Source organism: Streptomyces ochraceiscleroticus (assembly GCF_000720485.1).
Taxonomy (GTDB): domain Bacteria; phylum Actinomycetota; class Actinomycetes; order Streptomycetales; family Streptomycetaceae; genus Streptomyces; species Streptomyces ochraceiscleroticus.
Genome location: NZ_JOAX01000025.1, coordinates 1 through 214,040, shown reverse-complemented (window position 1 = coordinate 214,040; position 214,040 = coordinate 1). Strand labels below are relative to the sequence as shown.

At 71.8% G+C, this 214,040-nt stretch carries 184 protein-coding genes, 8 tRNA genes and 5 pseudogenes; 50 read left to right on the top strand and 147 right to left on the bottom strand.

The features are described from left to right. Positions 1–379 precede the first annotated feature (379 nt). From IG84_RS0128295 to pyrR, 14 genes are all read right to left on the bottom strand, one after another. Positions 380–2,524: a primosomal protein N' gene (locus IG84_RS0128295; RefSeq protein WP_031062903.1), complete on the bottom strand. Its 2,145-nt coding sequence runs from the start codon at positions 2,522–2,524 to the stop codon at positions 380–382. 124 nt (positions 2,525–2,648) lie between these two features. Further along, the gene (gene metK, locus IG84_RS0128290; RefSeq protein ID WP_031062899.1) at positions 2,649–3,857 is read right to left on the bottom strand and encodes a methionine adenosyltransferase; all 1,209 of its coding nucleotides are present in this window, start codon (positions 3,855–3,857) and stop codon (positions 2,649–2,651) included. Between the two features lie 240 nt (positions 3,858–4,097). Continuing rightward, a complete protein-coding gene (gene coaBC / locus IG84_RS0128285; RefSeq protein WP_031062896.1) occupies positions 4,098–5,306 on the bottom strand; it encodes a bifunctional phosphopantothenoylcysteine decarboxylase/phosphopantothenate--cysteine ligase CoaBC in 1,209 nt (402 codons plus the stop codon). 135 nt (positions 5,307–5,441) lie between these two features. Beyond that, a complete protein-coding gene (rpoZ, locus tag IG84_RS0128280; RefSeq protein ID WP_006382157.1) occupies positions 5,442–5,714 on the bottom strand; it encodes a DNA-directed RNA polymerase subunit omega in 273 nt (90 codons plus the stop codon). A 69-nt stretch (positions 5,715–5,783) separates the two neighbouring features. After that, positions 5,784–6,389, bottom strand: a complete 606-nt coding sequence (gmk, locus tag IG84_RS0128275) for a guanylate kinase (protein WP_078649466.1) — start codon at positions 6,387–6,389, stop codon at positions 5,784–5,786. 39 nt (positions 6,390–6,428) lie between these two features. Further along, a complete protein-coding gene (locus IG84_RS0128270) occupies positions 6,429–6,752 on the bottom strand; it encodes an integration host factor (protein ID WP_030251572.1) in 324 nt (107 codons plus the stop codon). 225 nt (positions 6,753–6,977) lie between these two features. Then, complete coding sequence (pyrF, locus tag IG84_RS0128265; protein ID WP_031062888.1) at positions 6,978–7,814, bottom strand: orotidine-5'-phosphate decarboxylase; 837 nt, start codon at positions 7,812–7,814, stop codon at positions 6,978–6,980. After that, the gene (locus tag IG84_RS0128260; protein WP_031062885.1) at positions 7,811–8,920 is read right to left on the bottom strand and encodes a quinone-dependent dihydroorotate dehydrogenase; all 1,110 of its coding nucleotides are present in this window, start codon (positions 8,918–8,920) and stop codon (positions 7,811–7,813) included. The genes pyrF and IG84_RS0128260 overlap by 4 nt, the downstream gene beginning before the upstream one ends. A gap of 62 nt (positions 8,921–8,982) precedes the next feature. After that, positions 8,983–12,291, bottom strand: coding sequence for a carbamoyl-phosphate synthase large subunit (gene carB, locus IG84_RS0128255; RefSeq protein ID WP_031062882.1), 3,309 nt, complete (start codon positions 12,289–12,291; stop codon positions 8,983–8,985). Next, positions 12,284–13,426, bottom strand: a complete 1,143-nt coding sequence (gene carA / locus IG84_RS0128250; RefSeq protein WP_031062879.1) for a glutamine-hydrolyzing carbamoyl-phosphate synthase small subunit — start codon at positions 13,424–13,426, stop codon at positions 12,284–12,286. Before carA ends, carB begins: the two co-directional genes overlap by 8 nt. Further along, positions 13,423–14,022, bottom strand: a complete 600-nt coding sequence (locus tag IG84_RS0128245) for a PH-like domain-containing protein (protein WP_031062875.1) — start codon at positions 14,020–14,022, stop codon at positions 13,423–13,425. Before IG84_RS0128245 ends, carA begins: the two co-directional genes overlap by 4 nt. After that, positions 14,019–15,305: a dihydroorotase gene (locus IG84_RS0128240; RefSeq protein WP_031062869.1), complete on the bottom strand. Its 1,287-nt coding sequence runs from the start codon at positions 15,303–15,305 to the stop codon at positions 14,019–14,021. The genes IG84_RS0128245 and IG84_RS0128240 overlap by 4 nt, the downstream gene beginning before the upstream one ends. A gap of 2 nt (positions 15,306–15,307) precedes the next feature. Continuing rightward, positions 15,308–16,294, bottom strand: a complete 987-nt coding sequence (locus IG84_RS0128235; RefSeq protein ID WP_031062865.1) for an aspartate carbamoyltransferase catalytic subunit — start codon at positions 16,292–16,294, stop codon at positions 15,308–15,310. 94 nt (positions 16,295–16,388) lie between these two features. Further along, entirely contained in the window at positions 16,389–16,964 is a 576-nt protein-coding gene (pyrR, locus tag IG84_RS0128230) for a bifunctional pyr operon transcriptional regulator/uracil phosphoribosyltransferase PyrR (RefSeq protein WP_031062861.1), read from the bottom strand. A gap of 221 nt (positions 16,965–17,185) precedes the next feature. On the opposite strand from pyrR, the gene bldD reads away from it, so the two are divergent. Continuing rightward, positions 17,186–17,686 (top strand): transcriptional regulator BldD, encoded by a 501-nt coding sequence (gene bldD / locus IG84_RS0128225; RefSeq protein ID WP_030251597.1) that lies wholly within the window; start codon positions 17,186–17,188, stop codon positions 17,684–17,686. A gap of 414 nt (positions 17,687–18,100) precedes the next feature. Here bldD and nusB read toward each other — a convergent pair whose 3' ends face one another. The 13 genes from nusB to IG84_RS0128160 form a co-directional block, all read right to left on the bottom strand. Continuing rightward, complete coding sequence (nusB, locus tag IG84_RS0128220) at positions 18,101–18,529, bottom strand: transcription antitermination factor NusB (protein ID WP_031062859.1); 429 nt, start codon at positions 18,527–18,529, stop codon at positions 18,101–18,103. Between the two features lie 2 nt (positions 18,530–18,531). Beyond that, on the bottom strand, positions 18,532–19,098 hold the full coding sequence (efp, locus tag IG84_RS0128215) for an elongation factor P (RefSeq protein WP_031062857.1): 567 nt from the start codon (positions 19,096–19,098) through the stop codon (positions 18,532–18,534). 68 nt (positions 19,099–19,166) lie between these two features. Then, positions 19,167–20,294 (bottom strand): aminopeptidase P family protein, encoded by a 1,128-nt coding sequence (locus tag IG84_RS0128210; RefSeq protein WP_030251606.1) that lies wholly within the window; start codon positions 20,292–20,294, stop codon positions 19,167–19,169. Positions 20,295–20,448: 154 nt separating this feature from the next. Continuing rightward, the gene (locus IG84_RS0128205) at positions 20,449–21,369 is read right to left on the bottom strand and encodes an AAA family ATPase (protein ID WP_031062855.1); all 921 of its coding nucleotides are present in this window, start codon (positions 21,367–21,369) and stop codon (positions 20,449–20,451) included. Between the two features lie 277 nt (positions 21,370–21,646). Continuing rightward, positions 21,647–22,738 (bottom strand): 3-dehydroquinate synthase, encoded by a 1,092-nt coding sequence (gene aroB / locus IG84_RS0128200; protein ID WP_031062854.1) that lies wholly within the window; start codon positions 22,736–22,738, stop codon positions 21,647–21,649. Beyond that, positions 22,735–23,250, bottom strand: coding sequence for a shikimate kinase (locus IG84_RS0128195; protein WP_031062852.1), 516 nt, complete (start codon positions 23,248–23,250; stop codon positions 22,735–22,737). Before IG84_RS0128195 ends, aroB begins: the two co-directional genes overlap by 4 nt. After that, the gene (gene aroC / locus IG84_RS0128190; RefSeq protein WP_031062850.1) at positions 23,247–24,431 is read right to left on the bottom strand and encodes a chorismate synthase; all 1,185 of its coding nucleotides are present in this window, start codon (positions 24,429–24,431) and stop codon (positions 23,247–23,249) included. Before aroC ends, IG84_RS0128195 begins: the two co-directional genes overlap by 4 nt. Positions 24,432–24,564: 133 nt before the next feature. Then, positions 24,565–25,398, bottom strand: coding sequence for a shikimate dehydrogenase (locus IG84_RS0128185; protein ID WP_031062848.1), 834 nt, complete (start codon positions 25,396–25,398; stop codon positions 24,565–24,567). 34 nt (positions 25,399–25,432) lie between these two features. Further along, entirely contained in the window at positions 25,433–27,052 is a 1,620-nt protein-coding gene (mltG, locus tag IG84_RS0128180; protein ID WP_031062847.1) for an endolytic transglycosylase MltG, read from the bottom strand. A gap of 126 nt (positions 27,053–27,178) precedes the next feature. Next, on the bottom strand, positions 27,179–27,643 hold the full coding sequence (ruvX, locus tag IG84_RS0128175) for a Holliday junction resolvase RuvX (RefSeq protein WP_031062845.1): 465 nt from the start codon (positions 27,641–27,643) through the stop codon (positions 27,179–27,181). A gap of 3 nt (positions 27,644–27,646) precedes the next feature. After that, positions 27,647–30,316, bottom strand: coding sequence for an alanine--tRNA ligase (alaS, locus tag IG84_RS0128170; RefSeq protein WP_031062842.1), 2,670 nt, complete (start codon positions 30,314–30,316; stop codon positions 27,647–27,649). Continuing rightward, positions 30,316–30,654 carry a DUF6167 family protein gene (locus IG84_RS0128165; RefSeq protein ID WP_031062840.1) on the bottom strand — a complete coding sequence of 113 codons (339 nt, stop codon included), beginning with the start codon at positions 30,652–30,654 and terminating at the stop codon, positions 30,316–30,318. Before IG84_RS0128165 ends, alaS begins: the two co-directional genes overlap by 1 nt. 7 nt (positions 30,655–30,661) lie before the next feature. Then, a complete protein-coding gene (locus tag IG84_RS0128160) occupies positions 30,662–31,096 on the bottom strand; it encodes a DUF948 domain-containing protein (RefSeq protein WP_245654280.1) in 435 nt (144 codons plus the stop codon). A gap of 209 nt (positions 31,097–31,305) precedes the next feature. Here IG84_RS0128160 and IG84_RS0128155 point away from each other — a divergent pair, with 209 nt between their 5' ends. After that, positions 31,306–33,489, top strand: a complete 2,184-nt coding sequence (locus IG84_RS0128155) for an ATP-binding protein (RefSeq protein WP_031062837.1) — start codon at positions 31,306–31,308, stop codon at positions 33,487–33,489. 54 nt (positions 33,490–33,543) lie between these two features. Here IG84_RS0128155 and rpsD read toward each other — a convergent pair whose 3' ends face one another. Further along, on the bottom strand, positions 33,544–34,155 hold the full coding sequence (gene rpsD / locus IG84_RS0128150) for a 30S ribosomal protein S4 (protein ID WP_031062836.1): 612 nt from the start codon (positions 34,153–34,155) through the stop codon (positions 33,544–33,546). Positions 34,156–34,343: 188 nt separating this feature from the next. On the opposite strand from rpsD, the gene IG84_RS0128145 reads away from it, so the two are divergent. Further along, positions 34,344–35,096, top strand: coding sequence for a DUF2470 domain-containing protein (locus tag IG84_RS0128145; RefSeq protein WP_031062835.1), 753 nt, complete (start codon positions 34,344–34,346; stop codon positions 35,094–35,096). A 154-nt stretch (positions 35,097–35,250) separates the two neighbouring features. Here IG84_RS0128145 and IG84_RS0128140 read toward each other — a convergent pair whose 3' ends face one another. From IG84_RS0128140 to IG84_RS0128120, 5 genes are all read right to left on the bottom strand, one after another. Beyond that, positions 35,251–37,473, bottom strand: coding sequence for an NADP-dependent isocitrate dehydrogenase (locus IG84_RS0128140; protein ID WP_031062834.1), 2,223 nt, complete (start codon positions 37,471–37,473; stop codon positions 35,251–35,253). Positions 37,474–37,586: 113 nt separating this feature from the next. After that, positions 37,587–38,954: a replication-associated recombination protein A gene (locus IG84_RS0128135; protein ID WP_031062833.1), complete on the bottom strand. Its 1,368-nt coding sequence runs from the start codon at positions 38,952–38,954 to the stop codon at positions 37,587–37,589. Between the two features lie 90 nt (positions 38,955–39,044). Next, positions 39,045–39,692, bottom strand: coding sequence for a vitamin K epoxide reductase family protein (locus tag IG84_RS0128130; RefSeq protein WP_031062832.1), 648 nt, complete (start codon positions 39,690–39,692; stop codon positions 39,045–39,047). A 185-nt stretch (positions 39,693–39,877) separates the two neighbouring features. Continuing rightward, entirely contained in the window at positions 39,878–41,140 is a 1,263-nt protein-coding gene (gene hisS / locus IG84_RS0128125) for a histidine--tRNA ligase (RefSeq protein WP_031062831.1), read from the bottom strand. 11 nt (positions 41,141–41,151) lie between these two features. Next, positions 41,152–41,868, bottom strand: coding sequence for an MBL fold metallo-hydrolase (locus tag IG84_RS0128120; protein WP_031062830.1), 717 nt, complete (start codon positions 41,866–41,868; stop codon positions 41,152–41,154). A gap of 183 nt (positions 41,869–42,051) precedes the next feature. On the opposite strand from IG84_RS0128120, the gene IG84_RS0128115 reads away from it, so the two are divergent. Next, entirely contained in the window at positions 42,052–42,864 is an 813-nt protein-coding gene (locus tag IG84_RS0128115; protein WP_031062828.1) for a peptidylprolyl isomerase, read from the top strand. 231 nt (positions 42,865–43,095) lie between these two features. After that, complete coding sequence (locus IG84_RS0128110) at positions 43,096–44,325, top strand: DUF349 domain-containing protein (RefSeq protein ID WP_030251657.1); 1,230 nt, start codon at positions 43,096–43,098, stop codon at positions 44,323–44,325. 65 nt (positions 44,326–44,390) lie between these two features. Here IG84_RS0128110 and IG84_RS0128105 read toward each other — a convergent pair whose 3' ends face one another. The 15 genes from IG84_RS0128105 to pgsA form a co-directional block, all read right to left on the bottom strand. Then, complete coding sequence (locus tag IG84_RS0128105) at positions 44,391–46,928, bottom strand: RelA/SpoT family protein (RefSeq protein WP_031062826.1); 2,538 nt, start codon at positions 46,926–46,928, stop codon at positions 44,391–44,393. Positions 46,929–47,185: 257 nt separating this feature from the next. Next, a complete protein-coding gene (locus tag IG84_RS0128100) occupies positions 47,186–47,734 on the bottom strand; it encodes an adenine phosphoribosyltransferase (RefSeq protein ID WP_031062824.1) in 549 nt (182 codons plus the stop codon). Then, complete coding sequence (gene secF, locus IG84_RS0128095; protein ID WP_031062822.1) at positions 47,731–48,867, bottom strand: protein translocase subunit SecF; 1,137 nt, start codon at positions 48,865–48,867, stop codon at positions 47,731–47,733. The genes IG84_RS0128100 and secF overlap by 4 nt, the downstream gene beginning before the upstream one ends. Position 48,868: 1 nt before the next feature. Next, on the bottom strand, positions 48,869–50,617 hold the full coding sequence (gene secD / locus IG84_RS0128090; protein ID WP_031062820.1) for a protein translocase subunit SecD: 1,749 nt from the start codon (positions 50,615–50,617) through the stop codon (positions 48,869–48,871). A 149-nt stretch (positions 50,618–50,766) separates the two neighbouring features. Then, positions 50,767–51,315, bottom strand: coding sequence for a preprotein translocase subunit YajC (gene yajC, locus IG84_RS0128085; RefSeq protein ID WP_031062817.1), 549 nt, complete (start codon positions 51,313–51,315; stop codon positions 50,767–50,769). Between the two features lie 163 nt (positions 51,316–51,478). Next, a complete protein-coding gene (gene ruvB, locus IG84_RS0128080) occupies positions 51,479–52,579 on the bottom strand; it encodes a Holliday junction branch migration DNA helicase RuvB (RefSeq protein WP_031062816.1) in 1,101 nt (366 codons plus the stop codon). Between the two features lie 67 nt (positions 52,580–52,646). Continuing rightward, the gene (gene ruvA / locus IG84_RS0128075) at positions 52,647–53,267 is read right to left on the bottom strand and encodes a Holliday junction branch migration protein RuvA (protein WP_031062814.1); all 621 of its coding nucleotides are present in this window, start codon (positions 53,265–53,267) and stop codon (positions 52,647–52,649) included. Next, complete coding sequence (gene ruvC / locus IG84_RS0128070; protein WP_037800939.1) at positions 53,264–53,890, bottom strand: crossover junction endodeoxyribonuclease RuvC; 627 nt, start codon at positions 53,888–53,890, stop codon at positions 53,264–53,266. The genes ruvA and ruvC overlap by 4 nt, the downstream gene beginning before the upstream one ends. Before the next feature lie 203 nt (positions 53,891–54,093). Beyond that, on the bottom strand, positions 54,094–54,846 hold the full coding sequence (locus IG84_RS0128065) for a YebC/PmpR family DNA-binding transcriptional regulator (protein ID WP_031062810.1): 753 nt from the start codon (positions 54,844–54,846) through the stop codon (positions 54,094–54,096). Between the two features lie 63 nt (positions 54,847–54,909). Next, complete coding sequence (gene pdxT, locus IG84_RS0128060; RefSeq protein ID WP_031062808.1) at positions 54,910–55,506, bottom strand: pyridoxal 5'-phosphate synthase glutaminase subunit PdxT; 597 nt, start codon at positions 55,504–55,506, stop codon at positions 54,910–54,912. 9 nt (positions 55,507–55,515) lie between these two features. After that, the gene (gene pdxS / locus IG84_RS0128055) at positions 55,516–56,427 is read right to left on the bottom strand and encodes a pyridoxal 5'-phosphate synthase lyase subunit PdxS (RefSeq protein WP_031062806.1); all 912 of its coding nucleotides are present in this window, start codon (positions 56,425–56,427) and stop codon (positions 55,516–55,518) included. Between the two features lie 194 nt (positions 56,428–56,621). Continuing rightward, positions 56,622–57,164 (bottom strand): LemA family protein, encoded by a 543-nt coding sequence (locus IG84_RS0128050; RefSeq protein ID WP_031062804.1) that lies wholly within the window; start codon positions 57,162–57,164, stop codon positions 56,622–56,624. A 147-nt stretch (positions 57,165–57,311) separates the two neighbouring features. After that, on the bottom strand, positions 57,312–58,472 hold the full coding sequence (locus IG84_RS0128045) for a glycosyltransferase family 4 protein (protein ID WP_031062802.1): 1,161 nt from the start codon (positions 58,470–58,472) through the stop codon (positions 57,312–57,314). Next, positions 58,469–59,434 carry a phosphatidylinositol mannoside acyltransferase gene (locus IG84_RS0128040; RefSeq protein WP_245659628.1) on the bottom strand — a complete coding sequence of 322 codons (966 nt, stop codon included), beginning with the start codon at positions 59,432–59,434 and terminating at the stop codon, positions 58,469–58,471. The genes IG84_RS0128045 and IG84_RS0128040 overlap by 4 nt, the downstream gene beginning before the upstream one ends. Further along, positions 59,431–60,081: a phosphatidylinositol phosphate synthase gene (gene pgsA, locus IG84_RS0128035; RefSeq protein WP_031062798.1), complete on the bottom strand. Its 651-nt coding sequence runs from the start codon at positions 60,079–60,081 to the stop codon at positions 59,431–59,433. The genes IG84_RS0128040 and pgsA overlap by 4 nt, the downstream gene beginning before the upstream one ends. A gap of 365 nt (positions 60,082–60,446) precedes the next feature. Here pgsA and IG84_RS0128030 point away from each other — a divergent pair, with 365 nt between their 5' ends. Together IG84_RS0128030 and IG84_RS0128025 are read left to right on the top strand one after the other, a co-directional pair. Continuing rightward, a complete protein-coding gene (locus IG84_RS0128030) occupies positions 60,447–62,654 on the top strand; it encodes an elongation factor G-like protein EF-G2 (RefSeq protein ID WP_037800938.1) in 2,208 nt (735 codons plus the stop codon). Between the two features lie 206 nt (positions 62,655–62,860). Further along, positions 62,861–64,522, top strand: a complete 1,662-nt coding sequence (locus IG84_RS0128025; RefSeq protein ID WP_031062794.1) for a hypothetical protein — start codon at positions 62,861–62,863, stop codon at positions 64,520–64,522. Positions 64,523–64,593: 71 nt separating this feature from the next. On the opposite strand, the gene IG84_RS0128020 is transcribed toward IG84_RS0128025, so the two are convergent. Together IG84_RS0128020 and thrS are read right to left on the bottom strand one after the other, a co-directional pair. Next, on the bottom strand, positions 64,594–65,154 hold the full coding sequence (locus tag IG84_RS0128020) for an HIT family protein (RefSeq protein WP_031062792.1): 561 nt from the start codon (positions 65,152–65,154) through the stop codon (positions 64,594–64,596). A gap of 71 nt (positions 65,155–65,225) precedes the next feature. Continuing rightward, complete coding sequence (thrS, locus tag IG84_RS0128015; RefSeq protein ID WP_031062790.1) at positions 65,226–67,208, bottom strand: threonine--tRNA ligase; 1,983 nt, start codon at positions 67,206–67,208, stop codon at positions 65,226–65,228. 125 nt (positions 67,209–67,333) lie between these two features. On the opposite strand from thrS, the gene IG84_RS0128010 reads away from it, so the two are divergent. After that, the gene (locus IG84_RS0128010; RefSeq protein ID WP_031062788.1) at positions 67,334–67,888 is read left to right on the top strand and encodes a DinB family protein; all 555 of its coding nucleotides are present in this window, start codon (positions 67,334–67,336) and stop codon (positions 67,886–67,888) included. A gap of 24 nt (positions 67,889–67,912) precedes the next feature. Here the strand turns inward: IG84_RS0128010 and IG84_RS0128005 are convergent, their stop codons facing one another. Both IG84_RS0128005 and IG84_RS0128000 read right to left on the bottom strand, forming a co-directional pair. Beyond that, complete coding sequence (locus tag IG84_RS0128005) at positions 67,913–69,088, bottom strand: hypothetical protein (protein WP_031062785.1); 1,176 nt, start codon at positions 69,086–69,088, stop codon at positions 67,913–67,915. Continuing rightward, positions 69,088–69,654: a DUF4365 domain-containing protein gene (locus tag IG84_RS0128000; protein WP_031062783.1), complete on the bottom strand. Its 567-nt coding sequence runs from the start codon at positions 69,652–69,654 to the stop codon at positions 69,088–69,090. The genes IG84_RS0128005 and IG84_RS0128000 overlap by 1 nt, the downstream gene beginning before the upstream one ends. Before the next feature lie 236 nt (positions 69,655–69,890). Between IG84_RS0128000 and IG84_RS39065 the strand changes: the two are divergent. Continuing rightward, positions 69,891–70,598 (top strand): annotated as a pseudogene (locus tag IG84_RS39065) (exonuclease domain-containing protein); the annotation flags it as partial. Between the two features lie 23 nt (positions 70,599–70,621). Here the strand turns inward: IG84_RS39065 and IG84_RS0127995 are convergent. The 4 genes from IG84_RS0127995 to IG84_RS0127980 form a co-directional block, all read right to left on the bottom strand. Then, positions 70,622–70,693 (bottom strand) — tRNA-Val (locus tag IG84_RS0127995). 71 nt (positions 70,694–70,764) lie between these two features. Next, positions 70,765–71,217 carry an SRPBCC family protein gene (locus IG84_RS0127990; protein WP_031062781.1) on the bottom strand — a complete coding sequence of 151 codons (453 nt, stop codon included), beginning with the start codon at positions 71,215–71,217 and terminating at the stop codon, positions 70,765–70,767. A gap of 16 nt (positions 71,218–71,233) precedes the next feature. Then, positions 71,234–71,305: transfer RNA gene (locus IG84_RS0127985), tRNA-Val, on the bottom strand. A gap of 86 nt (positions 71,306–71,391) precedes the next feature. Then, positions 71,392–71,835, bottom strand: a complete 444-nt coding sequence (locus tag IG84_RS0127980; protein ID WP_031062778.1) for a TIGR02611 family protein — start codon at positions 71,833–71,835, stop codon at positions 71,392–71,394. Between the two features lie 186 nt (positions 71,836–72,021). Here IG84_RS0127980 and IG84_RS0127975 point away from each other — a divergent pair, with 186 nt between their 5' ends. Further along, positions 72,022–72,435 carry an SsgA family sporulation/cell division regulator gene (locus IG84_RS0127975; RefSeq protein WP_003959770.1) on the top strand — a complete coding sequence of 138 codons (414 nt, stop codon included), beginning with the start codon at positions 72,022–72,024 and terminating at the stop codon, positions 72,433–72,435. A gap of 357 nt (positions 72,436–72,792) precedes the next feature. Beyond that, a complete protein-coding gene (locus tag IG84_RS0127970; protein WP_031062775.1) occupies positions 72,793–73,359 on the top strand; it encodes a CGNR zinc finger domain-containing protein in 567 nt (188 codons plus the stop codon). 30 nt (positions 73,360–73,389) lie between these two features. On the opposite strand, the gene IG84_RS41685 is transcribed toward IG84_RS0127970, so the two are convergent. Then, positions 73,390–73,548, bottom strand: a complete 159-nt coding sequence (locus tag IG84_RS41685) for a hypothetical protein (protein ID WP_169749904.1) — start codon at positions 73,546–73,548, stop codon at positions 73,390–73,392. A gap of 69 nt (positions 73,549–73,617) precedes the next feature. Continuing rightward, positions 73,618–74,103: a hypothetical protein gene (locus IG84_RS0127960; protein ID WP_031062773.1), complete on the bottom strand. Its 486-nt coding sequence runs from the start codon at positions 74,101–74,103 to the stop codon at positions 73,618–73,620. 183 nt (positions 74,104–74,286) lie between these two features. Here IG84_RS0127960 and IG84_RS0127955 point away from each other — a divergent pair, with 183 nt between their 5' ends. Continuing rightward, entirely contained in the window at positions 74,287–74,805 is a 519-nt protein-coding gene (locus IG84_RS0127955; RefSeq protein ID WP_031062770.1) for a DsbA family protein, read from the top strand. A 40-nt stretch (positions 74,806–74,845) separates the two neighbouring features. On the opposite strand, the gene IG84_RS0127950 is transcribed toward IG84_RS0127955, so the two are convergent. The 3 genes from IG84_RS0127950 to IG84_RS0127940 form a co-directional block, all read right to left on the bottom strand. Continuing rightward, on the bottom strand, positions 74,846–75,676 hold the full coding sequence (locus IG84_RS0127950; protein ID WP_031062768.1) for a GNAT family N-acetyltransferase: 831 nt from the start codon (positions 75,674–75,676) through the stop codon (positions 74,846–74,848). Positions 75,677–75,755: 79 nt separating this feature from the next. After that, positions 75,756–76,580, bottom strand: a complete 825-nt coding sequence (locus IG84_RS0127945; RefSeq protein WP_031062766.1) for an aminotransferase class IV — start codon at positions 76,578–76,580, stop codon at positions 75,756–75,758. Next, positions 76,577–77,641, bottom strand: a complete 1,065-nt coding sequence (locus tag IG84_RS0127940; protein ID WP_031062764.1) for a chorismate-binding protein — start codon at positions 77,639–77,641, stop codon at positions 76,577–76,579. The genes IG84_RS0127945 and IG84_RS0127940 overlap by 4 nt, the downstream gene beginning before the upstream one ends. Before the next feature lie 189 nt (positions 77,642–77,830). Between IG84_RS0127940 and IG84_RS0127935 the strand changes: the two genes are divergently transcribed. From IG84_RS0127935 to IG84_RS0127915, 5 genes are all read left to right on the top strand, one after another. Beyond that, a tRNA-Gly gene (locus IG84_RS0127935) sits at positions 77,831–77,903 on the top strand. A gap of 35 nt (positions 77,904–77,938) precedes the next feature. Next, a tRNA-Cys gene (locus tag IG84_RS0127930) sits at positions 77,939–78,012 on the top strand. Between the two features lies 1 nt (position 78,013). Further along, positions 78,014–78,085 (top strand) — tRNA-Val (locus IG84_RS0127925). A 54-nt stretch (positions 78,086–78,139) separates the two neighbouring features. Next, a tRNA-Val gene (locus IG84_RS0127920) sits at positions 78,140–78,211 on the top strand. Positions 78,212–78,254: 43 nt separating this feature from the next. Then, a tRNA-Val gene (locus tag IG84_RS0127915) sits at positions 78,255–78,326 on the top strand. Between the two features lie 53 nt (positions 78,327–78,379). On the opposite strand, the gene IG84_RS0127910 is transcribed toward IG84_RS0127915, so the two are convergent. The 3 genes from IG84_RS0127910 to IG84_RS0127900 form a co-directional block, all read right to left on the bottom strand. Continuing rightward, the gene (locus IG84_RS0127910) at positions 78,380–78,667 is read right to left on the bottom strand and encodes a TFIIB-type zinc ribbon-containing protein (RefSeq protein ID WP_078649463.1); all 288 of its coding nucleotides are present in this window, start codon (positions 78,665–78,667) and stop codon (positions 78,380–78,382) included. 160 nt (positions 78,668–78,827) lie between these two features. After that, positions 78,828–79,754: a phosphotransferase family protein gene (locus tag IG84_RS0127905; RefSeq protein ID WP_031062760.1), complete on the bottom strand. Its 927-nt coding sequence runs from the start codon at positions 79,752–79,754 to the stop codon at positions 78,828–78,830. A gap of 310 nt (positions 79,755–80,064) precedes the next feature. After that, positions 80,065–80,292 carry a hypothetical protein gene (locus tag IG84_RS0127900; protein WP_031062758.1) on the bottom strand — a complete coding sequence of 76 codons (228 nt, stop codon included), beginning with the start codon at positions 80,290–80,292 and terminating at the stop codon, positions 80,065–80,067. Positions 80,293–80,917: 625 nt separating this feature from the next. Here IG84_RS0127900 and IG84_RS41680 point away from each other — a divergent pair. Further along, positions 80,918–82,570: a serine/threonine protein kinase gene (locus tag IG84_RS41680; protein ID WP_051862522.1), complete on the top strand. Its 1,653-nt coding sequence runs from the start codon at positions 80,918–80,920 to the stop codon at positions 82,568–82,570. A gap of 58 nt (positions 82,571–82,628) precedes the next feature. Here IG84_RS41680 and IG84_RS0127890 read toward each other — a convergent pair whose 3' ends face one another. The 9 genes from IG84_RS0127890 to IG84_RS0127850 all read right to left on the bottom strand — a co-directional run bounded on the left by IG84_RS0127890 (position 82,629) and on the right by IG84_RS0127850 (position 95,522). Then, positions 82,629–83,453: a TrmH family RNA methyltransferase gene (locus tag IG84_RS0127890; protein ID WP_031062754.1), complete on the bottom strand. Its 825-nt coding sequence runs from the start codon at positions 83,451–83,453 to the stop codon at positions 82,629–82,631. Between the two features lie 277 nt (positions 83,454–83,730). After that, the gene (gene cobA, locus IG84_RS0127885) at positions 83,731–84,984 is read right to left on the bottom strand and encodes a uroporphyrinogen-III C-methyltransferase (RefSeq protein ID WP_031062752.1); all 1,254 of its coding nucleotides are present in this window, start codon (positions 84,982–84,984) and stop codon (positions 83,731–83,733) included. Between the two features lie 160 nt (positions 84,985–85,144). Continuing rightward, entirely contained in the window at positions 85,145–89,290 is a 4,146-nt protein-coding gene (gene cobT, locus IG84_RS0127880; protein WP_031062750.1) for a nicotinate-nucleotide--dimethylbenzimidazole phosphoribosyltransferase, read from the bottom strand. A gap of 239 nt (positions 89,291–89,529) precedes the next feature. Next, complete coding sequence (cbiE, locus tag IG84_RS0127875) at positions 89,530–90,750, bottom strand: precorrin-6y C5,15-methyltransferase (decarboxylating) subunit CbiE (RefSeq protein ID WP_031062748.1); 1,221 nt, start codon at positions 90,748–90,750, stop codon at positions 89,530–89,532. A gap of 173 nt (positions 90,751–90,923) precedes the next feature. Further along, positions 90,924–91,559 carry a GNAT family N-acetyltransferase gene (locus IG84_RS0127870; protein WP_031062747.1) on the bottom strand — a complete coding sequence of 212 codons (636 nt, stop codon included), beginning with the start codon at positions 91,557–91,559 and terminating at the stop codon, positions 90,924–90,926. A gap of 201 nt (positions 91,560–91,760) precedes the next feature. After that, positions 91,761–92,612: a MetQ/NlpA family ABC transporter substrate-binding protein gene (locus IG84_RS0127865; protein WP_031062745.1), complete on the bottom strand. Its 852-nt coding sequence runs from the start codon at positions 92,610–92,612 to the stop codon at positions 91,761–91,763. 67 nt (positions 92,613–92,679) lie between these two features. Continuing rightward, on the bottom strand, positions 92,680–93,408 hold the full coding sequence (locus IG84_RS0127860; RefSeq protein ID WP_031062744.1) for a methionine ABC transporter permease: 729 nt from the start codon (positions 93,406–93,408) through the stop codon (positions 92,680–92,682). Then, complete coding sequence (locus tag IG84_RS0127855; protein WP_281179388.1) at positions 93,405–94,475, bottom strand: methionine ABC transporter ATP-binding protein; 1,071 nt, start codon at positions 94,473–94,475, stop codon at positions 93,405–93,407. Before IG84_RS0127855 ends, IG84_RS0127860 begins: the two co-directional genes overlap by 4 nt. A gap of 405 nt (positions 94,476–94,880) precedes the next feature. After that, on the bottom strand, positions 94,881–95,522 hold the full coding sequence (locus tag IG84_RS0127850) for an HAD-IA family hydrolase (protein ID WP_031062738.1): 642 nt from the start codon (positions 95,520–95,522) through the stop codon (positions 94,881–94,883). A 138-nt stretch (positions 95,523–95,660) separates the two neighbouring features. Between IG84_RS0127850 and IG84_RS0127840 the strand changes: the two genes are divergently transcribed. Both IG84_RS0127840 and IG84_RS0127835 read left to right on the top strand, forming a co-directional pair. Beyond that, on the top strand, positions 95,661–96,029 hold the full coding sequence (locus tag IG84_RS0127840; protein WP_030251770.1) for a hypothetical protein: 369 nt from the start codon (positions 95,661–95,663) through the stop codon (positions 96,027–96,029). Then, positions 96,022–96,456, top strand: coding sequence for a hypothetical protein (locus tag IG84_RS0127835; protein ID WP_031062736.1), 435 nt, complete (start codon positions 96,022–96,024; stop codon positions 96,454–96,456). Before IG84_RS0127840 ends, IG84_RS0127835 begins: the two co-directional genes overlap by 8 nt. Before the next feature lie 78 nt (positions 96,457–96,534). On the opposite strand, the gene IG84_RS0127830 is transcribed toward IG84_RS0127835, so the two are convergent. The 3 genes from IG84_RS0127830 to IG84_RS0127820 form a co-directional block, all read right to left on the bottom strand. Further along, the gene (locus IG84_RS0127830; RefSeq protein ID WP_031062735.1) at positions 96,535–97,038 is read right to left on the bottom strand and encodes a GNAT family N-acetyltransferase; all 504 of its coding nucleotides are present in this window, start codon (positions 97,036–97,038) and stop codon (positions 96,535–96,537) included. Between the two features lie 122 nt (positions 97,039–97,160). Next, on the bottom strand, positions 97,161–97,688 hold the full coding sequence (locus tag IG84_RS0127825; RefSeq protein WP_031062734.1) for a sigma-70 RNA polymerase sigma factor region 4 domain-containing protein: 528 nt from the start codon (positions 97,686–97,688) through the stop codon (positions 97,161–97,163). A 138-nt stretch (positions 97,689–97,826) separates the two neighbouring features. After that, positions 97,827–98,975 (bottom strand): glycerophosphodiester phosphodiesterase, encoded by a 1,149-nt coding sequence (locus tag IG84_RS0127820; protein WP_031062733.1) that lies wholly within the window; start codon positions 98,973–98,975, stop codon positions 97,827–97,829. Positions 98,976–99,412: 437 nt separating this feature from the next. On the opposite strand from IG84_RS0127820, the pseudogene IG84_RS40115 reads away from it, so the two are divergent. Then, positions 99,413–99,925: pseudogene (locus IG84_RS40115) on the top strand (lysophospholipid acyltransferase family protein); the annotation flags it as partial. Positions 99,926–100,041: 116 nt separating this feature from the next. On the opposite strand, the gene IG84_RS0127810 reads toward IG84_RS40115, so the two are convergent. The 6 genes from IG84_RS0127810 to IG84_RS0127785 all read right to left on the bottom strand — a co-directional run bounded on the left by IG84_RS0127810 (position 100,042) and on the right by IG84_RS0127785 (position 106,004). Next, entirely contained in the window at positions 100,042–100,449 is a 408-nt protein-coding gene (locus IG84_RS0127810; RefSeq protein ID WP_031062731.1) for a nuclear transport factor 2 family protein, read from the bottom strand. Positions 100,450–100,571: 122 nt separating this feature from the next. Beyond that, a complete protein-coding gene (locus IG84_RS0127805; RefSeq protein WP_031062729.1) occupies positions 100,572–102,116 on the bottom strand; it encodes an MFS transporter in 1,545 nt (514 codons plus the stop codon). After that, entirely contained in the window at positions 102,113–102,664 is a 552-nt protein-coding gene (locus IG84_RS0127800) for a TetR/AcrR family transcriptional regulator (RefSeq protein WP_031062727.1), read from the bottom strand. Before IG84_RS0127800 ends, IG84_RS0127805 begins: the two co-directional genes overlap by 4 nt. A gap of 136 nt (positions 102,665–102,800) precedes the next feature. After that, positions 102,801–104,234, bottom strand: a complete 1,434-nt coding sequence (gene argH, locus IG84_RS0127795; RefSeq protein ID WP_031062724.1) for an argininosuccinate lyase — start codon at positions 104,232–104,234, stop codon at positions 102,801–102,803. A gap of 107 nt (positions 104,235–104,341) precedes the next feature. Then, positions 104,342–105,538 (bottom strand): argininosuccinate synthase, encoded by a 1,197-nt coding sequence (locus IG84_RS0127790; protein WP_031062722.1) that lies wholly within the window; start codon positions 105,536–105,538, stop codon positions 104,342–104,344. A gap of 97 nt (positions 105,539–105,635) precedes the next feature. Beyond that, positions 105,636–106,004 (bottom strand): DUF488 domain-containing protein, encoded by a 369-nt coding sequence (locus IG84_RS0127785; protein WP_031062720.1) that lies wholly within the window; start codon positions 106,002–106,004, stop codon positions 105,636–105,638. A gap of 155 nt (positions 106,005–106,159) precedes the next feature. Between IG84_RS0127785 and IG84_RS0127780 the strand changes: the two genes are divergently transcribed. Next, positions 106,160–106,233, top strand: a tRNA-Pro gene (locus IG84_RS0127780). A gap of 56 nt (positions 106,234–106,289) precedes the next feature. Here IG84_RS0127780 and IG84_RS40110 read toward each other — a convergent pair. The 4 genes from IG84_RS40110 to IG84_RS0127755 form a co-directional block, all read right to left on the bottom strand. After that, positions 106,290–109,289, bottom strand: coding sequence for a SpoIIE family protein phosphatase (locus tag IG84_RS40110; protein ID WP_107053976.1), 3,000 nt, complete (start codon positions 109,287–109,289; stop codon positions 106,290–106,292). Between the two features lie 254 nt (positions 109,290–109,543). Beyond that, positions 109,544–110,881, bottom strand: a complete 1,338-nt coding sequence (locus IG84_RS0127765) for an ammonium transporter (protein WP_078649461.1) — start codon at positions 110,879–110,881, stop codon at positions 109,544–109,546. A gap of 159 nt (positions 110,882–111,040) precedes the next feature. Continuing rightward, a complete protein-coding gene (locus IG84_RS0127760) occupies positions 111,041–112,705 on the bottom strand; it encodes a class I adenylate-forming enzyme family protein (protein ID WP_031062715.1) in 1,665 nt (554 codons plus the stop codon). Next, on the bottom strand, positions 112,702–113,655 hold the full coding sequence (locus IG84_RS0127755; RefSeq protein WP_031062712.1) for a cyclase family protein: 954 nt from the start codon (positions 113,653–113,655) through the stop codon (positions 112,702–112,704). Before IG84_RS0127755 ends, IG84_RS0127760 begins: the two co-directional genes overlap by 4 nt. A gap of 321 nt (positions 113,656–113,976) precedes the next feature. Here IG84_RS0127755 and IG84_RS0127750 point away from each other — a divergent pair, with 321 nt between their 5' ends. After that, positions 113,977–114,849 (top strand): TetR-type transcription factor C-terminal domain-containing protein, encoded by an 873-nt coding sequence (locus IG84_RS0127750; protein WP_051862520.1) that lies wholly within the window; start codon positions 113,977–113,979, stop codon positions 114,847–114,849. On the opposite strand, the gene IG84_RS0127745 is transcribed toward IG84_RS0127750, so the two are convergent. From IG84_RS0127745 to xsc, 3 genes are all read right to left on the bottom strand, one after another. Then, complete coding sequence (locus tag IG84_RS0127745) at positions 114,815–115,531, bottom strand: haloacid dehalogenase type II (protein WP_031062708.1); 717 nt, start codon at positions 115,529–115,531, stop codon at positions 114,815–114,817. The two genes, IG84_RS0127750 and IG84_RS0127745, sit on opposite strands and share 35 nt — an antisense overlap. A gap of 76 nt (positions 115,532–115,607) precedes the next feature. After that, positions 115,608–116,696: a phosphotransacetylase gene (locus IG84_RS0127740; protein WP_063761861.1), complete on the bottom strand. Its 1,089-nt coding sequence runs from the start codon at positions 116,694–116,696 to the stop codon at positions 115,608–115,610. A gap of 461 nt (positions 116,697–117,157) precedes the next feature. Continuing rightward, complete coding sequence (gene xsc, locus IG84_RS0127735) at positions 117,158–118,966, bottom strand: sulfoacetaldehyde acetyltransferase (protein WP_031062703.1); 1,809 nt, start codon at positions 118,964–118,966, stop codon at positions 117,158–117,160. A 232-nt stretch (positions 118,967–119,198) separates the two neighbouring features. On the opposite strand from xsc, the gene IG84_RS0127730 reads away from it, so the two are divergent. The 3 genes from IG84_RS0127730 to IG84_RS0127720 all read left to right on the top strand — a co-directional run bounded on the left by IG84_RS0127730 (position 119,199) and on the right by IG84_RS0127720 (position 122,850). Continuing rightward, positions 119,199–120,038, top strand: a complete 840-nt coding sequence (locus tag IG84_RS0127730; RefSeq protein ID WP_031062702.1) for an IclR family transcriptional regulator — start codon at positions 119,199–119,201, stop codon at positions 120,036–120,038. Positions 120,039–120,151: 113 nt separating this feature from the next. Next, complete coding sequence (locus IG84_RS0127725; RefSeq protein ID WP_031062699.1) at positions 120,152–121,135, top strand: AAA family ATPase; 984 nt, start codon at positions 120,152–120,154, stop codon at positions 121,133–121,135. Continuing rightward, positions 121,132–122,850 (top strand): cobaltochelatase CobT-related protein, encoded by a 1,719-nt coding sequence (locus IG84_RS0127720; RefSeq protein ID WP_031062698.1) that lies wholly within the window; start codon positions 121,132–121,134, stop codon positions 122,848–122,850. Before IG84_RS0127725 ends, IG84_RS0127720 begins: the two co-directional genes overlap by 4 nt. Here IG84_RS0127720 and pdxR read toward each other — a convergent pair. Continuing rightward, positions 122,836–124,374 (bottom strand): MocR-like pyridoxine biosynthesis transcription factor PdxR, encoded by a 1,539-nt coding sequence (gene pdxR / locus IG84_RS0127715; protein ID WP_245659627.1) that lies wholly within the window; start codon positions 124,372–124,374, stop codon positions 122,836–122,838. The two genes, IG84_RS0127720 and pdxR, sit on opposite strands and share 15 nt — an antisense overlap. 304 nt (positions 124,375–124,678) lie before the next feature. Between pdxR and ald the strand changes: the two genes are divergently transcribed. The 3 genes from ald to IG84_RS0127700 all read left to right on the top strand — a co-directional run bounded on the left by ald (position 124,679) and on the right by IG84_RS0127700 (position 129,220). Next, positions 124,679–125,794 carry an alanine dehydrogenase gene (ald, locus tag IG84_RS0127710; RefSeq protein WP_031062694.1) on the top strand — a complete coding sequence of 372 codons (1,116 nt, stop codon included), beginning with the start codon at positions 124,679–124,681 and terminating at the stop codon, positions 125,792–125,794. 83 nt (positions 125,795–125,877) lie between these two features. After that, a complete protein-coding gene (locus IG84_RS0127705) occupies positions 125,878–127,248 on the top strand; it encodes an aspartate aminotransferase family protein (protein WP_031062692.1) in 1,371 nt (456 codons plus the stop codon). A gap of 463 nt (positions 127,249–127,711) precedes the next feature. After that, on the top strand, positions 127,712–129,220 hold the full coding sequence (locus IG84_RS0127700) for an amino acid permease (RefSeq protein WP_211266535.1): 1,509 nt from the start codon (positions 127,712–127,714) through the stop codon (positions 129,218–129,220). A gap of 50 nt (positions 129,221–129,270) precedes the next feature. Here the strand turns inward: IG84_RS0127700 and secD (IG84_RS0127695) are convergent, their stop codons facing one another. From secD (IG84_RS0127695) to IG84_RS0127685, 3 genes are all read right to left on the bottom strand, one after another. Continuing rightward, complete coding sequence (secD, locus tag IG84_RS0127695) at positions 129,271–131,631, bottom strand: protein translocase subunit SecD (protein WP_051862518.1); 2,361 nt, start codon at positions 131,629–131,631, stop codon at positions 129,271–129,273. A 152-nt stretch (positions 131,632–131,783) separates the two neighbouring features. Continuing rightward, on the bottom strand, positions 131,784–132,197 hold the full coding sequence (locus tag IG84_RS0127690; RefSeq protein ID WP_031062685.1) for a hypothetical protein: 414 nt from the start codon (positions 132,195–132,197) through the stop codon (positions 131,784–131,786). 132 nt (positions 132,198–132,329) lie between these two features. Beyond that, a complete protein-coding gene (locus IG84_RS0127685) occupies positions 132,330–132,752 on the bottom strand; it encodes a globin domain-containing protein (RefSeq protein WP_031062683.1) in 423 nt (140 codons plus the stop codon). A gap of 153 nt (positions 132,753–132,905) precedes the next feature. Between IG84_RS0127685 and IG84_RS0127680 the strand changes: the two genes are divergently transcribed. Next, entirely contained in the window at positions 132,906–133,496 is a 591-nt protein-coding gene (locus tag IG84_RS0127680) for a pyridoxamine 5'-phosphate oxidase family protein (RefSeq protein WP_031062681.1), read from the top strand. A 49-nt stretch (positions 133,497–133,545) separates the two neighbouring features. Here IG84_RS0127680 and IG84_RS0127675 read toward each other — a convergent pair whose 3' ends face one another. From IG84_RS0127675 to IG84_RS0127645, 7 genes are all read right to left on the bottom strand, one after another. After that, positions 133,546–134,085 (bottom strand): arginine repressor, encoded by a 540-nt coding sequence (locus IG84_RS0127675; RefSeq protein ID WP_030251868.1) that lies wholly within the window; start codon positions 134,083–134,085, stop codon positions 133,546–133,548. Positions 134,086–134,093: 8 nt separating this feature from the next. Continuing rightward, positions 134,094–135,314, bottom strand: a complete 1,221-nt coding sequence (locus tag IG84_RS0127670; protein ID WP_031062679.1) for an acetylornithine transaminase — start codon at positions 135,312–135,314, stop codon at positions 134,094–134,096. After that, positions 135,311–136,231: an acetylglutamate kinase gene (gene argB / locus IG84_RS0127665; protein ID WP_031062677.1), complete on the bottom strand. Its 921-nt coding sequence runs from the start codon at positions 136,229–136,231 to the stop codon at positions 135,311–135,313. Before argB ends, IG84_RS0127670 begins: the two co-directional genes overlap by 4 nt. After that, the gene (gene argJ / locus IG84_RS0127660; RefSeq protein ID WP_031062675.1) at positions 136,228–137,379 is read right to left on the bottom strand and encodes a bifunctional glutamate N-acetyltransferase/amino-acid acetyltransferase ArgJ; all 1,152 of its coding nucleotides are present in this window, start codon (positions 137,377–137,379) and stop codon (positions 136,228–136,230) included. Before argJ ends, argB begins: the two co-directional genes overlap by 4 nt. Continuing rightward, positions 137,376–138,404 (bottom strand): N-acetyl-gamma-glutamyl-phosphate reductase, encoded by a 1,029-nt coding sequence (gene argC / locus IG84_RS0127655; protein ID WP_031062673.1) that lies wholly within the window; start codon positions 138,402–138,404, stop codon positions 137,376–137,378. Before argC ends, argJ begins: the two co-directional genes overlap by 4 nt. A 128-nt stretch (positions 138,405–138,532) precedes the next feature. Further along, entirely contained in the window at positions 138,533–139,081 is a 549-nt protein-coding gene (locus IG84_RS0127650) for a GNAT family N-acetyltransferase (RefSeq protein ID WP_031062670.1), read from the bottom strand. 86 nt (positions 139,082–139,167) lie between these two features. Continuing rightward, a complete protein-coding gene (locus tag IG84_RS0127645) occupies positions 139,168–140,391 on the bottom strand; it encodes a beta-ketoacyl-[acyl-carrier-protein] synthase family protein (protein ID WP_031062668.1) in 1,224 nt (407 codons plus the stop codon). Between the two features lie 228 nt (positions 140,392–140,619). Between IG84_RS0127645 and IG84_RS0127640 the strand changes: the two genes are divergently transcribed. Continuing rightward, positions 140,620–141,579, top strand: a complete 960-nt coding sequence (locus IG84_RS0127640) for a D-2-hydroxyacid dehydrogenase family protein (RefSeq protein WP_031062665.1) — start codon at positions 140,620–140,622, stop codon at positions 141,577–141,579. A 58-nt stretch (positions 141,580–141,637) separates the two neighbouring features. Then, positions 141,638–144,223, top strand: coding sequence for a valine--tRNA ligase (gene valS, locus IG84_RS0127635; RefSeq protein ID WP_031062663.1), 2,586 nt, complete (start codon positions 141,638–141,640; stop codon positions 144,221–144,223). A 2-nt stretch (positions 144,224–144,225) separates the two neighbouring features. On the opposite strand, the gene IG84_RS0127630 is transcribed toward valS, so the two are convergent. The 4 genes and pseudogenes from IG84_RS0127630 to IG84_RS0127615 all read right to left on the bottom strand — a co-directional run bounded on the left by IG84_RS0127630 (position 144,226) and on the right by IG84_RS0127615 (position 147,117). Further along, complete coding sequence (locus IG84_RS0127630) at positions 144,226–144,795, bottom strand: histidine phosphatase family protein (protein WP_031062661.1); 570 nt, start codon at positions 144,793–144,795, stop codon at positions 144,226–144,228. Positions 144,796–144,945: 150 nt separating this feature from the next. Then, a pseudogene (locus IG84_RS0127625) lies at positions 144,946–145,356 on the bottom strand (GNAT family N-acetyltransferase); the annotation flags it as partial. Between the two features lie 119 nt (positions 145,357–145,475). Beyond that, positions 145,476–145,673 carry a DUF1918 domain-containing protein gene (locus IG84_RS0127620; protein WP_031062657.1) on the bottom strand — a complete coding sequence of 66 codons (198 nt, stop codon included), beginning with the start codon at positions 145,671–145,673 and terminating at the stop codon, positions 145,476–145,478. 214 nt (positions 145,674–145,887) lie between these two features. Continuing rightward, positions 145,888–147,117: a glycoside hydrolase family 10-like protein gene (locus IG84_RS0127615; RefSeq protein ID WP_078649474.1), complete on the bottom strand. Its 1,230-nt coding sequence runs from the start codon at positions 147,115–147,117 to the stop codon at positions 145,888–145,890. A gap of 253 nt (positions 147,118–147,370) precedes the next feature. Here IG84_RS0127615 and IG84_RS0127610 point away from each other — a divergent pair, with 253 nt between their 5' ends. Together IG84_RS0127610 and IG84_RS0127605 are read left to right on the top strand one after the other, a co-directional pair. Beyond that, positions 147,371–148,228, top strand: a complete 858-nt coding sequence (locus IG84_RS0127610) for a 3-hydroxybutyryl-CoA dehydrogenase (protein ID WP_031062654.1) — start codon at positions 147,371–147,373, stop codon at positions 148,226–148,228. Between the two features lie 383 nt (positions 148,229–148,611). Beyond that, positions 148,612–148,869 (top strand): hypothetical protein, encoded by a 258-nt coding sequence (locus IG84_RS0127605; protein ID WP_031062652.1) that lies wholly within the window; start codon positions 148,612–148,614, stop codon positions 148,867–148,869. A gap of 79 nt (positions 148,870–148,948) precedes the next feature. Here the strand turns inward: IG84_RS0127605 and IG84_RS0127600 are convergent, their stop codons facing one another. From IG84_RS0127600 to infC, 10 genes and pseudogenes are all read right to left on the bottom strand, one after another. Further along, on the bottom strand, positions 148,949–149,479 hold the full coding sequence (locus IG84_RS0127600; protein ID WP_031062649.1) for an NUDIX hydrolase: 531 nt from the start codon (positions 149,477–149,479) through the stop codon (positions 148,949–148,951). Positions 149,480–149,529: 50 nt separating this feature from the next. After that, positions 149,530–150,867: an NsdA family TPR-like regulatory protein gene (locus IG84_RS0127595; protein WP_031062647.1), complete on the bottom strand. Its 1,338-nt coding sequence runs from the start codon at positions 150,865–150,867 to the stop codon at positions 149,530–149,532. Positions 150,868–150,981: 114 nt separating this feature from the next. Beyond that, on the bottom strand, positions 150,982–152,166 hold the full coding sequence (locus tag IG84_RS0127590) for a PP2C family protein-serine/threonine phosphatase (RefSeq protein WP_031062646.1): 1,185 nt from the start codon (positions 152,164–152,166) through the stop codon (positions 150,982–150,984). A 221-nt stretch (positions 152,167–152,387) separates the two neighbouring features. After that, complete coding sequence (pheT, locus tag IG84_RS0127585; RefSeq protein ID WP_031062645.1) at positions 152,388–154,895, bottom strand: phenylalanine--tRNA ligase subunit beta; 2,508 nt, start codon at positions 154,893–154,895, stop codon at positions 152,388–152,390. Continuing rightward, positions 154,895–156,022 carry a phenylalanine--tRNA ligase subunit alpha gene (gene pheS / locus IG84_RS0127580; RefSeq protein ID WP_031062644.1) on the bottom strand — a complete coding sequence of 376 codons (1,128 nt, stop codon included), beginning with the start codon at positions 156,020–156,022 and terminating at the stop codon, positions 154,895–154,897. Before pheS ends, pheT begins: the two co-directional genes overlap by 1 nt. 140 nt (positions 156,023–156,162) lie before the next feature. After that, on the bottom strand, positions 156,163–157,314 hold the full coding sequence (locus tag IG84_RS0127575; RefSeq protein WP_031062643.1) for a sensor histidine kinase: 1,152 nt from the start codon (positions 157,312–157,314) through the stop codon (positions 156,163–156,165). Between the two features lie 36 nt (positions 157,315–157,350). Next, positions 157,351–158,205 carry a TrmH family RNA methyltransferase gene (locus IG84_RS0127570; protein ID WP_031062642.1) on the bottom strand — a complete coding sequence of 285 codons (855 nt, stop codon included), beginning with the start codon at positions 158,203–158,205 and terminating at the stop codon, positions 157,351–157,353. 115 nt (positions 158,206–158,320) lie between these two features. Then, a complete protein-coding gene (gene rplT, locus IG84_RS0127565; RefSeq protein ID WP_030251930.1) occupies positions 158,321–158,704 on the bottom strand; it encodes a 50S ribosomal protein L20 in 384 nt (127 codons plus the stop codon). Positions 158,705–158,805: 101 nt separating this feature from the next. Then, positions 158,806–159,000 carry a 50S ribosomal protein L35 gene (rpmI, locus tag IG84_RS0127560; RefSeq protein ID WP_030616321.1) on the bottom strand — a complete coding sequence of 65 codons (195 nt, stop codon included), beginning with the start codon at positions 158,998–159,000 and terminating at the stop codon, positions 158,806–158,808. A 124-nt stretch (positions 159,001–159,124) separates the two neighbouring features. Then, positions 159,125–159,774, bottom strand: a pseudogene (infC, locus tag IG84_RS0127555) (translation initiation factor IF-3). 411 nt (positions 159,775–160,185) lie between these two features. Here infC and IG84_RS0127550 point away from each other — a divergent pair. Next, on the top strand, positions 160,186–160,575 hold the full coding sequence (locus IG84_RS0127550; RefSeq protein ID WP_030251939.1) for a DUF1844 domain-containing protein: 390 nt from the start codon (positions 160,186–160,188) through the stop codon (positions 160,573–160,575). A 71-nt stretch (positions 160,576–160,646) separates the two neighbouring features. Here the strand turns inward: IG84_RS0127550 and IG84_RS0127545 are convergent, their stop codons facing one another. The 4 genes from IG84_RS0127545 to IG84_RS42405 all read right to left on the bottom strand — a co-directional run bounded on the left by IG84_RS0127545 (position 160,647) and on the right by IG84_RS42405 (position 164,730). Then, the gene (locus tag IG84_RS0127545) at positions 160,647–161,393 is read right to left on the bottom strand and encodes an MIP family channel protein (RefSeq protein ID WP_031062641.1); all 747 of its coding nucleotides are present in this window, start codon (positions 161,391–161,393) and stop codon (positions 160,647–160,649) included. A 102-nt stretch (positions 161,394–161,495) separates the two neighbouring features. Next, positions 161,496–162,230: an SseB family protein gene (locus IG84_RS0127540; protein ID WP_031062639.1), complete on the bottom strand. Its 735-nt coding sequence runs from the start codon at positions 162,228–162,230 to the stop codon at positions 161,496–161,498. A gap of 113 nt (positions 162,231–162,343) precedes the next feature. Continuing rightward, the gene (mycP, locus tag IG84_RS0127535) at positions 162,344–163,507 is read right to left on the bottom strand and encodes a type VII secretion-associated serine protease mycosin (RefSeq protein ID WP_031062637.1); all 1,164 of its coding nucleotides are present in this window, start codon (positions 163,505–163,507) and stop codon (positions 162,344–162,346) included. Further along, positions 163,504–164,730, bottom strand: coding sequence for a hypothetical protein (locus tag IG84_RS42405; RefSeq protein WP_245659625.1), 1,227 nt, complete (start codon positions 164,728–164,730; stop codon positions 163,504–163,506). Before IG84_RS42405 ends, mycP begins: the two co-directional genes overlap by 4 nt. A gap of 228 nt (positions 164,731–164,958) precedes the next feature. Here IG84_RS42405 and IG84_RS0127525 point away from each other — a divergent pair, with 228 nt between their 5' ends. Then, positions 164,959–166,173, top strand: a complete 1,215-nt coding sequence (locus IG84_RS0127525) for an amino acid deaminase/aldolase (protein WP_031062631.1) — start codon at positions 164,959–164,961, stop codon at positions 166,171–166,173. A gap of 39 nt (positions 166,174–166,212) precedes the next feature. Here the strand turns inward: IG84_RS0127525 and IG84_RS0127520 are convergent, their stop codons facing one another. The 5 genes from IG84_RS0127520 to IG84_RS0127500 form a co-directional block, all read right to left on the bottom strand. Continuing rightward, positions 166,213–167,226, bottom strand: coding sequence for a DUF2510 domain-containing protein (locus IG84_RS0127520; protein WP_031062630.1), 1,014 nt, complete (start codon positions 167,224–167,226; stop codon positions 166,213–166,215). Positions 167,227–167,254: 28 nt separating this feature from the next. After that, positions 167,255–168,562, bottom strand: coding sequence for an HAD family hydrolase (locus tag IG84_RS0127515; RefSeq protein WP_031062627.1), 1,308 nt, complete (start codon positions 168,560–168,562; stop codon positions 167,255–167,257). A gap of 102 nt (positions 168,563–168,664) precedes the next feature. After that, positions 168,665–169,450: a 3-oxoacyl-ACP reductase gene (locus IG84_RS0127510; RefSeq protein ID WP_031062626.1), complete on the bottom strand. Its 786-nt coding sequence runs from the start codon at positions 169,448–169,450 to the stop codon at positions 168,665–168,667. A gap of 1 nt (position 169,451) precedes the next feature. Further along, on the bottom strand, positions 169,452–170,819 hold the full coding sequence (locus tag IG84_RS0127505; RefSeq protein WP_211266533.1) for an aldehyde dehydrogenase family protein: 1,368 nt from the start codon (positions 170,817–170,819) through the stop codon (positions 169,452–169,454). Between the two features lie 11 nt (positions 170,820–170,830). Next, positions 170,831–172,198 carry a glutamine synthetase family protein gene (locus tag IG84_RS0127500; RefSeq protein WP_031062622.1) on the bottom strand — a complete coding sequence of 456 codons (1,368 nt, stop codon included), beginning with the start codon at positions 172,196–172,198 and terminating at the stop codon, positions 170,831–170,833. Positions 172,199–172,271: 73 nt separating this feature from the next. Between IG84_RS0127500 and IG84_RS0127495 the strand changes: the two genes are divergently transcribed. The 3 genes from IG84_RS0127495 to IG84_RS0127485 all read left to right on the top strand — a co-directional run bounded on the left by IG84_RS0127495 (position 172,272) and on the right by IG84_RS0127485 (position 175,372). Next, positions 172,272–173,009: a FadR/GntR family transcriptional regulator gene (locus tag IG84_RS0127495; protein WP_031062620.1), complete on the top strand. Its 738-nt coding sequence runs from the start codon at positions 172,272–172,274 to the stop codon at positions 173,007–173,009. A 150-nt stretch (positions 173,010–173,159) separates the two neighbouring features. Continuing rightward, complete coding sequence (gene eat / locus IG84_RS0127490; RefSeq protein WP_031062619.1) at positions 173,160–174,629, top strand: ethanolamine permease; 1,470 nt, start codon at positions 173,160–173,162, stop codon at positions 174,627–174,629. A 32-nt stretch (positions 174,630–174,661) separates the two neighbouring features. Then, complete coding sequence (locus tag IG84_RS0127485; RefSeq protein ID WP_031062617.1) at positions 174,662–175,372, top strand: gamma-glutamyl-gamma-aminobutyrate hydrolase family protein; 711 nt, start codon at positions 174,662–174,664, stop codon at positions 175,370–175,372. A gap of 25 nt (positions 175,373–175,397) precedes the next feature. Here IG84_RS0127485 and IG84_RS0127480 read toward each other — a convergent pair whose 3' ends face one another. Beyond that, complete coding sequence (locus tag IG84_RS0127480) at positions 175,398–175,952, bottom strand: helix-turn-helix domain-containing protein (protein WP_031062615.1); 555 nt, start codon at positions 175,950–175,952, stop codon at positions 175,398–175,400. Between the two features lie 121 nt (positions 175,953–176,073). Between IG84_RS0127480 and IG84_RS0127475 the strand changes: the two genes are divergently transcribed. The 5 genes from IG84_RS0127475 to IG84_RS0127455 all read left to right on the top strand — a co-directional run bounded on the left by IG84_RS0127475 (position 176,074) and on the right by IG84_RS0127455 (position 182,227). Then, complete coding sequence (locus IG84_RS0127475) at positions 176,074–177,207, top strand: aryl-sulfate sulfotransferase (protein WP_031062614.1); 1,134 nt, start codon at positions 176,074–176,076, stop codon at positions 177,205–177,207. 3 nt (positions 177,208–177,210) lie between these two features. Continuing rightward, a complete protein-coding gene (locus tag IG84_RS0127470; RefSeq protein ID WP_245659624.1) occupies positions 177,211–178,539 on the top strand; it encodes a uracil-xanthine permease family protein in 1,329 nt (442 codons plus the stop codon). 190 nt (positions 178,540–178,729) lie between these two features. Continuing rightward, complete coding sequence (locus IG84_RS0127465; RefSeq protein ID WP_031062609.1) at positions 178,730–180,856, top strand: ATP-binding protein; 2,127 nt, start codon at positions 178,730–178,732, stop codon at positions 180,854–180,856. A 266-nt stretch (positions 180,857–181,122) separates the two neighbouring features. Then, a complete protein-coding gene (locus IG84_RS40105; protein WP_425424068.1) occupies positions 181,123–181,359 on the top strand; it encodes a hypothetical protein in 237 nt (78 codons plus the stop codon). A 223-nt stretch (positions 181,360–181,582) separates the two neighbouring features. Continuing rightward, positions 181,583–182,227 (top strand): LysE family translocator, encoded by a 645-nt coding sequence (locus IG84_RS0127455; RefSeq protein WP_031062606.1) that lies wholly within the window; start codon positions 181,583–181,585, stop codon positions 182,225–182,227. 87 nt (positions 182,228–182,314) lie between these two features. Here IG84_RS0127455 and IG84_RS0127450 read toward each other — a convergent pair whose 3' ends face one another. Continuing rightward, positions 182,315–183,274, bottom strand: a complete 960-nt coding sequence (locus tag IG84_RS0127450; protein WP_078649457.1) for a LysR family transcriptional regulator — start codon at positions 183,272–183,274, stop codon at positions 182,315–182,317. Positions 183,275–183,344: 70 nt separating this feature from the next. On the opposite strand from IG84_RS0127450, the gene IG84_RS0127445 reads away from it, so the two are divergent. Next, a complete protein-coding gene (locus IG84_RS0127445; RefSeq protein WP_031062601.1) occupies positions 183,345–184,487 on the top strand; it encodes a TDT family transporter in 1,143 nt (380 codons plus the stop codon). 96 nt (positions 184,488–184,583) lie between these two features. Here IG84_RS0127445 and IG84_RS0127440 read toward each other — a convergent pair whose 3' ends face one another. From IG84_RS0127440 to IG84_RS0127430, 3 genes are all read right to left on the bottom strand, one after another. Further along, positions 184,584–185,321, bottom strand: coding sequence for a helical backbone metal receptor (locus IG84_RS0127440; protein ID WP_031062599.1), 738 nt, complete (start codon positions 185,319–185,321; stop codon positions 184,584–184,586). A 142-nt stretch (positions 185,322–185,463) separates the two neighbouring features. Continuing rightward, positions 185,464–188,067: an ABC transporter permease/substrate binding protein gene (locus IG84_RS0127435; RefSeq protein ID WP_031062597.1), complete on the bottom strand. Its 2,604-nt coding sequence runs from the start codon at positions 188,065–188,067 to the stop codon at positions 185,464–185,466. Then, positions 188,060–189,277, bottom strand: a complete 1,218-nt coding sequence (locus IG84_RS0127430; protein ID WP_037800935.1) for a quaternary amine ABC transporter ATP-binding protein — start codon at positions 189,275–189,277, stop codon at positions 188,060–188,062. The genes IG84_RS0127435 and IG84_RS0127430 overlap by 8 nt, the downstream gene beginning before the upstream one ends. 401 nt (positions 189,278–189,678) lie before the next feature. Between IG84_RS0127430 and IG84_RS0127425 the strand changes: the two genes are divergently transcribed. Continuing rightward, positions 189,679–190,590, top strand: a complete 912-nt coding sequence (locus tag IG84_RS0127425) for a 5'-3' exonuclease (RefSeq protein ID WP_031062593.1) — start codon at positions 189,679–189,681, stop codon at positions 190,588–190,590. Positions 190,591–190,646: 56 nt separating this feature from the next. Beyond that, entirely contained in the window at positions 190,647–191,510 is an 864-nt protein-coding gene (locus IG84_RS0127420; protein WP_031062592.1) for a siderophore-interacting protein, read from the top strand. A 72-nt stretch (positions 191,511–191,582) separates the two neighbouring features. Here IG84_RS0127420 and IG84_RS39055 read toward each other — a convergent pair whose 3' ends face one another. Then, complete coding sequence (locus tag IG84_RS39055; RefSeq protein WP_051862514.1) at positions 191,583–191,783, bottom strand: hypothetical protein; 201 nt, start codon at positions 191,781–191,783, stop codon at positions 191,583–191,585. Between the two features lie 143 nt (positions 191,784–191,926). Here IG84_RS39055 and IG84_RS0127410 point away from each other — a divergent pair. Further along, positions 191,927–192,223 (top strand): annotated as a pseudogene (locus IG84_RS0127410) (abscisic acid-deficient protein Aba4 family protein); the annotation flags it as partial. 203 nt (positions 192,224–192,426) lie between these two features. Here the strand turns inward: IG84_RS0127410 and IG84_RS0127405 are convergent. From IG84_RS0127405 to IG84_RS0127355, 11 genes are all read right to left on the bottom strand, one after another. After that, on the bottom strand, positions 192,427–195,252 hold the full coding sequence (locus IG84_RS0127405) for a DEAD/DEAH box helicase (RefSeq protein WP_031062585.1): 2,826 nt from the start codon (positions 195,250–195,252) through the stop codon (positions 192,427–192,429). Positions 195,253–195,344: 92 nt separating this feature from the next. Continuing rightward, positions 195,345–196,316, bottom strand: a complete 972-nt coding sequence (tatC, locus tag IG84_RS0127400) for a twin-arginine translocase subunit TatC (protein WP_031062582.1) — start codon at positions 196,314–196,316, stop codon at positions 195,345–195,347. 62 nt (positions 196,317–196,378) lie between these two features. Next, complete coding sequence (gene tatA / locus IG84_RS0127395; RefSeq protein WP_031062580.1) at positions 196,379–196,672, bottom strand: Sec-independent protein translocase subunit TatA; 294 nt, start codon at positions 196,670–196,672, stop codon at positions 196,379–196,381. Between the two features lie 196 nt (positions 196,673–196,868). Beyond that, complete coding sequence (locus IG84_RS0127390) at positions 196,869–197,087, bottom strand: hypothetical protein (protein WP_030252005.1); 219 nt, start codon at positions 197,085–197,087, stop codon at positions 196,869–196,871. Positions 197,088–197,255: 168 nt separating this feature from the next. Continuing rightward, positions 197,256–197,498: a hypothetical protein gene (locus tag IG84_RS0127385; protein WP_030252008.1), complete on the bottom strand. Its 243-nt coding sequence runs from the start codon at positions 197,496–197,498 to the stop codon at positions 197,256–197,258. A 56-nt stretch (positions 197,499–197,554) separates the two neighbouring features. After that, positions 197,555–198,505, bottom strand: a complete 951-nt coding sequence (locus tag IG84_RS0127380; protein WP_031062578.1) for a helix-turn-helix transcriptional regulator — start codon at positions 198,503–198,505, stop codon at positions 197,555–197,557. Positions 198,506–198,521: 16 nt separating this feature from the next. Further along, complete coding sequence (locus IG84_RS0127375; RefSeq protein ID WP_031062576.1) at positions 198,522–199,520, bottom strand: helix-turn-helix transcriptional regulator; 999 nt, start codon at positions 199,518–199,520, stop codon at positions 198,522–198,524. 228 nt (positions 199,521–199,748) lie between these two features. Continuing rightward, complete coding sequence (locus tag IG84_RS0127370) at positions 199,749–200,123, bottom strand: FKBP-type peptidyl-prolyl cis-trans isomerase (protein WP_031062574.1); 375 nt, start codon at positions 200,121–200,123, stop codon at positions 199,749–199,751. A 99-nt stretch (positions 200,124–200,222) separates the two neighbouring features. Continuing rightward, complete coding sequence (locus IG84_RS0127365) at positions 200,223–201,203, bottom strand: FKBP-type peptidyl-prolyl cis-trans isomerase (protein ID WP_031062572.1); 981 nt, start codon at positions 201,201–201,203, stop codon at positions 200,223–200,225. A gap of 151 nt (positions 201,204–201,354) precedes the next feature. Next, entirely contained in the window at positions 201,355–202,716 is a 1,362-nt protein-coding gene (gene pafA / locus IG84_RS0127360) for a Pup--protein ligase (protein ID WP_030252024.1), read from the bottom strand. Positions 202,717–202,725: 9 nt separating this feature from the next. Next, the gene (locus IG84_RS0127355) at positions 202,726–203,985 is read right to left on the bottom strand and encodes an MFS transporter (RefSeq protein ID WP_031062569.1); all 1,260 of its coding nucleotides are present in this window, start codon (positions 203,983–203,985) and stop codon (positions 202,726–202,728) included. Positions 203,986–204,293: 308 nt separating this feature from the next. On the opposite strand from IG84_RS0127355, the gene IG84_RS0127350 reads away from it, so the two are divergent. Continuing rightward, complete coding sequence (locus tag IG84_RS0127350) at positions 204,294–205,277, top strand: LacI family DNA-binding transcriptional regulator (RefSeq protein ID WP_037800941.1); 984 nt, start codon at positions 204,294–204,296, stop codon at positions 205,275–205,277. Positions 205,278–205,374: 97 nt separating this feature from the next. Here IG84_RS0127350 and prcA read toward each other — a convergent pair whose 3' ends face one another. The 5 genes from prcA to arc form a co-directional block, all read right to left on the bottom strand. After that, the gene (gene prcA / locus IG84_RS0127345) at positions 205,375–206,178 is read right to left on the bottom strand and encodes a proteasome subunit alpha (protein ID WP_031062566.1); all 804 of its coding nucleotides are present in this window, start codon (positions 206,176–206,178) and stop codon (positions 205,375–205,377) included. Positions 206,179–206,265: 87 nt separating this feature from the next. Further along, a complete protein-coding gene (prcB, locus tag IG84_RS0127340; RefSeq protein WP_031062563.1) occupies positions 206,266–207,111 on the bottom strand; it encodes a proteasome subunit beta in 846 nt (281 codons plus the stop codon). A gap of 290 nt (positions 207,112–207,401) precedes the next feature. Beyond that, complete coding sequence (locus tag IG84_RS0127335; RefSeq protein ID WP_030616454.1) at positions 207,402–207,620, bottom strand: ubiquitin-like protein Pup; 219 nt, start codon at positions 207,618–207,620, stop codon at positions 207,402–207,404. Positions 207,621–207,835: 215 nt separating this feature from the next. Next, a complete protein-coding gene (gene dop / locus IG84_RS0127330) occupies positions 207,836–209,347 on the bottom strand; it encodes a depupylase/deamidase Dop (RefSeq protein ID WP_342668467.1) in 1,512 nt (503 codons plus the stop codon). A 273-nt stretch (positions 209,348–209,620) separates the two neighbouring features. After that, on the bottom strand, positions 209,621–211,387 hold the full coding sequence (arc, locus tag IG84_RS0127325) for a proteasome ATPase (protein WP_031062560.1): 1,767 nt from the start codon (positions 211,385–211,387) through the stop codon (positions 209,621–209,623). Between the two features lie 252 nt (positions 211,388–211,639). On the opposite strand from arc, the gene IG84_RS0127320 reads away from it, so the two are divergent. Continuing rightward, entirely contained in the window at positions 211,640–211,933 is a 294-nt protein-coding gene (locus tag IG84_RS0127320) for a ferredoxin (protein WP_030252045.1), read from the top strand. A 157-nt stretch (positions 211,934–212,090) separates the two neighbouring features. Here IG84_RS0127320 and IG84_RS0127315 read toward each other — a convergent pair whose 3' ends face one another. Together IG84_RS0127315 and IG84_RS0127310 are read right to left on the bottom strand one after the other, a co-directional pair. Then, positions 212,091–212,699 carry a hypothetical protein gene (locus tag IG84_RS0127315; protein WP_037800934.1) on the bottom strand — a complete coding sequence of 203 codons (609 nt, stop codon included), beginning with the start codon at positions 212,697–212,699 and terminating at the stop codon, positions 212,091–212,093. Positions 212,700–212,946: 247 nt separating this feature from the next. Further along, the gene (locus tag IG84_RS0127310) at positions 212,947–213,942 is read right to left on the bottom strand and encodes a tRNA (adenine-N1)-methyltransferase (RefSeq protein WP_169749903.1); all 996 of its coding nucleotides are present in this window, start codon (positions 213,940–213,942) and stop codon (positions 212,947–212,949) included. Positions 213,943–214,040 lie beyond the last annotated feature (98 nt).

Below are 214,040 nucleotides of genomic sequence, written 5' to 3'. Positions count from 1 at the left end.
CGCCCGGTCTCCGTGTCCCCGGCCCCCTCCGTGCCCGCCGCCCGCACCATGCCGCCCCAGTCCCCGGTCCCCCAACAGGACCCGCGCGCCGGCGCCTTCCCCAGCCCCCGCAACGGCTGACGAGCCCGTAGCCCCGCCGACAAGCTACGGACACCAGCCCCCCCCCACACCACGACGCACCGCTTCCTCCCCCACTATCGGGAGGGGGCTGGCCGCAGCGGGTGGGTGTTCGGACGTAAAGCGAAGCAGTCCGAACACCCACCCGCGGAGGCCCGTCACCGCACCCGATACAACCCAGCCCGTCCGGCGCTTGAGGACAACCGTCACTGGGCGCAGCCCGACGAAACCGCACCGCTGGGGCACCAGCGCTCCGGACCGGCTACCCCAGATCCAGCGGATCGACCCGCACTCGAACCGCCTCCCCCTCCCGCTTCACCATCCGAGCCGCCCAAGCGGCTTTCAGCGCGGCGGCCATAGCCGCCCCCTCCCCCGGCGGCACCCGCACAAGCACCCGCTCCCAAACCTCCCCCACAGGCGCCTCCCCAGCCCGCCGCGGACGCCCCGAGGCGGGAGCCGACACCGGCACAGGCCCCAACACCTCGGCCGACGGCGGCAAAGCCGCCCCCCGCACTAGGTCCGCCACATCCTCCGGCCGCCCGGCAACCGAAGCCATCCGAGAAACCGGCGGAAACCCGAGCTCCGCCCGCTCCGCAAGCTCCCGCACGGCATGCCCCACCGGATCCCACCGCACCAACGCCTGCACGGGCCGCAGCGTCGGCTCCCCCGTCACCACGACGACGCCACCGTCCTCGGCGCCGCGCACCAGCGCCCCCGCACCCAGCCAGCGCCGCAGCGCCTCCTCCCCGGCCCGCAGATCGGGCCGGTTCAGCAACGCCCAGCCATCCAGCAGCAGCGCCGCCGCGTAGCCACCCACCGCGACCGGCTCGGCGCCAGGCGTGGAGACGACGATCGCCGGCCGGTCGGGCACGGTGTCCAGCACATGGTCCCGGCCGGACGTCCGCACCGGTACTCCCGGAAACGCCCGCCCCAGCTCCTCCGCCGTCCGCCGCGCCCCCACGACCTGGGCCCGCAGCCGCGCGTGCCCGCACTCCGTGCAGTGCCAGTCCGGCGCAGCCGTACCGCACCAGCCGCAGCACAGCGCGCTGTCCTGGTCCGGCGCCTCCAGCGGCCCCGCGCAGTGTCGGCAGCGCGCGGGCTCGCGGCACCGTGCGCAGGCCAGCCGCGGCACGTATCCGCGCCGGGGCACCTGGACCAGTACCGGACCGCGGGCCAGCCCGGCGCGCGCGGTCTGCCAGGCGAGCGACGGCAGCCGCGCCGCGCGCGCCGCCTCGTCGCGCGCCGCCTCCGCGTCCCCGATCGTGCGGACCAGCGGCGCCGCCGCCCGCACCTGGTCGCGCCCGGCCTCCAGGGAACGCGCCCAGCCGTTCTCCACGAGCTGCGCGGCCTCGACCGTGCGCCCCAGATCGCCGATCAGGCAGGCCGCCTTCTCGTGCACGGCCCGCAGCAGCAGCACGTCCCGCGCGTGCGGGTACGGCGCGTGGTCGTCGCTATGGGCGGTGTGCCCGTCGTCCCAGATGGCGACGAGGCCCAGATCGGCCACCGGTGCGTACATCGCCGCCCGCGTCCCCACGACGGCCCGCACCGCGCCCCGGCGTATCGCCAGCCAGCGGCGGTACCGCTCCTCGGGACCGGAGTCCGCCGTCAGGAGCGTGTGCGTCCCGCGGCCCACCAGCTCGGTCAGCGCGGTGTCCACGCGGGCCGCGGACCGGCCGTCGGGCACCACGATCAGGGCGCCGCGCCCGGACGCCAGCGTCGCCGCCGCGGCGGCCGCCAGCTCCCACGGCCAGTGCGGCCCCGGCAGCGCGGTCCACACGGCGCGGGGCGAGCCACCGCCCGCCAGCGCCTCGATGAACCCGGGCCCGTCCGGATACCGCTCCCAGCTCGCGAGCGCGGGCACCGCGGGCGGGGGCGGCGGCGCCGGGAAGCGCTCCGCCTCGGCCTTGGCGTGCCGCGGCGGGATGGCGAGCTGCAGTACATCGGCGAGCGAGCCGGCATACCGGTCGGCCACCGCGCGGCACAGGGCCAGCAGCGGCGGGCTGAGGACCGGCTCCGGCGAGACGACCTGGGCGAGGGCCGCCAGCGGGCCCCGGTAGTCGGACTCGGCGATGCGCTCGACGATGAAGCCGTCGAGCAGGCCGCCGCCCTCGCGCCGGCCCTCGCGCACCCGGCTCGTCCCCGCGCCGAACCGGACCCGGACCCGGACGCCGGGCTGCGCCTCCTCGTCCATCGCGGCGGGCACCGCATAATCCCAGAGCTTGTCCAGATGCACCGGGCCCTTGTCCACCAGGACCCGGGCCACCGGCCGGTCCTTGGCCAGCTCGGCGCCGCGCCAGGTCCGCGGCCTGGCCTTCGGCGCCTTCTTCTTGGCCTCCCGCACGGTCTCCCGGATCAGGGCGAGCTGCTCCCCCTGATCCCCGGCCCCCGACCCGTTCTCGCTGCTCACACCCTCAGTCTTAGCAGACCGCACTGACACTGCCCGCGGCCCGCGGGGCACGGAGCGGGCCACAAACGCCTCCGGGCCCGTACCGCAGCAGCGGTACGGGCCCGGAGGCAGGAAGGGCGGGTGGTTACAGGCCCGCGGCCTTGCGGAGGGCGTCGACGCGGTCCGTGCGCTCCCAGGTGAAGGCGTCCAGCTCGCGGCCGAAGTGGCCGTACGCGGCGGTCTCGGCGTAGATCGGGCGGAGCAGGTTCAGGTCGCGGATGATCGCGGCCGGGCGGAGGTCGAAGACCTCGCCGATGGCCTGCTCGATCTTCTCGACGTCGACGGTGGCGGTGCCGAAGGTCTCCACGAAGAGACCGACCGGCTCGGCCTTGCCGATCGCGTAGGCGACCTGGACCTCGCAGCGCTGGGCCAGGCCCGCCGCCACGACGTTCTTCGCGACGTAGCGCATGGCGTACGCGGCGGAGCGGTCGACCTTGGACGGGTCCTTGCCGGAGAAGGCGCCGCCGCCGTGGCGGGACATGCCGCCGTACGTGTCGATGATGATCTTGCGGCCGGTGAGGCCCGCATCACCCATCGGGCCGCCGATCTCGAAGCGGCCGGTCGGGTTCACCAGGAGGCGGTAGCCCTCGGTGTCGAGCTTGATGCCGTCCTCGATCAGCTCGTTCAGCACGTGCTCGACGACGAACTCGCGGATGTCGGGAGCGAGCAGCGAGTCCAGGTCGATGTCCGAGGCGTGCTGCGAGGAGACGACCACGGTGTCCAGGCGGACCGCCTTGTGACCGTCGTACTCGATGGTGACCTGGGTCTTGCCGTCGGGGCGGAGGTACGGGATGGTGCCGTTCTTCCGGACCTCGGACAGGCGCTTGGAGAGCCGGTGCGCGAGGTTGATCGGGAGCGGCATCAGCTCCGGGGTCTCGTCGCAGGCGTACCCGAACATCAGGCCCTGGTCGCCGGCGCCCTGCTTGTCCAGCTCGTCCTCGTCGCCCTCGACCCGCTTCTCGTAGGCGGTGTCGACACCCTGGGCGATGTCCGGGGACTGCGCGCCGATCGATACGGAGACACCACAGGAAGCGCCGTCGAAGCCCTTCTTGGAGGAGTCGTAACCGATCTCCAGGATCTTGTTCCGCACGAGGGTGGGGATGTCGGCGTAAGCCTTCGTGGTCACCTCGCCGGCCACGTGGACCAGGCCGGTGGTGATCAGCGTCTCGACGGCGACCCGGGAGGCCGGGTCCTCCTTCAGGAGGGCGTCGAGGATGGTGTCGCTGATCTGGTCAGCGATCTTGTCGGGGTGGCCCTCGGTGACGGACTCCGAGGTGAAGAGGCGGCGGGACACATCGCTCCCTGGGGTTGCAGCGGCTGCTGTCTGATCATTGACGGACCGGCCGAGAGCTGCGCTCGGCGCGATCCACGGCCAGTTTATCGGTCAGGCGTCCCGTTCGGGCACGCAGTCTCGTTCTGTGGATGCGCCGTGACCAGGGACACCCTGCCATCTAGCCCCGGGACACCGCTCAACGGTAGGTCGCAACAAGGGTTTTTGTGGTGGCCAACGGGCCGGAATGGTCTCATCGAGTGATCAGGAAAATCGCTCGGCGACCAGGTCCCAGACCGTGTCGGCCAGGGCCTCCTTGGGCCCGTGGGGCACGGGCGTCTCGGTACCGTCGGCGGCCAGCACGACCGCCTCGTTCTCGGCCGAGCCGAAAGTCTTGTGCTCCCCGACCTCATTGACGACCAGCAGGTCACAGCCCTTGCGGGCGAGTTTTTGCCGGCCGTTCGCCAGAACGTCATCCGTCTCGGCGGCGAACCCGACGACGATTTGCCCGGGACGCGCCCGTTCGGCGGAGATTTCCGCGAGGATGTCGGGGTTGCGTACCAGCTCGATCGGCGGCTGCTCCACGTCGTCCCGCTTCTTGATCTTGCCGGGGGCGTAGTGGGCCGGGCGGAAGTCGGCCACGGCGGCCGCCATGACCACGGCGTCGGCGTCGGCCGCCGCCTTCAGTACCGCCTCGCGGAGCTGGACGGCCGTGCCGATGTGGACCACGTCCACGCCCGCCGGGTCGGGCAGCCCGGTTTCCCCCGTGACCAGCGTCACCCGGGCGCCGCGCGCCACGGCCGTACGGGCCAGCGCGTACCCCTGCTTCCCGGAGGAGCGGTTGCCGAGGTACCGGACGGGGTCCAGCGGCTCGCGGGTGCCGCCGGCACTGACCACGACGTGCCGCCCCACGAGGTCCGCGGTGACCGCCTCGGGGCCGCGCGCCAGCACCCGGCGGCAGACCTCGAAGATCTCGGCCGGGTCGGGGAAGCGGCCCTTGCCGGTGTCGACGCCGGTCAGGCGGCCCACGGCGGGCTCGATGACGATCGCGCCGCGGTGGCGCAGGGTCGTGACGTTCTCCTGAGTGGCCGGGTGCTCCCACATCTCGGTGTGCATCGCCGGGGCGAAGATCACCGGACAGCGGGCGGTCAGCAGCGTGTTCGTCAGCAGGTCGTCGGCGAGGCCGTGCGCGGCCTTGGCCAGCATGTCGGCGGTACAGGGAGCCACCACGACCAGGTCGGCGCCCTGGCCGATGCGGACGTGCGGGACCTCGTGCACGGACTCCCAGACCTCGGTCGAGGCCGGGTTCCCGGAGAGCGCGGCCCAGGTCGTTTCGCCCACGAAATGCAGCGCGGAGGCCGTCGGCACCACGCGGACGTCGTGCCCGGACTCGCTCAGCCGCCGCAGCAGCTCGCACGCCTTGTACGCGGCGATACCGCCGCTGACTCCCAGGACGACCTTGGGCTTGTCCATCGTCTTCGCTGCTCCCCGAGCCAGGGCGCCCCTGCGCCGAACACCTACGTGCACCTGTGCGTGTACGTACCCATGACACACCAAGGGCCCGGCAATCGCGTTGCCGGGCCCTTGGTGAAGAAAACGCTCGCGGCCTTACTGGGCCGGGCCCTCCACGGCCTCGGAGGTCAGCAGACCCGCGTTGATCTCGCGCAGCGCGATCGAGAGGGGCTTCTCGTGGACGTGGGTGTCCACCAGGGGGCCGACGTACTCGAGCAGGCCCTCGCCGAGCTGCGAGTAGTACGCGTTGATCTGGCGCGCACGCTTCGCGGCGTAGATCACGAGGCTGTACTTCGAGTCGGTGGCCTCGAGAAGCTCATCAATCGGCGGGTTGATGATGCCCTCGGGCGTTGAGATGGAAGAGGACACTCTCTGCCTTCCGAAGGGGTTGATCAGGGAATTTCCGGAAAAACCGCGAAATCCAAAAGATTGCGAAGGTCATTCTCCGGAGTTATTCAGCATCAAGGCTAGCAGCTCACGGGAGACGTCCTCGACGGAGGTGTTGACGAGCGTCTCGTCGAACTCCTTCTCGGCGGCCAGCTCGACGCGCGCGGCCGCCAGCCGGCGCTCGATCACCTCGGCCGACTCCGTGCCCCGGCCGGTGAGCCGGCGGACCAGCTCCTCCCAGCTCGGCGGGGCCAGGAAGACCAGCCGCGCCTCGGGCATGGACTCACGGACCAGCCGGGCGCCCTGGAGGTCGATCTCCAGGAGGACCGGCTCGCCCGCCGCCAGGTGGTCCAGGACCGCCTGGCGCGGGGTGCCGTAGCGGTTTCCCGCGAATTCCGCCCACTCCAGCAGCTCACCGTTGGCGATCAGCTTGTCGAATTCCTCGTCGTCGACGAAGAAGTACTGGACGCCGTGCCGCTCGCCGGGACGCGGCTTGCGGGTGGTGGCCGACACCGAGAGCCATACCTCGGGGTGGACCTTGCGCATATGAGCGACGACCGTGCTCTTGCCGACCCCGGAGGGGCCGGAGAGCACGGTCAGCCGCGGTTGTCTGTCCGGGGTTGCCGGGGTCGCCCCCCGGGAGACTGCAGAACTCATGCAGCGATTATTCCAGCTCCCCGGGGATGCCTGAGCACCTCAGGAAGCAGCGTTGCCGAACTCACGCTCAAGAGACGCGATCTGGTTGGAGCCGAGACCGCGCACGCGGCGGCTCTCGGAGATGCCGAGCCGCTCCATGATCTGCTTGGCGCGGACCTTGCCGACGCCGGGCAGGGACTCAAGGAGGGCGGAGACCTTCATCTTGCCGATGACGTCGTTCTCCTGGCCCTGCTTGATGACCTCGTGGAGGGAGGCACCGGAGTGCTTGAGCCGATTCTTGACCTCGGCGCGCTCCCGGCGAGCCGCGGCGGCCTTCTCGAGCGCGGCTGCGCGCTGTTCAGGGGTAAGGGGCGGAAGAGCCACGCCTACGTCACCTCGGATGTCGAACTGTCGGATACGGACCGGTGTGGAACTTAGTTGCCCCGCACCTGCGGAGCAACGAACAACGCGCTTACGTGCGGTGCTCTCGTCGGAGACTAGCGGGCGAGGGCGCCAGAGTCAGCGAGAACAGACGAAAAGTCCTGGTCAGCCTCTGCCGACCAGGACATTTCGGTACCAAACCACCGGGGAAAATGCCGGTGGCTGTCATTAACCGACCGCTGCGGCCACATCCTCGGCGAATCGCGCCGCCGCATCGCGCAGACCTGCGGCGTCCGGACCGTGACGCAGAACACCCCGGCTGACGCTCGGGACCACATTGCGCACAGCGGCCCCGAAGACCTCCGGGAGGTCCGCGGGGGTCGCTCCCTGCGCACCGATACCGGGCGCGAGCAGCGGCCCGTTCACGGCGAGGTCGTACGAGGACAGGTCGCCCAGCGTCGCGCCGACGACGGCCCCGAAGGAGCCCAGGGGCTCGGCGCCCGCGTTCTCCTCCTTGAGGTGGGCGAGCATGGTGGCCCCGATGGTGGCGCCGTCGCCCCGTACGGCGTGCTGCACCTCCTGGCCCTCCGGGTTGGAGGTCAGCGCCAGCACGAAGAGGCCGCAGCCATTCTCCTTGGCCAGGTCCACGGCCGGCTTCAGGGAGCCGTAGCCCAGGTACGGGCTGACGGTGAGCGCGTCGGAGAAGAGCGGGCTGTCCTTGCCGAGGAAGGTGTCGGCGTACGCGGCCATGGTGGAGCCGATGTCGCCGCGCTTGGCGTCCATGAGGACCAGCGCGCCCCGCTCCCGGGCCTCGGCGACGGCGGTCTCCAGTACGGCGATGCCCTTGGACCCGAAGCGCTCGAAGAACGCGGCCTGCGGCTTGAAGACCGCGACGGTCTCGCCGAGCGCCTCGACGACGGTACGGGTGAACCGGGCCAGGCCCGCGACGTCGTCGTTCAGGCCCCAGTCGGCCAGCAGCGAGGCGTGCGGGTCGATGCCGACACAGAGCGGGCCACGGTTGTCCATGGCCTGGCGCAGACGGGCGCCGAAGGGCTGCGGGCTCATGAGGTCACCTTCTTGTGCTCGGCGCCGACGGCCTCGGCGAGGGTGGCGTACGGGCTCGTGGCCAGGCGCGCGGCGAGGCCCTTGTGGATGGCGCGGCACCAGAAGGGGCCCTCGTAGATGAAGGCGCTGTAGCCCTGGACGAGGGTGGCGCCGGCCAGGATGCGCTGCCAGGCGTCCTCGGCGTTCTCGATGCCGCCCACGCCGATGAGGGTGATGCGGTCGCCGACGCGCGCGTACAGGCGGCGCAGCACTTCGAGGGAGCGCTCCTTGACCGGGCGGCCGGAGAGACCGCCGGTCTCCTGGACGAGCGCGGGGTCGGACTTCAGGCCCAGCCCCTCGCGGGCGATGGTGGTGTTGGTGGCGATGATGCCGTCCAGGCCCAGCTCCAGGGCGAGGTCGGCGACCGCGTCGACGTCCTCGTCGGCCAGATCGGGGGCGATCTTGACCAGGAGCGGCACGCGGCGGTCCGTGACCGTACGGTCCGCGGCCTCGCGTACGGCCGAGAGCAGCGGGCGCAGGTGGTCGACGGCCTGGAGGTTGCGCAGGCCCGGGGTGTTCGGCGAGGAGACGTTGACGACGAGGTAGTCGGCATGGCCGGCCAGCCGCTCGGTCGAGGTCACGTAGTCGCCGACCGCCTCGGACTCCGGCACGACCTTGGTTTTGCCGATGTTGACGCCGAGGGTGGTCCTGAAAGTGGCCTTGCGGGCCGCCAGGCGGGCCGCCACGGCCGCGGAGCCCTCGTTGTTGAACCCCATGCGGTTGATGAGCGCGCGGTCCTTCACGAGGCGGAAGAGGCGCTTCTTGGGGTTGCCGGGCTGCGGCTGCGCGGTGACCGTGCCGATCTCGACGTGGTCAAAGCCGAGCATGGTCATGCCGTCGATGGCGACGGCGTTCTTGTCGAAGCCGGCGGCGAGCCCGAAGGGGCCGTGCATCCGGCGCCCCAGGGCCTCGACGCGCAGCTCCTTGTAGCGCGGCGCGAGCAGGGCGGCGACGAAGGTCCGCAGGACGGGGACGCGGGCGGCCAGCCGGATCCAGCCGAAGGCCAGGTGGTGGGCCTGTTCGGGGTCCATCCGCTTGAAGATCAGGTTGAAGAACAGCTTGTACACAGGAATGTCCTCATGCAGAGGGGGACACCGTGGTCCGGTGTCCCCCTCGATCGGCCGGCTGCTTAGTCGCGCGCCGCGGTCAGGTGCTCCGCGTGCTCCTGGAGGGAGCGCACGCCCACCTCGCCGCGGGAGACCGCCTCGATGCCCTGGACGGCGGCCGCGAGGGCCTGGACCGTGGTCAGGCAGGGCACGGAGCGGGCCACCGCCGCCGTACGGATGTCGTAGCCGTCGAGGCGGCCACCCGTGCCGTACGGGGTGTTGACGATCAGGTCGACCTGGCCGTCGTGGATGAGCTGGACGATGGTCTTCTCGCCGTTCGGGCCCTCGCCCTCGGACTGCTTGCGCACGACCGTGGCGTTGATGCCGTTGCGCTTGAGCACCTCGGCCGTGCCGGAGGTGGCCAGCAGCTCGAAGCCGTGCTGGACCAGCTCGCGGGCCGGGAAGATCATCGCGCGCTTGTCGCGGTTGGCGACGGAGACGAACGCACGGCCCTTCGTGGGCAGCGCGCCGTACGCGCCGGCCTGCGACTTGGCGTACGCCGTGCCGAAGACCGAGTCGATGCCCATGACCTCGCCGGTGGAGCGCATCTCCGGGCCGAGGACGGTGTCCACGCCGCGGCCCTGCATGTCGCGGAAGCGCGACCAGGGCATCACGGCCTCCTTGACGGAGATCGGCGCGTCCATGGGGAGCGTGCCGCCGTCGCCGGTCTTCGGGAGCATGCCCTCGGCGCGCAGCTCGGCGACGGTCGCGCCCAGCGAGATGCGGGCCGCGGCCTTGGCGAGCGGTACCGCGGTCGCCTTCGAGGTGAAGGGCACGGTACGGGAGGCACGCGGGTTGGCCTCCAGGACGTACAGGATGTCGCCGGCCATCGCGAACTGGATGTTGATCAGGCCGCGGACGCCGACGCCCTTGGCGATGGCCTCCGTGGAGGCGCGCAGCCGCTTGATGTCGAAGCCGCCGAGGGTGATCGGGGGCAGCGCGCAGGCGGAGTCGCCGGAGTGGATGCCGGCCTCCTCGATGTGCTCCATGACGCCGCCGAGGTAGAGCTCGGTGCCGTCGTAGAGCGCGTCGACGTCGATCTCGATGGCGTCGTCGAGGAAGCGGTCGATCAGCACGGGGTGCTGGTCGATGAGGCCGGCGTGCCGGGTCAGGTACTCGCCGAGCGAGGGCTCGTCGTAGACGATCTCCATGCCGCGGCCGCCGAGCACGTAGGACGGACGCACCATGACCGGGTAGCCGATCTCGGCGGCGATCTTCTTGGCGTCGTCGTACGAGAAGGCGGTGCCGTACTTGGGCGCGGGCAGGCCGGCCTCGGTGAGCACGCGGCCGAAGGCGCCGCGCTCCTCGGCGAGGTCGATGGCCTCGGGCGAGGTGCCGACGATCGGCACGCCGTTGTCCTTCAGGGCCTGCGCGAGGCCCAGCGGGGTCTGGCCGCCGAGCTGCACGATGACGCCCGCGACCGGGCCCGCGGCCTGCTCGGCGTACACGATCTCCAGCACGTCCTCGAGCGTGAGCGGCTCGAAGTACAGGCGGTCGGAGGTGTCGTAGTCCGTCGAGACGGTCTCCGGGTTGCAGTTGACCATCACGGTCTCGTAGCCCGCGTCGCTGAGCGCGAAGGAGGCGTGGACGCAGGAGTAGTCGAACTCGATGCCCTGGCCGATGCGGTTCGGGCCGGAGCCCAGGATGATCACCGCGGGCTTCTCGCGCGGCGCGACCTCGGTCTCCTCGTCGTACGAGGAGTAGAAGTACGGCGTCTTCGCGGCGAACTCGGCGGCGCAGGTGTCGACCGTCTTGTAGACCGGGCGGACGCCGAGCGCGTGCCGGACCTCGCGGACGACGTCCTCGCGCAGCTCGCGGATCTCGGCGATCTGGTGGTCGGAGAAGCCGTGCCGCTTGGCCTCGGCGAGGATCTCGGGGCCGAGCTTGTCGGCGGCCGCGATCTCGTCGGCGATCTCCTTGACCAGGAAGAGCTGGTCGACGAACCACGGGTCGATCTTGGTCGCGTCGAAGACCTCCTGCGGGGTGGCCCCGGCGCGGATCGCCTGCATGACGGTGTTGATCCGGCCGTCGGTCGGGACCTGCGCCTTGGCCAGCAGCTCGGTCTTGTCACCGGGCTCGCCGGCGAAGGTGAACTGGCTGCCCTTCTTCTCGGTCGAGCGCAGCGCCTTGTTCAGCGCCTCGGTGAAGTTCCGGCCGATGGCCATGGCCTCGCCGACCGACTTCATGGTCGTGGTCAGCGTGGCGTCGGCGGCCGGGAACTTCTCGAAGGCGAAGCGCGGCACCTTGACCACGACGTAGTCGAGCGTGGGCTCGAAGGACGCCGGGGTCTTCTCGGTGATGTCGTTCGGGATCTCGTCCAGCGTGTAGCCGACGGCGAGCCGGGCGGCGATCTTGGCGATCGGGAAGCCGGTGGCCTTCGAGGCGAGCGCGGAGGAGCGGGAGACACGCGGGTTCATCTCGATGACGATGACCCGGCCGTCCACGGGGTTGACCGCGAACTGGATGTTGCAGCCGCCGGTGTCCACGCCGACCTCGCGGATGATCGCGATGCCGACGTCGCGCAGGACCTGGTACTCGCGGTCGGTCAGCGTCATCGCGGGCGCGACGGTGATCGAGTCGCCGGTGTGCACGCCCATCGGGTCGAAGTTCTCGATGGAGCAGACGACCACGACGTTGTCGTTCTTGTCGCGCATCAGCTCCAGCTCGTACTCCTTCCAGCCGAGGATGGACTCCTCCAGGAGCACCTCGGTGGTCGGGGAGAGCGTGAGGCCCTGGCCGGCGATGCGGCGCAGCTCCTCCTCGTTGTGCGCGAAGCCGGAGCCCGCGCCGCCCATGGTGAAGGAGGGGCGGACGACCACGGGGTAGCCGCCGAGCTCCTCGACGCCCTTGAGGACGTCGTCCATGGAGTGGCAGATGTACGAGCGCGCGGACTCGCCGTGGCCGATCTTCTTGCGGACCTCCTCCACGACCTCCTTGAACAGGTCGCGGTCCTCGCCCTTGTTGATCGCCTCGACGTTGGCGCCGATCAGCTCGACGCCGTACTTCTCCAGGACGCCCTGCTCGTGCATGGAGATCGCGGTATTCAGCGCGGTCTGGCCGCCGAGGGTCGGCAGCAGCGCGTCGGGGCGCTCCTTCGCGATGATCTTCTCGACGAACTCGGGGGTGATCGGCTCGACGTACGTGGCGTCGGCGATCTCCGGGTCGGTCATGATCGTCGCCGGGTTGGAGTTCACCAGGATGACGCGGAGGCCCTCGGACTTGAGGACGCGGCACGCCTGGGTACCGGAGTAGTCGAACTCGGCGGCCTGGCCGATGACGATCGGGCCGGAGCCGATGACCAGGACGGACTGGATATCGGTGCGCTTAGGCACGCTGGCCCTCCATCAGGGAAACGAAGCGGTCGAACAGGTACGCGGCGTCGTGGGGACCGGCCGCCGCTTCGGGGTGGTACTGGACGCTGAAGGCCGGCCGGTCGAGGAGCTGGAGCCCCTCCACCACGTTGTCGTTCAGGCAGACGTGGGAGACCTCGGCGCGGCCGTAAGGGGTGTCGGAGACCTTGTCGAGCGGCGCGTCCACGGCGAAGCCGTGGTTGTGCGCGGTGACCTCGACCTTGCCGGTGACGCGGTCCTGCACCGGCTGGTTGATGCCGCGGTGGCCGTACTTCAGCTTGAAGGTGCCGAAGCCGAGCGCGCGGCCCAGGATCTGGTTGCCGAAGCAGATGCCGAACAGCGGCGTCTGCCGCTCCAGCACGGCCTGCATCAGCGCGACCGGGTGCTCGGCGGTGGCCGGGTCGCCCGGGCCGTTGGAGAAGAACACACCGTCCGGCTGCACCGCGTAGATGTCCTCGACGGTGGCGGTGGCGGGCAGCACGTGCACCTCGATACCGCGCTCGGCCATGCGGTGCGGGGTCATGCCCTTGATGCCGAGGTCGATCGCGGCGACGGTGAACTTCTTCGTGCCGATCGCCGGGACGACGTACGCCTCTTCGGTGGCGACCTCGGCGGAGAGGTTCGCGCCCTTCATCTCAGGGGCCTGGCGGACCTTGGCCAGCAGCGTGCCCTCGTCGGGCAGCGCGTCGCCGGAGAAGATGCCGACGCGCATCGCGCCGCGCTCGCGCAGGTGGCGGGTGAGCGCGCGGGTGTCGACGCCGCTGATGCCGACGACGCCCTGGGCGCGCAGCTCGTCGTCCAGGGTGCGGACGGAGCGCCAGTTGGAGGGGATCCGGGCGGGGTCGCGGACGACGTAGCCGGAGACCCAGATCTTCCGGGACTCGGGGTCCTCGTCGTTGACGCCGGTGTTACCGATGTGCGGGGCGGTCATGACGACCACCTGGCGGTGGTAGGAGGGGTCGGTCAGGGTCTCCTGGTAGCCGGTCATGCCGGTGGAGAACACCGCCTCGCCGAACGTCTCCCCCACGGCCCCGTAAGCACGGCCGCGGAAGCTGCGGCCGTCCTCCAGGACGAGTACGGCGGGAACCTTCGTGGCTCCCCTGGTGGAGGTCGTCATCGTGCGCCTTCCGTTTCGGTGGTCGTGCTGGTCAGCGCTTCGTTGCGCTGGATGGTCTCGTTGAGTGCGGTCACCCACGCGGGGTGCTCGGCGGCCCGGTCGGAGCGGAAACCGGAGTCGATCTCCTTCTCGCCCAGCCGCCAGGTGATCACCAGCAGGCCGCCCTCGGGCAGGACCTTGCCGGCGATGCCCTTGTCCAGGCGGGCGCCGCGCAGGTCGGCGGCGGGGACGAAGAAGTCCTGCGCCCCGGGCCGTACGACGTCCACGCCCTGGTCCGTGAGGGTGACCTCGGCGCGGCTGCGGGTGCCGAGCCCGCGCGCCACGATGCGGTCGAGCCACTGCCCCGCGGTGGTGGAGCCGTGGTACCGGCCGCTCATAGTGAGCCGCGGCTCGCCGGGCTCGTCCGGCGTGACCGGCAGCTCGGGCAGGTCGCCCTGGAGCGTGCCGCGCCACTTCCAGCCCTCGCGCATCAGCCAGTACAGCAGCGCGACGAAGAGCAGCAGGCCGACGACCCAGCCGATCCGCGCGGGCCAGTTGGTGACCTCGGCGGACTGCGGCCCGGCAGCCAGGGAGATCAAGGTCAGATGAGGTGTCACGCCAGCTTCCCGTCCACGACCGTTGCCCGGCCCCGCAGGAAGGTGTGGGTCACGCGGCCCGGCAGCTCACGGCCCTCGTACGGGGTGTTCCGGCTGCGGGAGGCGAACCCTGCGGGGTCCACAGCTCCACGGTAAGCGGAATCGACCAGCGTGAGGTTGGCGGGCTCGCCCACCGAGACGGGGCGGCCGTGGCCCTCCAGGCGGCCGATGGCCGCGGGGCGGAAGGACATCCGGTCGGCGACCTGCGCCCAGTCGATCAGGCCGGTGTCGACCATCGTGTGCTGGATCACGGACAGGGCGGTCTCCAGGCCGACCATGCCCATGGCCGCCGCGCCCCACTCGCAGTCCTTGTCCTCGTGCGGGTGCGGGGCATGGTCGGTGGCCACGACGTCGATCGTGCCGTCGGCCAGCGCCTCGCGCAGCGCCATGACGTCGCGCTCGGTGCGCAGCGGCGGGTTGACCTTGTAGACCGGGTTGTACGTGCGCACCAGCTCGTCGGTGAGGAGGAGGTGGTGCGGGGTGACCTCGGCGGTCACGTCGATGCCGCGGGACTTGGCCCAGCGGACGATCTCGACGGAGCCGGCGGTGGAGAGGTGGCAGATGTGCACGCGGGAGCCGACGTGGTCGGCGAGCAGCACATCGCGGGCGATGATCGACTCCTCGGCGACGGCCGGCCAGCCGCCCAGGCCCAGCTCGGCGGAGACGATGCCCTCGTTCATCTGGGCGCCCTCGGTCAGGCGCGGCTCCTGGGCATGCTGGGCGACGACGCCGTCGAACGCCTTCACGTACTCCAGGGCGCGGCGCATGATCACGGCGTCGTCGACGCACTTGCCGTCGTCGGAGAAGACCCGGACGTTGGCCGCGGAGTCGTGCATGGCGCCCAGCTCGGCGAGCTTCTTGCCCTCCAGGCCGACCGTGACGGCGCCGACGGGCTGCACGTCGCAGTAGCCGGACTCCTTGCCGAGCCGCCAGACCTGCTCGACGACGCCGGCGGTGTCGGCGACCGGGAAGGTGTTCGCCATGGCGTGCACGGAGGTGTACCCGCCGACCGCGGCGGCCTTCGTCCCGGTCAGCACGGTCTCGGAGTCCTCGCGGCCCGGCTCGCGCAGGTGGGTGTGGAGGTCGACCAGGCCCGGCAGCAGGATCTTGCCCTCGGCCTCGATGACCTCGGCGCCCTCGGCGCTGATCCCGGTCCCCACCTCGGCGATGGTCTCGCCGTCGATCAGCACGTCCTGCGGCTCGCCACCGAGGACCTTCGCACCGCGAATCAGAGTCTTGCCCATGGTTACTTGTTCTCCTCGGTGCGAGTGGTGCTGGTCGTACTGGGGGTCGAGAGGGCCGGCTCATTGCCGCCCAGAAGCAGGTACATGACCGCCATGCGGATGCTGACACCGTTGGTGACCTGCTCCACGGCGGTGCAGCGCGGCGAGTCGGCGACCTCGGCGGTGATCTCCATGCCGCGGTTCATCGGGCCGGGGTGCATCACGATGGCGTGCCCGGGCATCCGGGCCATGCGCTCGCCGTCCAGGCCGTACCGGCGCGCGTACTCGCGCTCGGTCGGGAAGAACGCGGCGTTCATCCGCTCCCGCTGGACGCGCAGCATCATGACCGCGTCGGACTTGGCGACCACGGCGTCCAGGTCGTAGGAGACCTCGCAGGGCCAGGTCTCGACGCCGACCGGGACGAGCGTGGGCGGCGCGACCAGCGTGACCTCGGCGCCCAGCGTCGTCAGCAGGTGGACGTTGGAGCGGGCGACGCGGCTGTGCAGGATGTCGCCGACGATCGTGATGCGGCGGCCGTTCAGGTCGCCCTCGCCGCCGGCCAGCCGGCGGCGCATCGTGAAGGCGTCCAGGAGGGCCTGGGTGGGGTGCTCGTGGGTGCCGTCGCCGGCGTTGATCACCGAGCCGCCGATCCAGCCGGAGGTGGCCAGGCGGTGCGGCGCGCCGGAGTCGTGGTGCCGTATGACGACGGCGTCGGCGCCCATCGCCTCCAGGGTCAGCGCGGTGTCCTTCAGAGACTCGCCCTTGGAGACGGACGAGCCCTTGGCGGAGAAGTTGATGACGTCCGCGGAGAGGCGCTTGGCGGCGGCCTCGAAGGAGATCCGGGTACGGGTGGAGTCCTCGAAGAAGAGGTTGACGACGGTGCGTCCCCGCAGGGTGGGGAGCTTCTTGATCGGCCGGTCGGCGACCCGGGCCATCTCCTCGGCGGTGTCGAGGATCAGGACGGCGTCATCGCGCGAGAGATCGGCGGCCGAGATGAGGTGGCGCTTCATCCGGGTATCTCCGTGAGTGAGGCAGGTGTACGGGAATGTCCGTCGAGCGGGCATGGGTACGCACCCGGGCACACCGGGTCCGTAGCGGGATGCGCTATCGCTCGCCGGCCGGGGTGGTCTGCTTGACGCCGAGCAGCACGGCGTCCCGGCCGTCCTCCTCGGCGAGCTGGACCTTGACCGTCTCCCGCAGCGACGTGGGGAGGTTCTTGCCGACGTAGTCGGCGCGGATCGGCAGTTCGCGGTGGCCCCGGTCGACGAGGACCGCGAGCTGCACGGCGCGCGGCCGGCCGATGTCGTTCAGCGCGTCCAGCGCGGCACGGATCGTGCGGCCGGAGAAGAGCACGTCGTCGACGAGGAGGACCACCCGGCCCTCGATGCCGTCACCGGGGATATCGGTGCGCGCGAGCGTGCGGGCGGGACCCAGGCGCAGGTCGTCGCGGTACATCGTGATGTCCAGCGAGCCGACGGGGACCGCGCGGCCGGTGATCTCCTCGAGCTTGGCGGCGAGCCGGCGGGCGAGGAAGACGCCGCGGGTGGGAATGCCGAGCAGGACCACGTCCTCGGCGCCCTTGGCGCGCTCCACGATCTCGTGGGCGATGCGGGTCAGCATGCGCGCGATGTCCGGGCCTTCCAGAACGGGGCGCGCCGGAGTCGCGGGTGTTGCGTCCATACGAAACGGACCTCCTTCTCCGCCTCACGGGACGGACCTTAAAGGACGTCGGATTTACCGCATTCACGGTACCAGGGGCCCACGCATCGGCCGTAAGCACCCCTGGCGGTCAGCGGTATGCCTCATTCGGCTTGACGAAGCCAAATTACGCTGCGTAACCTCACAGTGAGTTACCAGTCCGCGGCGGAGCCGCATATCGACACAGTTGTCTGGGGAGCTTTATGTCCAGCGAATACGCTAAACAGCTCGGGGCCAAGCTCCGCGCCATCCGCACCCAGCAGGGCCTCTCCCTCCACGGTGTCGAGGAGAAGTCCCAGGGCCGCTGGAAGGCCGTGGTGGTGGGCTCGTACGAGCGCGGCGACCGTGCCGTGACCGTGCAGCGCCTCGCCGAGCTGGCCGACTTCTACGGCGTGCCGGTCCAGGAGCTCCTTCCGGGCACGACCCCGGGCGGCGCCGCCGAGCCGCCGCCGAAGCTGGTGCTGGACCTCGAGCGGCTCGCCCACGTCCCGCAGGAGAAGGCCGGCCCGCTGCAGCGGTATGCCGCGACCATCCAGAGCCAGCGCGGCGACTACAACGGCAAGGTCCTCTCGATCCGCCAGGACGACCTCCGCACGCTCGCGGTCATCTACGACCAGTCCCCCTCGGTCCTCACCGAGCAGCTCATCAGCTGGGGCGTCCTGGACGCCGACGCGCGCCGCGCGGTCCAGCACGAGGACCTCTGAGCCCGGCGGGCCCACAGCAGAAACGAAACGCCTCGGGGCGGGAGCCAGTACGGCTCCCGCCCCGAGGCGTTCGTGCTCCCGGCATGGGGCCCGGCGGCCGGACCACGGCCGCAGTTACCCCCCGCAGTCCACAGAGGCCCGAGGCGGCGCCTCAGGCGGCGTACGCCGTCGCGGGGCGGAGCACTACAGGCGCAGCACGCCCGCGCGTTCGGGGCGCACGCTCACGGGCGGTGAACGGGCGGCGAGCGGACCGACGAGCGAGGCGGGCGAGCGGGCGGTGAGCGGGCCGGCGGCCAGGGAGCGGACGCAGCCCGGAGGCCCCGGAAAACGGCACCGGGCCCGGAGAAGGAAGCGGCAGAACCGTCTTCTCTCTCCGGGCCCGGTGGATGCGTGCGGGACCTGGCGGGGCGGCCGTCAGGACCGGCGCAGGCTCGGCTTCATGTCCTTCAGGCGGCCGAGCATGCCGTTCACGAAGGACGGCGAATCGTCGGTGGAGAACTCCTTGGCCAACTGCACGGCCTCGTCTATCACGACCGCGTCGGGGGTCGCGTCCACCCAGATGAGCTCATAGGCGCCGAGCCGCAGGATGTTGCGGTCGACGACCGGCATCCGGTCGAGCGTCCAGCCGACCGCGTACGTGGAGATCAGCTCGTCGATGCGCTCGACGTGGTCCGCGTACCCCTCGACCAGTTCGAGGGTGTACTCGTTGACCGGGGGCTGCCGGGTGTCGGTCCGGGCGTGCCGCATCCAGTCCGCGAGCACGGTCTGCACGTCGGCGCCGCGCTGGTCGGCCTCGAAGAGGATCTGGAAGGCGCGCTTACGGGCCTTGTTACGGGCAGCCACGGTTAGCTGTTCACCCGACCGAGGTACTCGCCGGAGCGGGTGTCGACCTTGATCTTCTCACCCGTGGTGATGAAGAGCGGGACCTGGATGACGTGGTCGGTCTCCAGCGTGGCGGGCTTGGTGCCGCCGGTGGAGCGGTCGCCCTGGACGCCCGGCTCGGTCTCCTTGATGGACAGCTCGACCGCGGCGGGCAGCTCGACGTAGAGCACCTCGCCGTCGTGCTGCGCCACGACGGCCTCGAAGCCCTCGATGAGGTAGTTCGCGGCGTCACCGACGGTCTTGCGGTCGATGTGGAGCTGGTCGAAGGTGTCCATGTCCATGAAGACGAAGTACTCGCCGTCCATGTACGAGAACTGCATCCCGCGCTTGTCGACGTTGGCAGTTTCGACCTTGACGCCGGCGTTGAAGGTCTTGTCCACCACCTTGCCGGAGAGCACGTTCTTCAGCTTGGTACGGACGAAGGCCGGGCCCTTGCCGGGCTTGACGTGCTGGAACTCGACAACGGACCACAGCTGGCCCCCTTCGAGCTTGAGCACCATGCCGTTCTTGAGGTCGTTCGTGGATGCCACGGTTGCGGTATCTCCTGGACTGCAGGTGGTGGGGACCCGGAAGACGCACGCTCCGAGCCCGTCAAGGCTCAGAGGGCGAGCAGCTCCTTGGTCGTGATCGTGAGTAGCTCTGGCCCGCCGTCCGCCTCGGGGCGGACGACGAGTGTGTCGTCGATCCGGACACCGCCGCGGCCCGGGAGGTGTACCCCAGGATCGACGGTGACCGGCACGCAAGCGTCCAGTTTACCCATGGCCGCAGGTGACAGCTGAGGGTCCTCGGCGATTTCGAGCCCGACGCCGTGTCCGGTCCACGGTCCGAGGCCCTCTTCGTGGCCCCCGGAGGCCAGCACCTGGCGGGCCGCGCGGTCCACTTCGCGGCACTCGACACCGGGCGCCAGCGCCTCCCGGCCGGCCCGCTGGGCTGCGAAGACGAGGTCGTACAGCTCGATCTGCCAGTCGGCGGGCGTGGTGCCGATGACGAACGTACGGCCGATCTCGCAACGGTATCCGCGGTAGTCGGCGCCCAGGCTCACGGTGAGAAAATCCCCCTCCTCGACCCGCCGGTCCGTGGGCAGATGGCCCGGGCGGCCGGAGTGCGGGCCGGTGGCGACGGAGGTCGGGAAGGCCGGGCCGTCCGCGCCGTGGTCGACGAGCCGACGCTCCAGTTCCAGGGCGAGATGGCGCTCGGTACGGCCCACGAGGATCGATTCGAGCAGCTCGCCGAGGGCCTGGTCGGTGATCTCGGCGGCGATCCGCAGACAGGCGATCTCGTCCTGGTCCTTGACCAGCCGCTGCGCCTCCACCGCGCAGCCCAGGTCCGCCAGCCGCAGCTCCGGCGCGACGGAGCGCAGCGCGCGGTGGCGGGCCACGGTGAGGTGGTGCTCCTCCACGGCGAGCGCCAGGGCGCCGGACTTGGCGGCGAGGTCGGCGGCGGCGACGGCCGGGTCGCCGGTGTGCGCGGGCAGCAGGCTGATCCGGAGGTCCTCGGCGGGCCTGCCCTCCGACGGGTCGCCGGTGGGCGCGCTGGGGCACAGCAGCGTGTCGCCGCCGTCGTGCAGCAGCAGGGCCGCGCCGCGCGGTGCGCAGCCGGTGAGATAGCGGATGTTGGCGGGGCTCGAAACGAGCGCGGCGGCGGTGTCGGTCGCGCCCGCGCCGGTGCCGACCGCGGCGTAGCGGTCACGCAACCGGGCGCGTCGGGTTGCGTACATGTCTGGCATGTACCGAGCGTACGGGTGCGATGGGTCTCGCGCCCTTTGAGCGCGTCTGTGGGGGTTTCGCGGCCGCCCGGGCGCGGGCAGCCGGTACCGGCCGGGTGCGGGCGACACCGGCCGGTGACGGGCCACCGGCCGGTGGCGCCTCAGCGGCGCGCGCTCACCAGGCCGGCGGGCTGGCCAGGCTGCGGGCCACGACCTCGTCGAGCATCCGGGCCGTGGTCGCCACGTCGTGGCTGGAGTTGTCGATGATCGGCAGGCCCGAGCTGTACCAGCCGGCCATCCGGCCGTGGATGCGGGCGACCTCCTCGTCGGTCAGCCGGCGGTTGCCGCTGCGCTGCGCGTTCCGTTCCAGGACGATCTCCAGGCCGGGAAGCAGCACGACGGGCAGCAGTCCCGGGCCCACGTGCCGCTTCCAGCCGCCGAGCCCGACGACCGGGCGGTCGGGGAAGACGGCGTCGTCGAGGATGCAGGAGATGCCGTTGGCGAGGAAGTTGCGCGCGGCGAAGCCGCAGGTGCGGCGGGCCAGGCGGTACTGCGCCTCGGAGTGGTCGTTCCAGCCCTGCTGCGGGTCGGCGAACCCGGCCCGTACCCATTCGCGTACGTCGTCCAGGCTGATGTGCGCCGTGGGCACCCGGCGGAGGTCGGCCCAGTGCCGGGCGACGCTGGTCTTGCCCGCGCCCGCGGGGCCGATGAGCAGCACCGCGACGGCGGTGTGCGCGGCGTCGGGGACCGTGCCGGGCGGCGGGGTCGGCAGCGCGACGGGATTGCCGTCGGGCAGCCGGATGTGGCCCGTGGACTCCGGACGCGGCGTCTGCTGCGTACCGGCCCAGCCCGCGGGCGCGCCCTGCGGGGGCGGCGGCGGACCGGTCGGGGCGCCCTGCGGCGGCGGGGGCGGACCGGTCGGCGCGCCGTGCTGCGGCGGAGGCGGCGGGCCCGTGGGCGCCCCCTGCGGCGGCGCGGCCGGTGCCGGGGGCCGCTGCGGCCCGGAGGGTATGGAGCGGGCCTGGGGGTCGGTCCAGGTCCCGGCGCTGCCCGGCACATGAGGCGGTGGCAGCGGAACCCCCCCTGGGTGCTGCATCCGGTGGCTCTCCGTCTCGTGGGGTGAGGTGCTGGAACGGTATCGAACAGTACCGCCCCCGGCCGTAGTTGAGGGCAGAGCCTGCGCGGGAGCCCCAGCCGGATCAGCGAACGTCGTCTGGTGCGTGCTGTCGCAAGGCGCCGAACCGCCCTCGTAGCGGAGCTACTAGGGCGGTTCGGCAACGCCGCGAGAGTGGGTGCCAGGCGGCGGGCGCCCGGCTGGGGCTCCCGTGCAGGCTCTAACGGCCGGGGGCGGCTGAAGGTGTTCGATGGGTGGGTCAGGCGGCGATTTCGGCGTGGGCCGCGAGGAGCATGGCCGGGTCGGGGCCCTCCATCACGGTCGGCTTGGCCAGCCCGTCCAGGACGATGAAGCGCAGCATGTCGCCGCGGGACTTCTTGTCGACCTTCATGGTCTCCAGCAGCTTGGGCCACTGGTCGCCCCGGTAGGTCAGCGGCAGGCCGACCGCGCCGAGGACGGCACGGTGCCGGTCGGCGGTCGCGTCGTCCAGCCGGCCGGCGATCCGGCCGAGCTCGGCGGCGAAGACCATGCCGACCGAAACGGCCGCGCCATGACGCCAGTTGTACCGCTCGTTCTTCTCGATGGCGTGCGCCAGGGTGTGCCCGTAATTCAGGATCTCCCGGCGACCGGCCTCCTTGAGGTCGCCGGAGACCACCTCGGCCTTGACGCGGATGGCGCGCTCGATCAGCTCGGCGGTGTGCGGGCCGTCGGGGCGCTTCGCGCCCTCCGGGTCGCCCTCGATGAGCTCCAGGATGGCCGGGTCGGCGATGAAGCCCGCCTTGATGACCTCGGCCAGGCCGGAGACGTAGTCGTGGACGGGGAGGGAGTCGAGCGAGGCGAGGTCGCAGAGCACGCCGGCCGGCGGGTGGAAGGCACCGACGAGGTTCTTGCCCTCGGCGGTGTTGATGCCCGTCTTGCCGCCCACCGCCGCGTCGACCATGCCCAGCACGGTCGTCGGTACGGCGATCCAGCGCACCCCGCGGAGCCAGGTGGCCGCGACGAAGCCCGCCAGGTCGGTGGTGGCGCCGCCGCCGACGCCCACGATGAAGTCCGTGCGCGTGAAGCCGGTCTGGCCCAGCGCCTTCCAGCAGTACGCCGCGACCTCGGCCGTCTTGGCCTCCTCGGCGTTCGGCAGCTGGATCGCGATGGCCTCGTAGCCCTGGCCCGCGAGGTCCTCGCGCAGCGCCTCACCGGTGGCGGCCAGCGCCTCGGGGTGCAGTACCGCGACGCGCTTGGTCTGCTTGCCGATCAGACCCGGGAGCTCGCCGAGCAGCTGCCGGCCGATGAGGACCTCGTACGGGTCCGAACCGGCCGAGCCGCCGACCTGGATGCGGATGGGTGCGTCGGTCATGCTTTCCTCAGCTCCAATGCGTCGAGGACGGCCTCGGCGACGTCCTCGGGGGTACGGCCCTCCGTGGACACCACGGCGCGGGACACCTCCATGTACAGCGGGCGGCGCTCGGCCATCAGCTCGCGCCAGCGCTGCCGGGGGTTGACCGCCAGCAGCGGCCGCGGCGCGTCCAGGCCGACCCGCTTGACCGCCTCGGCCACGCCCATCTCCAGGAACACGACGGGCAGCCCGGACAGCAGCTCGCGGGTGGAGGCGTCCAGGATCGCGCCGCCGCCGAGCGCCAGTACCCCGGCGTGCTCGCTCACCGCGGCGCGTACGGCCTGCCGCTCCAGCTCGCGGAAGTGCGGCTCGCCCTCGTCGATGAAGATCTCCGAGATCGGCTTGCCGGCGCCCGCGACGATGTCCGCGTCGGTGTCCCGGAAGGTGGTGCCCAGGCGCTCGGCGAGCGCCATTCCGGTCGTGGTCTTCCCCACCCCCATGGGGCCGACGAGGACGACGGCCGGACCGGTCACCGGATCGCCAGGTTCTCGAGGAACGACTCGACGTTCCGGCGGGTCTCGGGCACGCTGTCGCCGCCGAACTTCTCCGCGACGGCGTCCGCGAGGACCAGCGCCACCATGGCCTCGGCCACGATGCCGGCGGCCGGCACGGCGCAGACGTCGGAGCGCTGGTGGTGGGCCTGCGCGACCTCACCGGTGGACACGTCCACGGTGGCCAGGGCGCGCGGCACGGTCGCGATCGGCTTCATCGCGGCGCGGACGCGCAGCAGCTCGCCGGTCGTCAGACCGCCCTCGGTGCCGCCGGCGCGGCCGGAAGCGCGCTTGATGCCGTCGTCCGTCGCGAGGATCTCGTCGTGCGCCTTCGAGCCGGGCACGCGGGCCAGGTCGAAGCCGTCGCCGACCTCGACGCCCTTGATCGCCTGGATGCCCATGAGGGCACCGGCCAGCCGGGCGTCCAGGCGGCGGTCCCAGTGGACGTGGCTGCCGAGGCCGACCGGTACGCCGTAGGCGAGGACCTCGACGACACCGCCGAGGGTGTCGCCGTCCTTGTGGGCCTGGTCGATCTCCGCGACCATCGCCTCCGACGCCGCCTCGTCCAGGCAGCGCACCGGGTCCGCGTCCAGCTTCTCCACGTCGGAGGGCTTGGGGTACACGCCGTACGGCGCCTTGGCGGCGGCCAGCTCGACGACGTGGCTGACGATCTCGATGCCGGCCGTCTCCTTGAGGTAGGAGCGGGCCACGGCGCCCAGCGCCACCCGGGCCGCGGTCTCGCGCGCCGAGGCACGCTCCAGGACCGGGCGGGCCTCGTCGAAGCCGTACTTCTGCATGCCGGCCAGGTCCGCGTGGCCGGGGCGCGGGCGGGTCAGCGGCGCGTTACGGGCCAGCTCGGCCAGCTCCGCCTCGTCGACCGGGTCGGCCGCCATGACCTTTTCCCACTTGGGCCACTCGGTGTTGCCCACCATGATCGCGATGGGCGAGCCCAGCGACAGGCCGTGCCGGACGCCGCCGAGGAAGGTCACCTCGTCGCGCTCGAACTTCATACGGGCACCGCGGCCATAGCCGAGCCGGCGACGGGCCAGGGCGTCCGCCACCATGTCCGTGGTAACGGGGACGCCGGCCGGAAGGCCCTCCAGCGTCGCCACCAGTGCGGGGCCGTGCGACTCCCCCGCCGTCAGCCAGCGCAACCTGCTCAACGGTGCTCCTCGTGTACTGCGCGTACGGTCTTCCCCTGATCCTCCCACGTCCGGCGCCGCGGCCGGCGGCCAGTCCAGGGAGCGGACCGCCGCCTCCGCGTCCGGCCCCGGCCGGCGACCCGGCACGCGGCGGTCAGCGGGCCGCCAGCGCCGCCTCGCCCGCCTTGCGCATCGCGGCCAGCGGGGCCCGCTCGCAGCCGGTCATCTGCTCGACCTGCAGGACGGCCTGGTGGACCAGGAGGTCCAGGCCGCCGACGACGGCGCCGCCGCGCGCCGACCAGGCGGCCGCGAGCGCGGTGGGCCACGGCTCGTACAGCACGTCGAAGAGGGTGCCGGGGCGCTCGGGCACCGCGCCGGCCAGCGCGTCCGTGGTCCCGGCCGGGGTGGTGGCGATCACCAGGGGCGCGGCGAAGGCGCTCGCGGCGGCGTCCCAGAGGGCGGTGCGCACGGTGACGCCCAGCCGCTCGCCCCAGCCGCGCATCTCGTCCGCGCGCGCCTGGCTGCGGACGTACACGGTCACCTCGCCGGTGCAGATGCGGGCGAGCGCGGCCAGCGCCGAGGAGGCGGTGGCACCCGCCCCGAGGATGGCGGCGCTCTCGACGCTCGTCACGCCCCGCTCGCGCAGCGCCTCCTGGATGCCGGGGATGTCGGTGTTGTCACCGATGCGGTGGCCGTCCTCGGTGAAGATCACGGTGTTCACGGCCTCGACGGCGGCGGCGGTGTCGCTGATCCCGTCCAGCAGCGGGATGACCGCACGCTTGAGCGGCATGGTGAGCGAGAGGCCCGCCCACTCGGCGTCGTCCAGCCCCGCCAGGAAGCCGGGCAGGGCCGCCTCGTCGATCTCGAAGCGGCCGTACTCCCGGCCGGCCAGGCCCAGTTCGTCGTACGCGGCGCGGTGCAGCACCGGCGAGAGCGAGTGGGCGATGGGCGATCCGAGGACCGCCGCCTTGTGGTGGGTTGCCGACACCGGTCCGTCCTCAGCGTTCTAGCGGGTCTTGGTTCTAGCGGGTCTTGTTGAATTCCTCGACGAGCTTTTCGTGCTCGGCGTAGGTCTTGGCGAACTTCGTCTTCCCGTTGATGGCGACGAAGTAGTACCAGCCGTCCTCGGTCGGGTTGATCGACGCCTTCAGCGCGTCCTCACCCGGATTACCGATCGGCCCCGGCGGCAGCCCCTTGTAGTAGTACGTGTTGTAGGGGTTGTCGTAGTTCTTGATGGCGCTGATCGGAATGTCGAGTTCGCTCTGGTTCTTGATGTAGTTGTACGTCGAGTCGAATTCGAGCTTGCCGTAGGTCTGGGAATTGCCCGGGTCCAGGCGGTTGTAGACGACCTCGGCCATCTTGCGGAAATCGTCGTGCGAGGTGCCCTCGGCCTGGGTGAGGCTGGCGACCGTGACGAGGTCCAGCGGCGAATCCAGACCGAGTTTCTTCGCCTGTCCCGCCAGGTCGTAACGGGCGTAGTTCTGCTTGGCCCGCGCGACCATCTGTTTGAGCACATCCGCCGGTTTCGTCTTCTTGTTCACCTCGTACGTCGAGGGGTACAGGAAGCCTTCCAGCGGATCCTTTATGTCGGGATCGTCGTCCGCCCAGGACGGCAGGCCGAGATTCTTCGCCTGGCTCGCGGCGACACCCTTGGTCGTACCGGCCTTCAGGTCGAGCTTCTTGTCGATGCGCTCGTAGACCGCGACGGCGCGCGAGCCCTCGGGAATCGTCAGGTTGTTGCGGCTCTCCGGGCTGAGCATCAGCGCCACGGCCGAGGCCGCCGACATCTCCTTGCGCAGCGTGTAGACGCCCGGCTGGAGGCCCGCCTTGGCCTTGGCGTTCTCGGTGACCGCTTCGGTGAACGCGTCGGCACTCTTGACGACGCCCTCCTCCTTGAGGAGCAGCCCCATCTGCAGCACCGGCGAGCCGTCCGGAATCTCCACCTGCACGCTGCCGGTGCCCGCGCCCTCGTAGTCCGGCGCGGGGCCGAAGCGGTCGTAGGCGAGGTAGCCGCCGCCGGCGAGCACCGCGAGGACGACGACCGTGGCGAGCCCGCGGCCGCGCCGCTTCGGGCGCTGCTCCTTGCCGCGGCGCTCGCGCGCCGACCGGCGGTTCTCGCGCGGTGCGGGATCGTCGTCCTCGGCGTCGTGGTCCGCGTCGCCGCCGGAGAAGAAGGCGTGCTCGGGCTCCGGCTCGGGCCGGGCCGGCTCGTCGTGCCAGGGCTCGTCGTGCCCCGCGGTCTGCCAGTCGCCGGCCTGCGGCTCCGGGGGCACGACGGGCATTGGCGCCGTCTGGTCGTGTCTCATCTGCTGGGGCTGGTGCGGCGGCGGGTAGCCGTCGTGCGTGCCGTAGTAGTCCGGCGCCGCGCCGGCGTAGGGGTCGTGCTGCTGACCGTACGGGTCGTACGGCACGCCGCCGGGCTGCCCGGCCTGGCCGTACGCGTCGTACGCGCCGTACTCGTGGTGGGGCTGCTGCTCCGGCCCGGGGGCGCCCCAGCCGGGCTGCTGCTGCCCCGCGTAAGGGTCCTGGTTCCCGTAGGAAGCCTGGCCGCCGTAGGCGCCCTGGTCACCGTAGGACTCCCCGTAGAGAGGGTCCTCGGGATGCCAGGGTTCGGAGCCGTAGCCCCGGCCGTACTCAGTCATCGATCCCCTAGAGCCGCGAGGCGGTGCGCTCCGTGGTCGGCAGCGCGGCTGACGTACTGACCGCCTCTTCTTGCACGAGCCACTGTTCGAACGCGGCCGGTCGCGCGGAACGTTACCGTACCGCGATCAGCCGCCCGCCTCGACGCTCTCACCAGGGACCTGTCCGGACGTGCGTTCGGTTTCCAGGGCGCTCTGGAGGATGACCACGGCCGCCGCCTGATCGATGGCGGAACGTCCCTTCTTGGCCTTCACGCCGGAGGCGCGCATCCCCTGAGCCGCGGTGACCGTCGACATCCGCTCGTCCACCAGCCGTACCGGCACCGGCGCGATGTTCTTCGCCATCTCCTGCGCGAAGGCCCGCACCTTGGCCGCGGCCGGCCCCTCTCCCCCGTTCAGGGAGCGGGGCAGGCCGACGACGACCTCCAGCGGTTCGTACTCCTCGATGATCGCCGCCAGGCGCCGGTGGGCGGCCGGGACGTCACGTCCCGGCACGGTCTCCACCGGGGTCGCGAGGACCCCGTCGGGGTCGCACGAGGCGACCCCGATCCGGGCGTCCCCGACGTCGACGGCGATCCGCCTGCCTCGTCGCAACGGTCAGCCCGCCTGCGCCACGAGCCGCTCGACGGCCTCGATGGCCTCGGGTACGGCCGCGGCGTTCTGGCCGCCGCCCTGGGCGACGTCCGGCTTGCCGCCGCCACCGCCGCCGAGGGTCTTGGCGGCCGTACGGACCAGGTCACCGGCCTTGATGCCGCGCTCACGGGCGGCCTCGTTGGTGGCGATGACGGTCAGCGGGCGGCCGTTGGTGACCGTGAACAGGGCGACCACGGCCGGGCGGTCGGACGGGATCCGGCCGCGCACGTCCAGGACGAGCTTGCGCAGGTCGTCGGCGGAGGTGCCGTCGGGCACCCGGCCGGAGGCCAGCGCGATGCCGCCCACGTTCTTGGCGCCCTCGGCGAGCCCGGCGGCGGCCTGCAGGACCTTCTCCGCGCGGAACTGCTCGATCTGCTTCTCGGCGTCCTTGAGCTTGGCCAGCACGCCGGAGATCTTCTCCGGCAGCTCCTCGGGCCGGCCCTTGACCAGCTCGGTGAGCTGCGAGACGACCGTGTGCTCACGGGCCAGGAAGTTGTACGCGTCGACGCCGACCAGGGCCTCCACGCGGCGCACGCCGGAGCCGATGGAGGACTCGCCGAGCAGCTTCACCAGGCCGAGCTGGGCGGTGTTGTGGACGTGCGTACCGCCGCACAGCTCCTTGGAGAAGTCGCCGATGGTCACCACACGCACCCGGTCGCCGTACTTCTCGCCGAACTCGGCGATGGCGCCCTGCTTCTTGGCGTCGTCCATGCTCATCACCTCGGCGGTGACGTCCAGTTCGCGCGAGAGGACCTCGTTGATCTTCTGCTCGACGTCCGTGAGGACCGTGCCGGGCACGGCGGTCGGCGAGCCGAAGTCGAACCGGAAGCGGCCCGGGGAGTTCTCCGAACCGGCCTGGGCGGCCGTCGGGCCGAGGGCGTCGCGCAGCGCCTGGTGGGTGAGGTGCGTGGCGCTGTGGGCGCGGGCGATGGCCCGGCGGCGCGTGACGTCGATGGCGGCGTACGCGGGCGAGCCCACGGTGATCTCGCCGACCTGGACCGAGCCCTTGTGCACGGTGACGCCCGGGACCGGCTGCTGGACGTCGCGGACCTCGATCACGGCGCCGGTGTCGGTCTTGATGCGGCCGGTGTCGGCGAGCTGGCCGCCGCCCTCGGCGTAGAACGGCGTGCGGTCCAGGACGACCTCGACCTCGTCGCCCTCGTGGGCGGCAGGAGCGGAGACACCGTCGACCAGCAGGCCGACCACGGAGGACTCGCCCTGGGTGTTGGTGTAGCCGGTGAAGACCGTCGAGCCGGAGCTGTCGGCGACCTCGCGGTAGGCGGACAGGTCGGCGTGGCCGTGCTTCTTGGCCTGGGCGTCGGCCTTGGCGCGCTCCCGCTGCTCCTTCATCAGGCGGCGGAACCCGGTCTCGTCCACCGACAGGCCCTGCTCGGCGGCCATTTCGAGGGTGAGGTCGATCGGGAAGCCCCAGGTGTCGTGGAGCAGGAACGCCTTGTCGCCGGAGAGGACCGTGCCGCCGCCGGCCTTGGTCTCGGTCACGGCGGTGTCGAGGATGTTCGTGCCGGCCTTCAGCGTCTTGAGGAAGGCGGCCTCCTCGGCGAGGGCGACGGTCTCGATGCGCTTGCGGTCCTGGAGCAGCTCCGGGTACTGCTGGCCCATCGTCTTGATGACCACGTCGACCAGGTCGGCGACGACCGGGTCGGTGGCGCCCAGCAGGCGCATGTTGCGGATGGCGCGGCGCATGATGCGGCGCAGCACGTAACCGCGGCCCTCGTTGCCGGGCGTGACGCCGTCGCCGATGAGCATGACGGACGTACGGATGTGGTCGGCGACGACGCGCAGCGAGACGTCGGTGTCGTGGCCGGCACCGTAGGCGACGCCGGTCAGGTCGGTGGCCTTGTCGATGACGACGCGCAGGGTGTCGGTCTCGTACATGTTCTGTACGCCCTGCAGGATCATGGCGAGGCGCTCGAGACCCAGACCGGTGTCGATGTTCTTGCTGGGCAGCTCGCCGAGGATCTCGAAGTCCTCCTTCGAGGTCCCCGCGCCGCGCTCGTACTGCATGAAGACCAGGTTCCAGATCTCCACGTACCGCTCGTCGTTGACGGCCGGGCCGCCCTCGACGCCGAACTCGGGGCCGCGGTCGTAGTTGATCTCGGAGCACGGGCCGCACGGGCCGGGCACGCCCATGGACCAGTAGTTCTCCTTCTTGCCCAGGCGCTGGATGCGCTCCTTGGGCACGCCGACGACCTCGTGCCAGATGCGCTCGGCCTCGTCGTCGTCCAGGTAGACGGTGATCCAGAGCTTCTCCGGGTCCAGGCCGTAGCCGCCGTCGTCCTGCGAGCTGGTCAGCAGCTCCCAGGCGTACTTGATGGCGCCTTCCTTGAAGTAGTCGCCGAAGGAGAAGTTGCCGCACATCTGGAAGAACGTGCCGTGCCGGGTGGTCTTGCCGACCTCTTCGATGTCCGGCGTGCGCACGCACTTCTGGACGCTGGTGGCGCGCGGCGCGGGCGGCTTGACCTCGCCGAGGAAGTACGGCTTGAAGGGGACCATGCCCGCGGGGACCAGCAGCAGCGTCGGGTCGTCCGCGATGAGCGACGCCGAAGGCACGACGGTGTGCCCGCGCTCCTCGAAGAAGCTCAGCCAGCGGCGGCGGATTTCAGCCGACTCCATCAGTGGTCCTCGTTTCGGTTCGGTCCGGTTGTCCGGGTGATGCGTGTCGTGGGGTGGTGCGGTTCGAGCGCGGCGGCCGGCCGGGCGGGCGGCAGCTCGCGCGCCGCTCCGGTCTCCGTCAGACCGAGCGCTTCGTGCAACTGCTCTTCACGGTCCGCCATTCCGTCGCGTACGTCCAATGCAAATTGACGCAGCCGGTGTCCGGTCTCCACCGCCTTGTCCGCGGCCTGGGCCGCGAGACTGTCGGGCTGGAGCTTGCGCAGTTTGCGGTGGACCTTGTTGGTGGCCCACACCCCGGCGGCTGCGCCGGTGGTGAACCAGAATGCGCGGCGGAACATCGCGTGATCAGTCCTTGGAGCGACGGGTGCGGCGCCCGCTCCGGCGGGCGGCGGGCAGGGTGCGGCCGACGACGACGGTGTGCTCGGGCTCGGGCGCGCCCTTCTTGCCGAGCGCGCGGCGGACGCCGTAGCCGAACGCCGCGACCTTGACCAGCGGGCCGCCGAAGGCGGAGGAGACGGTCGAGGAGAGCGCGGACGCGTTGGCCGTGACCTCCTGGACGTCGGAGGTGATTGCGTCGACGCGGGCGAGCTGCGTGTGCGCGGAGCGGACGGTCGCGGAGGCGTCGGCGAGCAGCGGCACGGCCTTCTCGGACACCTCGGAGACCATCTTGGTGGTCGCCTTGAGCGTCTGCGCGAGCCTCACCAGCACGAGGGCGAGGAACGACACGAGGATCGCCCAGAAGACGGCCACGAGGATCCCGGCCACCTCTCCACCGGACACGCGCACACCACTTTCCGACTGGTTCTCTGCTTGTCTCGTCCTGCTCGATCGGCAGACTTCGACCCTATCGCGCCGGGGCTCCCGCTCCGCACCGTGTTCCCGTGTGCCACGGCCGCTTTCCGGGTCGGCGTCGGTACGCCGGAGCACGTGCCCGGGACAGAGCGGCGCGATTGTACGGTCCGCACACCTCCGAGTACGCTCCGTGTGCCATGCGACGCTCCCGGGGACCGGACCCCGCTGCTTCCCAAGACCGCTGCCGCCGCTCGCCCGCTCCGGGCAATCTGCCCGCGGAACTGAACCGGTTCGTCGGGCGCGAGGACGAACTGGCCGCACTGACCGGAATGGTGGCGGCCGCACGGCTGGTCACGCTCACGGGCATGGGCGGGGTGGGCAAGACCCGGCTCGCGACGCGGGCCGGCCGGGCACTGGCGGATCGCTTCCGCGACGGGGTGTGGCTGATCGAGCTGTCCGCCGTGCAGGAGCCGCACTTGCTGGACCACGCCGTCGCCGAGTCGCTGGCGCTGGCCGACCACAGCGGCCGCCCGGCCCGCGAGACGCTCTGCGACGACCTCGCCGACAGCGAGCTGCTCCTCGTCCTGGACGGCTACGAGCACCTGGTTGCCGAGTGCGCGCCACTGGTCGCGCAGCTCCTGCGGCGGGCGCCCGGCGTGCGGGTGCTGGCCGCGGGCCGGCGCCCGCTGGGCCTGCCCGGGGAGCGGACCTATCCGCTGCTGCCGCTGCCGGACCCGGCGGCGGGCGAACTGTTCGCCGACCGGGCCGGCTGCGTGGTCCCGGACTTCACCGTCGACGAGGCCAACAGCGCGGCGGTCGCCGAGCTGTGCCACCGCCTCGACGGCATCCCGCTCGCCCTGGAGCTGGCCGCCGGCCGGCTGCGCGCTCTCTCCGTGGACCAGGTGCTGCGCCGGCTGGACGACCGCTTCCGGCTGCTGACCGGTACCGACCGGGACGCCCTGCCGCGCCACCAGACACTGCGCACGGCCATCGGCTGGAGCCATGAGCTGTGCACGCCGCAGGAGCGGCTGCTGTGGGCGCGGCTCTCGGTGTTCGCCGGGCAGTTCGACCTGGAGGCGGCCGAGTACGTCTGCTCGGGGCCCGATCTGCCCGCCGACGAGCTGCTGGAGGTGCTGACCGAGCTGGTCGCGCAGTCGGTGGTGGTCCGCGAGGAAACCCGGGTCGGGGTGCGTTACCGGATGCTGGACACGGTACGGGCCTACGGCGCGGACTGGCTGGCGGCGCTGGAGGACACCGCGCGGCTGCGGCGCCGGCACCGCGACTGGTACGTGGGCCTGGCCACCTGGTGCGAGCTGGACTGGTTCGGGCCCCGGCAGGACGAGGTGGCGGCCCGCCTCGACGTGGAGCTGCCCAATGTGCGGCTGGCGCTGGAGCACAGTCTGGAGGTGCCGGAAGAGGCGTACTTGGGGCAGTTCCTGGCCGGGACGCTGTGGTTCTTCTGGGTCGGCTGCGGCCGGCTGTCGGAGGGGCGGCACTGGCTGGAGCGGTCCCTGGAGATGCCGGCCGACCATCAGGACGCGCGGCTGAAGGCGCTGTGGGTGACCGGCTATGTCGCGGTGCTCCAGGGAGACCCGGCCGGTGCGCTGCTCGCGCTGGAGCAGTGCCGTGCGGAGGCGGAGCGCGCGGGGAACGCGCGGGCCGCCGCCTATGCGCAGCACCGCCTGGGCTGTCTGGCGCTGACCGGGGACGACATGCCGCGCGCCGAAACGCTGCTGCGGGCGGCGCTGGCGGCCTACCGCGAGATCGGCGAGCTGAACAGCAACGTACTGATGGCGCAGATCGAACTGGCCATGGCGGTGGCCTTCGGCGGCGATCTCGCGGCGGCCGAGGAGCTGTGCGCCGAGGTCCGGGAGGTGTGCGCGGATCACGGCGAGCGGTGGGCACAGGCGTACGCGCTGTACGTCCTGGCGTATGCGGCCTGGACACGCGGGGAGCTGGCGGGCGCGCGCCGGCTGCTGACCGAGTGCCTGCTGATCAACCACGCCTTTCACGATCTGCTGGGCGCGGTGCTGGCGGTGGAGCTGCTGGCGCTGATCACGCTGGACGAGGGGGACGCGCCGGAGGCGGCGGTGCTGCAGGGGGCCGCGGCGCGGATCTGGCCGTCGGTCGGGCCGCCGCTGTTCGGCTCCCGGTACTTCAACCAGCCGCACGCGCTGTGCGAGCGGCGGGCGCGCGGGGAACTGGGCGACGCGGGGTACGAGGCGGCCGCGCGGCGGGGCCGGGCGCTGGATCTGGACGCGGCCGTCGCGCGGATTCTGGGCGGTCTCCCCCGGCCGCGCGGCGGGGCGGGCAGCAGGCCCCCGGAAAGCAGCGAGCCCGCCGTGTCCCCTGCCGCGAACGGCGGGGAGACGGCGGGCTGAGGCAGCGCGCGCCACGGAAGCGGCGCGCGGGCCGTGCGCTGCCGGGCTGCTCGCTCAGCGCGCGTAGTACTCGACGACGAGCTGCTCGTCGCAGATGACCGGGATCTCCTTGCGGTTGGGGTCCCGGTCCAGGCGGAACGCCAGCGCCTGGAGGTTGACCTCCAGGTAGCGCGGGGTCTCGCCGTCGGGGGCGTAGCCACCCTCGCGCGCGACCTGGAAGGGGTGCTTCTCGCGGCTGCGCTCGCGGACCATCACCACGTCGCCGGGGCGGACGCGGAAGGACGGCTTGTCGACCTTGCGGTCGTTCACCGAGATGTGGCCGTGCACGACCATCTGACGGGCCTGGTAGATCGTACGGGCCAGGCCGGAGCGCAGGACGAGCGCGTCCAGGCGGCGCTCCAGCTCGATGATCAGCGCCTCGCCGGTCTTCATGTCGACCTTGCGGGCACGGTCGTAGGCCCGCACCATCTGGCGCTCGCTGATGTCGTACTGGGCGCGCAGCCGCTGCTTCTCCAGCAGCCGGACCTTGTAGTCACTGTTCTGCTTGCGACCACGGCCGTGCTCGCCGGGCGGGTACGGACGGGCCTCGAAGTACTTGACGGCCTTCGGAGTCAGCGCGATGCCGAGCGCGCGGGACTTCTTGACCTTGGGACGCGACTGGTTCACGTGGAACGGACCTCCATGTAAGTTAGGTGAGGCTTACCTTAGCAGCGCGAGGAGACCGCATGTATCGACCTGGGAACCCCCTGCCCAGTGCTGGCCAGAGCACCGAGGCGGGTCAGCCGCGTCCCACGGAAGACGCCCAGCAGCCGACCGCCGCCGAGCGTGTGCGAACCCTCGTGGATTCCCATGCTATGGCGTCTCTGACCATTCCCGGAGTCCACGATCTCGACGAACCCGGCTTCGCCGCGCCCGCCTGCAGAACGGTCGACGCCTCAGGAGACGTGCTACTCCTGGTTCCTGGGGATTCAGCGGCCGCCCGGGCCGCCGCACACGCCCAGGACGACGACGTCACCGCCGTGATGGAACTCACGGATGTCGCCCCCGTCTCGGTACCGCACCGCATCCGCGGCCGCGCCTGGGTCGCCGGCTGGCTCACCCCCGTACGCGGCGAGGACCGGGCCCAGGCAGCCCGGCTGCTCGCCGAACGGCACCCCGTCGGCGAACTGCTGGGCATCGGCGAGGCGCTGCGCCCCGACCCGCTGCCCGGCACCGTCGGGCGGGGCGCCTGGATGATGCTGCGCCTGGAGGTCGGCGAGGCCACCGTGGACGACCTGTGGGGCGCGGACTCCGTCGAGCCCGAGGAATTCACGCAGGCCGCTCCGGACCCCGTGGCGGGCCACGAGGCCGAGCTGCTGCAGCATCTGCACTCCTCGCACGGCGAGCAGGTGCGCGACCTGTGCGGGCTGCTCGGCGACCGGGCCGAGCGGGTGTGCGCGGCGCGCGGCACGGTCGTACCGGTGGCGCTGGACCGCTTCGGGCTGCGGGTCCGCTTCGCCGACCCCGGCCACCAGGTCTTCGACGCCCGTTTCGACTTCCCCGAGCCCGTGCGTGACCTGATGGAGCTGCGGCGGGCGATGCACCACCTCTTCGACGCGGCGGCGTGAGAGCCGGCGACGGCGCCTGCCCCGGCCGGCCCCGGGCACGCGCCGCCGGCCGCCGCCCCGGAGCACGCGCCGCCCTCCGCAAACGGGACCGCCCCTCCCGGCATCGTGCCGGGAGGGGCGGTTCGCCTGCGGGCGGCTGCCCGCCGGGCCTGCGTCAGGCGCTGAGCGAGGCGAGCGCCTTGTTCAGCGTGGCGGACGGCCGCATGACGGCCGCGGCCTTGGCCACCTCGGGCTGGTAGTAGCCGCCGATGTCGACGGGCTTGCCCTGAACGGCGACCAGCTCGTCGACGATCGTCTGCTCCTGCTCGGCCAGCGTCTTGGCCAGCTCCGCGAACGCCTCGGCCAGCTTGGCGTCCTCGGTCTGCTTGGCCAGCTCCTGCGCCCAGTACAGGGCCAGGTAGAAGTGGCTGCCGCGGTTGTCGATGCCGCCGAGCTTGCGGCTGGGCGACTTGTTCTCCGCGAGGAAGGTGCCGGTCGCGCGGTCGAGGGTGTCGGCGAGCACCTGGGCGCGCGCGTTGCCCGTCTTCTGCGCGAGGTGCTCGAAGCTCACCGCGAGCGCGAGGAACTCACCCAGGCTGTCCCAGCGCAGGTAGTTCTCCTTGACGAGCTGCTGGACGTGCTTGGGCGCGGAGCCGCCGGCGCCGGTCTCGAAGAGGCCACCGCCGTTGATGAGCGGCACGACCGAGAGCATCTTGGCGCTCGTGCCGAGCTCCAGGATCGGGAACAGGTCGGTGAGGTAGTCACGCAGCACGTTGCCGGTGACGGAGATCGTGTTCTCGCCGCGGCGGATGCGCTCCACGGAGAACTTGGTCGCCTCGAACGGGGACATGATCTCGATCTGCAGGCCCTCGGTGTCGTGCTCCGGGAGGTACTGCTTGACCTTGGCGATGAGGTTCGCGTCGTGCGCGCGGCCCTCGTCCAGCCAGAACACGGCCGGGTCGCCGGTCGCGCGGGCGCGGGTGACGGCCAGCTTGACCCAGTCGCGGATCGGGATGTCCTTGGTCTGGCAGGCGCGGAAGATGTCGCCGGCGCTGACCGTCTGCTCCAGCAGCGCGGTGCCGTTGCCGTCGACGACCCGCACGGTGCCGGTGGCGGGCACCTCGAAGGTCTTGTCGTGGCTGCCGTACTCCTCGGCCTTCTGCGCCATCAGACCGACGTTCGGCACCGAGCCCATGGTGGAGGGGTCGTACGCGCCGTTCGCCTTGCAGTCGTCGATGACGGCCTGGTAGATGCCGGCGTAGCTGCTGTCCGGGATGACCGCGAGGGTGTCCTGCTCCTGGTCGTCCTTGTTCCACATGTGGCCCGAGGTGCGGATCATGGCCGGCATGGAGGCGTCGACGATGACGTCGCTCGGGACGTGCAGGTTGGTGATGCCGCGGTGCGAGTCGACCATCGCCAGGTCCGGGCCCTCGGCGAGCTCGGCGTCGAAGGACGCCTTGATCTCCTCGCCCTGGGGCAGCGCCTCCAGGCCCTTCCAGATGCCGCCGAGGCCGTCGTTCGGGGTCAGGCCGGCGCCGGCGAGCGCGTCCGCGTACTTCGCGAAGGTCTTCGGGAAGAAGGCGCGCACGACGTGACCGAAGATGATCGGGTCGGAGACCTTCATCATCGTGGCCTTGAGGTGCACCGAGAACAGCACGCCCTCGGCCTTGGCGCGGGCGACCTGCTCCTTGAGGAACTCGCGCAGCGCGCCGACGCGCATGACGGAGGCGTCCACGACCTCGCCCGCCAGCACCGGCACCGACTCGCGCAGCACCGTGGTCGAGCCGTCGTCACCGACCAGCTCGATGCGCAGCGTGCCGTCCTCGGCGATGACGACCGACTTCTCGGTGGAGCGGAAGTCGTCGCCGGTCATGTGCGCGACGTTGGTCTTGGAGTCGGCGGACCAGGCACCCATGCGGTGCGGGTTGGCCTTGGCGTAGTTCTTGACCGACGCGGGGGCGCGGCGGTCGGAGTTGCCCTCGCGCAGGACCGGGTTGACGGCGCTGCCCTTGACCTTGTCGTACCGGGCGCGGATGTCGCGCTCCTCGTCGGTCTTCGGGTCGTCCGGGTAGTCCGGGAGGGCGTAGCCCTGCTCCTGCAGCTCGGCGATCGCGGCCTTGAGCTGCGGGATCGAGGCCGAGATGTTCGGCAGCTTGATGATGTTCGCCTCGGGCGTCTTCGCCAGCTCACCGAGCTCGGCGAGCGCGTCGTCGATGCGCTGGTCCTCCCGAAGACGCTCGGGGAAGCTGGCGATGATCCGGCCCGCCAGCGAGATGTCACGGCTCTCGACGGCGACACCGGCCGTCGAGGCGTAGGCCTCGATCACCGGCAGGAACGAATACGTCGCCAGGGCCGGGGCCTCGTCGGTGTGCGTATAGATGATGGTCGAGTCAGTCACCGGTGCTCCGCTCCACGTCTGCAACATTGCTCGACATCAAGATATCTCGTGAGCGGCCCCCGTTCGACAGGGCCCTGCCGTGCGGCGCCGGAACGGCCGCTTCCGCGCCCGTCTCACTCCCCCGACGGCCCCGCCTCCCCCGCCAGCCTGCTGCGCACCCGCTCCACCACGTCGTAGTACCGCGCCTCCGAGCCGTACCGCGTCGGGGTGTAGTACCGCTTGCCGTGCACCTCGTCCGGCGCGTACTGCTGCGCCGCGATGCCGCCGGGGAGGTCGTGCGGGTACTGGTAGCCCTTGCCGTGGCCGAGCTTCTCCGCGCCCTTGTAGTGCGAGTCGCGCAGATGCGTCGGCACGGGGCCCGCCAGGCCCGCGCGGACGTCGGCGAGGGCCGCGTCGATCGCCATGTACGCCGCGTTCGACTTGGGCGCGAGGGCCAGCGCGATCGTCGCCTGGCTCAGCGTGATCCGGGCCTCGGGGAAGCCGATCATCGCGACGGCCTGCGCGGCGGCCACCGCGGTCTGCAGCGCGGTCGGGTCGGCCAGCCCGATGTCCTCGCTCGCGGAGATCATCAGCCGCCGGGCGATGAACCGCGGGTCCTCGCCCGCCTCGATCATGCGCGCCAGATAGTGCAGCGCGGCGTCCACGTCCGAGCCGCGGATGGACTTGATCAGCGCGCTCGCCACGTCATAGTGCTGGTCACCGGCCCGGTCGTACTTCACCGCCGCCCGGTCGACGGACTCCTCCAGGGTCTGGAGGCTGATCTCCTTCTCGCCCTTGGAGATCGCGGACCCGGCACCGGCCTCCAGGGCCGTCAGCGCCCGGCGCGCGTCGCCGCCCGCGATGCGCAGCAGATGTGCCTCGGTGTCCTCGGGCAGCGTCACCGCGCCCGCGAGCCCGCGCGCATCGGTCAGCGCGCGCTTCAGCAGCCCGCGCAGATCGTCGTCGGTCAGCGGCTCCAGCGTCAGCAGCAGCGAGCGGGAGAGCAGCGGGGAGATCACCGAGAAGTACGGGTTCTCCGTGGTCGCCGCGATGAGGGTCACCCAGCGGTTCTCCACCGCCGGGAGCAGGGAGTCCTGCTGGGCCTTGCTGAAGCGGTGGATCTCGTCCAGGAAGAGGACGGTCTCTTTTCCGTACCCGCCGGAGGCGCGGCGGGCGCCGTCGATGACGGACCGCACCTCCTTCACCCCCGCGGTGATCGCGGAGAGCTCCACGAAGCGCTTGTTGGTCGCCTGGCTGACGACGTACGCGAGGGTGGTCTTGCCGATGCCGGGCGGGCCCCACAGGAACACCGAGGAGGGCCCGGCCGGACCGCCCTCCCCCTCGCCCACCAGCCGCCGCAGCGGCGACCCGGGCTTGAGCAGATGCTGCTGGCCGACCACCTCGTCCAGGGTGCGCGGGCGCATCCGTACGGCGAGCGGGGACCCCGCGGGGTCCTTCTCCTGGCGGTCTTCGGCAGCGGCGGTGAACAGGTCGGGCTCCACGCTTCGACCTTAATTCACGGCACTGACAACGCGGCCGGGCGCCTGATCAAAGACGCCTCAGAGACGCCTCGGAGGGGTCTCAGAAACGCCTCAGAGCAGCGTGCTCCAGTACTGCGTCCACCACTTCGTGAGGATCAGCAGCCCGATCACGCCGTACCAGAGCACCGGCACGACCCAGTGGAACTCCAGGACGGTGTTCCGCAGGCCCGTGGGCAGCGGGATGATCCGGTGCTTGATGTTGTGCACGGTGGTGTACCAGAACATCAGGATCGTCACGAGCCAGGTGAGCGTGCACCACAGGCACAGCGAGTTGATGACGTACAGGGACTGGCTCATCAGCCACATGCAGAAGACCGTGCCGAGCAGCGTGCCGATGTTCAGGCCGATCCAGTACCACGCCTTGAAGCGGGCGCCGGCGAGCACGGCCATGCCGATGGCGATGACGACGCCGAAGCCGACGAGCCCGGCCATCGGGTTCGGGAAGCCGAAGACCTCGGCCTGCGCGCTCTTCATGATGTTGCCGCAGGAAATGATCGGGTTGATGCTGCAGGCCGGCTTGAAGTTCGGGTCCTCGAGCAGCTTGAACTTGTCGAGGGTGATGACCCAGGCCGCGAGGAGGCCGAGCGCGCCGGTGATCACCAGGAGCAGCGCGAAGGGGCGACCCGCTCCGATGGTGCCGTCGCCATCCGTACGGCCATGGTCGGTGGTGGACACGTCATCAAGCGTAGTCGTCGTCATATCGCCGTTCCGTCGATCCCGTCGTGTAACCGCCCGTTGGAGCCTCACATTGTGCCGCAAGGGGTGCACCGGGCACCGTTCGAAGGGCATAAAGCCGACCGCACCGGAAGTGGCTTGTGGCCCATGACGAAGGGCCCGGCGGCCATCAGGCCACCGGACCCCTTCGCACGAAAGTCCTACGGGTTTCAGCTCAGCTTCGCCTGGACGGCAGCCACGATTCCGTCCAGCGCGACCGGCGACTGATCGCCGCTCTCCAGGTCCTTGAGCTGGACCACGCCCTCGGCCAGGTCCCGCTCGCCCGCGACGATCGCGAGCCGCGCACCGGAGCGGTTCGCGGACTTCATGGCGTTCTTCAGGCCCTTGCCGCCGTACGCGAAGTCGGTCGCGAGACCGGCCCTGCGCAGCTCGGTGACCGTGCCGAAGAGCACCCGGCGGGCCTCCTCGCCCAGCGGCACCGCGAAGACCGCGGTACTGGCGGGAATCTCCAGCTCCACGCCCTCGGCCTCCAGCGCCAGGACCGTACGGTCCACGCCGAGCGCCCAGCCCACCGACGGCAGCGCGGGGCCGCCGATCATCTCGGACAGGCCGTCGTACCGGCCGCCGCCGCCCACCGCGGACTGCGAGCCCAGCCCGTCGTGGACGAACTCGAAGGTGGTACGGGTGTAGTAGTCCAGGCCGCGGACCAGCTTGGGGTCGTCCTCGTACGCCACGCCCGCCGCGGTCAGCAGCTCGCGGACCTGCTCGTGGTACGCCTTGCAGTTCTCGCAGAGGTGGTCGCGCAGCAGCGGCGCGCCGACGAGCTGCTTCTGCACGTCCGCGCGCTTGTCGTCGAGCACCCGCAGCGGGTTGATCTCGATCCGGCGGCGGGTGTCCTCGTCCAGGTCCAGGGCGCGCAGGAAGTCCTGCAGCGCGGCCCGGTAGGCGGGGCGGCACTCCTTGTCGCCGAGGCTGTTGAGCAGGATGCGGAAGTTCCGCAGGCCCAGCGAGCGGTAGGCGTCGTTCGCCAGGATGATCAGCTCGGCGTCCAGCGCCGGGTCCTCGGCGCCGATGGCCTCCGCGCCGACCTGCGAGAAGTGCCGGTAGCGGCCCTTCTGCGGGCGCTCGTAGCGGTAGTACGAGCCGGAGTACCAGAGCTTGACCGGGAGGTTGCCGGCCTTGTGGAGGTTGGCCTCCAGCGCGGCGCGCAGCACGGACGCGGTGCCCTCGGGGCGCAGCGCGAGCTTGTCGCCGCCCTTGGTCTCGAAGGCGTACATCTCCTTGGTGACGATGTCGGTGGACTCGCCGACGCCGCGCGCGAACAGCTCGACGTTCTCGAAGCCAGGCGTCTCGATGTAGCCGTAGCCGGAGCGCTTGAGGGGTCCGGAGATCGCGTCACGGACCGCGAGGTAGGTCGCGGACTGCGGCGGGATCAGGTCGTAGGTGCCCTTGGGGGCCTTGAAGGTGCTCACGGAAGCTTTCGTCACATTCCTCGTCGCGGAGCCGGGCTCTGGGGGCCCGTTCCGAGGCCGGCGGCCACCTCCCGCAGGAAGGGATTGGTGGCGCGCTCCTGGCCGATGGTGGTCTGGGGGCCGTGGCCGGACAGCACCACGGTCGAGTCGTCCAGCGGGAGGCATACGCGCTCCAGCGACCGGAGGATCTCGGCGTGGTCGCCGCCGGGCAGGTCGGTGCGTCCGATGGAGCCGGCGAAGAGCAGGTCACCCGAGAAGAAGACCGGCGGAATGTCGGCCTGCTCGGGCATCCTGAAGGTCACCGACCCCTTGGTATGGCCCGGCGCATGGGAGACGGCGAACTCCATCCCGGCAAGCGCAAGCTTCCCGCCGTCCGCCAGCTCCTTGACGTCATCCGGCTCTCCCACCGTCAGCTCGCCCATCAGCGGCTGTCCGATCGACCGGCCCAGCGCCTTCTCCGGGTCGCTCATCATGTAGCGGTCCTCGGGGTGGATCCAGGCGGGGACGTCGTGCGCGCCGCAGACCGGCACCACCGAGGCGACGTGGTCGATGTGGCCGTGGGTGAGGACGACGGCGACGGGCTTGAGGCGATGCTTCTTCACCGCTTCCGCGACACCGTCGGCGGCCTGGTGGCCGGGGTCGATGATCACGCACTCCTCACCCGCGGCGGGGGCGACCAAGTAGCAATTGGTGCCCCAGGCCCCGGCGGGGAACCCGGCAATCAGCACGTTCGTCCTCATCAATCGTCCGGCGGACAGATCCTGGCAGGCCCTGGCTGCGGCCCTGGCGGATCTCACAGAAACATGCTGCAAGATCTCTGCTGTTCAGAGCCTACCGGCGGGACTCCCGCCGGAGCGAACCCGTATACGGTACGGGCCACGGCAGATCATGCGGACCAAGGAGACGGCCTGGTGGTCAAGGGGGATCAGCGGCGCAAGCAGCTCGCGCGCCAGAAGTACGAGCGTCAGCTCCAGCGGCGGACGGCCGCCCGGCGGAAGGCCAAGCGCCGCAACGTGATCATCGCGTCGGTGCTCGCGGTGGTGCTCGCCGCGGGCGCGGCCGTGTACGCGTCGGCGGGGCTGGTCGGCGGCGACAGCAAGAACGCGGCGGCGGAGCAGCCCACGGACCCGTGCGGTACGCCCGCCAAGGGCGAGCCGTCGAAGAAGCAGTGGAAGAAGGAGCCGAAGCTGACGGTGGACACGTCCGCTTCGTACACCGCGAAGCTCTCCACCACCTGCGGCGACCTCGCCCTGAAGCTGGACGCGAAGAAGGCCCCGCACACGGTCAACTCGTTCAATTTCCTGGCGGAACAGGGCTATTTCGACCACAGCAAGTGCCACCGCCTGGTCGACGACGGCCTCCACGTCCTGCAGTGCGGCGACCCGACCGGTACCGGCCAGGGCACCCCGGGCTACACGATTCCGGACGAGAACCTGAAGGACCCGCGGCTCAAGGGCGGCGTCTATCCGGCGGGCACGGTCGCGATGGCCAATCGCTACGACGGGCAGAGCGAGAAGACCCGGGACACCGGCGGCAGCCAGTTCTTCCTGGTCTTCCAGGACAGCAAGCTGCCGCCCAACTACACGCCGTTCGGGACGATCACGCAGGGCATGGACGTCCTGAAGAAGATCGCGAAGGCCGGGTTCACGACCGACCCGCAGACGCAGAACACCGCCCCCAACGCCACCGTCGTCATCGACCGCGCCCGCGTCACCAAGTCCTGATGTATCCCGGCCGTCCGCGCCGGGACCACGGAATTTCGGTCGTGCGGGATGCGGACAGCCGGGCCGCCGGTCGCCTAGATTGGCGTTGGGTAGGGTGCCTGCTCCGACGGCTGCCACCCTCACCCGCAAGAACAGTCCGTCGGACCGGCCGGGGCGCGGTCCCGCCGGACAGAAACTGTGGACGATGCCCGGGACCCCGGTGTCCCGCCGGCATCATGTGGAGGAGGCGCTGTGAGCAGCGACCCATGGGGCCGCGTCGACGAGACGGGGACCGTGTACGTGCGTACCGCCGACGGTGAGAAGGTCGTCGGATCGTGGCAGGCGGGATCGCCCGACGAGGCCCTCGCCTACTTCGAGCGCAAGTATGAGGGCCTGGTCGTCGAGATCGGCCTCCTCGAGCGGCGGGTCAGGACCACCGACCTGTCGGCCAAGGACGCCATGACCGCGATCGACCACCTGCGCCAGCAGGTCGACGAGCACCACGCGGTGGGCGACCTCGACGCCCTGCGGAAGCGGCTGGACGCGCTCGTCCAGACGGTCGAGGCCCGCCGCGAGGAGCGCAAGGCGGCCAAGGCGCGGCAGGCGGACGAGGCCAGGACGGCCAAGGAGAAGCTGGTCGCCGAGGCCGAGGAGCTGGCGGCGAGCGAGCAGTGGCGGGCGGCCGGCGAGCGGCTGCGTGCCCTGGTCGACACGTGGAAGGGGCTGCCGCGGCTGGACCGCAAGTCCGACGACGAGCTGTGGCACCGCTTCTCGCACGCCCGCTCCGCGTTCTCCAAGCGGCGCAAGGCGCACTTCGCGTCGCTGGACGCGCAGCGCGAGCAGGCCAGGCAGATCAAGGAGAAGCTGGTCGCGGACGCCGAGGCGCTCTCCGGCTCGACGGACTGGGGCCCGACGGCGGCCCGGTACCGCGAGCTGATGCAGGAGTGGAAGGCCGCGGGCCGCGCCCAGCGCGAGCACGAGGACGACCTGTGGAACCGCTTCCGCGGCGCCCAGGACGTCTTCTTCCAGGCCCGCAGCGAGGTCTTCGCGGAGCGGGACGCCGAGCAGCGGGAGAACCTCACCCGCAAGGAGGAGCTGGTCGTCGAGGCCGAGAAGCTGCTCCCGGTCTCGGACCTCAAGGCCGCGCGGGCCGCGTTCCGTTCGATCAACGAGCGGTGGGAGGCCATCGGCCATGTGCCGCGGGACGCCCGCCCGAAGATCGAGGGCCGGATGCACGCCGTCGAGCGCGCCATCCAGGAGGCCGAGGAGGCCGAGTGGCGGCGGACCAACCCCGAGGCGCGGGCGCGTGCCGCGGGGCTGACCGGCCAGCTCCAGGACGCCGTCGACAAGCTCCAGAAGCAGATCGACACGGCCCGGGCGGCCGGTAACGACGCCAAGGCCGACAAGCTCGCCCGCGAGCTGGAGGGCCGCCAGGCCCTGCTGGACCAGGCCCAGAAGGGCCTCCAGGAGTTCGGCGGCTGAGAAGTGCACGCACGAGGAGGGCCCCGGTACTCCGATACCGGGGCCCTCCTCGTGTGCTTGCGGCGCTAGTTGGGCCGCCGGGCCGACGTCACGCGGTACACGTCGTACACGCCCTCCACGCCCCGTACCGCCTTCAGGACGTGCCCGAGGTGCTTGGGGTCGCCCATCTCGAAGGTGAAGCGGGAGGTGGCCACCCGGTCGCGGGAGGTCTGCACGGCCGCGGACAGGATGTTGACGTGCTGGTCGGACAGGACCCGTGTGACGTCCGACAGCAGGCGCGAACGGTCCAGCGCCTCGACCTGGATGGCGACCAGGAAGACCGAGGACTGGGTCGGCGCCCACTCGACTTCGAGGATCCGCTCGGGCTGCTTGGACAGCGAGTCGACGTTCACGCAGTCCGCGCGGTGAACCGATACGCCGGAGCCGCGGGTCACGAAGCCGATGATCGGGTCGCCCGGCACCGGCGTACAGCAGCGGGCCAGCTTGACCCAGACGTCCTCGACGCCCTTGACGACCACGCCCGGGTCCGCGCTGGAGCGCCGCTTGGAGCGGCGGATCGGCGTGGACTCGGCGATGTCCTCGGTGGCCTCGTCCTGCCCGCCGAGCGCCTGCACCAGCTTCTGCACGACGGACTGCGCGGTGACATGGCCCTCGCCGATCGCCGCGTACAGCGAGGAGATGTCCGGGTACCGCATCTCGTGGGCGAGCGTCACGAGCGAGTCGCCGGTCAGGATGCGCTGGATCGGCAGGTTCTGCTTGCGCATGGCCCGTGCGATGGCGTCCTTGCCCTGCTCGATCGCCTCGTCGCGGCGCTCCTTGGAGAACCATGCGCGGATCTTGTTGCGGGCCCGCGGGGACTTGACGAAGCCCAGCCAGTCCCGGGACGGCCCGGCGCCCGGCGCCTTGGAGGTGAAGACCTCCACCAGATCGCCGTTGTCCAGCGTCGATTCCAGCGGTACGAGGCGGCCGTTGACACGCGCGCCTATCGTGCGGTGGCCGACCTCGGTGTGCACCGCGTACGCGAAGTCCACGGGTGTCGCACCGGCCGGCAGCGCTATGACATCGCCCTTGGGCGTGAAGACGAAGACTTCATTGCGGGAGAGGTCGAAGCGCAGCGACTCCAGGAACTCGCCCGGGTCCTCCGTCTCCTTCTGCCAGTCCAGCAACTGCCGCAGCCACGCCATGTCGTTGACCGCGTCGTCCTTGCCGGCCTTGCCCCGGGGCACGTCGGTACGGATCTTGGAGGCGCCGGCCACGGCCTCCTGCTTGTACTTCCAGTGCGCGGCGATGCCGTACTCGGCGCGGCGGTGCATGTCGAAGGTGCGGATCTGCAGCTCGACCGGCTTGCCGTTGGGCCCGATGACCGTCGTGTGCAGCGACTGGTACATGTTGAACTTGGGCATCGCGATGTAGTCCTTGAACCGGCCGGGGACCGGATTCCACCGCGCGTGCACCGTGCCCAGCGCCGCGTAACAGTCACGGACCGTGTCGACGAGGACGCGGATGCCCACCAGGTCGTAGATCTCCGCGAAGTCGCGCCCGCGGACGATCATCTTCTGGTAGACGCTGTAGTAGTGCTTGGGCCGCCCCGTGACGGTGGCCTTGATGCGCGCGGAGCGCAGGTCGGCCTGGACCTCGTCGGTGACTATGGCGAGGTATTCGTCGCGCTTGGGCGCCCGCTCGGCGACCAGCCGGACGATCTCGTCGTACATCTTGGGGTAGAGGATCGCGAAGGCGAGGTCCTCCAGCTCCCACTTGATGGTGTTCATGCCCAGCCGGTGCGCCAGCGGGGCGTAGATCTCCAGCGTCTCGCGGGCCTTCTTCTCCTGCTTCTCCCGCTTGAGGTAGCGCATCGTGCGCATGTTGTGCAGCCGGTCGGCGAGCTTGATCACCAGGACCCGGGGGTCCTTGGCCATCGCCACGACCATCTTGCGCACGGTCTCGGCCTGCGCGGCCTCGCCGAACTTGACCTTGTCCAGCTTGGTGACGCCGTCGACCAGCAGCGCGACCTGGTCACCGAAGTCCCGGCGCAGGGTGTCCAGGCCGTACTCGGTGTCCTCGACGGTGTCGTGCAGCAGCCCGGCCATCAGTGTCGCCGGGTCCATGCCCAGCTCCGCGAGGATCGTCGTCACCGCGAGCGGATGCGTGATGTACGGGTCGCCGCTCTTGCGCTTCTGGCCGCGGTGCCAGCGCTCGGCGACCTGGTAGGCCCGCTCGACCTGGCGCAGCGTGGCCGTCTCGATCTTGGGGTCGTTGCTGCGCACGATCCGCAGCAGCGGCTCCAGGACCGGGTTGTACGGGCTCTGGCGCTGCACGCCGAGGCGGGCCAGGCGGGCGCGGACGCGGTTGGAGGAGCCGGAGCGGCCGCCGGGCTGGCCGGTGTGGCCGGTGTGGCCGGGCGGCAGCGGCTTGGGGGCCGACGGCGGGGTGTGCTTGGGCGCCGTGGCGGCAGGCCCGGAAACCGCCGGGACGGGCCCCGCCGGCGCTTCCTTCCCGCCGTTCTTCGGCGCTTCCGCGGCGCCGCCCGCGGGACGGTCGTCCGGGCGCGCGGCGGGGCTGCCCCCCGGCGTGCGGGGGGAGAGCGGCTGGGCCTCGTCTGGCAAGAGCAACTCCTCGCTGGGACCTTTCCCGCCGGTGAACGGGCGGAAAAGAGCGGTGCCGGACCACCGGTCCACGAAGTGGCCGGGCTGCCATGGTATCCATGCCGGCCGCCCCGGCTCGCCCGCGGGCCGACCCTCCTGTGGTCACAGCAAAAGGGCACCCGCATTTATGCCGGATGCCCTTTTACCTGTACTTTGCTTGGCTTTCGAGCGGTGGACGGGGCGGTACGCCAGGCGTCCGGCGCCCGTCCGCCGCGGTTTCAGACCGTGATCAGCGCCTCCAGCGGCGCCCCGTCGAGCCCCGCCGCCAGCTTCTCCCGGCCGTCGAGGAAGCCCAGCTCCAGCAGGACCGCCACGCCCGCGACCTCGGCGCCGGAGCGGCGGATCAGGGTCAGCGAGGCTTCGGCCGTACCGCCCGTGGCCAGTACGTCGTCGATCACCAGCACCCGGTCCCCCGGGGCCAGCGCGTCGGCGTGGATCTCGATCGTGGCGTGGCCGTACTCCAGCGCGTAACTCTGGCCGAGCGTCGCGCCGGGCAGCTTGCCGGCCTTCCGTACGGGCACGAAGCCGACGCCGGCCTTCACCGCGACCGGGGCCGCGAGGATGAACCCGCGGGCCTCCAGCGCCACGATCTTCGTCGCGCCGAACTCCTGGCAGACCCCGGCCAGCGCGTCGGTCAGCTTGCCGAACGCGTCCGGATCGGCCAGCAGCGGGGTGATGTCCTTGAAGACGACCCCCGCCTGCGGGTAGTCCGGTACGTCCGCGATCTTGCTGAGCAGGAGCTCGCGCAGCTCCGCGGGGGCGCTCATCGGCGCTTGCCCGACGGACGGCCGCGGCCGCGGGTACGCGACGCGGGCTGGCTGCGCGGGCCGGCCGCCGAGCTGCCCGCCGCCGCCGGGGCGCCGTCCTGCGGCTCCTCGCCGGACTCAGCCGCGCCCTCGGCCGTCGCCTCGGCGGAGTCGCCCTTGGCGGCGGCAGAGGAACGCTTGGCGCGGACCCGCCGGGCCAGCGCCTGCATCTGCGGCTCGCGCCCCTTGAGGTCGGCGACCAGCGGGGTGGCGATGAAGATCGAGCTGTACGCACCGGCCGCGAGGCCCACGAACAGGGCCAGCGAGATGTCGTTCAGCATGCCCGCGCCCAGGAAGCCGCCGCCCACGAAGAGCAGGCCCGCCACCGGCAGCAGCGCCACGACCGTGGTGTTGATCGACCGCACCAGCGTGGAGTTGATCGACCGGTTGGCGATCTCTCCGTAGGTGTAGCGCGACTGCTTCGTGATGCCCCGGGACGCCTCCTTGAGGCTGTCGAAGACCACGACCGTGTCGTACAGCGAGTAACCGAGGATGGTCAGCAGGCCGATGACCGTGCCGGGCGTGACCTCGAAGCCGACCAGCGCGTACACACCGACCGTGATCGTGAGGTCGTGGATCAGCGCGATCAGGGCCGCCAGGGCCATCCGCCACTCGAAGGCGATGGCGAGGTAGAGCACCACGAGGACCATGAAGATCCCCAGGCCCAGCCACGCCTTGTTCGCGATCTCCTCGCCCCAGCTGGGGCCGACCAGCTGGGTGTTGACGTCCTCGACCGGGACGTCCAGGTCCTTGGCCAGCTTCTCCTGGACCGGCACGGACTCCTTGGTGTCCAGCTCGCTGATCTGGATCCGCAGACCGCCGTTGCCGAGCTTCTGGACCGTGGCCGCGTGGCCGCCGGAAGCGGCCTCGGCGTCGTGCTGGGCCTGAGTCGCGGAGACGGAGGTCTTCGGGGTCGTGAAGACCGCGCCGCCGGAGAACTCGATGCCCATGTTCAGGCCGCGTACCCCGAGGCCCACGATCGCCGTGATGGTGATCAGGATCGAAACGGCGTACCAGATCTTGCGCTTGCCGATGAAGTCGTAGCCGACCTCACCTCGGTACAGCCGGGCGCCGATGTTGCCGAGCTTGGACATCTCACGCCTCCTTCGTCTCGATGGGGGCGGAGGTGCGCCGGCCGCGGCGCAGCGGCGGCTTCGCGCCGAGACGCGTGGGGTCCAGACCCGACCACGGGTGGCCCGAGTGGAAGAACTTCCGCTTGGCCAGCAGCGTCATCAGCGGCTTGGTGAAGAAGAAGACCACCACGACGTCCAGCAGGGTCGTGAGGCCGAGCGTGAACGCGAAGCCCTGGACCTTGCCGACGGTGACGATGAAGAGCACGGCGGCGGCCAGGAACGACACGAAGTCGGAGACCAGGATCGTGCGCCGGGCGCGCGGCCAGGCCCGCTCGACGGAGGGCCGCAGCGTACGGCCCTCGCGGATCTCGTCCCGGATCCGTTCGAAGTACACGATGAACGAGTCGGCCGTAATACCGATCGCGACGATCGCACCGCAGACGGCCGGGAGGTTCAGCGCGAACCCTATGGCCGGGCCGAGCAACGTCATGATCGTGTACGTCAGGACCGCCGAGACCACGAGGCTCGCCAGCGCGACCAGGGACAGGCCGCGGTAGTACGCGACCAGGTAGATCACGACCAGAAAGAGGCCGATGGCGCCGGCGATCAGGCCCGCGTTGAGCTGCTCGCCGCCCAGGGCCGCGGTGACGGTGGTCTCGTCCGCGATCTTGAAGGAGAGCGGCAGCGCACCGTAGGACAGCATGTTCGCCAGGTCCTCGGCGGACTGCTGGGTGAAGCCGCCGGTGATCTGGGCGTTGCCGCCCGCGATCGCGCTGCTCACCTGCGGGGCCGAGACGACCTCACCGTCCAGGGTGATCGCGAACTGGTTCTGCGGCGGGGTCTTGGTGGCGATGTCACCCGTCACGTCGGCGAACTTCTTGCCGCCGGCGGAGGTGAAGTTCATCTGGACGAGCCAGCCCTGGCCGCCCTGCTGGTCGAAGCTGGCCTTGGCGTCGTCCACGTCCGTGCCCTCGACCTTGACCGGGCCGAGCACGTACTTCGTCTTGCCGTCGTCCTCGCAGGCCACGATCGAGTCGCTGGGCTTGGCGCGGGCGGCCCGCTCGGCCGCGGCGGAACGGCTCTCCTTGGTGGAGCAGTCCAGAGCCGCGAGCTTCTTCTGCAGCGCGGCGGGGATGTCGGCACCCGCGGGCGGCTGCTGGACCGGGGGCGCGCTGGGGGAACCGGTGGGCTTCCCGGAGGGCGACGGGGCGTCGTCCTTCTTGAGCGCGTCGCTGACGGCGCGGCCCTGCGGGCTCGGGCTGCCGGAGGGGGTGGCCGAAGCACTGGCGCCGCCCTGCTTCTCCTTCTCGCCGCTGCCGGCCTTCGGGCTCTTGGAAGCGCCCGGCGTGGGCGTCTTCGCGCCGGCCGCCGCGGTCAGCACCGTACGGAAGCCGAGCTGGGCGGTGGTACCGACCTGCTGACGGGCCTGCTTCGCGTCCGTCCCCTTGGGGATGTTCACGATGATGTGGTTGGTGCCCTGCGTCTGGACCTCGGCCTCGGAGACGCCGAGACCGTTGACACGCCGCTCGATGATGCCCGCGGCGGTCTTCATGTTGGTCTCGTTGATCGCGTTGGGCTTGCCCGGCTGGTTCTGTGCCGCCAGCGTGAAGCTCGTACCGCCCGCGAGGTCGATGCCCAGTCGCGGCGTCATGGTGCCGGAGTAGAACATCCCCCCGACCAGCGCCGCGATGACGACCAAGATCAGGACCAGGGCGCGCCCCGGCCTGCTCTGGGCCGCCGGCGACCTTCGGCCCTTGTTCGGTGCTGCCACCTTCTCGTATCTCCCTGTCCAACCGCCCGAGTCAGGTCAGTGCCGGACGGCCACGAAGTCTTGTGGGGACGTGCCCCCGCCGGAGCCTAGACGGTCCCGGAACCGCGGGCGCCGCTCCCGGTGCACCGCGGTTCCGTGAAAGTACGCGCCTACTTCGCGTCGGCGCCGCCGTCCTTCTTCGCGTCCTTCGCCTCGGCGGCCTCGGCGTCGGCGTCCGCGGCCGGGGTCTCGTCGGCCTTCGGCTCCTCGGCCTTCGGCTCGTCAGCCTTGTCCGCGGACTTCTCGGCGGGGGCTTCCTTGCCCAGGTCGATCTTCTCGACGACGTCACCCTTACCGGTGGTGTCGTCGTCGCCGTCGTTGACGGTCGAGGCGCCGGTCAGGGAGGACAGGTCGTCCGGCACGACGGAGCCCTGCTCGGCACCGTCGATGATGCGGTTGTACTCGTCGTCGGGCAGCACGGCGCCGATGGCGTTCTTCGCGTAGAGCGCGTGGACGCCCGGCGCCACCTCGAGGAGGACCGCGTCGTCGTGGATCTCCTTGACGGTGGCGTACATGCCTCCGATCGTGCGGACGCCGGTGCCGGGCTGCATTTCGTTCCGCATCTGGGCGGCCGCCTGCTGCTTCTTCTTGGCAGAGCGGGTCATCAGGAACATGGCCCCGATGAGCACGATGAACGGGAGGAGAGTCACGATATTCACGGGACGGAATTTCCTTCGCACGACCGCGGACCCGCGGCCTGATATACGGGGGTGGGTATGCCGCACCATATGGACGGCATCGGCGGAGTCTAAGCGAGTCCGCACCAGTGGAACAACGCCCAGGATGGCACCGCAGTTCCTGACCCGGCGAGTCCCCTCGCCGTCACGTCCCGAACAGCCCCTGCTGTCCGTTTCCGCCCGTCATCTGCTGCGGTGGCACCAGCCCCAGATGCGCCCATGCGGCGGGCGTGGCAATGCGGCCACGGGGCGTACGCGCGAGCAGACCCTCACGTACGAGGAACGGCTCCGCGACCTCCTCGACCGTCTCACGCTCCTCCCCCACGGCCACCGCCAGGGTCGACAGGCCCACCGGGCCGCCGCTGAACAGCTTGAGCAGCGCCGTGAGCACCGCGCGGTCCAGCCGGTCCAGGCCGCGCCCGTCCACCTCGTACACGTCCAGCGCCTGCGCCGCGATCTCGCGCGTGATCAGGCCGTCCGCCTTGACCTGGGCGTAGTCCCGTACGCGGCGCAAGAGGCGGTTGGCGATACGGGGCGTACCGCGCGACCGCCCGGCGATCTCGGCGGCCCCCTCGGTCTCTATGTCGACATCGAGCAGTCCCGCCGAGCGGTGGATGACCCGCTCCAGCTCATTCGGCGCGTAGAACTCCATGTGCCCGGTGAATCCGAACCGGTCGCGCAGCGGCGGCGGCAGCAGTCCGGCCCGAGTCGTCGCGCCGACCAGCGTGAACGGCGGAAGTTCCAGCGGAATGGCGGTGGCGCCCGGCCCCTTTCCCACAATCACATCGACCCGGAAATCCTCCATCGCCATATAGAGCATTTCCTCGGCGGGCCGCGACATCCGGTGAATCTCGTCCAGGAAAAGCACCTCGCCCTCCTGGAGCGAGGAGAGGATCGCGGCGAGATCGCCGGCGTGCTGGATCGCCGGGCCGGAGGTGATGCGGATCGGGGCGCCCATCTCCGCCGCGATGATCATCGAGAGCGTGGTCTTGCCGAGCCCCGGGGCGCCGGAGAGCAGCACGTGGTCGGCGGTGGCGCCGCGCGCCCGCGCGGCCCGCAGCACCAGGTCGAGCTGCTCGCGCACCCGCTCCTGGCCGACGAACTCCTCCAGGTCCTTCGGGCGCAGCGCGGCCTCGACGGCCGTGTCCTCGCCGTCGGCGTCCGCGCCCACCAGCCGGTCGGCGCCGCCCGGCGGCAGGCCGGGGTCCTGTCCGTCCGCGGTGTCGGTGCTGTCGTCCCAGTTCACTGCGTACTGCCTCGCGTCGTCGGTGGGTGGAGAGCCGGATCGTAGGGGTGCCCGGGCCGGCGCCCGGTCAGCGGGCCCGGTTCAGGGACTGCAGCGCCGCCTTCAGGAGCTGCGAGACCTGCGGCGTACCGCCCTCGGCCACGGCCGCCTCGGCCTGCGGGGCGACCGCGCCCACCGCCTCGTCGGCCTCCCGGGTCGCATACCCGAGGCCGATCAGCGCGGCGTGCAACTGGTCGCGCCAGGCGGCCGTGACCGGGCTGCCGACCGCGGGCCCGGCGCTGCCGACCGGCTCACCGAGCCGGTCCTTCAGCTCCAGCAGCAGCTTCTGCGCGCCCTTCTTGCCGATGCCGGGCACGGCGGTCAGCGCCTTCTCGTCGCCGGACGCGACCGCGCGGCGCAGCGCATCCGGGCTGTGCACCGCGAGCATCGCCTGCGCGAGCCGCGGGCCGACACCGCTCGCGGTCTGCAGCAGCTCGAAGGTCTGCCGCTCGTCGTCGTCCGCGAAGCCGTACAGCGTGAGGCTGTCCTCCCGTACGACGAGGGAGGTGGCGAGCTTCGTCTGCTCGCCCATGCGCAGCCCGGACAACGTGTTGGGGGTGCACTGGACGGCCATGCCGATACCGCCCACCTCCACGACGGCGGCGTCGGGAGCCAGGGCCGCGACCGGGCCGGAGACGAAGGCGATCATGACGTGCCCTTCGGGGTGCGCTGGTTTGTACGTACGGGAGCGGGGGTGCGGGGCGTGCCGACGGGGCGCGCGGCGGCCGGGGTGCGCCGGGCCGCGGCCTGGGCCTGCTGGAGGCGGTTGGCGGCGTGAGCCTGCTGAAGGCGGTTCACGGCGGGCGCGCGCCAGATGTGACAGATGGCGAGCGCGAGCGCGTCCGCGGCGTCGGCCGGCTTCGGTGGTGCGTCCAGCCGCAGCAGCCGCGTCACCATGGCCCCGACCTGCGCCTTGTCGGCGCGGCCCGAGCCGGTGACGGCGGCCTTGACCTCACTGGGGGTGTGCAGCGCGACGGGCAGCCCGCGGCGGGCCGCGCACAGCATGGCGACCGCGCTGGCCTGGGCCGTACCCATGACCGTACGGACGTTGTGCTGGCTGAACACGCGCTCCACGGCGACGTACTCGGGCTTGTGCGCATCGAGCCACTCGTCGATGCCGCGCTCGATGAGCACGAGGCGGTGCGCGATGTCCGCGTCGGCGGGGGTGCGGACCACACCGACACCCGCCATCGTCAGCGGCCGCCCGGCCACGCCCTCGACCACGCCGACGCCGCAGCGCGTCAACCCCGGGTCAACACCGAGCACCTTCACGGGTGTCCCCCTCCCCTCATGCCGCGCTGTCACCACCCGGCGCCGTACCGTTTCGTCCCTCCATCCCCACCATGGGGGCCGGAGATCCCCTGCTCAGCACAGTATCGGGTGCCACTGACAACGGGTGTACCGGCGACACACGAACGCGAGACGGGCCGGCAGGGATGTTCCCTGCCGACCCGTCATCAGCCGCAAAGTGGGGCTCAGGCGTCGACCTTGGCCATGACCTCGTCCGACACGTCGAAGTTGGCGAAGACGTTCTGGACGTCGTCGCTGTCCTCCAGCGCGTCGATCAGCTTGAAGATCTTCTTCGCGCCCTCTTCGTCCAGCTCGACCTGCATGGTCGGGACGAAGTTGGTGTCGGCCGAGTCGTAGTCGATGCCGGCCTCCTGGAGCGCGGTGCGGACCGCGACCACGTCGGTGGCCTCGCTGAGCACCTCGAAGGACTCACCGAGGTCGTTGACCTCCTCGGCGCCCGCGTCCAGGACCGCGGCCAGCACGTCGTCCTCGGAGAGCTCGCCCTTGGGGACGATGACGACGCCCTTGCGGTTGAACAGGTAGGACACCGAACCCGGGTCGGCCATCGAGCCGCCGTTGCGGGTCATGGCGACGCGCACGTCCGAGGCGGCACGGTTGCGGTTGTCGGTGAGGCACTCGATGAGCACCGCGACACCGTTCGGGCCGTAACCCTCGTACATGATCGTCTCGTAGTCGGCGCCGCCGGCCTCCAGGCCGCCGCCGCGCTTGACCGCGGAGTCGATGTTCTTGTTCGGGACCGACTGCTTCTTCGCCTTCTGGATGGCGTCGTACAGCGTCGGGTTGCCCTCGATGTCCACGCCGCCCATGCGCGCCGCGACCTCGATGTTCTTGATCAGCTTCGCGAAGAGCTTGCCGCGCTTGGCATCGATCACGGCCTTCTTGTGCTTCGTCGTAGCCCATTTAGAGTGGCCGGACATCCGCCTGTCTCCTTCGCGTAACCAATTTCTGAAAACGAACGCCTAGATCCTACCGGCCACCGCTCACAGCGTGTCACGCACCATGTCCACGAAGAACGCGTGGACCCGGTGGTCGCCGGTGAGTTCCGGGTGGAAGGACGTGGCGAGGACGTTACCCTGCCGGACGGCCACCATGTGACCGCCGTGCTCGGCCAGTACCTCGGCCTCGGCGCCGACCGACTCGACCCAGGGCGCGCGGATGAAGACGCCCTCGACCGGTCCGCCGTCGATCCCGGCGACGTCGACCGCCGCCTCGAAGGACTCGTTCTGCCGCCCGAAGGCGTTACGGCGCACGATCATGTCGATGCCGCCGAACGTCTCCTGGTCGGCGCGGCCGTCCAGGATCTTCTCCGCGACCATGATCATGCCGGCGCAGGTGCCGTACACCGGCTTGCCCGCACGGATGAACGCGCGCAGCGGCTCCAGCATGCCGAAGACGCCCGCCAGCTTGGACATGGTCGTGGATTCGCCGCCGGGGATGACCAGGCCGTCGAGTTCGTCCAGTTCCTCGGCGCGGCGTACCGGGCGCGCCAGGGCGTCGGCGGACGCGAGCGCCGTGAGGTGCTCGCGTACGTCGCCCTGCAGCGCCAGCACGCCGATGGTGGGGGTGCTGTTGCTCATGTGAGTGCCTTACCAGCCGCGGTTGGCGTACCGCTCCGCCTCGGGGAGGGTGTCGCAGTTGATGCCGACCATGGCCTCGCCCAGGTCGCGGGAGGCGTCGGCGATGATCTTCGGGTCGTCGTAGAAGGTGGTGGCCTTCACGATGGCGGCGGCGCGCTTGGCCGGGTCGCCGGACTTGAAGATGCCGGAGCCGACGAAGACGCCCTCGGCGCCGAGCTGGCGCATGAGCGCGGCGTCGGCGGGGGTGGCGACGCCACCGGCGGAGAAGAGGACGACCGGCAGCTTGCCCAGCTCCGCGACCTCCTTGACCAGCTCGTAGGGGGCGCGCAGCTCCTTGGCGGCGGCGAACAGCTCGTTGTTGTCGCAGCCGCGCAGCTTGGCGATCTCGCCCTTGATCTGGCGGAGGTGGCGGACGGCCTCGACGACGTTGCCGGTGCCGGCCTCGCCCTTGGAGCGGATCATGGCCGCGCCCTCGGCGATGCGGCGCAGGGCCTCACCGAGGTTGGTGGCGCCGCAGACGAAGGGGGTGGTGAAGGCCCACTTGTCGGAGTGGTTGACCTCGTCGGCCGGGGTGAGGACCTCGGACTCGTCGATGTAGTCGACGCCGAGGGACTGCAGTACCTGGGCCTCGACGAAGTGGCCGATGCGGGACTTGGCCATGACGGGGATGGAGACGGCGTTGATGATGCCGTCGATCATGTCCGGGTCGGACATCCGTGCCACGCCGCCGTCCTTGCGGATGTCCGCGGGGACGCGCTCCAGGGCCATGACCGCGACGGCGCCGGCGTCCTCGGCGATCTTCGCCTCTTCCGGCGTGACGACGTCCATGATCACGCCGCCCTTGAGCTGCTCGGCCATGCCGCGCTTGACGCGGGCGGTTCCGGTCTCCGGGGACTGGGGCGTGGTGGGCGTGGTGGACACGATTGACCTCACTAAGTGCGGGTGGTTGTGCTGCTGCACCTAGAGAACCGTTTGTGTACGGGAGGTGAAAAGGGCCAATTGCAGGGCGGTGGCTCTTGGGGTGGCCCTTGCGGCCCTTCCGGCCCGGTGGGCCTGGGCTGCTCCCCCGGCTCCGTACCGGTACGGAGGCGGAGGCCACCGTACTCGTACAGGGCTCAGGCCGCCGCGCGTTCCCCGAGCGCCGCCGGGGCCTCGTCGTCCATCTCGAAGGCCAGTGGGAACGGGGCGTGGCCCGCGAGCCGGAACCAGCGTACGACGCGGTGCCTGCGGACGGCGCGGGCCGCGCGTACGGCGTCGTTGTGGAAGCGGCGGGCCATGGGGACGCGCCGCACCGCCGCGGTCAGCTCCGCGAGCGTCTGCTCGCCGCCGGGGGCCTCCCGTACGGCCTCGGCCTGTTCGGCCTCGTCGAAGACCGCACGCAGCGCCTGGCTGAGCGCGCTCTCGGCGACCTCCCGCTGGTCCTCCTCGGCCTGCCGTGCCTCGTGGGCCGCCTGGTACAGGACGATCGAGGCGACGGGGTCGAGGACGCCGGACGTCCCGAGCTCCTGCGCCACGGAGGCGCGGCGCAGGAGCTGCGCGTCGAGCGCGGCGCGGGCGGCGTCGATGCGCGCATGCAGCCGGTCCAGCCGCCCCGCGGTCCAGCTCAGGTACAGCCCGATGACGATGAGCGCCGCGAGGATCCAGATGAGAGTGGTCACGGGGCGTCACGATAGCCTCGCGAGGGCGGGCTCCGGCACGGGGGCGCGCCTTGCCCCGTGGGCGTCGTCGCCGGCTGACCCGCCGTCGTGGCCGGTCGCGCAGTTCCCCGCGCCCCTGGGCGTCCTGCGGGCTCCGCCCCCAGGACGTCAGTCGCGTGCCAGCCCCCACCGCGCCCGCAGGCTCACCCTCTCGTCCGTGTCCACCGACGCCGCCCCGTCGGCCACCGTCTCGTACACGGCGAGGATGTCCGCGCCCACCGTCGCCCAGTCGAACCGCCGCACGTGGCGGCTGCCGCGCTCGCGCAGTTCGGCGAGGCGGGAGGGGTCGCGGAGAAGCCGGATGGCAGACGCGGCGAGCGCGGACGCGTTTTCGTTGGTGAAGAGTTCGCCCGCCTCGCCCTGGTCCAGGACCTGGGCGAAGGCGTCGAGGTCGCTGGCGAGGACGGGGGCCGCCGCGGACATCGCCTCGACGAGGATGATGCCGAAGGACTCGCCGCCCGTGTTGGGGGCGACGTAGAGGTCGACGCTGCGGAGCAGGCGCGCCTTGTCCTCGTCGGTGACCATGCCGAGGAATTCGACGCGGGAGCGGAGCTCCGCGGGCAGGCCCGCGACGGCTTCCTTCTCGTCACCACGCCCGGCGACCAGCAACCGCGCGTCGGGGACCTCGGCGAGGATCTCGGGGAGCGCCTTCATCAGGACGGGCAGGCCCTTGCGGGGCTCGTCGATGCGGCCTATGAAGCCGATGGTCCGGCCCTGCCACTCCTTCTTGGGCTCGGCGCGGGCGAAGAAGTCGACGTCGACGCCGTTCGGAATGACCACCGCGTCGCCGCCGAGGTGTTCGACGAGGGTGCGGCGGGCGTACTCGCTGACCGCGATGCGCGCGCTGATCTTCTCCAGTGCCGGCTGGAGGATCGGGTACGCGGCGATCATGGCGCGGGAGCGCGGGTTGGAGGTGTGGAAGGTCGCCACGATGGGGCCCTGGGCCGCCCAGCAGGCCAGCAGGCCGAGGGACGGGGAGGCCGGCTCGTGGATGTGGATGACCTCGAACGCGCCATCGTGCAGCCAGCGGCGTACGCGGGCGGCGGAGAGGAAGCCGAAGTTGAGCCGGGCAACCGAACCGTTGTACGGGACGGGTACGGCACGTCCGGCGGAGACGACGTACGGCGGGAGCGGTGTCTCGTCGTCGGCCGGGGCGAGTACGGAGACCTCGTGGCCGAGCCGGATCAGATGCTCGGCGAGGTCGCGGATGTGGAACTGGACGCCGCCCGGGACGTCCCACGAGTAGGGGCAGACGATCCCGATCCTCAAGGTGTCTCCGTCTCTCGGGCGCCCGTACCGCGCGGCTCCAGGTCGGCGAGCCACAGTCGCTGCAGCATGTGCCAGTCCTCCGGGTGCTCGGCGATGCCTGAGGCGAAGGCGTCGGCCATGGCCTGGGTCATCGCGGCGGCCTTGTCCGTGCGCGTACCGGTCTCGGGTACCTCGATCCCGGGGTGCACACGGCCCCGCATGACGGGCGTACCGTCGTACCACAAGGTGACCGGCAGCAGCACCGTGCCGGTCTGGAGCGCCAGCATGGCCGGTCCTGCGGGCATCTTGGCGGCCTCGCCGAAGAACTTCACCTCCATGCCGGAGCGGGACAGGTCCCGGTCGGCGACCAGGCAGACCAGGCCGCCGGCCCGCAGCCGCCGGGCGAGTATGCCGAAAGCCGCGCCGCCGTTGTGCGGCAGTACCTCCATGCCCAGGCCCTCGCGGTAGGCGACGAACCGGTCGTAGAGGGTTTCGGGCTTGAGGCGCTGGGCGACGGTGGTGAAGGGGACGCCGAGCTTGGTGGTGACCCAGGCGCCCGCGAGGTCGTAGTTGCCCATGTGGGGCAGGGCGAGGATGACGCCACGGTCGCTGTCCAGCGCGTCGGTGAGGTGGTGGACGTCGGTGACGTCGACGCCCTCCGCCACCCGCTCGCGGCTCCAGGCCGGGAGGCGGAAGGATTCCATCCAGTACCGCATGTACGAGCGCATACCGGCCCGGGAGAGCCGGGAGAGGGCCTGCGGGGAGGCGTCGGGGACGACCCGTGCGAGGTTGGCCTCCAGGCGTCGTACGCCGTTGCCGCGCCGCTTCCAGACGGCGTCGGCGATGCGCTCGCCGAGCTGTACGGCGACCGGCTCGGGCAGCCTTTTGACCGTGGCCCAGCCCAGGCCGTACAGCGCGTCGGACAGTTTCCCAGTGTCCAGCAGCTTGTCGAGGCCGGGCAGCTTGCCGATGTCGAGCTTCACGCGCTCTCTCCCCCCATGGCGTCCGCCTCGGCGGACTCCCGGCGTACGGTGACCACCCGCTGGCCCAGGGTGACCGCGCTGCCGACGGCCACGATCCACAGGGCGATCGGCAGGAGGTTCTGGATCCAGGGCACGCCGAACTTGTGGAGGCCGGAGAAACCGCAGGCCACCAGCGAGATCACCAGACGTTCGGCGCGCTCGATCAGGCCGTTGACGTCGACCGGGAGGCCGATGCTCTCGCCGCGCGCCTTGGTGTACGAGACGACCTGGCCGGAGGCGAGGCAGAAGATCGTCACCGCGCAGAGCAGCAGGTCGTCGCCGCGGCCCGCGTACCAGAGAGCGAGGCCGCCGAAGATCGCCGCGTCGGCGACGCGGTCGAGCGTGGAGTCCAGGAAGGCGCCCCAGCGGCTGGAGCGGCCCAGTTGCCGTGCCATGTTGCCGTCGACCAGGTCCGAGAAGACGAACAGGGTGATGACGACGGTGCCCCAGAAGAACTCGCCCAGCGGGTAGAAGACCAGCGCACCGGCGACCACGCCGGCGGTACCGAGGACGGTGACCACGTCGGGGCTGACGCCGAGGCGGATGAGCAGGGCGGCGAACGGCGTGAGAACACGCGTGAAGAACGCACGCGCGTACTTGTTCAGCATGGCCTTCCCGGAGGTTGTGTGCGGGCCGCGCGGTCAGTGGGGCCACCGGCTGGCCCATCGTAGCCAGGCGGCCTCGGCGCTTTGCGAACGCACCACGGCTCACGGCCACCCCCGGGACGCGCCGGAGCCTCCCCCGCCACCCGCCCGGCGCACCCGGCCGGGAGCGCGCACAAGGCCACGACCACGGCAGAAGGGGGCAGTTGGCGGCCGTACACGGGTGCCCTGGGCACCCGTTCGGGCTTGTCCCGCATGATCCCTGACCACCCCCAAGATCCCCTATCGTCCCTTGTGCGATGTATGGACGCACCATGACCTCGGTGGAAAGCTCGGAACATCGCAGAGTGTCGACCTGGAGGCGAGACACAATGGGCGACAAAACGAGCACACATCCAGGAGCCGCCGGCAGGGCAGCGACGGTCGACCACCCCTCCTCCGTACGGAATGTGGTGCTGGTCGGCCACAGCGGATCGGGGAAGACCACCCTGGTCGAAGCCCTCGCGCTCGCATCGGGCGCGGTCAACAGGGCGGGCCGGGTCGAGGACGGCGGCTGCCTCTCCGACTACGACGAGATCGAGCACCGGCAGCAACGCTCCGTACAGCTCTCCCTGGTCCCGGTCGAATGGGACGGGATCAAAATCAATCTATTGGACACTCCCGGATACGCCGATTTCGTCGGGGAGCTGAGGGCCGGTCTGCGGGCAGCGGACGCGGCCCTTTTCGTCGTCTCGGCGGCGGACGGCGTGGACGGCGCCACCCGAATGGTCTGGGACGAGTGCGCGGCCGTCGGGATGCCCCGCGCCATAGTGGTCACGCACCTCGAAGCGGCCCGCGCCGACTTCGACGGTATGACCGAGACCTGCCGCACGGCCTTCGGCGGCGAGGACCCCGACGCCGTGCTGCCGCTGTACCTCCCGCTGTACGGCGAGGCCGGCGCCGACGGCCACCGGCCCGTGCACGGCCTGATCGGACTGCTCTCCCAGCGGGTGTACGACTACTCCGGAGGCGGCAGGAAGGAGCGCGACCCCGAATCCGGCGAGCTGCCCCTCATCGAGGAGGCCCGCAACCGCCTCATCGAGGGGATCATCGCCGAGAGCGAGGACGAGTCCCTGATGGACCGCTATCTCGGCGGCGAGGACATCGACATCAAGACGCTCATCGGCGACCTGGAGACCGCCGTCGCGCGCGGCAGCTTCCACCCCGTACTGGCCGCGGCGCCCGCCGCCGACGGCAGCAAGGAGGGCCTGGGCACCATCGAACTGCTGGAGCTGATCACCGGCGGCTTCCCCACCCCCGCCGAGCGGGAGACCCCCGCCGTCACCACCCCCGACGGAAAGCCCCGCCCGGCCCTCACCTGCGACCCCGCCGGGCCGCTGGCCGCCGAGGTCGTCAAGACCTCCTCCGACCCGTACGTCGGCCGGCTCTCCCTCGTACGGGTCTTCTCCGGCACCCTGCACCCCGACGAGACGGTGCACGTCTCGGGGCACGGGCTGGCCGACCGCGGTCACGAGGACCACGACGTCGACGAGCGCATCGGTGCCCTCTCGGCCCCCTTCGGCAAGCAGCAGCGCACGGTCACCAAGGTCGTCGCCGGCGACCTGGCCTGCGTCGCGAAGCTCTCCCGCGCCGAGACCGGCGACACCCTCTCCGCCAAGGACGCGCCGCTGCTGATGGCGCCCTGGGACATGCCCGACCCGCTGCTGCCGGTCGCCATCCAGGCCCACAGCAAGGCCGACGAGGACAAGCTCTCCCAGGGCCTCGCGCGGCTCGTCGCCGAGGACCCCACGATGCGCCTGGAGCAGAACCCCCACACCCACCAGGTCGTCCTGTGGTGCCTGGGCGAGGCACACATGGACGTGGCCCTGGAGCGGCTGCGCGCCCGGTACGGAGTCCAGGTCGACGCCGTACCGCACAAGGTGTCGCTGCGCGAGACGTTCGGCGCGAAGGCCGCCGGGCGCGGCCGGCACGTCAAGCAGTCGGGCGGCCACGGCCAGTACGCGATCTGCGAGATCGAGGTCGAGCCGCTCCCCGGCGGCAGCGGCATCGAATTCGTCGACAAGGTCGTCGGCGGGGCCGTGCCCCGGCAGTTCATCCCGTCCGTGGAGAAGGGCGTACGGGCCCAGGCGGCGCGCGGGGTCGCGGCCGGGTACCCCCTCGTCGACATCCGCGTGACGCTGCTCGACGGCAAGGCGCACTCCGTGGACTCCTCCGACGCCGCGTTCCAGACCGCGGGCGCCCTCGCCCTGCGCGAGGCCGCCGCCGACGCCGCCATCCACCTGCTGGAGCCGGTCGCCGAGGTCACCGTCCTGGTGCCCGACGACTACGTGGGCCCCGTGATGAGCGATCTGTCCGGGCGGCGCGGCCGGGTCGTGGGCACCGAACAGTCCGGTGCGGGCCGGACGTTGGTGCGCGCAGAGGTCCCGGAGATCGAAATCGGCCGCTACGCCGTCGATCTCCGGTCACTTTCGCACGGCACCGGCCGCTTCCACCGCAGCTACGCACGGCACGAACCGATGCCGCCGCAGCTCGCCACCAAGATCCGCGCAGAGCGCGAAAAGCCGGAGAACGGCGGCTGATTCACCTGCCGGCGACCGGCGGAGCAGCCGGCGTACCGCCCGGGGACGAGGACTCAACTCCCTTGGACGGTACGCCGGCTGCACGTCGGCTGTACGCTGAGGGCGCAGCTCAGAGGTGTGCCGGGGGCGACCGGTGGGAAGGTCGCTCAGAGGCGTTCTGCGGGGACACGCCAACGGCAGGGGCAGACGGCGGCGAGGGGGCCTTGGTGACGACGATTGACGGCTTCGACTTCAGCCCGGGAGCGCAGGTCCCGCTCTCCGGCGGGGCGGGGCAGACTGCCGCTACCCAGGCGCTGGCCTCGGCCGCGTACCGGGACACCCCGCTCTCCGACATCTCCACGGCCGACTCCGACACCGCCAAGTCGGACATCAAGAAGCCCCGGCTCTCGCTGTTCGAGCCCAACCTCGGCGAGGCGTTCTCGCGCGCCGTCGTGGTCCGGATGCTCGGCGGCGGCCGCAAGCCGCTCATCCAGTCCTTCGGCACCGAGCCGCAGACCGTCGTCGAGCACTGCCTCGCCGCCAACCGCATCCGCAAGGAACGCGACGCGAAACTGACCGTCCTCATGGTCGTCTTCGGGGTGCTCTTCCTGCCCGGCGTGCTCCTCTGGTTCGGCGGCTTCCAGCTCAAGCGGATCCTGGACAAGGCCACCAGCAAGGGCAAGAGCGCGCTGGGCACGGTGCTGCTCGTGGCCCTCTGCGGCATCGCCCTGATCTTCCTGATCAAGCTCCCGTTCGACAGCTTCTGGACGGTCTACCTCCGGCTGATGCTGATCGCCCCGGTCATAGGCTGGTGGTGGGCCAAGCGGATCTGCGAGCGCACCGCCGCCGACCTGCGCGACGCCTGGAAGGGCCTCCTCGAAGGCGGCGGCGTCGGCGCGAGGATCCCCGAGGCCGTGCCCCAGGACCCGAACGAGACCGCCGCCGAGCGCCTCCGCCAGAACCTCGCCAAGCTCACCGCCGAGCAGGCCAGCAACGTCGTCTTCTACGCCGGGCCCAAGGGCATACTCGGCATGGGCACCCGCTGGGGAAGCTGGCAGCTCGCCGAGGAGCTCCGCCCCGCGGACCCGGACAGCGAGATCCACCCCTTCCGCAGCTACGACATCATCCGTGTCATCCACGACCGGCTCCGCCTCCTGGAGCGCAGCCCGCTGCACACCGGCGGCTTCGGCCAGGCCCCTTCCGTGAAGCACTGGATCGTCTCCCCCGTCGGCGAGAACGCCGACGCCGTCGCCCGCCCCGAGGGCACCGACACCGACGCCTTCCAGATCCGCCCGCACGAGATAGAGCGGATCTGCAACGAGCAGCAGTTCGGCAGCGGCAACCGCCACTACCTCGGCGTGCAGTTCGTCCTCTGGGACGGCCAGCTCGTCCTCACCCTGATGATCACCGTGACCGTGCTGCACGAGACGCTGCGCATCGAGGTCACGGGGCACGCCCTCGGCCCGGTCCACGGCCTGTTCACCACCAAGCCCAAGGCCAAGACCGTGACCGAGGCGAAGGTCGTGAAGTTCTGGGAGACCAAGGAGCGGCAGCTCCCGCTCATCGACGCCGACGAGGTCGTACGCCTCGCCGCGCGCGCCCCCCTGACCTGGTTCCCGCCGGTACTGGACTTCCTCGGCGGCAAGCTCGTCCTGCCCGAGCCCTTCGGGCTGCGCCACGCCTGGGCCGACAAGCCCTGGCGGCACCGCTTCATGGCGGACGACGCGCTGCGCGCCGCCACGCCCGTGCTGCGCGTGGTGCACTCCGCGGCGATGAGCGTCCTGAAGGAGAACGGCGTGGACACCGAGCGCTTCGACAACCGCTCGCTGGTCCTCAGCGGCGCGGTCCAGGACCCCGCGCCGAGGAAGGCCGACGTCTACGACGCGTGACCGCCGCGCGGTAGGTACGCCTGGGGCCCGTACGGAAGTTTCCGTACGGGCCCCAGGCGCGTGCTCGGCCGTTACACCGCCGGCCAGGCGTCCGCCAGCATCGCGCGGGTGTCGGCCAGGAGCTGCGGCAGCACCCGCGTGTGGCCGACCACCGGCATGAAGTTCGTGTCGCCGCCCCAGCGCGGGACGACGTGCTGGTGCAGGTGGGCGGCGATGCCGGCGCCGGCGACCCCGCCCTGGTTCATCCCGATGTTGAAGCCGTGCGCGCCGGACGCCGCGCGCAGCGCCGCCATCGCCTGCTTCGTGAGCTTCGCCAGCTCCGCCGTCTCGAGGTCGTCCAGCTCGGTGTAGTCGGCGACGTGACGGTAGGGCACGACCATGAGGTGCCCGCCGTTGTACGGGTAGAGGTTGAGCACCGCGTACACGTGCTCACCGCGGGCGACGACCAGGCCGTCCTCGTCGGACTTCGACGGGATCGTGCAGAACGGACAGCCGTCGTCGGCCCCCGGGCCAGTGGGCTTGTTCTCACCCTGGATGTAGGCCATCCGGTGCGGCGTCCACAGGCGCTGGAAGGCGTCCTGTGTCCCGACTCCGATCTGCTGCTCCGGCTCAGTCGTCATGAAACGCAGCATATTCCCTGGTACGGACGCGGTGAGGGGCGGCCCTGTGGACCGCCCCTCGAATTCTCGCGTCGTGGCCCGGATCAGACCTGGGCGCGCTCCTCGACCGCCTTGAGGATCTTGGCGATGGCCTCGTCCTTCGGGATGCCGTTCTCCTGGGAGCCGTCCCGGTACCGGAACGACACCGCGCCGTTCGCCACGTCCTCGTCGCCCGCGATGACCATGTAGGGCACCTTGGACTTCTGGGCGTTGCGGATCTTCTTCTGCATCCGGTCCGAGGACGAGTCGACCTCTATGCGCAGCCCCTTCTTGCGGGCCTCCGCGGCGAACTCCTCCAGGTACGGGACGTGGGTGTCGCCGATCGGGATGCCGGTGGCCTGGACGGGCGCCAGCCAGACCGGGAACGCGCCGGCGTAGTGCTCCAGCAGGACGCCGAAGAACCGCTCGATCGAGCCGAACAGGGCGCGGTGCAGCATGACGGGCTGCTGCTTGGAGCCGTCCGCCGCGGTGTACTCCAGGCCGAACCGCTTGGGCTGGTTGAAGTCGACCTGCAGGGTCGACATCTGCCAGGACCGGCCGATCGCGTCCTTGGCCTGGACGGAGATCTTCGGGCCGTAGTACGCGGCGCCGCCCGGGTCCGGGACCAGCGGCAGGCCCTGCTTCTCGGCCGCCTGGCGGAGCGCCTCGGTGGCCTCCTCCCAGTCCTCGTCCGAGCCGATGAACTTGTCCGACTCGGGGTCGCGGGTGGACAGCTCCAGCTCGAAGTCGGTCAGGCCGTAGTCGCGCAGCAGGTCGAGCACGAAGGTCAGGAGCGTGTCCAGCTCCTCCGGCATCTGCTCCTTGGTGCAGTAGATGTGCGCGTCGTCCTGGGTGAAGCCGCGGGAGCGGGTCAGGCCGTGCACCACGCCGGACTTCTCGTACCGGTACACCGTGCCGAACTCGAAGGCGCGCAGGGGCAGTTCGCGGTAGGACCGGCCGCGCGACTTGAAGATCAGGTTGTGCATCGGGCAGTTCATCGCCTTGAGGCGGTAGTTCTGCCCGTCGAACTCGATCGGCGGGAACATGCCCTCCGCGTAGTGCGGGAGGTGCCCCGAGGTCTCGAAGAGGTGCTCCTTCGAGATGTGCGGGGTGTTCACGAACTCGTAGCCCGCGTCCTCGTGCCGCTTGCGGGAGTAGTCCTCCATCACCTTGCGGATCACGCCGCCCTTGGGGTGGAAGACCGCGAGGCCGGGGCCCAGCTCGTCCGGGAAGGAGAACAGGTCCAGCTCGGCGCCCAGCTTGCGGTGGTCGCGCTTCTCGGCCTCGGCGAGGAACTCCAGGTACGCCTTGAGCTCGTCCTTGGTCGGCCAGGCGGTGCCGTAGATGCGCTGGAGCTGCTTGTTCTTCTCGCTGCCGCGCCAGTACGCCGCGGCGGAGCGCATCAGCTTGAACGCCGGGATGTTCCGGGTGGTGGGCAGGTGCGGGCCTCGGCAGAGGTCCTTCCAGCACAGGTCGCCGGTCTTGGCGTCGAGGTTGTCGTAGATGGTCAGCTCGCCCGCGCCGACCTCCGCGTCCGCGCCCTCGGCGGCCTCGCCGGCCTTGCCCTTGAGGCCGATCAGCTCGAGCTTGTACGGCTCGGCGGCCAGCTCCTCGCGGGCGTCCTCGTCGGTGGTGACCCGGCGCGAGAAGCGCTGGCCCCGCTTCTGGATCTCCTGCATCTTCTTCTCGATGCGCTTGAGGTCCTCGGGGGTGAACGGGGTCTCGACGTCGAAGTCGTAGTAGAAGCCGTCCTTGATGGGCGGGCCGATGCCGAGCTTGGCCTGCGGGAACAGCTCCTGCACGGCCTGCGCCATCACATGCGCGGTGGAGTGCCGCAGGATGTTCAGGCCGTCCTCGGAAGTGATCTCCACGGGCTCGACGGTCTCGCCGTCGGCGACCTCGTACGCGAGGTCCTTGAGCTCTCCGGCCACCCGCGCCGCGACGATGCTGCGCTCGCCCTGGAAGAGGTCGGCGGCCGTAGTGCCCGTGGTCACCACGCGTTCTTCCCGCTCGGAATCGCGTTGGATGGTCACACGGACGTCTGACACCGGACTCTCCTGACTCATGTCTGCTGGGCGGCAGCGATCGCTGCGCACGGTGAATCGTACCGAGCCACCGGCCCGCCTCGCGAAACGGTTGTTTGCCGGGCCGCCGTGGGGGGCAAAGCCGGTCCATGGTCATCGACTGGAACGAGCAGCTCGCGGAGCAGCTGGACCTGCACTGGCGGGTTCAGCTGCGGGACCGCCTGTCCGGGCTGAGCGACGAGGAGTACTTCTGGGAGCCCGCGCCGGGCGCCTGGAACGTACGCCCGAGGGGGACGAGCAGCGCGCCCATTGCCGCGGGGTCCGGCGACTTCACGGTCGACTTCGCCTTCCCCGAGCCGGTGCCCCCGCCGGTGACGACCATCGCCTGGCGGCTGGCCCACATCATCGTGGCCGTGTTCGGGATGCGCGTGGCCAACCACTTCGGCGGGCCGAAGATGGACTACGAGTCCTTCGCGTACGCCGGTACGGCCCGGGAGGCGCTGGAGCAGCTCGACGCGGCGTACGCGGCGTGGCAGGCGGGCGTGCGGGGGCTCAGCGAGGAGGACCTGGCGCGGCCGTGCGGCCCCGCCGAGGGGCCGTACGGCGAGTATCCGATGGCGACGCTGGTGCTGCACATCAACCGGGAGGTCATCCACCACGGTGCGGAGATCGCGCTGCTGCGTGATCTTTACCCGCACCGCTGACGGGCCCGCTGAGGGGTGCGGGGCTCACTCGCCGCCGCACGCCTCCTCGAAGTGGTCCAGGTTCTCCTGGAGCGACTTCAGCAGCCGGTCCCGCTCCGCGTCGTCGACCTGCACGGGCGTGACGCCGCCGGCCCCGGTGATCCGGCGGAAGCCGCCGCGGCTCTCCAGCCGCCCGGTCACCCGTACCGGCAGTCCCAGCAGGTGGGCGTGGCCCGCGATCCGGTAGTCCTCCTCCCCGAGCGCGACCCTGACCTGCGCCACGTCCGCGCCGGCCAGCACCCGCAGCCGTACCGCGCCCGCGCCGTCCGGCCGCTCGCGGCGCATCCGTACGACCGTGCCGGTCACCCGCACGGCGAGCGAGGGCTCGTCCCGTACGTACTGCTGGGCGGCCTGCCGCAGCGCGGGCAGGTCGCCGGGGGTGAACTCGACGGGCTCGGGACGGGCCGGGCAGCCCGGCGGCGCCCCCTCGGCCGGTGACCACTCGATCACGATGCGCACCCCCTCGGCGCCGCGCACCAGGGAGATCAGCGCCTCGGTCAGCTCGTGGCAGACGCCCAGTTCCACGGCGGCCTCGTACGCCTCCATGCCGCCGGTGGCCCGCTGGTAGTCCGTGGCGTCGCGGGCGGCGTGCAGCGCCCGCTGGAGGCCCGCGACCGTGCCGCGCCCCGCGGTGACCGGGACGTACGCGGTGAGGCTGCGGCCCGCGGGGGCCGGGCCGACCAGCACCTGGTCCAGCAGCGCCTCGGCCTGCCGACGGTGCCGCGCGCCGTGGTAGCCGGCCCGCGCGCAGGTGCCGAGCGCCCCGGCGGCCAGCAGGGAGCGGGCGGCGGCGCGCAGCCGTTCCTGTGCGGTCCACAGCGTCGCGCCCGAGCCCTCGTCCGGGATGTCGCGCTCCCAGCGCACCTCGTCGCTGGGCACCGCGAGGCCGACCAGCACCTCGCGGGCCGAGGGCGCGGCGCTGCGGGCGAGCGCGGTCAGGGCCTCGGCGAGCAGGTCGGTGCTGTCGGGGAAGCGGGCGGACTCGGGCACGAGGAGGCTGGTCCCGGCGGTGCCGCCGGGCGGGGTCCAGCGGCCGTACTGGCCCTGGGTGCCGCCGCGGCGGTGCCAGCCGTGCCGGCCCAGCAGGGCGGTGAGGACGGCCGGATCGACCCGTGCGGGGTCGGGAACGGGGAGTGGGCGCTCGTCGGTCGGCCGGTACATCAGGGTCTCCCTCCCGCCCCGACCCGCGTCATGATCTCGGCGAGCGCACGGTCGTCGAAGATCCGCGTGGTCGGAATCCGCACAGTGGTCTTGCGCCTGCCGGTGGCCTGCTGGCCGGCCAGGTTGATCCAGTAACAGCAGTGCCGCAGTTCGAGCCGGTCGTGGCTCGCGCGGAGCCAGTCCTCGGGGGTGCGCGGTACGAGCATCACGACCAGGATCTTGTGCACCGCGACGGGGGTACGGGCGAGCTTCACGAGGTGGTCGTTGTCCAGCGTGAAGCCGAAGCTGGGCCCCGGCGGGCGGGGCTGGACCTGGTAGGTGCACTTGAGCTGCACCTTGATGGTCACTTCGTCGTCGATGGTGTGGCCGGACGAGCCGTGGCTGACGTGCCAGTCGATGCCGTTGTCCGGGAAGGGCTGCGCGAGCGAGCAGCCGGCCGCCGCGGCCACGGCGTGGAGATAGCCCACCTGGAGCGTCTCCATGGAGGCGGTGGTGGCGAGCTGGCCGCGCAGCGGTACCGGTCGCTCGGGCAGGTACCCACCCGGCTCGGGCTGTGCGAGCGTCATCGCTCCAGTGCCTTCCGGGCGTTGCGGTGGTGCCGGTCGGGTGCGTGGGGGTGCGGTGGGGTCCGGGCCGCGCGGCGGTCCGGCGGACCGCGCGTGGGGCTGCGGTCCCCTCTGTGTTGTCTCCGTGTCAAGTGGTCAGCAAACAATGGCGGTTCGACAACCGCGGAGGCCGGGTATCACCAGCTCGGGCGGCCCGGGGCAGGCCACCCGCCGTAGGAGCACGAGGAGTTGGGACTATGCCGTGCTGGTTCGACGGTCCGCTGGCTGCCTTCGACACCGAGACGACGGGGATCGATGTGGAGCAGGACCGCATCGTCTCCGCCGCCCTGGTCGTCCAGGAGACGCCGCGCTCGACTCCGCGGGTCACGCGCTGGCTGGTCAATCCGGGGGTGGACATCCCGGAGGCGGCGACGGCGGTGCACGGCCTGACGGCCGGGCATCTGGCGATGAACGGCCGCTGGCCGGCGCCGGTGATGGAGGAGATAGCGCGGGCCCTGGCGGAGCAGGCGATGGCGGGGCGGCCGCTGGTGGTGATGAACGCACCGTTCGATCTGACGCTGCTGGACCGTGAGTTGCGCCGGCACCGCGCGTCGTCGCTGGCGGCGTATCTCGGCGCGCAGTCGTTGTGCGTGCTGGATCCGCGGGTGCTGGACAAGCATCTGGACCGGTACCGCAAGGGCCGCCGGACGCTGACGGACCTGTGCGAGCACTACGGCGTCGAGCTGTCGGGGGCGCACGAGGCGGCGGCGGACGCGACGGCGTCGCTGCAGGTCGTACGGGCGCTGGGGCAGACGTTCGCGACACGGCTCGAAGGGCTGAGCGTGGCGGAGCTGCACGCGCTCCAGGCGGTGTGGCACGCCGCCCAAGCACGGGGCCTGCAGGCATGGTTCGCACGCAACGGCACGGAAGAGGCGGTGGACCCGCACTGGCCACTGCGACCGGAGAACACACTTCACCCTCGCACTTGTGGGCGATACTGGGTTCGAACCAGTGACCTCTTCGGTGTGAACGAAGCGCTCTCCCACTGAGCTAATCGCCCGGGATGTGTCCGGGGTTTCCTTCGGGTCTCCCGCGAACGACCTGAACAATACAGGTCGCGGCGGCGTTACTTCAAATTCCTTCGTGGCGGGCCAGCCAGGCGGCCAGTCCGCGCCGCCCGGCCCGCATCATCAGCGTGTGGTTGAGCCGGAAGAACGGCCGCCCCGGGTAGGCCAGCAGCCGCATGAAGGGCCTGCGCACCTCGACCTCCTGCTCGTACAGCGCGCGGGTGCCGGTGCCGTACGGGCGGACCGTCCAGCGCGCCCAGCCGTCGATGTCGCCGTGCAGCGCCGTCTCCAGGACGCCGGCGCCCGGGTCGCGGCGGGTCTCGCGGGCGGTGACACGCAGGCTGTACGGCAGTACGGAGCGGATGCGGGCGGCACCGGAGCGGTCGTCGGTCCGGTGCACCTCGGCGACCTGGGGCCACCAGCGGGGGTAGGACTCGGTCCGCTCAAGGACGGCGTAGACGACGCCGGGCGCCGCGTCCAGCAGCCAGACGCTGCGGAAGCGGTAGTGGGAACACACTTCACCCTCGCACTTGTGGGCGATACTGGGTTCGAACCAGTGACCTCTTCGGTGTGAACGAAGCGCTCTCCCACTGAGCTAATCGCCCGGGGCGCCGGTGCCTCGCGGCCTGGCGCACCGCCAACATTACCCCATGTCAGCGGGGCTCCTGACCACGGTGCGGCCGGGCCGTTGTCACTCGGTGATGTGCCAGGGCATCTCGAAGCCGAACTTCCACACATACACCGCGAGCGCCGCGACGATGATCACGACGCCGATCGTGGTGAGGATGATGTTGCGCCGTCGGACCTTGGGGTCCAGGGCCTTCTGGGCAGCCTCGGTGACCTTGCGCTTGGTCCAGCGGAGTACGAGCTGCGCCCAGACGAACTCGGTCGCCCAGATCGCCATGCCGGCGAAGATCACCAGCCAGCCGGGCCCGGGCAGCGGCAGCATGATGATGCCGCCGACGACCACCGCGAGCCCGATGATGAAGATCCCGACCTGCCAGCTCATGTGCAGGGTCCGGGAGCGCTTCACGAAATGCGGCGCCTTGGACCCCAGCTTCTGCGGGACCGCCGTCGCGCCCCGTGTCGACGCGCCTCCCACGACGCCCCGACCCTCGTCACTCTCCGCATTCATACCGGCAAACCTACCCGACGCTCCGCACCCCCGCATGAACGCTCGGGAGGATCCCGGACTCCGCCGTAAGAGGTACTCGAAGCCACCCAAAACAGTCAGAGGGGTTTACAACACCACCGTAGGTGGCATGTCGATTTCGCCGACGTGCGAACCCCCGAGCGCACACTGAGCGAAAGGCCCTGGCGTATGAACACCACGGTCAGCTGCGAGCTGCACCTGCGCCTCGTTGTGTCGAGCGAGTCCTCACTGCCTGTACCTGCGGGCCTGCGGTATGACACGGCCGATCCTTATGCCGTGCACGCCACCTTCCACACCGGAGCCGAGGAGACCGTCGAGTGGGTTTTCGCCCGCGATCTCCTCGCCGAGGGCCTCCATCGGCCCACCGGCACCGGCGACGTCCGCGTCTGGCCGTCCCGGAGCCACGGTCAGGGAGTCGTCTGCATCGCCCTGAGCTCCCCGGAAGGCGAGGCTCTGCTCGAAGCCCCGGCGCGGGCCCTGGAATCCTTCCTCAAGCGCACGGATGCCGCGGTCCCGCCCGGCACCGAGCACCGACACTTCGATCTCGACACGGAGCTCTCCCACATCCTCGCGGAGAGCTGAGGAGACCCGCGGCCGCGTACCGCGTCAACCGCTCACCACTCGCGCCGTCCGACTCGGGGAGACGGCGCAGGACGGACAAGTTCATACGGCAACCACCGGCGCCGTCGCCGCGGAGACCACCGCGGCGACGGCGCCGCTTCCGTGCTGAAGGGGCGCCGCTTCCGTGCTGACCGGCCCGGAAGGGCACCGGGGAGCCGGGGAAACCTGCGGCACCGGTGGCCGCCCGGCCTTGTTGGAGGCGCTAGAGTCGGCGACCATTCGGCAAGGGGCGGCCGGTCGATCGCTGGAGATCACCGGCCACCGCACATGGATCCCGGGGGGCGGCAGAATCCGCCCCTCCCGGCCTGGGAGCGACCCGTGATGATCACCCACGACACCCGGTGCGCGCTGGAGGCGGTCGTCGACCTCCTGAACACCGCGCCCGAGGGCGGGGCCCCGTCGGCCCCGGACGCCCTCAGCGACGTGCCGTCCCTGCACGAGTTCGTCGCACGCAACGCCTTCAGCGATGTGGGCACGCTCACCGAACGGGACCTGGCTTCCGTGCGCTCCGTACGGGCGAGATTCGCGCAGGTCTTCGCGGCGGACGACGACCGCAGCGCGGCCGAGCTGCTGAATTCGCTGGTGGCGGCGGCCGGCACCACACCGCGGCTGACCGACCACGACGGGTACGACTGGCACGTGCACTACTTCGCGCCCGGCGCCTCGGTCGCCGACCACCTCGCGGCGGACGGCGGGATGGCGCTGGCGTTCCTGGTCGTCGCCGGCGAGCGGGAGCGGCTGCGGCGCTGCGAGGCACCGGACTGCCGGCACGCCTTCGTCGACCTCTCCCGGAACCGCTCGCGCCGCTACTGCGACAGCCGGACCTGCGGCAACCGCCTGCACGTCGCCGCGTACCGCGCACGCCGCCGCGAGGCCGCGAGCTGACCGCGCCTCCCGGAGGCGCGCCACGGGCTTCTAGAGCAGGAAGAGGTCGTGCACGGCGCCCACCAGGAGCAGGACGCCGATGACGGTGAGGAAGAGCATCAGGGGCGGCTGGGACAGGGCGAAGAGACAGCCGCGGGATTCAGGGGCCCGGGGAGCGTTCTCCCGGGTCAGGGCGCACTCATCGTTCATCTCGCGGAGATCATGGCGCAGGTGATCGGCGCGAGGGGCGGGAGATTCCCCCGCAGGAGGGGGAGTTCCTCAGATCCCGTGCTTTTTCAGGATGGCTTCGATATCGGAGAAGTCGTCCGCGCCACCGGAGCGATCACCGGAGCGGGCCCCCGGCTGGATTTCCGCACCCCGCCCTTGGGTAACCCCCTGCTGGGGAGACGAGTTCGTTCGATTCGCCCCGTAGGCAGCCGGCGGGACGAGAGCGCCGGGCGCGCCGGAGCCCGCCGCCTTGGCCGCGGCGCGGCGTTCCCTGCGGCTCACGGAGCGGCGCTCGGCCGCCCGGCTCACCAGGAACAGCAGGGCCGAGAGTGCCAGTACGCCGAAGCCCGCCCACACGGTCGGCTTGAAGACCAGGTCCGTGATCCAGTCGATGACACCGGTCAGGACCAGGCCGACCGGGATCAGCGCGAAGGCGGCGATGCGCGTCGCGGCGAGGAAGCGCCGGCGGAAGGCGGTCAGCGCGGCGATGCCCAGGCCGGCCACCGACAGCACGGCGCAGACGGTCGAGGTCAGCATCGGATCCTCCTGCGGTGGACGGTTCTCCCCCCATCGTGCCCCCTCGCCCGGTTCGGGGGCCATGGCCCGGCCCGCGCTCGGGGTCATCTCGGGGTCCGGATCGTCCCCAGGTGCCGGTTCGGCGGGGTCGGTGAGCCATGGGTTCCGTTCGGCCGGGGCCGCGCGGGCTGGGAGACTGGCCCCATGAACGACGCTTCCTCCCCCGCAGTCGCCCCTCCCGTCCTGGACGTCTGGTGCGAGCTGCAGTGCCCCGACTGCCACGCCGCCCTGGACGACCTGCGCGCGCTGCGCGAGCGCTACGGCGACCGGCTGGAGATCCGGCTGCGCCACTTCCCCCTGGAGAAGCACAAGCACGCCTACGCCGCCGCGCAGGCCGCTGAAGAGGCCATCGAGCAGGGGCAGGGCTGGGCGTACGTGGAGGCCGTCCTCGGGCGCACGGACGAGCTGGCGAAGCAGGGCGAGAAGCTGCTGGTGAAGGTGGCCGGGGAGCTGGGTCTGGACGCCGAGGAGCTGGACACCGCGCTGATCGACGGCCGGCACCTGCTGATCGTCGACGCGGACCAGGCCGAGGGCAAGGCGATCGGCGTCACGGGCACGCCCACGTACGTCATCGGCGGCGAGCGGCTGGACGGCGGCAAGAGCCAGGAGGGGCTGCGCGCCCGCGTGGAGGAGATCGCGGACCGGCTGCTGGCCGCCGAGTAGCCTCAGCGGCCGCTCACCACCGGACGGCTCGGCGCGCTGCTCACAGCAGTGGCTTCGAGAGCCGGTGGTCCATGACGCGGTACCCGAGGGACTCGTACAGCCCGCGCGCTGTCGGGTTGTCGGCGTAGACGTTCAGGCCGAGGTGATGGCTGCCCGCCGCCAGGCACTCCCGCTCGGCTATCCCCATCAGGGTGCGTCCATGGCCGCGTCCGCGGTGCCCGGGCGTGACCCGCACGTCGTACACGTAACCGCCCGGCTGTCCCGGTGCGTGCAGCGCGGTCCAGACCGTGCCCACGTCCGTGCCCTCGTGGCGCAGCACGCGCAGGCTCTGTCCGGGGGTGTGCGGGCCGTCGGACAGCAGCAGCCGGTGGTCGGCGTCCGCCAGCTCGGCGGCGCGCTCGGCCGACGCGCCCTGCCGGACCATGGCCTGTACGTACTCGTCCTGCGCTGCCGCGAGCCAAGTGGGGTACTCCGCGTCGTCCAGCGGCCGGTCGACGCTCCCGGGAGGCAGCGCGGGCGGGTTGGTGAGCTCCTTGCGCATCCGGCGGGCGCGCTCGGTGTAGCCGAGCGCCGCGCTCAGCCGCAGCGCGGGCGTCGCGCCGGCGGGCACGAGGAACTCGATGCGCCGGCAGCCCCAGCCGCGCAGCACTTCCTCGGCGGCGAGGGCGGCGACGGTGGCGCGGCCGCGCCGCCGGTCGGGCTCGGCTATCCACAGGTCGGCGAGGCGGCCGGTGGGCAGTGCGGCGCGCGGGTCGGTGGCGAGCCGGAGCCGCCCCACGGGGCGGCTGTTGACGCAGACGTCGTACGTACGGGCCCGGACGCCGCCCTCCTGGCGCTCTTCCGGTCCGGTGGGGCGCAGCGTTGTGGTCACGCTGTTGTTCTACCCGCGTACGGCTCCTCAGTCATCGGCCCGGCCGGCAGTCCTCGGCGACCGGGCTCCGGCGCCGTGCTCAGCGCGGATCGAAGTCCGCGGCGGACCGTTCGGCGAAGATCCGCATGGCCTTGGCGGTGACCGGGCCGGGGCCGTCGCCGAGCTGCCGGGCGTCGTTGCGGGTGACCGCCTGGACGTCGCGCAGTGTGGAGGTCAGGAAGATCTCCTCGGCCTGCTCCAGGGCGGCGAACGGCAGGTCGGTCTCCTTGGCGCCGGTCCATTCGACGGTCAGCGCGCGGGTGATGCCGGCCAGGCAGCCGGATTCCAGCGGCGGGGTGTGCAGTTCGCCGTCGAGCACGACGAAGACGTTGGAGCCGGTGCCCTCGCAGAGCTGCCCCACGGTGTTGGCGAAGAGCGCCTCGGAGGCGCCGTGCTGCCGGGCGCGGGCGAGCGCGACGACGTTCTCCGCGTACGAGGTGGTCTTCAGGCCGGTCAGCGCGCCGCGTTCGTTGCGGGTCCAGGGGACGGTGACGGTCGCCGTGGTGTCCGGCCTGCGGGTGCTCTCGCCGAGCGCGACGACGAGGGTGGGGCCCGCCTCGCCGCGGTCGGAGCCGAGCGGCGAGTGGCCGCCGGTGTAGGTGATGCGCAGCCGGCCGAGCGGCATGGGGTTGGCGGCGAGCACGGCGTCGCAGGCGCGGCGTACTTCGTCCAGGTCGGGGTCGGGCAGGCCGAGGCCCCGCGCCGACGAGGTCAGCCGGTGGAGGTGCCGGGTGAGCGCGAAGGCGCGGCCGTTCTCCGCCTTCAGGGTCTCGAAGACGCCGTCGCCGACCGTCAGCCCGTGATCGAAGACGGAGACCCGGGCGCTGTCGGCGTCCCGCAGCTCCCCGTCGAGCCAGATCTTCATCGCGTCGCTCCTCCAGTTGTCTCGTACGTCTCCGACGCTACCGCCAGCAGCCGCGCCGCCTTGAGTTCGGTCTCGTCCCATTCGCGGTCGGGGTCGGAGCCCCAGGTGATGCCGGCGCCGGTACCGAAGCGCAGGACGGGCCCGGCGGCGGTCTGCCGGTCGATCCAGAAGGTGCGGATGCCGACGGCGAGCTCGCCGGTGCCGCGGTCGGCGTCGACCCAGCCGATGCCGCCGCAGTACGGGCCGCGGGGCGCGGTCTCCAGTGTCTCGATGATGTCCAGGGCGCTGCGCTTGGGCGCGCCGGTGACGGACCCGGGCGGGAAGGTGCCGATCAGCAGCTCGGGCCAGCCTGCGCCGGCGCGGAGTTCGCCGCGGACGGTGGAGACCAGGTGGACCAGGCCGGGGTGGGCCTCGACGGCGCAGAGCGCGGGGACGGTGACCGAGCCGGTGGCGCAGACCCGTCCCATGTCGTTGCGGACCAGGTCGACGATCATCACGTTCTCGGCGTGGTCCTTCTCCAGCAGGTCATCGGCGGTGCGGCCGGTGCCCTTGATGGGTCCGGACTCGACGGTGCGGCCGTCGCGGCGCAGGTAGAGCTCGGGCGAGGCGGTGGCGACCTCGACGCCGTGCGCGGGGAGGCGGACCGTTCCTGCGTACGGCGCGGGGTTGCCGCGGGCCAGCAGCGCGGTCAGCGCGTCCACGTCCGCGCGCTCGGGGTCGGGCAGCGGCGCGGAGAGAATTCGGCAGAGGTTCGCCTGGTAGACCTCGCCGGCCGCGATGTGCTCGCGTATCCGGCGTACGCCCGCGGTGTAGGCAGCGCGGTCCAGGGAGCTGGTCCAAGCGTCGCGCGCGGGTCCGCGCCACGCGCCGCGGGCAGGGCCTGCGGCGCCGCCCGCGTCCTCCCGTACGTCTCCGAAGCGCGCGCACACGAGGCGGCCCTCGAAGTCGGCCACCACGGCCCACCAGCCGGTGGAGTCCAGGGCGGCGGGGTCGCTGGTGACATCGCGCAGGTCGGAGGCGATCAGGCCGCCGAAGCGGGCCAGAGGAGGGAGGTCGGGCACGCCGCTGAGTCTAGGACGGCGCCCCCGGTGCCGCCCCGGTCTGGCTCGCACCGCAGCACGCTGCACAAACGCGTTTTTGTACTGGCCCAGGAATCCGCTAGAGTTCAACACGTCGCCGGGACGCGGAAGCGAAAAGCGGAAGCCGACCGAAGACAGCAGCTCTCAGGCGGTAGTCTGAGGGAGGCACCTGCGGACATAGCTCAGTTGGTAGAGCGCAACCTTGCCAAGGTTGAGGTCGCGAGTTCGAGCCTCGTTGTCCGCTCTGAGTGGGGGATCTTCCCGAACCCCTGCACTCCAGGTGGAGTGGCCGAGAGGCGAGGCAACGGCCTGCAAAGCCGTCTACACGGGTTCAAATCCCGTCTCCACCTCCAAGGACGATTAGCTCAGCGGGAGAGCGCTTCCCTGACACGGAAGAGGTCACTGGTTCAATCCCAGTATCGTCCACTGATCCCAAGGATCACGGTCCGCAGAGACCATGATCTAATAAGGATCGATCCCGCGCGATTAGCTCAGCGGGAGAGCGCTTCCCTGACACGGAAGAGGTCACTGGTTCAATCCCAGTATCGCGCACGCAGTGCCCATGGTCCGCTCCCCGGAGTGGCCGTGGTCCCGAGGACGATTAGCTCAGCGGGAGAGCGCTTCCCTGACACGGAAGAGGTCACTGGTTCAATCCCAGTATCGTCCACACGGCAAGCAAGAGGGCCGGAGCATCCGCTCCGGCCCTTCTGCGTTCCTCACTCAGGAGGAGAAGAGCATCCGGCCGAAGCTGCGGTGGCCGTGATGTCCGTGGTGCCCGTGGTGGCCTTGGTGCGGGGCGCCCCAGGCCGGCGCGGCCGGGTACGCCTGCGGTGCGGGGGCGGCGGGCGGGGGCGGCGGGGCCTGCTGCGTCCACTGGGACTCCAGTCGGGTCAGCGACTCCAGCTCGCCGTAGTCCAGGAAGATTCCCCGGCAGCCCGCGCACTGCTCGATCTGGACCCCGTTGCGGTTGTACGTGTGCATCGGCGCATGGCACTTGGGACACTGCATGTCGGCTCAACTCCTACTGATCGCACGGCGGCGGCGACGGAACCTCCGTCCGCCGTTGGTGTGTTCACCCTACGACTCGAATCGCGCCTCAACTGCCCCGGTACGTAACAGCTTGTCACCAGACCACGTGTACGGCGGCCTGTCGCCGGAGCAGGTGTCATCAGGCCATGCGCGCGCAGGAGTCGACGAGCGCGGTCTCCACCTCGTCCAGCGGGCGGCCTTCCTGGGCGGCCTTGGCGAGGGACAGGGCTGCGGTCTGGACCGTCAGGGCGCGGGCGGGGACGTCCAGTTCCGGCCAGGGATCGCCGTCGGGGCGTACGGCGCGGCCGCCGGCGGCCCGGTACGCGCCGAGGAACCGTGCCCACACCTCGGGGGCGAGCAGGCCGCTCGCGAACCAGGCGGCAGGCCGGGCGAGGTCCCAGCCGGCCTCCCCCACGCCGAGGTCGTCGACGTCGATGAGCAGCCAGCGCCCGTCCGGCACGGGGTGCCGCACGAGCTGGCCCAGGTGCAGGTCGCCGTGGCAGAGCAGGCCGGGGCCCGGCGCGGGCGCCTCGTCGCGCGCCCAGGGTGGCAGCGCGGCCCAGCCGCCCTCGACGGCGCGTGCCGCGGCCGCCAGGCACGGTACGGCGGCGGCGGGCGCGGTCCGCATCCGGGCCAGCGCGCGGGCGGCCTTCGCCGGGCCGCGCATCGGCGGGACCGGGCCGGGCAGCGTCGCCGGGTCCACGGCGTGCAGCCGGGCGAGGAGCCGGGCCGCGTCCTCCCAGGGTGCGGCGTCCGGGTCGTCCGGCGCGACCGGCCGGCCGTACGGCCAGCGGGTGAGCGGGCGGCCGTCGTCGTACCGGAGGAGGTAGCCGTCCGGGCCCGTGACGGGCAGCGGGGGCAGCAGCGTGCCGTGCAGGCGGGGATGGGCGGCGATGCGCAGCCGGACGGCGAGCGCGGCGGCGTCGCAGTCGGGCGCGTGCGCCTTGGCGACGGTGCGCGCGCCGCCGACCACGGTGCCGTCGGGCCGATCGGCGAGGACGACGGGGTCCTCGGGACCGGAGGCTTCGGTGAGCGCCGCGAGGCGGCGTATCAGGGCGCGGGACATCGTTCCCCCTCGGTGCGTACGGATCCGTTTCGCGCAGAGCGCTCCGGCCGGCCCCGCCGCAGGGATCGTACGCAGCGCGACCTGGGCGTATGCGAGGGGCCTGGGTGTACGTGAGGGCCGTGCACCCGGCGGCTGGTTCTGGCACCCGGCGTTCCGGCTCCGGACGCGCGAAGGCCGGGCATCTCCCCAGATGCCCGGCCGTTCGTGCCGTCCGCCGCACCCCCGTCCCCACGGGGTCAATCGGCCGGAGGCTTGTCCCCGGAGCGCCGTACGCCTCCGGTCCCGGACCGCTCTTCCGGGACCGGGCGCGTCAGCGCCCCAGCATTCCGGCCACGGACGACGCCTGTGTGACGACGGCTTCCCAGCCGCCGAAGACGACGGTCAGCAGCGCCGCCAGGGGCAGCACCATGGCCACCGCCACCAGCGGATGGCGGGTGCCGGAAGGCTGCCGGCCGCCGGACGCGGCAGCCATCCTGCGCCCCTGCGTACGGAGAGCCGTGTGCGTACGGAGAACCGTGCGTCCCGCCGTGTCCGCCATCGCCCCGTCTCCCGTTCGTCCTGGCAGCGGTGGGCGTCCAACCTCGGGGGACGAGTGCTTGCGCCCACCGCTGACCTCCACATTAGGCAGCCGGCGGCCCCGGTACGTCAGCCCGACGTACCGATCGGCGGGCCTCCAGGAGGATGACGGAACGGCCCCGCGTCTACTCCTGTGGGTGGAGATCCGGTACCGGCTTTCGGGGAGATCCCGGAGGGAGTGCCCGACTGTGCCCGGTGACGTCCGGTGACGCCCGGTGACGGCCCTTTCACGTGACTTCGGTCACGCGCGCCGCTCCCCCGCCTGCCACCCGCCCGGCCCGTGGGCCGGACCACCGCCCCGCACCGGGCCACGCCGTCCCGGTACCCCGCGGCGGCACCGCCGACCAACCGCCACCCGTCCGCGCGCCAAACTCCCTGCTGCGGCCGACGCTTGGGGGCGCGGCCCGGAACTCCGCGCGCAGGGACGCCGATTCCGGGTCCGCCGCGCACCCCGCACGCGCGCCGCCGGCAATCCATGGCCGACGCATGCGCGGCCTGACAGCGCGACGCCCCGTCAATCCGTAAGCTGTGGCACGTCAGACGGATGCAGCGGAGTGGGGCCTCCCCACCGCAGGTAGGGGACGGACATGGCGATGATGCGGCTCCGGCGCGAGGATCCGCGGGTCGTCGGCTCGTTCCGGCTGCACCGCCGGCTGGGCGCCGGCGGGATGGGCGTGGTCTACCTCGGGTCCGACAAGCGCGGCCAGCGGGTGGCCCTGAAGGTGATCCGCCCGGACCTGGCCGAGGACCACGAGTTCCGCTCCCGGTTCGCGCGCGAGGTGCAGGCCGCGCGGCGCATCCGGGGCGGCTGCACGGCGCGGCTGGTGGCGGCCGACCTGGACGCGGACCGGCCGTGGTTCGCGACCCAGTACGTCCCGGGTCCCTCGCTGCACGACAAGGTCAACGACGAGGGCCCGCTGCCCCCGGCGCAGGTCGCCACGATCGGCGCCGCGCTCTCCGAAGGGCTGCTCGCCGTCCACGACGCGGGCGTGGTCCACCGTGACTTGAAGCCGTCGAACATCCTGCTGTCCCCCAAGGGGCCCCGGATCATCGACTTCGGCATCGCCTGGGCGACCGGCGCGAGCACGCTCACGCACGTCGGCACGGCCGTCGGCTCGCCCGGCTTTCTGGCGCCCGAGCAGGTGCGCGGCGCGGCCGTCACGCCCGCCACGGACATCTTCGCGCTGGGGGCCACGCTGGCGTACGCCTGTACCGCGGACTCGCCCTTCGGACACGGCAGTTCCGAGGTCATGCTCTACCGCGTCGTGCACGAGGAGGCGCAGCTCGCCGGGGTGCCGGAGGCGCTGGCGCCGCTGGTGGCCGGCTGTCTGGCCAAGGACCCGGCCGAGCGGCCGAGCACGCTGACGCTGTCGCTGCGGCTGAAGGAGATCGCCGCGCGGGAGGCGCACGGGCTGTCCGACGGCCCGGTGGACGGGCTGCCTGGCGAGACGCTGCTCCGTACGGAGCGGGGCGGGCCCGAGCGGCCCGGCGGGCGCCGGGCGGAGGACTTCGTACGCCAGCGCGCGGACGAGCGGCACACGCCGGGGCACGGTACGGGCACGCCGCGCCCGCAGTCCTCCTCGCGCCCCTCGGTCTCCCGCCCGGCCGGTTCGCGGTCGGCGGCGGGCACGCACGACGGCTGGCCCCCGGGGCCGGGCGCGAACGGCGGACGGCAGGCGGCGGGTTCCAACGGCCGGTCGGCACCGGCGGGCTCCAACGGCCGCTCGGCCTCCCCCGGCTCCAACGGCCGGTCCGCGCCGGCCGGGTCCAACGGCCGCTCGGCCTCCCCCGGCTCCAACGGCCGGACGGCACCGGCGGGCTCCAACGGCCGCTCGGCCTCTCCGGGCTCCAACGGCAGGTCAGCGGGGACCGGATCGAACGGCCGGTCCTCGGGGCCGCACTCCAACGGGCGCTCCGGCGGCCGGGCGCCGGGCCGGGTGCCGGGCGCGCGGTCGGCTGGGCGAAACGGTTCACGTCCGGCCAGGACGACCTCGGGCGGCCGCCGCCCGGCGGGCCCGGACCGCAGACTGCTGCGCCAGCGGCTCATCGTGTTCGTGACGGTGACGCTGCTCGTGGCCCTGGGCATCGCGGCGGCCCAGGGCTGCCAGGGGCCCACGCGCGGGCTGGGCGTACTGGGCTCGGCGCACGGCCAGGGCACGCACGCGGCGGACGCTCACGTGCCGGGTACGTCACGGAGTACATCACCGGGTACGTCAGCGGACGCCGACGCTCACCCGTAGTACGAGGCTCAGACGGTCCGGTACCGGATGGGGCTCAGGCCGTCCGGTACCCGATGGCTCAGGCCGTCGTCCCCGGCCGTCCCGTCGCCACCGCGTAGAAGGCGACGGCCGCGGCCGCGCCGACGTTCAGCGAGTCGACGCCGTGCGCCATCGGGATGCGGACCCATTCGTCCGCCGCGACCAGGGCCTGCCGGGACAGCCCGTCGCCTTCGGCCCCGAGCATCAGCGCGGCCCGCTCCAGGCTGTGCGGCGCGGCCTCGTCGATGGCGGTGGCCTTCTCGTCGGGCGTGAGCGCGAGCAGCTTGAAGCCCGCCTCCCGTACGGTCTCCAGGCTGCGCGGCCACTGCTCCAGGCGCGCATACGGTACGGAGAACACCGCGCCCATGGACACCTTCACCGACCGCCGGTACAGCGGGTCGGCGCAGTCCGGTGACAGCAGTACGGCGTCCATGCCGAGCGCCGCCGCGCTGCGGAAGATCGCGCCGATGTTGGTGTGGTCGTTGACCGCTTCCATGACGACGACGCGGCGCGCGGCGGCGAGCAGGTCGCCCGCCTCGGGGAGCGGCTTGCGCTGCATGGAGGCGAGCGCGCCCCGGTGCACGTGGTAGCCGGTCACCTGTTCGGCGAGCTTGGGGTCCACCGCGTACACCGGCGCCGGCACCTCGTCGATCACGTCGCGCATGACGTCGACCCACTTGGCGGAGAGCAGCATGGACCGCATCTCGTACCCGGCGTGCTTGGCGCGCCGGATCACCTTCTCGCCCTCGGCGATGAACAGTCCCTCGGCCGGTTCGCGGCGCCGCCGCAGCTCCACGTCGGTGAGGCCGGTGTAGTCGCGCAGCCGGGGGTCGTCGGGGTCGTCGACGGTGATGATGTCTGCCACGGGTCGATCGTGCCTTGTCGTCGTCGCGGTTCCCATGCCGGGGACCGCATTTGTTACCAGCGGTTACGGTCAGCCGCCGGAACGGCTGCCCTGTGGACAACGCGGGCGGGCTGCCCTGTGGACAACCCGCTGCTCGCGCCCGCACCTCCTGTATAACCCCAGTCAAAGGGGGGCCAGGTGGAGAAGCGTCACTTCAGCTTCGGCTCCGGCTCCGGCTTCACGGGGTGACGGGGTGACGGTCCTCCTCGCGGCGCTTCGGCTTCGGCCTCGGGTCGCCTCAGCTTCGGTTTCCCGGGGCGAAGGTCTTCGCCGCGTTCACCACGTCGCCGATGACGATCACGGCCGGCGGGCGGACGTCTTCCTCCTTGACGCGCGCTCCAACGGTCTCCAGCGTGGCGTCGACGCGGCGCTGGGTGGCCATCGTGCCCTCCTGGATCACGGCGACCGGGGTGTCGGCGGCGCGCCCGTGCTGCGTCAGCGCCGCGGCGATGGAAGCGATCTTGTCCACGCCCATCAGGATCACCAGCGTGCCGCGCAGCTTGGCGAGCGACGCCCAGTCGACGAGCGAGCGCGGGTCGTCGGGCGCGACATGGCCGCTGACGACCGTGAACTCGTGAGCCACGCCGCGGTGCGTGACCGGCACGCCGACCGCGCCGGGCACGCTGATGGAGCTGGAGATGCCCGGCACGACCGTACAGGTGATGCCCGCCTCGGCCAGCGCCTCGGCCTCCTCCATGCCGCGCCCGAAGACGAACGGGTCGCCGCCCTTGAGGCGGACCACGGCCTTGCCGGCCTGCGCGTGCTCGATGAGCGCCTGGTTGATGGCCTCCTGGGCCATGTACCGGCCGTACGGGATCTTCGCCGCGTCGATGACCTCGACGTGCGGCGGCAGCTCGTCCAGCAGGTCGCGGGGGCCGAGCCGGTCGGCGATCACCACGTCGGCCTCGGCGAGCAGCCGGCGGCCGCGCACCGTGATCAGGTCGGGGTCGCCGGGGCCGCCGCCGACCAGCGCGACGCCGGGGGTACGGCGGCGGTGGTGCGGCGCGGCGATCGTGCCGTCCCGCAGGCCCTCGACGATGGCGTCGCGGACCGCGGCGGCGCGGCGGGGGTCGCGGCCCGCACCCTCGGTGTTGAGGACGGCGACGGTGACACCCTCGGTGCGGCCGGTGGCCGGGGTCCAGGCGGTGGCGGCCTCGGCATCGTCGGAGCGTACGGCCCAGACGCGGTTCTCCTCGGCCTCCTGGGAGGCGGCGGCGTTGGCCGCGTCGTCGTCGGTGGAGATCAGCGCGTACCAGGCGTCCGCGAGGTCGCCCGGCCGGTACCCGCGCCGCTCCCAGGTCAGCTCGCCGGCGTCCGCCATGGCCTCGACGGAGGGGGTGGCGGACGGCGAGACCAGCAGGATCTTGGCGCCGGCGGCGATCAGCGCGGGCAGCCGGCGCTGGGCGACCTGGCCGCCGCCCAGCACCACGACCCGGCGACCGGTCAGGCGCAGGCCGACGGGATAAGCGGCGTGCTCGGAGGGAACGGCCATGGCGGTACGGCTCCTTGTGCGGGTGATGCGGGGCCGCTTCGGCGCTGGAGCGGCGTGAGGTGGTGGTGCGGCCGGTGCGGCGGCCACGCGTCCCGGCCCACAGCCTATTTGGCTGCGGGCCGGAGGTCATGCGCGGGCGGGCCGTACGGCCCGGGCGGGGTCAGCCCTTCTCGGTGACTCCGGCGGCGTCGAACGTGGCCACCTCGTGCATCGCGCGCGCCGCGCTCTGCACGATCGGCAGGGCGAGCAGCGCGCCCGTGCCCTCGCCGAGGCGCAGGTCGAGGTCGACCAGCGGGCGCAGGCCCAGCTTGGTCAGGGCCGCGACATGGCCGGGCTCGGCGCTGCGGTGGCCCGCGATGCAGGCGGCCAGCGCCTCGGGCGCGACGGCCCGCGCCACCAGCGCTGCCGCGCCGGCGCTGACGCCGTCCAGTATCACCGGCGTACGCAGCGACGCGCCGCCGAGGATCAGGCCGACCAGCGCGGCGTGCTCCAGGCCGCCGACGGCCGCCAGCACGCCGATCGGGTCGGACGGGTCCGGCTGGTGCAGTTCGAGCGCGCGGCGGACGACGTCGACCTTGCGGGCGTGCGTCTCGTCGTTGATGCCCGTACCGCGGCCGGTGACCTCGGCGGGGTCGGCACCGGTGTACACGGAGATCAGCGCCGCCGAAGCGGTGGTGTTCGCGATGCCCATCTCGCCCGTGAGCAGCGCCTTGTTCCCGGCGGACACCAGGTCGCGGGCGGTCTCGATGCCGACCTCGATCGCCTTGAGGACCTCGTCGCGGGACATCGCCGGCCCGGCGGTCATGTCGTCCGTACCGGGGCGCACATTGCGGGGCAGCAGGCCGGGGGTGGCCGGCAGCTCGGACTTCACGCCGACGTCCACGACGCAGACCTCGGCGCCGACCTGGTTCGCGAAGGCGTTGCAGACCGCGCCGCCGCCGAGGAAGTTCGCGACCATCTGGCCGGTGACCTCCTGGGGCCAGGGGGTGACGCCCTGCGCGTGCACGCCGTGGTCGCCCGCGAAGATCGCCACCGCGGCGGGCTCCGGGACGGGCGGCGGGCACTTCCGCGACAGGCCGCAGAGCTGCGCCGAGATGATCTCCAGCATGCCGAGCGCGCCGGCCGGCTTGGTCATCCGCTTCTGCCGCTCCCACGCGTCGCCGAGCGCCTTGGCGTCCAGCGGGCGGATGCCCTGCAGCGTCTCCTGGAGCAGGTCGTGCGGCTCGGCGCCGGGCAGCGCGCGCCGCCCGTACGTCTCCTCGTGCACGACCCAGGACAGCGGGCGGCGCTTGGACCACCCGGCCTGCATCAGCTCGGGCTCCTCGGGGAACTCGTCGACGTACCCCACGCAGAGGTACGCGACGACCTCGAGGTGCTCGGGCAGGCCCAGCTCGCGGACCATCTCGCGCTCGTCGAAGAAGCTGACCCAGCCGACGCCGAGGCCCTCGGCGCGGGCGGCGAGCCAGAGGTTCTCGACGGCGAGGGCGGAGCTGTACGGGGCCATCTGCGGCTGGGTGTACCGGCCGAGCGTGTGGCGGCCGCCGCGGGTGGGGTCGGCCGTGACGACGATGTTGACCGGCGTGTCGAGGATCGCCTCGATCTTCAGCTCGCGGAACTGCTTCGCGCGCGCCTTGGGCAGCGACTTCGCGTACTCGTCGCGCTGCTGCATCGCCAGCTCGTGCATCCGCTCGCGGGTCTCCGCGGAGCGGATGACGACGAAGTCCCAGGGCTGGGAGTGGCCGACGCTGGGCGCGGTGTGGGCCGCCTCCAGGACGCGCAGCAGCACGTCGTTCGGGATCGGGTCGTTCCGGAATCCGTTACGGATGTCCCGCCGCTCCCGCATCACACGGTGCACGGCGGCCCGCTCCTCTTCCGCGTAACCGGCGGCGGGGTCGGCGGGGCGGGGGGCCGCCTCGGACTCGCCTTCGGCCTCGGGGGCGGCGTCGGACTCGGTCTCTGCCTCGGGGGCGGCGTCGGGCTCGGCCTCGGCTTCGGGGCCCGCTTCGGGGGCGGCCTCTTCGGCCCCGGCCTCGGCTTCGGGGGCGGCCTCTTCGGCTTCGGCCTCGGGCTCAGGCTCGGCTTCAAGGGCCGGGGCGGGCTGCGCCTCGGGCGCGGCTTCGGGCCCGGCCTCGGCGGCAGGCTCTTCGCCCTCGGGGGCCGGGGCCTGCTCGGCTTCGGGGACAGCGGTCTCCGCGACCGGAGTGGACTCGGCCTCGGGGACGGGCTCGGTCTCGGCGGCCGGGGCGGCCTCCGTCTCCAGTACCGGAGCGGGCTCGGCTTCCGGTACCGGGGCGGGCTCCGCTTCCGGTACGGGGGCGGGCTCGGCTGCCGCGGCGGCTTCGGGCTCCTCCGCGGGCGCGGACTCGGCCTCGGCCGGGGCCTCGCTGTCGGCCTCGGGGACGACGGGGGCCTCGGAGTCCGGCGTGGCCTCCTCCGCCTCGCTCGTGGGAGCGGGCTCCTCGGCGGCAGCCTCGGGCACCGCCTCCGCCTCGGGCACGGCCTCGGACTCGGGCGCGGGCTCGGCGATCTCGGGGGCCGCTTCCGCGACGGGCTCGGCCTCCACGGGAGTCGCGTCCGCGACGGGCGCCTCCTCGGGCTGCATGGCCACCTCGGCCTCCGGGGCCGCCTCCGCCTCGGGCACGGCGTCCTCCGCTACGGCCTCAGCGGCCGCAACGGCTGCCTCCGGAGCAGCCTCGACGGCGGGCTCATCGGTGGCCTCCGGAGTGGCCTCCGGGGCGGTGTCCTCCGCGAAGGCCGCGTCGATCGCGGCCTTGGCGGCCTTCGTCTTGGCCGCCGACCGCGACGCCCGAGCCCGCGGCACCTTCACCTCGCCGGACTCAGCGGACTCGGCGGGCTCAGCGGACTCGACAGGCTCAGCGGACTCGGCGGGCTCGGCATCCGCAGACGCTCCGTCGGCAGAAGCGCCGTCGGCGCCCTCCGCATTCTCCGGAACCTCGTCACCGAGCTGCAGCAGCTCGGCGGCGTCCTGCGCCTCGGCGGGCGCGGCGGCCTGGACCGGCTGTGCCTCGGCGACGGGCGCCTGGGGCTCGGTCACGGCCTGCTCTTCGTTGTGCACGTGTTCCTCTGCTACGGGCTCCGCAGCGGGCTGCTCCGCATCGGCCGGTACGGCCTCGACGGAGCCCTGCTCGCCCTCGGTGATGTTCTGCTGTGCGTCGGCCTCTGTGCCGGCAGCGGCCTCGGCAGCCGGCTCCGGAGCGTCGTGCCCCGCGGCCTCCGTCTCGGCATGCGGCGACGCGACGCCGTGCTCGACGGGCTCCTGCTCGCTCGGCGCCTCGGCCTCCGCCGCCTCCGCGAACTGCGGCCCGCTCTCGGGCTGCGCCACCGCGGCTTCGGGCTGCTCCGCACCGGTCGGCTCAGCCACCTCAGCGGCCTCGGTCGCCCCAGCGGCCTCAGCCGTACCGGCCGCCGCCGTATCCCCCACCGGCGCGGCACCCCAAGGCGGCATCTGCGCCGGAATGGCCGCACCACCGGACTGCGCGGGCTGCACGGACTGCTCCGGCTGCGGCTCCGGCATCGGGAGCGGGCCGGCCTGGGCGCCTTCCTCGGGAAGCGGCCCCGGAACGGCATCCGGCAGCGCGCCCGGCTCCTCGCGCGGCACGTCCTCGCCCAGTACCTCCTCGCGCGGCGCGTCCTCTACCGGTACGTCCTCACGCGGAGCATCGTCGCGAGGTACGTCCAAGTACTCGGGCCCCACGGTCGGCGGACCCGCGTGCCGCACGGGCGGCTGCGGGGTCCCCGCAGGGCCGCGGTCGGCGAGCGAGCGGACCACGCCACCGGTGTGCGCCTCCGGGACGGGCGGTCCCATGTGCAGCGGCCGGCGCGCGGGCGTGCTCTGCTTCGGGAGCACGCCCTGCCCCGGCATGGCGCCGGGCGGCGTAGCGCCCGGCTGTGGTGCCGCCACCGGCTGCGGCGCGGCGGCCTGCGGCTGCGCCGCCTCCGGGCTGCCCGCGGCCTGCTCCTCGCCGTACGTCACCGTTTCGTACGGGGTCGGGTCGTACGCCGCCACCGGGTCGTACACCGCACCCCGTCCCGGGGTGTAGTCGGCGTACGGGGCCTGCGGCTCGCCGTGTGCCTGCTGCTCGCTGCCCCAGGCGCCCTGGGCGCCCGGCATCAGCAGGTCGTCGTCCTCGGCCGGCTCGGCGGTGTCGAGGTACGCGTACGCGTCGTGCGGCTGCTGCGGGCCGGCGTCGGCAGGGGCGGGAGCGGCCGCCGGGAGCGGCCCTCCGGGATGTCCGCCTGCGTTCTCCGGCAGTCCCTCGCCCGGGACCTGGCCGGTGTCGGTCATGCGTACCCCTCGCCCATCGGTAGTGCTCCTTCCAACCGCTCGTCCGACGCGCTCGACCGCGGCACGCGCCGACCGCCCCCATAGCTAGAACGAGCGAGCGCGCCTCGCGGCACGTCCGCCCTCAAGAGCATCTTGTGCTGCCAAAACCTCGGACTTTTCCGGATATTGACGCACGACTCCGATCGCGGAACGGCGGCGCAACGATCCGCCAGCCTACCTCCCGCGGGTGACCGATCCGGTCAGGGGTGATGCACGCGGTAACCGCACACGAGGAAGACGACCGCCCGTTCCCGCTCCACCCATACGGAGGTGTCCAGCTCGACGGACTGCAGGAGCGCGCACTCGACTTCGTAGCCGCCGTCGGCCAGCGCGCGGCCGAGCGCCTCCGCTTCGTCGCGGGTCGAGGCGTGGGTGACGATGCGTTCGGGGCGGCGGGCCGCGCAGGCGGTGACCACAGCGGTGCCGCCGCCCCCGATGCGGACGACGTCCGGCTCCGGGAGGTCTTCGAGCACCTGGGGCGCGCGGCCGTGCACGACCTGGAGCTGTACGCCGTACCGGCGGCTCACGGCCGTCGTACGGGCGCAGGCGTCCTCGTCGGCGTCCACGGCGATGACGGCAGCGCCAAAGCGGGCCGCCTCCACGGCGGCCGCGCCGGAGCCCGCGCCGATGTCCCACACCAGGTCGCCGACGGCGGGCCCGAGGCGGGCGAGCTGGGCGGTGCGGAGCTGGCCGGACTCCCCCTCCGTCAGTCCGCCTCCGTATGCGCTGTCGGAAAGGCCCCAGCCGCGCGGCCCGGAGGGGTACCCGACCTCTCGGCCGGCGAGCCAGCCGGTCCCCTGGGTGGCGGCGCTGCCGGCCGGTCCGCCCACCACGATGACGACGTTGGGATCGCGCCAGACGTGGTCGGCGGCCTTGTCGGAGGTGAGGACCGTCACCTGTTCCTGGGTGGTGCCCAGGGCCTCGCAGATGACGAAGGTGCGGTGCACGCCGCGCAGCAGGAGGGCGAGTTCGGCGGGCCCGGCGCCGGGCGAGGTGAGGACGGCGACCTTGGTGTGGGCGCGGCAGACGTTGACGGCGCGGCGCAGGTCGCGGCTGTGGGCGACGACGATCTGGGCGTCGTCCCAGGGCATCCCGGCGCGGGCGAAGGCGGCGGCGACGGAGGAGACGGCGGGTACGACCTCGACTTCGAGGCCGTGTTCGGGGGCGCGCAGGGTGCGGACGACGCCGAAGAAGCCGGGGTCGCCGTCGGCGAGTACGACAGCGGTGCCGCGGTGCTGGGCGATTCGGCGGGCTGCCAGCTCGACGCTGCCGAGCCTGATCCGCTCGGCGGCGGGCGGTACTTCCTTGAGCGCCAGGTGGTGGGCGGCGCCGGCCACCAGGGTCGCCGCGCCCAGTGCGGAGCGCGCGGCGGCGGTCAGAGGCGAGCCGTCCCACCCGATCACGGTGACGCGGTCGGCCATCTGCGGAGGTCTCCTGGTCTCGTCGTGCGGGCGGTCGGTCGGTCGTGCGCGGACCCGTCGTGCGCGGGCCCGTCCCAGGGGTGGCCCGTCCTACGGGATCCGTCGTGCGGGCGTGGATCAGTGAGGGTACCCCGGGCGCCCGGCCGTACCGCGGCGCCCGTCTGCCCCGTCCCTCAGCGCCACTCCGGATACGCGAAGCCGCCCACGTCCTCCGTCCGGTCCGGGGGGCCGTCGAAGTCCTCGGGCAGCAGGCTCCACACGATGAGGTCGGTACGGATGTCGGTCCAGCCGCCGTCCTCGGTGCGGGAGCGGGCTATCCAGGCGTTGCGGAGCACGCCTTCGCTGATGCAGCCGAGCTTCTGGGCGACCTGCTGGGCGGCGGTGTTGTCGGCGGCCGTGCGCAGCTCCAGGCGTTCGAACTTCTGGTCGCGGAAGAGCCACTGTGCGACGGCGAGCGCGGACTCGCAGGCGTAGCCCTCGCCGCGGGCCCAGGGGGCGGTGATGTAGGAGAGCTCGGCGCCGCGTATCCGCCAGTCGGTGTGGTCGACGCGGACCGATCCGACCAGGCGCTGGGTGAGGAATTCGGTGACGGCGAAGGCGAGTCCGCGGCCCGAGGTGCGCACGGCCGGGGCGCCGCTGGTGACCCATTCGCGGGCGTGCGCGGTGGTGTAAGGGAAGGGGTGGGCGGTCCAGGCGGCGACGGCCTCGTCGTTCATCATGTCGCCGAGCGCGGGGATGTCCGTGTCGTCGAAGGGGCGCAGCACCAGACGCTCCGTGCTGATGGAGATGTCCGGAAAGGTGGATGTCATGCAGCTGCTCCCACGCCGTGGACCGTAAAGCTCCGTAAAGCTCCGCGTATACGTTCGGGCGCTCCCGCCCGTCTTGAGTGCACAAGCATGCAGCATCTGCCTGCGAATGTGCCAAGTATGACGGCCCGCACCTGCGCTGATAAGGCAGGTACGGGCCGTCGTACGGGCGCGTGGCGGGGTCAGCTCACCGTGCTGAGGTGATCAGCTCGCCTTGCTGAAGGAGGGCAGCACCGAGCCGTCCTTGTACTTGGTCTCGATGTACTTCTTGACCTGGTCGGAGGTGAGCAGCTTCGCGAGCTTCTGCACGCGCGCGTCGTTCTTCTTGCTCTTGTCGACGGCGAGGAAGTTCGCGTAGGGGCTGTTCTTGGCCGACTCCAGGGCCAGGGAGTCCTTCTTCGGGCTGAGCTTCCCGGCGATGGCGTAGTTGCCGTTGATCACCGCGGCGTCGTAGTCGGGCAGCGTCGGCGCCAGCGCCTCCGCCTTGGCCTCGGTGATCTTCAGGCCCTTCTTGTCCCCGATGTCGTTCAGGCCCGGCACCTCGGGGGCGTCGGCCTTGAGCTTGATGACGCCCTCCTTGTCGAGCAGCTTGAGGGCGCGCGCCTGGTTGGGCGCGTCGGAGGGCACGCCGATCGAGTCGCCCGAGGTCAGCTCGGAGACGCTCTTGTGCTTCTTGGAGTACAGGCCCATCGGCTCGACGTGCACGTTGACGACCGGAACGACGTCGCCGTCGTTCTTCTTGTTCCAGTCGTCGAGGAACTCCTTCGTCTGGAAGTAGTTCGCGTCGAGGGTGTTGTCCTTGGTGGCCGGGTTGATGAGCTGGTAGTCGTCGAAGATCTTGACGTCCAGCTTCAGCTTCTCCTTCGGCGCCAGGTTCTTCTTGACGTACTCCAGGATCTCGGCGTGCGGGACGGAGGTGGCGCCGACGACCAGCGGGGTGCTCGCGCTGTCCGACCGGTCGACGTCCGGGTCGGAGGGGGCGCTGCAGGCGCCGAGGGCGGCGGTGAGCGCGGCGGCGGCCGCGAGGGCTCCGGTGAGCTTGACGGTGTGACGCACGAAGAGTGCCTTTCTTACAGGGGGTGTTCCGCCCGGCAAAGGGTCCGGGCTCCGGGGGGTCGGTGGCTCAGGCGGCCTCGTCCGCGGTGACGCGGGCCTTGGGCAGCTTCAGCAGGCGTACGGGGGCGTTGGCGCGGCCCCCGCGGGCGGCCAGCCTGCGGACCACCAGGTCGCCCGCGAGCTGGATGACGGTCACGATGATGACGATCAGTACCACCGTGACGCCGACGAAACGCATGTCGTTGCGCTGCTGGCCGTAGGTGATCGCCACGCTGCCCAGGCCGTTCGCGCCGACCGCGCCGGCCATCGCGGAGTAGCTGATGAGCGTGACGACGGTGTTGGTGAGGCCCGCGACGAGGGAGGGCAGGGCCTGCGGCAGCAGCACCTTGAAGATGATGGTCCAGGTGCCGCCGCCCATCGACTGCGCGGCCTCGACCAGGCCCCCGTCGACCTCGCGGACGGCGGTCTCGACCAGGCGGGCGAAGAAGGGGATGGCGCCGATCGCCAGGGGGACGACGGCGGCGCTGGGGCCGCTGGCCGTGCCGATGAGGTACCGCGTGAACGGGATCAGCGCGATCACCAGGATGAGGAAGGGGATCGAGCGGCCGACGTTCACGACAGCGCCGAGGACCTTGTTCACCGCGGAGTTCTGCAGCTGCCTGCCCGGCCCGGTGAGGACCAGCAGGATGCCGACCGGCAGGCCGCCGATCACGGCCCACACCGTCGACCACCAGACCATGAACAGGGTGTCCAGGGTGGCGGTGGAGAGCACCGACTGCATCGCGTTCCAGCTCACTTGGCGACCTCCTTGGTCAGCACGGCGGCGTCCGGCGTCTGCGGGGCACCGCGCCCCACGACGTCGACCTGGAGGCCCTGCTCACGCAGGAAGCCGATGGGTACGACGTTGTCCTCGAAGCGGCCGGGCAGCTCGATGCGCATCCGGCCGATCTGCTTGCCGCCGACGGTGTCCATGGCGGCGCCGAGGATCGACACGTCGACGTTGTAGGTCCGCGAGAGGGTGGAGATGACCGGCTCGGTGGCCGCCTCGCCGTGGAAGGTGACGTCCACGACGGTGCGGTCCTCGGCCGTGGCCTCGCCGGTGACCGGGAACAGCTCCGTGGCCAGCTCCGAGCCGGGTGTGGCCAGCAGCTCGGTGACGGTGCCCTGCTCGACGATCCGGCCGCCCTTCATCAGGGCCGCGGAGTCGCAGATGGTCTTCACGACGTCCATCTCGTGGGTGATGAGCAGGACGGTCAGGCCGAGCTGGCGGTTGAGGTCGCGCAGCAGCTGGAGGATGGAGCGGGTGGTCTCCGGGTCCAGCGCGCTGGTGGCCTCGTCGGAGAGCAGCACCTTGGGGTCGCCGGCCAGCGCGCGGGCGATGCCGACGCGCTGCTTCTGGCCGCCGGAGAGCTGGGCGGGGTACGCCTTGGCCTTGTCGGCGAGGCCGACCAGGTCCAGCAGCTCCAGCGCCTTGCGGGCGCGGTCGCGGCGGCCGACCTTGAGGATCTCCAGCGGCAGCTCGATGTTGTCCTGGACGGTGCGCGAGGACAGCAGGTTGAAGTGCTGGAAGACCATGCCGATGTGGCTGCGCGCGGCACGCAGTGCGGGGTTCGCCCGCTGGCCGCGTCCGGCGAGCTCGGTGAGGTCCTGGCCGGCCACGGTGACCGTGCCGGAGGTGGGGCGCTCCAGGAGGTTCACGCAGCGGATGAGCGTCGACTTGCCGGCGCCGCTCTGGCCGATGACGCCGTACACCTCGCCCTCGCGGACGTGCAGGTCGACGCCGTCCAGCGCGGTGACCTCGCGGTCGCCTGAGCGGTAGACCTTGGTGAGGCCCGTAGTGGTGATCACAGGGATATCCGTCATGGTCGAGTGCTCGGCGGCTCGTCCGCCGGGCACGGGGCATTCATTGCGGAGTGCGGCATGGGGATCGCGGAGGCACGCGGGCGGCGGGCGCCCGGCTCCGGGGTCCGGTGACGCGGGGCGGCCGGGAGTGCGTACGGAGCGCGTGCGTACGGGAGGTACGGAGCGCTTCTGTACGGGTCGTCCGGCACATGGCAGCGGGTCTCGCTTCGGGGCGCGAGGCTCAGGCGGGGGCCCTCAGCGGTCACACATTCGACACAGGCAACGAGCACCGGGCGTCAGGTGCGCCTCGGTCGCGGGGATGCGGCAGCTCGTCGTGGTCATGATGGCCAGTAAACCAGACAGGCGTACGGACCGATCAAGCCAGTCCGGATTCCGGACGGGCCGGATCAGTCCGTGGACACCGTCTCAGCCTGCGGTCGTGATCTCCACGCCGTCCGCCGTGGCCTGCGCTGACACCGCCGACAGGTCCGGTACGACCACGTCGGCCACCAGCTCCTCCGGGCCGGTCGTTGTGGTCAACGCCACGGTCGTCGCGCCGGCCGCGCGGCCCGCCGCGAGCCCGGCCGGCGCGTCCTCGAAGACCGCGCAGCGGGCCGGGTCGACGCCCAGGTGCCGGGCGGCGAGCAGGAACGGCTCGGGGTCGGGCTTGCCGCGGGTGATGTCGTCCGCGGTGATCAGGTGCTTGGGGCGGATGCCGACGGCGGCGAGCCGGGCCTCGGCGAGCTTTCGGGTGGCGGAGGTGACCACGGCCCAGCGGTCGGCGGGGAGGGAGTCCAGCAGCTCACGGGTGCCGGGCAGCAGCACCACGCCGTCGGCGTCCGCGGTCTCCAGCTCCTCGATGCGGGCCAGTGCCTCGGGGGCGCGCTCGGCGGGCAGCAGGTCGGCGACGATGTCGGCGGCGGGGCGGCCGTGCAGCTCGACCCGGGCGAATTCCTCGGTGACGCCGTACTCCTCGGCCCACCGTGCCCAGCAGCGGTGCACCGAGTCCATGGAGGAGACGAGCGTGCCGTCGTTGTCGAACAGGAGGGCGTCAACCGAGAGCTTCATGGTCGCCGAGCGTACGGGGTGCGCGGAGCGGGCCGCCGGGCCGGGGCCGCGCGCGGGCGGGCAGCGGGCGCCGATTAAAGTCGGGGACATGCCCCACAGCCCCACTGCGCGCAGCCGCGCCGCCGCGCGGAGGTCCCGGTGATCGACGCGCTGACGGTCGCGGTCGGCGTGACCGCCCTCGTACTGGCCGCCTGGTGCGGCTTTGCCGCGTACCGCGACGAACCGACCAAGGACTGGCACTTCATCGGGATGGCCGTCGTCTCGCTGCTCGCACTCGTGCAGCTGGTGACCGGCATCGTGAAGCTGGCGGGCGGTGAGAAGCCCGACGACGGTACGGCGATCTTCCTGGCCTATCTGATCGGCGCCGCCGCGTGCGTGCCCGCCGCCGGGTTCCTGTCGCTTTCGGAGCGGACCCGCTGGGGCTCGGTGACCGTCGCCGCGGGCGCCGTGGTGCTGGCCGTGCTGGAGGTACGGCTGTACGACATCTGGGGAGGCGGCCATGGCTGAGCCCGCGACGACCACCGCGAAGAACGGCGGCGGCCGGCTCTCACTGGGCACGGGCCCCGGCCGGCTGCTGGTCTGGCTCTACGGCGTCTTCACCGTCGCCGCCGCCTCCCGGGCCGCGTTCCAGCTCATCGCCCAGTACGAGAAGGCGCCGCTGTCGTACATCCTCTCCGCGGTCTCCGCCGTGGTGTACGCCTTCATCCTGTTCTCGCTGGTCCGCGGCGGGGAGACGGCGCGCAGGGTGGGTCTGGTGTGCTGCTGCCTGGAGCTGCTGGGCGTGCTCGGCGTGGGCACCTGGACGCTGCTGGAGCCGTCCGCCTTCCCCGACGACACCGTCTGGACGGGGTACGGCTACGGCTACCTCTTCATCCCCGTCTTCCTGCCGGTCACCGGGCTGCTCTGGCTGCGCCGCGGCCGCCGCGCCGGCTGACCCGCCCCTCGCTCACGGCCGCGGGCCCCGTACGTGCGGATGCACAGTACGGGGCCCGCGGCACATGGACGGGGAGACTCAGGCGCTCGCCACGTAAGCCTGCGCGCTCGCGTCCTTCTCCAGCGTGATCAGGCTGAGCCGGCGACTGACCTCTTCGGTGCCGACCTGGGCATAGCCGCGGCTGCGGTACAGCCGGAGATTGCCCTCGCTGCGGTGGCCGGTCAGCAGCCGGAAGCGGGTGACCGCGTGCTCGGCGGTCAGCCGCTCCTCGACGGCAGCCAGCAGCCGGCTGCCGAGCCCGTGCCGCTGCATCCGCGGATGCACGATCAGCTTGTCGATGCTGCCCACGCCGTCGGCGTCGACCGCACCGCGCACGGAGCCGACGACCTCGTCGCCGAGGCGGGCGACCACCACGCAACCGTCGCGCATCTCGGCGCGCAACTCATCGAACGTCTGCGTGAGCGGCTCGATCGAGTAGTCGTCGTACAGCGCGGCCTCGGACTGGTAGCACAGGTACTGCAGCTTGAGGATCTGCTCGGCGTCCTTGTCGGTCGCCGCAGAGATGGTCACGCTCATGCCCATGCGTGCTGGCCTCCCCTTTTCGGTTCGGTGAGCCCGGGCGCCATGAGGGTGTGGTGCGGCGCCCGGACGGATCTGCCCTGACTTGATGGCACCACGGGATGCGCGGCGCCGCCATGGCGGGGTCAACGCTCCTTTCCCCGGAGTTCAGGAAGCCCAACCTCCGCCGTCAGCATTCTGCGCAGACATGCCAGGCAACGGGAACGGAGCGGCCCCATGCTCCCCTGTGACATTCCCAACTCAGATGAGACCTCACGGTAGGTCGGATCGCCGCCCGACAACAGAGCGCGTACCAACTCCGGGCAGCGGCCGGGTAGTTGCTCGGCGACGGCGAGGAGCGCGCGGCGCCGCTCGGCATCAAGGACCAGCGGCTCGGCGACGGCGCCGACGCGCGGCTGAGTGCCGGTGGGGTCGTACGGGATCTCGCGGCGGGCGCGCCGCCGGGCGCCGCGCACCTCGGCCCGTACCGCCCGGCGCAGCCAGCGTCCGGGCTCGGCCGGCGGACCGGCCATTCGGGTGTACCGGAGCAGCCGCGCCCATACGGCCTGCTCGATGTCCTCGGCGTCGGCCCCGGCGGCCGGCGCCTCGGCCGCGACCTCCGCGGCGAGGAGCGGGCGCAGCGCGGCGATCAGTTCACGGTCGCGGTCCGTCATGCCCGCGCTGACAGCGCTGGGCGGGCCCGCGGTTTCCGCGTGTCAACGCGGTCCTGTCCCCGTGGAAGCACTGCGCCGGCCGGGCGACGCGCGGGCCGGGGTCACCACCCCGCGCCCGCCGTCGCCTGCCGGTACAGGTCAGCTCTTGCGGAATTCCGCGGCCACCAGCAGCGCCGTGTCCGGGTTGTCGGAGAACAGGCCGTCGATGCCGGTCGCGAAGAGTGCCTTGAAGTAGGCGAGGGAGTCGCCGTAGGCGTTCGGGTCGCTGCCCTTGCGCAGGTCCACCGGCAGGAAGGTGTTCTCGTTGCGGACCGTGTAGGGGTGCAGGACGAGGCCCGCGTCGTGCGCGTCCTTGACCACCGAGGAGGGCGTGCCGAGCTTGCCGTCGGCGGTGCGCGGGATGATCACGGTGAGGTCCGGGCCGATGCCCTGCGCGAAGGAGGCGATCCAGCGCAGCCCCTCGGGCTTGACCAGGTCGGCGACGGTGCGCTTGTCGCCGGCTTCCTTGAAGTCCCACGGCTGGGTCTTGAGCGTGCCGAGCAGCACGACCTTGGGGCAGTCGACCAGCTTGTCCAGCCGCTGGATGCTGCTCGGCTCGAAGGACTGCAGGAAGATCGGGGAGTCCTTCTTGTGCCGGCCGTACTGGCGCAGCAGCTTGGCGAGCCGTTCCTCCAGGCCGAGGCCGAGCTTGCGGAAGTAGCTGGGGTGCTTGGTCTCGATGTGCAGCCAGATGCGGCGGCCGCGCTTGCGGCCCTCGCGCTCGGCCCACTGCAGCACCTCCTCGAACTCCGGCACCTGCCAGCGGCCGTCGTAGAGGGTGTTGTGCTGCCGGGTCTGCGGGATGCGCTCCTTGGCGCGCAGGGTCTTCAGCTCGGCGAGCGTGAAGTCCTCGGTGAACCAGCCGGTGAGCTGCACCCCGTCCACCGTCTTCGTCGTCTTGCGGCCCGCGAACTCCGGGTGGTCGGCGACGTCGGTGGTGGCGGTGATGTCGTTCTCGTGCCGGCAGACCAGGCGGCCGTCCTTGGTGGGGACGAGGTCCTGCTCGATGACGTCGGCGCCCATGTCCAGGGCGAGCTGGTAGGAGCCGAAGGTGTGCTCGGGGCGGTAGCCGCTCGCGCCGCGGTGGGCGACGACCAGGGGAACGGGCAGTTCACCGCCGCCGTGACCGCCGTGGCCGCGCCCGGCCGCGACGGCCGTACCGGCCCCGCCGCCCAGCACCGCCGCTCCGGCGCCGAGCGCCGCAACGCTCAGTACGGTCCGCCGCCCGGGTCGCTGCGCCTTGTCCATATGTCCCCGACTCCTTGGTGTTCTGTGAAGTGCAGCACCTGCCGGTGCCGGGCCGATCGTAGGCCCGTACACCTTTCCGGTGGGAGACATCCGACCGAACACGCGGGTGAACGTGCGTGACGTATGGGTGTTTTTGAGGCCGCCCGGAAGCGTCATGGACATCCGCCGTACCTGTGCGGTGTGCGGCACTCCACAGATCCGCGTCGGTCCCTTCCGGCCACTCGCGAACATCCGTACGCATCATCTGTCCCGCAGGCGGTGTAGACGTGGCCCCTGCGTTCTTCGCATGACGGCCCGGTTAACCACCCGTGACGCAGCGGAACGGCGTGTCAACTCTGCGTATCGGTCCCATGAACCCGATGTGCGATCGAGGTTGAGCCGCGAGTATCGTCCCCACCTGCAGACTCCTGCACTGACCAGTCAAACCGGAGGGCCCGTTGTCCCGCATTCTGCTGAAGGCGACTCTCGGATTCGTCATGCGTGTCCTGTTCCGCCCGAAGGTCGAGGGGATCGAGGGCATTCCAGGCAGCGGACCGGTGATCCTGGCCGGCAACCACGTCACCTTCATCGACTCGCTGTTCCTGTCGCTGATCGTGGAGCAGCGGACCAAGCGCCAGGTGTACTTCATCGCCAAGGACGAGTACGTCAAGGGCAAGGGCGTCAAGGGCCGCCTGATGGCCTGGTTCTTCACCACCGCCGGCATGATCCCGGTCGACCGGGACGGCGGGCACGGCGGCGTCGCCGCGCTGATGACCGGCCGCCGCGTCCTGGAGCAGGGCAAGGTCTTCGGCATCTACCCGGAGGGCACCCGCTCCCCCGACGGCCGGCTGTACCGGGGCCGTACCGGCATCGCGCGGCTGACGCTGATGACCGGCGCGCCGGTCGTCCCCTTCGCGCTGATCGGCACCGACAAGGTGCAGCCCGGCGGCAAGGGCATGCCCCGCGTCGCCGCCCCCCGCGGGGGGGGCCCCGGCGGGGGGGGCGCCAACAAAAAAAACCCCGGGCGCCCCCCGCGATCGAACGATCGCGGCGGGCCCCGGGGTTTTTGCTGTGTGCCGCTCCCCCGTCAGCGGCCGCCCAGCGGGGCGCGGCGCGCGAGGACCTTGCGGTGGCTGATCCGCCAGCCGTCGGCGGCCCGTACGACGGTGTCCTCGTACGTGACCGTCCCGCACGTGCCGTCCGCGTTGACGCCGATGCCCTTGGAGCGGGCGTGCACCCCGCCGTCGGCGGGCAGTTCGGCGAGGACGATGTTCGTGACGTGGTGGCCCACCGGAATGGCCTCGCCCAGCGCGTACGCCGCCTCGCGGATGGCCCGCAGGCCCTTCAGCGGTGGCTGCCCGAAGTCGCTGACGTCGTAGACGACGTCGGCGGTGAACAGCTCGTCCAGCCGGTGCAGCTCGCCTTCATCGAACAGGTGCCCGTGCAGCGCGAGCAGCTCGGCGATGGCGGTGCGGTCCTCGGCGGCCAGTGCCATGACGGTCCTCCTCCGGAAGCGCTCGAAGTCCTGGCACGGCGCAGGCTACCGGCGCGGACGCGCACTCCGGCCGGGGCGCACCGGCCATGGCGCGCGCCCGGCCAGGATTCGAACACGGCTCCTCAGTCGCCGCCCTCCAGCGTCCGGCCGCGCAGCAGTACCCACGCGGCGGCCGCGGCCGCCAGCGAGATGACGCCGCCGGCCACCGCTGCGGCCTCCATGCCGTCGGTGAACGCCTGCTGCGCCGCGTGCAGCAGCGCCTCGCCCGTACGGTGCGGCAGGTCGCCCGCCGTCTCCACCGCGCCGCCCAGCGACTCGCGCGCCGCGCCCACCGCGTCGGCGGGCACCCCTTCCGGCGCCGTGAAGTTCCGGTAGACGCCGGTGACCACCGAGCCGAGCAGTGCGATGCCGAGCGCGGAGCCCAGTTCGTACGCCGTCTCCGAGACCGCCGAGGCGGCGCCCGCCTGCTCCTTGGGCACGCTGGAGAGGATCACGTCGGCGGTGACGGTGAAGGAGAAGCCCGCGCCGACACCGACGACGAAGAGGATCGCGCCCAGCACCGGTGTCGCGGTGTCGGCGCTCACCCAGGCGCACGCCCCGAGCCCGAGCCCCACCAGCACCAGCCCGCCGGACACCACCGTGCGCACCGACAGCCGGCGCGCGACGGGGCCGGCGGCCAGCCCCGCGCCCATCGCGCCGACGGCGGCGGGCAGTTCGACCAGCCCCGCGTTGAGCGGCGAGCGGCCCTGCACCATCTGCAGGAACTGGGACAGGAAGAAGAGCAGTCCGGCCAGGCCGAGGATGGTCAGCAGGTCGGCGAGGACGGCGCCGGAGAAGCCCCGGTTGCTGAAGAGCTTCATGTCCAGCAGCGGCGTGGGCAGCCGCAGTTGGCGGCGTACGAAGGCGACGAGCGCGGCCACGCCGATCACGCCCGCGACGGCGGCCCCGGCCCCGACGCCGTGCGCCGCGGCCTCCTTGATCGCGTAGACCACGCCGACCATGCCGACCAGCGACAGCGCGACGCTGGCCAGGTCCCACGGCCCCGGCTCCGGATTGCGGGACTCCGGCAGCACCTTGATGCCGACGGCGACCAGTACCACCATCACCGGCAGGTTGATCAGGAAGACCGAGCCCCACCAGAAGTGGCCCAGCAGGAAGCCGCCGAGCACCGGCCCGACGGCCGTACCCGCGGAGGCCGCCGCGCCCCAGACGCCCACCGCCAGGCTGCGTTCGCGGGGGTCGTGGAAGAGGTTGCGGATCAGCGCGAGGGTGGACGGCATCAGCGTCGCACCGGCCACACCCTGCAGCGCCCGCGCCGCGATCATCATCTCCGGCGTCGTCGCGTACGCCGCGAGCGCCGACATCGCGCCGAATGCCACCGAGCCGGTCAGCAGCAGCTTCTTGCGCCCGATCCGGTCGCCCAGGCTGCCCATCGAGACCAGCAGACCGGCGATGACGAACGAGTACACATCGCCGATCCACAGGAGCTGGGTGCCCGACGGGCGCAGGTCCTCGCTGAGGTACGGCGCGGCCAGGCCCAGCACCGTGGCGTCGACGCCGACCAGCAGCACCGCGAGGACCAGCACGGCGAGCGCGAGCCAGCGCCCCGGCCGCGGCTGTTCCGTTGTCGTTCTCCCGGCCGCTCCCGCGGCCACGGCCCCGGTCATCGTGTGCTTTCCCTTCGTACGCCGCCGAGCAGCAGTTCGGCGATGGAGTGGTTGCGGTCGGCGCGGGCCAGCCTGCCCTCGTGCACCGACCAGGCGCCCGCGCAGATCAGCCCGTACAGCGCCTCGGTCAGCCAGGCCGGGGTCAGATCGATACGGAAGGTCCCCTCTTCCTGCCCCCGCCGGAAGAGCGCGTGTATCCGGGCGTCGAGCGCCAGCCAGCCTTCGTTGATCTGCTCGCCCTCGAAGAGCTGGTTCTCGGTGTAGAGGAAGGCCAGCACCCCGGCGACCGGCTCGAGCGCGCCGATCAGCCGGCGCAGCGCGGCGTCCGCGCCGCCCTCCTCCAGCCGGGCGGCGTCCAGCGCCTGCCCGGTCTCCTTGATGCCCAGCTCCTCCAGCGCCCGGATGAGCGCGTCCCGCCCCGCGAAGTGCCGGTGCAGCGTCGCCCGGCTGATCCCGGCGGCCCGCGCGATGTCGTCCATCGAGGCGGTGCTCCTCCGGGTGAGCAGCGCTGCAGCGTCCTTCAGTACGCGTTCTCTGTCCACGGCCATGAGACAGATCGTACGTGAATGAGACACGAATGTCTCATCAACCTCATCACAGTCTCAGCAGAGTCCAACAAACCACGCAAAAGCGGCCGCCGCCCGGTCGGGAAGACCGGGCGGCGGCCGCTGCCACTTTCGGTGGTTACTTCTGCTTGGCCGTGGCCCACGCCTGCTGCGTGGCCAGGTCCGCCTTGACCTCGGCGAGCTGGACGGCGACCGCCGAGGGGGCGGTGCCGCCGCGGCCGCTACGGGAGGCGAGCGCGCCCGGTACGTTCAGCACGGTCCGCACCTCCGGCGTCAGGTGCTCGGAGATCTTCGCGAACTGCTCGTCGGTGAGCTGGTCCAGCTCGATGCCGTGCGCCTCGCACTCCTTCACGCACTCGCCCGCGACCTCGTGCGCCACCCGGAACGGCACACCCTGCTTGACCAGCCACTCCGCGATGTCGGTGGCGAGCGAGAAGCCGGCCGGGGCCAGCTCTTCCATGCGCTCGCGGTTGACGGTCAGCGTGGCCATCATGCCGGTGAAGGCCGGGAGCAGGGTCTCGAGCTGGTCGCAGGAGTCGAAGACCGGCTCCTTGTCCTCCTGCAGGTCGCGGTTGTACGCGAGCGGCAGCGCCTTGAGGGTCGCCATCAGGCCGGTCAGGTTGCCGATGAGGCGCCCGGACTTGCCGCGCGCCAGCTCCGCGATGTCCGGGTTCTTCTTCTGCGGCATGATCGAGGAGCCGGTGGAGAAGGCGTCGTGCAGGGTCACGAAGGAGAACTCCTTCGTGTTCCAGATGATGACCTCCTCGGCAATCCGGGAGAGGTCCACGCCGATCATCGCGGTGATGAAGGCGAACTCCGCGACGAAGTCACGCGACGCCGTGCCGTCGATGGAGTTACCGGCGGAGCCGTGCTCGAAGCCGAGGTCCTTGGCCACGGCCTCCGGGTCGAGGCCCAGCGACGAACCCGCCAGCGCGCCGGAGCCGTACGGCGAGACGGCCGTGCGGTCGTCCCACTGACGCAGCCGCTCGGCGTTCCGGGACAGCGCCTGGACGTGCGCGAGCACGTGGTGCGCGAAGAGGACGGGCTGGGCGTGCTGGAGGTGGGTGCGGCCGGGCATCGCGACGTCCGGGTGCGCCTCGGCCAGCCCGATCAGCGCCTCCTGGAGCTCGCCGAGGAGGCCGCCGAGGATCCGCGCGTGGTCCCGCAGATACATCCGAAAGAGGGTCGCGACCTGGTCGTTCCGGGACCGGCCGGCCCGCAGCTTGCCGCCGAGGTCCGGGCCGAGGCGCTCCAGCAGGCCGCGCTCCAGCGCGGTGTGCACGTCCTCGTCGGCGATGGTGCCGGTGAACGAGCCGTCGGCGACGTCCCGTTCGAGCTGGTCGAGCCCGGCGATCATGCGCGTCAGCTCGTCGTCCGTGAGCAGCCCGGCCTTGTTCAGCACGCGCGCGTGCGCACGGGACCCGGCGATGTCGTACGGGGCGAGCCGCCAGTCGAAGTGGACCGACGCGGACAGCTTCGCCAGGGCCTCGGCCGGGCCGTCGGCGAAACGGCCGCCCCAGAGGCGCACGTCACCACTGTTGCCGTTGCTCACTTGCTTCGCTCCTCAAAGCTGATGTCTTGTACGGCCGCCTCCCCGCCGGACGGCGGGGAGGCGGCTGTGCGGTAGGGACGTTACCGGTCAGGCGAGATCGCGTCGGGCTATGCCCGCAGATCACGCCGCGCGGCGATCTTCGACGACATGCCGAAGAGCTCGATGAACCCCTTCGACAGCGACTGGTCGAACGTGTCGCCGGTGTCGTACGTCGCCAGGTTGAAGTCGTACAGCGACTGGTCGGACTTCCGGCCGGTCACCACGGCGCGGCCGCCGTGCAGGGTCATCCGGATGTCGCCGGAGACGGCCTCGTTCGCCTCGGCGATGAAGCCGTCCAGGGCGCGCTTGAGCGGCGAGAACCACAGGCCGTCGTAGACCAGCTCGCCCCAGCGCTGCTCGACCTGCCGCTTGTAGCGGGCCAGCTCGCGCTCGACGGTGACGTTCTCCAGCTCCTGGTGCGCGGTGATCAGCGCGATCGCACCGGGGGCCTCGTAGACCTCGCGGCTCTTGATGCCGACCAGCCGGTCCTCGACCATGTCGATCCGGCCGATGCCCTGCGCGCCGGCCCGCTCGTTGAGCTGCTGGATGGCCTGCAGGACGGTGACGGGCTTGCCGTCGATCGCGACCGGCACGCCCTCCTTGAAGGTGATGACGACCTCGTCGGCCTCGCGCGGCGTGGCCGGGTTCGCGGTGTACTCGTACACGTCCTCGATCGGCGCGTTCCAGATGTCCTCCAGGAAGCCGGTCTCGACGGCCCGCCCGAAGACGTTCTGGTCGATCGAGTACGGCGACTTCTTGGTGGTCGCGATCGGGAGGTTCTTCTCCTCGCAGAACGCGATCGCCTTGTCCCGGGTCATCGCGTAGTCGCGGACCGGGGCGATGCACTTCAGGTCGGGGGCGAGGGAGGAGATGCCGGCCTCGAAGCGGACCTGGTCGTTGCCCTTGCCGGTGCAGCCGTGCGCGACGGTCGTGGCGCCGTGCTTCTTCGCGGCGGCGACCAGGTGCTTGACGATGGTCGGCCGGGAGAGCGCGGAGACCAGCGGGTACTTGTCCATGTACAGCGCATTGGCCTTGATCGCCGGGAGGCAGTACTCGTCGGCGAACTCGTCCTTGGCGTCCGCGACCTCGGCCTCGACCGCACCGCAGGCGAGCGCGCGCTTGCGGATGACGTCCAGGTCCTCGCCGCCCTGGCCGACGTCCACCGCGACGGCGATGACCTCGGCGCCCGTCTCCTCGGCGATCCAGCCGATGCAGACAGAGGTGTCAAGGCCGCCTGAATAGGCGAGGACGACGCGCTCGGTCACGGGTTTCTCCTTACGGTGCATACGCTGATGGGTATAACTATGCAGTCCTCCGTATGTTTCGTCAACCGCGCCGGTCAGAGGTGGTACGCCAGGCGCCTCAGGCGCCTTCGCGGAGCAGATTCCGCAGCACCGCCGCGTGGCTGAGCTCCAGCTCCTTGGTCGCCGTCAGCAAGGTGAGCGGCCCGTCCGCCGCCAGCCCCCGCAGCCGCTCCAGCGCGCCGCGCCCCGGCTCCCCGGCCAGCTCCGCGCGGTACCGCTCGGCGAACTCCTCGTACGCCTCCGCCCGGTGTCCGTACCACTTGCGCAGCTCGCTCGACGGCGACACGTCCTTGCACCACTCGTCCAGCCGCGCCGCGTCCTTCGCGAGCCCGCGCGGCCAGAGCCGGTCGACGAGCACCCGCGCCCCGTCATCGGGGTCCACGGCGTCATACACGCGCCGCATTCGTACCGTTACGTCCTTGGCCATGGCGGCATTGAAACACCGCTCACGGCGCCGCGCCCGCACCCCGGACCGGGCCCCGGCATGCTTCGGCCAGGACCCCGTTTTGGATTCCGGGCCGCGGACAGGTATTTTTCTTCTGCACGCACCGACCGGGCCCGCCCCGGAGCGGTGCAGAGCACCGGGACGTGGCGCAGCTTGGTAGCGCACTTGACTGGGGGTCAAGGGGTCGCAGGTTCAAATCCTGTCGTCCCGACGGTGTTTTTGCAGCTCAGGGGCGCTCTTCGGAGCGCCCCTGAGCTTTTTGCATGGCTACTTTCCGTCCGTGTGCGCCCGCCAGGGCGGCGCGCACAGCGTGAACCAGACGCTCTTGCCGTCCTCGGCGGGGCGGGTGCCCCAGGAGTCGGCGAGCGCGTCGACGAGCGTGAGGCCGCGGCCGGACTCGTCGCCGGTCCCGGGGGTCCGCGGGTGCGGAAACTGCGGGCTGCGGTCGGTCACCTCGACGGTGAGTCCCGACTCGGTGCGGCACAGCCGCAGCCGGACCGGCCCCCCGGCGTGCCGGACGGCGTTGGTGAGCAGCTCGGACGTGAGCAGCCGGGCGTCGTCGGTGAGACCGGCCAGCTGCCAGGCGCCCAGGGTGGCGGCGAGGAACGCGCGGCCCTCGGGCACCGCGGCGGGCACGGCGTCCAGTTCGCGGCCGGCGGTCAGCAGCGGGACGCCCGGCATGCGGGCGAGGAGCAAGGTGACGTCGTCGTCGCAGCCGTCGGGGTCGGGCAGCAGGCCGGCCAGTACGCCGTCGGCCGCTTGCTCCAGCCCCGGCGCGGTCGCGAACGTGCCGGCCAGGGTCCGCGCGAGGACGTCGATCCGGTCCTCGATGTCGCAGCCGGGGGTCTCGACCAGGCCATCGGTGTACACGACCAGCGTGGCGCCGGGCGGCAGGTCGAGGCGGACCTGCTCGTGCCGGGTCATCCCCACGCCGAGCGGCATGTTCACCGGCACCGGCAGGGCGCTGACCTCGGCGTCGGGGGTGACCAGCAGGACGGGGAGGTGCCCTGCGGAGCAGATGTCCGCCTGCCCCGTTTCCGGGTCGATGTCCAGGTAGCAGCAGGTGACGAACTGGTCGGGCAGGTCTGCCACGACCACCTCCAGGGTGTGCATCAGCTCCCGCGGCGGCATCCCGCTCTTGGCCAGCGCGTGCGCGGCCGCCCGCAACTGCCCCATGACGGCGGCCGCCTCCAGCCCGCGGCCCATGACGTCGCCGATCAGGACGCCGACCCGGCCGGCGTCCAGCGGCACCAGGTCGAACCAGTCGCCGCCGACGCCCGCGCCCTGCGTGGCGGGCAGATAGCGGTGGGCGGTGTGCAGCCCCGGCACCTCGGGCGGGGTCCCCATGAGGCTGCGCTGCAGGGTCAGCGCGACGTGCCGCTGCTGTTCGTACAGGGCGGTGAGCTCGGCCGTGGCCCGCTTCTGCTCGGTCACGTCGCGGGCGATGGCGCAGGCGCCGGTGATCCTGCCGTCGACGGAACGAGTTGGCCAGAGAGTGAGGTCCACGTCGATCCGCCGCCTCTCCCTGGTGATCCGCAGGGTCTCGAAGTGCTCGATCTTCTCGCCGCGGCGGAGCTGCCCGAGCAGCTCGTCGATCTCGCCCGCGCGGTCGAGCGGCGCCAGCATGGACACATGGGCGCCGATCGCCTCCTCGGGCGTGTAGCCGTACAGCCGCTGCGCCGCGGCGTTCCAGTACGTGATCCGGCCGTCCAGGGTCTTGGCGAGGATCGCGTCGTGCGAGGACTCGACCAGGTCGGCGAGGCCGACGATCCGTTCCTCGGCCGACTTGCGGTCGGTGACGTCCCGCGCGGCGACGGCCACCAGGGTGCCGTCGGCCGTCTCGATCGGGCCGATGCTGATCTCGACGGGGAATTCGGTGCCGTCCCTGCGCAGTCCGTACAGGTCCAGCCCCGCCCCCATCGGGCAGACCTGCCGGTTGTGGACGTAGCCGTGCCGGTGCAGGACGTGCAGGCTGCGGAAGCGCTCCGGTACCAGGGTCTCCACCGGCCGGCCGAGGAGCTCCGCGCGCTGGTATCCGAACAGGATCTCGGCCTGGGCGTTGACCAGCTGGATGGTGCCGGTCACGTCGACGATCACCGTCGCGTCCGGCGCCGTTTTCAGCAGCGTACGGAACCAGCCGTCCCTGACTTCGCGATGTCCGGCGCCCGGGGGCGAGCCGTGCCGCGGCCGGGCCGCCGCGGATCTGTTCGCTCCGGCGGTTCCGGTGGGCTGACACAGCATCAGGGACAGACCGGCGGCGGGCCGCTGTCCGGTGTGCAGGAGTAGGCGGGTGCACAGGGAGTCGAGGGCCTCCTCGGCGGACGGCACGTCCAGGGCGGCCGTCGCCTCGCGGAGCACGGGGAAGGGCGCGCCCTGCGGGTCGCGGGCCTCGGACAGGCCGGCCGTGTAGAACAGCAGCCGCTCACCGGTCCGCAGGTGGCAGCGGTACTGTCGCGGGTCCGGCTGCCGGCCCAAGGGGCGCGTGGCCACCGTGGGTTCCAGGGGGTCGACGCCGCGCCCCGAGCGCAGGGGAGCCGGATGGCCGCAGTTGACCAGCCGTACCTCGCCCGGCGCGAACTCGGCGAGCACCGCGGTGACGCAGCCCTCCGGGCCGAGCTGCGGCGAGAGCTGCGCGTCGAGCGCGGCGGCGAGCCCGGGCAGGTCCTCCGTCGTGCGGGCCAGCTCGCGGAAGCCGGCGCCCGCGGCCTCGGTCAGCCGCATCGCGTCCGGGCCGCCCCCCTGGACGTCGCCGACGATGATCCGCACTCCGAACGGCGTCCGCGCGACGTCGCACAGTCCGCCGCCGCTCCGGGCCTGCTGTGCGAGGCGGCGGTAGCGGACGGCACACACGTGCGTGCCGTCGAGGTGCAGCGAGACGGGGCGCAGGCCCCTCTCCCGGGCGGCCCGGACGGCCTTGTGGGCCAGCAATTTCAGCGCCCGCTCGGACGCGGTCCGGTACCACGCCACGTACACGGTGAGGGCGCAGCCAGCCAGCAGCCCGCACCACCGGAGGGCGAACGAGGGCGTCAGGGAAGTGCCGCCGGCCAGGCCCGTGGCCGCGCCGAGCAGGATCGCCCAGCAGCAGACGAGCGCGGTGTGCCGCACGGTGAGCCGTGTACAGGCGAGCAGAGGGCCGATGACCAGCAGGGCGACGAGCTGCACGCCGACCAATGCGTCCAGTACGGCGATCAGCAGGCAGACGCCCGTCGATACCGGTAGCAGGGGAGGCGGGGGTTGCCGCCGCCCCGGCACACAGGTAGCCGTCATGACCTGCTCCCCCCGAACGAGCGGTGCAGCGATCAGCCGTCCCGTCCCTGGTCGGGCCCGGGGCGAAGCTCTGGTCCGACCCACCCTCTCCCGAACGAGGCGCTCATCGGCGCCTTGACCGCAACACGACACAATCTGCCCGGTTGCCTTCGAAGCGGTGCGGGTCCTGTCACCGGGAGCCGGGCTGTAGGGGAGCCGCGGTCCTCAGGCGAGGCGCCCGGGACTCGGGCGCCCGGAGCCTGCGGCCGAGGCTCTCAGTCGCCCGGCTCCTCGTCCGTGCGGTGGCGGGGCGTGACGTGGGCCGCGCCCGGGACGCCCGCTCCGACGACGTCGCGGCGGCCGACCGTGCCGTGGCCGAGGACGCCGTGGTCGTAGGCGGTTTCGGCGTGGACGGTGAGGTCGAGGCCGGCCCGTTCGTGGTCGGGGTCCGCGCGGAAGCCCATCACCTTGTCGATGATCTTGCCGAGGGCGTAGCTGACGAGGAAGGCGTACGCGCCGGTGGCGAGGACGGCGACGAGCTGCTTGAGGAGCTGGCCCGCGCCGCCGCCGGAGAACAGGCCGGCCGGGCCGTCCGTCATGGCCGAGGTCGCGAAGAAGCCGATGAGCAGGGTGCCGATGACGCCGGCGACGAGGTGGACGCCCACCACGTCCAGGGAGTCGTCGTACCCGAAACGGAACTTCCAGTTCACCGCGTACGAGCAGACCACGCCGGCGGCCAGCCCGATCGCGAGGGCGCCCCAGATGCCGACCGAGCCGCAGGACGGGGTGATCGCGACGAGCCCGGCGACTGCGCCGGAGGCCGCGCCGAGCGTCGTGGCGTGCGCGTCCCGGCGCTTCTCCACCAGCAGCCAGCCCAGCAGGCCGGTGCAGCCCGCCGCCTGGGTGTTCAGCAGCGCCATGGCCGCCTTGCCGTCGGCGGCGACCGCGGACCCGGCGTTGAAGCCGAACCAGCCGAACCACAGCAGCCCGGCGCCGAGGATGACCAGCGGCAGGCTGTGCGGCCGCATGGCCTCCTTGCCGAAGCCGAGGCGCGGACCCAGTACCAGCGCGAGCGCCAGGCCGGACGCGCCGCAGTTGACCTCGACGACCGTGCCGCCCGCGAAGTCCAGCGCGCCGAGCCGGTCCAGGATCCAGCCGCCGGGCGCGAAGACCCAGTGCGCGACCGGCACGTAGACGAGCAGCGTCCAGAGGGCGGCGAAGGCCACCCACGCGCCGAAGCGGGCGCGGTCCGCGATGGCGCCGCTGATCAGCGAGACGGTGAGGATCGCGAAGGTGAGCTGGAAGGCGGCGAAGAGGGCGGTCGGGATGTGCCCGGTGACGCTCTTCGGGCCGATGCCGTGCATCCCGAGGTGGTCCAGGCCGCCGATCAGGCCGAGTCCGGTGTCCGGGGCGAAGGCCAGGCTGTATCCGATCGCGAGCCAGACGACGGTGACGACGGCGATCGCCACGAAGCTCATCATGAGCATGTTCAGCACGCTCTTGGAACGCACCATGCCGCCGTAGAAGAGCGCCAGGCCCGGCGTCATCAGCAGGACCAAGGCGGTGGCTGCCAGCAGCCAGGCGGTGTCTCCGGAGTCGATTCCGGCAGGCATGTGTGTCAACCTTCCCGCCCGGCGGGGATGACAGGGGGCGACGCCGGGCCAGGGAAGAGAGTGACCCGCCGCAATTTCCGCTTTCGAACGTCGGTGTTTCCGTGACGTTTCGCGTTACCTCGGCGTTTCCCTCGCCCGGCCCGGTGTGACCGTGCGATGTCAGGCGCGTACGTCCCGCAGTTCCCGGCGCAGGATCTTGCCCGTGGCCGTTTTCGGCAGATCATCCAGGAAGGATATGGAGCGCGGGTATTTGTAGGCCGCCATCTGCTCCTTGCAGTACCCGATCAGCTCCTCCTCGGTGACGGATTCACCCCGTTTGATGGATACGAACGCCTTCACCGTCTCGCCCCGGTACGCGTCCGGCACGCCGACCACCGCCGCCTCCCGGACCGCCGGATGGCCGTACAGCACGTCCTCCACCTCGCGGGGCCAGACCTTGTACCCGGCCGCGTTGATCATGTCCTTCTTGCGGTCCACGAGATAGAACCAGCCGTCGGCGTCCATGAACCCGATATCGCCGGTGCGCAGCTCGCCGCCGGGCAGCGCCGCAGCGGTGGCCTCGGGCTTGTTCCAGTATCCGGGCACGACCTGCGGCCCCGACGTGGCGATCTCACCGATCTCGCCGACCGGCACCTCGGTCCCGTTCTCGTCGAGGATCCGCACGACCGTGTTGAAGACCGGCACGCCCACCGACAGCGCGCCGGAGTCGGGGTCGACCGGCGCCTGGGCACCGAGCGGGACGGCGTGCGAGGGCGAGTTGGTCTCCGTCAGCCCGTAGATGTTGTGGATGTACCGGCCCGTCGCCTTCTCGAACTGCTCGTTGACGGCCGGGGCGATGGGCGCGCCGCCGGAGTAGACGACGCGGAGCGAGGAGAAGTCCTCGCGGGTGGCTTCCGGGGCGCCGGCCAGGCTGATGAAGACGGTGATGGCGCCGACCGTGAACGTCGGCCGGTGCTCGCGCAGCGCGTCCAGCACGACGCCCGGGTGGAAACGGTGCGCGAGGACCAGCGGACAGGGCAGCAGCAGGGCGAGCGCAAGATGCCCGATCAGCCCGGTGATGTGGAACAGCGGCGCGACACCCAGAATGCTGTCGTCCTCGCTCAGCCGCATCCAGTCCCGGTACGTGCAGGCGTTGAACAGCATCGTGCCGTGCGTGTTCAGCGCGCCCTTGGGCTCTCCGGTGGTGCCGGAGGTGTAGGTGAGGACGGCGATGTCGGCCGGGGCGGGCGACACGGCGCCGGGCGTGCGGCCCGCGTACCGCTCGATGAGGGTACGGAGGCCGAGCGTGCCCCGGGGACGGCCCCGCCGCGTACCGTCGAACAACCGGGGATCGTCGCGGGTCTGCCAGTCCAGCGGCGAGCAGGTGACGACGGTGGCGACCTGGGTGGTGCCGCCGCCGATGACGCCCTTCGCCACGTCCTCGTACAGCTCGTCCAGGCACAGCAGCGCGCTCGCACCGGAGTCGGTGAGCAGATACCGCAGCTCGCGCGCCTTGTTCATCGGGTTCACGGCGACCGCGGCGCCGCCGGCCTTCCAGGCGGCGAGCAGGCCGATGACGAACGCCGGGTCGTTCTGGAGGTAGAGCGCGAGCCGGTCGCCGGGCGCGAAGCCGTGCTCGGCCAGGGCGACGGCGAGCGCGTCGGAGGCGGCGTCGAGATCCGCGAAGGTGAGGACGCCGTCGAAGTACCGGATCGCCTCGGTGCCGGGGCTGCGGGCGACGGAGGCCCGGAACGCGTCGAGGAGGGTGGCGTGTTCGGGGGTGATGTCGGGCGGGGTGCCGTCGGCGTACCGCGCCAGCCAAGGGCGCTCCGTGTAGGCGCTCACTTGATCACCACGGGGTTGACGGGGGCGCCGGTGGCGCGGTGCACCTTCAGCGGCGCCGCGGTGTAGAGGAAGGTGTACCGGCCGTCCTCCGCGCAGCTCGCGGCCAGCTTCTCCAGGTCGCAGATCTCGGTGAGCGTGATGCCGAGATTGCGCATCAGGGCGCAGTGCAGGGGCAGCGCGAAGCCGGTCTCGGGTTCGATGGTCCGCTCGTTCGCGATGGTGTCCGTGACGAGGTTGGGGATCTCCTTCTCCTGGAACCACCGCACCAGCTCGGGGCTGTACGTCAGCCCCGGCTCGCAGAAGTCCTCGTAGAACGCGTCCCCCCGCTCATGGAAGAGGGCCAGGAAGTTCGTCCGGACGAGGAGGATGTCGTGCGGCTCGATGGCAGTGCCCTGCGCCGCCGCGCACGCCTCCAGGTCCTCGTGGGTGAAGGTCTCGCCCGCCTCCAGGGTCTTCTTGCCGCGGAAGCGCGCCATGTCGAGGAGGATGCCGCGGCCGGCCACGCCGCGCTCGGCGATCGGCTCGACGCTGGCCTTGTCCAGGCCGCCGATGGTCGTCCGGGCGTCGTACCCGTTCCAGATCTTCCCGCCGTACCAGACATGGCCGAGCGCGTCGTACTGCGTGGACCCCTGCAGGAAGGCGTCGATCTTGTCGTCGGCGTAGTGCAGGCCGCCGGGGGCGGCGGGGGCATCGGCGCCGTCCCAGTGGGACTCGTCCATGATCATGGTGCGCTCGGCGGGCGACCGGCCCGGCCACACGGGGTCGCCCTTCGGGTCGCCGATCAGCCGCTGCAGGGTGAAGACCTGCCCGGAACGGATCTGCGCCGCGCCGCGCAGCACCTCGGCCGCGTCGAGGTAGTTCAGCGCGCCCACCTCGTCGTCCGGTCCCCACTTGCCCCAGTTGGTGGGGGCGTCGCGGAGCAGGTCTTCCATGGTCGTGATGTCGGTCATCGAACACGCCTTCCTCACGCCGGCTCTTACCGACCAACCGCTCGGGCTGGCAGTGCGCTGGCTACTGTGGTTCAGCGTTCAACTCACCGTCAACGGGTCGGCACGAAGGTTTCTACGGTTTCCCGCAGGAGGCGAGTGGAGGCTGCACGGTGTTCAGCTAGCCTGAACAGCATGCAGGGAGCGCAGGGGAACAGACCCGAGCGGACCGGCCCGGAGCGTGGTGACGACGGCCCGGGGCACGGCGGTATTGGCCCCGGGCGTGGTGGCGTGGGGCCGGAGCGTGGCAGCGTCGGCCCGGGGTGCGGCGGCGTGGGAGCGGCTGTGCGGCATGCGCGTGAGGTTCAGCGGCTCTCCCTCCGGGAGCTGGCGCGGCGCCTTGAGGTGAGCGCCGGAACGCTGAGCGCCATCGAGAACGGCAAGGTCGACGTCACGGTCGGCCGCCTCCACCGCATCGCCGACGCCCTGGGAACCTCGGCCGCCCGCCTCCTGCTCTACGGGGAGCGTGCGGATGCCCTCGCTCCGGCCCAGCGGGAACGGGCGGCGGCCACGGACGGCCCGGACTGGCGGGCGTTCGGGCCGCTGCCCGTCGATCCCGTACTGGCCGCCGCCATCGGGGTGTTCGTGGCGGCCGGCTATCACGGGGCGACGGTGCGGGAGATCGCCGCGCGCGCCGGGATGAGCGTGCCCGGCGTGTACCACCACTACCCCAGCAAGCAGCACCTGCTGGTCGCGACGCTCGACCTCGCCATGAGCGAGCTGCTGTGGCGGGTGCGGGCCGCCCGCCGGGAGGGCAGCACCCCCGCGCGCCGGGTCGCCCTCGTCGTGGAGGCGCTGGCCCTCTTCCACACCCACCGGCGCGAGCTGGCCTTCATCGGCGCGAGCGAGATGCGCAGCCTGCACCGTGCCAACCGGCGCCGGATCGCCGCGCTCCGCAACGATGTCCAGCACATGCTGGACGCCGAGATCGACGACGCCGCCCGGGACGGCACGCTCAGCACCCGGCACCCTCGTCACGCGGCCCGCGCGATCGCCACCATGTGCACCTCACTCCCCCAGTGGTTCCGCGCCGACGGCCCGTCCACGCCGGAGCACATCGCGCGCGAATACGCGGAGTTCGCGCTGGCCCTCCTGGGCCACGAGCCGGAGGCCGCGGGTCAGGTCACCCCCTCCCCCTCAGCAGACCGGCCAGGGTGACGACGTCCTCGGCGACGAGGTCGACGCCGGCCGGGGGATCGGCCGGGGCGGCAGCCGGTCCCCACTCCAGCGGGCGCGGTATGAACGCGGTGCGGAGCCCCGCTTTTGCCGCCGCTTCGAGGTCGTCGGGATGGCACGCCACCATGAGGAGCCGCCCCGGCTCGACCTCCAGCAGCTCAGCGGCCGTCAGATAGACCTGCGGGGCGGGCTTGTACGACCTGGCCAGCTCGGCCGAGAGGACGCAGTCGAAGCGGAGCCCGGCCTGCTTCGTGAGGCGGGCGAGCAGGCCGACTCCCCCGTTCGACAGGGTCCCCGTGATCACCGGACTGTCGTGGAGCAGCTCCAGCCCCGGTCCGGCGTCGGGCCACGGGCGCAGCCGGTGCCAGGCCCGCACGAGCTCGGCCCGCTCCGGCTCGCCGAGCGCGTCGAGCCCGAACCCGGGCAGCACCTCGTCGAGCATGATCCGGTGCAGCGCGTCCAGCGGCTGCCAGGGCAGCTCTCCGGCCACGACCCGGCCCAGGACCGGCCGGTACCGCCGCCGCCAGGCGTCGGTGACGGCAGCCCAGTCGGCATGCAGCCCCGCCCGCCCGCCGATCTCCGCCAGCTCCTCCGTCACGCTCGACCGCCAGTCGGTCAGCGTCCCGAACACATCGAATACCGCGGCATCGATCTCAAGGCTCATGAGCTCCCCCCGTTCGTTCAGCGACTCGTTCTACGACCGGACCCCTGACGGTCCTGTATCGCGAACGTCCGGCTGATCAGCGGGAGTTCCGCCGGTCGGCCGGATCCCCCGATCGAGTGACCAGCGGGAGGGTCCGCTGCCGTTCCGCGGCCTGTACACCCGTGGCCAGGGCCAGTGCGGCGATGTCCGGGCCCGAGCAGCCGCGCGAGAGGTCGTGCAGGGGGGCCGCCAGGCCCTGGAGGAGCGGGCCGATGGCAGCCGCGCCGCCGAGCCGCTGGGCGATCTTGTACCCGATGTTGCCGGCGGCCAGCCCCGGGAAGATGAAGGCGTTGGCCTGCCCCGCGACCGGTGAGGCGGGGGCCTTGGCGCGGCCGATCGCGGGTACGGCGGCCGCGTCGTACTGCAGGTCGCCGTCCACCTCCAGCTCCGGGTCCGCGGCGCGGAGCAGCAGTACCGCCTCGCGCACCCGGTCGACCTGCGGGTGCCGGGCGCTGCCCTTCGTACTGAAGGAGAGCAGGGCAATGCGGGGGCGCTCGCCCGTGAGAGCGCTGTACGTGGCGGCCGTGGCGCGGGCGATGTCGGCGAGTTCGCGTGAGGTGGGGTCGACGACGACGGCGCAGTCGCCGTACCCGAGGGTGCGGCCGTCGGGCAGCACCATCAGGAAGCTGCTGGAGAGGGTGCGGATGCCGGGAGCGAGGCCGACGACATAGAGGCCGGCGCGGAGTACGTCCGCGGTGGGGCGGTTGCTGCCGGCCACGCAGCCGTCGACGTCGCCGAGGCGCAGAGCGGTGGCGGTGAGGAAGAGGGGATCGGCGGCCAGCTCGCGGCGGTCGTGGGAGGTGAGGCGGCGGCGCGCCGCCAGCGCTTCGGCGAGCGCGTCCGTGCAGCGGGAGTCGGCGGCCAGCCGGGCGGGGTCGAGGATGTCGAGCGCATGGGGGTCCTCGGGGAGCTTGAGGTCGAGGTCGGCGGCGAGTTCGCGAATGCGGGTGGGGTTTCCGGTGAGTACCGGGGTGACCGTGCCCTGTTCGGCGAGGTGGGCGGCGGCCCATAGGGCTCGGGGGTCTGTGCCCTCCGCTAGCGCGATGCGGGGCTTTTGGGAGGTGGTGCGGAGTCGTTCCGACCAGGTGGTGATCAGGGATTCCGCCGGGGGCGGGGCGGTGAGCATGACGGCGGCGCTCCTCGGTGGCTGGGGTGGGTGGACCGGCTGCCCGCCGGTGGGGGTTCCGCTGTGCCCACCCGTTCCGCCCCAGCGGAACGACTGCCCACAGCGGTGGGGGGAGGTGGAGGCGCGGCTGCTCACAGCGGGGGTGGGTAGCGCCTCGGCTGCACCGCAGCGGGGCGTCAGGGGCGCGGGGAACTGCGCGACCGGCCACGACGGTGGCGCACCCGCCGACGGCGAAGCAGGGGCAGCCCGGACCGGCGCCGCGCATGTTGAGGGTCACGCGCGGCACCGGCGCGGGACGCGGCTGCCGCCGCCCGGTCAGGGCAGCCTGCGGCGGGAGCCGCGGCCAGGGGCGGACGCCGTCCGCACGGCGTCCGCCCGGCCGGGCCGTACCGGATGCGGCCGGTACGAGCAGGGGCCCCGCAAGAGCAGGGGCCCGGTCGGACGACCGGTCGGGCAACCGATCAGACGTAGTCCTGGTACTTCTCCAGGTACCGGACCGGCTTCTGCAGTGCGTCGCGGCGGAACGGGTCGCCCAGTTCACGCGTGCACATGATCTCGATGACGGTGGTCCTCCCCTCGTTCATCTGCGCGTCCACCGCCCGCTGCAGCGCCGGGCCGACGTCCTCCAGCTTCTCGACCACGATGCCCTCGGCACCCATCGCCTGCGCGATGCCGGCGAAGGACTCGCTCTCCAGCTCGCCCGCGACGAACCGGCGGTTGTAGAAGTCGACCTGGTTCTTCTTCTCGGCGCCCCACTGGCGGTTGTGGAAGACCACGGCCGTCACCGGGATGTCGTGGCGTACGGCCGTCATGATCTCGACCATGCTCATGCCCCAGGCGCCGTCACCGGCGTACGCGATGGCCGGCCGGTCCATCGCCGCGGCCTTCGCGCCGATGATGGTCGGCAGCGCGTAACCGCAGTTGCCGAAGGACATCGGCGCGAAGAAGGAGCGCGGCTCCTCGAAGCGCAGGTAGCTGTGGGCGACGGAGTTGATGTTGCCGATGTCGGTGGAGACCATCACCCGCGGCGGCATGGCCTTCTCCAGCTCACGCAGGACCTGGCGCGGGTGCAGCCAGTTGCCGTCCTCCTGCTCCTGCTCGGCGATCATGTCGAGGGAGTAGGGGTCCTTCTCGTGGGTCCACTCGGAGAGCTCCTGCTCCCACGCGTCCTTCTCGGCCTTCGTGCGCGCGGCACGCTCCTCGCGGGTGGCGTCGCAGGCGAGGGTGCGCTCCGCCAGCCGGCCGGTCAGCGCCGCGGCAGCGGCCTTCGCGTCGCCGCAGATGCCGACGGTGATCTTCTTGACCAGGCCGAGCATCTTGTGGTCGGCGTCGATCTGGATGATCTTCGCGTTCTTGGGCCAGTAGTCCATGCCGTGCTGCGGCAGGGTGCCGAAGGGGCCGAGCCGCGTACCGAGCGCGATCACCACGTCCGCCTGCGAGATGAGCTTCATCGCGGCCTTGGAGCCCTGGTAACCGAGCGGGCCGCACCACTGCGGGTGGCTCGCCGGGAACGAGTCGTTGTGCTGGTAGCTGTTGACGACCGGCGCGCCGAGGCGTTCGGCGAGCGCCTTGCACTCGTCCACGCCGTCGGCCATCACGACGCCGCCGCCGGAGATGATCACCGGGAACTCGGCGGTGGCGAGCAGCTCGGCGGCCTCGGCCAGGCTCTTCTCGCCGCCGGGGCCACGGTCCAGCCGCTGCGGGTCGGGGATCTCGGTCTCTATCTCGCCGTAGAAGTGGTCGCGCGGGATGTTGAGCTGGGTCGGGCCGATCTCGGAGAGGGCCCGGTCGAAGGCGCGCGCGGTGTACTCCGCCATCCGCTTCGGGTTGTTCACGTGCGCCTGGTACTTGGTGAACTCCTGGAACATCGGGAGCTGGTTGGCCTCCTGGAAGCCGCCCAGGCCCGTGCCCATGGTCCCCGCCTCAGGGGTGATCATCACGACCGGGCTGTGCGCCCAGTACGCGGCGGCGATCGCGGTGACGCAGTTGCTGATGCCGGGGCCGTTCTGGCCGATGACGACGCCGTGCCGGCCGCTGACCCGGGCGTATCCGTCGGCCATGTGGGCCGCGCCCTGCTCGTGGACCACCGGGACCAGGCGGATGCCGGCCGGCGCGAAGATGTCCATGGCGTCCATGAACGCCGAGCCCATGATGCCGAAGATGTCGGTCACCCCGTTGGCCACGAGAGTCTCGACGAAAGCCTCCGAGGGCGTCATCTTCTGCTGCCCGCTGACGACGGTACGGCCGTCACCCGTCTGCTTCTCGCTCATCGTTCCACTCCTTCGACACGCCGGGAGGCAGGGGAGGCGCCCTGTGCGTCTCCACGGGAGAGCGCTGGCGCCAATAATCGGTACGTGGCGTTCCTGAAATCAGGATCTGACTGGACCATAAGCGGGCCCGTCGCGGCCGTCAACGATCCGTTCAGGAAAACGAGACGGTGGTAGCTTGTTTCTGGAATCCAACCCGGATTGAGACTGGTACACGTACGACCCTGGAGGTACCGTGGTCCCGCCACGCGAGCCCGATCCCGGCGCGGTGAACGGCGACACGCCGACCATGCGCCTCTTCTCCCTGCTCGAACTGATCGCCGCCAAAGACCAGTTGGTCTCGCTACAGGGCCTGGTCGAGGAGACCGGGCTGCCCAAGCCCACGCTGCACCGGATGCTCCAGCAACTGGAGAGCGCGGGCCTGCTGATCCGGCAGAGCGACGGGCGGCACTACGGCACCGGCCACCGGCTGCGCCGGCTCGCCGAGAACCTCCTCCTCAACGCCACCCACCACGGCGCGCGCCACACCGTCCTGCGCCGCCTGGTCGAGGAGCTGGGCGAGAGCTGCAACATCACCACGCTCTCCGGCAACGAGGTGGTCTACCTCGACCGCGTGGAGACCCCCGAGCCGCTCCGGTTCTACCTCCGCCCCGGCTCCCGGGTGCCCACGCACTGCTCGGCCAGCGGGAAGATGATCCTGTCCCAGATGAGCCCGGCGCAGCGCCGCAAGCTGCTCGCGCACGCCCCGCTCAAGGCGTACACCGCGAAGACGATCACCGATCTCGACGCCATGGAGGAGGAGTTCAAGCGCATCCGGCGGGACGGCTTCGCGCTGGACGACGAGGAGTTCCTGCCGGGTCTGGTGTGCGTCGCGGTGCTGGTACCGGCCGTGGGCGGCGGGCGCTCCAACATGTGCGTCGCGGTCCAGGCGCCGGTCATGCGGCTGACCGCCGACAAGGCGCTGTCGCTGCTGCCCGCGCTGCAGCGCGCCGCCGAGGCGATCAGCCGCATCGAGGCGGAGGGCACGCCGGAGGACGCCGCCGAGGACGCCACCGAGGACAGCGCCGCCTCCTGAAAGGGCCCGCCAAGGGGCCGCTTCCCGAAGCCGCTTCCCGAAAGGGGCCGCAGCGAAGAGGCCCCGGCAAAGGCCCACGGCCCCACCCCGTCACGCAAAGGAGCCCACCGCACATGACGACCGGCACTCCCCCGCCCCCCGCGGGCCCCGACACCCGGGTCGCCGTCAAGGACGTCTTCGGCATCGACTCCCCGCTCACCGTCCCCGCGTACCGCGAGCCCACCGCGCACGTGCCCGAGGTGGACACCGCGTACCGCTTCCAGCCCGACGTCACCCTGGCGCTGCTCGCCGGCTTCGCACGCAACCGCCGCGTGCTGGTCCAGGGCCTGCACGGCACCGGCAAGTCCAGCCACGTCGAGCAGGTGGCCGCGCGGCTCAACTGGCCCTGCGTACGCGTCAATCTCGACGGCCACCTCAGCCGCCTGGACCTGATCGGCAGGGACGCGGTGGTGCTGCGCGACGGGCAGCAGGTGACGGAGTTCCAGGAGGGCATCGTCCCCTGGGCGCTACAGCGGCCGATGGCGCTGATCCTGGACGAGTACGACGCGGGGCGCCCCGACGTGATGTTCGTCCTGCAGCGGATGCTGGAGAGCGACGGGAAGCTGACCCTGCTGGACCGGAACAGAGTGCTCGCGCCGCACCCCGCCTTCCGCCTCTTCGCCACCGCCAACACGGTCGGCCTCGGCAATCTCAACGGCCTCTACCACGGCGCCCAGCGGCTGAATCACGCGCAGATCGACCGCTGGCACGTCGTCGCCGCGCTCGACCACCTCCCCGCCGAGGAGGAGGCCGCGATCGTCCGCTCCCGCGTCCCGTCCCTCGCCGACGAGGACGGCCGCACGCTGGTCGCGGCCATGGTGGCCGTCGCGGGCCTGACCCGTCAGGGCTTCCGGGCCGGGGATCTGTCCACGCTGATGTCCCCCCGTACGGTCATCACCTGGGCGGAGAACACCGAGATATTCGGCGACCCCGCGCCCGCCTTCCGGCTGTCCTTCCTCAACAAGTGCGACGAGGCCGAACGCCCGCTGGTCGCCGAGTACTTCCAGCGCTGCTTCGACCGCGAGCTGCCCGAGTCCTGCGCGCCGGCCGCGACATGACGGGGACGGGTATCCAGGCCGCGGTACGCCGCCGGCAGCAGGCCGAGGAGCTGTGCGCCGCGGCGGTACGGGCGCTGAGCGCGGACCCCGAGGTGCACTACCGCGGCGGGCGGCCCTACCGCGGCCCGCACCCGGTCCCGGTGCACGCGCCGCACGCCCGGACCTCCCCCGACGACGCCGACTTCGCCTCCCTGCGCGGCGCCGCCGACGGCCTGGCGCTGCGGCTGCGCGGCTCGGACCCGCGCCGCCACGCCGAGGTGTGCCCCACGGACGATCCGGCGGCGCGCCTGGTCTTCGAGCTGCTGGAGCAGTTCCGTACGGAGGCGGGCGCGGGCACGGAGGTACCGCTGCCCGGCGTACGCACCAACCTCCGCCACCGCTTCCTCCGCTGGTCCCGTGCGTGCGAGGAGTCCGGCCTCACCGAGACCGCGCGCGGCCTGCTGCTCTTCACCGTCGCGCACGTCGCGCGCGCCCGGATCACCGGCGAGCCGGTCCCCGCGCACGCGGAGGACCCCATCGAGGCCACCCGCGCCGCGCTCGCCCCGCTGACCGGCCACGACCTGGCCGCGCTGCGCCGCCACCGCGCCGACCAGCGCGCCTTCGCGCCGCACGCGCTGTCGCTGGCCCGCACGGTCGCCGGCCTGCTCGCGACGGCCGACGGACCGGGCGCGAAGGACGACGCGGACGACCCTCCCGAGGACGGCCTCTCCCCCTTCACCGCCCTCCTCGACCTCGACTCCGAGTCCGTCGAGGAGACCGCCACCGCCACGTCGGGGCGCAGCCGGGTCCTGGCCGACGGTCCCGGCGGCTACCGCGTCTTCACCACGGCCTACGACCGCGAGGGCCCCGCCGCCGCGTGCGTCCGGGCCGAGCTGCTGCGCGAGTACCGCGACCGTCTGGACCGCCGTATCGCCGCTCAGGGCGTCAACGTCCCCCGCCTCGCCCGCACGCTGCAACTGCTGCTCGCCACCCGCGCGCCGGACGGCTGGGACGGCGGCCAGGAGGCCGGCCACATCGACGGCGCCCGCCTGTCCCAGCTCATCACCTCACCCACCGAGCGGCGGCTCTTCCGTACCGAACGCACCGCCCCGGTGGCCGACGCGCTGGTCACCTTCCTCATCGACTGTTCGGGCTCGATGAAGGAGCACGCCGAGTCCGTGGCGATGCTGGCGGACGTGTTCGCCCGCGCCCTGGACCAGGCGGGCGCGGCCTGCGAGATCCTCGGCTTCACCACCGGCGCCTGGAACGGCGGCCGGGCCCGCCGCGACTGGCTCCGGGCCGGCCGCCCGCCCCACCCCGGCCGCCTCAACGAACGCTCCCACCTCGTCTTCAAGGACGCGGCCATCCCCTGGCGCCGCGCCCGCCGCGACATCGCGGCCCTCCTCAAGCCCGACCTCTTCCGCGAGGGCATCGACGGCGAGGCGGTGGACTGGGCCTGCACCCGCGCCGCGGCCCGCCCCGAGTCCCGCAGGCTGCTCTTCGTCGTCTCCGACGGCAGCCCCATGGACACCGCAACCAACCTGGCCAACGACCGCAACTACCTCGACCACCACCTCCGCGAGGTGGTGACCCACCAGGGAAACGCAACGGAGATCCACGGCATCGGCGTGGGCCTGGACCTGAGCCCGTACTACCGCCGCTCCCGCATCCTGAACCTCGCGGACGACACCGGCAACGGCATCTTCCGCGAGGTGCTGGGGCTACTCGCCCGCTAGCTGGCGCTCCACCAGCCGGCCGAGGATCCGGATGCCCGGGTCGATGGCGTGCAGCGGCGGCGCGGCGAAGCCGATGCGGAAGTGGTTCAGGGGCGGGTCCTCGCCGAGGTGGTAGATGTCGCCGCGCTCGATGAGCACGCCGTGCCGCTGGGCGCGTTCCACCAGCCGCCGGCAGTCGAGCTGTTCCGGGCCTGTCATCCACAGGCTCACGCCGCCCGGGGACGGGGTCGTGTGCCAGGGGAGGTGGGTGTTGACCGCCGTGCAGGCCGCTTCCCATTTGCGCATGAGCTGGCCTCGGTAGCGGCGGACGGCGCGGTGGTACTCGCCGGACTGGATCAGGAGGGCCAGTGCGCGCTGGGTGTGGCCGGAGGGGTGGCGGACCGAGTAGCGGCGCAGGTCGCGGAGTTCGCGGACGAGTTCCTTGGCGCCGACGAGGTAGCCCAGGCGCAGGCCGGGCGCCAGGAACTTGGAGAAGGTACCGAGGTAGACGACCTGGTCGGTGGTGTCCAGGCCCTTCAGGGCCGGCGTCGGGCTGCCCTGGTAGCGGAACTCGCTGTCGTAGTCGTCCTCGACGATGACCGTGCCGCTCTCGCGGACGAGAGTGAGCAGTTCGCGGCGGCGGCCGATGCCGAGCGTGACGTTGGTGGGGTGGTGGTGACTGGGGGTCACGTGCAGCAGGTCGACGCCGGCGAGGGTGGGCGGCGGGGTGAGCCCGGCGGCGGTCACGGGGAGCGGCATCAGGCGGGCGCCGGCGCGGACGAAGATGTGGCGGGCATCGAGATAGCCGGGGTCCTCCACGGCGACGACGGAGCCGCTGCCGAGGAGGGCGCGGCTGAGCAGGTCCAGGCCCTGCTGGGAGCCGACGGTGACCAGGACCTCCTCGGGGGTGGCCTCGACGCCACGGGCCGGGAGGAGGCGGCTGCAGACCATCTCGACCAGCAGCGGGTCGTCGAAGGCGATGCTGTCCTGGAGGCTGTAGCGGGCGTGCGGCTGGTAGAGCGCTTCGTTGAGCGCGCGGGACCAGTCGCGGGCGGGGAAGGCCCGCAGATCGACCTGGCCGGCGAGGAAGGGGTACGGATACTCCGCCCAGTCGGCGCGCTTCTCGATGTGCGGGAGGGTGTCCTCGGGGTGGCCGCGCAGCCGTGAGCGCCAGTCGAAGGGCTCGTGGACGGGGCGCTGCTCGGCGGCGCAGTACGGCCGCATGTCGCGGTTGACGAAGATGCCCTGCCGCACCCGGCTCTCGACGAAGCCCTCGGCGACCAGCTCCTGGTAGGCGGCGTTCACGGTGTTCCGGGAAAGGCCCAGCTCACGGGCCAGTTCGCGGGACGAGGGCAGCCGGTTGCTGGCGTCGATGGTGCCGACGGCTATGCCGTGCTCGATGGCCTTGCGGATCTGGCGGTACAGCGGCTCGGCGGAGTCCCGGTCGATCTCGATCAGTGTGCGTGGAATGCCTGCCTCCTGCGAGAGCGGACGGCGGGGGACGTGCTGCACCGACGCGTGCGGGCGGGCGGGGCTGACCGGCATGAGGAGGCGGCACTGCCCCCATCGGATTGACCGGATTCGCCTTGTCGTGGGGTGCCAGCTGACGGGATCGTAACCGCGTCCGGGCCCCCGCCCAAGAGGTCGGACAGGAGAAATTGCCCGGCCCGGTCGGTTTCGGGGCCCCCGGCCCTGGACCCATCAGAAGCCGGAGAACTGGCGCTTACGCCCGGACCAGTTGGCCCCGCACGCTAACGCCACAACGCATCACGACGGAGCGCCGCCGCCCCGGACACCGAATGTCACCGGGCGCCCTGCCCGCGCCCGCCCCTACCGATGGGAGTTCTTCGTGAAGATCGGAATCCCGCGCGAGATCAAGAACCACGAGTACCGGGTGGCCATCACCCCCTCGGGCGTCCACGAGCTGGTCCGCCACGGCCACTCCGTGTACATCGAGGAGGGCGCCGGCGCCGGCTCCTCGATCCCGGACGCCGAGTACGCAGCGGCCGGTGCCACCCTCCTGCGGGACGCCGATCAGGTATGGGCCACCGCCGACATGATCCTGAAGGTCAAGGAGCCGATCGCCGAGGAGTACCACCGGATGCGCGAGGGGCAGCTCCTCTTCACGTATCTGCACCTCGCGGCCTCCAAGGAGTGCACGCAGGCCATGCTGGAGTCCGGGATCACCGGCGTCGCGTACGAGACGGTGCAGCCCGCCGACGGCTCGCTGCCGCTGCTCTTCCCGATGTCGGAGGTGGCCGGCCGGCTCGCGCCGCAGGTGGGCGCCTACCACCTGATGCGCGCCGCGGGCGGCCGCGGCGTCCTGATGGGCGGCGTCTCCGGCACCTCCCCGGCCAAGGTCGTGGTCGTCGGCGCCGGCGTCTCCGGCATGAACGCCGTGGCCGTGGCCACCGGCATGTGGGCCGACGTCACGCTGCTGGACCTGAACATCGAGAAGCTGCGCGCCGCCGACCGGATGTACCAGGGCCGGATCAGGACCGTCGCGTCCAACGCCTTCGAGCTGGAGCGGGCCGTCCTGGAGGCGGACCTGGTCATCGGCGCGGTGCTGGTGCCCGGCGCCCGGGCCCCCAAGCTGATCAGCAACGACCTGGTCTCCCGGATGAAGGAGGGCTCGGTACTGGTCGACATCGCCATCGACCAGGGCGGCTGCTTCGAGGACTCCCGCCCGACCACGCACGCCGACCCGACGTACCAGGTCCACGACTCGGTCTTCTACTGCGTCGCGAACATGCCGGGCGCGGTCCCGAACACCTCCACATACGCGCTGACCAACGTGACCCTGCCGTACGTCCTGGCCATCGCCGACAACGGCCTGGCCGCCGCGGCCGCAGCCGACCCCGCCGTCAAGCGCGGCATCAACGTGGTGGGCGGCCAGCTCACCTACCAGCCGGTGGCCGAGGCACACGACCTGAAGTACGTCGACGTCGACGAGGTCCTCGTCTGAGACGCGCGCCGGGCCCGCCCGTCCGCCGCGCGGGCCCGGACCGTACCTCCGCCCCACCCGCTCCCCCTTCCGGAAGGACCACCGTGAGCACCGACTCCTCCCTCCGCGCCAAGGCGCAGGCACACCTCGGCCAGCACTTCACCCGTCACGACGTCTGGCAGGACGAGGGCCTGCCGGTCTTCGTCCGCAGCGAGGGCTGCCACCTCTACGACGAGCGGGGCCGCCGCTTCCTGGACGGCCTGGCTGGGCTGTTCTGCGTCAACATGGGCCACGGCCGCGGCGACATCGTGGCCGCCGCGGCCAAGCAGATGGAGACGCTGCCGTACTCCACGAACTGGGGCGCGGCGCACCCGCCGGCCGTCGAGGCGGCGAGCCTGATAGCCGACCTGGCGCCCGGCGACCTGAGCGTCACCTGGTTCGTCAACTCCGGTTCGGAGGCCGTGGAGACGGCCATCAAATTCGCCCGGCAGTACCACAAGAGCCAGGGCGCGACGGAGCGCACGAAGATCATCAGCCGCAGTATGGCGTACCACGGCGTGACGCTCGGCGCCCTGTCGGTGACCGGCCTCCCGAAGATCCGCGACCCCTTCCTGCCCCTCCTCCCCGGCATCCGCCACGTGCCCAACACCCTTGGCTTCACCGGCGATTGCGGCCCGGCGGACCAGCTCGACGTCGTACGCGCCATCGAGCAGGCCATCGTCGAGGAGGGCCCGGAGACGGTCGCCGCGGTCTTCGCGGAGCCGGTGCAGAACGGGCGGGGCGCGCTCGTGCCACCGGACGGGTACTGGCGCGAGCTGCGGCGGATCTGCGACAAGTACGGCGTGCTGCTGGTCGCCGACGAGGTCATCTGCTCCTTCGGGCGGCTGGGCGAGTGGTTCGGCAGCGGGTACTTCGGCGTCGTGCCCGACATGATCACCTTCGCCAAGGGGTCCACGTCCGGGTACGCGCCGCTGGGCGGCATGATCGCCCGGGAGCCGCTGGTGCGCGGCCTGTTCGAGTCGCCGAAGGGCGGTACGTTCACGCACGGCGCGACCTGGGGCGGCCACCCGGTCTCCACCGCGGTCGCGGTCGCCAACATCACCGCCATGCGGGACGAGAACGTCCTCGGCAACGTCCGCACCCTCGGCCCCGAGCTGCGCGCCGGGCTGGAGTCGCTCAAGGACCGCTACCGCGTCGTGAAGGACGTGCGCGGCATGGGCTTCTTCTACGCGGTGGAGCTGATGGCCGACAGCGAGACCGGCCGCGAGCTGACCGAGGAGGAGTCGACGAAGGTACTCCGCGAGGTGCTGCCGAGCGCCTTCAAGCGCACGGGCGTCATCCTGCGGCCCGACGACCGGGGCGCGACGATGCTGATGATCTCGCCGCCGCTGGTGGCCGACCGCGAGGTACTGGGCGAGTTGCTGTCGGGCGTGGACGTGATGGTCGCGGACGTCCAGCGGAGCGTGCTGGGCTGACGCCCGGGCAGCGGGGCGCACTGGGCTGAGGCCGCTGTGCGGCGGGCGGTCCTGGGCTGAGGCCGCCGGCGCGTATACGGGGCGGGTCGAACACCCCGGTCCCCCCAGCAGGGGGTTACCCGAAGGGGGCGGCGCGGACACGTCCGTGCCCTCGACGCTGCGGCCTCGACACCGGCGCGTATACGGGGCGGCTCGAACACCCCCGTCCCCCCAGCAGGGGGTTACCCAAGGGAGGCGGTGCGGACACGCCCGCCTTCCTTGGGTACCCGAAACTTCGCGTCCCCGGAGATTGGCGTACCCGAAGCTTGGCGTACCCGAAGCCCGGCGTGCCCGGAAACGGTCGCCGTGCAATAAGCGTGCAACACCCACTTAATGTCCGCGTATTAGGCTCTCTCTGGTACCGCGATATCGCTGCTTTCTGGCGCTTTCTCAGGAGTTCACCGGACGGCCATCATCCCGGGCAATGCCGATTACCCAACGAAATGGGGAACCCGTGGGAGAGAACAACAAGGAAGCCGTCGAAGGGGCCGGCCTGCGCGGCGAACTCAAACAGCGCCATATGCGGCTCATCGCCCTGGGCGGAGTCATCGGCGCGGGACTCTTCGTCGGCAGCGGCGTGGTCATCGAGGACGCCGGACCCGCCGCGATCATCTCGTTCCTGCTGGCCGGCGGGCTGGTCATCCTGGTGATGCGGATGCTGGGCGAAATGGCGGTGGCCCGCCCCTCGGTGGGTTCCTTCTACGCGTACGCCCGCCTCGCCCTGGGAAATTGGGGCGGATTCACCATCGGCTGGCTCTACTGGTATTTCTGGGTGAATGTCGTCGCGCTGGAGGCGGTGGCCGGCGCGAGCCAGCTGCACGTCTGGCTGCCGGGCATTCCGCTGTGGGTCATCAGCCTCTGCCTGATGGTCATCCTCACCGCGGTCAACATGTTCTCGGTGAAGTCCTTCGGGGAGTTCGAGTACTGGTTCTCCTCAATCAAGGTCGCCGCCATCACCGTATTTCTCGTCGTCGGCCTGGTATTCGTCCTGGGGATGTGGCCCGGCGCCCATGAAGCGGACGTCTCGAACCTGACCGCACACCAGGGCTTCGCACCGCACGGCATCGGCCCGGTGCTCGCCGCCGTCATCCCGGCCGTCGGCTTCTTCACCGGCGCCGAGATCGCCGCGCTGGCCGCCTCGGAGTCCAGCGAGCCGCGCCGCAACGTCGCCAAGGCCACCAACTCCGTCGTGCTCCGCGTGCTGCTCTTCTACGTCGGCTCGATCTTCCTGGTCATCGCGATCGTGCCGTGGAACAAGCCGGAGGTGGCGGACGGCCCGTACGTCGCCGCGCTGCAGCAGATCGGCATCCCCGCCGCCGGCACCCTGATGCGGATCCTCGTCCTGGTCGCCGTGCTCTCCTCGCTCAACGCCGGGCTCTACAGCGCCTCCCGCATCGTCTTCGCGCTCACCAGGAACGGCGACGCGCCGCGCGGCCTGACCAAGCTCAGCAAGCGCGGCGTGCCGCGCCGCGCGATCCTCCTCGCGACCACCCTCGGCTATGTCTCGGTGATCATCGCCTACGTCTCGCCGGACGCGGTCTTCTCCTTCATCGTGCACTCCTACGGCGCGGTGGCCCTCTTCGTGTACCTCCTCGTCGCCCTCTCCCAACTGCGGCTGCGCCGCCGCCTGGAGCGCGAGGACCCGGGCTCCCTCCAGCTCCGGATGTGGTGGTACCCGTACCTGAGCTGGTTCACGGTGGCCGCGATGGCGGTCGTGATCGTCACGATGGCCGTACTGCCGTCCACCCGCATGGACTTCGCCGCCAGCGCGGTCACGCTCCTGGTGGTGCTCGCGGCGTACGGGGTGCGCGCGTACCGGAAGCGGGGGCCGGGCGGGGCCGCGGCCGAGGCACCGGCAGAGACGCCCGTCGGCCTGCCGAGTACCGGAGCCACGGCGGTGTCGGCGACGGAGGCGAAGGCTCCACGCGCCTGACCCGGAGGCGGGCCGTACCGGATACGGCCCGCTCCCAGGTGTGCGTACCGTCAGACCACCGCCCCCGAGTCCTCGGCCCGCCGGGCCCCCGCCCGGCGCCGGGGCCCGGCCGTCGACGGCGCAGACTTGGCCCGTCCGGCCGGCCGGGGCGGCGGCGCCGTACTGCGTGCCTCCAGCGAGATCGCCAGCGGCATCGCCGTGAACAGCGACGAGTACGTGCCCACGCCGATGCCGATCAGCAGCGCCACCGCGAAGTCGGTGAGCGTGTCGCCGCCCAGGAACGCCAGCGCGGCCAGGATCAGCACGGCGCCGATGCCGGTGTTCACCGTGCGCGGCAGGGTCTGCAGGATCGCGGAGTTGGCGATCCGGTCGAACGGTGCCTTGCGGTTGGCGCCCCACAGTTCGCGCACCCGGTCGAAGACCACGACGGAGTCATTGACGGAGTACCCGATGACGGTGAGCAGCGCCGCCAGGAACACTCCGTCCACGGGCTTGCCCAGCCAGGCGAAGACGCCGACCAGGATCAGCACGTCGTGGGCCATCGCGGCGACCGCCGAGGCGCCGAAGGTCCAGCGGAAGCGGGCCGCCAGGTAGGCGAGCTGGGCGAGCAGCGCCACGCCGAGGGCGATCAGCGCGTTGCGGCGCAGCTCGTCCCCCAGGCTCGGCCCGATCAGCTCGTCCCGTACCTTCTCGGTCTTCCCGCCCAGCCCGGCGACGGCCTGCCGGACCTCGCTCTCCTGCGCGGCGGTCAGCTTCTCGGTGCGTACGGTGAGGTCGCCCTCTCCCGAGGAGTTGACCACGGCGCGCGGGAAGCCGGCGTCGGCGAGCGCCTTGCGGGCCGCGCCGGGTTCCACTTCGGTGGCGGTGGCGTACTCGACCATGCGGCCGCCGGTGAATTCCACGCCGAAGTCCAGGCCGCGCAGCCCGATCCCGCCGGCGGCCACGGCCAGGACGAGCGCGGAGGCGGCGAGCCAGCGGCGCCGGTGGCGCATCAGGTCGGGGTCGCGGCGGGTGAGCCAGGTGCGGACCCGGCCCTCGTCGGCCAGTCCGGTGAGGCGCGGCGCCGTCCGTACGAGGTCGCGGGCGAGGGCGAATTCGGCGAGGACCCGGGTGACGACCAGGGCGCTGATCATCGAGGCGAGGACGCCGATGGAGAGGGTGACGCCGAAGCCGCGCACCGGCCCGGAGGCGAAGAAGAACAGCAGTCCGGCGGCGAGCAGGGTGGTGATGTTGGAGTCCGCGACGGCGCTGAAGGCGTTGCGGAAGCCGGCGGTCAGGGCGGTGCGGACGTCCGTCCGCGCGCCGTTCTCCGCGCCGCCGCGCCGCTTCTTCCTCCGCCCGGTCGCGTACTCCTCCCTGGCGCGTTCAAACACCAGGACGTTGGCGTCCACCGCCATCCCGATGGCCAGCACGAAGCCGGCCAGGCCCGGGAGGGTGAGGGTGGCGCCGAGCGCGAGCAGCGCGGCGTAGGAGATCAGCGCGTAGCAGGCCAGGGCCAGCGCGGCGAGGACGCCGAGCAGCCGGTAGACGACGGTGATGAAGAGCGCGGTGAGGGTGATGCCGATGACCGCGGCCTCGGCGCTGGCCTCGATGGCGTCGGCGCCCAGCGTCGGCCCGACGGTCCGCTGCTCGATCAGCTCGACCGGTACGGGCAGCGCGCCGCCCTTGATGAGCAGCGCGAGGTCCTGGGCCTCCTGCTGGGTGAAATTGCCGGTGATCTGGGTCGAGCCGCCGGTGATGCCGGTGCCGCAGGCCACCGACTCGTTCACCTGCGGGGAGGAGATGACCTTGTCGTCGAGGACGATGGCGGCGCGCCGGGCCGGGTCGCCCGCCGGCTTGCAGGCGGCCTCGCCGGTGAGCTCGGCCCACTTCTGCTCGCCGCTGCCGCGCAGGTCGACGGTGACGTACCAGCCGCTGCCGCGCTCGGCGTCGAAGCCGGCCTCGGCGCCGTCGACCTGTTCGCCGGTGAGCGCGGCCGGTCCGACGCGCAGCGGCTGCCCGGACTCGTCGCGCAGGGTGCGCTTGTCCTTGGGGCCGGGGCTGCCGGGGCCTTGCGGGTCCGCGCCGAGCACGGGGTGGAAGGTGAGCTGGGCGGTGCGGCCGAGGACCTCGGCGGCCTCGCGGGGGTCCTGGACGCCGGGGAGTTCGACGACGATGCGGTGCTCGCCGGAGCGGGCGAGGTTCGGTTCGGAGACGCCGAGGCCGTCGACACGGCGGCGCAGTACTTCGAGTGTGCGTTCAGTGGCCGCGCGGTCGGCCTTCGCGGTGGGCGAGTCCCGGGTCTCCAGGACGAGTTGCGTACCGCCGCGCAGGTCGAGCCCGAGGCGCGGGGACTGGGTGAGGGAGAGGTAGAGCGAGAGGGCGAGGACGGCGAGCGCGAGCAGCGCGCGCAGCCTCGATGCACGGTTCATGGGATGGGGCCTCCAACAGGCGGCGCCGCGCGACCGGTTGCGTACGGGCGCGGCGGAGGTCCGTGCCGGTACGCGGGCGTACGGGCACGGTGGGAAGCACGGCGGACGCCCCCTCGGCCCGTGGCCGGGTCAGGGCGTGCCGTGTGACGTGTTCACCTGTTGGAAAGGGGCGGGGCGCGGGCCGGCCGGAGGCCCGCCGAGAACTGCTCCCGGCCGGTGGTGTCCCGGCACACCGGGAGCCAGGACAGGGCGCGCGGCCGGGGTGTGTGGCGGCCGGCCGGGCCGAGGCCCGGGGCCGGGTGGGCCACGTGCTGTTCGGCCGGCGCGGTGCGGCCGCCGGTACGGAGGACGGCGTGCAGGTTCGCGGGGTGCGCGGAGCCGTCGTGCGCGTGCGGAGCGCCCGCCGGGCCCGTGGCGGTGTACGAGGCGCCACCCGTGTACGACGCGCCGCCCTCGTACGGTGCCGTGGCGGCGGCCGCCGCCGTGGGGCTCAGCCCGCCGAGGACGAGCGCGAAGACCGCGAGCAGCGCCCGCAGGGCAGCCGCTGGCCGCATCCGCCGGTCCATGCCGCTGCCTCCTCGTCCGGGCTCGCCGCCCGGATGTCCGGGCCCGCCGTCCGGATGCGCCGGCCTGGCCGCCGCACCCGGACGGGTGTCCGCACACTCTGCCACGGCCGGGAGGTTTTGGGGCCGCCCCGGCTATGACGCCTTCGGCTCCGCGGCGGCCATGGCGTCCGTCATGACCGCGGTCACGGTCTCGTACAGCGCTGCCCAGGACGCCTCGGTCTCCGGGGTCCAGGCGTCGCCCGCGAAGTGTGCCAGCGCGGCGATCAGGCTGGCGCCGACGGCCGGAAAGTGCTCGGGGAGGGCGCCGTATCCGGCGTGCCGGGCGCCGAGGCCCTGGAGGATGCGGACGACGGTGCCGGTGTCCTCCAGGTTGGCCACGAGTCCGCCGAGCGCGTTCCAGAGGCGGTCCTCCTGCTCCTCCATGTGCTGCGCGAACAGCGGCCGCACGCCGGGGTGGTGCGCGAAGAGGTGGGCGTAGAAGTACTTCGTCACGGCGGTCCCGTGGGGCTCGACGGCCGCGTAACTGCTGGTGATGAGCGCGGGGTTCAAGGTCATGACGGGACGGTAGGAACCGCGCGTTTCACCGGATCCGCACCGCCGATGACTGTACGGAAAGCGCTCCCTCAGCGAGGGCCGGGGGTCGTTGTGAGATGGGGACGAACCCGGCAGCCCGCCCAACTCCCGTACCGCGGACGGATACTGGGCCGTATGGGAAAGGTTCACGAACGCATCGACGGCAGACTGCGCACGTTCATCGAAGCGCAGAAGATCTTCTTCACCGCGACCGCGCCGCTCTCGGGGGACGGCACGGTCAACCTCTCTCCCAAGGGCCTGTCCGGGTCCTTCGCGGTCATCGACGACCACACCGTCGGGTACCTCGACTTCGCGGGCAGCAACGCCGAGACCGTCGCCCATCTGCGCGAGAACGGCCGCATCACGCTGATGTGGTGCGCCTTCGAGGGCCCGCCGAACATCGTCCGCGTCCACGGCAAGGGCGAGCCCGTCTTCCGCGACGACCCGCGGTGGGGCGAGCTGCTCACGCACTTCCCGGGCATCGACGGGTCCGCGCACGGCCTGCGCGCGATCATTCTCGTCACCGCCGAGCTGATACGGGACACCTGCGGCTACGGCGTGCCGTTCATGACGTACGACGAGGACCGGCCGCTGCACCGCTCGCGCTTCGAGCGCGAGACGGACGACAGCCTGGACGCGTACTTCCACAAGAAGGAGCACATCGCGCAGAGCATCGACGGGCTGCCGGGGCTGCCCCTGCCGCTGCCGCCGCTGCCGGCCTCCTGACACACCTGCGGCCCGCCCCCGAAGGGAGCGGGCCGTACGTGGACCGGGCTCAGCCGTTCCGCTGCGCCAGCCGCAGCAGGTGGTCGGCGAGCGCCTGCCCGCCGTCCGGGTCGCGGCTGATCAGCAGCAGTGTGTCGTCACCGGCGATGGTGCCGAGGATGACGTGCAGCTCGGCCTGGTCGATGGCCGAGGCCAGGAACTGCGCCGCACCGGGCGGCGTACGCAGGACCACCAGGTTCGCCGACGCCTCGGCCGAGATCAGCAGCTCGCCGGAGAGGCGGCGCATCCGCTCCTCCTTGGCGGACTCGCCCAGCGGCGCCTTCGGGGTGCGGAAGCCGCCCTCGCTCGGTACCGCGTAGATCAGCTCGCCGTTGGTGTTGCGGATCTTCACCGCGCCCAGCTCGTCCAGGTCCCGGGAGAGCGTCGCCTGGGTGACGCTCAGCCCGTCGTCGGCCAGCAGCTTGGCGAGCTGGCTCTGGGACCTGACCGGCTCGCGGTTGAGGATGTCCACGATCCGGCGGTGCCGGGCGGTCCGTGTCTGCGGTACGGCAGGGCCGTGCAGCGAATCGTTGTCCTGCGCCTCGGTCATCGTTCTGCTCAGTCTCCGGATCGTTGTTCCCCGTCGGCCGCGTCCGCGGCCGCGTCCAGCACGCCGGGGAGCTTCTGGAGGAACGTGTCCACCTCAGCGTCCGAGACGATCAGCGGCGGCGCGAGCCGGACCACGTCCGGCACGCAGGCGTTCACCAGAAGACCAGCGTCCTGAGCGGCCTGCTGCACCTTCGGCGCGTGCGGCCCCGTCAAGACGATACCCAGCAGCAGGCCCGCGCCGCGGACCGAGCCGACCAGTGGGTGCCCCAGCGCCCCGATCCCGTCCCGCAGCCGCTCCCCGGCGCGCTTCACGTGGTCGAGCAGCCCGTCCGCTTCGATGGTGTCCAGGACGGCCAGCGCGGCGGCGCAGACGACCGGATTTCCGCTGAAGGTGGAGCCGTGCGCGCCGGGCGTGAGCAGCTCGGCGGCCCTGCCGTACGCGAGGGTCGCGCCGATCGGCAGCCCGCCGCCCAGCCCCTTGGCGAGCGTGACGATGTCCGCCTCGACGCCCTGGGCCTGCGCCTCCAGCCAGTGGCCGGTCCGGCCGATGCCGGTCTGGATCTCGTCCAGGACGAGGAGCGTGCCGGTGGCGGCGGTGATCTCGCGGGCGGCCTGGAGGTACCCGGACGGGGGCACGATGACGCCGTTCTCGCCCTGCAGCGGCTCCAGGATCACGAACGCGGTCTCGTCGGTGACGGCAGCGCGCAGCGCCTCGGTGTCGCCGTACGGTACGTACGTCACGTCGCCGGGCAGCGGCCGGAACGGGTCCTGCTTGGCGGGCTGGCCCGTGAGCGCGAGGGAGCCCATGGTCCGGCCGTGGAAGCCGCCGACGGTGGAGACGATGTGGGTGCGCCCGGTCAGCCGGCCGATCTTGAAGGCGGCCTCGTTGGCCTCGGCGCCGGAGTTCGAGAAGTACACCCGCCCGGGGCGGCCGCCGGCGATCCGCAGCAGCCGCTCGGCGAGCGCCACGGTCGGCTCGGCGACGAAGAAGTTCGAGACGTGGCCGAGAGTGGCGACCTGGTCGGAGACGGCGCGGACGACGGCCGGGTGCGCGTGGCCGAGCGCGTTGACCGCGATGCCGCCGAGGAAGTCGAGGTACTCGGCGCCGTCGGCGTCCCAGACCTTGGCGCCCTCGCCGCGTACCAGCGGGATGCGGGGCGTGCCGAAGTTGTCCATCATGGCGCCCTGCCAGCGCTGGGTGAGCGCCGTGTTGCTCAGTCCGTTCGTCATGCCGCCCCCTCGTCCTCGTGCGCATCGGGCACGACCATCGTGCCGATGCCTTCGTCGGTGAAGATTTCCAGCAGGATCGAGTGCTGGACCCGTCCGTCGATCACCCGGGCGTTGTGCACTCCGTTGCGTACGGCGTGCAGACAGCCCTGCATCTTGGGCACCATGCCGCTCGCGAGATCCGGCAGCAGCTTCTCCAACTGCTTGGCGGTGAGCCGGGAGATGACCTCGTCGCTGTTGGGCCAGTCCTCGTACAGGCCCTCGACGTCGGTGAGGACCATCAGGGTCTCGGCGTTCAGCGCGGCGGCGAGCGCCGCGGCCGCGGTGTCGGCGTTCACGTTGTACACGTGTCCGTCGTCGGCGCTCCGGGCGATCGAGGAGATCACCGGAATGCGGCCGTCGTCCAGCAGGGCCTGGACCGCGCCCGGGTCGATGGCGGAGATCTCGCCGACCCGGCCGATGTCCACCCGCTCGCCGTCGATGTCCGCGTAGTGCTTGGTGGCGGTCATCAGGTGGGCGTCCTCGCCGGTCATGCCGACGGCGAGCGGCCCGTGCTGGTTGAGCAGCCCGACCAGCTCCCGCTGGACCTGCCCGGCCAGCACCATCCGTACGACGTCCATGGCCTCGGGCGTGGTGACCCGCAGCCCGGCCTTGAACTCGGACTCGATGCCGAGCGTGGCGAGCTGCTTGCTGATCTGCGGGCCGCCGCCGTGCACGACGACCGGGCGGAGCCCGGCGTGCCGCAGGAAGACCACGTCCTGCGCGAAGGCGGCCTTCAGCTCCTCGTCGATCATGGCGTTGCCGCCGAACTTGATGACGACGGTCTTGCCGTGGTGCCGGGTGAGCCAGGGCAGCGCCTCGATGAGGATGCGGGCCTTGGGCAGCGCGGTGTGCTTGCGTGCGGTGGTCGGTTCGCTCATGAGGAGTACGCGCTGTTCTCGTGGACGTAATCGGCGGTGAGGTCGTTGGCCCAGATGACCGCGGACTCGGACCCGGCGGCCAGGTCGGCGGTGATCCGGACTTCCCGGTACCGCATGTCGACCAGGTCGCGGTCCTCCCCCACCGAGCCGTTCTTGCAGACCCACACGCCGTTGATCGCGACGTTCAGCTCGTCGGGCTCGAAGGCGGCGGAGGTGGTGCCGATGGCGGACAGCACCCGGCCCCAGTTCGGGTCCTCGCCGTGAATGGCACACTTCAGGAGGTTGTTCCGGGCGATGGACCGCCCGACCTCGACGGCGTCGTCCTCGCTCGCGGCGTTGATCACCTCGATACGGATGTCCTTGCTGGCGCCCTCGGCGTCACCGATGAGCTGCCGCGCGAGGTCGTCGCAGACCTCGGTGACGGCGGCCGCGAACTCCGCGGCCTCCGGCGTCACGCCGGAGGCGCCCGAGGCGAGCAGCAGCACGGTGTCGTTGGTCGACATGCAGCCGTCGGAGTCGACCCGGTCGAAGGTCGTACGGGTCGCGCCGCGCAGCGCCGTGTCCAGCTCCTCCGCCGGGACGTCGGCGTCCGTGGTCAGCACGACGAGCATGGTGGCCAGCCCCGGCGCGAGCATTCCCGCGCCCTTGGCCATGCCACCGACGACCCAGCCGTCCCGCTCCGCGAACGCGGTCTTGTGCACGCTGTCGGTGGTCTTGATCGCGATGGCGGCCTTCTCGCCGCCGTGCGCGCTCAGCTCACCGGCCGCCTTCTCGATGCCCGGCAGCACCTTGTCCATCGGCAGCAGCTCGCCGATCAGCCCGGTCGAGCAGACCGCGACCTCCCCGGCGTTCTGCCCCAGCACCTCGGCGACCTTCTCGGCGGTCGCGTGGGTGTCCTGGAACCCCTTCGGGCCGGTGCAGGCATTCGCCCCGCCGGAGTTCAGTACGACGGCGCTGACCTGTCCGGCCTTGAGCACCTGCTGGGACCAGAGGACCGGCGCCGCCTTGACGCGGTTGGCGGTGAAGACGCCGGCGGCGGCCAGTCGCGGACCGGTGTTCACCACGAGGGCGAGGTCCGCGTTCCCGTTCTCCTTGATCCCGGCGGCGATGCCCGCCGCCGTGAATCCCTTGGCTGCCGTAACCGTCACGGCGCGACTCCGATCGTGGAAAGTCCCGTGTCCTCGGGGAGCCCGAGGGCGATGTTCATGCTCTGTACGGCGCCACCGGCCGTACCCTTCGCGAGGTTGTCGATCGCGCAGATCACGATGATCCGCCCGGCGGCCGCGTCGTACGCGACCTGGAGCTGCGCCGCGTTCGACCCGTACACGGCCGCGGTGGCCGGCCACTGCCCCTCGGGCAGCAGCTGCACGAAGGGCTCGTCGCCGAACGCCTTCTCGTACGCGGCCCGCAGGTCCTCCCCCGTCAGCCCCGGCTTGGCCTTGGCCGTGCAGGTCGCGAGGATGCCGCGGGGCATGGGTGCGAGCGTCGGCGTGAAGGAGACGCTGACCGGCTCGCCGGCCGCGGCACTCAGGTTCTGGATCATCTCCGGCGTGTGCCGGTGCACGCCGCCGACGCCGTACGGGCTCATCGAGCCCATGACCTCGGAGCCGAGCAGGTGCGGCTTGGCCGCCTTGCCCGCGCCCGACGTGCCGGACGCCGCGACGATCACGGCCTCCGGCTCGGCCAGCCCCGCCGCGTACGCCGGGAACAGCGCGAGCGAGACGGCGGTGGGGTAACACCCCGGGACGGCGATGCGCTTGGACCCCTCCAGCGCGGCGCGCGCCCCGGGAAGCTCGGGAAGGCCGTACGGCCAGGTGCCGGCGTGCGGGGACCCGTAGAACTTCTCCCAGTCCTCCGCGTCCTTCAGCCGAAAGTCGGCGCCGCAGTCCACGACCAGCACGTCCGGCCCGAGCTCCTCCGCCACGGCGGCGGACTGCCCGTGCGGCAGCGCGAGAAAGACGACGTCGTGCCCGGCCAGCACCTCGGTGGTGGTCGGCTCCAGCACCCGGTCCGCCAGCGGCAGCAGGTGCGGCTGGAGCGCGCCGAGTCGCTGTCCCGCGTTGGAGTTCCCGGTCAGCGCCCCGATCTCGACCTCGGGGTGCGCCAGCAGCAGACGCAGGACTTCCCCGCCCGCATACCCACTGGCCCCGGCCACCGCCGCTCGTACAGTCATCGAACCCTCCTCATCGATGGCATGACTATACGGACCACAGCACTTTTATGCAACGCGGTATGCGGGCGGCGGGGCGAGTGGACACGGGGAGGGCCCGCCGCCCCGGTGAGGGGCCGGGCGCCGGGCGGTCAGAGGCCGAAGGTGGCCGCGTACTGGATGACCCCGGCGGGGACCGGGCGTGCGGGATCCGTGCCGGGGGCGTCCAGCGGGAGGGCCATCAGTGCCTCGTCGGGGACCTCCATCGGGGCGCTGATCGCCCAGTGGGAGGCCGGGCGGAAGCCGAACCGGGGGTAGTAGCCGGGGTGCCCGAGTACCACCACGAGGTGCTCGCCCCGTGCCCGGGCGGCGTCGAGCGCCGCGTGGACGGCCGCGGAGCCGGCCCCGCGGCGCTGGTGCGCGGGCAGCACCGCGCACGGGGCGAGCGCCAGCGCGGGCTGCCCGCCGATGTGGCAGCGGGTGAGCAGCGCGTACGCGGCCACGGTGCCGTCCGGGGTCTCCGCCACCCAGGAGAGGCCGTCGAGCCACGCGCCGGGGTCGGCGCGCAGCGCGTCGACGAGGTCGGCCTCCTCGGCGGTGGGGAACGCGGCGAGGTTGACCTCCCGGACGGCGACGGCGTCACCGGGCGCCTCGGGACGGGTGCTCCAGGAGGGGGAGGTCGTGGGGGTGCTGGTCGTCATGGGCGCCATTCTTGGTGACGGGCGGTCCCGGAAGCCACGGAGATACGGGGCGGCGCCGCTCCGCCGCCGTGCCGACCCGGGTGGGGTCAGGGCGCCGGCGTGAAGACCAGCGACGCGTTGTGGCCGCCGAAGCCGAAGGAGTTGGTGAGGGCGGCCGGCACGGCGGCCCGGCGCGGGGCGCCGGTGACGACGTCGAGCTTCACCTCCGGGTCGAGCGTCTCGACGTTCGCGGTGGCGGGCACGACGCCGTCGCGTACCGCGAGGATCGTCGCGAGCGCACCGAGGGAGCCCGCCGCGCCGAAGAGGTGACCGGTCATCGACTTGGTCGCGGTGACGGCCGGGTGGGTGCCGATCGCCTCGGTGACCGACTGCGCCTCGGCGAGGTCGCCCTTGGGCGTGGAGGTCGCGTGGGCGTGCACGAGCCCGATGTCCTGCGGCGCGAGCCCGGCGGCGTCCAGCGCCCGGCGCATGGCCCGGACCTGGCCCTCCGGGTGCGCGGCCGTGATGTGGAAGGCGTCCGAGGTGACGCCGGCCCCCGCGAGCGTGGCGTGGGCGCGGGCCGACCGGGCGGCGGCGAACCCGGCGCGTTCCAGTACCACCACGGCCGCGCCCTCGCCGATGACGAAGCCGTCGCGGTCCACGTCGAAGGGGCGGGACGCCCGCTGCGGCTCGTCGTTGCGCGTCGAGTGGGCCTTGGCCTGCGCGAATCCCGCCATCGTCAGCGCGCAGACACACGCCTCTGCGCCGCCCGCGACGACCACGTCGGCGCGGCCGAGCCGGATCAGGTCCAGGCCCATGGCGATCGCCTCGGCCCCGGACGCGCAGGCGCTGACGGGCGTGTGGGCGCCGCCGCGGGCGCCGAGTTCGATGCTGACCCAGGCGGCCGGGCCGTTCGCCATCAGCATGGGGACGGTGTGCGGCGACACCCGGCGCACGCCGGACGCCTCCAGCACATCGTCCTGGCCCAGCATGGTGAGCGCGCCGCCGGTGCCCGTGCCGATCACCACGGCCAGCCGCTCCGGGTCGACCTCGGGCGTGCCCGCGTCGGCCCATGCCTCGCGCGCCGCGACGAGCGCGACCTGTTCGCAGCGGTCCATGCGGCGGGCCTGCACCCGGTCCAGTACCTCGGTCGGCTCGACCGCGAGCCGGCCCGCGATCCGGCCGGGCAGCGCGGCCGCCCACTCCTCCTCGAGCGGGCCGATGCCGGACTGCCCGGCGAGCATCGCGTTCCAGGTCGACGCGGCGTCCCCGCCGAGCGGCGTGGTGGCGCCCAGGCCGGTGACCACGACGTTGTCGGTGTTCATGCTCATGAGCGAGCTCCGTTTGTAGTAGAGATACAACGCCCCGTGCGGCCGATGGGTGCACCCACGGGGCGAGTCGTCGACTCGTCAGCCACTCTGCCAAGGCGATTGGGGAGATACAGGTGGCCTGATCAACGGAGTCCGCCGTTGAGATATTGTGGAGTCTCCACACAACCAGGAGCAAGATCGACAAGGGAACGACCGGCCGGGGGCCGGGTCCGGACAGGAGGGGCTGGGATGAAGCTGCGGTGTGCGGTGCTCGACGACTACCAGGGCGTCGCGCTGTCCATGGCGGACTGGAGCGCGGTGGCCGGGGACGTCGACGTGCGCGTCGTACGGGAGTACATCGGGGACCATGAGCGGCTGGCCGAGGCGGTCGGGGACTGCGAGATTCTCGTCGTGATGCGGGAACGCACCCCGTTCCCCGAGGAGTTGTTCGCGCAGTTGCCCCGACTGCGGCTGCTGATCACCTCCGGTATGCGCAACGCCGCGATCGACCTGGAAGCGGCGGCCCGGCACGGCGTGACCGTGTGCGGTACGGCCAGCAACTCCGAGCCGCCGGTCGAGCTGACCTGGGCGCTGCTGCTCGGCCTGGCCCGCGGCCTGGTCCCGGAGAACACCGCGCTGCGGGAGGGCGGGCCGTGGCAGAGCACGGTGGGCGCCGATCTGTACGGGCAGCGGCTCGGACTCCTCGGGCTGGGGAAGACCGGGGCTCGAGTGGCGGCCGTCGGCCAGGCGTTCGGGATGGACGTGGTCGCGTGGAGCCGGAACCTCACGGACGAGCGGGCCGGGGCGGCGGGCGTCCGGCGGCTGCACACGAAGGAGGAGCTGCTGGAGAGCAGCGACTTCGTCTCCGTGCACCTGGTGCTCGGGGAGTCGACGCGGGGGCTGCTCGGCGCCGCGGAACTGCGGCGGATGCGGCCGACGGCGTACCTCGTCAATACCTCGCGGGCCGCGATCGTCGACCAGGACGCACTCGCGGAGGCGCTGCGCGGCGGGTGGATCGCGGGCGCGGGGGTCGACGTGTTCGACGAGGAGCCGCTGCCCGCCGGCCATCCGTACCGGTCGCTGCCGAATCTGCTGGCCACACCGCACCTGGGCTATGTGACACGGCGGAATTACGAGGGGTACTTCCAGCAGGCGGTGGAGGACATCGCGGCGTTCGTGGCGGGGGCGCCGGTGCGGCAGCTCGGCTGAGGGCCCACGGGAAAATTGCCGGGCGGGGGACGCGGGGGCGTCACTAGCATGGGCCCGTATGACGCTCCCTCAGCCTCCTCATCGCCCCAGCGGCGTTCCCGAGCGGCCCGTCCTCGACGGGCTGGAAGAGAAGTGGTCCTCCCGGTGGGAGGAGTCGGGCGTCTACGTATTCGACCGGTCCGCCGAGCGCGGCCGGGTCTTCTCGATCGACACCCCGCCGCCCACGGTCAGCGGCTCCCTCCACATCGGCCATGTCTTCTCGTACACGCACACCGACGCGGTCGCCCGCTACCAGCGGATGCGCGGCCGGGAGGTCTTCTACCCGATGGGGTGGGACGACAACGGGCTGCCGACCGAGCGGCGCGTCCAGCACCACTTCGGGGTGCGCTGCGACCCGTCGCTGCCGTACGACCCGGACTTCACCCCGCCCGAGAGGCCCGGCAAGCACCAACTGCCCATCTCGCGGCGGAACTTCATCGAGCTGTGCGAGCGGCTGACCGCCGTCGACGAGCAGGCTTTCGAGGAGCTGTGGCGGCGCCTCGGCCTGTCGGTCGACTGGACGCGGACGTACCGCACGATCGGGGACACGGCGCGGACGGTCTCCCAGTACGCCTTCCTCCGGAACCTCGCGCGCGGCGAGGCGTACCCGGCCGAGGCGCCCACGCTGTGGGACGTCACGTTCCGTACGGCGGTCGCCCAGGCCGAGCTGGAGGACCGGGAGCGGCCCGCCGCGTACCACCGACTGGCGTTCGCGGGTACGGGCGAGGCCACCGGCGCGCCGCTCCTCGTCGAGACGACACGCCCCGAGCTGCTGCCCGCCTGCGTCGCGGTCGTCGCGCATCCGGACGACGCGCGCTATCAGGAGCTGTTCGGGAAGACCGTGCGCACCCCGCTCTTCGGAGTCGAGGTGCCCGTCCTCGCGCACCGGCTCGCCGACCCGGAGAAGGGCACCGGCGCCGCCATGATCTGCACCTTCGGCGACACCACGGACGTGACGTGGTGGCGCGAGCTGGCGTTGCCGACCCGCCCGGTCATCGGCTGGGACGGCCGCTTCGCCGCCGAGCCGCCGGCCGCGCTGGAGAGCGAGCGGGCCCGGGCGGCGTACGCGGAGCTGGCCGGGGCCACCGCGTTCACCGCCCGCGAGCGCGTCGTCGCCATGCTGCGGGAGAGCGGCGAGCTGATCGGCGAACCGCGTCCGGTCACCCACCCCGTGAAGTTCTACGAAAAGGGCGACAAGCCGCTGGAGATCGTCACCACCCGCCAGTGGTACCTCCGCAACGGCGGCCGCGACCGGGAGCTGCGCGAGGAACTGCTGCGGCGCGGCACGGAGCTGCGCTGGCACCCTGACCGGATGCGCGTCCGGTACGAGAACTGGGTCGGCGGCCTGAACGGTGACTGGCTGATCAGCCGGCAGCGCTTCTTCGGCGTGCCGATCCCCGTCTGGTACCCGCTGGACGGCACGGGCGCGCCGGACTACGACAAGCCCATCGTCCCGGACACCGCGGCGCTGCCCGTCGACCCGAGCGCCGAGGCGCCGCCCGGTTGCACGGAGGCGCAGCGCGGCGCCCCTGGCGGCTTCATCGGTGACCCGGACGTCATGGACACCTGGGCGACCTCCTCCCTCACCCCGCAGATCGCGGCCGGCTGGCCGGCCGACCCCGACCTGTTCGGACGGGTCTTCCCGATGGACGTCCGGCCGCAGGCGCACGAGATCATCCGTACCTGGCTGTTCTCCACCGTCGTCCGCGCGCACGCCGAGCACGGCACGCTGCCCTGGCGGCACGCCACGATCTCCGGCTGGATCCTCGACCCGGACCGCAAGAAGATGTCGAAGTCGAAGGGGAACACCGTCACACCGCTGGACCTGCTGGCGCGGCACGGATCCGACGCGGTGCGGTACTGGGCGGCGAGCGGGCGTCCCGGCACGGACACCGCGTTCGACACCGGCCAGATGAAGATCGGCCGCCGGCTGGCCACCAAGATCCTCAACGCGAGCCGGTTCGTCCTGAGCTTCCCGCCGGTCCCGGAGGGCACGCCGGTCACCGAGCCGCTGGACCGGGCGCTGCTCGCCGCCCTGGCCACCACGGTCGAGGAGGCCACCGCCGCCTTCGAGGACTTCGACCAGGCCCGCGCCCTGGACCACACCGAACGGTTCTTCTGGCGCTTCTGCGACGACTATCTGGAGCTGGTGAAGGACCGGGCGTACGGGGCGGAGGACGCGGCCGGTGGTACGGGGGCCGGGGCGGCCTCGGCCCGGGCCGCGCTCACCACCGCACTGGACACCCTCCTGCGCCTCTTCGCGCCGGTGCTGCCGTTCGTCACGGAGGAGGTCCGGTCGTGGTGGGCCGCCGGCTCGGTGCACCGCGCGCCCTGGCCGGAAGCGGACCCGCTGCGCGCGCTCGCGGGCGGCGCGGACCCCGCGCTGCTCGACACGGCGACGGAGGTCCTCACCGCGGTCCGCCGGGCGAAGTCCGCGGCGAAGGTGTCCATGCGGACGGAGGTGACGGGCGCGGTGATCACCGGACCGGCCACGGCGCTGGAGGCGTTCGCCCTGGTCGCCGCGGACGTCCGCGCGGCGGGCCGGATCGCTCGCACGGACCTCTCCCCCGGCCCCGCTCCCCTCACGGTCGACGTCACGCTCTGAGATCAGGACGACAGGACCAGGGTCCAGGAGCCCGGGTGGCCGTGCAGGGCGGTGACGGAGAGGGGGAGGACGTCGAGGCGCCAGTACGCGTGCGGCGGGACCTTGAGGGCGTAGATGAGGGCGGCGCGGATCACGCCGGGTTCGGCGACGGCGAGGGCGCTGCCGCCGTCGCCGACCGGGCGGGTGTCGAGCCAGTTGCCGACCCGGATGATGAACGCGAGCAGGGACTCGCCGCCGTGCGGGGCCGCGCGCGGGTCAGCCAGCCAGGCGTCCACGGCCTGCGGCTCGGCGGCCGCCACCTCGCGCAGCGTGCGCCCGCGCCACCGGCCCATGTCGCAGTCGCGCAGCGCGGGCTGCACCAGTGGGGTGAGGCCGAGGAGCTCGCCGGTCTCGCGACTGCGGGCCGAGGGCGAGCAGTAGCGGAGCTCGGCGGCGGCCAGCGGGCTCAGGGCGGGCGCCGACCGCTCGACCTCGTGCCACCCCATCGCGTCCAGCGGCCGGTCGTCGTCGAAGCGCGCTTCGAGCAACGAGGAGCTGCGCCCGGCGGCGACCAGCGTGAGGCGAACAGTCATTCGGTGATGGTAAGAGCGCTCTCGCCGCCGGGAGCTCCTGAAGTCACATATTTATGGGGCATGTTCGGCATTGGCGGCCGGAGCGTGATGTTCCGCCCCGGACACCGCGGGCTGCGCCCCGTCCGAGGCCCCGAGCGCCCCTTCCGGAGCCCCGAGCGTCATCCACTTCTCCGTGTCCGCGACCCGCCGGAAGCCGACGCGCTCGTAGACGCCGTGCGCGTCCTCCGTGGCGAGCATGATCCGGCGCAGTCCGCTGGGCGCCAGGTGGTCGCGGACGGCGGCGGCCAGCGCGCCGCCCAGCCCCCTGCCGCGCGCGGCGCGGTCGATGTAGACGTCGCAGAGCCAGGCGAAGGTGGCATGGTCGGTGACCACCCGCGCGTACCCGACCTGGCGGCCCGAAGCCGTCTCGTACACCCCGAAGTTGAGCGAACCGGCGAATGCCCGGTCCTGCTTCTCGCGGGACCGGCCGAGCGCCCAGTACGCGTCCGTGGCCAGCCAGTGGTGGACCAGATCGCGGTCCAGGCGCGCGGGGTCGGTGGAGATCACATAGCCCTCGATCATGGCCGGAGCCTGGCACACGGGCACGGGACCGTCGAGCGGATTTCCGGCACGGGAAAGGGGCCCCGCGGTCTCCCGCCGGGCCCCTTCCCTCGGTCCCTGTCAGTCGCTGTCTGTCGCCGTCAGTCGCCGGTCGGCTTCTCGTGCCGTACGACGGTGTCGGGGCCGGGCGACATGATCGTTTCGTGGCCGTCCTGGAAACGGACGCGGTACGGCGGGGTCCCACGGTCCCCCAGTACTTCGACGACCTCGGCAACCCGGTCGTGCTGGCCGACGGTCCTGCCGTGCATCAGCAACCGGTCGCCTTTCTGGGCCTCCATCAGAGATGACCTCCGTCCGGATGGTCGGGATGCGCCCGGACATGCCGGCACGCAGTCGTCGCGGGCGCTGAGCCGTGCCGCTGGGGGGAGCCGCGCGCCCTTACGGCCAGTTTAGGCCCGGAGGCCGTTCCGGGCGCCGCTCGCGATCGGCCATCGGCGTACCGGGGCCGTGCCGGCCGGGTCCCGGGGCGGTGCCGGCCGCCGTCCCGCCCGGTCAGCGCGGTGGCCGCACCCGTGACGGATAGTGATCGGCCACCACCCTCGCCATCGCCCCCGTACGGTCCGTGGCCACCTCCTTCGCGGAGAAGTAGACGTTGCCGCGCACCTGCCGGTAGCCGGCGTCGAAGGTGAGGTGGCGGGAGAGCTCTTTCGGGTTCTGCCAGGGTGCCGGCTGGGCCGGGTCGCCGGCCTTGTAGAGCGCCTCGCCGATGTAGAGGTGCACGCGGGTGCCGTCCACGGTCCGGGCCCACCAGGGCACGAGCTTGGCGTAGTCGGCGGCGGCGAAGCCGATGTTCCAGTAGACCTGCGGAACGACGTAATCCAGCCACTCCTCGCGGACCCACTTCCGGGTGTCGGCGTACAGATCGTCATACGTCTGTACGCCCGCTCGGGTGTCGGAGCCCGTCGGGTCGGTGGCCTGGTTGCGCCAGACCCCGAACGGGCTGACGCCGAAGCGGGCCGTGCGCCGGGTGCTGCGGACCCGCTCCCCCAGCTCGCGCACCAACTGGTCGATGTTGTCGCGGCGCCAGCTCGCCCGGTCCGGGAAGCCGTCCCCGTACTCCTCGTACGCCGCGTCGTCGTCGAAGACCTGGCCCGCGACCGGATAGGGGTAGAAGTAGTCGTCGAAATGGACGCCGTCCACGGGGTAGCGGCGCACCGCGTCCATGATCGCGTCGAGGACGAAGGCGCGGACCTCCGGCAGGCCGGGGTTGTAGTAGAGCTTGCCGCCGTAGGGCAGCACCCAGTCCGAGTGCAGCCGGGCGGGGTGGGTGGGGACGAGTTTCGCGGGGTCGGTGTGGTTGGCGACGCGGTACGGGTTGAACCACGCGTGCAGCTCCAGGTCGCGCGCGTGCGCCTCGCGGACGGCGAAGTCCAGCGGGTCCCAGCCGGGGTCGCGGCCCTGGACGCCGGTGAGGTACTGCGACCACGGCTCGTACGGGGAGGGCCACAGCGCGTCGGCGGTGGGGCGCACCTGGAAGATCACCGCGTTCAGCCGGGCGGCGGCCGCCTTGTCGAGGTAGGCCACCAGCTCGGCCTGCTGCTGTTCGGCGGTCAGGCCCGGCTTGGAGGGCCAGTCGCGGTTGGCCACGGTCGCCAGCCACATCCCCCGGAACTCCGGCCGGCGGTCGGCCGCGTCGCCCCTCCCCCGCCCGTGACCTGCGCTTTCGGCAGGGTTCCCGGCCCCGCCCGGTGTGCTCGCCGCCGCGCCCGGCGTCCACAGCATCGAGGACGCCGCCCCGAGCGCCGCCACCGTGAAACCCCTCCGCGTGACGCTTCTCCGGGCAAATGCAGCTATTCCGCCTATTCGCTGTAGTCGCATACCACCACCCCTTCCGTCCGGTGCGTCCGGCTCTCCTCGCTCAGAATGCCCGCCCCGCCCGCCCCTGCGCACCAGCGCGCGGAGTAACGTCGGGGCCGAGGCGGGCGTCGGACCCTTACGGCCCCCGCCGGTCCCGAAGATCAGCGAAAGGCACGATGTGACCGACATCGAACGCGTCGGAGTGGTCGGCTGCGGCCAGATGGGCGCCGGCATCGCCGAGGTATGTGCGCGGGCCGGCCTGGAGGTCATGGTCGCCGAAACCACCGGCGAGGCCCTGGAAATCGGCCGCACCCGCCTGACCAACTCCCTCGGCAAGGCGGCCGAGCGCGGCAAGATCACCAGCGCGGAGCGCGACGCGACGCTCGGCCGGCTCAGCTTCACCACCGACCTCGGCGAATTCGCAGGCCGCGACCTCGTCATCGAGGCGGTCGTGGAGAACGAGCAGGTCAAGACCGAGATCTTCCAGGTGCTCGACCAGGTCGTCACGCGCCCCGACGCGATCCTGGCCTCCAACACCTCCTCCATCCCGCTGGTGAAGCTCGCCGTCGCGACCTCCCGCCCGGAGCAGGTCATCGGCATCCACTTCTTCAACCCGGCGCCGGTGCAGAAGCTGGTCGAGATCATCCCGGCGCTCACCACCGGCGAGGAGACCATCAAGCGCGCCGAGGCGCTGGTCCAGGACCACCTCGGCAAGCACGCCATCCGCGCCCAGGACCGCTCCGGCTTCGTCGTCAACGCGCTGCTGATCCCGTACCTGCTCTCCGCGATCCGGATGTTCGAGCAGGGCACGGCGAACCGCGAGGACATCGACAACGGCATGGAGCTGGGCTGCGCCCACCCGATGGGTCCGCTGAAGCTGGCCGACCTGATCGGCCTGGACACCGTCGCCTCGGTCGCCGCGTCGATGTACGAGGAGTTCAAGGAGCCGCTGTACGCCGCTCCCCCGCTGCTGCAGCGGATGGTCGACGCGGGCCGACTGGGCCGCAAGACGGGCTCGGGCTTCTACCCGTACTGAGCGCCTGATCCACGGGGGCGCCGGACGGCATCCTGAAGGCGTGGGCCGTCCGGCCGTCCGCCGCCGCTCGGGGGAAAGACGGCGGTCGGACACCGCCGGCGGGCGCCCGTTCCGCCGGCTGTCGCCCCCGTGGCCCTGTTGAGTCAACTCCTCGGCCGCCTTGGTCGGCACCGTGTGAAAGGGCCCGGTTCGGGTGCGCTCTTCGCACCCCGTGTGAAGTCCGCGCATCCCTCGCCGCGTCCTCGGCCGCACTGGATTCACACGGGGTGTGCGGCGTTGACACGCATATTCCTCCCGCACACTCTCCCGCCCAGCCCCATAAGCCAGTTCACTGTCTGTAGTACGAAAAACACCGAGTTTCCGAGAGGAATGAGGAGCGGACAGTGACCGCCCACCCTGAAACCGACCTGGTGGCCACCGATGTGGCGGAGCTGAGGCGCTGCTGTGACGTGCGCACCGCACGCGTCGACGGCCAGCTCGCCCTGCTTGCGCAGCGCACCGAGAGTTACGAGCGGGACGCGGAGGAGCTGGCCAGCAGGCTCACCCGCATCGAACACGGACGGTGGCCACTGCCGTCCGTCGCCGCGCTCACCGGGCTCGCGGCCCTGGCGGTCGCCGTGTGGCAGGTACTTGCGAGCTGACCGGTGACCCGCGCCACGTGACCCGACCGGCGCCGGGCGGCGCCCGCCCAAGTCCCTGACGGGCGCGCCCGGCCGGGGGTCAGCCCAGACGGAGGTGGTGCAACATCAGCAGCGCCGCCGCCATGTTGGCGGCCGGCACCTCACCCCGCGCCACCATGTCCGGCACGAGCTTGAGCGGTACCCACTCCCGCCGGTCGGACTCGAAGTCGTCCTCGGGGTCGCCGACGTACTCGGCCCGGTCGGACCAGTAGATGTGGTGCACGGCGTCCGTGAGGCCGTTGGACGGCTCCACGGACAGCAGATGGGTCAGGGGGCCGGGCCGCCAGCCGGTCTCCTCCTCCATCTCACGGGCGGCCGCGACGGCGACGTCCTCGCCGTCCTCGACCACCCCGGCGGCCAGCTCCCAGCCCCAGGTGTCGGTGATGAAACGGTGCCGCCACAGCAGCAGCACCTCGTTCGCCTCGTTGACCACCGTGGCCACCGCTACGGCCCGCATCCGGATCAGGTAGTGGTCCAGATGCCGCCCGTCCGGGAGTTCCACGTCAGCGAGGTTGACCCGGAACCAGCGGTTCTCGTACACGGTCTGCTCCATGAGATTTTTCCATCGCACGTGCCTGCCACCTTCCGCCGAAGAGATGGCACGTGGACACGAGCCATCCGTCAGAGCGGAACGCGCAACGCCTCATCGATCAAGTCGGCCGCGGCGTCGGTGGCGCTGCTTCCGGTTCCGGCAAGGAGTTCGCGTACCGCCCGCAGGCGGTCACGTAACCGCTGCGACTCCATGCCCCGTGCCTGTTCCGCCATCTGCGTCGCGCTGGCCACGGCCTTTTCGGTCTCTCCCTGTCTCAGCTCGATGTGCGCGAGGATGGCGAGCCGGTGCACCCGGCCGCGGTCGTGCGCGGGGGTGTCGACGGCGGCGGTGGCCTGTTCCTGTGCGGCCCGCAGGTCGCCCAGGCTCAGCAGTGCCTCCGCCACCTGGACGTTGACCAGGCCCGGCTGGACGTAGCCGGTCTCGTCGGGCTCCAGGCCCGGCCGGATCCGCTCCGCCGCGGCCTCGGCACGGCGGATACAGGACAGCGCGCCGGCGCCGTCGCCCAGCCGCGCGTACGCCTTCGCCTGCATCGCGTACAGATCGGTGGCCAGCGCCGCGGTGATCTGCGGGCCCGCGGCGCGCAGTGCCGCCTCGGCGAAGGCCACCGCCTGGCGGTACTCGCGGGTGAAGAGCGACTGGTTCACCAGCAGCGCGATGATGTACGCGCCGAGCCCCCGGTCGCCGCTCGCCTTGGCCAGCCGCAGCGCCTGGTGGAAGTAGCGCTGCGCGAGCCCGAAGGCGTCCGAGTCGTACGCGCAGATGCCGGCCACGGCGACCAGCCCGCCGGTGGCGCGGTGCAGTTGACGGCCCGTGGCGTCGGTGTAGCTGCCGCGCAGCAGCGGCGCCGCCTCGTTGTTGAGGAAGCCGACGATGCGCGCTCTGGTCGCCACCCCGCCGGCCTTGCGGTACATCTGCTCGTAGTGCGTGCGCGCCGAGCGCAGCATCTCGATGTCGGCCATGGACACCCGGGTCAGGCCGCTGCGCGAGACGTCGGAGTCCTCCGGTGGGTTCTCCCACTCCCATACGGGCATGACCGCCGAAGTACCGGTCAGTGCGGGCGCGCTGAGGACGTGCGGGCGCTGCTGCTCGTCGGAGCGCCACAGCGCGGTGGCCCGCTCGACGAAGCCGGAGAGCGGGGTGTCGGCGGCGCGGCGGGTGCCGGGCCGGCTCAGCCCGATGTCGTCCAGGCCGACCGGGCGGTGCAGCCGGTCGCTGAGGATCTCGCAGATCAGGTCGGGGACCTGGCCGCGCGGCCGCTGGCCCTTCAGCCAGCGGGCCACGGCGGTGTGTTCGTACCGCAGGGACAGGCCGCGCCGGCGGCCGAGCTGGTTGATGTGCACGGCCAGCCCGGCGTGCGAGATGCCCGCCTCGTCCAGAATCGCGTCGAGCAGGGTATTGGGCTCCATGGCCCCCTCCTGGTCCGCGCCCTCGCCCGTCGCGGGCGCGCTTCGCCTCATCACCAGCGTAATCAGCGGGAGTTCACACGGGGTGTGAACGGCGGGGGCCCGTACGGCGAGGGGTCACGCGGGGACGTGCGGGCGGTCCTCGGCGAGGGCCAGCAGGGCGACGTCGTCGGTGAGCCGGCCGCCCGCATGCCGGACGATGCGGTCGCGCACGGCGGCGACGAGGGCGCGGGGCGCGAGCGGGGGCGGCGCCGCCCCGGACAGACACGCGAGCAGTTCCGCGTGGAGCGGGAAGAACGCCCCGTGCGCGTCACGGGCGTCCTCGGCGCCGTCCGTGTACAGCAGCAGCCCCTCGCGGCCGGCCAGCCGCCCGGAGAGCGGATGGAGCCGGTCAGGGAGCGGGAACAGGCCGAGCGGGGGCAGCGGTTCGTCCTGCGCGACCGGCTCGGCCGTACCGCTGCTGAACCGATACGGCCAGGGGTGACCGCAGTTCAGTGCGGTGTACTCGCCGCCCTGCGCGACCTGGAGGAGCAGTACGGTGACGAACTCCTCGGCCATCCCCGCGTCTTCGGCTCCTGCGCCTTCCTCCGGCGCGGGACCGCCGCGCCCGGCCAGGTGCCGGGCCAGCGCGCGGTCCAGGCAGCGTAACACCCCGGACAGTTCCGGCTCGTCGTGTGCGGCCTCGCGGAAGCAGCCGAGCATGGCGGAGACCGTGCCGACGGCCGGGAGGCCGTGGCCGCGCACGTCGCCGATGACGACCCGCAGGCCGTACCGCGTCGGCACCGCGTCGTACAGGTCCCCGCCGATGAGCGCGCCCTCGCCCGCCGACAGATGCCCGGCGGCGACCCGGATCCCGCCGATCCGCTCCGGCAGCGGGCGCAGCACGAGCCGCTGCGCCGCCTCCGCGACGTCCCGGGTGCGCGCGAGCTCGCGGAGCAGCCGCGCCCGCCGCCCCGCCGTCAGATAGCTGGCCGCGACCACGACGAGGATGGCGGCGCAGGTGCCCAGCCGGGTCGCGGGCGCGGTGTCCTGGCCGGCGGCGCCGAGCGGCACGAGGGCGATCAGCGCGCACAGGCCGCCGAGCACGACGCACTCCCGGCGGCCGGTGCCGGCGCAGGCGATGGCCGGTGCGGCGGCGAGTAGTTGGAGCGGCTGGGCGTGGCCGGTACCGGCCAGCTCCCAGGCGAGGATGGCGGCCACCCAGATCCCGGGGAGGACGAGGACGAAGAGCCGGCGGACGAAACCACCGAACGTTTCTCCGGCCACGGGCGGCAGCGGCCGCCACGCCCAGGTGCGGTTCATCCGGATGGTCTCCCTCGCCCGTACCCTCGCGTGGTCGCATGCCGGCGCATAAATGCTCCGCAGCGTGATCGATTCTGGCGAGGCGGGGTGGCGGGACCCCCGTCCAGCGCCGCCCTCTCACCCCATTGAGTGACACCCGGAGTTGACGCCTCCGCGGCCCTGGAAGCGCGAGGGCGGTGGCTCGACCGAGGTCGAACCACCGCCCTTGCGGTGTCGCGTCGTTACGCGCGCAGGCTCGCGCCGGTCCGCTCGACGGCCGCCTCGACCGCCGCGTCACGGGCGGCGGACGCCTCGTCGGCGGTCAGCGTGCGGTCGGCCGCGCGGAAGCGCAGCGCGTACGCCAGGGACTTCTTGCCCTCGCCGACCTGCTCGCCGGTGAAGACGTCGAACAGCCGCAGATCCTCCAGCAGTTCACCGGCTCCGGACCGCAGCGCGGCCTCGACGTCGGCGGCCGGGACCGCGGAGTCGACGATCAGCGCGACGTCCTGGGTGGCGACCGGGAAGGTGGAGATCCGCGGCGCGGGCACCACACCCGTACCGGCCCGCTCCAGGCGGTCCAGGTCGATCTCCATGGCGGAGGTCCGCTCCGGCAGGCCCAGCGCCTTGATGACGCGCGGGTGCAGCTCACCGGCGTTGCCGACGAGGATCTCCTCGCCGTCGACGACCGCGAGCAGCGCGGCGCAGCGGCCCGGGTGCCAGGGCGCGTGCTGGTCCTGGCGGACGATCAGCTCGACGCCCGCCTCACGGGCCACCAGGCGGCCCGCCTCGACGGCGTCGGCCCAGGTCGCCGGGCGGCCCTTGCCCCACCAGCCGGCCTGCTCGCGGGCGCCCGCGAGGACCACGGCGGCGCGGCGCGGCTGCTCGGGCAGCGCGCCGTTCAGCGCGGCGATCTCCGCGTCGGTCGGGCGGCGGTCGACGGGCAGCCGGGCGGCCGGCTTCTCGTCCCCGGTCGGCCGGAAGACCAGGCCGGTCTCGAAGAGCGCCAGGTCGTGCGCGCCCCGGCCGTCGTTGCGGCGCAGCGCGGAGAGCAGGCCCGGGAGGAGCGTCGTACGGAGCGACGGCTCCTCGTCCGAGAGCGGGTTGACCAGCTTCACCGTGCGGCGGCGCGGGTCGTCCGCCTCGATGCCGAGCTGGTCCAGGACCGCCTCACCGATGAACGGGTAGTTCAGCGCCTCGACGTACCCGGCGCCGGCCAGCGCGCGGCCGGCCCGGCGGTGCAGCCGCTGCCGCTCGGTCAGGCCGGTGCCCGCGGGCGGCGTCGGCAGCGTGGAGGGCAGGTTCTCGTAGCCCTCCAGCCGGATGACCTCTTCGGCGAGGTCGTTCGGGTCGGTCAGGTCCGGGCGCCAGGACGGCACCGTGACCATCAGCTCGTCCTGGCCGTACACGTCGCAGCCGACCTGCTGCAGGCGGCGGACGACGGTCTCGCGGCCGTACGTTACGCCCGCGACCTTGTCCGGGTGGTCCGCCGGGATGGTGATCGTGTGCGGCCCGCTGGGCGCCACGATCTCCGTCACGCCGGCCTCGGCGGTGCCGCCCGCGAGCAGCACCAGCAGGTCGACGGTCCGCTGGGCCGCGGCGGACGCGGCCTCGGGGTCGACGCCGCGCTCGAAGCGCTTGGACGCCTCGGAGGACAGCTTGTGGCGGCGGGCCGTGCGCGCGATGGTCAGCGCGTTGAAGTGCGCGGCCTCGATGACGACCTCGGTCGTGCCCTGGCCCTCCGCGTGGTCGGCGATCTCGGTGTTGGCACCGCCCATGACGCCCGCCAGGCCGATCGGCCCGCGGTTGTCCGTGATGACCAGGTCCTCGGCGTCCAGGACGCGCTTCGTACCGTCCAGCGTCGTGATCTTCTCGCCGGGCTCGGCGCGGCGGACCCCGATCGCCCCCTCGATGAGGGAGCGGTCGTAGGCGTGCAGCGGCTGGCCCAGTTCGAGCATCACGTAGTTGGTGACGTCGACGGCGAGCGAGATCGGCCGCATGCCGGCCTTCTGCAGACGGCGCTGCAGCCAGATCGGCGAGCGGGCCTCGGGCTGGAGGCCCACGACCGTACGGGCGGTGAAGCGGTCGCAGCCGATCGGGTCGGTGACCTTGACCGGGTAGCCGTAGCTGTTCGGCGGCGGCACGTCCAGCAGCGCCGGGTCGCGCAGCGGCAGGCCGTACGCGGTCGCGGTCTCGCGGGCGACGCCGCGCATCGACAGGCAGTAGCCCCGGTCCGGGGTGACCGCGATGTCCAGCACCTCGTCGACCAGCTCCAGGAGCCGGATCGCGTCGGTGCCGACCTCGATCTCGGGCGGCAGCACGATGATGCCGTGCGAGCCGTCGTCGCCCATGCCCAGCTCGTCGCCGGAGCAGATCATGCCGTGCGAGACCTTGCCGTACGTCTTGCGCGCGGCGATCTTGAAGTCGCCGGGCAGCGTGGCGCCCGGGAGGACCACGACGACCTTGTCGCCGACGGCGAAGTTACGGGCGCCGCAGACGATCTCCTGCGGCTCGCCCGTGCCGTTCGCCTGACCGACGTCGACCGTGCAGAAGCGGATCGGCTTCTTGAAGCCCTCCAGCTCCTCGATCGTCAGCACCTGGCCGACGACCAGCGGACCCTCGATGCCGGCGCCGAGCTGCTCGACGGTCTCCACCTCCAGACCGGAGGCAATCAGCTTGGTCTGCACGTCACGACCGGACTCACCGGCCGGCAGGTCGACGTACTCCCGCAGCCAAGAAAGCGGGACCCGCATCAGATCTCCATCCCGAAAGGCCGGGTGAAGCGCACGTCACCCTCGACCATGTCTCGCATGTCCTCGACGTTGTGGCGGAACATCAGCATCCGCTCGATGCCGAACCCGAAGGCGAATCCGCTGTACTTCTCCGGGTCGACACCGCAGGCGGTCAGCACCCGCGGGTTGACCATGCCGCAACCGCCCAGCTCGATCCAGCCCTCGCTGGAGCAGGTGCGGCAGGGCGCGTCCGGATTGCCCACGGACGCGCCGCGGCACACGTAGCACACCATGTCCATCTCGGCGGACGGCTCGGTGAACGGGAAGTAGTTCGGGCGCAGCCGGGTCTCCATGCCCTCACCGAAGAGCGCCCGGACCATGTGGTCCAGCGTGCCCTTGAGGTCGGCCATGGTCAGGCCCTCGTCGATGGCGAGCAGCTCGACCTGGTTGAAGACCGGGGTGTGGGTCGCGTCCAGCTCGTCGGTGCGGTAGACGCGGCCCGGGCAGATCACGTACAGCGGCGGCTCGCGGTCCAGCATCGAGCGGATCTGCACCGGCGAGGTGTGCGTGCGCAGCACCACACCGGTCTGCTTCTCGTCGCCGTCGGCGGCCGACTCGACGAAGAAGGTGTCCTGCATCGTGCGGGCCGGGTGGTCCGGGGCGATGTTCAGCGCGTCGAAGTTCAGCCACTCCGACTCCACCTCGGGACCCTCGGCGACGGAGTAGCCCATCGCCACGAAGACGTCCTCGATGCGCTCCGAGAGGGTGGTGAGCGGGTGCCGGGCGCCGGCCTGCACGCGGTCGTACGGCAGCGTGACGTCCACCGCCTCCTCGACCAGCACACGGGCGTCCCGCTCGGCCTCCAGCTCCTCCTGGCGGACCTTGAGGGCCTGGTTCACACGGCCGCGGGCCTGGCCGACGCGCTTGCCGGCGTCCGCCTTGGCGTGCGGGGGCAGGGCGCCGATCTCCCGGTTGGCGAGCGCGAGCGGCGAGGTGCCGCCGGTGTGGGCGGTCTTCGCCGAAGCGAGCTCGTCGAGGTCGGTCGCGGCGGCGAACGCGGCGAGCGCCTCGCTCTGCATGCGCTCGATCTCTTCCGGTTTCAGGGCCTCGACCTCAACAGGGTCGTACGACTTATTGGGTGCGGACATCTCTTCCCGTGCTTCCGGTGGTCTTGGCGCGCGGCTTGCCCCCGACGCGTGAGTGCCAAAGGTGCCAAAGGTCAAGTCTAAGGGGCATCGCGGCCACGCCTCACAGACGCCCCGGGCAGGACGGCGCCCGTCGGTCCCGGTCAGGCCATGAAGGCCGGGGTGCCGACGGGCAGGGTAAATCGGAACTGCGCGCCGCCGGCCGGGGCCCGGCCGACCGTGATCGTGCCGCCGTGGGCCTCGACGATGCCCTTGACGATGTACAGGCCCAGGCCGGTGCCGCCGCGCTTGCTGCCCCGCCAGAAGCGGGTGAAGACGCGGCTCATCGACTCCTCGGGGATGCCGGGGCCCTCGTCGCTCACGGTGACGGTCGTTCCCTCCGTGCCGGTCGTCATGGGTGTCGGTGCCACCTCGATGGTGACCGTTCCCTCACCGTGCCGCACCGCATTTTCCAGCAGGTTGCCCAGTACTTGATCGACCTTGTCCGGATCGGCCCACATCTCGGGGAGCGGTTCCAGCATGCGGATCAGGAAGCGGTCCGGGCGCTGACCCGCCGTGGTCTGCGCCTGGACGTGCCGCCGCACCGCCGAGGCCATGTCGACCCGCTGCCGGCGCACCTCGAGGCGCCCCGAGTCGATCCGTGAGATGTCCAGCAGCTCGGCGATCAGCCGCGTCACGCGGTTCGCGTCCGCGTCGACGGTCTCCAGCATCAGCCGCTTCTGGTCGTCGGTGAAGCGCTCCCACTTCTGCAGCAGGGTCGCGGTGAAGCCCTTCACGGAGGTCAGTGGCGAGCGCAGCTCGTGCGCGACGGTGGCGATCAGCTCGGCGTGGCTCAGCTCCGTACGGCGCCGCGCCTCGGTGCCGCGCAGCGTGATGATCAGGCGCCGCACCGTGCCCAGCGGCCGGTCGCGTACGTACCGTGCGGAGACCAGCAGCTCGCGGCTGCCGAGCAGCAGATTGCGCTCCGGCTGGCCGGTGCGGATGGCCAGCCCGCCGTACGGGTCGGTGAGCTGCCACCAGCGGCGGCCCTCCATGTCCTGCAGCGGCAGCGCGCTCTCCAGGGACAGCCCGAGAGCGTCGCCGGGGTCGACGGCCGTCAGCCGCGCGGCGGCGGCGTTGAAGCACACCACCCGGCCGCTCTCGTCGGCCACCACCAGGCCGTCGGGGAGCTCGTCCGGATCCAGCCCGGCGGCCGGGCCGACCGCGTCGTACGGGAGTGGAGGGTGCTCGCCGGGGTCGCCCGAGAGGCAGATGTCCACCACGGACGCGCGTGTGCCGGAAGTCCGCACATTCATCCCGCTACCCCCTTCCGGTGTGGGCACGCCACCCTACTAGCCCGCGGCGGCGGAGCGGCACCCTCCGGGCGTGCGCTGGGCGCGCGCGGAGGCGTACAGGCACACCGCGGCCGCGGTCGCGAGGTTCAGGCTCTCGGCCTTGCCGTGGATGGGCACCCGCACGACCGCGTCGGCGAGCGCGCGGGTCTCCTCCGGGAGCCCCCACGCCTCGTTGCCGAAGATCCAGGCCGACGGGGAGCCCATGGTGCCCGCGTCCAGCTCGGCGTCCAGGTCGTCCTCGCCCGCGCCGTCCGCCGCCAGGATGCGCACGCCCGCGCCCTTGAGCCCGTCGACGACCCGCTCGACCGGCACGCCGACGGCGACCGGCAGATGGAAGATCGACCCGACCGAGGCCCGCACGGACTTCGGGTTGTACAGGTCGACGGAGGCGTCGGTGAGCACCACGGCGTCGGCACCCGCGGCGTCCGCGCAGCGCAGTACCGTACCGGCGTTCCCGGGGTCCCGGACGTTGGCCAGCACCGCGACCAGCTTGGGCCGCGCGGCCAGGATCTCCTCGAAGGGCGAGTCCAGGAAGCGGCAGACGCCGATCAGGCCCTGCGGGGTCACGGTCTGCGAGAGGTCGGCGATGGTGTCGTCGTCGGCGAGCAGGACGCGCACCCCGGCGTCCCGGGCCGCGGCCACGATGGCCTCGTGCCGCTCGGCGGCCTCGGGCGTGGCGAAGACCTCGATCAGGGTCGGCTCGCCGCCGCCGCTGTGCCGGACGGCCTCTCTGACCGCCTGCGGCCCCTCGGCGATGAACCGGCGCTCCTTGCCGCGGAAATTGCGGCGGGCCAGCCGCCGGGCGGCGGCGACGCGTGCGGAACGCGGGGAGATCAGCTCGGGGGTGCCCATGGGCGGCGGCTCACTTCGTCGTAACGGGTGGTGGTGCAGAACGGCAACGCAAAACGGCGGCGGACCCGCAGGCCGGGGCCTGCGGGTCCGCTCGACGACTTCCTCAGGCTGAGGTTCAGGCAGCCTTGGGAGCGTTGACGTCGCTCGGCAGCGCCTTCTGCGCCACCTCGACCAGCGCGGCGAACGCGTTCTGGTCGTTGACCGCGAGGTCGGCCAGGATCTTGCGGTCCACCTCGATGTTGGCGGCCTTCAGACCCTGGATGAAGCGGTTGTAGGTCATGCCGTTGGCGCGGGCAGCGGCGTTGATGCGCTGGATCCACAGCTGACGGAAGTCGCCCTTGCGCTTCTTGCGGTCGTTGTAGTTGTAGACGAAGGAGTGGGTGACCTGCTCCTTGGCCTTGCGGTAGAGGCGCGACCGCTGGCCGCGGTAGCCGCTGGCCTGCTCGAGGATCGCCCGGCGCTTCTTGTGGGCGTTGACTGCCCGCTTGACGCGTGCCACTTGTTAACTCCTTGTAGCGGGGCCGTGGTGGTCGGCACACGGCCCGATTCGAATCAGGTCCCGGTCTGGGTCGCGCGCCGCCTTCACAGGGGCGCGGCGACTCACTTGCCGAGAAGCTTCTTGATCTTCTTGGCGTCGCCCGGGGCCATCTCGGCGTTGCCGGTGAGGCGACGCGTCAGCTTGGACGACTTGTGCTCGAGCAGGTGGCGCTTGCCGGCGCGCTCGCGCAGCACCTTGCCGGAGCCGGTGACCTTGAAGCGCTTGCTGGAGCCGCTGTGCGTCTTGTTCTTCGGCATGCGCCGTTCTCTCCTCGTCAGTGGCGCTCCCGCCGGCCGGTGGGCCGGCATACGGGAGCGTCAGTTGTTTCGGTTGGTGTCCGGGGCGGTGACCCCGGCGCTCTCCGGGGTTCGCACCCCTGGATCACGCCTCGGCGGGCTCCTCGGCGGCCTGCTCCTGCTCGGCAGGGGCAGCACCTTGGCGCTCCGCCTTGCGGGCGGCCTGCGCCTCGCGGGCCTCGGCCATCGCCTCGGTCTTCTTCTTGTGCGGACCGAGGACCATGATCATGTTCCGGCCGTCCTGCTTCGGGTTCGACTCGACGAAACCGAGGTCCTGGACATCCTCCGCGAGCCGCTGCAGCAGCCGGAAACCGAGCTCCGGGCGGGACTGCTCGCGACCACGGAACATGATCGTGATCTTGACCTTGTCACCCTGCTTGAGGAACCGGACGACGTGACCCTTCTTGGTGTCATAGTCGTGCGGGTCGATCTTCGGCCGGAGCTTCATCTCCTTGATGACCGTGTGCGCCTGGTTCTTGCGCGCCTCACGGGCCTTCATGGCCGACTCGTACTTGAACTTTCCGTAGTCCATGAGCTTGCAGACCGGCGGACGGGCGTTCGCCGCCACCTCGACCAGGTCGAGGTCGTACTCCTGCGCAAGCTCCAGGGCCTTGGCAAGCGGCACAATGCCGACCTGCTCGCCACTGGGACCGACGAGTCGCACCTCGGGGACGCGAATCCGGTCGTTGATGCGGGGCTCGGCGCTGATGGATCCTCCTCGGTTTAGCACCACACGACCGCCTGGCGGACAGCCGCGTAACGTCTTTTCGGTGTGACCATCTCGCCGGAACAACGCAAAAACGCCCCGGACGGGACACAGGCGGGGCTCCTCAAAAAGATCGGGGAGCACCGCCGCGAATGTCACCGCGGGGCGCAGCCTGACCGTTGACCCGCCTGCCCTGGGGGCTGGAATCGGGTGGGAGATCGGAGCCTCCACTTGTGGGCCGGACACATAGGTGACCGGCCGGTCGAAGTCAATGGTACATGACCCGGGCGGGACGTGTACCGGCCTCCGCTCGCACGGTCCCCGGCGGGCACGCGGGGCGGCGCCCCACGCGCGGGCGCGGGCGCGCCGGGGCCTAGTCTGAGGGCAGCGCACCGGCCGCACGGAGCGGGCGCACCGATCGTACGGACAGATAGAGAGCCATGAGCGACGCCACCCCTCCCTCCTCCGACTCCGCAGCCGCCCCGGACGCGCAGCCCGCGGACTTCGACGCCATGACCCGCGACATCGCGGACGTGCCGGCCGTCGAGGTCATCACGACGGTCGCGGTGCACCTGATGAGCTCGGCCGCGGTCAACCTCGGCCTCGCCGAGGAGGGCGAGCAGCACAAGGACCTGGACGAGGCGCGCAAGCTGATCCACGCGCTGGCCGGGCTGGTGACCGCGAGCGCCACGGAGATCGGCTCGTACCACGCGGCGCCGCTCCGGGACGGGCTGAAGTCGCTGCAGCTCGCCTTCCGCGAGGCGTCGGTGGTGCCGGACGAGCCGGGGCAGGGGCCGGGCGAGAAGTACACGGGGCCGGTCTTCGGCTGAGCGGCCCGCGCCGGAACGTATGACGGTGGCCCCCTGATCCACGGATCAGGGGGCCACCGTCATGAGAGCGGTCAGAGCGCCGAGCGTTCGTCGGCCGGCGGTTCCCTGTCGGCCGGGGGACGCAGCGGGCTGTACGGGGTGTGGGTGAGCCGGTGGGCCAGGGCCGCCAGCACGCCGCCGATCAGCGGCGCGACGATGAACAGCCAGAGCTGGGAGAGCGCGCCGCCGCCCGCGAAGAGCGCCGGGCCGAAGCTCCGGGCCGGGTTCACGGACGTACCGGTGAGCGGGATGCCGATGAGGTGGACGGTGGCCAGCGCGATGCCGATGGCCAGGCCGTCGAAGCCGACCAGGGCCACCTTGTGGGTGACGGCGAGGACGACGAAGACCAGCAGGAACGTGAGCACGATCTCGGCGACGAAGGCACCGCCGAGATTGATGTGCACGGCCGAGCGGTCGGCGAAGCCGTTGCTGCCGAAGGCGCCGTCGGTCTTCAGGCCCGGCACCTGCTTGGCCACCAGGAAGAGCAGCGCGGCGCCGACGATGCCGCCCAGCAGCTGGGCGATCCAGTACTCGACGGCCGTACGGACGGTGATGCGGTGGGCCACCAGCATCCCGAGCGTCACCGCGGGATTGACGTGGCAGCCGGAGATGGGGCCGAGCGCGTAGGCCAGGGCCAGCAGTGTGAAGCCGAAGGACAGGGCGATGCCGAAGGTCCCGATGTACTCCCCGGCCAGCACGGCAGCGCCGACCGCGAAGAACACCAGGAGCAGCGTGCCGAGGAACTCGGCTACGACCGAGCGGGTCTCCGGGGTGTCCATGGGGGGCCTTCCTCGAAGGGATCTTGCACCTGCTGCGATTGTGCGTCCGTCCCGAGGTCCCCGCCTCTTGAAGCGCCGCCCGAAGCGCCTGGTGGCGGCCGGTCAGCGGCTGAAGAGCGGGGCACCCTGCGGGGCCGCGTCCGGCGCCAGGAGGGCCAGGTCGAGGCCCTTCACCAGGCGCTCGCGCAGCACGTCGTCCGAGGCCAGGGCGGTGGCCAGGCGCTGTGCGACCTCGCCTGCCGGGGCGTCGGGGGCGAGGCCGAGGGCGAGCGTGGCATCGGTGTCGGCGGACGGCGCCAGATGGGCGACCCGCACCCCCGGCTCGTTCGCGAGGACCGCGCGCAGCGCCTCGGTGACGGCGGGGTCGGCGAGCGGGTCGCCGGTGGTCCGGCCCTCGGCGAGGGCGCGCAGGGCCGCACCGGTCAGCGGGTAGGTCACGGGGCCCGCGACGTCCAGGACGATCGTGTCGGCCTTCTCGTGGGAGGCGGCGAGCAGCGCCTGCTGGAGCGGTACCGCGACGGGGCGGGCGTCCGGGCGCCAGCGGTGCAGGGTCTCGATGGACGTGAAGGCGGGGAGCGCGCGGCGGCCGTCCGGGGCCTGCAGGGTCGGCACGGCCATGTCGCTGGTCTTCTCGCGCCGGAGCCCGTCCGCTCCGGTCTCCACCTCTCCCAGCAGGGCCACCACCGGTACGAGCAGACGGGCGCCGCGGAGGGCCGCGAGGAGGCGGGGCTCGGCGGTGCGGTCGGCGGACCAGGCGGCGAGGGCCGCGGTCAGCTCGGGGTCGGCGGTGCCGTCGTCGTCGGAGAAGCCGGGGTCCGGGATGTTCTTCAGCGTCACGCGGGTGAGCCTATCGGCAGGCAGCGGCCGGGCTTGGGCGGGTGCCCGGCGGTTCTGTGCGTCGGGGTGCCCCCGGTGGACGTTGTCCTCAAGCGCCGGACGGGCTGGATTCGTCAGGCGCGGCGCCGCCACAGGATCACTGCGGCCGCCACCAGGGCCGCGCCCGCGGCAGTCGCGGTCCAGGGGAGCCAGGAGCCGGTGCCGGTCGATGCGTGGCCTTCGGGGCCCGGGCCGAAGTAGCGCTTCGTGTACGTGGCGCGGTCGCCGGCCGCCGGCTCGGCCACGGCGCCCTTCTTCACGGCTGCCGCGGGGTCGACCAGGCCGGCGCCCAGGTCGTCGTTGCGGCCGGTGGCGGGGCTGTCCTGGGCGGTTTCGGTGAGGAGCTGCTTGATCTGCGCAGGGTTCAGATCCGGGTGGGCCGCGCGTACCAGGGCGACCGCGCCCGAGACGTACGCGGCGGCGGCGCTCGTGCCCCAGCCCTCGTAGTACTTGCGGTCCGGGTTGGCGATCACGACGTCGACGCCGGGGGCGCTGACCGTGGCGTACCAGCGGCGGGTGGAGAAGCGGGCGCGGGTGCCGTAGCGGTCCACCGCGGTCACCGCGATCACGCCGGGGTAGGCCGCCGGGTAGGAGACGTGGTCGCCGTGCTGGCCGCCGTTGCCCGCGGAGGCGACGACCGGGACGCCCTTGCTCAGCGCGTACTGGACGGCGGCGTCCTCGCGTGGCTCCGGGTGCGCCGAGTCGCTGTCGTCGCCGAGGGAGAGGTTGATGACGTCGGCGCCGTGGTCGGCGGCCCAGCGGATGCCGTCGGCGAGGGCGTTGGCGCGCTCGGTGCGGGCCCTCTTCCGCTCCGGGTCCGCGTCTTCGAGGATCACGCGGACGGGGAGGATCTTCGCCTCGGGCGCGATGCCGAGCACGCCGTCGGAGTGGCCGTGGCCGTGCCCGGCGATGATGCCGGACATCGCCGTGCCGTGGTCCGCCCAGGTCTTGTCGCCGCGCTCGGCGCCGAAGCCGATCAGGTCCTTGCCGGGGAGCACCTGGCCTTCGAGGTCGGGGTGGGTGGCGTCCACGCCGGTGTCGAGGACGGCGACCGTGATGCCGTCCCCCTTGGTGGTCCCCCACGCCTCGTCGACGTGCAGGGCGTCCAGGGCCCACTCCTGCGTGCGGATGCCGTCGGCCCGGGCGGGGGTGACGGTGAGGGCGGCCACGGCGGTGGCGGTGAGGGCGACGGCGAGCACGCGGGGCGTGCGCCGCGCGGCACGGGTGCCGGGCGTCATCCGTCCGCCTCCGTGGCCTTGGCGAGCTGCGTGCGGAAGGCGCGCTCGATGCCGTCCGCGACCCCGGCGGCGTCGTGGCCGAGCCCCGCCTGGGCGGGCGCGGAGGTGGCTCCGGTACGGGTGGCCTCGTCGGCCGGCCGCGGGTCGGGCACCGCGCGGCCGTCGGCGAAGCCGGAGACCGCGTACACGACGAAGGGCGCGTCGGACAGCACCTGGACGCTCCAACTGGCGCGCTGGTCCGGCCCGAAGTCCGCCGCCGGGGTGCCGGGAGCGGTGTACGGGCGGGGCATCAGGTCGCGGCGGGCGGCCAGCCGCTCGGTGGTGAACCGCTTGTTCAGGGCGCGCATCCCGGTGAGATCGGTCCTGGTGGTGACCACCCCGACGGTGATCACACTGCTGTGCGTCGCGTCCACGTAGTCCGCGCGCAGCAGGCGCTTGCAGCCGGCCGGGGCCAGCGCCTTGGCCAGCAGCGGGTCGAACGCCTTGGCGCAGCCGCCGTCGGGCGCGACCGCGATCCGGTGCCAGGTGCGGTCGGCGCCGCCCGGACCGGCGGCCGTGCCGTGCAGGGTCTGCGGGAAGAGGGTGCGCACGGGGACGCTGTGCCACAGGGCGCGGGCGTCGGTGAAGGCGGCGGCCGCTGCCTGGTCCCCGCTCGGTCCCCCGGCGAGCCAGCTCCCGGCCGCTGCCCCGCCGATGAGGCCGAGCCCGAGGACGAGGCAGGCAGCGGCGGCGGCCGTCCGCAGCGCGTGGCGGCGCGACGGCGCGGGCGCGGGCTGCCCGGGGACGGTCGTCGGGGCGGCGGCCTGCCCGGGGACGGGCGGTGCCGCGACGCCCGGCGCCGGATTCCCGAGCGGCCCCTTCTGCGGAGGCAGCGGCGTGCGCGAGGCGGCACGCTGCTGCTGGGGGGACGTTTCCGCGGGCGACGGTCCGGCCGGCGGCGCGGCCGGTGCGGCCTTCTTGGCCGGTGCCTTGCCGCCCTTCGCGCCGTGCCATTTGGCCGCGCCCTGGGCGAGGTGGAAGGACGCGGTGTCCCGGTAGCCGGGCGGCGCCGGGCGGCTGGGCTTCGGCGGGACCGCGGGCCTGGGCGGGACGGCGGTGGTGCGGGTGTCCGGGGCGGATTCCTCGCGGGCGGCGTCCGAGGCGGCAGCGGCCGGCCGGTACGGCGGTGGCGGAGGTATCGGGGGCAGGCGGCGCCGGCCGACGTAGTTCGCTTCGGTGCTCACCCGCGCTCCCCCTCGCGCAGTTCTGCCCCGTGGCCCGGGCGGCGTGCGGGGCGGGACGGTATATGGATCAGACCTGGTGCCGCGGGTCTGCGGGCCGCGGCCTGCGCCACTTTACGGGCTGTCGCGCCCCCGGCCGCAACTCGTGTCCGGTACCGGTCGCCTTCGTGTGTCCGGTCTGTCGCGATCTCTCCCCTACCCTGCGGTAATGCGGTCTGGCAGGCTGCCGTCATGCGCCGGCTGACCTCCGAACCCCATGCCTTGGAGGCCCGTTACGACCGGGCCACCGCTCATCTCGACGCACCGCTCGCCGTCGTCGACCTCGCGGCGTTCGATGCCAACGCCGCGGATCTGGTGCGGCGCGCGCACGGCAAGCCGGTGCGGGTGGCGAGCAAGTCCGTACGCTGCCGTGCCCTGCTGGAACGCGTACTGGCCCGGGACGGGTTCGCCGGGATCATGAGCTTCACGCTCGCGGAGTCGCTCTGGCTGGCCCGCTCCGGCTTCCACGACGTCCTGCTGGCCTATCCGTCGGCGGACCGGGCCGCGTTCGCCGAGCTGGCGGACGATCCGAAGCTGGCCGCCGCGGTGACGGTACTGGTCGACGACGTGGCGCAGCTCGCGCTGATCGACGCGGCGCGGGGCGGCGGCCGGGCGGAGATCCGGGTGTGCCTGGAGCTGGACACGGCCTTCCGGGCGGGCGGCGGCCGGGTACGGGTGGGCGCGCGCCGCTCGCCGCTGCGCGACCCCGCACAACTGGCTGAATTCGCACGGCTGGTGGCGCGCCGCCCGGGCTTCAAGGTCGTCGGCCTGATGGCGTACGAGGGGCATGTGGCGGGCGTGGGGGACGCGGTGGCGGGGCGGCCGCTCTTCTCGCGCTCGGTGCGCGTCATGCAGGCCGCGGCGCGCAAGGAGCTGGCGCGGCGGCGCTGGGAGGCGGTGCGCGCCGTCCGGGCCGAGGCGCCGGACCTGGAGTTCGTCAATGGCGGCGGGACGGGCAGCGTGCAGCACACCGCGGCGGAGGCGGCGGTGACGGAGGTCGCGGCCGGGTCGGGGCTGTATGTGCCGCGGCTGTTCGACAACTTCCGTTCGTTCAGCGGGCAGCCGGCGGCGCTGTTCGCGATGCCGGTCGTACGGCGGCCGGGGCCCGGCGTGGTGACCGTACTGGGCGGTGGCTATCCGGCGTCCGGCGCGGCGGGCGCGGACCGGCTGCCGGAGCCGTATCTGCCCGCCGGGCTGGCGTACGACCCGCAGGAAGGGGCCGGCGAGGTGCAGACGCCGCTGCTGGGCGCGGCCGCCGACCGGCTGCGGATCGGCGACAAGGTGTGGTTCCGGCACGCCAAGGCCGGTGAGCTGTGCGAGCGTTTCGACGCACTGCGGCTGGTGGACGGGGACCGGGTGGTGGCGACCGTACCGACGTACCGGGGCGAGGGGCGGACGTTCCTGTGAGGCGCGGTACGGGGGCGGCGCGGGCCGCCCCCGTACGCGTCACACCGTCGGCTTGATGTCTTCGAGGATCTTGTCCATGTCGGCGAGCGGCGGGGCCTGGCCGCCGACGTCGAAGTTGAAGCGGAGGACGACCATCGAGCCGGCGCCGCCGGGCGAGGGGAAGGCGACGGACTGGGCGATGCCGTCCGGGCCCTTCTTGTTGGTGACCTTCCAGCGCACCAGATACCCCTTCTGGCCCGCGACGGTCACCTTCTCCGCCTTGAGCTCCTCGTGGTTCTCGATGCCGCCGTAGCGGGCCTTGTCGCCGTACTGGCCCTTGCCGTACGTCGCCTCGATGTTCTTCTCGATGTCGGCCTCGGCGATGCCCCGGGCCGTGGTCTCGGAGAAGCCGGCCGCGGTCTCGGAGAGGACCCTGCCGCGCAGGCACTGCTTGCTGTCTTCGCCCGCGCAGTTGTAGGGCCCGGTGTAGAGGTCGGTCTCCCTGCTGAACTCGTCCTTGTGCCAGCCGTCCAGGACCGGGATGGCGATGCTGTTCAGGGCGTCGAGGAGGGTGTCCTCGTCCTCGGTGGGGGCCGGCTCGGGCGCCGCCGAGGTGGTGGCGGGCTCGGGCGACGGGGTTTCGCTCGCGCTCGCCGTCGCCTTCGGGGCGGGCTTCGGGTCGTCGTGCGGCGCGTCGCCGCCAGTGACCAGCGTGATGCCCACGACGGCGGCGGCCACGACGACCGCGGCACCGGCGATCGCCGCGATCATCGGGCCGCGCTTCCTGCCACCGCCGCCCTGACCGGGGCCGCCGGGCTGCGGACCGCCGGGCTGTACGGGCCCGAAACCGCCCGGCGCGCCCTGCGGGTACCCGTAGCCGGACTGCTGCTGCGCCTGCTGCGGATACCCGTAGGCGCCGGGCGGCGCGCCCTGCTGCGGATAGCCGTACGCCGCCGGGGCGGCCCCGGCCGCGCGGGTGTGGTCGGTCCACGCCGAGCCGTCCCACCAGCGTTCGGGCGCGGGACCGTTGCCTGTATGCCCCGGGTCTGGATACCAGCCCGGCGGTGTCGTCATGCTCACGCCGGACACTGTATGGCCGGAATCATCCCCCGTACACACGGTCCTGCTGGTCGGACACCACACTGCCGTCGGCGCGGCGCACCGGTCCGAAGCCGCCCTCGGGCTTGTTGTACGCCGCGGTGGAGCACGGGTACGCACCGGACTTGCGCGGCAGCGGCTCGATGAACATGGGGTTGACCACCCAGCGCCCGTCGGCGTTGTCGTAGGCCCGGCACATGACCTCGTTCTTGTTGCGGTTCAGCACGAGGTGCGCGCCGGTGGCGTCGCCGACGAAGGTGACGTCGGTGTCCGCGTCGCCGCCGCCCAGCGCGATGCGGTGCGTGAAGTCCTGCTGCTGCCACGCCTTCGGGCCCTTGACGCCGAAGATGTCCTGGTTGACCCAGCAGCGCTTGCCGTCGATGTACGGGATGGCCTCGCCCTTGTTGTCGCCGACGCCGCCGCAGCCCTCGTTCTCGTACGTGATGCGGCCCTGCTTGTCGAGGACGCTGCGGATGGCGATGGTGTGCTTCCTGTCGACGCCGATGCCCTTCGACCAGACCTCGGTGACGGGCTCGGACCCGGCGGAGACGATGTACACGTCGAAGCCGGCGCGCTGGAGGGTGCGGACCAGGTCGCGCTGCTGGTCGTAGTAGCGCACGTAACCGGGGACGGTGTGGCTGCCGACCTTGTCCTTGCTGCCGATCGGCGCGGCGAGGACGTGCTTGCGCGCGGCGGCGGCGTAGGAGCTCAGTTCGGCGACGGTGTGGCCGGCGAAGAGCTGCGGGATCCAGGCGTACTGGGGCACGGTGCGCCGGTGGTTCCAGGTGCCCTCGAAGGCCGCGGCGCCGTCGGCGGTCTTCGCCTCGTCGCGGATGGCGAAGATCTCGTCGGCGCAGGCGGTGTTGGTGGAGGTGTTCAGCGGCGCGCCGACGGGGACGTCGGTGCCGCACGCCTCGGTGAGGGCGCGGTCGGCGGCCGGGGTCAGCCACTTGCTGGTGTCGCGCCAGTGCGCCGGGCGGAGGATCTTGTCGTGGTTCAGGGACCAGACGAGCGTCGCGTCGGTGACGTCGTTCTTGGTGATCGTGTTGTCCCAGTCGAAGGCGGCGACCGGGCGCTGTCCGTGGCCGTTGCCGTGGGCGAGCTCCGGGTGGGAGCAGACGCCGCGTTCGTCGATGGTGCGCTGCAGCTTGTCGCGGTTGGTGCCGTACCACGTCAGGCTCTGCGAGAGCTGCGGGCAGCCGGCCTGCGGGGTCTTCGGGGCGGCCGGGGCAGCGGTGGCGGGCACGGCGGCCGCCAGGGCTGCGGTGACGGCCAGGGCCAGGGCCGGTGCGAGGGTGTGCCGGATGCGCATACGTCCTCCTTGACGGGTGCGGGCCGGGGCGAGGAGCGACGCCGGGGCCGACAGCCCGTGCTGCCGGCCCCGGACATGATCGGGAAACCTTACCCGTGGTGCTTACACAGGGGTGACATACGCTCCGGCGATGCCGCCGTCGACAAGGAATTCGGACGCGTTGACGAAAGAGGAGTCGTCGCTGGCGAGGAAGGCGACCGCGGCGGCCATCTCCTCGGGCTCGGCGAACCGGCCCACCGGTACGTGCACCAGACGGCGCGCCGCGCGCTCCGGGTCCTTGGCGAACAGCTCCTTCAGCAGCGGGGTGTTGACGGGCCCGGGGCAGAGCGCGTTCACGCGGATGCCCTCGCGGGCGAACTGCACGCCCAGCTCGCGGGACATGGCCAGCACGCCGCCCTTGGAGGCGGTGTAGCTGATCTGGGAGGTGGCGGCGCCCATGACGGCGACGAAGGAGGCGGTGTTGATGATGGAGCCCTTGCCCTGGCGCTGCATGTACGGGAGGGCGTACTTGCAGCACAGGTAGACGGAGGTGAGGTTGACCTCCTGGACCCGCTTCCAGGCGTCCAGTCCGGTGGTGAGGATGGAGTCGTCGTCGGGCGGCGAGATGCCCGCGTTGTTGAAGGCGACGTCGACCGAGCCGTAGGTGTCGTACGCGGTCTTGAACAGCGCCTCGACCTGGCCCTCGTCGGTGACGTCGACCTGGACGAAGAGGCCGCCGACCTCGGCCGCAGCGGCCTTGCCCGCGCTCTCGTCGATGTCGGCGCAGACGACATTGGCGCCTTCCGAGGCGAGGCGGCGGGCGGTGGCCAGGCCGATGCCGCTGCCGGCACCGGTGATCACGGCGGTACGGCCGACGAGCCGGCGGCACACAGGGGTCTGGTCGGTCATGTCACTGCTCCTCGGTGCTGATGAAGACGTTCTTGGTCTCGGTGAAGGCGGCGAGCGCGTCGGGGCCCAGCTCGCGGCCCAGGCCGGACTGCTTGTAGCCGCCGAACGGGGTCCAGTAGCGGACGCTGCTGTGCGAGTTGACGGAGAGGTTTCCGGCGGCGACGGCACCGGAGACGCGCAGCGCGCGGCCGACGTCGCGGGTCCAGATCGAGCCGGAGAGGCCGTAGTCGGTGGCATTGGCGAGCCGGACGGCCTCCGCCTCGTCCTCGAAGGGCAGCACGACGGCGACCGGGCCGAAGATCTCCTCGGTGGCCGCCCGGTCCTCGGGCCGGCCCTCCAGGACGGTCGCCGGGTACCAGAAGCCCTTGCCCTCCGGTGCCTCGCCGCGGATGGCGACGGGGGCGTCGTCGGGGACGTAGGACCGTACGCGGTCGCGCTGGGCCGCGGAGATCAGCGGGCCCATGCCGGTGGCGGGGCCGGCCGGGTCACCGACGGTGACGGCCTTGACCGCGGGCTCCAGCAGTTCCAGGAAGCGGTCGTACACGGACCGCTGGACGAGGATGCGGCTGCGGGCGCAGCAGTCCTGGCCGGTGTTGTCGAGGAAGGAGCCGGGCGCGGCGGCCGCGGCCCTCTCGATGTCGGCGTCGGCGAAGACGATGTTCGGGCTCTTGCCGCCGAGTTCGAGGGTCACCCGCTTCACGCCGGCGGCGCACTTGGCCATGATCTGCTTGCCGACGCCGGTGGAGCCGGTGAAGACGACCTTGGCGACGCCGGGGTGCTCGACCAGCGCGTTGCCCGCCACGGGGCCGGCGCCGGGCAGTACCTGGAACAGCCCCTCGGGAAGGCCCGCCGCGAGGCCCAGTTCGGCGAGGCGGAGAGCGGTGAGCGGGGTGGTCTCGGCGGGCTTGAGGAGCACGGCGTTGCCCGCGGCGAGGGCGGGCGCGGTACCCCAGGCGGCGATGGGCATCGGGAAGTTCCACGGCGCGATGACGGCGACGACGCCGAGCGGTTCGTGGAGCGTGAGGTTGAGACCGCCGGCGACCGGGATCTGCGCCCCGGTCAGCCGCTCGATACCACCGGCCGCGTATTCGAGCAGGTCACGGGCGTTGCCGGCCTCCCAGCGCGCGTTGCCGACCGGGTGGCCGGCCTCCCGTACCTCGAGCTGGGCGAGCTCTTCGAGGTGGGTGTCGACGGTGGCGGCGAAGCGGCGCAGCAGCCGGGCGCGGTCGCCGGGCGCGAGGGCCGCCCACTGCGCCTGGGCCCTGGCGGCCCGTGCCACGGCGGCGTCGACCTCGGCGGGGGTGGTGGCCGGGACGGTCGCGATGACCTCTTCGGTGGCCGGGTTCAGGATCTGGTGCTCGGAAGGCAAGTGACTGGTCCTCACATGCGTTCGAAGGAGCGGAACCGCTCCCAGTCGGTCACGGCGGAGTCGTAGGCGTCGAGCTCCACCCGGGCCATGTGGAGGTAGTGCTCGACGACCTCGTCACCGAAGGCGGCGCGCGCGATCGGGCTCTTCTCCCACAGGTCGGCGGCCTCGCGGAGGGTGGTCGGCACATGCTCCGCGTCGCCGGTGTACGCGTTGCCGGTACAGGCGTCCGGCAGCTCCAGCTTGTGCTCTATCCCGTACAGCCCGGCCGCGACCATGCCGGCCACCGCGAGGTAGGGGTTCACATCGCCGCCGGGGAGACGGTTCTCGAAGCGGTGGGCGTGGCCGTGGCCGATGACGCGGAGCGCGCAGGTGCGGTTGTCCGGGCCCCAGGCGACCGCGGTGGGCGCGAAGGAGCCGGGCCGAAAGCGTTTGTAGGAGTTGATGTTCGGTGCGTACAGCAGCGTGAAGTCGCGCATCGCGGCGATCTGCCCGGCGAGGAAGTGCCGCATCAGCGGCGACATGCCGTACTCGCCCGACTCGTCGGCAAGCACCGGGGCGCCGTCCTCGTCGCGCAGCGAGAGGTGGATGTGGCAGGAGTTGCCCTCGCGCTCGTCGTACTTCGCCATGAAGGTGAGCGCCATGCCCTCCTGCGCGGCGATCTCCTTGGCGCCGGTCTTGTAGACGGCGTGCTGGTCGCAGGTGGTGAGCGCCTCGTCGTAACGGAAGGCGATCTCGTGCTGGCCGAGGTTGCACTCGCCCTTGGCGGACTCCACCGTCATGCCGGCCGCGCCCATCTCGTTGCGGATGCGGCGCAGCAGCGGCTCGACGCGGCTGGTGCCGAGCACGGAGTAGTCCACGTTGTAGAGGTTGGCGGGGTGCATGTCGCGGTAGCCGCGCGACCAGGCGTCCTCGTAGGTGTCCTTGAAGACCATGAACTCCAGCTCGGTACCGGCGTACGCGCGCCAGCCGCGCTCGGCGAGCCGGTCGAGCTGGCGGCGGAGGATCTGCCGCGGGGAGGCGGCGACGGGGGTGCCGTCGTGCCAGGCGAGGTCGGCGGTGAGCAGCGCGGTACCGGGGCTCCAGGGCGTGCGGCGCAGCGTCCCGGTGTCACCGTGCATGCAGAAGTCGCCGTAGCCGCGCTCCCAGGAGGACATCGCGTAGCCGTCGACGGTGTTGAGATCGACGTCCACGGCGAGGAGGTAGTTGCACCCTTCCGAGCCGTGGGCCAGGACGTCGTCGAGGAAGAAACGGGCCGCGAACCGCTTCCCCTGGAGCCTGCCTTGCATATCGGTGAAGGCGAGGACGACAGTGTCGATCTCCCCGGTGTCGACGAGCCTTCTCAGCTCCTCGACCGAGAGCGGGGGCGTGCGGTCTGCCACGGTGGTGCCTCCTGTCGCTGCGTCCGGAGGTCATAAGGTAGGCACACGAACCATTGGTTGGGAAGGGGTAGCGGTGGACGGAGCGGCGGACCGGCTGGCGCCGGTGCTGCGCCCGGTGCGGGCGGGCAACGGCTTCGAGGAGGCGCTGGAGCAGATACTCCAGATCGTGCGGCTGGGGCTGGTCCCCCGGGGCGAGCGGCTGCCGGCCGAGCGCGAACTGGCCGAGCGGCTGCAGATCAGCCGGGTCACGCTGCGCGAGGTGCTGAAGGTGCTGCAGGACGAGGGGCTGGTGGTCAGCAGACGCGGGCGGTACGGCGGGACATTCGTACGGGAACGGGCCGAGACGCCCGGCGAGGACGAGCTGCGCCGCCGCATCGCGCAGGTCGACGTCGAGGACACGCTGCGGTTCCGTGAGGTGCTGGAGGTGGGCGCGGCCGGGCTGTGCGCCGGGTACGGGCTGGACGGGGAGCAGGCGGAGCGGCTGCGGGACGCGCTGGCGGCCACGCACGACGCGCCGCTGGCCGACTACCGGCGGCGGGACACACTGCTGCACCTGACGCTGGCCGAGCTGTCGGGCTCGGCCACGCTCGCCGCGCAGTACGCGGCCGTCCGGGCGACCGTGAACGACCTGCTGGACTGCATCCCGCTGTTGGTGCGGAACTTGGAGCACTCCCAGGCGCAGCACACGGCGCTGGTGGAGGCGGTGCTGGAGGGCGACGCGGACGGGGCGCGGGAGGTGATGCGGGAGCACTGCTGCGGTACCGCTGCGCTGTTGCGCGGCTTCCTCACGGGTACGCCGCCGGCGCGGTGACCCGCACGGGCCGGCCACCGGAGCCGCGCCCCCGGCAGCCGAGCCGCCGGTGCCGTAACCGTTCCTTTACGGCACGGGTCTTGCGCCGGAGCGGTCCGCACGACAAAGGTATGGCGCTAAACCTTTACCCCGCCGAGGCAGGAGCGGCTCATGGCCGACAGCACGGAACCGCGCACCGCACCGCCCACTCCCCCGCCACCCGGGGCCGCGCCCGATGACGCCTACCTGGAGAAGCGCTCGCTGCGCCGGGGCAGCGCCGGGCCGCTGCTGCTCACCGGCCTGGGCGTCGCGTACGTCGTCTCGGGCGACTTCTCCGGCTGGAACAACGGCCTGGCCCAGGGCGGCTTCGGTGGCCTGGCGCTGGCGGCGCTGCTGATGGGCGTGATGTACACCTGCCTGGTCTTCGCCCTCGCCGAGCTGGCGTCCGTGCTGCCCACGGCGGGCGGCGGCTACGGCTTCGCGCGCCGCGCGCTCGGCACCTGGGGCGGCTTCCTGACCGGCACGGCCATCCTCATCGAGTACGTCCTCGCGCCCGCCGCGATCTCCATCTTCATCGGCGACTACGTCGAGTCCCTCGGCCTCTTCGGCCTGACGTCGAGCTGGCCGGTCTATCTCGCCTGCTTCGTGATCTTCATCGGGATCCACCTGTGGGGCGTCGGCGAGGCACTCCGCTTCAGCCTGGTCGTCACCGCGATCGCGGTGGCAGCGCTGATCGTCTTCGCGCTCGCCGCGGTCACGGACTTCCACGTCGGCGCGCTGAACGACATCCCGGCCGACAAGGACGCCTTCGGCGCGTCCTCCTGGCTGCCCTTCGGGATACTTGGCATCTGGGCGGCGTTCCCCTTCGGCATGTGGTTCTTCCTCGGCGTCGAGGGCGTGCCGCTGGCCGCCGAGGAGACCAAGGACCCGGCCCGCACCCTGCCCAAGGCCATGGCCGCCGCGATCGGCGTCCTGCTCCTCCTCGCCCTGGTCACCTTCCTCACCGCGACCGGGGCGCGCGGCGCCGCCGCACTCCAGTCCGTCGGCGACCCGCTGGTCCAGGCGCTGCAGCCGCACGGCAAGCCGACGGTCGTCTCCCGCATCGTCAACTACGCGGGCCTGGCCGGCCTGGTCGCCTCCTTCTTCTCCCTGATCTACGCCGGCTCCCGCCAGCTCTTCGCCCTCTCCCGGGCCGGCTACCTGCCCCGCTTCCTCTCCCTCACCAGCCGTCGCAAGGCCCCCTACCTGGGCCTTCTCGTCCCCGGCGCGCTCGGCTTCGCCCTCGCCGCCGCGACCGGCGACGGCGCCCGCATGCTGAACGTCGCGGTCTTCGGCGCCACGATCTCGTACGCCCTGATGGCCCTCTCCCACATCGTCCTGCGCCGCCGCGAGCCGGGCCTCGCACGCCCGTACCGCACCCCCGGCGGCATCCTGACCTCCTCGATCGCCTTCGTCCTCGCCTGCTCCGCACTGGTGGCCACCTTCCTCGTCGATGTGACGGCCGCCTTCATTGCCCTCGGCGTGTACGCGGTGGCGCTGGCGTACTTCGCGCTGTACTCGCGACACCGCTTGGTGGCTTCGGCACCGGAGGAAGAATTCGCGGCATTGGCGGCGGCGGAGGCGGAACTCGACCGCGGCTGACCGCCCATCCCTCACCCTGACCGGAGGTTCCCTTGTCCAAGCCGCTCATCGGCGTCAGCACGTACCTGGAGGCCGAGGCCCGCTGGGGCGTCTGGACTCTCCCCGCCGCGCTACTGCCCGCCGGCTACCACCGCCTTGTACAGAACTCCGGCGGCCTCGCCGCCATGCTGCCGCCGCACGAGGCGGATCTCGACCGGGACGGCGCGCGGGAGGCCGCCGCAGCTGTCGTCGCGCGGCTCGACGGCGTGGTGATCGCGGGCGGCCCCGACGTACGGCCCGACCGGTACGGCGCGGAGACCGACCCCCGCACCGGGCCCCCCGCCCTCGCCCGCGACGCCTGGGAGCTCGCCCTCATCGGGGCGGCCATCGACTCAGCCACGCCCCTGCTGGGCATCTGCCGCGGCATGCAACTGCTGAACGTCGCGCTGGGCGGCACGCTCCACCAGCACCTGGACGGCCACGGCGGCCCGCCCGGCGTCTTCGACCACCACGAGATCAAGCCCGTACCGGACACCCTGCTCGCCGCCGCGCTGCCCGAGCCGGTCTCCGTACCGACGTACCACCACCAGTCCGTCGACCGCCTCGGCCGCGGGCTGCTGGCCTCCGCGTATGCCGAGGACGGCACCGTGGAGGCGCTCGAACTACCGGACGCGCCGGCCTTCGCGCTGGGCGTGCAGTGGCACCCCGAGGCGGGCACGGACACCCGGGTCATGGACGCATTGGTGGCGGCCGCCACTCACTGACACCTCGTCAGCCACGGGCGGCGGCTCAGAGCCCGATGTCGTCAGCCACCCCCACCAGAAGCACCCGCGTGCCCCCCTCCAGGGCACGCCATCGGTGCGTCACCCCGCCCGTGCAGTAGAGCGTGTCACCGCGGCCCAGTTCGTACCGCTCCCCCTCGGCCTCCGCCTCCACGGCCCCCTCGACGACATACAGCAGCTCATCGTTCGGGTGCCGGAACTCCCGCCCCCACTCGTGCGCGCCGGTGAACTCCAGCGCGTGCAACTGCTGTTGACCGCGGACCAGCGGCCGCACCGTGCCCGCCGCGCCGTCCTCCAGCGCGGCACCGGTCTCCGCGCGCACCACGTCGACGGCCCGGCGGTCCTCCGCCGCGCCGAGCAGCTGCACCGCCGTCGTCCCCAGCGCGTCGGCGATGCGCTGGAGCGAGCGCATGCTGGGGCGGGCCCGGTCGTTCTCGACCTGGCTCAGGAAGGGCTTGGACAGGCCGGTACGGGCCGCCAGCTCGGCGAGCGTCAGGTCCAGCGCGCGGCGGCGGCGCCGCACCGCCCGGCCGACCTGCGGCGCCTCCTGATCTTCACGCATTCCGCACTTCCTCTCCCCTTTATCGCCACGTTCACGGCGTTGCCACAAACGGCCCCTACCCTCGAACCTGTTTGACGTCATCAAACAAAGTTTGACGAACAGACGAACAAGGGAACCCGCCATGACCGCTGTCGATCAAAACACACGCCGCCGGCGCGGCACCGGCCTGCTCGCCCTCGACGAGGACGCCGCGTACCCCGGGTACACGCTCTACGCGCCGCTCACCGGCACCGGCGAGGTCTACCTCGTCGATCTGCACGGCGAGGTCGTCCACCAGTGGAACCTGCCGTACCGGCCCGGCCGGCACGCCCGCATCCTCCCCAACGGCAACCTCGCCTACAACGGCGTACTGCCGGACCAGGAAGCGCTGTTCCCGATGTGGCACAAGTACCGCGGCGGCGTGATGCAGGAGATCACCCCCGAGGGCACCGTCGTCCGCGAGCACATCGACCCGTTCCAGCACCACGACGCGCACCACTGCGGTGACGGCCGGATCCTCTACGCCGCGCTGGAGCCGCTGACCGGCGAGCGCGCGGCGGCGGTACGCGGCGGCGTCCCCGGCTCCGAGCCGGTCACCGCCGACGGCCCGACCGTCTGGGCCGACACCATCAAGGAGGTGGACGCGGACGGCAAGGAGCTGTGGTCCTGGCGCGTCGCCGACCACCTCGACCGCGACGCATACCCCCTGCACCCCGACTACTCCCGCGAGCACTACCCCCTCATCAACGCCGTCCTCCCGCTCGCCGACGGCAACATCCTGGCCAGCCTCCGCAGCGCCTCAGCCGTCATCATCATCAGCCGCGAGACCGGCGAGATCGTCTGGCGCACCGAGCCCGGCGTCGTCTCCCAGCAGCACAACCCCACCGAACTGCCCAACGGCAACATCCTCATCTTCGACAACGGCGTCTTCCGCCCGCACTGGGACGTCCCCTTCTCCCGCGTCATCGAGGTCGAGCGGTCCTCCGGGAAGATCGCCTGGGAGTACCACGACCCGGCCCGCGAGGCGTTCTTCGCCCCCTTCATGGGCAGCGCGCAGCGCCTCCCGAACGGCAACACCCTGATCTGCGACTCCCCCGCCGGCCGGATCTTCGAGGTCACCGCCGACGGGTACCTCTGCTGGGAGTACGTCGTCCCGCACTTCGGCGGCTACCGCGAGCCCGAGGTGGGCCGGATCTTCCCGGCGCAGCACAACGCCCTGTTCCGTGCGTACCGTTACGGCGCCGAGGAACTGCCCTGGCTGCCGGGTCGGGGATGAGCCGTGGCCGCCCCCGCCGGCACCACCCGTACCGGAGGCGACGCCCCTGACGGCGGACCGCCCGGCCCCGACGGCCGGCCGGTCCACCCGGTGGACGAACGCCTCCCCCTGCACCGGCTGCTGCCGCTGGCCGCGCAGCACGTCCTCGCGATGCTCGCGGCCCCGGTCTCCACCGCGTTCCTGATCGCCACCGGACTCGGTCTGCCCCCTGACCGCACGGCGGCCCTGCTCAGCGCGACACTCGTACTGTGCGGGGCCGGGGCGCTGCTGCAGTCCTTCGGCGTCCTGCGGATCGGCGCCCGGCTGCCCTTCATGATGCTGCCGGGCGGCGCCGCGGTGGCCATCTTCCTCCAGACCGCCGACCAACACGGCCCGGCCACCGCCTCCGGCGCGGTACTGATCGCAGCGGCCTTCCTCCTGGCGATCCTCCCCCTCTACCGCCACATCGTCCGCTTCTTCCCACCGGTCGTCCTCGGCACCACCGTCCTGCTCATCGGCATCAACATGGTCAACGTCACCGCGCCGATGATCACCCACGACACATGGCTCGCTCTGGTCACCATCGGCGCCACCGCGCTGTGTTACCTCGTACTGCCCGGCGTCTGGCGCCAGATGTCGGTACTGGTCGGCATCGCGGCAGGCACCGCGACCGCACTCCTGTCCGGTACGGGCATGAACACCGTCCCCGACGGCGGCCCGTTCGTCGCGCTCCCGCACGCCTTCCCCTACGGCGCCCCGCACTTCGATCTCCTCGCCGCCATCCCCCTCATCGTCTTCACCCTCGCCTCCCTCGCCGAGGCCACCGGTCAGACGGTGCTCAACAGCGAGGCGGTGGGCCGCGAACCGGACCCCGCCCGCGACGTCCCCCGCACGGTCCGCGCCGACGCACTCACCTCCCTCGCCGCGGGCCTGCTGGGCACCTCCATCATGGTGACCAGCGCGGAAAACATCGGCATCGTCCAACTCACCCGAGTCCGCAGCCGCTTCGTCACCGCCGGCGCCGGCCTCCTCCTCGTCCTGGTCGGCCTCCTGGCACCGGTCTCCCGCCTGCTGGCCACCCTCCCCACCCCAGTGGTGGGCGGCGCCGGCCTGGTCATCTACGCGGTGATCGCCGCCATGGGCATCAGCATGCTCCGCCGTGCCAACACCTCCGAGGGCCCCACCACCACAGTCGTAGCCCTCACCCTCCTGGCGGGCCTCCTCCCCATCCTCGCCCCGGAGTTGTACACCCCCCTGCCGGTCTGGGCCCGCACCCTCTTCGGCAGCGGAGTCCCGGCAGGCGCGATCACCGCGGTGATCCTGACAGCCCTGTTCACCCGAGACCGAAGGTAGACCGCGCCCGTAGGGTGCCCACTGATCCGCGCACGGAGCCCCGGAGCCGAATCTCGAAGGGTCAGTAAGCGGTCCTCCGCGATCGCTTACTGATCTCGTTGGGGCGACTTCCGCCAAAGCTTCCTGCTCGCGTCGGTGTCGGTCAGACTGGCTGTTTCTGAAACCGGGTGACGTGTCGAGGAGGGCTCCCGTGGGCGCGGCCGTCGCGGAGGGGCCGAGGGGAAATGTGCCGCCCGAGCCGACGGAGTTCGTGGGGCGACGGGCCGAGCTGGACGCCTTGAAGCATCTGTTGAACGATTCCCGGCTGACGACGCTCACGGGCATGGGCGGAGTGGGCAAGTCCCGCCTGGCCCGGCAGGCGTGCGAGACGGCGGGAGCGGCGTACCCGGACGGGATCTGGCTGGTCGAGCTGGGTGACCTGCAACAGCCGGAGCTGGTGTACGGCGTGGTGGCCGAGGCGCTGCCGCTGGCCGATCAGACCACCCGCCCCCTGCACGAGGTGCTGTGCGAGTGGCTGGCGGACCGTCGGCTGCTGCTGCTCTTCGACGGATGCGAACAACTGCTTCCGCCGTGTGCGCAGGCGGTGGAGATATTGCTGGCGGCGGCGCCGGGCGTGCGCATCCTGGCCACCAGCCGGCAACCGTTGACCACCCGTGGCGAGCGGCTGCTGCGGGTGCCACCGCTGCGTCTGCCACCGCCTCCTGCCGACGCGGCGGTCGGCGGACCGGAAGAGCCGTGCGAGGCGGTGACCCTGTTCGTCCGGCGGGCCGCTGCAGTGGTGCCGGGGTTCGCGCTGACCGAGCACAACCGGGCGGATGTGGAGGAGATCTGCCGCCGCCTGGACGGCATCCCGCTCGCCCTGGAACTGGCCGCGGCCCGGCTGACCGATCTGTCCGTGCCGGAGTTGCTGTCTCAGTTGCAGTCACGCTTCGACGCGCTCGCCGGCGACTCGGGCGCACTGTCACGTCCGGCGTTGTCGCGGCACCGGACGTTGCGGACCACGATCGGCTGGAGCCATGAGCTGTGCGCGTCGCTCGAGCGGCTTGCCTGGGCCCGTCTGTCGGTGTTCTCCGGCGGCTTCGAGCAGGAGGCGGCGGAATGGGTCTGCGCCGGCGGGCCACTGAGCACCGGGGAGGTGGCCGGGGTGCTGTCCGCTCTGGTGGACAAGTCGATTCTCCAGCGGGTGGGCACCACCCGCGGCCCCCGGTATTCGATGCTGGACACCGTGCGCGAGTACGGCCAGGAGTGGCTGGCAAGGCTCGGCGAACAGACCGGGCTTCAGGGGCGGCACCGGGACTACTACCGGTACCTGGCCCGCACCGGCGAGCGGGAGTGGTTCGGTCCCGAGCAGGTGGACTGGTCCGAGCGGCTGACTGCCGAACACGCCAACCTGCGCGTTGCCCTGGAGCGCTGCCTCGCCCATGCGGACCCGCACCTTGCACTGGAGATGTCGGGCAACCTGTGGTTCTTCTGGTTCGGCTGTGGCTTCCTGCGCGAAGGGAACCACTACCTGGACCGGGCTCTCGGCAAGACGCCGGACACCGGGCCCGGCCCGGAACGGTTCTGGGCTCTGTGGGCCCGCGGGCTGGTGGCTCTCGGCCAAGCCGATTTCGAAGCCGCCGCTGCGCTGCACGGCATCTGCACACCCATGGCCGAACAACTCGGCGACCCGGCGGCAGCCGCAGCCGCGCTCTACCTCGAAGGGACGCACCCGGTGATGACCGGCAGGCCGGCCCGCGCGATCGCCCTTCTCGAAGAGGCACACCGATCGCCCCATTGCGGTGGGGGCTCGCCGGCCGCCAGGTTCCTGATCCGCTGCAGCATGTGGTTCGCCCACCTTCAACTGGGCCAGTTCGACCAGGCAGAAGCGACGGCCGACATGCTGCGCCGGGAGAGCGAGGCGCGCGACGAGCAGTGGATGCGGGGCTATGCCCTGTACTTCCTGTCCATGGCCGCACTGAACAACGGCGACCCGACCACCGCCGTCCGGCACGCCCGGGCCTCGCTCAAGGTCAAACGGCGGCTGCACGACACCCTGGGAGCCTCGCTGGCCCTGGACGCACTGGCCCCGGCCGTCGCCGCGATCGATCCGGAAAGAGCGGCTCGGCTGCTCGGCATCGCCGACACTCTCTGGTGCTCCTTCGGCCTGACGCAGATGGGAACACCTGAACTCATCGCCGCCCGGCAAGCCTGCGCACAACAGATCCGCGAGGCCATGGGCGACGCGGCCTACGAGGCGGCCTACAGGACCGGACGGAAGACCCGGCCCGAAGACTGCGTCGCCCACGCCCTCACCGTTGCCTCGCAGGACAGTTGATCCTGGAGCGACGTCGGACGCGATCGTTCACCACTGTCGATGTCAGCATGCCCTGCATGCTCCGCCTGCGCCCTCGATGCGCCCTTGCCCAAGTCACAGGCACCGCGCACGGTTTGAGTCGGTGCTGCTGGGCGCTCCGGCGCCGCACGGGGAGAGGCCTCTATCCCATCCGCTACGCGAAGAAGGACGTGCCCGTCACGGCCGCCCGCCTCAGAAGCGCGACGGGATTACGTGCAGACCTCATCCGCCGCCATGGGCCGGAACCCATGCAGCAAGCGTTCGACCTCGGCCTGGAGGACCTGGACGACACCGAGGTCCACCCGGACCTCGGTCTCCTCCCCGAAGATGTACGCCTCGTCCTCGTCGCCTACGCCTGTTCGATGGAACGAGGAGTCATGAGAGCCGAGTGGGGCTCCGCGGAACTACGCAGGGAGGATCGCTACCTCATCTGGCACCGTCACGAACCCCTGCTTGAACCTTCGGCCTCGCCTGAACGGCCATGAACGGCGCTGGATGAGCCGGGAACTGAGACGGAGGTGTCGACTGCCGTTGATGTCGTCGGCGGGCTGGGCATGGGGGCAGGGGTGCATGAAGTTACCAAGCGGCAGGGCCGTATCCTGCATCAGGCGAGGCAGGCACTGCTGATGCGTCGCAGCCGTCCGTAGCAGCCGGGCGACTCCCCACTCCGGGTACCGGGTACCCGACGAAAAACCAGGAGGTTGACCGGTGATCACTCTGACCGCAGTCGGAGGAGTGGCCCTGGTCGAACTGGGCATGGCCCTGACTCCGGGGCCGAACATGATCCATCTCGCCTCCCGCGCGATCACCCAGGGCCGCAGGGCGGGCCTGGTCAGCCTCAGCGGGACCGCCGTGGGTTTCGTGTGCTATCTGCTGGCCGCGGCTGCGGGCCTGTCCGCGTTGTTCGCCGCCGTGCCGCTGGCGTTCACGGTGGTCAAGCTCGCCGGGGCCGCCTACCTGGCCTACCTCGCCTGGGGCATGCTCAAGCCCGGCGGCCGCTCGCCCTTCACCCCGGCCCAGGACCTGCCTCCGGTCTCCGATGCCCGCCTGTTCTCGATGGGGCTGCTGACCAACCTGCTCAACCCCAAGATCGCTCTTATGTATGCCGCCCTGCTGCCCCAGTTCCTGGACCCGCAGGCAGGCCCGGCCTGGGGGCAACTGCTCCAGCTCGGTGGTGTGCAGATCATCGTGGGGATCTCCGTGAACGCTCTGATCATGCTGGGCGCGGCACGGGTGTCCGGATTTCTGGCCGCCCGGCCCCGCGTCATGACCGCCCAGCGGTTCACGGCAGGCGGCCTGCTCGGCGTCTTCGCGCTGCGCACCGCCCTGTCCCGCACTCCTGTCTCCACCTGAGCCAGGCCCGCGTGCCCACGAACGGCCTTTCCTCTCGGATTCGAACCGACGGCCTTCGCTTTCCGGAGCAGCGCTCCACAGAAGGCGTCAGCCCACCTTCCGGGTAAGCCCCAACAACTCCCGCGCCGGCCCCGTGGGCCGCTGCCCCGCCGGCCACACCGCCCGTAGATCCCGGCCCAGGCGGATTCCCGGTACCGGAACCTCCACCAGCCGTCGTGCCGCCAGTTCCTCGCCCACCACGAGTTCGCTGAGGACCGACGGGCCCGCGCCGCTGACCGCTGCGGCCTTCACCGCGGTCGTCGAGGCCAGTTCGAGTAGTGGCGGCGCGAGGGGACCGCATACCGCGAGGGCCGCGTCCAGGACCTGGCGGGTGCCCGATCCGTGCTCGCGGAGGATCAGGGGGGTGGCCGCCAGTTCGCGGGCGGTGAGGGGGGTGCGGCGGCGGGACCAGGGGTGGGAGGGGGCGGCCACGACCACCAGGCGGTCGTGGGCGATGACCGCGCCGTCCAGGCCGGGCGGTATGTCCAGGCCCTCGACGAAGCCGAGGTCGGCCTCGCCGGAGAGGACGCGCTCCGCGACCACCGCGGAGTTGCCCGCGAAGAGCGACACCGCGGTGTCCGGGCGCTGGGTGCGCAGCGCGATCAGCCAGCCGGGCAGCAGGTACTCGGCGATGGTCATGCTCGCGGTGACCCGCAGCCGGGAGTCCCGCCGGCCCCGCAGCGCCTGCGCGCCCGCGTCGAACGCCTCGGCCGCCTCCACGATCCGTCGCGCCCAGTCCGTGACGAGCGCGCCCGCGTCGGTCAGGCGGGAGCCGCGCGGCGAGCGCTCCACCAGGCCGACGCCCAACTGCCGCTCCATGGAACGGATGCGGCTGCTGGCCGCGGGCTGGGAGATGCCCAGCTCCTTGGCGGCCCGGCCCAGGCTGCCCAGCCGCGCCACGGCGAGCAGCAGTTCCAGCGCGGCCAGATCCGGTACGCGATATGCCAGTCGGCCGTCGTGCGCCCCGTCCGGCGTGCCGTTCCCGTGTGCCCGCTCCGCTTCACTCATAAATCCAGGTTATGCCCTCATAGACATGATGTCCCTGGTGGGGGCAGGCGCGCGAAGGAACTCTGGAGGCATGGCTACCCTCGCGCAACCCCGCTCCCGCCCCGTGACGGGCCCCCGAGGCCGCACCCGCGGCTCGGTACGGCACCTCGGCCCCAACTGGTACGCCGCCGTCATGGGCACGGCGATCATCGCCAACGCCGGTGCCACGCTCCCGGTGCGGACGGGCGTGCTGCACACCGTGTACGAGGTCGTCTGGGCGCTGTCGGCCGTCATGCTGGTCGTCCTGCTCGCCGCCCGCGCCGCGCACTGGATCCGCCACACCGACCAGGCCAGGGCGCATCTGCTCGACCCGATGGTGGCGCCGTTCTACGGCTGTCTGGCGATGGCCATGCTGGCGGTCGGCGGCGGCACGCTCGCCGTCGGCAAGGACGTGATCGGCGTGTCGGCGGCCGCGGCGGTCGACGGCGTGCTGTGGATCGCGGGGACCGTGACCGGCCTGGTCGCCGCGGCGGCCATCCCGTACCTGATGGTGACCCGGCACCGGATCGACGCGGGGACGGCCTCCCCCGCCTGGCTGCTGCCGATCGTCGCCCCGATGGTCTCCGCGGCCATCGGCCCCGGCCTGATCCCGCACCTGCCCGCCGGCCAGTGGCGCGATGCGATGCTGCTCGGCTGTTACGGCATGTTCGGCCTGTCCCTGCTGACCGTGCTCGCGATGCTGCCGCTGGTGGTCTCGCGGCTGATCCACCACGGGCCGCTGCCGCTCGCCGCGACCCCCGCGCTGATCCTCGTACTCGGCCCGCTCGGCCAGTCCACCACCGCGGTGAGCAACCTCGCCAACGCCGCGCCCGCCGCCGGCTCCTCCTACGCCGACGCGATGACCGCCTTCTCCGTGCTGTACGGCGTGCCGGTCATGGGGTTCGCGCTGCTGTGGCTGGGGCTGTCCGCCGCGATGGTGGTCCGCGCCTTCCGCAGCGGGATGCGCTTCTCGATGACGTGGTGGGCCTTCACCTTCCCCGTCGGCACCTGCGTCACCGGCGCGGCCGGGCTGGCAGGGCACACCGGACTGGCCCTGTACGACTGGCTCACCGTCGGGCTGTACCTGCTCCTGGTGGCGGGCTGGGTGACGGCCTTCGTGTACACCGCGCGCGGCCTCTTCCGCGGCACGCTCCTCGCGCCGCCCGCCTCGGCCCCGGCCCCGAAGGCCGCCTGAGAACCACCGTCCGAGCCCCGCTCCGAGACCCGGTCCATGACCGGCTCCAAGACCGGCGGTGCACCGGCCCACGGCCCCCGGTGCACCGCCGTTCGGCTATGCCGCCGCCTCCAGCGCCGCCCGCAGCACGGCGGGCGCCTCCGCCAACGACGGCCCGTACCAGGTGAGATGGCGCCCGCTGACCAGCGCGGCGGGCAGTCCGGGGAAGGACTCGGGCCCGTCGTCGGCGGCGAAGCGGTACGGCTCGTCGGGAAGGACGACGAGGTCGGCGCCGCGGTTGTTCAGCTGTTCCAGGGGGATCTTCGGGTAGCGCTCGGCATGGTCCGCGTACAGGTTCCGCACGCCCAGCCGGGCCAGCAGGTCGCCCGCGAAGGTGGCCCGGCCGAGCACCATCCACGGCCGCCGCCAGATGGGCACCACGGCGGCCAGGTCCGGGGCGTACGCCGGTACCTCCCGCCAGGCCGCCTCCGCCGCGTCCAGCCAGCCGGGGCGGGCCAGCCCGCAGCCACGCACGAGGACGCGGTCCAGTTCGCGGAACGCCTGCGGCAGGTCGCGGACCTCGGTGACCAGCACGTTCAGGCCCGCGGCACGCAGCGCGGCGAGGTCGGCCGGGCGGTTCTCCTCCTCGTTGGCGATCACGAGGTCGGGGGCGAGGGCCGCGATCCGCGCGGTGTCGGGGTTCTTCGTGCCGCCGATGCGCGGCACGTCCAGGCCGGCGGGGTGGCTGCACCAGTCCGTGACGCCGGCCAGCAGCTCCGGCGCGGTGGCGGCGACCGCCTCGGTCAGGGACGGGACGAGCGAGACCACCTTGCGTACGGCAGCGTGAGAGGTCATCGCTCCACAGTAGGCCCCACGGCAGGGGCTATTGCCACGACGGCAGGGCCTGCTGGCACGCGGACGGGCCCCGCCACCGGAGTGCGGTGGCGGGGCCCGTCCTGGAAGACGACCGGTCAGGACCGGTGCGGCATCATGTGTGTCACTTCACCGGGGCCATCTCATCGACGATGCCCGGGTGCGCGTCGACCCACTTCTTGACGCCTTCTTCCTCGTGGCCGGTGCCCGCCTCGTTGATGGCCGCCTCCAGGCTCGCCAGCTCGTCGGGCTTCATGTGCCAGTTCTTCAGCCAGTCGTTGAACTCCCCGTACTTCTTCGGGAAGCTCTTGTTCGCGACCGTCTTGATCTGGTTGTTGGCGCCCCAGGTGCCCTTCGGGTCCTTCAGCTTGGTCAGGGGGTACTTGTCGTACGCCCAGTGCGGCGACCACAGGACGACCGCGATCGGCTCCTTCTTGCCGATCGCCCGCTCCAGCTCGGCGAGCATGGCGCTGGTACCGGCCTCGGTGACCTTCATGTTCTGCAGGCCGTACGCGGGCAGGACCTTGCTCTTCAGGCGCTTCATCTCACCGGTGCCCGGCTCGATGCCGATGATCTTGCCCTTGAACTCGTCCTTGTGCTTGCGCAGATCGTCCATGGTCTTCACGCCCTTCACATAGGAAGGCACCGCGATCTCCAGGGACGTCTTGTCGTACCACGCACCGAGGTCGACAAGATCCTTCTTGTACTTGTCCCAGTACTGCTTCTGCGCGACCGGCAGCCAGGCGTCCATCTCGACGTCGACCTGGCCGGTGGACAGCCCGGTCCACATCGGACCCACGTCGAGGTTGCGCATCTTCGGCTTGTAGCCGCGCTGCTCCAGGACGTACTTCCACAGGAACGAGGTGGCGATGCCCTCGTCCCAGGACGGGTAGCCGATGTTCGGCGCGGCGCCCGCGTCCTTGCCCTTGGCGTACGAACCCGCCGCGGGGGCCAGCTTGTCGGCCATGCCCGGGTTCTTCTTCAGCCAGGCGCGGACACCGTCCTGCTCGTGCCCCTTGCCGGCGTCCTGGATCGCCGCTTCCAGGCTGGTGAGCTGCTTCTCGTCCAGGTGGAAGTTCTTCATCCACGAGGCGACCTGCGGCTCGTCCTTGGCGAAGCCCTTGCGGCCCAGCGCGTGGATGCCGTCACCGGAGCCGAAGGAGCCCTTGGGGTCCTTGAGCTTGGTCAGCTTGTGCTTGCTGTAGGCCCAGTGCGGGGACCACAGGGTCACCGCGACCGGCTTCTTGGCCTTGATGGAACGGTCCAGCTCGGCCAGCATCGAGGAGGTGCTGGACTGCTGGAGCTTGTACTCGCCGTCCAGGCCGTAGTCCTTGAGGACCTTGTCCTTGACGATCTTCATCTCGCCGGCGCCCGGCTCGATGCCGACGATCTTGCCGCCGAACTCCTTGCCCTTGCCCTTGAGGTCGTCGAGCGTCTTCACGCCCTTGACGTAGGACGGGACGGCGATCTCCAGCGAGGTCTTGTCGTACCAGGCGCCGTAGTCCTCGAGCTTGTCCTTGTACTTCTTCCAGTACGACTCGTGCGTCACCGGCAGCCAGGAGTTGGTCTGCACGTCGATGTCGCCCTGGGCCTGGCCCGTGTAGAGCGCGCCGGCCTCCAGGGCCTGCGCCTTGGGCTTGAAGCCGCGCTGCTCCAGCAGCTCCTTCCACAGGTACGTGGTGGCCTTGCCCTCGTCCCAGTTGACGTAGCCGAGGTTGATCTGACGGCCGTCACCGATGCCCGCGGCGGCGTCGCTGCCCTTGCTGCCGAAGGCGTTCATGCCGCCGGCGGCCAGCGCGAGCACGACCACACCGGTCATCGCGAGCGAGGTCGCCGGGCGCCACTGCAGGAACTTCAGGCCGCCGAGCGCGGCCTGCGCCTTGGCCAGCGCGCGCCGGCCGAGCGGCGAGACCCGCTGGTTCAGGGCGCCGGTCATGCGGTCCAGGTACATCGCGAGGATGACCACCGCGAGACCGGCCTCGGTGCCCAGGCCCACGTCGACGGAGCTGATCGCGTCGTAGACGGAGGAGCCCAGACCGCCGCCGCCGACCATGCCGGCGATGACGACCATGGACAGCGCCAGCATGATGACCTGGTTGATACCGGCCATGATCGTGGGCAGCGCGAGCGGGATCTGCACGCGGAAGAGCGTGCGGCGCGGGTGCGTGCCGAAGGCGTCGGCCGCCTCCACCAGCTCCGCGTCGACCTGCCGGATGCCCAGCTCGGTCATGCGGACGGCGGGCGGCATGGCGAAGACGATGGTCGCCACGATGCCGGGGACCACGCCGAGGCCGAAGAAGAGGATGCCCGGGATGAGGTAGACCATCGCCGGCATCGTCTGCATCAGGTCCAGCACCGGGCGCACCGCGCCGCTGACCGCGCGGTTGCGGGCGGCCCAGATGCCCAGCGGCACCGAGATGACCACGATGACCAGGCAGGCCACCAGGACCAGGGAGAGACTCTCCATGGTCGTGTCCCACTGTTCGATCGAGTCGATCAGTGCGAAACCGAGGAAGGTGAGCGCCGCGGCGAGGAAGCCGCGCAGCCACCAGGCGAGCACCGCGAGGATGCCCGCGAGGAACAGCGGCTCCGGCGCGGCGAGCACCATGTGGAAGAAGCCGTACACGGCGTTGAGCACGTGCGTGATGAAGCCGAAGAGCCAGTCGACGTTCGACTGCAGCCATTTGACGGCCGCGGCGGCCCACGTGCCGATCTCGATCCTAGGCACCGGCGATCACCTTGCTCTCGTCGGCGTCCTTGCCGTCCGTGTCCTCGGATGCGGCGTCCTCGGCCGCTTCGTCCGTGGCCACGGGCTTCTTGTCCTCGGGGGCGGGCTGCGCGGGAACGGCGGCGACGGCGTCCTGGGCCTGGGGCTCGGGCTCGCCGAGCGCGGCCAGCAGCTTCTGCGCCGGTACCGCGCCGATGAGCTCCCCGGCCGCGTCGGCCACGGCCACCGGCACCGCGCTGGCGGAGCAGGGCGCGAACAGGTCGACGAGCGGGGTGTCCTTGGTGACCGTGGCGGGCGCCGCGGCGCGGAACTGCTCGGCGGTGGATATCTCCGTACCGTCGGCGTCCTTGCTGCCCAGCACCGACGCCACGTCCGTCATGATCGCGCCGGCGGTCAGCACCCGGGTGCGGTCGACGTCCTGGATGAAGGACGCGACGTAGTCGTTGGAGGGCCGTACGAGGATGTCCTCGGCCGAGCCGTTCTGCACGATCCGGCCGTCGCGCATGACGGCGATCCGGTCGCCGAGCCGCATGGCCTCGTTCAGGTCGTGGGTGATGAAGACGATGGTCTTCTTCAGCGTCTTCTGCAGCTCCAGGAGCTGGTCCTGCATGTCGCGGCGGATCAGCGGGTCCAGCGCGCTGAAGGACTCGTCCATCAGCAGCAGGTCCGCGTCGGTCGCCAGCGCGCGGGCCAGGCCCACACGCTGCTGCATGCCGCCGGACAGCTCGTCGGGCCAGGACTTCTCCCAGCCCTTCAGACCGGCCAGCTCCAGCGCCTCATGGGCACGCTTCTGGCGCTCGGCCTTCGGTACGCCCTGGACCTCCAGGCCGTACGCGGCGTTCTCCAGGACGCTGCGGTGCGGGAAGAGCGCGAAGTGCTGGAAGACCATGGAGATCTTCTGGGAACGGACCCTGCGCAGCTCTTTGGGGCTGAGCGTGGTCAGGTCCTGGCCGTCGAACCGCACACTGCCCGCGGTCGGCTCCAGCAGCCCGTTCAGCATGCGCAGCAGCGTGGACTTGCCGGAACCCGACAGACCCATGACAACGAAGATCTGGCCTTCGTCCACGGTGAACGACGCGTCGATCACCGCTGCCGTCGTGCCCTCGGCGCGCAGCTCGTCACGGGTCGCCCCGTTCTCGAGTTTCCGCACGGCGTCATCGGGTCGTCTGCCGAACACTTTGTACAGGTGCTCGGCTTGCAGCCTGGACACATACACCTCTCTGGTCGAACCAAGGAACGGCCCGTCCCAGCCATGGGTGATCCCCAGGCCGAAAGGCTGGGGAGGGGCCGTGGAGCGGCACGGCTTCGGGCCGCCTGCGCCGGGAAAAGAAGAAGTTGAATTCCTTACCGGTTCCGCTCCGGGTCCGCGCCTGCCCCCCTTTATTCACGCCAAACACAACAGTGACTCGCCTCACAGACAGCACACGTTTGACGCGAGGTCACTCGCGACCCGTACACGGCGGCTCGCGACCCATTCGCGAGGGGGTGCGCGGAGTCCCGCGCGGGGCGGCGCGCGTCCGGCCTGGTCATGGCGCATGTCCGGCCTCGTCGTGGCGTGCGTCCGGCGTTGTCGGTGGCGTACGGCATCATCGGCGTGTGACTCGACGCCTGATGCTCCTCGACACCGCCTCGCTGTACTTCCGCGCGTACTTCGGCGTGCCGGACTCCGTCCGCGCCGCGGACGGCACGCCCGTCAACGCCGTCCGCGGCCTGCTGGACTTCATCGCCCGCCTCCTCCAGGACCACCACCCGGACGACCTCGTGGCCTGCATGGACGCCGACTGGCGCCCCCAGTGGCGGGTCGACCTCATTCCGACGTACAAGGCGCACCGCGTCGCCGAGGAGGCCCCCGAGGGCTCCCCCGCGCCGGACGTCGAGGAGGTCCCGGACACGCTCTCGCCCCAGGTCCCGGTGATCGAGGCGGTACTGGACGCGCTGGGCATCGCGCGCGTGGGCGCGGCGGGATACGAGGCGGACGACATCATCGGCACGCTCGCCACGCGCGCCGCGGGCCCGGTCGACATCGTCACCGGCGACCGCGATCTGTACCAGCTCGTCGACGACCGGCGCGGCGTCCGCGTGCTGTATCCGCTCAAGGGCGTCGGCACCCTCCAGCTCACCGACGAGGCGTGGCTCCGCGAGAAGTACGGCGTGGACGGCGCGGGCTATGCGGACCTGGCGCTGCTGCGCGGCGACCCCAGCGACGGTCTGCCGGGCGTGCCGGGCATCGGCGAGAAGACCGCGGCCAAGCTGCTGGCGACCTTCGGCGACCTGCCCGGGATCATGGCCGCCGTCGACGACCCGGCGGCGAAGCTCACGCCCACGCAGCGCAAGCGGCTGGCCGAGGCCCGCCCGTACCTCGAGGTCGCGCCCACGGTCGTCCGCGTCGCCACGGACGTCGCGCTGCCCTCCTTCGACCCTGCCGTGCCGAAGGAGCCGGCCGATCCCGCGACGCTGGAGGAGCTGGCCGGGCAGTGGGGTCTGGGCGGCTCGCTGCAGCGTGTCCTCAGCGTGCTCTCATGATGTGCTGTTAGGTTAGGTGTACCTAACTTATTCTGAGAGTGCCCAGGGGGCCCACCGTGGCAGCAGACCGTCCCGCCGAACGTCCCGCCCGCCGGAAGGCCGTCACCTACCGCGCCCGCGTGATCCACACCGAGCGCCTCAGTCCGCACATGATGCGGGTCGTTCTGGGCGGCGCGGGCCTGGCGGACTTCCCCGCTGGCGAGTACACCGACCACTACATCAAGCTGCTCTTCCCGGCGCCGGGCGTGACCTACCCGGAGCCGTTCGACATCGCGCAGATCCGTGCCGACTTCCCGCGCGACCAGTGGCCGCGCACCCGGACGTACACGGTGCGCGCCTGGGACCCGCAGACCCTGGAGCTGACGGTCGACTTCGTGATCCACGGCGATGAGGGCCTGGCCGGGCCGTGGGCGCAGCAGGCCGAGGCGGGCGAGGAGATCCGTTTCCTCGGCCCGGGCGGCGCATACGCCCCGGAGGCCGCGGCCGACTGGCATCTGCTCGCCGGGGACGAGAGCGCGCTGCCGGCCATCGCGGCATCGCTCGCCGGGATGCCGGAGGACGCCGTGGTGCGCGCCTTCATCGAGGTGCCGGACGCCCGCGAGGAGCAGAAGCTGCGGGCACCGGCGGGCGCGGAGGTCGTGTGGCTGCACCGCAACGGTGCGCCGGTCGGCGAGCGGCTGGTCGACGCGGTACGGGCGCTGGAGTGGCCCGCGGGCCGGGTCCAGGCGTTCGTGCACGGCGAGGCGGGCTTCGTGAAGGAGCTCCGCCGTCTGCTGCGCGTCGAGCGCGAGATCCCGCGCGCCGACCTCTCGATCTCCGGTTACTGGCGCCGCGGCCACGACGAGGACGGCTGGCAGGCGTCCAAGAAGGAGTGGAACGCGACGGTGGAGGCGGAGCAGGAGTCACCGGCCGCTTCCTGACCACGAGTTGACCGACGGACCGTCACGGCAGCTGCTGCCTGACGGCCCGTCGTCTTGGCGCCGACCGCGCCCTCAGCCGGCGGCCCCCTCGCCGTACACCCGGGCCGAGGCGTCCGCGTGTGCCATCCGCCGCATGGCCGAGAGCACCGCGTCCCCGATGACGGTGCCCACGACGACGCCCTCGACCAGCCGCTCCATGTCCGGCGCGCCACCGACGTACGCCAAATCCGCCGTCGCTATCCGCTCGCAGGCGTCGGCGTAGACGTCGAGCACCTCCTCGAACTTGCCGTGCCCCAGGCCCCGCAGCGTGGCCAGCGCACCGGCCAGCGCCTCACCCGCCGGACCCTCCGGCGCCGCCTTCCACTCCCGCCGCTCGACCAGCCCGGCGACGACCTCACGCGCCCCCCGCCAGCTCCTCCGTGTCCCGCCCCGAACTGGGCGGATTCCAGGACCTGATGGCCCTGGACGGCGGCGCGGCGGCGATCTGGGCGCAGGTCATCGCCTGGGATCTCTTCCTCGGCCAGTGGATGTACCGCGAGTCCCGCCGCTTGGCCATCCACCCACTCGTGATGTCCCCGCTGCTGGCCCTGACCGTACTGCTCTCCCCGATCGGGGTCCTCCTGTTCCTCGGCGTGCGGGCGATACGGAGCCGCACGCCGCAGGGCCGTACCGCGAGGAGCGCGGCAGCCGGTACAAGTCCGTCGGACGCCTGAGAACAACTCCAGCCAAAATCAAGCCCGTCCGGCGCTTGAGGACAACCCCAGCCGAAGCAAGCCCGTCCGGCGTTTGAGGACAAGCCCGCCCGGCGGCCGGGGGGCACCCCACAGGGACCACCCACCGGTCGCCGGGCGCCGACGGACCGGCAGCGGTCAGCCGGCGGACCGCTGCCGGAAACCCGCCGTCGAAAACGGCCCCGTCAGCCGACCGACGAGTACGCCACAACCCCTCGCAGCACCCCATCAACCGCCTTGCGCGCGGCCCGCGTCACCGTCGAGCCCTCAGGCGCCGCCGCCGCGATCTGCCCCAGTACATCGATGAGCTGCTTGCACCAGCGGACGAAGTCACCGGCCGGCATCTCCGCCTCGCGGAGCACCGCGTCGAGCCCCACGCCGGACGCCCACTGGTGCGCCGCCCACGCGAAGCCGAGGTCCGGCTCCCGCTGGCCGACGCCCTCGGCCTGGCTGATCCGGTGGTCCTCCTCCAGGGCATCGAGCCGCCCCCAGATCCGCACCATCTCGCCCAGCGCGGCCCGCGCCTTCCCCGAGGGCAGCTTCGGCGCGACCGCGTCGTCCGCCTGCCGCGCCTCGTACACCAGCGCCGACGCGCACGCGGCCAGCTCCTGCGGCGACAGGCCCTCCCAGACGCCCTCGCGCAGGCACTCGCTCGCCAGCAGGTCCAGCTCGCCGTACAGCCGCGCCAGCCGGCGGCCCTCGTCCGTGACCGTGTCGCCCTGCAGATAGTCCAGCTCGGTCAGCAGCGAGCAGATCCGGTCGAAGGTGCGCGCGATGGTGTTCGTACGGCCCTCGATACGGCGCTCGAGCTGACGCGTGTCCCGCCGCAGCCGGTGGTACCGCTCCGCCCAGCGCGCATGGTCCTCGCGCTCGTCGCAGCCGTGGCACGGATGCGCCCGGAGCGCGGTCCGCAGCCGCGAGATCTCCCGGTCGTCCGCGGCCGGGGACCGCTGCTTGCGGTGCCGCTCCGGCGGGATGTGCCCGGCCTTCGTACGCAGCGCGGACGCCAGATCGCGGCGCGACTGGGGGCTGCGCGCGTTGAAGGACTTCGGGATGCGCATCCGGTCCAGCGCCTGCACCGGCACCGGGAAGTCGATCGACGCCAGCCGCTTGACCTGCCGCTCCGCGGTGAGCACCAGCGGCCGCGGCCCGTCCTCGGCATGGAAGCCCCGATGGCCGTTGGTCCGCCCGGACGGCATCCCCGGGTCGAGCACCAGCGCCAGCCCCGCGAACTTTCCCGTCGGTACGTGGATCACATCGCCCGGCTTCAGCTTCTCCAGCGCCGCGGCGGCCGCCGCCCGGCGCTGCGCCGCGCCCTGCTTGGCCAGCTCCGTCTCGCGGTCCTTCAGGTCCCGGCGGAGCCGCGAGTACTCCTCGAAGTCCCCGAGGTGGCAGGTCATCGCCTCGCGATAGCCCTCCAGCCCCTCTTCGTTCTTCTGCACCTGGCGCGAGATCCCGACGACCGACTTGTCGGCCTGGAACTGCGCGAAGGACATCTCCAGCAGCTCGCGCGAGCGGTGCCGGCCGAACTGCGAGACCAGGTTGACCGCCATGTTGTACGACGGCTTGAAGGAGGAGCGGAGCGGGTACGTCCGGGTGCCCGCGAGGCCCGCGACCGCGGCCGGGTCCATGCCCCGCTGCCACAGCACCACCGCGTGGCCCTCGACGTCGATGCCACGCCGCCCGGCCCGGCCGGTGAGCTGCGTGTACTCGCCGGGGGTGATGTCCGCGTGCTGCTCGCCGTTCCATTTGACGAGCTTCTCCAGGACCACCGAGCGCGCCGGCATGTTGATGCCGAGAGCCAGGGTCTCGGTCGCGAAGACCGCCTTGACCAGGCCCTTCACGAACAGCTCCTCGACCACCTCCTTGAAGGTGGGCAGCATGCCGGCGTGGTGCGCCGCGATGCCGCGCTCCAGGCCCTCCAGCCACTCGTAGTAGCCGAGGACGTGCAGGTCCTCGTCGGGGATGCCGGCCGTGCGGGCCTCGACGATCTTGCGGACCTTCTCCCGCGCCGCCTGGTCGTTCAGCCGCAGGCCCGAGTACAGGCACTGCTGGACCGCCGACTCGCAGCCGGCCCGGCTGAAGATGAACGTGATCGCCGGGAGCAGGCCCTCATTGTCCAGCCGGTCGATCACCTCGGCGCGGCTGGGCGTCCAGATCCGGCTGCGCTGGCGCCGCTCGCGCTCGCGGTCCGCTTCCCGGAGGTTGTTGCGGCCGCGGCGCTTGTCGCGGCCGAAGGTGGGGCGGCTGTTCTCCATCCGGGCCAGCCGCACCAGGTCGGGGTTGACCTCACGCTTGCCCTGGCCGGGCTCGGCGCCGTCCCGCTCCTCGAAGAGGTCGTACATCCGGCGTCCCGCGAGCACGTGCTGCCACAGCGGCACGGGGCGGTGCTCGGAGACGATCACTTCGGTGTCGCCGCGGACGGTGTCCAGCCAGTCGCCGAACTCCTCGGCGTTGGAGACCGTGGCGGAGAGCGACACCAGCGTCACGGAGTCGGGGAGGTGAATGATCACCTCTTCCCAGACGGCGCCGCGGAAGCGGTCGGAGAGGTAGTGCACCTCGTCCATGACCACATAGCCCAGGCCGTTGAGCGCCTGGGAGCCGGCGTACAGCATGTTGCGCAGCACTTCGGTGGTCATCACGATCACCGGTGCGTCGCCGTTGACGCTGTTGTCGCCGGTCAGCAGGCCGACCTTCTCCGCGCCGTACCGCTTGACGAGGTCCTGGTACTTCTGGTTCGAGAGGGCCTTGATGGGGGTGGTGTAGAAACACTTGCGGCCCTGTCTCAGGGCCATGTGGACGGCGAACTCGCCGACAATCGTCTTACCGGATCCGGTCGGAGCGGCGACCAGCACACCCTTACCGGCTTCCAGGGCCTCGCACGCCTCGATCTGGAACGCGTCCAGACCGAAGTCGTACATCTCCTTGAAAGGGAAGAGTGCGGTGGCCTGCTCGGCCGCGCGCGATCGCGCGGCGGCATAGCGCTCAGCAGGGGACATGTCCTCGGTCATCGTGTCTACGAGCCTACCGGCCACCTCTGACAGTCACGCGATCTTTCACGACCCACGCCCCCTGCACCCCGCTCCCCGGGAGGTGGGAGCGGTTACGTGATGTCGTCCATGTCGTCCCGGCGGGACTCCAGGGCGCGGCCGGTGCCGGCCTGCTCCGGGAGGGCGCGCGGGGCCTCGACGGACTCGATGGCGCCGATGTCGTCGGGAGTGAGGTCCAGCTCGGAGGCTTCGTCGTCGGCGGGGCCCGCGGCGATGGCACGGGCCTTGCGGCCGTCGTTCACCAGGGAGATGCACACCGCGGCGAAGTAGAGGACCACGATGGGCGCGGCAAGCGCGATCATCGTCAGCGGGTCGGTGCTCGGCGTGGCGATCGCGGAGAAGACCGTGATGCCCATGACCATGGCGCGCCACCAGCTCAGCATCCGCTTGCCGGTGAGCACACCGCCGAAGTTCAGCAGGACCAGCAGCAGCGGCAGCTCGAAGGACAGGCCGAAGACGACGACCATCCTGGTCACCAGGTCGAGCAGCTTGTCCAGCGGCAGGAGGTTGTCGATGCCGATCGGCGTGAAGTCGATGAGGACCTTGGCGGTGGTCGGCAGCACCGCGTACGCGAAGTAACCGCCGACCATGAAGAGCGGGAAGCCGGCGCCCACGAAGCTGAGCGCGTACTTCTTCTCGTTGCGGTGCAGGCCGGGCGCGAGGAACGCCCAGAGCTGGTACAGCCAGACCGGCGCGGAGAGGATCAGGCCGGCCATCAGGGAGACCTTCAGCGCCAGGGTGAAGGGCCCCAGCAGGTCCATCATCACGATGCGGGCGCAGGTCTCACCGCCCTGCTTCCGCGCCAGCTCACCGAAGGACAGGTTGCAGCCCACCGACTGAAGCACCGGCTTGGTGATCAGGTTGATGATGTCGTTGTAGAAGAACGCCGAGATGACGCTCGCCACCACGATGGCCAGCACGGACTTCGCGAGCCGGTTGCGCAGCTCGCGCAGGTGCTCCGCGAGGGGCATCCGCCCTTCGGGGTCCCTGTCCTTCTTATCCTTCTTCGGGGCAGACTTGAGCAACCCACGTCCTCATCTCGTGCGGCGGGCAGCGGTACCGGGCCGCCGCCCCAGTCGGCCCTGGGTCAGCGCTTGGTCGTGCTGTCGGTCGGCTCGGCGACCGGGCGGGAGCTGTTCACATCACCGGGCGACGCCTGGATCGTCTTCGGGGTCTCGCCCTGCGCGTCGTTCGGCGGGTCGGACGGCGCGGACTGGGACTGCGAGCCCTCCGACTTCATCGCCTTGGCCTCGCTCTTCAGGATGCGCGCCGACTTGCCGAGGGAGCGGGCCATCTCGGGGAGCTTCTTGGCACCGAACAGGAGGATGACGACGACGAGGATGAGGATGATCTCGGGAGCGCCGATCTTTCCAGTGAACATAAGTGGTTACCTTCTCACCGAGGCGGCTGGGGTGGGGCTGCCCGACTGGTCGGACAAGCGTCCGTTTCGCCGTGCTGCCAGCGATCGTAACGCGCGGGGGTTAACCGACGGCAATCCCTGTGCATACTCCCGATTGCGGGCCGTGCCTCGCTCGTCGTCCCGCATCCAGCAGCGTACCGCCCCCGCGCGGCCGATTTCAGACCCTCTCGGCGCCGGGCCCGGCCATCGCACCGGCGTCCCCGGCCAGCGGCCCGGCGGCCCGCTCCAAGTCCTGTGCGGCGTACTGGATCCGGCGGGACGTCTCGTCCACCTGACGGGCCAGCCTGCGCACCTCCACGAAGACGCGGACGGCCAGGACACCGAGCACGGCGAGGCCGAGGAAGCCGAGGGCGATGGCGATCATGGGCCAGAGCATGGGGCGAGCCTACCGGCGCCTACGGGGCGAATCGAACGAACCCATGCCCCCACCGGGGGATTACCCAGCGGAGCCGCGCGGGAACCGGTATGCGACTGTCGCGCACCCCGTATGCGCCCGACGCGCACCCTCTATGCGGCCGACGCACACCCCGCGTGCGGCCCACGCTCACCCCGTATGCAGCCGCAGCGTCCGCACTCCCCCGCCGGTCAGGAGCTCCACTATCCGTTCGCCGGCCGGCTTGCGGACGGCGGAGCCGCAGTCGGGGCAGGTGAAGGAGTAGAAGGTGGTACGGCGGCTGCCGCCGATCGCCAGCCGCAGCGCGTCCGAGGCCAGCTCGAAGCGGCCCCGGCAGTCCGGGCAGGCCGCCTTGAAGATCACGGGCGCGGCCGGCGTGGTCACGGTCGTCATCGCACTCACAGCTCCCTGCGGTTCCTCGACTGTCCCTGCCTGCTCCGGGCCGCCGCTCAGCCGCCGTACGCGGCGAGCGCACGCGCCGCCGCGTCCCGCGCACTGTCCGCCAGCTCCTGCGGCGCGACGATCCGCCCGTCCCGGCCCAGCCGCAGCGCCAGGCGCCGCAGCGAGGCGGGCTCCGGGGTGCGCAGCGTGATGCGCAGGCCCCCCTCGGGCAGCTCCTCGGCGGTGTCGTGCGGGTAGTACTCCGCGACCCAGCGGCCGCCGGGCCCCACCTCGATCACGACCTCCGGGTCCTCGGCGGCCGGCTGCACCAGCCCCTCGGACAGGTCCCGCAGCTCGATCGGCGGCGGGTCGGAGGGCGCGTCCAGCAGCTTGATCTCGGCCACCCGGTCCAGCCGGAAGGTGCGGCGCGCCTCGGAGAGCCGGCACCACGCCTCGACATAGGTGTGGCCGACGGCGAAGAGGCGGATGGGGTCCACCTCGCGCTCGGTCAGCTCGTCGCGGGCCGGTGAGTAGTACTTCAGCCACAGGCGGCGGCGCTCGGCGATGGCCCGGTCCACGTCGGCGAAGACGCCGCCCTCGGACTCGAAGGTGACGGACAGCCGGGAGCTGGCGCCCGCCGCCTCGCCCGCCGCGGCCTCCAGCTTGGCGGTGGCGCGCAGCAGCGCCTGCCGGTCGCCCTCGCGCAGGCCCGGCAGGGTCGACACCGCGCGCGCCGCGACCAGCAGCGCGGTGGCCTCGTCGGCGGCCAGCCGCAGCGGCTCGGCGACGTCGTCGGGGTTGTGCCACCAGATGCGGTCGCCGTCGGTGTCGATGTCCAGCAGGTCGCCGCCGCGGAAGCTCGTACCGCACATGGGCAGCACGTCGAGGTCCGCGATCAGCTCGTCCTCGGTGATACCGAAGGCCCGGGCCACGTCGCTGACGCGGGCGCCGGGGCGCTCGCGCAGATACGTCACCAGGGACAGCATCCGGCGGGTTTGGTCGATGGCGTTGATCGCCATGTCTGGTCGCTTCCCCTCAGCCCTTGGCCACGGCACGCAGCCGGTCCACCACGTCGGCCCGCAGCTCGGCCGGTTCCAGTACGACCACGTCCGGGCCGAGCTCCACGAGCCAGGCGTCCAGGCCGTGCCCGTACGGGATCTCCAGCTCGTCCCAGCCCCCGCCCGCCTCGCGCACGGACAGCGCGCGGGCGCGCAGCGGGTAGCCGTGGTCGGCGCGCAGCTTGATGCGGGCGGTGCCGGTGGCGGTCTCGCCCGCCCAGCTCTCCACCGTCTCCCGTACGGTCACGTGGTCGGGCACCTCGGCGGTGAACTTCCCCGCGCGGGAGCGGACCTTGCCGGTGATGCGGGAGATGCGGAAGACCCGCTCGGCCTGCCGGTCGCGGTCCCAGCCCGCGAGGTACCAGTGGCCGCGCCAGCATTCGAGGATCCAGGGCTCGACCTGGCGCTGCTCGGGCCGGGCGGCGTTGGCCTTGCGGTAGTCGAAGACGACGGGGCGGCGGTCCCGGCACGCCAGCATCAGCGGCTCGAACGCCGCCTCGTGGGCGGGGATGCGCGGTTCCAGGGCGCTGTGCGGCTGGGCGGGGTCGTACGGGCCCTCGTCCTCCGCCGCCAGCGGCATCCCGGCGGCGCGCAGCTTCTGGAGCGCGCCGCTGGCCGCGCCCGCGAGCCGGGCCTGCTGCCAGATCTTCGCGGCCAGGCCGAGCGCGGCGGCCTCCTCGGCGTCCAGGGTGATCGGCGGGAGCCGGTTGGAGTCGCGGCGGGCGAGGTAGCCGGTGTCCCCCTCCAGGCCCTCGACGGTCTCGATGACCATGCCGAGCTCACGCAGGTCGTCCTTGTCGCGCTCGAACATGCGGTTGAACGCGTCGTCGCCCGCGCCCGCCGGACCGTCCCCCGGGCCGAACGCCTCGACGTACGCCTCGATGGATCCGCGCAACTCCCGCTTGGTGAGCGGGCGCCGGGTCCCCAGCAGGCACAGCGCCAGGTTCATCAGCCGCTCCGCCTTGGCAATGGCCATCGACGCCCTTCTCTCTGTGGTCTCGACCGATGACCGTACCGCTACCGGGAGCCGCTTCAAAAGCCGAGGGCCCATACCCCCGAGGGGGCATGGGCCCATAAGGCTCGCGCCACGCGCCGTGCCGGCGCCGCACAAGGACGTAACCGGCGTCCGGACACGGTGTCCGCGTGGGCGAAGATCAGCGCCGGACCGGTATCCGGTCGCGGGCGCTCCGTCTCCGGCCGGTTCTCAGACCGAGACCAGGTCGCAGACGAAGATCAGCGTCTCGCCCGGCGCGATGCGGCCGCCACCGGCGCCGCGGTCGCCGTACGCCAGGTGCGCGGGGATGGTCAGCCGGCGGCGGCCGCCGACCTTCATGCCCTGCACGCCCTGGTCCCAGCCGGCGATGACCTGGCCGGCGCCGAGCTGGAACTGCAGCGGCTTGCCGCGGTTCCAGCTCGCGTCGAACTCTTCACCACTGCTGAAGGAGACGCCGACGTAGTGGACGGAGACGGTGTCCCCCGCCTTGGCGACCGGCCCGTCACCCTCCCACAGGTCCACGATCTCCAGATCGGCGGGCGCGGGGCCCTCCGGGAAGTCGATCTCGGGCTTGTCGATGCTCACGTATGTGCTCCTACGAACGAATCGTTCTACAACGCGGGACAGTCTCGCAGATGGCCGGGCCGTGATCATCGCGGCGGGCGGCGTACGGCCCCGGTGCCCTCAGAACGTGTCGAGGATGTCCACCGAGAAGACCAACGTGTGGTTGGCCAGCTCGCCGCCCTGCGGGCTCGTACCGTACCCGTCCTTGGGCGGTACGATGATCTCGACACGGTCGCCGACGTTCTTGCCGACCAGCGCCTTGTCCCAGCCCTTGACGACGGCGTTGGTGCCGATCTGGAAGGCGGTCGCGCCGCCGTGCTTCCAGGAGGAGTCGAACATCTTGCCGTCCTCCCACTTCACGCCCGTGTACTGCGCGATCAGCCCCTGACCGGCCTTCACCTTCGGGCCGTCGCCCTTGATGAGCACCTGGCTCTTGGTCTCCTTGGGGGCCTTCTCGCCCTTGGGGACGGTGATCTCCGCGGGCTTCCGGCTCGGCGACTTCACCTCCGGCATACCGGCCTCCGGCGCCGCCTGCTCGCCCTTCGCCTCGCCGTTCTTGTCGGCCTTCTTGGCGGCGACCACGTCGACGACCCACACCAGGCCGTCGCTGGGCTTCACGCCCGCCTGCGGGTTGAGCTGGTCACCGATGATCGCCTTGGCGGTGCCCTCGATCTCGAAGCGGGAGCCGACCTTCTTGCCCGTCACCGCCTCCATCACCTTCGTGGGGAGCTGCGGGGTGGCCGTCCCGGCCGTGCCGACGGCCTGCATGCGCGGCGCCTTGGCGCTCGCACCCGGCTGCTTGGCCCAGCTGCTGCCCAGCGACTGGCCCTTCGTCATCTGGCCCACGAAGTCCAGCCGGACGAAGTCGCCCTTCTTCACGGCCGCGCCCTTGCCCTCGGAGAGGGTCTTCACGACCGGCGTGTCCGACGGCTTGGCCTTCTTGTCGACCTTGATCTTGGGCTGCTCGCCGGCCTTTCCTTCCACCGACGCGACGCCCGCGCCGGAGCCCTCGTCGTCGGACCCGCACGCGGCGGTGAACAGCAGGACGGGCACGGCGATCGCCGCGGCCGCGGCACGGCGGGTGTTCTTCGTGAGCTTCATCAGTCCAACTCGGGCTAGAGGGGTGGGTGGGCAATGCCCGCCACTCTACGACCTGACCCCCACCGCAATTCCAGAGACAACACGGCAGAGACAACACGGCGGTGTGCCCCGGCACAAAGGCCGTTGACACACCGCCGCGCCGCGAAACGGGTCACATTCCCGCGATGAGCTTCTCCACCCGGTCGTCCACCGACCGGAACGGGTCCTTGCACAGCACCGTGCGCTGCGCCTGGTCATTGAGCTTGAGATGCACCCAGTCGACCGTGAAGTCCCTGCGCTGTTCCTGTGCCCGGCGGATGAAATCGCCGCGCAGTCTGGCCCGTGTCGTCTGCGGCGGCACGGACTTGCCTTCGAAGATCTTCAGATCGTTGCACACCCGGGCCGCCTGGCCCTTTTTCTCCAGGAGGTAGTACAGCCCCCGGCGGCGGTGGATGTCGTGGTACGCGAGGTCTATCTGCGCGACCCGCGGATGCGACATCGTGATGTTGTTCTTGGCACGGTAACGGTCGATCAGCTGGTACTTCATCACCCAGTCGATCTCCGTCGCGACCCGGTCCAGGTCCTCCTCCCGGATCGCGTCCAGCGTGCGGCCCCACAGCTCCAGGACGCGCTCGACGGTGCCCGTGCGGATGCCGCGGCGGTCGCAGAAGTCCACCGCCTTCTCGTAGTACTCCTGCTGGACTTCGAGGGCCGACGCCTCCCGGCCGCTCGCCAGCCGCACCTTGCGCTGACCGGTGATGTCGTGGCTGACCTCGCGGATCGCCCGGATCGGGTTCTCCAGCGTCAGGTCACGCATCACCGTGCCCGCCTCGATCATGCGCAGGACGAGGTCGGTGGCGCCGACCTTCAGCAGCATGGTCGTCTCGGACATGTTGGAGTCACCCACGATGACGTGTAGCCGGCGGTACCGCTCGGCGTCGGCGTGCGGCTCGTCACGGGTGTTGATGATCGGCCGGGAGCGGGTCGTCGCCGAGGAGACCCCTTCCCAGATGTGTTCGGCGCGCTGACTGACGCAGTACACCGCGCCGCGCGGCGTCTGCAGCACCTTTCCTGCGCCGCACAGCAGCTGACGGGTCACCAGGAACGGAATGAGGATGTCCGCGAGCCTGGAGAACTCCCCGTGCCGCGCCACGAGGTAGTTCTCGTGGCACCCGTAGGAGTTTCCCGCCGAATCGGTGTTGTTCTTGAAGAGATAGACGTCTCCGGCGATTCCCTCCTCGTGCAGGCGGCGTTCGGCGTCGACGAGCAGCCCCTCGAGAATGCGCTCGCCGGCCTTGTCGTGAGTGACCAGCTCGGTCACGTTGTCGCACTCGGGAGTTGCGTATTCCGGGTGCGATCCCACGTCCAAGTACAGGCGGGCACCGTTCCGCAGGAAGACATTGCTGCTGCGGCCCCATGACACGACACGGCGGAAGAGGTACCGCGCCACTTCGTCAGGAGACAGGCGGCGCTGTCCCCTGAACGTACACGTGACGCCGTACTCGTTCTCCAGCCCGAAAATGCGGCGGTCCATGACTGAACATTACGCCTGATGGCCTGCTCTGAAACCGGGTTCGACGGTACCGTTTCGATCATTTTCCGCCTGGACGGCGCTCACCGTGCGCATCCCGGACGGCAGCAGAAAACGCCGCGCCGCGACCATCACCGCCAGCGCGGCGAGACCACCGCCGCCCGCGACCGCGAAACCCGCCGCCGCGCCGCCCAGCTCCACCGCCGGGCCCACCACTGACGTACCCACCGCGGCCCCCACTCCGAACGTCGTGACCAGCCACGAGAACGCCTCCGTCACCGTCCCGCGCGGCGCGTGCCGGTCCACCACGATGAACGCGCACGCCAGCGCGGGCGCCAGGAACACCCCCGCGAGCCCCGTCAGCGCCGTCATCCCCGCCACCCCCGGGACCAGCGCCAACGGCAGGTACCCGAGCGCCAGCAGCCCGATCAGCACCCGCAGCCGGCCCTCCGGCGCCCCCGGCCACTCCCGCGCCCCGTACACCACACCGCCGATCAGCGCCCCCGCGCCCAGTGCCGACAGCAGATAGCTGGAAACCATCTGTCCACCGTGCGTGTCGGCGTACGCCACCGCCGCCACCGCGATCGAACCCAGCGCGAGCCCCACGAAGAAGAACGACCCGATCAGCACGAGCATCCCGCGGGAGCGCAGCGCCCCCAGCCAGTGCGCCTCACGCGGCGCGCTGCGCCACTGCCGGGACGGCGGCGAGACCACCACCGACAGCGCGCCCAGCACCCCGAGTACGTTGATGACCAGCAGCGCCACCCGCTCCGACCACACCGCGACGCTCAGCGTCACCAGCAACGGGCCGACCGCGAACATCACTTCCTGCGCCACCGCGTCCAGCGCGTACGCCGCGTGCACCCGCTCCGGGCGCTTCAGCACCCCCGGCCACAGGGCCCGCAGCCCGCCCTCCAGGGGCGGCGTGAAGAGCCCGGCGACCACCATGGCCGCGTACGCCGGCCACAGCGGGTCGATGCCCGCGACAGCCAGCAGAACCATCCCCAGCGCCGACAGGACGGCCGAGGGCAGCATGACGCGCGGCTGACCCCACAGGTCCACCGCGCGGCCCAGCAGCGGCTGCCCTACGGCGTTGCAGAGGCCGTACACGGCCGAGAGCGCACCCGCCAGGGCGTAGCTGCCGCCCTCGGCGCGAGTGAAGAGGACGACCGCCAGCGCCGCCGTGGCGTTCGGCAGCCGTCCGACCAAGGTGCCGGTCAGCAGCCGCGCCGCGTGGCGCGTCCTGAGCAGCTCCGCGTATCCCGCGGCCATACCCGCCCCTCTCCGCCGGCCGTCCGGGCCGGGAGCCGTTCAGCGTACGTCTTAGTGTTACGTATAACGTGACCCGTCATACGTACCATGGCCGCTGACCGCGGGTCCACCGCGGCACCGCACAGCACGCCGCACGGAACCGCACCAGCACGTCGCACGAAGGGGCAGCCACACCAGTGACCGAAGAGGGGGCGGCGCGAGCCGGGACACCGGGGGCGGAAGCCCGTACGACCGGCAGCACAGGCGCGGCGACACGGCCGGCCACGGCGCCCGCCGGAACCGACACCGCGCGCGTCACCAGCAAGGACGTGGCACGCGCCGCCGGCGTCTCGCAGGCGGCCGTCTCCCTCGTACTCGGCGACAAATGGCGCGGCCGCGTGTCCCTGGCCAAGGCCGACGCCGTACGCGCCGCGGCGCGGGAGCTCGGCTACCGCCCCAACCTCGCGGCCCGCAGCCTCCGCCTCGGCCGCACCCGCACGGCTCTCCTCGTCGTGCCGGCGCTCACCACCGAATTCTTCGCCCGCGTCTACACCGGCGCCGCCCGCATCGCCGCCGACAGCGGCTTCGGCCTTGTCCTGTACCCCTCCCCCGAGGGCATCGGCCCGGCCCGCGACCCCTTCGACTCCGCCCGCGCCACCCTGGACGGCGTCATCGCCTCCTCCATGGCCACCGACGCGCTCACCGCCCTCTACGGCGAGGGCCTGCCCCTGGTCATGCTCGACAACGACCCCGAGGACACCCCGGCCGCCGCGACCGTCAACCTCGACATCGCCGACGGCGCCCGGCAGACCGCCCGCCACCTGCTCGGCCTCGGCCACCGCCGGCTCACCCACCTCGCCGCCGCCGTCGACTCCTGGACCTTCCACCTGCGCGCGAACGCCCTCGCCGACGCCGTACGGGCCGTACCGGACGCGGCGCTCCGTACCGAAGCCGCGCCGCTCACCGTGGACGCCGGGCTGCACGCCGCACACGCGGCCCTGACCGCCCCCGGCCCCCGCCCCACCGCCCTGGTCTGCGACGACGACATCCTCGCCGCCGGCGCCTGCAAGGCCGCCCGGCGGCTCGGCCTGCGCGTCCCCGAGGACGTCTCCGTCACCGGCTTCGACGATCTCGCCCTGGCCACCGCCGTCGAACCGGAGCTGACCACCGTACGGCTGCCGGCCGAGGAGTTCGGCGCGGCCGGCATGCGCGCCCTGATCGACGTCCTGGCCGGCCGCCCGCCCGCCGCGCCCACCACGCTCCCGGTCGAACTGATCACCCGCGGGTCAACGGCCGCCCCGCCGCGCCCCTGAAAACCGTCCTGGAACGCCGCGCGCCCCGGTGGGAGATGACCCACCGGGGCGGCGCGAGACGGACGGAAGCGGGCACGCTCCCGGCACGGGGACCGGACTACTCCTCCGAGCCCTCCGAGCGCTCGGAGCCGGTCTCCTCACCGGACGTGCCGGACTCCGGCTCCTCGGCGGAACCGGCCTCGGTGGCCCCCGCCGACGAACCCTCCGACGCCAGCAGCCGGGAGAGCTGACTGCTCAGCACCCGCTTGAACTTCCGCTGCTGCGGCCGCTTGCGGTCCAGGACCGCGACCTCGAGCTGCTCGGGGGTCAGCGTGCGCTCCCCGCCGTTGTTGTCCCGCGACAGCGACTCCACGGCGAGCTTCAGCGCCTCGCCCAGCGACATGCCGTCCCGGTGGTGCTGATCGAGGTAAGTGCTGATCTGATCGGCATTGCCGCCGACCGCGACCGAGCCGTGCTCGTCCACGATCGAACCGTCATGCGGCAGTCGATAGATCTGATCGTCCTCGGCGGTATTGCCCACCTCCGCGACCAGCAGCTCCACCTCGTACGGCTTCTCGGCCGCACTGGAGAAGATCGCACCGAGCGTCTGGGCATAGGTGTTCGCCAGCCCGCGCGCGGTCACGTCCTCACGGTCGTAGGTGTACCCCCGCAGATCGGCGTAGCGCACGCCACCGATCCGGAGGTTCTCGAACTCGTTGTATTTACCGACCGCCGCGAAGGCGATCCGGTCATAAATCTCACTGACCTTGTGCAGTGCACGGGAAGGATTCTCGGCGACGAAAACGACGCCGTCGGCATACTGCAGAGCAACAACACTGCGTCCGCGCGCGATGCCCTTGCGGGCGTACTCGGCGCGGTCCGCCATGGCCTGCTGGGGTGAGACATAGAACGGCGTCGACACCGGCTATCCGTCCCTTTCTGTCAATGGCTCTCTCACTGGCGAAAGCACCTCCGGATCATCCGTCATCCGCAAGTCCGCTGCCGCCCGTCAGAGCAGCGCCGCCCGCGGACCGTCCGGCTGCTCCAGGCGCCGCTCGTGCACCGCACGGGCGATCTCGGAGACCTCGTCACTGGTGAGCCTCTTGAAGCCCTCATCGGTGATCACCGTGACGATCGGGTAGATCCGCCGGCCCAGGTCCGGGCCGCCGGTCGCCGAGTCGTCGTCCGCGGCGTCGTACAGCGCCTGCACGACCGCGGTCGCCGCCTCGTTCTCGGAGAAGTCGTCCCGGAACAGCTTCTTGAGCGCGCTCCGGGCGAACACCGAACCGGATCCGGTCGCGGCGTACCCCGTCTCCTCCGACCGCCCGCCGGTCACGTCGTAGGAGAAGATGCGGCCCTTCCCCCGGTCGACGTCGAACCCCGCGAACAGCGGCACCACGGCCAGGCCCTGCATGGCCATGCCGAGGTTGCTGCGGATCATCGTCGAGAGGCGGTTCGCCTTGCCCTCCAGGGAAAGCTGCGCGCCCTCGACCTTTTCGAAGTGCTCCAGCTCGAGCTGGAAGAGCTTCACCATCTCCACGGCGAGCCCCGCCGTGCCGGCAATCCCGACCGCGCTGTACTCGTCCGCCGGGAAGACCTTCTCGATGTCCCGCTGCGCGATGACGTTGCCCATCGTCGCCCGGCGGTCACCGGCGAGCACGACGCCACCGGGGAAGGTCGCCGCCACGATCGTCGTGCCGTGCGGCGCCTCGATCGCCCCCTGCACGGGCGGCAGCGGCCGGTTCCCCGGAAGCAGCTCCGGAGAGTGCTCGCTGAGAAAGTCCATGAACGAGGAGGACCCAGGCGTCAGGAAGGCAGCTGGTAGACGCCCGGTGCTTCGAGTATTGGCTTCCACACGTTTCCTTCCGGATACTCGGCCGCCCGCCCAAGACGTGCGGCCGATCCTTGACTTGGCCCAGCGCTGCGCTGCAGCTGAAGCACGTTACGCCCCGGACCTTACCCATACCGTTTACATGATCCACATACGGTGTGCGCCGCCGGGCACCGGCTCGGTACCGCCGCGGCCACCCCAGTCGCGTGTCCAGCGCTCGCCGCCCCGCGGAATGGCTCCGCGGGCGGCATGCGGCGAGGCGCATCGCCGGGCGCACCCGACTTTCGTCGGGGCGCGCCCTGGCGGAATGCGCGTTACTCTCCGCCCTTTTGAACGAAGCTTCGAACGAAATCCTCGGCGTTCTCTTCGAGGACATCGTCGATTTCGTCCAGGACGGAGTCCACGTCGTCCGACAGCTTTTCCTGGCGTTCCTTGAGGTCCTCGGACGCTTCCGCGTCCTGGGTCTGCTCCTCGACCTCTTCGGTGGTACGCGAAGCCTTCTGCTGCCCGCCGCCGGTGTCCTTGGTCGCCATATCCCTCACCCCGCTCGGTTCGCCCCGCTCGATGTGACTGTCAAGATCAGACCCTACAAGCTGGGTCCGACATCGGCCTTGCACTTTCCCTCAACGTCCGGGACTCACCTCGATGATTCCCGCCGGGCGGACTTTTCAGCCGCCCGGCGGGCCCCGGATCGGTCACGATCGGACCGCGATCAGGCCGTGAGCGGCCTGTACGCGTCTTTACCTCCTCAGCCGCCGCTGAGGACCCGGACCAGGTCCTCCGCCGTGCGGCAGCGGTCCAGAAGCTCCTTGACGTGGTTGCGGGTGCCGCGCAGCGGCTCCAGCGTGGGCACGCGCTGGAGCGAGTCGCGGCCCGGCAGATCGAAGATCACGGAGTCCCAGGACGCCGCGGCGACGTCGTCCGCGTACTGCTCCAGGCAGCGGCCCCGGAAGTAGGCCCTGGTGTCCTCCGGGGGCTTGATCTCCGCCCTCTCGACGTCCGCCTCGGTCACGAGGCGCTTCATCTTGCCGCGCTCCGCCAGTCGGTTGTACAGGCCCTTGTCGGGCCGTACGTCGGCGTACTGGAGGTCGACCAGGTGCAGCCGGGCAGCGTCCCAGTCGAGGTTGTCGCGGCGCCGGTAGCCCTCCATGAGCTCCCGCTTGGCGACCCAGTCCAGCGTGCCGGACAGGCTCATCGGGTCGTTCTCCAGCCGGCCCAGCACGTCCTCCCACCGGGTGAGGACGTCCTTGGTCTGCTCGTCCGCGTCGGCCCCGAAGCGCTCCTCGACGTACTTGCGCGCCAGCTCGTAGTACTCCATCTGGAGCTGCACGGCGGTGAGTGTCCGGCCGCTGCGGAGCGTGATCAGGTGCTGCAGGGAGGGGTCGTGCGAGACCTGGTGGAGGGTGCGTACGGGCTGGTCGACGGCGAGGTCGACGTTGATGAAGCCGTCCTCGATCATGGAAAGGACCAGCGCCGTCGTGCCCAGTTTCAGGTACGTGGAGATCTCGGAGAGGTTCGCGTCGCCGATGATCACGTGGAGGCGGCGGTACTTCTCGGCGTCCGCGTGCGGCTCGTCGCGGGTGTTGATGATGGGCCGCTTGAGCGTCGTCTCCAGCCCCACCTCCACCTCGAAGTAGTCGGCGCGCTGGCTGAGCTGGAAGCCGTGCTCGTGGCCGTCCTGGCCGATGCCGACGCGTCCGGCACCGGTGACGACCTGCCGGGAGACGAAGAACGGGGTCAGGTGGCGCACGATGTCCGAGAAGGGGGTCTCCCGCTTCATCAGGTAGTTCTCGTGCGTGCCGTAGGACGCGCCCTTGTTGTCGGTGTTGTTCTTGTACAGGTGGATCGGCTGGGCGCCGGGGACCTGGGCGGCCTTCTCGGCGGCCTCGGCCATGATGCGCTCGCCGGCCTTGTCCCAGAGGACGGCGTCGCGCGGATTGGTGACCTCGGGGGCGCTGTACTCGGGGTGCGCGTGGTCGACGTAGAGCCGCGCGCCGTTGGTGAGGATGACGTTGGCCAGACCGATGTCCTCGTCCGTGAGCTGGCTGGCGTCGGCGTTCTCACGTGCGAGGTCGAAGCCGCGGGCGTCCCGCAGCGGGTTCTCCTCCTCGAAGTCCCAGCGGGCGCGGCGCGCCCGGTGCATCGCCGCCGCGTAGGCGTTGACGACTTGGGACGAGGTGAGCATGGCATTGGCGTTCGGGTGGCCGGGGACGGAGATGCCGTACTCCGTCTCGATGCCCATTACTCGCCGTACGGTCATGCGGCCCTCCTTGCCCGGCGGCGCCCCCTGCTGGGGTCGGCGCTCAAGTACCGCTGCGCTTCCGGTCCGTATGCGGTCCCCGCTTCCGCACTGTGTGGTGCGGTGGTACCGAAGAGCCTAGAACGCCGATGCGGCGCTGGGGAGATCATTACAGTCATTGCTCCAGTCCGGTTTTCCCTGTTCCGCCGGGGGATCTCCAGGGTGCGTCCCGGCCCCTGGAAAGCGTCCGGCTGCGGACGCCCCGCCTGGGACATCCGCAGCCGGTGAGCGGTGTTACAGGTACTGTCCGGTGTTCGCCACCGTGTCGATGGAGCGACCGGTGTCCGCGCCTTGCTTGCCGGTGACCAGGGTGCGGATGTAGACGATCCGCTCGCCCTTCTTGCCGGAGATCCGGGCCCAGTCGTCCGGGTTGGTCGTGTTGGGCAGGTCCTCGTTCTCCTTGAACTCGTCCACGCATGCCTGGAGCAGGTGGGCGACCCGGAGACCCTTCTGGTTCTGTTCGAGGAATGCCTTGATGGCCATCTTCTTGGCGCGTCCGACGATGTTCTCGATCATGGCGCCGGAGTTGAAGTCCTTGAAGTACAGGACTTCCTTGTCACCGTTGGCGTAGGTGACCTCCAGGAAGCGGTTCTCCTCCGATTCCGCGTACATCTGCTCGACGACCGACTGGATCATGCCGCTGACCGCGGCCTTCTTCGAGCCGCCGTGCTCGGCGAGGTCGTCGGAGTGCAGCGGAAGCCGCTCGGTGAGGTACTTCGAGAAGATGTCCTTGGCCGCTTCGGCGTCCGGACGCTCGATCTTGATCTTGACGTCGAGCCGGCCGGGCCGCAGGATCGCCGGGTCGATCATGTCCTCGCGGTTCGAGGCACCGATGACGATCACATTTTCCAGGCCCTCCACACCGTCGATCTCGGAGAGCAGCTGCGGGACGATGGTGTTCTCCACGTCCGAGCTGACCCCGGAGCCACGGGTGCGGAAGAGGGAGTCCATCTCGTCGAAGAAGACGATGACGGGCGTGCCCTCGCTTGCCTTCTCCCTTGCCCGCTGGAAGACCAGGCGGATGTGCCGCTCGGTCTCGCCGACGTACTTGTTGAGGAGCTCGGGGCCCTTGATGTTGAGGAAGAAGCTCTTCCCCGCGGGCTTGCCGGTCACCTCGGCGACCTTCTTGGCGAGGGAGTTGGCGACCGCCTTGGCGATGAGCGTCTTGCCGCAGCCGGGAGGGCCGTAGAGCAAGACACCCTTCGGCGGGCGCAGTTCGTGCTCCTTGAACAGATCGGGGTAGAGATACGGGAGCTCGACGGCGTCCCGGATCAGCTCGATCTGGCCGCCCAGACCGCCGATCTTGGTGTAGTCGATGTCCGGTACCTCTTCGAGGACCAGCTCTTCGACCTCGCTCTTGGGAATGACTTCATAGACGTAGCCGGAGCGGGGCTCGAGGAGCAGGGCGTCGCCGGGGCGGATGGTGATGTCCAGCAGCGGCTCGGCGAGCCTCACCACCCGTTCCTCGTCGGTGTGCCCGATGACCAGGGCGCGCTCGCCGTCCTCCAGGATTTCCTTGAGGGTGACGATGTCCCCGGCGCTCTCGAACTCCATGGCCTCGACCACGTTGAGCGCTTCGTTGAGCATGACCTCCTGGCCACGCCTGAGCTCTTCGAGCTCGACGCTCGGACTGACATTGACCCGGAGCTTTCGGCCTCCGGTGAAAATGTCGCAGGTGCCGTCCTCATTCGCCTGCAGGAAGACACCGAAGCCGGCCGGCGGCTGAGCGAGCCGGTCGACCTCCTCCTTGAGCGCGACGATCTGGTCGCGGGCCTCACGGAGAGTGTTGGCGAGTCGCTCGTTCTGAGCCGATACGCCGGCCAGGTTGGTCTGCAGCTCGACGATCCGCTCTTCGAGAATCCTCGTGTGACGCGGAGAGTCGGCGAGCTTGCGTCGCAGGACGGCGATCTCCTGCTCGAGATAGGCAACCTGGCCGGCAGGGTCTTCAGACCCCCGCCCCGGCCGGATGCCGCGGTTGATGTCGTCGTCGTGGGCTGCCACGGTCCTCACCTCCTCCAAGGGGAGCTGGACGCTTCCTGACCCTACCTGGGCCGGTGCAGGTTGAAACCCCTAGATCGAAAAGACTGTCGGGGTGTGTCCGATCTTCACCCTTGCGCACGTCCTCACCCTGGGGTGATACCCACCCGACAACATCGGAAAGCGACCGGTTGTATCGTCGACACGGTCAACACCCGTCAGTGCTGGCACTACTTAGACAACATCGGTTAAACGTACGCAGGAACGGCAGGCGAGATGAGCGCCCAGGAAGAAGCCACCGAGCTCGAGGTCTGGATCGACCAGGACCTCTGCACCGGGGACGGCATCTGCGCGCAGTACGCGCCGGAGGTCTTCGAGCTCGACATCGACGGGCTGGCGTACGTGAAGAGCGCCGACGACGAGCTGCTGCAGGACAAGGGCGCCACCACGCCGGTGCCGTTGCCGCTGCTCAACGACGTGCGGGACTCCGCGAAGGAGTGCCCCGGCGACTGCATTCACGTGCGCCGCGTGTCGGACAAGGCCGAGGTGTACGGGCCGGACGCGGAGTAACCGGACGCCGGGCAACCGCACGCCGGCCGGACGCGGAGTAACCGGACGAGCGGCCCGGCGACGGAGAGCAACGGAGCGCGTCCGGCCGGAAACCGACGGTCGGACGCGCGGTGATGTTGCCGTCGGACAGTGATGCCGCGGTTACACGCTGGCGCGGTCAGACTCCCCGGGCGGCCGGAAGCCCGTCCTCCGCGGCGGGAAGTTCGCTCTGGACGAACTTGCCGTTCTCCCATCGCCACTTGGCGCCCTTGTGGACATCGGGGCAGCAGCGCGGCACATCGGTGCTGGAGTATCCCGAGAGCGTGGCGCTCAGCGCGCTGCCGGTCAGGGTGAGGTCCTGCACACTCAGCTTGTCGGCGGGGTCGACGAGGGTGGCCACGACGCGCGGCGCGGCACCTTTCACGGACGGCGCGGCGAGGACGTACACACCGCTGGGCGGGGTGCCCATCTCGGCGTGGCAGCGGACCACGGCGACGGTCTCGGGAGCGCCGTCGCCGTCGAGGTCACCGGAGAGCCTGTCGGCCACATCGACCTTGCTCGGTCCGCAGTCGAGCGGGTAATGCGCGGCGCCGGCGTCCGGCGCGGTGGCCGCGGGGGCGGGGCGGCCGGCGGTCGAGGTCGCGGCGGAGGCGGTGGAGACCGCGGCGCCGGCGGGCTGGACGAAGGAGGCCAGGGCCACTACACCCGCGACAGCGGTCGCGGTGGCGAGCCACTGCATGAAGGTCGTGCCGGTGTGCGGAAGGTCCGGGCCTGCCAAGGACTGCACGCGGAATAACTCCTGGGAAGAGCTGTGGCGGTGGGGGTTGCCCGGCATCGTTCCACACGACGCCCCGTCACGGAACCAACAAGTCCGGACCAAGAAGAAAACTTGAAGAACTCGGCCCTTGCCCTGGGAACGCGGGGCCCACGCCGGTAGTTCCCCCATGTCCGGAAACGGGCGGCGCCGCCGGGGTTCCCGTGCGGGAACTCACCGGCGGCGCCGTGCGGTTCGGATCGGTACTGCTGCGAGCGCGTCAGCTCTCGGCGGCGTCCTGGCCGGCCTGCTCCCGCTGCTCGCGTTCCTTCTTCTCGCGCAGCTTCTGGGCCGGGGTCTTGTGCACCTGCTGCTCCTCGGCGGGCGCGGACTGGCCACCGGGGCCGGTGTAGTCCTCGCCGTACGCGCCCTTGGCGGGCCGGCGGCGGCGCAGCGGCGGCTCCACGCCGTCCGCGAGGCGGCGGGCGGTGAGCAGGAAGCCGGTGTGGCCGATCATGCGGTGGTCGGGGCGGACGGCCAGGCCCTCGACGTGCCAGGTGCGGACCATGGTCTCCCAGGCCGACGGCTCGTTGAAGGTGCCGTGGTCGCGGATGGCCTCGACGGTGCGGGCGAGCTGCGTCGTCGTCGCGACGTACGCGCACAGGATGCCGCCGGGGACGAGCGCCTTGGAGACGGCGTCCAGGCACTCCCAAGGGGCGAGCATGTCCAGGATGACGCGGTCGACGTCGGCGTCGGAGAGATTGTCCTGGAGGTCACCGACGGTGAGCGTCCAGGCGGGGTGCGGGCCCCCGAAGTACCGCTCGACGTTCTGGGTGGCGATCTCGGCGAAGTCGGCGCGCCGCTCGTAGCTGTGCAGCATGCCCTGGTCGCCAATGGCGCGCAGCAGGAAGCTGCTGAGCGACCCGGATCCCACTCCCGCCTCGACGACGCGGGCGCCGGGGAAGATGTCGGCCATCGCCAGGATCTGCCCCGCGTCCTTGGGGTAGACCACGGCGGCACCGCGGGGCATGGACAGGACGTAGTCGGGGAGCAGGGGGCGCAGCGCGAGGTAGGCGACGTTCCCGGTGGTACGGACAACACTGCCCTCGGGAGCGCCGATCAGCTCGTCGTGGGGGAAGGCTCCCTTGTGGGTGTGGAAGCTCTTCCCCGCTTCGAGCGTGAACGTGTAGTGGCGACCCTTGGGATCGGTGAGCTGGACCTGGTCCCCGACCTTGAAGGGCCCGCGACGGCGGGCGGCACCGGTCGGTTCGGACATGTGACCAGCCTACCGGGCGTGCGGAGCACTCCGTACCAGGGCGGGTCGGGGGGCGGCGGGAGCCGTACGGGAGCGGGTGCCTCCGCCGCCGTCAGCAG

What these genes read in the sequence shown, in the direction of transcription:
- coaBC (WP_031062896.1), bottom strand. Translation starts at nt 5,306, where the DNA reads ATGGACAAGCCCAAGGTCGTCCTGGGAGTCAGCGGCGGTATCGCCGCG.
- gmk (WP_078649466.1), bottom strand. Translation starts at nt 6,389, where the DNA reads ATGAGTTCTGCAGTCTCCCGGGGGGCGACCCCGGCAACCCCGGACAGA.
- pyrF (WP_031062888.1), bottom strand. Translation starts at nt 7,814, where the DNA reads ATGAGCCCGCAGCCCTTCGGCGCCCGTCTGCGCCAGGCCATGGACAAC.
- carA (WP_031062879.1), bottom strand. Translation starts at nt 13,426, where the DNA reads ATGACGACCTCCACCAGGGGAGCCACGAAGGTTCCCGCCGTACTCGTC.
- IG84_RS0128240 (WP_031062869.1), bottom strand. Translation starts at nt 15,305, where the DNA reads ATGGGCAAGACTCTGATTCGCGGTGCGAAGGTCCTCGGTGGCGAGCCG.
- IG84_RS0128235 (WP_031062865.1), bottom strand. Translation starts at nt 16,294, where the DNA reads ATGAAGCGCCACCTCATCTCGGCCGCCGATCTCTCGCGCGATGACGCC.
- pyrR (WP_031062861.1), bottom strand. Translation starts at nt 16,964, where the DNA reads ATGGACGCAACACCCGCGACTCCGGCGCGCCCCGTTCTGGAAGGCCCG.
- bldD (WP_030251597.1), top strand. Translation starts at nt 17,186, where the DNA reads ATGTCCAGCGAATACGCTAAACAGCTCGGGGCCAAGCTCCGCGCCATC.
- IG84_RS0128210 (WP_030251606.1), bottom strand. Translation starts at nt 20,294, where the DNA reads ATGCCAGACATGTACGCAACCCGACGCGCCCGGTTGCGTGACCGCTAC.
- IG84_RS0128205 (WP_031062855.1), bottom strand. Translation starts at nt 21,369, where the DNA reads ATGCAGCACCCAGGGGGGGTTCCGCTGCCACCGCCTCATGTGCCGGGC.
- aroB (WP_031062854.1), bottom strand. Translation starts at nt 22,738, where the DNA reads ATGACCGACGCACCCATCCGCATCCAGGTCGGCGGCTCGGCCGGTTCG.
- mltG (WP_031062847.1), bottom strand. Translation starts at nt 27,052, where the DNA reads ATGACTGAGTACGGCCGGGGCTACGGCTCCGAACCCTGGCATCCCGAG.
- alaS (WP_031062842.1), bottom strand. Translation starts at nt 30,316, where the DNA reads ATGGAGTCGGCTGAAATCCGCCGCCGCTGGCTGAGCTTCTTCGAGGAG.
- IG84_RS0128165 (WP_031062840.1), bottom strand. Translation starts at nt 30,654, where the DNA reads ATGTTCCGCCGCGCATTCTGGTTCACCACCGGCGCAGCCGCCGGGGTG.
- IG84_RS0128155 (WP_031062837.1), top strand. Translation starts at nt 31,306, where the DNA reads ATGCGACGCTCCCGGGGACCGGACCCCGCTGCTTCCCAAGACCGCTGC.
- IG84_RS0128145 (WP_031062835.1), top strand. Translation starts at nt 34,344, where the DNA reads ATGGCGTCTCTGACCATTCCCGGAGTCCACGATCTCGACGAACCCGGC.
- IG84_RS0128130 (WP_031062832.1), bottom strand. Translation starts at nt 39,692, where the DNA reads ATGACGACGACTACGCTTGATGACGTGTCCACCACCGACCATGGCCGT.
- IG84_RS0128100 (WP_031062824.1), bottom strand. Translation starts at nt 47,734, where the DNA reads ATGAGCGCCCCCGCGGAGCTGCGCGAGCTCCTGCTCAGCAAGATCGCG.
- secF (WP_031062822.1), bottom strand. Translation starts at nt 48,867, where the DNA reads ATGTCCAAGCTCGGCAACATCGGCGCCCGGCTGTACCGAGGTGAGGTC.
- ruvA (WP_031062814.1), bottom strand. Translation starts at nt 53,267, where the DNA reads ATGATCGCCTTCGTCTCCGGCCCGGTCGCGGCCCTGGCTCCCGACGCC.
- IG84_RS0128065 (WP_031062810.1), bottom strand. Translation starts at nt 54,846, where the DNA reads ATGTCCGGCCACTCTAAATGGGCTACGACGAAGCACAAGAAGGCCGTG.
- pdxT (WP_031062808.1), bottom strand. Translation starts at nt 55,506, where the DNA reads ATGAGCAACAGCACCCCCACCATCGGCGTGCTGGCGCTGCAGGGCGAC.
- pgsA (WP_031062798.1), bottom strand. Translation starts at nt 60,081, where the DNA reads ATGCTGAACAAGTACGCGCGTGCGTTCTTCACGCGTGTTCTCACGCCG.
- IG84_RS0128030 (WP_037800938.1), top strand. Translation starts at nt 60,447, where the DNA reads ATGGGCGACAAAACGAGCACACATCCAGGAGCCGCCGGCAGGGCAGCG.
- IG84_RS0128020 (WP_031062792.1), bottom strand. Translation starts at nt 65,154, where the DNA reads ATGCTGCGTTTCATGACGACTGAGCCGGAGCAGCAGATCGGAGTCGGG.
- IG84_RS0128010 (WP_031062788.1), top strand. Translation starts at nt 67,334, where the DNA reads ATGGTCATCGACTGGAACGAGCAGCTCGCGGAGCAGCTGGACCTGCAC.
- IG84_RS0128005 (WP_031062785.1), bottom strand. Translation starts at nt 69,088, where the DNA reads ATGTACCGGCCGACCGACGAGCGCCCACTCCCCGTTCCCGACCCCGCA.
- IG84_RS0128000 (WP_031062783.1), bottom strand. Translation starts at nt 69,654, where the DNA reads ATGACGCTCGCACAGCCCGAGCCGGGTGGGTACCTGCCCGAGCGACCG.
- IG84_RS0127980 (WP_031062778.1), bottom strand. Translation starts at nt 71,835, where the DNA reads ATGAATGCGGAGAGTGACGAGGGTCGGGGCGTCGTGGGAGGCGCGTCG.
- IG84_RS0127975 (WP_003959770.1), top strand. Translation starts at nt 72,022, where the DNA reads ATGAACACCACGGTCAGCTGCGAGCTGCACCTGCGCCTCGTTGTGTCG.
- IG84_RS41685 (WP_169749904.1), bottom strand. Translation starts at nt 73,548, where the DNA reads ATGAACGATGAGTGCGCCCTGACCCGGGAGAACGCTCCCCGGGCCCCT.
- IG84_RS0127960 (WP_031062773.1), bottom strand. Translation starts at nt 74,103, where the DNA reads ATGCTGACCTCGACCGTCTGCGCCGTGCTGTCGGTGGCCGGCCTGGGC.
- IG84_RS0127955 (WP_031062770.1), top strand. Translation starts at nt 74,287, where the DNA reads ATGAACGACGCTTCCTCCCCCGCAGTCGCCCCTCCCGTCCTGGACGTC.
- IG84_RS0127945 (WP_031062766.1), bottom strand. Translation starts at nt 76,580, where the DNA reads ATGAAGATCTGGCTCGACGGGGAGCTGCGGGACGCCGACAGCGCCCGG.
- IG84_RS0127910 (WP_078649463.1), bottom strand. Translation starts at nt 78,667, where the DNA reads ATGCAGTGTCCCAAGTGCCATGCGCCGATGCACACGTACAACCGCAAC.
- IG84_RS0127905 (WP_031062760.1), bottom strand. Translation starts at nt 79,754, where the DNA reads ATGTCCCGCGCCCTGATACGCCGCCTCGCGGCGCTCACCGAAGCCTCC.
- IG84_RS0127900 (WP_031062758.1), bottom strand. Translation starts at nt 80,292, where the DNA reads ATGGCGGACACGGCGGGACGCACGGTTCTCCGTACGCACACGGCTCTC.
- IG84_RS41680 (WP_051862522.1), top strand. Translation starts at nt 80,918, where the DNA reads ATGGCGATGATGCGGCTCCGGCGCGAGGATCCGCGGGTCGTCGGCTCG.
- cobA (WP_031062752.1), bottom strand. Translation starts at nt 84,984, where the DNA reads ATGGCCGTTCCCTCCGAGCACGCCGCTTATCCCGTCGGCCTGCGCCTG.
- cobT (WP_031062750.1), bottom strand. Translation starts at nt 89,290, where the DNA reads ATGACCGACACCGGCCAGGTCCCGGGCGAGGGACTGCCGGAGAACGCA.
- cbiE (WP_031062748.1), bottom strand. Translation starts at nt 90,750, where the DNA reads ATGGCCGACCGCGTCACCGTGATCGGGTGGGACGGCTCGCCTCTGACC.
- IG84_RS0127870 (WP_031062747.1), bottom strand. Translation starts at nt 91,559, where the DNA reads ATGACATCCACCTTTCCGGACATCTCCATCAGCACGGAGCGTCTGGTG.
- IG84_RS0127855 (WP_281179388.1), bottom strand. Translation starts at nt 94,475, where the DNA reads ATGACGGATATCCCTGTGATCACCACTACGGGCCTCACCAAGGTCTAC.
- IG84_RS0127850 (WP_031062738.1), bottom strand. Translation starts at nt 95,522, where the DNA reads ATGAAGCTCTCGGTTGACGCCCTCCTGTTCGACAACGACGGCACGCTC.
- IG84_RS0127835 (WP_031062736.1), top strand. Translation starts at nt 96,022, where the DNA reads ATGGCTGAGCCCGCGACGACCACCGCGAAGAACGGCGGCGGCCGGCTC.
- IG84_RS0127830 (WP_031062735.1), bottom strand. Translation starts at nt 97,038, where the DNA reads ATGGGCATGAGCGTGACCATCTCTGCGGCGACCGACAAGGACGCCGAG.
- IG84_RS0127825 (WP_031062734.1), bottom strand. Translation starts at nt 97,688, where the DNA reads ATGACGGACCGCGACCGTGAACTGATCGCCGCGCTGCGCCCGCTCCTC.
- IG84_RS0127820 (WP_031062733.1), bottom strand. Translation starts at nt 98,975, where the DNA reads ATGGACAAGGCGCAGCGACCCGGGCGGCGGACCGTACTGAGCGTTGCG.
- IG84_RS0127810 (WP_031062731.1), bottom strand. Translation starts at nt 100,449, where the DNA reads ATGGCACTGGCCGCCGAGGACCGCACCGCCATCGCCGAGCTGCTCGCG.
- IG84_RS0127805 (WP_031062729.1), bottom strand. Translation starts at nt 102,116, where the DNA reads ATGACCGGGGCCGTGGCCGCGGGAGCGGCCGGGAGAACGACAACGGAA.
- IG84_RS0127800 (WP_031062727.1), bottom strand. Translation starts at nt 102,664, where the DNA reads ATGGCCGTGGACAGAGAACGCGTACTGAAGGACGCTGCAGCGCTGCTC.
- IG84_RS0127785 (WP_031062720.1), bottom strand. Translation starts at nt 106,004, where the DNA reads ATGGCCAAGGACGTAACGGTACGAATGCGGCGCGTGTATGACGCCGTG.
- IG84_RS40110 (WP_107053976.1), bottom strand. Translation starts at nt 109,289, where the DNA reads ATGACGGCTACCTGTGTGCCGGGGCGGCGGCAACCCCCGCCTCCCCTG.
- IG84_RS0127765 (WP_078649461.1), bottom strand. Translation starts at nt 110,881, where the DNA reads ATGCCTGCCGGAATCGACTCCGGAGACACCGCCTGGCTGCTGGCAGCC.
- IG84_RS0127755 (WP_031062712.1), bottom strand. Translation starts at nt 113,655, where the DNA reads ATGACCGACATCACGACCATGGAAGACCTGCTCCGCGACGCCCCCACC.
- IG84_RS0127745 (WP_031062708.1), bottom strand. Translation starts at nt 115,531, where the DNA reads ATGAGCCTTGAGATCGATGCCGCGGTATTCGATGTGTTCGGGACGCTG.
- IG84_RS0127740 (WP_063761861.1), bottom strand. Translation starts at nt 116,696, where the DNA reads ATGCTCACCGCCCCGCCCCCGGCGGAATCCCTGATCACCACCTGGTCG.
- xsc (WP_031062703.1), bottom strand. Translation starts at nt 118,966, where the DNA reads ATGAGCGAGAAGCAGACGGGTGACGGCCGTACCGTCGTCAGCGGGCAG.
- IG84_RS0127725 (WP_031062699.1), top strand. Translation starts at nt 120,152, where the DNA reads ATGACGACCGGCACTCCCCCGCCCCCCGCGGGCCCCGACACCCGGGTC.
- IG84_RS0127720 (WP_031062698.1), top strand. Translation starts at nt 121,132, where the DNA reads ATGACGGGGACGGGTATCCAGGCCGCGGTACGCCGCCGGCAGCAGGCC.
- pdxR (WP_245659627.1), bottom strand. Translation starts at nt 124,374, where the DNA reads ATGCCGGTCAGCCCCGCCCGCCCGCACGCGTCGGTGCAGCACGTCCCC.
- IG84_RS0127700 (WP_211266535.1), top strand. Translation starts at nt 127,712, where the DNA reads ATGCCGATTACCCAACGAAATGGGGAACCCGTGGGAGAGAACAACAAG.
- secD (WP_051862518.1), bottom strand. Translation starts at nt 131,631, where the DNA reads ATGAACCGTGCATCGAGGCTGCGCGCGCTGCTCGCGCTCGCCGTCCTC.
- IG84_RS0127690 (WP_031062685.1), bottom strand. Translation starts at nt 132,197, where the DNA reads ATGGACCGGCGGATGCGGCCAGCGGCTGCCCTGCGGGCGCTGCTCGCG.
- IG84_RS0127685 (WP_031062683.1), bottom strand. Translation starts at nt 132,752, where the DNA reads ATGACCTTGAACCCCGCGCTCATCACCAGCAGTTACGCGGCCGTCGAG.
- IG84_RS0127680 (WP_031062681.1), top strand. Translation starts at nt 132,906, where the DNA reads ATGGGAAAGGTTCACGAACGCATCGACGGCAGACTGCGCACGTTCATC.
- IG84_RS0127675 (WP_030251868.1), bottom strand. Translation starts at nt 134,085, where the DNA reads ATGACCGAGGCGCAGGACAACGATTCGCTGCACGGCCCTGCCGTACCG.
- IG84_RS0127670 (WP_031062679.1), bottom strand. Translation starts at nt 135,314, where the DNA reads ATGACGAACGGACTGAGCAACACGGCGCTCACCCAGCGCTGGCAGGGC.
- argB (WP_031062677.1), bottom strand. Translation starts at nt 136,231, where the DNA reads ATGAGCGAACCGACCACCGCACGCAAGCACACCGCGCTGCCCAAGGCC.
- argC (WP_031062673.1), bottom strand. Translation starts at nt 138,404, where the DNA reads ATGACTGTACGAGCGGCGGTGGCCGGGGCCAGTGGGTATGCGGGCGGG.
- IG84_RS0127650 (WP_031062670.1), bottom strand. Translation starts at nt 139,081, where the DNA reads ATGACGACCAGCACCCCCACGACCTCCCCCTCCTGGAGCACCCGTCCC.
- IG84_RS0127645 (WP_031062668.1), bottom strand. Translation starts at nt 140,391, where the DNA reads ATGAGCATGAACACCGACAACGTCGTGGTCACCGGCCTGGGCGCCACC.
- IG84_RS0127640 (WP_031062665.1), top strand. Translation starts at nt 140,620, where the DNA reads ATGAAGCTGCGGTGTGCGGTGCTCGACGACTACCAGGGCGTCGCGCTG.
- valS (WP_031062663.1), top strand. Translation starts at nt 141,638, where the DNA reads ATGACGCTCCCTCAGCCTCCTCATCGCCCCAGCGGCGTTCCCGAGCGG.
- IG84_RS0127630 (WP_031062661.1), bottom strand. Translation starts at nt 144,795, where the DNA reads ATGACTGTTCGCCTCACGCTGGTCGCCGCCGGGCGCAGCTCCTCGTTG.
- IG84_RS0127620 (WP_031062657.1), bottom strand. Translation starts at nt 145,673, where the DNA reads ATGGAGGCCCAGAAAGGCGACCGGTTGCTGATGCACGGCAGGACCGTC.
- IG84_RS0127615 (WP_078649474.1), bottom strand. Translation starts at nt 147,117, where the DNA reads ATGCTGTGGACGCCGGGCGCGGCGGCGAGCACACCGGGCGGGGCCGGG.
- IG84_RS0127595 (WP_031062647.1), bottom strand. Translation starts at nt 150,867, where the DNA reads ATGGAGCCCAATACCCTGCTCGACGCGATTCTGGACGAGGCGGGCATC.
- IG84_RS0127590 (WP_031062646.1), bottom strand. Translation starts at nt 152,166, where the DNA reads ATGAACCGCACCTGGGCGTGGCGGCCGCTGCCGCCCGTGGCCGGAGAA.
- pheT (WP_031062645.1), bottom strand. Translation starts at nt 154,895, where the DNA reads ATGCGGGTCCCGCTTTCTTGGCTGCGGGAGTACGTCGACCTGCCGGCC.
- pheS (WP_031062644.1), bottom strand. Translation starts at nt 156,022, where the DNA reads ATGTCCGCACCCAATAAGTCGTACGACCCTGTTGAGGTCGAGGCCCTG.
- IG84_RS0127575 (WP_031062643.1), bottom strand. Translation starts at nt 157,314, where the DNA reads ATGAATGTGCGGACTTCCGGCACACGCGCGTCCGTGGTGGACATCTGC.
- IG84_RS0127570 (WP_031062642.1), bottom strand. Translation starts at nt 158,205, where the DNA reads ATGGGCACCCCCGAGCTGATCTCCCCGCGTTCCGCACGCGTCGCCGCC.
- rpmI (WP_030616321.1), bottom strand. Translation starts at nt 159,000, where the DNA reads ATGCCGAAGAACAAGACGCACAGCGGCTCCAGCAAGCGCTTCAAGGTC.
- IG84_RS0127550 (WP_030251939.1), top strand. Translation starts at nt 160,186, where the DNA reads ATGAGCGACGCCACCCCTCCCTCCTCCGACTCCGCAGCCGCCCCGGAC.
- IG84_RS0127545 (WP_031062641.1), bottom strand. Translation starts at nt 161,393, where the DNA reads ATGGACACCCCGGAGACCCGCTCGGTCGTAGCCGAGTTCCTCGGCACG.
- mycP (WP_031062637.1), bottom strand. Translation starts at nt 163,507, where the DNA reads ATGACGCCCGGCACCCGTGCCGCGCGGCGCACGCCCCGCGTGCTCGCC.
- IG84_RS0127525 (WP_031062631.1), top strand. Translation starts at nt 164,959, where the DNA reads ATGCGCCGGCTGACCTCCGAACCCCATGCCTTGGAGGCCCGTTACGAC.
- IG84_RS0127520 (WP_031062630.1), bottom strand. Translation starts at nt 167,226, where the DNA reads ATGACGACACCGCCGGGCTGGTATCCAGACCCGGGGCATACAGGCAAC.
- IG84_RS0127515 (WP_031062627.1), bottom strand. Translation starts at nt 168,562, where the DNA reads ATGCGCATCCGGCACACCCTCGCACCGGCCCTGGCCCTGGCCGTCACC.
- IG84_RS0127510 (WP_031062626.1), bottom strand. Translation starts at nt 169,450, where the DNA reads ATGACCGACCAGACCCCTGTGTGCCGCCGGCTCGTCGGCCGTACCGCC.
- eat (WP_031062619.1), top strand. Translation starts at nt 173,160, where the DNA reads ATGGCCGACAGCACGGAACCGCGCACCGCACCGCCCACTCCCCCGCCA.
- IG84_RS0127480 (WP_031062615.1), bottom strand. Translation starts at nt 175,952, where the DNA reads ATGCGTGAAGATCAGGAGGCGCCGCAGGTCGGCCGGGCGGTGCGGCGC.
- IG84_RS0127475 (WP_031062614.1), top strand. Translation starts at nt 176,074, where the DNA reads ATGACCGCTGTCGATCAAAACACACGCCGCCGGCGCGGCACCGGCCTG.
- IG84_RS40105 (WP_425424068.1), top strand. Translation starts at nt 181,123, where the DNA reads ATGCAGCAAGCGTTCGACCTCGGCCTGGAGGACCTGGACGACACCGAG.
- IG84_RS0127450 (WP_078649457.1), bottom strand. Translation starts at nt 183,274, where the DNA reads ATGAGTGAAGCGGAGCGGGCACACGGGAACGGCACGCCGGACGGGGCG.
- IG84_RS0127445 (WP_031062601.1), top strand. Translation starts at nt 183,345, where the DNA reads ATGGCTACCCTCGCGCAACCCCGCTCCCGCCCCGTGACGGGCCCCCGA.
- IG84_RS0127440 (WP_031062599.1), bottom strand. Translation starts at nt 185,321, where the DNA reads ATGACCTCTCACGCTGCCGTACGCAAGGTGGTCTCGCTCGTCCCGTCC.
- IG84_RS0127425 (WP_031062593.1), top strand. Translation starts at nt 189,679, where the DNA reads ATGCTCCTCGACACCGCCTCGCTGTACTTCCGCGCGTACTTCGGCGTG.
- IG84_RS0127405 (WP_031062585.1), bottom strand. Translation starts at nt 195,252, where the DNA reads ATGACCGAGGACATGTCCCCTGCTGAGCGCTATGCCGCCGCGCGATCG.
- tatA (WP_031062580.1), bottom strand. Translation starts at nt 196,672, where the DNA reads ATGTTCACTGGAAAGATCGGCGCTCCCGAGATCATCCTCATCCTCGTC.
- IG84_RS0127390 (WP_030252005.1), bottom strand. Translation starts at nt 197,087, where the DNA reads ATGCTCTGGCCCATGATCGCCATCGCCCTCGGCTTCCTCGGCCTCGCC.
- IG84_RS0127385 (WP_030252008.1), bottom strand. Translation starts at nt 197,498, where the DNA reads ATGACGACCGTGACCACGCCGGCCGCGCCCGTGATCTTCAAGGCGGCC.
- IG84_RS0127380 (WP_031062578.1), bottom strand. Translation starts at nt 198,505, where the DNA reads ATGGCGATCAACGCCATCGACCAAACCCGCCGGATGCTGTCCCTGGTG.
- IG84_RS0127375 (WP_031062576.1), bottom strand. Translation starts at nt 199,520, where the DNA reads ATGGCCATTGCCAAGGCGGAGCGGCTGATGAACCTGGCGCTGTGCCTG.
- IG84_RS0127365 (WP_031062572.1), bottom strand. Translation starts at nt 201,203, where the DNA reads ATGAAGCTCACGAAGAACACCCGCCGTGCCGCGGCCGCGGCGATCGCC.
- pafA (WP_030252024.1), bottom strand. Translation starts at nt 202,716, where the DNA reads ATGGACCGCCGCATTTTCGGGCTGGAGAACGAGTACGGCGTCACGTGT.
- IG84_RS0127355 (WP_031062569.1), bottom strand. Translation starts at nt 203,985, where the DNA reads ATGGCCGCGGGATACGCGGAGCTGCTCAGGACGCGCCACGCGGCGCGG.
- IG84_RS0127335 (WP_030616454.1), bottom strand. Translation starts at nt 207,620, where the DNA reads ATGGCGACCAAGGACACCGGCGGCGGGCAGCAGAAGGCTTCGCGTACC.
- dop (WP_342668467.1), bottom strand. Translation starts at nt 209,347, where the DNA reads ATGACCGTACGGCGAGTAATGGGCATCGAGACGGAGTACGGCATCTCC.
- IG84_RS0127320 (WP_030252045.1), top strand. Translation starts at nt 211,640, where the DNA reads ATGAGCGCCCAGGAAGAAGCCACCGAGCTCGAGGTCTGGATCGACCAG.
- IG84_RS0127310 (WP_169749903.1), bottom strand. Translation starts at nt 213,942, where the DNA reads ATGTCCGAACCGACCGGTGCCGCCCGCCGTCGCGGGCCCTTCAAGGTC.